Source organism: Secundilactobacillus mixtipabuli, assembly GCF_002217925.1.
GTDB lineage: Bacteria > Bacillota > Bacilli > Lactobacillales > Lactobacillaceae > Secundilactobacillus > Secundilactobacillus mixtipabuli.
Map to the genome: position 1 here is coordinate 115344 of NZ_BCMF01000002.1, position 182985 is coordinate 298328.

155 protein-coding genes, 13 tRNA genes, 2 rRNA genes, 3 pseudogenes, 2 riboswitches and 1 other annotated feature (1 of these 176 cut by a window edge) are annotated in these 182985 nt (G+C 41.9%); of the genes and pseudogenes, 62 read left to right on the forward strand and 111 right to left on the reverse strand.

Going from position 1 to position 182985, the window contains the following annotated elements:
* Both scrK and IWT5_RS01935 read right to left on the reverse strand, forming a co-directional pair.
* Positions 1 to 555, reverse strand: the 5' portion of a protein-coding gene (scrK, locus tag IWT5_RS01930) for a fructokinase ScrK (protein WP_089108271.1). Its footprint begins 318 nt before the window's first position; only the first 555 of its 873 coding nucleotides appear in the window; the start codon lies at positions 553 to 555; its stop codon lies beyond the left edge, outside the window.
* 179 nt (positions 556 to 734) lie between these two features.
* On the reverse strand, positions 735 to 3080 hold the full coding sequence (locus tag IWT5_RS01935; protein ID WP_089108272.1) for an NAD(P)H-dependent oxidoreductase: 2346 nt from the start codon (positions 3078 to 3080) through the stop codon (positions 735 to 737).
* Between the two features lie 170 nt (positions 3081 to 3250).
* On the opposite strand from IWT5_RS01935, the gene IWT5_RS01940 reads away from it, so the two are divergent.
* Positions 3251 to 4162 carry a LysR family transcriptional regulator gene (locus IWT5_RS01940; protein ID WP_089108273.1) on the forward strand — a complete coding sequence of 304 codons (912 nt, stop codon included), beginning with the start codon at positions 3251 to 3253 and terminating at the stop codon, positions 4160 to 4162.
* A 12-nt stretch (positions 4163 to 4174) separates the two neighbouring features.
* On the opposite strand, the gene IWT5_RS01945 is transcribed toward IWT5_RS01940, so the two are convergent.
* The 6 genes from IWT5_RS01945 to IWT5_RS01970 all read right to left on the reverse strand — a co-directional run bounded on the left by IWT5_RS01945 (position 4175) and on the right by IWT5_RS01970 (position 7743).
* A complete protein-coding gene (locus IWT5_RS01945) occupies positions 4175 to 4732 on the reverse strand; it encodes a matrixin family metalloprotease (RefSeq protein WP_143443071.1) in 558 nt (185 codons plus the stop codon).
* A 658-nt stretch (positions 4733 to 5390) separates the two neighbouring features.
* On the reverse strand, positions 5391 to 5741 hold the full coding sequence (crcB, locus tag IWT5_RS01950) for a fluoride efflux transporter CrcB (RefSeq protein ID WP_225360187.1): 351 nt from the start codon (positions 5739 to 5741) through the stop codon (positions 5391 to 5393).
* Positions 5738 to 6136, reverse strand: coding sequence for a fluoride efflux transporter FluC (locus IWT5_RS01955; RefSeq protein ID WP_089108274.1), 399 nt, complete (start codon positions 6134 to 6136; stop codon positions 5738 to 5740). The genes crcB and IWT5_RS01955 overlap by 4 nt, the downstream gene beginning before the upstream one ends.
* Positions 6137 to 6332: 196 nt before the next feature.
* The gene (locus IWT5_RS01960; RefSeq protein WP_089108275.1) at positions 6333 to 6773 is read right to left on the reverse strand and encodes a hypothetical protein; all 441 of its coding nucleotides are present in this window, start codon (positions 6771 to 6773) and stop codon (positions 6333 to 6335) included.
* A gap of 78 nt (positions 6774 to 6851) precedes the next feature.
* Entirely contained in the window at positions 6852 to 7472 is a 621-nt protein-coding gene (locus IWT5_RS01965) for a DUF1648 domain-containing protein (RefSeq protein WP_159459264.1), read from the reverse strand.
* Positions 7462 to 7743, reverse strand: a complete 282-nt coding sequence (locus IWT5_RS01970) for an autorepressor SdpR family transcription factor (protein ID WP_089108277.1) — start codon at positions 7741 to 7743, stop codon at positions 7462 to 7464. The genes IWT5_RS01965 and IWT5_RS01970 overlap by 11 nt, the downstream gene beginning before the upstream one ends.
* 583 nt (positions 7744 to 8326) lie before the next feature.
* On the opposite strand from IWT5_RS01970, the gene IWT5_RS01975 reads away from it, so the two are divergent.
* Positions 8327 to 10678, forward strand: a complete 2352-nt coding sequence (locus IWT5_RS01975) for a mucin-binding protein (protein ID WP_089108278.1) — start codon at positions 8327 to 8329, stop codon at positions 10676 to 10678.
* 340 nt (positions 10679 to 11018) lie between these two features.
* The gene (locus IWT5_RS01980; RefSeq protein WP_089108279.1) at positions 11019 to 14411 is read left to right on the forward strand and encodes a mucin-binding protein; all 3393 of its coding nucleotides are present in this window, start codon (positions 11019 to 11021) and stop codon (positions 14409 to 14411) included.
* 239 nt (positions 14412 to 14650) lie between these two features.
* Here the strand turns inward: IWT5_RS01980 and IWT5_RS01985 are convergent, their stop codons facing one another.
* The 4 genes from IWT5_RS01985 to rihB form a co-directional block, all read right to left on the reverse strand.
* A complete protein-coding gene (locus tag IWT5_RS01985; RefSeq protein ID WP_089108280.1) occupies positions 14651 to 15091 on the reverse strand; it encodes a MarR family transcriptional regulator in 441 nt (146 codons plus the stop codon).
* Between the two features lie 31 nt (positions 15092 to 15122).
* The gene (locus tag IWT5_RS01990) at positions 15123 to 16094 is read right to left on the reverse strand and encodes an amidohydrolase family protein (protein WP_159459265.1); all 972 of its coding nucleotides are present in this window, start codon (positions 16092 to 16094) and stop codon (positions 15123 to 15125) included.
* 255 nt (positions 16095 to 16349) lie between these two features.
* Entirely contained in the window at positions 16350 to 17576 is a 1227-nt protein-coding gene (locus IWT5_RS01995; RefSeq protein ID WP_089108282.1) for a NupC/NupG family nucleoside CNT transporter, read from the reverse strand.
* A 19-nt stretch (positions 17577 to 17595) separates the two neighbouring features.
* Complete coding sequence (gene rihB, locus IWT5_RS02000) at positions 17596 to 18528, reverse strand: ribosylpyrimidine nucleosidase (RefSeq protein ID WP_089108283.1); 933 nt, start codon at positions 18526 to 18528, stop codon at positions 17596 to 17598.
* A gap of 119 nt (positions 18529 to 18647) precedes the next feature.
* Between rihB and yeiL the strand changes: the two genes are divergently transcribed.
* From yeiL to IWT5_RS02015, 5 genes are all read left to right on the forward strand, one after another.
* On the forward strand, positions 18648 to 19328 hold the full coding sequence (yeiL, locus tag IWT5_RS02005; protein WP_089108284.1) for a transcriptional regulator YeiL: 681 nt from the start codon (positions 18648 to 18650) through the stop codon (positions 19326 to 19328).
* A 111-nt stretch (positions 19329 to 19439) separates the two neighbouring features.
* Complete coding sequence (locus IWT5_RS12445; protein WP_369688564.1) at positions 19440 to 19589, forward strand: putative holin-like toxin; 150 nt, start codon at positions 19440 to 19442, stop codon at positions 19587 to 19589.
* Positions 19590 to 19986: 397 nt separating this feature from the next.
* Positions 19987 to 20436 carry a MarR family winged helix-turn-helix transcriptional regulator gene (locus IWT5_RS02010; RefSeq protein ID WP_159459266.1) on the forward strand — a complete coding sequence of 150 codons (450 nt, stop codon included), beginning with the start codon at positions 19987 to 19989 and terminating at the stop codon, positions 20434 to 20436.
* Between the two features lie 147 nt (positions 20437 to 20583).
* A complete protein-coding gene (locus IWT5_RS12165; RefSeq protein ID WP_159459267.1) occupies positions 20584 to 20748 on the forward strand; it encodes a hypothetical protein in 165 nt (54 codons plus the stop codon).
* A gap of 30 nt (positions 20749 to 20778) precedes the next feature.
* A complete protein-coding gene (locus IWT5_RS02015; RefSeq protein ID WP_089108286.1) occupies positions 20779 to 21039 on the forward strand; it encodes a helix-turn-helix domain-containing protein in 261 nt (86 codons plus the stop codon).
* A 214-nt stretch (positions 21040 to 21253) separates the two neighbouring features.
* Here the strand turns inward: IWT5_RS02015 and IWT5_RS02020 are convergent, their stop codons facing one another.
* Complete coding sequence (locus tag IWT5_RS02020) at positions 21254 to 23935, reverse strand: BspA family leucine-rich repeat surface protein (RefSeq protein ID WP_089108287.1); 2682 nt, start codon at positions 23933 to 23935, stop codon at positions 21254 to 21256.
* A 285-nt stretch (positions 23936 to 24220) separates the two neighbouring features.
* Here IWT5_RS02020 and IWT5_RS02025 point away from each other — a divergent pair, with 285 nt between their 5' ends.
* The 6 genes from IWT5_RS02025 (at position 24221) to IWT5_RS02050 (ending at position 27843) form a co-directional block, all read left to right on the forward strand.
* Positions 24221 to 24634: a cupin domain-containing protein gene (locus IWT5_RS02025; protein WP_089108288.1), complete on the forward strand. Its 414-nt coding sequence runs from the start codon at positions 24221 to 24223 to the stop codon at positions 24632 to 24634.
* 3 nt (positions 24635 to 24637) lie between these two features.
* Positions 24638 to 24958 carry a carboxymuconolactone decarboxylase family protein gene (locus IWT5_RS02030; RefSeq protein WP_089108289.1) on the forward strand — a complete coding sequence of 107 codons (321 nt, stop codon included), beginning with the start codon at positions 24638 to 24640 and terminating at the stop codon, positions 24956 to 24958.
* Positions 24959 to 25141: 183 nt separating this feature from the next.
* Positions 25142 to 26023, forward strand: coding sequence for a LysR family transcriptional regulator (locus IWT5_RS02035; protein WP_089108290.1), 882 nt, complete (start codon positions 25142 to 25144; stop codon positions 26021 to 26023).
* A gap of 80 nt (positions 26024 to 26103) precedes the next feature.
* Positions 26104 to 26403 carry a LasU family protein gene (locus IWT5_RS02040; RefSeq protein ID WP_089108291.1) on the forward strand — a complete coding sequence of 100 codons (300 nt, stop codon included), beginning with the start codon at positions 26104 to 26106 and terminating at the stop codon, positions 26401 to 26403.
* Between the two features lie 32 nt (positions 26404 to 26435).
* Positions 26436 to 27122, forward strand: coding sequence for a class I SAM-dependent methyltransferase (locus IWT5_RS02045; RefSeq protein ID WP_089108292.1), 687 nt, complete (start codon positions 26436 to 26438; stop codon positions 27120 to 27122).
* Positions 27123 to 27219: 97 nt separating this feature from the next.
* The gene (locus IWT5_RS02050) at positions 27220 to 27843 is read left to right on the forward strand and encodes an HAD family hydrolase (protein WP_159459268.1); all 624 of its coding nucleotides are present in this window, start codon (positions 27220 to 27222) and stop codon (positions 27841 to 27843) included.
* Positions 27844 to 27936: 93 nt separating this feature from the next.
* Here IWT5_RS02050 and IWT5_RS02055 read toward each other — a convergent pair whose 3' ends face one another.
* A complete protein-coding gene (locus tag IWT5_RS02055; protein ID WP_089108294.1) occupies positions 27937 to 28914 on the reverse strand; it encodes a serine hydrolase in 978 nt (325 codons plus the stop codon).
* A complete protein-coding gene (locus IWT5_RS02060) occupies positions 28895 to 29617 on the reverse strand; it encodes a hypothetical protein (protein ID WP_089108295.1) in 723 nt (240 codons plus the stop codon). Before IWT5_RS02060 ends, IWT5_RS02055 begins: the two co-directional genes overlap by 20 nt.
* 272 nt (positions 29618 to 29889) lie before the next feature.
* Between IWT5_RS02060 and IWT5_RS02065 the strand changes: the two genes are divergently transcribed.
* The 3 genes from IWT5_RS02065 (at position 29890) to IWT5_RS02075 (ending at position 34243) form a co-directional block, all read left to right on the forward strand.
* Entirely contained in the window at positions 29890 to 30990 is a 1101-nt protein-coding gene (locus IWT5_RS02065) for an acyltransferase family protein (RefSeq protein ID WP_089108296.1), read from the forward strand.
* A gap of 270 nt (positions 30991 to 31260) precedes the next feature.
* Positions 31261 to 33699, forward strand: coding sequence for a lectin-like domain-containing protein (locus IWT5_RS02070; RefSeq protein ID WP_089108297.1), 2439 nt, complete (start codon positions 31261 to 31263; stop codon positions 33697 to 33699).
* 115 nt (positions 33700 to 33814) lie between these two features.
* Complete coding sequence (locus IWT5_RS02075) at positions 33815 to 34243, forward strand: hypothetical protein (protein WP_089108298.1); 429 nt, start codon at positions 33815 to 33817, stop codon at positions 34241 to 34243.
* 34 nt (positions 34244 to 34277) lie between these two features.
* On the opposite strand, the gene IWT5_RS02080 is transcribed toward IWT5_RS02075, so the two are convergent.
* Positions 34278 to 34793 carry a transcription repressor NadR gene (locus tag IWT5_RS02080; RefSeq protein ID WP_089108299.1) on the reverse strand — a complete coding sequence of 172 codons (516 nt, stop codon included), beginning with the start codon at positions 34791 to 34793 and terminating at the stop codon, positions 34278 to 34280.
* 184 nt (positions 34794 to 34977) lie between these two features.
* Here IWT5_RS02080 and IWT5_RS02085 point away from each other — a divergent pair, with 184 nt between their 5' ends.
* The gene (locus IWT5_RS02085; protein ID WP_089108300.1) at positions 34978 to 36390 is read left to right on the forward strand and encodes a nicotinate phosphoribosyltransferase; all 1413 of its coding nucleotides are present in this window, start codon (positions 34978 to 34980) and stop codon (positions 36388 to 36390) included.
* A gap of 96 nt (positions 36391 to 36486) precedes the next feature.
* Here the strand turns inward: IWT5_RS02085 and IWT5_RS02090 are convergent, their stop codons facing one another.
* Positions 36487 to 37866, reverse strand: coding sequence for an APC family permease (locus IWT5_RS02090; RefSeq protein ID WP_089108301.1), 1380 nt, complete (start codon positions 37864 to 37866; stop codon positions 36487 to 36489).
* A 280-nt stretch (positions 37867 to 38146) separates the two neighbouring features.
* On the opposite strand from IWT5_RS02090, the gene IWT5_RS02095 reads away from it, so the two are divergent.
* Entirely contained in the window at positions 38147 to 39109 is a 963-nt protein-coding gene (locus IWT5_RS02095) for a 3-hydroxyacyl-CoA dehydrogenase family protein (protein ID WP_089108302.1), read from the forward strand.
* Between the two features lie 141 nt (positions 39110 to 39250).
* On the opposite strand, the gene IWT5_RS02100 is transcribed toward IWT5_RS02095, so the two are convergent.
* Both IWT5_RS02100 and IWT5_RS02105 read right to left on the reverse strand, forming a co-directional pair.
* A complete protein-coding gene (locus IWT5_RS02100) occupies positions 39251 to 41584 on the reverse strand; it encodes a BspA family leucine-rich repeat surface protein (RefSeq protein ID WP_089108303.1) in 2334 nt (777 codons plus the stop codon).
* A gap of 246 nt (positions 41585 to 41830) precedes the next feature.
* The gene (locus tag IWT5_RS02105; protein ID WP_089108304.1) at positions 41831 to 44395 is read right to left on the reverse strand and encodes a KxYKxGKxW signal peptide domain-containing protein; all 2565 of its coding nucleotides are present in this window, start codon (positions 44393 to 44395) and stop codon (positions 41831 to 41833) included.
* A 329-nt stretch (positions 44396 to 44724) separates the two neighbouring features.
* On the opposite strand from IWT5_RS02105, the gene IWT5_RS02110 reads away from it, so the two are divergent.
* Positions 44725 to 44922 carry a hypothetical protein gene (locus IWT5_RS02110; RefSeq protein ID WP_089108305.1) on the forward strand — a complete coding sequence of 66 codons (198 nt, stop codon included), beginning with the start codon at positions 44725 to 44727 and terminating at the stop codon, positions 44920 to 44922.
* 165 nt (positions 44923 to 45087) lie between these two features.
* Here the strand turns inward: IWT5_RS02110 and IWT5_RS02115 are convergent, their stop codons facing one another.
* The 3 genes from IWT5_RS02115 to IWT5_RS02125 all read right to left on the reverse strand — a co-directional run bounded on the left by IWT5_RS02115 (position 45088) and on the right by IWT5_RS02125 (position 47919).
* Positions 45088 to 45705: a hypothetical protein gene (locus IWT5_RS02115; protein WP_089108306.1), complete on the reverse strand. Its 618-nt coding sequence runs from the start codon at positions 45703 to 45705 to the stop codon at positions 45088 to 45090.
* Between the two features lie 84 nt (positions 45706 to 45789).
* Positions 45790 to 46758, reverse strand: coding sequence for an alcohol dehydrogenase catalytic domain-containing protein (locus IWT5_RS02120; protein WP_089108307.1), 969 nt, complete (start codon positions 46756 to 46758; stop codon positions 45790 to 45792).
* 777 nt (positions 46759 to 47535) lie between these two features.
* Positions 47536 to 47919, reverse strand: coding sequence for an ASCH domain-containing protein (locus IWT5_RS02125; protein ID WP_089108308.1), 384 nt, complete (start codon positions 47917 to 47919; stop codon positions 47536 to 47538).
* Between the two features lie 168 nt (positions 47920 to 48087).
* Here IWT5_RS02125 and IWT5_RS02130 point away from each other — a divergent pair, with 168 nt between their 5' ends.
* From IWT5_RS02130 to IWT5_RS02155, 6 genes are all read left to right on the forward strand, one after another.
* Positions 48088 to 48447: a hypothetical protein gene (locus tag IWT5_RS02130; RefSeq protein ID WP_089108309.1), complete on the forward strand. Its 360-nt coding sequence runs from the start codon at positions 48088 to 48090 to the stop codon at positions 48445 to 48447.
* A gap of 706 nt (positions 48448 to 49153) precedes the next feature.
* Positions 49154 to 51238 (forward strand): hypothetical protein, encoded by a 2085-nt coding sequence (locus IWT5_RS02135; RefSeq protein WP_089108310.1) that lies wholly within the window; start codon positions 49154 to 49156, stop codon positions 51236 to 51238.
* A gap of 1321 nt (positions 51239 to 52559) precedes the next feature.
* Positions 52560 to 53126: a TetR/AcrR family transcriptional regulator gene (locus tag IWT5_RS02140; protein ID WP_089108311.1), complete on the forward strand. Its 567-nt coding sequence runs from the start codon at positions 52560 to 52562 to the stop codon at positions 53124 to 53126.
* Positions 53127 to 53222: 96 nt separating this feature from the next.
* Positions 53223 to 54173, forward strand: coding sequence for a zinc-binding dehydrogenase (locus IWT5_RS02145; protein ID WP_089108312.1), 951 nt, complete (start codon positions 53223 to 53225; stop codon positions 54171 to 54173).
* A gap of 49 nt (positions 54174 to 54222) precedes the next feature.
* Positions 54223 to 56058 carry an FAD-dependent oxidoreductase gene (locus IWT5_RS02150; protein ID WP_089108313.1) on the forward strand — a complete coding sequence of 612 codons (1836 nt, stop codon included), beginning with the start codon at positions 54223 to 54225 and terminating at the stop codon, positions 56056 to 56058.
* A 355-nt stretch (positions 56059 to 56413) separates the two neighbouring features.
* Positions 56414 to 58636, forward strand: a complete 2223-nt coding sequence (locus tag IWT5_RS02155; RefSeq protein WP_089108314.1) for an Aq_aa27 family P-loop NTPase — start codon at positions 56414 to 56416, stop codon at positions 58634 to 58636.
* A 533-nt stretch (positions 58637 to 59169) separates the two neighbouring features.
* On the opposite strand, the gene IWT5_RS02160 is transcribed toward IWT5_RS02155, so the two are convergent.
* A complete protein-coding gene (locus tag IWT5_RS02160) occupies positions 59170 to 59850 on the reverse strand; it encodes a nitroreductase (RefSeq protein ID WP_225360188.1) in 681 nt (226 codons plus the stop codon).
* Between the two features lie 193 nt (positions 59851 to 60043).
* Between IWT5_RS02160 and IWT5_RS02165 the strand changes: the two genes are divergently transcribed.
* Positions 60044 to 60649: a TetR/AcrR family transcriptional regulator gene (locus IWT5_RS02165; RefSeq protein WP_089108315.1), complete on the forward strand. Its 606-nt coding sequence runs from the start codon at positions 60044 to 60046 to the stop codon at positions 60647 to 60649.
* A gap of 72 nt (positions 60650 to 60721) precedes the next feature.
* On the opposite strand, the pseudogene IWT5_RS02170 reads toward IWT5_RS02165, so the two are convergent.
* Together IWT5_RS02170 and IWT5_RS02175 are read right to left on the reverse strand one after the other, a co-directional pair.
* A pseudogene (locus tag IWT5_RS02170) lies at positions 60722 to 61769 on the reverse strand (IS30 family transposase).
* Between the two features lie 409 nt (positions 61770 to 62178).
* Entirely contained in the window at positions 62179 to 63981 is a 1803-nt protein-coding gene (locus IWT5_RS02175) for an FAD-binding protein (RefSeq protein ID WP_089108316.1), read from the reverse strand.
* Between the two features lie 125 nt (positions 63982 to 64106).
* Between IWT5_RS02175 and IWT5_RS02180 the strand changes: the two genes are divergently transcribed.
* Entirely contained in the window at positions 64107 to 65045 is a 939-nt protein-coding gene (locus tag IWT5_RS02180) for a LysR family transcriptional regulator (RefSeq protein WP_089108317.1), read from the forward strand.
* A gap of 396 nt (positions 65046 to 65441) precedes the next feature.
* Here the strand turns inward: IWT5_RS02180 and IWT5_RS02185 are convergent, their stop codons facing one another.
* Positions 65442 to 67373, reverse strand: coding sequence for an oxidoreductase (locus IWT5_RS02185; protein ID WP_089108318.1), 1932 nt, complete (start codon positions 67371 to 67373; stop codon positions 65442 to 65444).
* A 105-nt stretch (positions 67374 to 67478) separates the two neighbouring features.
* Between IWT5_RS02185 and IWT5_RS02190 the strand changes: the two genes are divergently transcribed.
* A complete protein-coding gene (locus tag IWT5_RS02190; RefSeq protein ID WP_089108319.1) occupies positions 67479 to 68324 on the forward strand; it encodes a MerR family transcriptional regulator in 846 nt (281 codons plus the stop codon).
* Positions 68325 to 69095: 771 nt separating this feature from the next.
* Here the strand turns inward: IWT5_RS02190 and IWT5_RS02195 are convergent.
* From IWT5_RS02195 to IWT5_RS02265, 15 genes and pseudogenes are all read right to left on the reverse strand, one after another.
* Positions 69096 to 70718, reverse strand: coding sequence for an FAD-dependent oxidoreductase (locus IWT5_RS02195; protein ID WP_089108320.1), 1623 nt, complete (start codon positions 70716 to 70718; stop codon positions 69096 to 69098).
* Positions 70719 to 70922: 204 nt separating this feature from the next.
* Complete coding sequence (locus tag IWT5_RS02200) at positions 70923 to 71651, reverse strand: L-ribulose-5-phosphate 4-epimerase (protein WP_089108321.1); 729 nt, start codon at positions 71649 to 71651, stop codon at positions 70923 to 70925.
* Positions 71652 to 71852: 201 nt separating this feature from the next.
* Positions 71853 to 73048: pseudogene (locus IWT5_RS02205) on the reverse strand (cation:proton antiporter).
* A gap of 410 nt (positions 73049 to 73458) precedes the next feature.
* A complete protein-coding gene (locus IWT5_RS02210) occupies positions 73459 to 74394 on the reverse strand; it encodes an L-ribulose-5-phosphate 3-epimerase (protein ID WP_089108322.1) in 936 nt (311 codons plus the stop codon).
* Positions 74372 to 75925, reverse strand: coding sequence for an FGGY-family carbohydrate kinase (locus IWT5_RS02215; protein WP_089108323.1), 1554 nt, complete (start codon positions 75923 to 75925; stop codon positions 74372 to 74374). The genes IWT5_RS02210 and IWT5_RS02215 overlap by 23 nt, the downstream gene beginning before the upstream one ends.
* A gap of 13 nt (positions 75926 to 75938) precedes the next feature.
* Entirely contained in the window at positions 75939 to 76952 is a 1014-nt protein-coding gene (locus IWT5_RS02220) for a hypothetical protein (protein WP_089108324.1), read from the reverse strand.
* A gap of 111 nt (positions 76953 to 77063) precedes the next feature.
* Entirely contained in the window at positions 77064 to 78017 is a 954-nt protein-coding gene (locus IWT5_RS02225) for an isocitrate lyase/PEP mutase family protein (RefSeq protein ID WP_089108325.1), read from the reverse strand.
* Positions 78018 to 78033: 16 nt separating this feature from the next.
* On the reverse strand, positions 78034 to 79341 hold the full coding sequence (locus IWT5_RS02230; protein WP_089108326.1) for a GntP family permease: 1308 nt from the start codon (positions 79339 to 79341) through the stop codon (positions 78034 to 78036).
* A 26-nt stretch (positions 79342 to 79367) separates the two neighbouring features.
* Positions 79368 to 80321 carry an isocitrate lyase/PEP mutase family protein gene (locus tag IWT5_RS02235; protein ID WP_089108325.1) on the reverse strand — a complete coding sequence of 318 codons (954 nt, stop codon included), beginning with the start codon at positions 80319 to 80321 and terminating at the stop codon, positions 79368 to 79370.
* 25 nt (positions 80322 to 80346) lie between these two features.
* Positions 80347 to 81300, reverse strand: coding sequence for an NAD(P)-dependent oxidoreductase (locus IWT5_RS02240; protein WP_089108327.1), 954 nt, complete (start codon positions 81298 to 81300; stop codon positions 80347 to 80349).
* A gap of 304 nt (positions 81301 to 81604) precedes the next feature.
* Entirely contained in the window at positions 81605 to 82597 is a 993-nt protein-coding gene (locus IWT5_RS02245; protein WP_089108328.1) for a LacI family DNA-binding transcriptional regulator, read from the reverse strand.
* 847 nt (positions 82598 to 83444) lie between these two features.
* Positions 83445 to 84404: a carbamate kinase gene (gene arcC, locus IWT5_RS02250; protein ID WP_089108329.1), complete on the reverse strand. Its 960-nt coding sequence runs from the start codon at positions 84402 to 84404 to the stop codon at positions 83445 to 83447.
* Between the two features lie 275 nt (positions 84405 to 84679).
* A complete protein-coding gene (locus IWT5_RS02255) occupies positions 84680 to 85906 on the reverse strand; it encodes an amidohydrolase family protein (RefSeq protein WP_089108330.1) in 1227 nt (408 codons plus the stop codon).
* 109 nt (positions 85907 to 86015) lie between these two features.
* Complete coding sequence (locus IWT5_RS02260) at positions 86016 to 86867, reverse strand: oxamate carbamoyltransferase subunit AllH family protein (RefSeq protein ID WP_089108331.1); 852 nt, start codon at positions 86865 to 86867, stop codon at positions 86016 to 86018.
* Between the two features lie 14 nt (positions 86868 to 86881).
* Positions 86882 to 89908 carry a bifunctional FdrA/YlbE family protein gene (locus IWT5_RS02265; RefSeq protein WP_089108332.1) on the reverse strand — a complete coding sequence of 1009 codons (3027 nt, stop codon included), beginning with the start codon at positions 89906 to 89908 and terminating at the stop codon, positions 86882 to 86884.
* Positions 89909 to 90100: 192 nt separating this feature from the next.
* Here IWT5_RS02265 and IWT5_RS02270 point away from each other — a divergent pair, with 192 nt between their 5' ends.
* The 3 genes from IWT5_RS02270 (at position 90101) to IWT5_RS02280 (ending at position 93261) form a co-directional block, all read left to right on the forward strand.
* Entirely contained in the window at positions 90101 to 91714 is a 1614-nt protein-coding gene (locus tag IWT5_RS02270; protein WP_089108333.1) for a PucR family transcriptional regulator, read from the forward strand.
* Positions 91715 to 91729: 15 nt separating this feature from the next.
* Entirely contained in the window at positions 91730 to 92557 is an 828-nt protein-coding gene (locus IWT5_RS02275) for an alpha/beta hydrolase (RefSeq protein WP_089108334.1), read from the forward strand.
* A gap of 152 nt (positions 92558 to 92709) precedes the next feature.
* The gene (locus IWT5_RS02280; protein ID WP_089108335.1) at positions 92710 to 93261 is read left to right on the forward strand and encodes a DUF1097 domain-containing protein; all 552 of its coding nucleotides are present in this window, start codon (positions 92710 to 92712) and stop codon (positions 93259 to 93261) included.
* A gap of 286 nt (positions 93262 to 93547) precedes the next feature.
* Here the strand turns inward: IWT5_RS02280 and menC are convergent, their stop codons facing one another.
* The 3 genes from menC to IWT5_RS02295 are packed head-to-tail and all read right to left on the reverse strand — an operon-like array spanning position 93548 to position 97253.
* Positions 93548 to 94654, reverse strand: coding sequence for an o-succinylbenzoate synthase (gene menC / locus IWT5_RS02285; protein WP_089108336.1), 1107 nt, complete (start codon positions 94652 to 94654; stop codon positions 93548 to 93550).
* Positions 94655 to 94662: 8 nt separating this feature from the next.
* A complete protein-coding gene (locus IWT5_RS02290; RefSeq protein ID WP_089108337.1) occupies positions 94663 to 95904 on the reverse strand; it encodes an MFS transporter in 1242 nt (413 codons plus the stop codon).
* Positions 95905 to 95909: 5 nt separating this feature from the next.
* Complete coding sequence (locus tag IWT5_RS02295) at positions 95910 to 97253, reverse strand: M20/M25/M40 family metallo-hydrolase (RefSeq protein WP_225360189.1); 1344 nt, start codon at positions 97251 to 97253, stop codon at positions 95910 to 95912.
* Between the two features lie 135 nt (positions 97254 to 97388).
* On the opposite strand from IWT5_RS02295, the gene IWT5_RS02300 reads away from it, so the two are divergent.
* Positions 97389 to 98261, forward strand: a complete 873-nt coding sequence (locus tag IWT5_RS02300) for a LysR family transcriptional regulator (RefSeq protein WP_089108338.1) — start codon at positions 97389 to 97391, stop codon at positions 98259 to 98261.
* 1206 nt (positions 98262 to 99467) lie between these two features.
* Here the strand turns inward: IWT5_RS02300 and IWT5_RS02305 are convergent.
* Complete coding sequence (locus IWT5_RS02305) at positions 99468 to 99887, reverse strand: hypothetical protein (RefSeq protein WP_089108339.1); 420 nt, start codon at positions 99885 to 99887, stop codon at positions 99468 to 99470.
* Positions 99888 to 100422: 535 nt separating this feature from the next.
* Here IWT5_RS02305 and IWT5_RS02310 point away from each other — a divergent pair.
* From IWT5_RS02310 to relB, 8 genes are all read left to right on the forward strand, one after another.
* A complete protein-coding gene (locus tag IWT5_RS02310) occupies positions 100423 to 100725 on the forward strand; it encodes a helix-turn-helix domain-containing protein (protein WP_089108340.1) in 303 nt (100 codons plus the stop codon).
* On the forward strand, positions 100703 to 101116 hold the full coding sequence (locus IWT5_RS02315) for a hypothetical protein (protein WP_089108341.1): 414 nt from the start codon (positions 100703 to 100705) through the stop codon (positions 101114 to 101116). Before IWT5_RS02310 ends, IWT5_RS02315 begins: the two co-directional genes overlap by 23 nt.
* A gap of 2 nt (positions 101117 to 101118) precedes the next feature.
* Positions 101119 to 101391 carry a hypothetical protein gene (locus IWT5_RS02320; protein ID WP_089108342.1) on the forward strand — a complete coding sequence of 91 codons (273 nt, stop codon included), beginning with the start codon at positions 101119 to 101121 and terminating at the stop codon, positions 101389 to 101391.
* Entirely contained in the window at positions 101381 to 101569 is a 189-nt protein-coding gene (locus IWT5_RS02325; protein ID WP_089108343.1) for a hypothetical protein, read from the forward strand. Before IWT5_RS02320 ends, IWT5_RS02325 begins: the two co-directional genes overlap by 11 nt.
* On the forward strand, positions 101559 to 102068 hold the full coding sequence (locus tag IWT5_RS02330; RefSeq protein WP_089108344.1) for a hypothetical protein: 510 nt from the start codon (positions 101559 to 101561) through the stop codon (positions 102066 to 102068). Before IWT5_RS02325 ends, IWT5_RS02330 begins: the two co-directional genes overlap by 11 nt.
* Positions 102069 to 103328: 1260 nt before the next feature.
* Complete coding sequence (locus IWT5_RS02335; RefSeq protein WP_089108345.1) at positions 103329 to 103973, forward strand: hypothetical protein; 645 nt, start codon at positions 103329 to 103331, stop codon at positions 103971 to 103973.
* 377 nt (positions 103974 to 104350) lie between these two features.
* Positions 104351 to 105235: a CAP domain-containing protein gene (locus tag IWT5_RS02340; RefSeq protein ID WP_089108346.1), complete on the forward strand. Its 885-nt coding sequence runs from the start codon at positions 104351 to 104353 to the stop codon at positions 105233 to 105235.
* A gap of 142 nt (positions 105236 to 105377) precedes the next feature.
* Positions 105378 to 105608 (forward strand): type II toxin-antitoxin system RelB family antitoxin, encoded by a 231-nt coding sequence (gene relB, locus IWT5_RS02345; RefSeq protein WP_089108347.1) that lies wholly within the window; start codon positions 105378 to 105380, stop codon positions 105606 to 105608.
* Between the two features lie 197 nt (positions 105609 to 105805).
* Here the strand turns inward: relB and IWT5_RS12450 are convergent, their stop codons facing one another.
* The 3 genes from IWT5_RS12450 to IWT5_RS02355 form a co-directional block, all read right to left on the reverse strand.
* Complete coding sequence (locus tag IWT5_RS12450) at positions 105806 to 105952, reverse strand: putative holin-like toxin (RefSeq protein ID WP_369688565.1); 147 nt, start codon at positions 105950 to 105952, stop codon at positions 105806 to 105808.
* A 106-nt stretch (positions 105953 to 106058) separates the two neighbouring features.
* The gene (locus IWT5_RS12420; protein ID WP_263849809.1) at positions 106059 to 106187 is read right to left on the reverse strand and encodes a hypothetical protein; all 129 of its coding nucleotides are present in this window, start codon (positions 106185 to 106187) and stop codon (positions 106059 to 106061) included.
* Positions 106188 to 106220: 33 nt separating this feature from the next.
* On the reverse strand, positions 106221 to 107078 hold the full coding sequence (locus tag IWT5_RS02355; protein WP_143443073.1) for a hypothetical protein: 858 nt from the start codon (positions 107076 to 107078) through the stop codon (positions 106221 to 106223).
* 165 nt (positions 107079 to 107243) lie between these two features.
* On the opposite strand from IWT5_RS02355, the gene IWT5_RS02360 reads away from it, so the two are divergent.
* Positions 107244 to 107501, forward strand: a complete 258-nt coding sequence (locus IWT5_RS02360) for a hypothetical protein (RefSeq protein ID WP_089108350.1) — start codon at positions 107244 to 107246, stop codon at positions 107499 to 107501.
* A gap of 80 nt (positions 107502 to 107581) precedes the next feature.
* Here IWT5_RS02360 and IWT5_RS02365 read toward each other — a convergent pair whose 3' ends face one another.
* A complete protein-coding gene (locus IWT5_RS02365; protein WP_089108351.1) occupies positions 107582 to 108538 on the reverse strand; it encodes a hypothetical protein in 957 nt (318 codons plus the stop codon).
* Positions 108539 to 109404: 866 nt separating this feature from the next.
* Between IWT5_RS02365 and IWT5_RS02370 the strand changes: the two genes are divergently transcribed.
* Positions 109405 to 110067 (forward strand): hypothetical protein, encoded by a 663-nt coding sequence (locus IWT5_RS02370; RefSeq protein WP_089108352.1) that lies wholly within the window; start codon positions 109405 to 109407, stop codon positions 110065 to 110067.
* Between the two features lie 2411 nt (positions 110068 to 112478).
* Here IWT5_RS02370 and IWT5_RS02375 read toward each other — a convergent pair.
* Entirely contained in the window at positions 112479 to 112868 is a 390-nt protein-coding gene (locus tag IWT5_RS02375) for a hypothetical protein (protein ID WP_089108353.1), read from the reverse strand.
* A gap of 40 nt (positions 112869 to 112908) precedes the next feature.
* Positions 112909 to 113988 carry a hypothetical protein gene (locus IWT5_RS02380; RefSeq protein WP_089108354.1) on the reverse strand — a complete coding sequence of 360 codons (1080 nt, stop codon included), beginning with the start codon at positions 113986 to 113988 and terminating at the stop codon, positions 112909 to 112911.
* Between the two features lie 255 nt (positions 113989 to 114243).
* Between IWT5_RS02380 and IWT5_RS02385 the strand changes: the two genes are divergently transcribed.
* The 3 genes from IWT5_RS02385 to IWT5_RS02395 all read left to right on the forward strand — a co-directional run bounded on the left by IWT5_RS02385 (position 114244) and on the right by IWT5_RS02395 (position 117442).
* Positions 114244 to 114687 carry a hypothetical protein gene (locus IWT5_RS02385; protein WP_089108355.1) on the forward strand — a complete coding sequence of 148 codons (444 nt, stop codon included), beginning with the start codon at positions 114244 to 114246 and terminating at the stop codon, positions 114685 to 114687.
* A 1226-nt stretch (positions 114688 to 115913) separates the two neighbouring features.
* A complete protein-coding gene (locus tag IWT5_RS02390) occupies positions 115914 to 117059 on the forward strand; it encodes a tyrosine-type recombinase/integrase (protein WP_089108356.1) in 1146 nt (381 codons plus the stop codon).
* Between the two features lie 80 nt (positions 117060 to 117139).
* Positions 117140 to 117442 (forward strand): helix-turn-helix domain-containing protein, encoded by a 303-nt coding sequence (locus IWT5_RS02395; RefSeq protein WP_089108357.1) that lies wholly within the window; start codon positions 117140 to 117142, stop codon positions 117440 to 117442.
* 106 nt (positions 117443 to 117548) lie between these two features.
* On the opposite strand, the gene IWT5_RS02400 is transcribed toward IWT5_RS02395, so the two are convergent.
* Entirely contained in the window at positions 117549 to 118184 is a 636-nt protein-coding gene (locus IWT5_RS02400; protein ID WP_089108358.1) for a GntR family transcriptional regulator, read from the reverse strand.
* Positions 118185 to 118320: 136 nt separating this feature from the next.
* On the opposite strand from IWT5_RS02400, the gene IWT5_RS02405 reads away from it, so the two are divergent.
* Entirely contained in the window at positions 118321 to 119088 is a 768-nt protein-coding gene (locus IWT5_RS02405; protein WP_089108359.1) for a dimethylarginine dimethylaminohydrolase family protein, read from the forward strand.
* 81 nt (positions 119089 to 119169) lie between these two features.
* Positions 119170 to 120597 (forward strand): basic amino acid/polyamine antiporter, encoded by a 1428-nt coding sequence (locus IWT5_RS02410; RefSeq protein WP_369688566.1) that lies wholly within the window; start codon positions 119170 to 119172, stop codon positions 120595 to 120597.
* 383 nt (positions 120598 to 120980) lie between these two features.
* Here IWT5_RS02410 and IWT5_RS02415 read toward each other — a convergent pair.
* Both IWT5_RS02415 and IWT5_RS02420 read right to left on the reverse strand, forming a co-directional pair.
* Positions 120981 to 121051, reverse strand: a tRNA-Gly gene (locus tag IWT5_RS02415).
* A 93-nt stretch (positions 121052 to 121144) separates the two neighbouring features.
* Entirely contained in the window at positions 121145 to 121360 is a 216-nt protein-coding gene (locus IWT5_RS02420) for a DUF2187 domain-containing protein (RefSeq protein WP_089108361.1), read from the reverse strand.
* Positions 121361 to 121552: 192 nt separating this feature from the next.
* Between IWT5_RS02420 and IWT5_RS02425 the strand changes: the two genes are divergently transcribed.
* Complete coding sequence (locus tag IWT5_RS02425; protein ID WP_089108362.1) at positions 121553 to 121933, forward strand: DUF1516 family protein; 381 nt, start codon at positions 121553 to 121555, stop codon at positions 121931 to 121933.
* A 54-nt stretch (positions 121934 to 121987) separates the two neighbouring features.
* Here the strand turns inward: IWT5_RS02425 and IWT5_RS02430 are convergent, their stop codons facing one another.
* From IWT5_RS02430 to asnB, 4 genes are all read right to left on the reverse strand, one after another.
* A complete protein-coding gene (locus IWT5_RS02430) occupies positions 121988 to 122701 on the reverse strand; it encodes an aspartate/glutamate racemase family protein (RefSeq protein ID WP_089108363.1) in 714 nt (237 codons plus the stop codon).
* 6 nt (positions 122702 to 122707) lie between these two features.
* Positions 122708 to 123961 (reverse strand): carboxylate--amine ligase, encoded by a 1254-nt coding sequence (locus tag IWT5_RS02435; protein WP_089108364.1) that lies wholly within the window; start codon positions 123959 to 123961, stop codon positions 122708 to 122710.
* Between the two features lie 4 nt (positions 123962 to 123965).
* On the reverse strand, positions 123966 to 125501 hold the full coding sequence (locus tag IWT5_RS02440) for a UDP-N-acetylmuramoyl-L-alanyl-D-glutamate--2,6-diaminopimelate ligase (protein ID WP_089108365.1): 1536 nt from the start codon (positions 125499 to 125501) through the stop codon (positions 123966 to 123968).
* Between the two features lie 101 nt (positions 125502 to 125602).
* Positions 125603 to 127507, reverse strand: coding sequence for an asparagine synthase (glutamine-hydrolyzing) (gene asnB, locus IWT5_RS02445; protein ID WP_089108366.1), 1905 nt, complete (start codon positions 127505 to 127507; stop codon positions 125603 to 125605).
* 239 nt (positions 127508 to 127746) lie between these two features.
* On the opposite strand from asnB, the gene IWT5_RS02450 reads away from it, so the two are divergent.
* Positions 127747 to 127983 carry a hypothetical protein gene (locus tag IWT5_RS02450; RefSeq protein ID WP_089108367.1) on the forward strand — a complete coding sequence of 79 codons (237 nt, stop codon included), beginning with the start codon at positions 127747 to 127749 and terminating at the stop codon, positions 127981 to 127983.
* A 206-nt stretch (positions 127984 to 128189) separates the two neighbouring features.
* On the opposite strand, the gene IWT5_RS02455 is transcribed toward IWT5_RS02450, so the two are convergent.
* The 14 genes and pseudogenes from IWT5_RS02455 to IWT5_RS02520 form a co-directional block, all read right to left on the reverse strand.
* Positions 128190 to 128447, reverse strand: a complete 258-nt coding sequence (locus IWT5_RS02455; RefSeq protein WP_143443074.1) for a hypothetical protein — start codon at positions 128445 to 128447, stop codon at positions 128190 to 128192.
* Positions 128440 to 128835 carry a hypothetical protein gene (locus IWT5_RS02460; RefSeq protein ID WP_089108369.1) on the reverse strand — a complete coding sequence of 132 codons (396 nt, stop codon included), beginning with the start codon at positions 128833 to 128835 and terminating at the stop codon, positions 128440 to 128442. Before IWT5_RS02460 ends, IWT5_RS02455 begins: the two co-directional genes overlap by 8 nt.
* Entirely contained in the window at positions 128816 to 129031 is a 216-nt protein-coding gene (locus IWT5_RS02465) for a hypothetical protein (protein ID WP_089108370.1), read from the reverse strand. Before IWT5_RS02465 ends, IWT5_RS02460 begins: the two co-directional genes overlap by 20 nt.
* A 114-nt stretch (positions 129032 to 129145) precedes the next feature.
* Positions 129146 to 130054: a helix-turn-helix domain-containing protein gene (locus IWT5_RS02470; protein ID WP_089108371.1), complete on the reverse strand. Its 909-nt coding sequence runs from the start codon at positions 130052 to 130054 to the stop codon at positions 129146 to 129148.
* Positions 130055 to 130078: 24 nt separating this feature from the next.
* Positions 130079 to 130411, reverse strand: coding sequence for a metal-sulfur cluster assembly factor (locus IWT5_RS02475; RefSeq protein ID WP_089108372.1), 333 nt, complete (start codon positions 130409 to 130411; stop codon positions 130079 to 130081).
* Between the two features lie 235 nt (positions 130412 to 130646).
* Positions 130647 to 131624: a polyprenyl synthetase family protein gene (locus IWT5_RS02480; RefSeq protein WP_089108373.1), complete on the reverse strand. Its 978-nt coding sequence runs from the start codon at positions 131622 to 131624 to the stop codon at positions 130647 to 130649.
* Between the two features lie 166 nt (positions 131625 to 131790).
* Positions 131791 to 132144, reverse strand: a complete 354-nt coding sequence (locus IWT5_RS02485) for a hypothetical protein (protein WP_089108374.1) — start codon at positions 132142 to 132144, stop codon at positions 131791 to 131793.
* A gap of 85 nt (positions 132145 to 132229) precedes the next feature.
* Positions 132230 to 132788, reverse strand: a pseudogene (locus tag IWT5_RS02490) (ECF transporter S component).
* Between the two features lie 13 nt (positions 132789 to 132801).
* Positions 132802 to 134097 (reverse strand): acetylornithine deacetylase, encoded by a 1296-nt coding sequence (locus tag IWT5_RS02495; protein WP_305792638.1) that lies wholly within the window; start codon positions 134095 to 134097, stop codon positions 132802 to 132804.
* A gap of 67 nt (positions 134098 to 134164) precedes the next feature.
* Positions 134165 to 134263: riboswitch (TPP riboswitch) on the reverse strand.
* Between the two features lie 50 nt (positions 134264 to 134313).
* Positions 134314 to 135204, reverse strand: a complete 891-nt coding sequence (locus tag IWT5_RS02500; RefSeq protein WP_089108376.1) for a polysaccharide deacetylase family protein — start codon at positions 135202 to 135204, stop codon at positions 134314 to 134316.
* Complete coding sequence (locus tag IWT5_RS02505; RefSeq protein WP_089108377.1) at positions 135185 to 135490, reverse strand: hypothetical protein; 306 nt, start codon at positions 135488 to 135490, stop codon at positions 135185 to 135187. The genes IWT5_RS02500 and IWT5_RS02505 overlap by 20 nt, the downstream gene beginning before the upstream one ends.
* Positions 135491 to 135492: 2 nt before the next feature.
* Positions 135493 to 136707 (reverse strand): glycosyltransferase, encoded by a 1215-nt coding sequence (locus IWT5_RS02510; protein ID WP_089108378.1) that lies wholly within the window; start codon positions 136705 to 136707, stop codon positions 135493 to 135495.
* 315 nt (positions 136708 to 137022) lie between these two features.
* Positions 137023 to 137106: transfer RNA gene (locus tag IWT5_RS02515), tRNA-Leu, on the reverse strand.
* Positions 137107 to 137202: 96 nt separating this feature from the next.
* Complete coding sequence (locus IWT5_RS02520) at positions 137203 to 137862, reverse strand: DUF3862 domain-containing protein (RefSeq protein WP_089108379.1); 660 nt, start codon at positions 137860 to 137862, stop codon at positions 137203 to 137205.
* Positions 137863 to 138254: 392 nt separating this feature from the next.
* Here IWT5_RS02520 and IWT5_RS02525 point away from each other — a divergent pair, with 392 nt between their 5' ends.
* Positions 138255 to 139166 carry an AEC family transporter gene (locus IWT5_RS02525; RefSeq protein WP_089108380.1) on the forward strand — a complete coding sequence of 304 codons (912 nt, stop codon included), beginning with the start codon at positions 138255 to 138257 and terminating at the stop codon, positions 139164 to 139166.
* A gap of 67 nt (positions 139167 to 139233) precedes the next feature.
* On the opposite strand, the gene IWT5_RS02530 is transcribed toward IWT5_RS02525, so the two are convergent.
* On the reverse strand, positions 139234 to 139521 hold the full coding sequence (locus tag IWT5_RS02530) for a hypothetical protein (RefSeq protein ID WP_089108381.1): 288 nt from the start codon (positions 139519 to 139521) through the stop codon (positions 139234 to 139236).
* Positions 139522 to 139658: 137 nt separating this feature from the next.
* Here IWT5_RS02530 and IWT5_RS02535 point away from each other — a divergent pair, with 137 nt between their 5' ends.
* Both IWT5_RS02535 and IWT5_RS02540 read left to right on the forward strand, forming a co-directional pair.
* On the forward strand, positions 139659 to 140210 hold the full coding sequence (locus IWT5_RS02535) for a biotin transporter BioY (protein ID WP_089108382.1): 552 nt from the start codon (positions 139659 to 139661) through the stop codon (positions 140208 to 140210).
* A gap of 128 nt (positions 140211 to 140338) precedes the next feature.
* Positions 140339 to 140803: a MarR family winged helix-turn-helix transcriptional regulator gene (locus tag IWT5_RS02540; protein WP_089108383.1), complete on the forward strand. Its 465-nt coding sequence runs from the start codon at positions 140339 to 140341 to the stop codon at positions 140801 to 140803.
* 98 nt (positions 140804 to 140901) lie between these two features.
* Here the strand turns inward: IWT5_RS02540 and IWT5_RS02545 are convergent, their stop codons facing one another.
* From IWT5_RS02545 to IWT5_RS02555, 3 genes are read right to left on the reverse strand one after another with little or no spacing between them, the layout of a single operon-like run.
* Complete coding sequence (locus IWT5_RS02545) at positions 140902 to 141606, reverse strand: CPBP family intramembrane glutamic endopeptidase (RefSeq protein ID WP_089108384.1); 705 nt, start codon at positions 141604 to 141606, stop codon at positions 140902 to 140904.
* Between the two features lie 37 nt (positions 141607 to 141643).
* Positions 141644 to 141880 (reverse strand): hypothetical protein, encoded by a 237-nt coding sequence (locus tag IWT5_RS02550; protein WP_143443075.1) that lies wholly within the window; start codon positions 141878 to 141880, stop codon positions 141644 to 141646.
* A gap of 30 nt (positions 141881 to 141910) precedes the next feature.
* Entirely contained in the window at positions 141911 to 142507 is a 597-nt protein-coding gene (locus tag IWT5_RS02555; RefSeq protein WP_089108386.1) for a hypothetical protein, read from the reverse strand.
* Between the two features lie 185 nt (positions 142508 to 142692).
* On the opposite strand from IWT5_RS02555, the gene mscL reads away from it, so the two are divergent.
* The 4 genes from mscL to pgmB all read left to right on the forward strand — a co-directional run bounded on the left by mscL (position 142693) and on the right by pgmB (position 149180).
* Positions 142693 to 143061: a large-conductance mechanosensitive channel protein MscL gene (gene mscL / locus IWT5_RS02560; RefSeq protein ID WP_089108387.1), complete on the forward strand. Its 369-nt coding sequence runs from the start codon at positions 142693 to 142695 to the stop codon at positions 143059 to 143061.
* A gap of 201 nt (positions 143062 to 143262) precedes the next feature.
* Positions 143263 to 145560, forward strand: a complete 2298-nt coding sequence (locus IWT5_RS02565; protein WP_089108388.1) for a glycoside hydrolase family 65 protein — start codon at positions 143263 to 143265, stop codon at positions 145558 to 145560.
* Positions 145561 to 145769: 209 nt separating this feature from the next.
* A complete protein-coding gene (locus IWT5_RS02570; protein ID WP_089108389.1) occupies positions 145770 to 148487 on the forward strand; it encodes a glycoside hydrolase family 65 protein in 2718 nt (905 codons plus the stop codon).
* Between the two features lie 21 nt (positions 148488 to 148508).
* Complete coding sequence (pgmB, locus tag IWT5_RS02575) at positions 148509 to 149180, forward strand: beta-phosphoglucomutase (protein WP_089108390.1); 672 nt, start codon at positions 148509 to 148511, stop codon at positions 149178 to 149180.
* Between the two features lie 71 nt (positions 149181 to 149251).
* Here pgmB and IWT5_RS02580 read toward each other — a convergent pair whose 3' ends face one another.
* From IWT5_RS02580 to IWT5_RS02590, 3 genes are all read right to left on the reverse strand, one after another.
* Positions 149252 to 149902, reverse strand: coding sequence for a TetR/AcrR family transcriptional regulator (locus IWT5_RS02580; RefSeq protein ID WP_089108391.1), 651 nt, complete (start codon positions 149900 to 149902; stop codon positions 149252 to 149254).
* Positions 149903 to 149934: 32 nt separating this feature from the next.
* Positions 149935 to 154269, reverse strand: coding sequence for a 2-hydroxyacyl-CoA dehydratase (locus IWT5_RS02585; protein WP_089108392.1), 4335 nt, complete (start codon positions 154267 to 154269; stop codon positions 149935 to 149937).
* A gap of 266 nt (positions 154270 to 154535) precedes the next feature.
* Positions 154536 to 155306: a Cof-type HAD-IIB family hydrolase gene (locus IWT5_RS02590; protein ID WP_089108393.1), complete on the reverse strand. Its 771-nt coding sequence runs from the start codon at positions 155304 to 155306 to the stop codon at positions 154536 to 154538.
* Between the two features lie 210 nt (positions 155307 to 155516).
* Here IWT5_RS02590 and IWT5_RS02595 point away from each other — a divergent pair, with 210 nt between their 5' ends.
* On the forward strand, positions 155517 to 156176 hold the full coding sequence (locus IWT5_RS02595; protein WP_089108394.1) for a deoxynucleoside kinase: 660 nt from the start codon (positions 155517 to 155519) through the stop codon (positions 156174 to 156176).
* A gap of 59 nt (positions 156177 to 156235) precedes the next feature.
* On the opposite strand, the gene IWT5_RS02600 is transcribed toward IWT5_RS02595, so the two are convergent.
* Both IWT5_RS02600 and pepV read right to left on the reverse strand, forming a co-directional pair.
* Complete coding sequence (locus tag IWT5_RS02600) at positions 156236 to 156736, reverse strand: universal stress protein (protein ID WP_089108395.1); 501 nt, start codon at positions 156734 to 156736, stop codon at positions 156236 to 156238.
* A gap of 6 nt (positions 156737 to 156742) precedes the next feature.
* Entirely contained in the window at positions 156743 to 158158 is a 1416-nt protein-coding gene (pepV, locus tag IWT5_RS02605) for a dipeptidase PepV (protein ID WP_089108396.1), read from the reverse strand.
* A 204-nt stretch (positions 158159 to 158362) separates the two neighbouring features.
* On the opposite strand from pepV, the gene IWT5_RS02610 reads away from it, so the two are divergent.
* Positions 158363 to 159187, forward strand: coding sequence for an NAD(P)H-hydrate dehydratase (locus IWT5_RS02610; protein WP_089108397.1), 825 nt, complete (start codon positions 158363 to 158365; stop codon positions 159185 to 159187).
* Positions 159188 to 159315: 128 nt separating this feature from the next.
* Here IWT5_RS02610 and IWT5_RS02615 read toward each other — a convergent pair whose 3' ends face one another.
* From IWT5_RS02615 to leuS, 13 genes are all read right to left on the reverse strand, one after another.
* Positions 159316 to 160980: a putative polysaccharide biosynthesis protein gene (locus IWT5_RS02615; RefSeq protein ID WP_439959073.1), complete on the reverse strand. Its 1665-nt coding sequence runs from the start codon at positions 160978 to 160980 to the stop codon at positions 159316 to 159318.
* A 299-nt stretch (positions 160981 to 161279) separates the two neighbouring features.
* Positions 161280 to 162530 carry a phosphoribosylamine--glycine ligase gene (gene purD, locus IWT5_RS02620; RefSeq protein ID WP_089108398.1) on the reverse strand — a complete coding sequence of 417 codons (1251 nt, stop codon included), beginning with the start codon at positions 162528 to 162530 and terminating at the stop codon, positions 161280 to 161282.
* A 21-nt stretch (positions 162531 to 162551) separates the two neighbouring features.
* Complete coding sequence (gene purH, locus IWT5_RS02625; protein ID WP_089108399.1) at positions 162552 to 164081, reverse strand: bifunctional phosphoribosylaminoimidazolecarboxamide formyltransferase/IMP cyclohydrolase; 1530 nt, start codon at positions 164079 to 164081, stop codon at positions 162552 to 162554.
* A 1-nt stretch (position 164082) separates the two neighbouring features.
* Positions 164083 to 164673 carry a phosphoribosylglycinamide formyltransferase gene (gene purN, locus IWT5_RS02630; protein ID WP_225360190.1) on the reverse strand — a complete coding sequence of 197 codons (591 nt, stop codon included), beginning with the start codon at positions 164671 to 164673 and terminating at the stop codon, positions 164083 to 164085.
* Positions 164645 to 165700: a phosphoribosylformylglycinamidine cyclo-ligase gene (gene purM / locus IWT5_RS02635; protein WP_305792639.1), complete on the reverse strand. Its 1056-nt coding sequence runs from the start codon at positions 165698 to 165700 to the stop codon at positions 164645 to 164647. The genes purN and purM overlap by 29 nt, the downstream gene beginning before the upstream one ends.
* Positions 165684 to 167135, reverse strand: a complete 1452-nt coding sequence (purF, locus tag IWT5_RS02640) for an amidophosphoribosyltransferase (RefSeq protein ID WP_089108401.1) — start codon at positions 167133 to 167135, stop codon at positions 165684 to 165686. Before purF ends, purM begins: the two co-directional genes overlap by 17 nt.
* A complete protein-coding gene (gene purL / locus IWT5_RS02645; RefSeq protein ID WP_089108402.1) occupies positions 167120 to 169339 on the reverse strand; it encodes a phosphoribosylformylglycinamidine synthase subunit PurL in 2220 nt (739 codons plus the stop codon). Before purL ends, purF begins: the two co-directional genes overlap by 16 nt.
* A gap of 5 nt (positions 169340 to 169344) precedes the next feature.
* Complete coding sequence (purQ, locus tag IWT5_RS02650; protein ID WP_305792640.1) at positions 169345 to 170019, reverse strand: phosphoribosylformylglycinamidine synthase subunit PurQ; 675 nt, start codon at positions 170017 to 170019, stop codon at positions 169345 to 169347.
* Positions 170016 to 170273 carry a phosphoribosylformylglycinamidine synthase subunit PurS gene (gene purS / locus IWT5_RS02655; protein WP_089108403.1) on the reverse strand — a complete coding sequence of 86 codons (258 nt, stop codon included), beginning with the start codon at positions 170271 to 170273 and terminating at the stop codon, positions 170016 to 170018. The genes purQ and purS overlap by 4 nt, the downstream gene beginning before the upstream one ends.
* A 10-nt stretch (positions 170274 to 170283) precedes the next feature.
* Entirely contained in the window at positions 170284 to 170994 is a 711-nt protein-coding gene (purC, locus tag IWT5_RS02660; RefSeq protein ID WP_225360191.1) for a phosphoribosylaminoimidazolesuccinocarboxamide synthase, read from the reverse strand.
* 20 nt (positions 170995 to 171014) lie between these two features.
* Positions 171015 to 172136: a 5-(carboxyamino)imidazole ribonucleotide synthase gene (gene purK / locus IWT5_RS02665; RefSeq protein ID WP_089108404.1), complete on the reverse strand. Its 1122-nt coding sequence runs from the start codon at positions 172134 to 172136 to the stop codon at positions 171015 to 171017.
* The gene (purE, locus tag IWT5_RS02670) at positions 172120 to 172605 is read right to left on the reverse strand and encodes a 5-(carboxyamino)imidazole ribonucleotide mutase (RefSeq protein WP_089108405.1); all 486 of its coding nucleotides are present in this window, start codon (positions 172603 to 172605) and stop codon (positions 172120 to 172122) included. The genes purK and purE overlap by 17 nt, the downstream gene beginning before the upstream one ends.
* Positions 172606 to 172877: 272 nt before the next feature.
* A complete protein-coding gene (gene leuS / locus IWT5_RS02675; protein ID WP_089108406.1) occupies positions 172878 to 175301 on the reverse strand; it encodes a leucine--tRNA ligase in 2424 nt (807 codons plus the stop codon).
* 68 nt (positions 175302 to 175369) lie between these two features.
* Positions 175370 to 175573, reverse strand: a binding site (T-box leader).
* A 162-nt stretch (positions 175574 to 175735) separates the two neighbouring features.
* Between leuS and mnmM the strand changes: the two genes are divergently transcribed.
* A complete protein-coding gene (mnmM, locus tag IWT5_RS02680; protein ID WP_089108407.1) occupies positions 175736 to 176302 on the forward strand; it encodes a tRNA 5-(aminomethyl)-2-thiouridylate-methyltransferase MnmM in 567 nt (188 codons plus the stop codon).
* 33 nt (positions 176303 to 176335) lie between these two features.
* Here the strand turns inward: mnmM and IWT5_RS02685 are convergent, their stop codons facing one another.
* The 3 genes from IWT5_RS02685 to metK all read right to left on the reverse strand — a co-directional run bounded on the left by IWT5_RS02685 (position 176336) and on the right by metK (position 179499).
* A complete protein-coding gene (locus IWT5_RS02685) occupies positions 176336 to 176641 on the reverse strand; it encodes a DUF960 domain-containing protein (RefSeq protein WP_089108408.1) in 306 nt (101 codons plus the stop codon).
* A gap of 61 nt (positions 176642 to 176702) precedes the next feature.
* Positions 176703 to 178169, reverse strand: coding sequence for an MDR family MFS transporter (locus IWT5_RS02690; protein ID WP_089108409.1), 1467 nt, complete (start codon positions 178167 to 178169; stop codon positions 176703 to 176705).
* Positions 178170 to 178290: 121 nt separating this feature from the next.
* Positions 178291 to 179499 (reverse strand): methionine adenosyltransferase, encoded by a 1209-nt coding sequence (gene metK, locus IWT5_RS02695; RefSeq protein WP_089108410.1) that lies wholly within the window; start codon positions 179497 to 179499, stop codon positions 178291 to 178293.
* Positions 179497 to 179593: riboswitch (SMK box riboswitch) on the reverse strand. It overlaps the preceding gene by 3 nt.
* 132 nt (positions 179594 to 179725) lie before the next feature.
* On the opposite strand from metK, the gene IWT5_RS02700 reads away from it, so the two are divergent.
* Together IWT5_RS02700 and IWT5_RS02705 are read left to right on the forward strand one after the other, a co-directional pair.
* Entirely contained in the window at positions 179726 to 180445 is a 720-nt protein-coding gene (locus IWT5_RS02700; RefSeq protein WP_089108411.1) for a hypothetical protein, read from the forward strand.
* Between the two features lie 96 nt (positions 180446 to 180541).
* On the forward strand, positions 180542 to 180907 hold the full coding sequence (locus tag IWT5_RS02705; protein ID WP_089108412.1) for a hypothetical protein: 366 nt from the start codon (positions 180542 to 180544) through the stop codon (positions 180905 to 180907).
* 45 nt (positions 180908 to 180952) lie between these two features.
* On the opposite strand, the gene IWT5_RS02710 is transcribed toward IWT5_RS02705, so the two are convergent.
* From IWT5_RS02710 to IWT5_RS02775, 14 genes are all read right to left on the reverse strand, one after another.
* Positions 180953 to 181363, reverse strand: coding sequence for a hypothetical protein (locus IWT5_RS02710; protein WP_089108413.1), 411 nt, complete (start codon positions 181361 to 181363; stop codon positions 180953 to 180955).
* A 149-nt stretch (positions 181364 to 181512) separates the two neighbouring features.
* Positions 181513 to 181597, reverse strand: a tRNA-Leu gene (locus tag IWT5_RS02715).
* Positions 181598 to 181647: 50 nt separating this feature from the next.
* Positions 181648 to 181718: transfer RNA gene (locus IWT5_RS02720), tRNA-Cys, on the reverse strand.
* Between the two features lie 28 nt (positions 181719 to 181746).
* Positions 181747 to 181818 (reverse strand) — tRNA-Gln (locus tag IWT5_RS02725).
* Between the two features lie 9 nt (positions 181819 to 181827).
* Positions 181828 to 181902: transfer RNA gene (locus IWT5_RS02730), tRNA-His, on the reverse strand.
* Between the two features lie 13 nt (positions 181903 to 181915).
* Positions 181916 to 181986, reverse strand: a tRNA-Trp gene (locus IWT5_RS02735).
* 1 nt (position 181987) lies between these two features.
* Positions 181988 to 182073, reverse strand: a tRNA-Tyr gene (locus IWT5_RS02740).
* A gap of 5 nt (positions 182074 to 182078) precedes the next feature.
* Positions 182079 to 182151 (reverse strand) — tRNA-Phe (locus tag IWT5_RS02745).
* 40 nt (positions 182152 to 182191) lie between these two features.
* Positions 182192 to 182265 (reverse strand) — tRNA-Asp (locus tag IWT5_RS02750).
* Between the two features lie 8 nt (positions 182266 to 182273).
* Positions 182274 to 182346: transfer RNA gene (locus IWT5_RS02755), tRNA-Val, on the reverse strand.
* A 40-nt stretch (positions 182347 to 182386) separates the two neighbouring features.
* Positions 182387 to 182458, reverse strand: a tRNA-Glu gene (locus IWT5_RS02760).
* A gap of 16 nt (positions 182459 to 182474) precedes the next feature.
* Positions 182475 to 182566 (reverse strand) — tRNA-Ser (locus IWT5_RS02765).
* A gap of 78 nt (positions 182567 to 182644) precedes the next feature.
* Positions 182645 to 182761 (reverse strand): 5S ribosomal RNA (gene rrf, locus IWT5_RS02770).
* Between the two features lie 67 nt (positions 182762 to 182828).
* Positions 182829 to 182985 (reverse strand): 23S ribosomal RNA (locus tag IWT5_RS02775); the annotation flags it as partial.

Genomic DNA, 182985 nt, shown 5'->3' on the forward strand with positions numbered 1-182985 from the left:
AGCAACTAACCCCTCTAAACAATCCCCATGATACGGGCAGATGCCCTTAAAGTTTAAGTCATCGGGATGACGTTTTAACCGAACGTGGCCAACTTCTGGATGACCTAACGTCCCAATAAAGTTGCCGCCCAAAACGGTCCCCGCACCGACACCGGTGCCAATGGTGTAATACGTTAACGCCTCAATTGGTTGGCCAGCTAACTGCGCTAAAGTATATTCCCCAAACGCCGAACCATTGACATCAGTAGTCCAGTAAATGGGTAACTTAAAAGCAGCTTTTAATTGCCCAAGAAAATCAGTGTGCGACCAGCCCTTTTTGGGTGTATCCGTGATGTAACCGTACATCTCAGCTTGTTGCCGAATCTCAATCGGTCCAAATGAGGCTACCGAAATCGCCTTCAAATCTGGAAACTGTTTAAAAAAATCAATTGCTTTTTGAATCGTTTCTTCGGGTTGCGTTGTTGGATACTGAATGTGCGCCTTAGTGACGTATTTCTCGTCACCAACCGCGCAGACAAACTTTGTGCCGCCCGCTTCGATACTTCCCAATAACATGTCATTCACCAATCTTTATCTAATTTGAACAGTGCCTTAACACCTTCAGTAACTAATTTAGCATTTTATTTCTTAAATGAATAGACTCCTCAGGTAATTCAAGCTTTTATCATCGTGACTTTCGACGCGAAAAGCGCCATCTCAATCTAAATTGAAATAGCGCTCTTGAATTGACAATTCTATTTACATTTGCTTAAAGCATCCTTAACGGCATTTTTAATGGCTCGGCTAGATGATGATGCACCTGAAACAGCATCAACATCAGCGGTGTTTTGGGCCACGATTCGTTGAGGTAACTGTGTCAATGCGTCGGTGGCAACATCGCCAGTTTCATGCTGCCGCACAATTTCCACATTATCGATCCGGTTATTTGCCATGGTTACCCGGACAACCACTTGTCCGCCAATTCCTTCATTACTTTGACCCAAATATTGGTTGGCTTTTAATTCGATACTTGCAAGATCGTCCTGTTCAGCAATATCATTACGACCATATTTCGGCAAGGCTGACTGTAATTCAACCGCGTGCGTTGTTTTAGTCTTAGCTGCATTTTCACCAGCAATTTTACCAAAGATCAAACATTCAGCTAAATTACCACCCGCCTGATACATGTTGGCGTTAATCCCACCAAGTTCACCAGCACTATACAAGTGCGGGATAGGCGTGCCATCCGCAGCCAAAATTTCAGTCTTGGCATTGCGTTGAGGGCCACCCTGCGTGTTCAACACATCGTGGTTCACTGCCACCGCGTGGTAAGGTCCTTGTTCGTTAAAGACCCGTAACGAATCCTTCTGACGGCCAAATTGGAAATCTTCGCCAGCTGCCGCAAAATGATTAAATTGATGAACGGTCTGTTTCAAGATCTGTGGATCAGCGTCAATTTTAGCAGCAAGTTCTTCAATCGTTGCAGCCGAGATCACTTGTTCAAACCAGTCTGTATAAGGACTTTGATCGTCATTTTTAAGAGCTTGCCATTGCTGCGCATCAAAGACTAAGTGAGGATGCTCATTTGGCCGAACAACGTGCCATTGACCCTGTTCGTAAACGTGACCGTGGCGGTTTTGTTCGTCTTCCTTAGTGTAACGGCTACCGTCGTCACCCGCTAAGAAGATGGCACCCGTGAATAGTTTCGTATAAGTTGGGTTAATGTAGTAACCCCGTTCGCCTTCTGGCACGGAGAAGACCATCCCGTTGAGGATACCGAGTGATTCGTAGTTGCTCATATGCCATAACTTAGCACCAACTTCTTCACCCATTCGAACGCCATCACCTTGATTATACAAAGTCCCAAGCGGGGTCAAGTGTGTTGCACCCAAAAAGTTTTGAATCATGTCACGATTATTTTCGAATCCACCAACCGTTAAAACGACACCGTTGACAGCCCGAATATTCAGTAATTCACCGTTCCGTTCAATTTGAGCACCCAAAATCACTTTTGATTCTGGATCTTGAATCAAATGTTTAGCGGGCGAACTCAGCCAAATATCAATCTGGTCCTGACGATCGAGGACTTGCTGACGGAGAACTTTCCACAGCGAAGCATCAAAAATACCCTTATGAACAAGCGTGAAGTCAACCGTTTCATGACCATTAAATTCTGGATATTCAGGCAACGTATAGTTGATCAAGTGTAAATCATTTTTCGCAGAAACGGGTTTAACGTTTAAATAATTTTCGAGGTATGCGGGTAACTCAGTCATCCCATGGACGTATGTCGCCAACATCTCTTCGTCGTAGTCTTTGGGTGCGTAAAGAGATTTATAATAGGCTAACAGTTGATCGTAGTCTTCACCGCTATTCAAAAGCTGAGCCGCATAACGGGTGTTGCCCCCTTCATGTCCCAAGGGTGCTGCATCAACCAGTAAGACTTTTGCGTCATTATCAGCAGCGAACCGCGCTGCCGTTGCCCCTGCACCGCCAAAACCAATGACCAGGTTATCGTACACCGCGTCCCATTTGATTGCATCCACCAAGTCACCACCACGGTGAGTGACGGTCTTAACGTAATCGGTAAAAGCGGTCATACAAACCTTCAGCCATTCAACGCTCTTAGGATCCTTTAGACCGCCATCTTCATTAAAAGCATCCGGCGCGTTTGACAGCAGGAACTGATGGCCGGGCATAATAAAGGCATCCACTCCAGGTGCGTCTAACACTTGGCGAATGTTGATCTGGGCTAAATCGGTCCCCTGTTTCCCTAAAGAAACCCCCACGACCATCACCGGTTTTCCAGTGAACGGGTGCACGTTATAAGACAACCATTCAATGGCACTCTTCAAAGCGGCAGTCATCCCGTGATCATATTCTGGTGTCGAAATAATCACGCCATCAGCTTCTTGAATCACTTTAGCCAAGTCTGAGATCACTTGTGGGGTTTCCGTTTCTGATTCATTAAATAGCGGTAAATCTTTAATTTCTAAAACGTTAATTTCAATTTCTTCAGCGTAGTATCGTTTGATAAAGTTCAATAAAATTCGATTATAGGAAAATTCGGCATTGGTACCGACAATGGCAGCTAGTTTCATTTCATAACCTTCTTTGTTATTAATTTCACGTACCATTATCAGTTGAAATTTAATCCTTGTAAAATGCTTTTTAAAAGATAATAATATTACTATTTAGTTATCGATTAAGCGGATTTACCAGAACTTTATTCTTATATTGTACTTCTAATGACAGAAACGCAGGTGTGACAATGAATACCAACTTATTATTCTTTTTACAAACGATTCAAGAAACCGGCAGTATTTCCGAGACTGCACGCCGATTATACGTGACACAACCCTACGTCAGCCGGGTGATTAAAGAAGCCGAAAAGGAATATGACGTCGGGCTATTGGACCGGCGGCACCATCCCATTACCCTCACAATTGCTGGACGGCAACTTTTGGAATACCTTCGCTCCGCCCAGCAACTTCAAAAAAATATGTACCGTGAGATGGCAAGTCTGGCTAACCACCAAACCGACTACCTCACGATTTGTACCAATTCCTCTTTTGGCCACGATTGGTACGCAAAAATTTTACAGCACTATCTGACTAAACAACCCAACACTATCCTTAAAACGGTTGAACTTCCTTACCAAGAAGCCGAGAAGCAATTGCGTTCAGGCCTAGTCGATCTCGTCATCGACAAACCAATCAATGATAGCCGCTTTACCTATTTTCATATCACCGATTTTACCGTCCTCCTGATCATTCCGGCCACTTCGCCGATTTATGAGCCAGGAAGTGTTTGGCGAGATTATCAAAGCCTCGACTTAAAACAGCTGAATGGTCAACCTTTCATTAATGTGAATGAAGGCTCTTCCTTTCAGCAGATGGTCAACACGAAATTGCTCACTTTAAATATCTCAGTTAAGCAAGCCGTCCAAGTCACCAATTTACAAACCGCTACTTTTCTGGCCTATCAACAGTTCGGCATGTCATTTACACCCGACCTGGTTTTACGCACTTCTCACTTCACGCCGGCAGATAACGTCAACATCATCCGGATACCACGAGAAGTAATGTTCTTTGATTTCGGTTTAAACGTGCCGCAACGCTTGGTGAATAGTCCACTCACTCAAAGCTTAGTGGCCTCGATCAAAGAAACGATTGAACCTTAACCGATTACTTATTCACCAAAATGCCTCTTTAGTGGGCTCTACCGTTTCTGACTCAAATGGTGATTTGTAGAGCCGGTCACCAGCACCATCCGTGATCAGGGCATTGTTAGTTGTACTAGAGACCGTTACCGGTGGATTAATGAAGTATTGACTGGCTGGAATACTGTAAAGGTTGCGGACATTTTTCACGTCAACAGGCTGGATGGTCACGTAGCGGGTCGTTTTATACATCACACTTTGTTTACTTGGGTTGTGTGCGAGTCCCATCGCATGACCTAGTTCATGTTCCGCTACGTTCACGCGCTGACTGGTGGTATAGCCATTCTTTTTCAGTAATGTATCAACCAGGTGCAGCTTCACACTGATAATCCTCTTCGTGTCATCATGATCAACGTAGGCGACCCCAACTAAATTTTGTTTAATCAGCGTCGCTTCGTTGCTTTGAGCCGGGATAATGGTAATTTGAGCTGGGCCAGAAACAATCTTAAACCTGAAAACCTTCTTTGAATTCCAATTATTAATTGCCTTCTTCCAAACTTCCGAATAATACGTCCCTACTTTAATCTGCACAGTTGCCTGATTAGTTTCGAACCGCCACGGATTTACGACAGGGTGTAGCCCCGAAGGCCACTCCGTTCAAACTCAGTACCGATAAAATGAAAACGGCACTAGCTACGAGTACTTTTCTGAGCATGATCGTCACTTTCTCTCTTTGCTTGTCAAAAGCATTCAATGTATATAACTGAATATCTCTGGCAAACTTTATTTTACTTGATTCTGTCGGAATGTCCAAAATTTTGCTTGCAAAATTCAAGTGTTTTTGTTTGCAGGTAAAATTAAAAGTTGCTAAAATGCAGGCGTAATCAATTCAGTGGATTGATTACACGGAAACAGCTGTAGCCCGCTGCTTCTCTTATCATTCACTCGATCTGTGTTACTCCCCCCATGCAGTGACCTCTAACGTTAATACTGTTTCTAACACAGACCGTCTAGTTGACGTTTCCAAGCTACTGTCCCAGTTTGGAGCATTGACTGAATCCTGATCTTTCAGCATTCTCGCTGAGACGATATTTAAGCAGCCCGTCTCCCTATCCCTAAGACGAGCTGCTTTTTAATTTGACATAATGCATGTGCCACAATTCGCTAGATGCCACAAAAACATGCTTATCCCAAGATAGGATAGGCATATTTTATTGTTACAAGAGGTTGATTGTATATCTGTACGTGCTTAACTCATCATTCGGGTTACAAAAGCACCGATCAATACTGCCAGAACACCAAGGATTGCCGTACCCAGATAATACAGGCAGCCGCTCAACCAGCGATGCTCCCGGAAAAGTACCAGCGTATCTGTCATGTAGGTGGAAAAAGTTGTGAAGCCACCGCAAAAACCCGTTAACAAGATCAGTGACCAGGTTGCTGGCAACATGGCAGTTGCGAGCACGCCGGCAATAAATGCCCCCACCGTATTAATGATCAATGTCGCCACAGGAAAAGTTTGTGCCCATTTTTTACCGGCCATCGTGATCATATAGCGTATTACAGCACCTATACCCGCGCCAATTCCAATCAAAATCAACGTTTACGCCCCCAGCCTAGCGATGTGGCCACTAGATAGCCAGCTAAAGCCGCCAACAGTCCCAAGATGAGGTTCAAGGCGAAAATAGTCATTGCATAATCTGGCCTGCCTGGGACGTTTTGAACTAAATTTAAGACCAACGTTGAAAAAGTTGTGAATGCACCAATAAAGCCCGTTCCTAAACCCACGATCAACCAATTAGGAACATCAAAGAAAATCACTAACCCATATGTAATGAACGCCAGTAAAAAACTACCCGCTATGTTAACGGTGGTGGTCCCCAGCAGCGAAACTGAATCGTGGAGCAGCTGATCAACCATAAATCGAGCGAAACCACCCAGAAAGCCACCAATAAAGACGGCTAATAAATCAACTAAATTCATTTTAAACTTCATAGCAGCCTCCCTCTTTTGTTATTTCCATCATTGCGGTTGCTTAAAGCCAATGGTCAAGATTATATCAAAGTGTGCTCATCTGTACAAACACCATTCATCAACTAACGGTAATTGATAAATAAAATAGCCCCATAACACCGGTTGAAGGTGATATGGGGCTATTTTCAGGTCATTATATGATGTTTAAAAGAAAAATTTATTTATAGTACCAATAACTATACTTGTGACCAGCATACTTGTGCCCATTATTGATGGTTAAATAGGTCATGAGATGAATTTTATTGCCGATTTTATGGAATTTATAATAGAGCATTTCTTTTCCACCAGTATAAACTTTCTCGTGACCCTTTACATAGTAGTACTCGCTACCAGACTTATGATGATAGCTTTGATGATTAGTCCAAGTTGGATCGCCAAAACCGCCACTATCAGTAATAGAATCTTTACCAATGCTCAGTTGAAGTCTGTAATGGGTCCCAGCGGCTGCAATTGGCTTCGTTTTCCACGTCCCTCTTAACGCAGTCGGCGTCCCCTTATGCCAAGTTGTTGCATGGGCGGTCGTTTCCTGACTCACACTTAATCCCAGCACCGCAATGAAACCCGCCATTAAAAGTTTCCCATAGCTAATTAATTTCATACTGAATTCCCCCCAAAGAATTATTTACTGTTATTCTACCATAACTTTGTGATTAAATTCAGCTGGTTATTCGGCACCTCAGTTAGCAGCTTTGTGATAACTTATCATCATCAGGACCAGCAAACTAATAATGAAAAGGACCAAAACAATGACCGTCACGATTGGTGGGAAAAATAGACTTAACAGTGTCAAAACGCCAAATAATACGAGACAATACCCCGTTGACCGTAAGTCACTTTGCGTATTCGCCTTTCCAAGATGAAAACCGCCTTTGTTCACACTTTCAGGTGGAACCGTTGGTAAATAGTTGCCGATAAAGATCAAAAGACCAGCCACCATAATCACCGTCCACAAACGAATATCAATTGTCTCACCTAAACCGTACCGAATCGTAATCGTGTAAGCTACAATTGTAATCACTGGAAAAATCCAGGCAACAACCCGTTCCATTCGTGGCGCTGAGTGCCCTTTAGCGCTGGCATGATAGGTTGCGCCAACTGTCACTAAATGTATCAGTAACATCAAAATAGGCAGTCCGAAAACCACCATCGACCGTACCATCCATCCGTTAGGCTGATTATCAAATCCCCAGTGCGTGACCATTCGCACTGGTAACTGGTCATAAACACTCACACCATATAAGATTGGGGCTAAAATAACCAAACTTGTCACTAATAGTGAACGCCATTTATTTTTCATCATCGCCATTCCCCTTCCCTAAACTATAAATCCAAGTCAACACGTCTTCGAAAACACTAGCGTTCAAATCATAGTAAATATAATTTTTTTCTTTTCGTTCCGTAATTAACCCTGCCTGCTTAAGTAGCTTTAAATGGTAGGAAACCGTAGCCTGCTTCAAATCAAACCGGGCCGCAATCTCACCTGCGGCATACGATTTGACCTTTAGTAACTCCAGAATCTGCCGGCGAACGGGATCTGAAATTGCCTTTAACGTCTCACTCATCGCCATATGCATCAGTCCAATCTATTTCGATTAATTTCTAAATAGATATTATCATGTTGCAGTCGAAAAAGCCACAACTATTTCGAATTAATTCTAAATAGGTTCAAAATCTAGTCAAGTGTTTGCTTTAGCCATCACTAGTTAATCATCAAGATATAGCACAAAAAAGTAAGTGGCTGCGACCCTAGGTTCAGAGTCACAGCCACTTACTGCTTGATAAATTACTATCAAGATTAATATACCACTATTTCGAAAAGGTACCAGTAATTTAAGTTAAAACAATCATGTACACTGATTATAAATATTAGAATGATTCTTACTTAATCTTTAATGGCATCTAACTTATTCATCTATTATCACCTTCACTTTTTCTTTACTCATTTAGCTTAACTATACAAGTGTCAAGACTTGTAGCTTCTTTATTGAACAGTCAATCTTTATTTATTAGTTTTTACTTTATTAATCCATTAAAATGGGCATTTTAAGTCTTGTGAAAACAGATACTTGTGTTACTATGTTCTTGGAGGAATAATCTAACCAGTCAACTTCTAGTTTGGTTTCGTTCAAAAAAGGAGAGGATGATTTTACGATGTCAAGGAATAATTTGAATTCACCATTCACTGAAAAAAAGTATCATGTTCGTCTTTATAAGCAAGGTAAACACTGGGTAGCGATGGGCGTTACTCTGGCTACACTTGCCGGAATCTCGTTTACGGTTGGCGATACTGCTAGCGCAGCAGAGACTAATACTGGTGACACCACTCCTACGGTGAGTGAGAATACCTCGCCAGCAGACTCGAATACCGCGACACTGCGAACAACTAGCAGCACACCAGCACCTACTCCGGCAAAGCCGACTGACGCAGCCATTAGCAATAATCAAAGCGATACTCCTTCAGCCAATCCGGTAACCACACCGGATGCTCAAGTTCAAATCGTTACAACTACTGATACGACTGGGAAAGCATCTACTGACCCAAGTCATACTGGAGCTAACACGTTATCGACCACTGTGACAGGTAATCAGGTGCAAGATAATTTTTCGACTGGTGGCAGTAGAAGAGGCCCAGACGGATTCACACCGATTGGGACAGATAAGAATCACCCGGTTGAAGAACTGAAATCTCCTTCGATAGATGCATCCGGATTTGCAATTTTAGCTGACCCAACATATAAAAACATTCAAGATCCAAATGAAAAATACGTAGAAGATGGTGCGGTTGTGGCAAACGGGGCTGTTAACTTCAACACAAATTTCCACTTAAACGCTACGGTCAACGTTAAATGGGACCCATCAATGAATGACTGGCTCGGCGGTGACGGCATGGCCGTTTCCTTCCAGCCAGTTAACACAGAAACGGCTTTACTGAAGGGTGTTCAAGGCAGCGGAATGGGGTTAGTTGCTAACCAGCCTGGTACCATCAGCTACATTATTTCAACTAACGCCTTGGGCAATTCCCCACAAAACAAGGCCAAAAGTCCTAACTGGGTCATTTACCCATCTGGATCTGATACGACTCAAGCAACTGGAGATGTTTTTGACACCGGTATTAAAGTGCCTCAAGGTGGAACAACTGGCGAAATTAGTTACACCTTTGATGTCTCTTACACCGCTGATTCAAAAGAATTAACAACTAATATTTTCAAAGATTCACAACTGGTTCACACCTTCAACCAAACCATTACGAATGATCAAATCGGGCAAAACTACGTACTGGGTATCTCTGCTTCCACGGCCGATTCGATGGCACTTTATACCGCGAAAATTAACAGCTATACCTACGTTCCAGCTAACGCGCAATTAACAATCAAAAGCAACGCTGGTTTCGAACAAACCGGTATTGTCGGAACACCGGGACAAGTGATTGCCTTTTACAATGCTGGCACTCCAGCACCAACAACTGATCTTGATGGTAACCTAGTTTCTGTTGCTTATACCGTTCCTACTGTACCGGGCTCCAGCTTACTCGCACCCGTGTTTAAAACTTTGACTGCTGGCGGTGTCAACGTCGTTACATTAAATTACAAAGTTGATGATCAAAAGATCAACGTTCAGTTCGTTGATAACGATGGTAACAGCTTAGGCGAGGTTCAGTTAACTGGACCATCCGACGGCAATGTTGACTATCAACCTGTCTTTGACCTGCAGCAATCGTTACTAGCTAAAGGGTACACACTGGTTGGTCCGAATAAATTTAATTTAAAGGGTAATGGAAACGATCTTATTCACGCTACGAAGACCTTTGACCAGGATACCAGTACCACCCCAACCTATGTGGTGGTATTAAGCAAGGTCAATAACGTTAAAGTAACGGCAACCATCGTCCCTGTTGGCGCTGATGGTCAACCAATTCCTAACACCACTCCTATCACGGTTCACGATTTCCCTGGCACGGATGAACCAGTCCCTGTGATTCCTGGTTACACTACAACTACTCAGAAAGTCACGATTCCGGCAACCCCAGATGGTGTCATCCCGGTTCTTTATACGCGCGACAGCAGTACGGGGACTGGTGTTGATAATCCACCAACTGGCCCTAGTGAACAACCGACTACGCCTACTGGACCTACTGATACAACACCTGTTCCAACCGATACAACTACTGATACACCACAGCAAACCGTGACCACCCCTCAAACCACTACTGAATCCGACCAAGATTCTACGCCAGGTTCTGGTACAAGTTCGACAACAAGTCATGGCACCGCGATGACTGGATCACAATCTGCAACTAGCGGTTCAGCGACTACTACACAACCCAACACCGCTGCACCATCTCAATTCTCAAGCGGCACTCAATCAGGTACTATTCAGAGTAATCAGTTACCGCAAACTAATGAACAAGCAGAACAGGTAAAGTCTGCCTCTATATTGGGCATGATCATGCTGAGTTTGCTGAGCTTGTTTGGAATCAGTAAGAAACGTTCCGACGTTAAATAATTGATTTGTCTTTAATAATCATGGCTTAATTCCCACAAAAACTGGGAATTAAGCCATTTTTATTTTCTAAATATAAGACACTCCCATAAAACGTTTAAAACACAATCATTCTTATGACTGTGTTCTAACAAACACACATCAACCTCTCAAAAAATATACACACTTTATTTATAACGAAGCGGCTGAAAGTCCTAGTGTATAAGCCTATAAATAGGAACTTATTTTTCATAAGCATTTTCAATTACTTTAAATACGCTTTGTGATATTATGAATTTTGGAGGGTAATAATCAACATTTTTTTGTAACGAGGGATTAAGCAAAAAGGAGTGGGCTATTTACTATGTCTAAAAATAACGTAAGATCACCATTTATTGAAAATAAGCATCACGTAAAACTATATAAAAAAGGTAAAAACTGGGTAGCTATGGGCATTACCATGGCTACCCTTGCAGGCGTTTCATTTGCACTTAACACTAATGCGAGTGCGGCAGAAAACACGGCTAATGAGCCAGCCTCCACGATTAGTCAAGAAACTTCAACGACACAGGCGACTGATACAAATAATTCGGCAACTTCTAACACTGGCGATTCGTCGACAGTTACCCCTGTGGCCGAGAATAATGTAGACCAAGAAATACAGCCAACCATCGCAGCTCAGAAAGCAGCGGTTTCAACAACAGAGGCACCTTCACAAGCGGTAGGGCCAACCGTCACTACGCCTGACAAATCAGGTGCAGCTTCCACAGACCCAGCCAATACAGGCAGCGATAACGATACACCGACTGTCGTTTCAGGAGAAGACGTTGCCAAGAACTTTGTTGCTGGCGGCAGTAATGGGACTACGACTCCCCAAATCAGTGGCAATACAGTGGATTTAACCAATCCAAATGATCCAACTTACGTTCAAAACGGCGCAGTTGTCGCTAAAGACGCCATTGATTTTACGAGTAACTTTAATTTAAATGCTACGGTAAATGTTAAGTGGGACAGTACAATGGGTAGCTGGCTCGGCGGTGACGGTATGGCCGTTGCTTTTCAGCCAGTATCAACTGACAATGCCCTAACTAAGGGTTCCATGGGAAGCTCAATGGGCCTGGTAACCAATGCTGACGGAACCATCAGTTATATTGTTTCTACTGATGCAATTGGCTGGTCGCCTAAGAAAGTGGACGGTCAACCTTTTCCCCAAGCAAATAACTGGGTGATTTACCAATCAGGCGCAGACAGCAGTCAAGCAACCGGCGGTGTTTACGATACAGGTACTGCTGTACCTTCAGGATCAGATAGTGGCAGTTTAAATTATACTTTTGACGTCGCCTATAAAGCGGATACTAAGCAATTAGTAACGAACATTGTTGATAGTAATAATCAAATCGTTAAAACTTACACCCGGACTATTGACGATAACCAAATTGGGAAGAACTTTGTATTGGGCGTTACAGCAGCTACCATGTCTTCAAAAGCTGCTTACAGTGTGACCATCAATAAGTATAGCTATGTCCCAGCCGATGCCAAACTCAATATCACCAGTAATAAGCCTAACGTTGCCCAATCGGATATCAACGGTACGCCTGGTCAAGTGATTGCCTTTTATCAAGAAGGCACAACCAAACCTACCGAAGACAGTAACGGTAATGCTGTATCAGTGGCTTATTCCGTTCCTGCAGTAGACGGTTATACACTCTCACCGCAGTTCATAACTTTAACAGCTGGTGGTGAAAATACCGTTGCGCTTAACTATGCCGGCAATCAAGTATCTAACGCCACCGTCACCATTCCTACTAATAAAGGTCCGCAAACAGTGACCAACGTTTCCGGCAGAGTCGGCGACACCGTTCACATTTCAGTACCTACCATTCAGGGTTATACTGCTGATAAGACAGTGGTAGATGCTACGGTCAACGCCGACAACACGATCACTGTCAACGGTCCCAAAGCAAAAGCTGGTGATGCTGGATACGTCACCTACACTGGTGATACGCAGACCCTAACAGTTAAAATCGGAAATACTGGTAAAGTCTGGACCACCACCGGTGCCTCAGATACCCCTACTAATTACGATCAACAGGCGATTTTAGCACTGGTACCAGATGGTTATACAATTAACAAGAATACGCCTAAGGATGTATTCGACACTATTTTAAAACAGTCCAATGCACTAACAACATTTGATCACGACACAACTAAAGATCAAACTTTTACACTGCATTTACAACCCGCTGAAGGCTTCAATCACACCACGACTACGCGGACAATTCACTTCGTTGACAATACGGGTAAGACGCTATCTCCAGACGTGGTTCAAACTGTCACTTGGGTCCAGCCAACTACTGCAGTATCTGGCGATCCCATTGATTCGTACTCCCCGATGGGCTGGTACACTGGTTTCACTGCCCCATCTATTGCGGGTTATACTGCAGACACGCCAAATGTCTCAGAGCTTAAATTAGCGAAGTCTGATGCGCCAGTAAATGCAGACGATATTACCGTCACCTACACCGGTGATACTCAAACTATGGTGGTACACGTGGGCAAAAAGGATTGGATCACCACGGGGCCTTCAGATAGTGTGATTAACTATGATGCAGATGCAATCCTGAGTCTCATTCCTAAGGGCTACACCGTTAGCGGTTATGCCTCCGCAGAAGACTTTGCCAACGCGTTGAAACAAGGTGGTCTCGATGGCACGACCATTGTGGGTCAGGCACCAACTACTTTTGACAGGGACACCGCAAAAAAACAAGAATGGACGTTACCAATCTCACCTGCCGAAAGTTTCAGCCACACCACAACTACGCGGACAATTCACTTCGTTGATAGTCATGGCAAGACCATCGCACCAGACGTTGTCCAAACCGTAAACTGGCTTCGTGTTACCGATGCCACTACTGACCCAACCCAAGGGGCTTATTCACCAATGGATTGGTACACCAGTGTTAACGCACCAACAATTGACGGCTATACGCCTGATAAAGCCAGCGTAGCCGCTGATTATCCAATGATTACCGATAAACCAGCAAACGCCACCGATATAACGATTGTCTACACCGGCAACCAAATCAAGGCTGACGTTTCGATTCCAAGTAACCAAGGGTCTCAGATTGTTACCAACGTCAGTGGTCAAGTCGGTGAAACCGTCACTGTTCCCGTTCCACCAATCAACGGCTATACCGCTGATAAGTCAACGGTCAGTGCCACGGTCAACCCAGACGGCACGATAACAGTCAACGCACCAAAGGATAAGCCTGGGGATGCCGGTTACGTGACCTATACCGCTAACAACAACGGCGGCGGCACTGGTCAGCCTGGCGACGATAACGGCAATCCTGGTAACACGGATAACACGCCGCAAACTGGCAATGAAACCTCACCTACTGACGAAACAACGCAACCAGGTACGGTTCCAACTGACTCAAACAATGAAACTGAGCCAACCCAAAATGAAAGTGGGTCGAAACCAGCATCGCAAAATGGCGGGCAGTCAGTTAATCAAGGGACAGCAGTTGGCAACACGCACACTGCTGCAGCTGATTCATCAGTAGCTGCAAGTAACCAACAAACAGCCACTCAGTTGTCGCATTCACAGGCAACTGCCGGCCAATCCGCTACTGGTCAGTTACCGCAAACTAACGAACAATCAGATCAAGCTAAAACAGCTGGCGTACTTGGCTTGATGATGCTGAGTCTATTGAGTCTGTTCGGTCTTAAGAGAAAAGAAACCGACGACAAATAATCAGTAGGCTGGACATCAAGCCAGAATAGACATAGCGAATTTTGCTAGTGTCCACCCCTCCAGGATTAGGTTTTTGAAACGTAGTCACCAAAAGGTGGCTACGTTTTTTTGATTGAATAAACGCTAAAAAGCACGCAGTTCGGATTGAACTGCGTGCTTTTTTATGAAAAATAGTGCGAGGATTGTTCGCCAGCACCAAAATAGATTGGCTTGAAGAGTCAACAATTCATTGCACAACCCTATGCATCAAGCTGCGCAATTTGTTTCAGAATTGCAATAAAGTCAGCCTGACTGACCCGGCCATCAGCAGCGTTTAAGCATTGGCTCAGCGCTTCTTCTTGACTATTCAATGCTGCCTTAATCTTAGGATACAGCGCTTCACCAGCAGTCGTCAGTTTCAGTTCATAACGCCGGCCATCATTTGGCGATTGCTGCTTATCCACCAACCCCAGCTTGGCTAATTTAGTGATTTCACGGTTAACGTTACTTTGATGGCGACTATCTGAACGCACTAGCTGATCTTGGGTAATCCCGGGATTATCGTGCAACTTTAAAATGAAGAAAAATTGCGCGTTGTTCACGCCAAGCGGCTTTAAGTGTCTTTCCAACACTCGAATGGCAATATTAGAAGCTGTGTGCAGCTGCTTACTAATCGTATCGTTATTTTTATCCGTAATCATGCTATCACTTCCTCGGCAGTATAAAATTCAATTACAGGTTAAACAGCTTTTCGGCAGTGCCATGCGCAATTGCTTCCCGCTGTTCTTCGGTAACATCCGCCTGTTCAAGGAACTCACGCGTGGTTGAGCCCGCCTGAACGTACGGGAAGTCTTCTGACCACATGATGTGATCCGCGCCCATTTCGGTGAGCACTAACTGCATTTGCGGTGCCGTAAACATCCCTGATGGTGACAAATAAACCTGACGCCGATAGTAGTCCGAGAACTTCAAGGGTAAGTCAGTGATCATTGGACTAAAACCATCAATCCGTTCCACGAACATGGGAATAAATTCACCCCAGTGCCCTGTCGCTATCTTCACGTTGGGATACTTTTCCAGCAAGCCAGCCGTGATAATCCGCATAACCTGAATACCGGCTTCCATGTGCCAGCCCCACATGGCGCCGGCCATCATATTGGCGCCTAAAGCGGAGTATGCCTTGCTATCATACAACATCGCTTTTTGGTCGTTAGAAATGACTCCGGGATGCAAGTAAAGTGTGGTGCCCAGCTTATCAGCAGCAGCGAAAATCACTTCAAACTTGGGGTCATCAAGAAATTGGCCGTTGATACTGCCGCTGATAATGCCACCCTTCATACCCAGCTTAGTCACGGCGTATTCCAGCTCTTCAGCCGCCTTATCGGGAACGTTAGCTGGTAAGGTTGCTAAACCAGCGAACCGGTCGGGATATCGGCTGATGTTTTCAGCCAAGGTTTCGTTTTGGGCACGGGCACCAGCAACGGCGTACTGGTCAGGCAGCACTTGCGCTGAATTACCGGCATCGGAAATCACTTGCATATCGATGCCGTTCTCCTCCATGTAAGCAACCTTCTGACTGAAGTCGACTAGCTTAGGCCTTAACTTGTCTTGCCACGGATTATTGTTTTTAACTTCTGAGTATTTCTTGAACTGACTGATGTTTTCGTCAGTGTCATAATGTTCTTCAACTGTAATTAATTTCATTATACATCCTCCTGTTGAAAGTCTGTGTTTAGCACACATTGTATGCATACGCATAGTTTTGTTTGAAATTTTTCAGCCATGACAGTTTATCAAAGCCGATTTCATCTTTGAATCAAAAAGAGTATAGCACAAATATATGCACACGCATAGTTTTGATCAACAAAAAACCATCCAGTTAAACTGAATGGTTTTTCGACATAGCCCGGTTAGCTATTTGGCGATAATGATTGACGCATTGCAAGATACGATTTTTGATTACCACACAAACAAGCCAACAAAGCCAGCTGATAATAGTGAGACGAGAATTCCTGAAAGTAACATATAACCCACATTTTTAGCGACTAAATCGTTCTTTTCTTTGTCCACCAACCCTTTGAAGGCACCGATGATCATACCGGTAGTCCCAAAGTTAGCAAATGAAGTTAAGAAGACGGTCAGTACAGCCCGTAAATGAGGCGTGTAGCCATTGATCACGTTACCAGCTACCTTACCCATGACAACGAATTCGTTAGTGACTAACTTCAGACCCATGTCTTGGGATAAAATCCAAGCATCGTGAACTGGGAAACCTAATAACCAAGCAAATGGGAACATGATAATACCCACGATATGCTCTAAGGAAAGCGGTGCCCAGATCAAGGCTAAGATTTTGTCTGCCAAAGCAGCCAGTGCAACGAAGGCGATCACGTTCGCCGTGATGATTAAAATCAAACGGCCAGCACCAAGGATCGAATCACCTAGGTAAGAGAAGAACGGTTCTTTTTTACCCTCATCTTCTTCGGACCCAACGGTGGCAATGATATCCTCTTCTGGTGCCACTTTAACTGGATTCAGTAAGTTAGTCACAATAATTGCATTGATGACGTTGATTGGCACAGCAGTCAACACGAACTGGCCAGGAACCATTTGCGTATAAGCGCCAAGGATCGAAGCGGTCACACAACTCATGGACATCATGGCTAACGTGACGTTCCGAGTGGCACGCATTTGACGTAATTGGCGACCTGAGATAGCCAGTACTTCGGTGTTACCCAAGAACATCATTTCAATAGCGAAAAATGATTCGAATCTCGGTTGGCCAGTGACGTAGGATAACCCACGGCCGACCCACTTGATGATCCAAGGCAAAACGCCAAAGTAAGTTAAAATATCAAACACTGGAACGATCATCAAAACGGGGAGTAACGCACTGGTGACAAAGTTCATCGACTTAGCCGAACCGCCGAAAGCTGGGGTGACCCAGTTTGGCAGTGCAAAGACGATCCCTTGGTAGGAAACTTCGACCAGCCAGTTGAAGCCATCCGCCGCTGCTTTAACGGCATCTCGACCAGCCGCAAAACTGGTAAAGAACCAGGCCAAAGCTAAGTTAATCAATAGCATGATGGCAATTGAACGCCAGCGGATATCGCTTTTCTTCTTTGAAAATAGGAAACCGATTACTAAGAAGATAATCAGCCCTACTAGATTAATCAGGACATACATTTAAATGTACCCCTCTCGATTATTTGTAAGTTTTGATGCATTCAGCAACTAAGTCGAAGAACCCTTTACGGTCAATTCCCTTACCGACCTTAGCGTTTGGTGTTTGCTTCAAAACGTTTAATTCGTCACAAACTGTCCGGCCGTAACATGGTCCACGGTTGATATCAACGGTGACGTACATGTCTTGCATCTCAAACAATGATGGATCAATTAAGTAACCAATAGTGGTTGCATCGTGGATTGGACCGGCTTCAAGACCAAATTCTTCAAACTGGGTCTTCAAGGTAAAGCGCATTAAATCACCGAATAATTTACCGGCTTTGTTACCAATGGCTTCCATCCGTTCGATGACATCAGGGGTACAAATGGTTTGGTTCGTTAAGTCTAAGCCCATCATGACGATTGGACGACCTGACTTGAAGACCACGTGAGCAGCTTCTGGATCAGCAAAAATGTTAAATTCAGCTGAAGGGGTAAAGTTACCTGTACCATAGGCACCACCCATTAAGACGATTTCTTTGATCTTAGGGATGATCAGTGGTTCCATCCGCATAGCAGTTGCGATGTTGGTCAATGGACCAGTAGGAACCAAAGTAATATCGCCATCACTAGCTAATAAAGTATCGATGATGAATTGAACACCATTTTCCTTTTCAGCAGTCCGCTTGAGTTCTTCAAAAGTTGGACCATCTAAACCGGTCTTACCGTGGACATTACCGGCAACGACTTGTTCGCGGACAAGTGGTTGGGGCATCCCTGGGTAAAGTTTAACGTCCATATCTAATAATTGAGCGACGTTCAACCCGTTATGAACGGTTTTCTTCAAAGTTTGGTTACCAGCAACAATCGTGATACCTAATAAATCGATATCTGGATGTGCGTACGCCATCATCATGGTAATGGCGTCATCGTGACCTGGATCACAGTCGAGAATAATCTTTCTTGCAGTCATGGAAAATTCCTCCTAGAGTTTAAATGTAAGGGTCTTGATGTAAGCCCTTACTTACAGATTGAATTATAGCCTGTGAATTGATACACTAAGTATGAGAAATCTCACACTAGGAGAAAATAATGGAAAAAATTGATGACGATGACCTTAAACAGCAGCTTATGACCCAGTGTCATTTTGAGTCTTTATTCGGCCCTAAACTGGCGCAGCATGCGGAATTACTGCATTTCAAAACTCAGGAATACATCGTGGAAAATGGCATCCAACCTGAATATTTATTTTATTTAGTTAAGGGCAAAGCCAAACTTTACGATTCGTTAGCTAATGGTAAAGATACGCTCATCGACTTCTTTACGCCGCCCTGCTTTATTGGCGAAATGGAATTGCTGGACGCGCAAAGTGAACCCTTTAGTGTTCAGGTGATCGACGATTGTTACTGTCTAGCCTTGCCAGTCAGAAAATATCGATCTCAGCTGTTAAGCGATCCCACCTTTTTACAAAACGTCTGCATCTACCTGTCACATAAAAACGCCCGCAACATTAAAACGGCTTCGCGCAATCAGGGCTTCACCCTGTCGCAGCGGCTGGCAGCCTTCATTTTACTCACCGCCCACAACGGCTACTATAACGAAAAGCACACCCAGGTCGCCGAGTACCTGGGTGTGTCATACCGTCATTTGCTGTTCGTTATCGCTGATTTTGTGAAAGCTGGCTACCTGCAAAAGGATCAGCGGGGTTACCAGATTGCGGATCAAAAAGCGTTGCAGCGGTTAGCTTGGGAAGTTAATTCTTCGGATAATTAGGCAATATGTTAGTTTGATACAATATATCACAATTTATATAATCCGTCACAATTACTTTAGGCAAATAAAAAGCAGCATACCTTATGATATACTGTTAGAGCAAAGAGTTTCATGGGTGGTGGCGTCAATACGAAAGTAGATGATGCCCATGATTTACAAAATCTACGAAAGATTCAGACTGTGTCAGTTTTTGACACTCTATCGTTGATGATTGCTTTTGCAACATTAACGATACTGATTGACCGCGGAAAACGTAAATAAGAAGCCACCCCTGTTAACTTTAGCCGGTTGACGGGTGACTTCTTATAGTTGTCTGTTACTAGCTACCGCCTTTGAAGCGGTTTGCAAGGGGATTGGTGCTTGAGCGCCAGTCCTCTTTTCATATTCATATTATAGCACAAAGGTGCCGAATCAGTGAGAGTTTGCCTATCTCCAATGCGCAATGTCTTTCGCATTCATATTACATAGTGGTAGGTACTGTAGAAGGAACCACGTGGATTTTCGAGATGGCTGCTTCATTTTGCCAATCAAGGATTACACAAAGCCCTTAAACTGTATCACCTTTCCAGTTTGCCACGTAATCTCCCACTTACCTGTTATAATAATAGTGAAGCAAGTTGACCCCCTTATGCCATTCAAAACTTTGAAGGTGAACGTCATGACGCAAACAGATTCTGGTGGCGACTTCGCTCAGCAGATTGCTCTTCTGAATTTAGTGATCACCACCCAAATTACCCAAAACTTAGCCCCTTACGAAGTTAACGCATCAAATTACTTCTATGTTATGAAAGTCGGTAAAAACCCAGGGATTAGTAAAAGCGACTTCAACAACTTAGTCCATTTAAATCACAGTACGATTACTCGAGCCATCAACCAGCTCAGTAAAAAGGGGCTGATTGAGCAATCGATTGACCCCGACGATAAACGGTCTACAAAACTGTTTCTAACTGACAAAGGAATGCGACTCAATCGCGGTATCGAACAATATATGCAGCAACTCAACAGAAAATTAATGGATCGTCTTGCGCCAAATAGTGACGAAACGCTCGCAAAGCTCGTTAAACTGCGTCAATCAATTGAATCGGATCATCCAGAACAAGAAAACTGAGTAAATAATTAAAAATTCGGGAGAAAAGTAGCACAAACTAAGTGCATTTGCACTTAATTTGTGCTACTATTTTGGTGATTTTAAAGGACACTTTCGTAGATGCGAACCCATTCTTTACCATGAATAGACACAGAGGAAGAGATTGATATGACAAACAAACGGATTAGGAAAAAGAAATTAAAAAAATTGATTCGAGAGGGATCACCACAAACAGTCAAAGATGCCTTAGCAGGCTACGTAGATCGGGAAACGTTTGATTCTAAAACTGATTTTCTAACGTATTTAAACTCATTGGTTACCGAATCGAGATAAGTTGATTGCTCTATTAAGGAGGTTTTGAAAATGTTAAATCGGATTAATCTAGTTCGTTATTATCATGAAACTGCTTGCGCTGACAATTTACGTCAGACGATGCCCTATTACCAAATCAGTGCCGACAAATTCGCACAGCAATTAGGGATCAGTACCCTTCAAGCCTTAGAATTACTTTCTCATAAGCGCCATCTAACTACCGCAATGGCGCAAAAAATTGAAAATTTGTCTGGTTTACCAGCTGAATTATTATTGAAATTAGACGCAGACTATCAACGGAATCCTTCCTAGTTTGATAATTTGCTAAAATACACTCACGCTATTTTTTGAATGTTCCCACCGCCGAAGTATTGCTAACTTTGGCGGCTATTTTTTTGCGCAAAAAGGGATCCCATTCCACTTGGAAATGAGATCTCTAAAAATTGGAACGATACTAAATTTTAAATCATGTTTCTAATCCCCTTCTTTGGTTTATGGTAAGAAGCAAACGTTCATACAAATTAAACTAATCTTCCTTGCGTTTCTTCATTCCCAAGCCCAGCACACCTAGTAAACCGATTCCCATTAATGATAGAATTCCTTGACTGTCAGGCTCATCCGTTTGTGGCAAAGTTTGTTTTTGATTCTTCTGTACGGAAGTCACCACTATACCGGACTTGGCTGGTGCAACGGTACTACCTTTGCCTACTTGGCTTTGAGGCTCAACCTCACCAGGTTCTTCACTCTCTGAAGCTGCTTTATTTGGTTGTACACGCTGGCCTTGTTCCGGCGTTGATGGTGTCGTATCACCTTCAGGAACAACCGTCGTTTCAACCGGATTACCCGGGCTCGTTTCAGATGTCGGTGTCTCACTTGGAATTGGCGTCGGTGTGCTAGACGTGTTGATTGCGGCACCTGGTGTGCCGTTTGTTCCCTCCGGTTTGTAAGTTAGGGTTAGGGCCAGCGCACTACCCTGCAATGTGACCGGTGTCTTAACTTGACTGTCATCAACGAGTGCATAGCCTGGGATCTCTGGTGCAACAATTTCTAGATGAGTTCCCTGTTTACCAGTCTGTGTCGTCATTACTTGCAAAGGATTTCCATTTTCATCAACGTACTTGACGGTTAAGATTGCTGGCAGTTCATTTTCATCCGGCACCTGACCAGTATTAGGCTCGTAAGTTAGCGTCAGTGTCATCACATTTCCCTTCAGAATGACTGGTATATTGGCCAGACTGGTATCCACTAATTTGTAGCCCTTAATATCCGGTGCAGCAATCTCTAATTTAGTCCCTTGAGTTCCAATCCTGATATCTGCTTTTTGAAGCACGTTTCCCTCCTGGTCAACAAAGTTAGTGGTCAATGTTACCTGCTGTTTACTTTCATCTAAACTCGGCAGTGTTGGAGCAACGTACATTTTAAATACGGTACCTTCCTTGCCTTCGGTAGATGAAGCCGGAAGCTGCACCTGTCCAGACTTCAGTTCAGAAGCAGTCGCGAAGTGGTAGCCTTTGGGCAGGACAAGGGAATCAGGTTTGGTATTCAGGGTAGTGGTGCCATACGGGTAGGTGTAAACATAATCGTAAAATTTTCCACCAGGAATAATCTGACCGCTGTTCACATCGATAAAATGCAGGTAATTAGTCACTGCTTGAGACCAAACATATTCTTCAGTACCTCCAGTTCCATCACCAGGATACATCGTTGTTAGAGTGCTTGCCAAGTAGGCACTTCCCTCTGGATTATATTCATCACCACTCGCAACAGCTTGCCAACCTGTACTGGTAGGCTGCAGTCCGAGCGTATTAACCGTGATATTATTTTTCTTAAACGCATCCAAACTTCCATCTGGTAACTGAGTCCCCGTTTTTGGAACCTCATCTAAAAGACCATCCGTCAACTTAACGTTTGGTCCCAACTTTAAGTCCCAAAGGTAAGGCATCATGTTTAAGAAATGACTGGTATTCGTCGCCCGTTTCATGTTCCACTTACTAAGATCAAGCTTCTGGACCGTAGATTGATCAAACATCCCCCAAAAGTCGGTCACGTTATCGACATTCCAATTGCTGACATCCAGGACTAACGGATCCTCTGGATTGACGGGTGCGTCTCTTCCTGCCCGTTCAAACATCGAGTTCATATTTGTCACGTGACTGGTATCAAAGTTTGAGACGTCAATATGCCGGAGAGCGTTGGTATCCACAAACATATTTTGCATATTCGTGGCTTTCGAGGTGTCAAAATGGCTCACATCAATTTCAGTTAATGCGCTTGCACCTTCGAACATCCCGTAAAAAATAGTGCCATTGCTGGTATCAAAATGACTAAGATCAAGTGTCGTCAACTTCGTATCACCATTAAACATCATGCTAAAATCAGTCACTTTTGACGTATTAAATTTAGTTGGGTCAAAGATAATTGATTCCAAATTAGGATCATTCACAAACAGGTGACTCATATTAGTCATTTGACTCGTATCCAATCCCGTTAAATCAATCGTTTTCACATTCGGTAAGTCACCAAACAAATGAATGTTGTAATTATCGTTATTTGACTTGTCTGATGCAACCACCCCTGCTTCAGTTTGAATTGATTTAATGTCCGCAGAATGATCCTGCCACGTATTTTGATCACTCAAAGTCCCTGCGTGAATCTGGAGATTACCATCTTGGTCAATATCCCAGTTAGCAGTCCCATCTATCCCGGTGGCAATTTCTGCTGCAGGAGCTATAGCCGTAATCACTTGTGGTGTCCCTGTCTGCTGATATTTCTCAGTTGCCGCAGTCTTGGCGTCATTCATCTGTGTCGCCGAAGCGTCTGCCACTAATGCGGTTACCTGCGCCTTCGCAGTACTAGCGACACTGCTTTCAATCTCACCATCACGACCAGCGCTGTTTACCAAATCTGTTCCATCAGTATCATTCGCCGTATCTTCTGATTGACTAACAATTTGAGTTGGGTCGCTGCTGACGCTTGTTTTTAACGTCACTTCATCACTTGGAGCGGTAGTTACTGCGTCCACAACATTAACGGCACTGTCTCGGGTTGACGGTATTGTACTTGCATTTGCATGAGTTGTCACCACAGCTGTTCCAACAACCGTTGTCAGTCCCATCGTTAACCATAATTTGCCACTCTTATAGAGTTTCTTGCGGTTTTTAATCGATTGTTGGTCCCGACGCAATTTATTTCGCATTTTTCCAGTCATGATTTGTACTTCTCCCCTCAGAACTTTGCCTACTGTTTGCTTATCCAACGATAACTGAGTCTTACTTGCAATAAAGATACCATGACTATGCGCGACTTAAAAGAATTATCTTTAATTTTTTTAAGCCAATTTCTCTGTCGTAAATTTCAATGGTGTGTTATACCTAAAAGGCATATCCGATATAATTACTAAGTATTTTACCTATGGCAATCTATCCTGTACATTATAAATAACAATTCTAGCCAAGTGCAGTCATCTCGACTGCGGAGAAAGGATACTCATTAAATGACTAATCATGAAAACAGCGTCAAAAACGGGATTTTTGGAATGGGTGATAAAAACGATGCCTACGCCCAGTACTTCGTCGGACAAAGCTATCTGAACAGCCTGATCAATGATCCGGCTGTGAGCGTGGGTGTTGGCAACGTTACTTTTGAACCCGGCTGTCGCAACAATTGGCACATTCACCACGACGGCTTTCAACTGTTACTGGTCACTGGCGGCGAAGGTTGGTATCAGGAAGCTGGCAAACCAGCACGGAAATTGCATTCTGGTGATGTGGTTGTAACCCACGATGGCGTGAAACACTGGCATGGTGCCACTAAGGATAGCTGGTTTTCCCACATCGCCATTACTGCGGGAACACCAGAATGGCTGGAACCCGTTTCGGATGAACAATACAACGCATTGGAGGATTAATCCATGACAAAAAAACAAACCGCTGGGCGGGATAATCTTGGTGAATTTGCACCGCAATTTGCTGCCTTAAACGACGATGTCCTGTTCGGTGAAGTCTGGGCGAAGGAAGACGAGCTTTCCGCCCACGACCGCAGCATGATCACCTGCTCGGCACTCATGGCACAGGGACTTTTTCCGCAATTGGAAGCTCACATGAAAATTGCTAAACAAAATGGCGTCACCAAAACTGAAATGGTGGCGCTGATCACCCACCTCTCCTTTTACGCCGGTTGGCCGAAAGCATGGTCTGCATTTGGGTTAGCTAAGACTATCTACACTGATTAATTGGCGAAATTGCATATAACAAACACTTTAATTTAGGTGCTAATGAACCGGTCACGAGACTCGTTCATTAGCGCCTATTTAGCATCCGATTGGAAAAATGATTGTTAATCCTGAACAATACCGTTATAGTAAACTTGAGATTAAATAACCATCGCTACTAATCAGATTGGGGGGGCATGACAAATGGAATTACGACTACTTGAATATTTTCTCGCCATTGACGCAGCCGGTTCAATTTTACAAGCCGCTGAACGTTTGCACATCACGCAACCCACGCTGTCACGACAACTTAAAGGACTGGAAGATGAACTAGGTGCCCCCTTATTCACACGAACCAATCACGACTTAACACTGACTGAAGCCGGATTATTCTTGAAAACTCGTGCGCAAGAAATCCTGACGCTCACCGAACAAACCGAGCAGTCTTTCATTGATCAGGGCAAACAATTGTTTTCCGGTAACATCAACATTGGAGCCGTGGAAGCCGACAGCAGCCACATGCTGGCGCAACAGATTGCCACTTTCACCAAGCAGTATCCAGCCGTGACTTTTGACCTATTCACTGGCACAAGTGACATACTCTTTGACCGATTGGACAAGGGCCTGATCGACGTGGCGCTATTGCTGGAGCCCGTGAACGCGGATAAGTATGAACATCTGGTTCTAGCTCACGCGGAACGCTGGGGCCTAGTGGTAAGTATCAATTCACCGCTGGCTGCTAAATCCGTAATTGAGCCCACTGACCTGCCGAATATTCCACTGATGATTTCAAGTCGCCCGCCAGTTCAGCAGTTACTGAATAATTGGGCGCATTTAACCAGTGATAATCTGCAGATTGGGAGTCATTTCAACCTCATTTTCAACGTCTTGCCCTTGGTTCAATTGAGAATCGGCGCGGCGCTGACTATCGAAGGGACGATTGATCCGAAAAATCACGCCGGTGTGCGCTTCATCCCGCTTTCACCACAGGTGCAGACTCACACCGTACTTGCTTGGCGCAAACATCGCCTACAAACGCCGATTACAACGGCGTTTATTGAGTCGTTCAAACCACATGCACTGTAAAAATATTGTTACTTGTCGCATCATCTGTGGCTTAGAGGTTCAACGAACCAAAAGGATGATTGAACCCGGAGGCGAACGCCATGAAAAAGATCCTGATTGCATCACCAACATTTATCCTGCTCGCAATCGTCATGATTGGTCTCTTAACACCTAATCCTAAACCAGAACTATGCGATAATCTGCTGGTTTTTGCCACTGTGGGCTTGATTGGTTATTCCTTCGCGGCAACCTTTATCTATGCCATCGCGCTGTCATCTCAGGGCCATGCCAATCAAAAATTAGCAGATATGCCGTTTGGCCGCAAACTGCTATTTAGCTATCTGCTGGCCGTTTTGGTGATTACAGTGGCAATCGTCATTTTCCTGATGGCACATCATTAAACAATCAAATCTAATTAAAGGAAGCGAAATGATTGAAGAAAGGTTTAGATGCCCCCTTAGTTCCCGTCTTGCTGATTGGCTTTGGCCTAGTTACTCTGGTCGCTACGCTGTTCTCGCAGGAGTGGATCAACTTAATTTTCCCCCTCATCTTGTTAGGATCAGGTGGTTTATATCTGCATACTTCTTTGGTTGGTAAATATAAAATCATCACGAGCGTGGTTCGTCAAATGAACCTGCAGCCAAACGCGCAAGTTTTAGATCTTGGCACGGGTCACGGCGCGTTTCTGATTGAAATCGCTCAGAAATTAAAGGTGCCTGGAAAAGTAACGGGCATCGATATATGGCATCAAAGCGATCAATTAAACAACGCTTTGGCAAACACGCAAAAACTCATTGACGCGCAAAACTTAACTGACGTCAGCCAACTGACTACCGCCAACATGACTGACCTGCCTTTTGATGACGAAAGCTTTGATTTTGTGGTAGCCAGCGTGGCCATTCATAACGTCAAACCGGCATCCGCGCGTTCAAAGGCCATCAGTGAAGCTTACCGCGTTTTAAAACCTGGCGGTGAAATGATCATTATCGACATTGAACACGTCGCTCAGTATCGGCGGACCTTGAAGCAGCTCGGTGTGACTGAGCTCACGGTCTCTAATGCCGGAGTAAACGGGATGTACGGCGTCATGATGACCAAAATTTTACGTGCCCGAAAATGATGAAGACTGCTATTATACCTTGAATGCAGTCAAACAGCGTGCAATACTGAAACTAATATCAGTTCATTTAGAAAGTTGGGTGAAGATGATGTATCGCATGATTAGTTTTGATTTAGATGGCACTTTGGCGGACACTTTTCCAGTTATTCTGGATTCTTTTCACAGCACGGTTCAGCATTTTACCGGTGAAACGATTGACGATCAGCAAATTTTCGATACGTTTGGGACTAACGAACAAGGGATGCTTCACAGTTTGTTGCCAGACGTACCGTTAGATACCGCTTCAGATTACTTTTATGACGCCTATCAGCAGGCGCATGAGCAGTTACGGCAGCCATTTCCAGGCATCGTAGATCTGCTCAAAGCTTTGACCAGCCACGGCATTCAAATTTCACTGCTTACTGGCAAAGGCCAGCAGTCATGTGACATTTCACTGAAAATGCTGGGTTTAACCGGCTACTTTAATCCTATCTTGGTGGGTTCACCAGAACGGAATATTAAAACCGATAACCTTAAACGGCTTGTGGCAACACAAAAGATCGCGCCGGCAGAACTAGCTTATGTTGGTGATGCAACCAGTGATATCAAGGCTTCCCAAGCTGCTGGCATTCAGTGTTTTTCAGCCGCTTGGTCACCCAGTGTTCAACTGGATGCACTCAAAGCGGTGAACGCGGATATTTATGAATCGGTGGCGGATTTGCGGAAGAAACTGCTGGGTTAAACATTTAAAATTTTGAACTAAAAACCGGATTACCCAAGAGGTAATCCGGTTTTATTGATAGTGTAAAGGTATCAATACATAAATACTGAAAAACTATTTTTGATTAAAGTTAATTCCATACAACGCTTGGCCCAATTGTTGCATGGCGCTAATTTGCTTGTTTTCAGTCCCATTTTGAGACAGTACCACAGCAACAAAGGCCTGATTGCCCTTTTTGACGATAGCCGCATCATTTTGAACCCCATAATCGGGAAATTCACCGGTTTTGTTATAGACGGTAGCCTTTTGATTGATCAGCGCCGGAATCTTACTTTGATTAGCGTTATATCTTAAAAGCTGCAACATTTCTGAATCATAAGGTGCCCCCAAAACGCGATGCTGGTAGAGTTTAGTCAACAGGCTACCCACATCCTTGACCGAAGTTTGATTATCTTTGCCATTCTTCAAAGCTTGATAATCCAACATTTTTCGCTGTAACTGCGTATCACTGCAACCTAGCCGTTTGATTTCACCATTAATAACATTAAGACCACCCAATTGATCAATCAGAGCATTAGTAGCTGAATTATCACTATTGCGAATCATCAGCGTGAGTAACCGCTGAACGGTGAGCTGACTGACGTTTTGTTGAGCGAGCTCACCAGTACCACCCACTCTGTCAGACTTAGAAATCTGAACGGCTTGATTGAGTGATAAGCGCCCCGCTTTTATCTGACGAAAGGTTTCAACCATGACAAATAATTTAATCACACTAGCGGATCGCTGCGACTGACTATTCATGATGACAGGTTGTCTGGTTTTTAAATTGGAGACGTAGACTGACGTGTCTCCAGATGCTGAGGTCACACACTTTTTCTCAGCCATTCGAATTTCTCGTTGCGTAGAATCTACTTGTGAAGTGACCTGGGAGGAACTTCTTTTAGCCTTAGCTTGGCTAGAACTAGAAGCGGCCTTGCTTGATGAGACTTTCGACTGTGCATTGCTGGCATGCCGATTGGGTTTTGAACAGCCACTAACACCAATAGCACAACACAACATTAGGCCAACTAATTTACTGAACCCAAACTTCATTGACTAGATCTCCCTTGTAGGACTTACCATCTGTCAAGACAGCACCGCCATCATATGAAGTGTAACCATAGTAAGTTTCACTTTCACCATTACTCCAAGTAACATCGATCTTAACGTTGGCGTTGATTGACTTCGTATCATTGGTACCCGAGGTTACATCGTATGATAGGACGCCACTTTGATTAGTTGCCGATATCGTGGCTACCCCATGATAACTGCTGCCATCGTTATTTTCCTGAACTACCGTGCCATCGGAATCAATGACTAAGTCGCTTTGCGGACGGTTTGAATCATAGTTATAAAATGAATAGTCACCCACAAACTTCGAGTAATTTGAGAAACTGTCATTCGTCTGCATATTGCTTGAGCCGTTATTGGCAGCGGCCTGGTTCTGCTTCTTACCCTGCTTCAGCAAAAAGGCATCGTTGCTCTTTTGAATTTGAAAGTATTCCGCTTTGAGTGAGCTGAAACCTTTTTTACTTAAATCGGTAATCGGGATACCATTAAGAGCTTTGTTGGAGTCTTGATAGTGACCATCCTCATTTAAATTCCGAGCCGTTTTAATAACGCCTTCATCTTCTGAAATCTTACTTTGATTCTTGCTGGAACTGCTAGCGCTTTGACTGGCTTGGGAACTCCCACAGCCTGCCAGACCTAGCGTGATAACAGTAAATAAGCTTAGTAAAACTGGAATTTTTTTCATCTTAATACTCCTTAGAATATTGATATATAATAATTAGCTAACTATTATTGTAAGCTAATCGTTTGGCCAAAACAATTTGATTAGCCAAATAATTCCAGTTTTCTTATATTCTCATCGTCATGACTTACCTCATAAACCAATCAAATTTGTCAGACAAGGCGCTACTTTCTATATACAAACATTGGTGCTAACATTTAAACATAAGTTTCCTTAAGGGTTTAAATAATCCACACCGATTATTTTCACAATTCCAAACGAAGGTGGCATCAGCCATGAATGAAACCGAACCCGCTGCCGATATTGGCGACTACCTCAAACTTGGTGCCTGTACGGCCGTGATGTCGCAGCCGATTATGAGCTACGCGCTAGCCACCAGCCCAAGCATGGTCGCCCAAACGTGGATCGGCATTCTCTATAACCTAGTTAAATACACAGCACCGGCCTTTATCTTCGGCATTTTGTATACGACAACTCGAATGACGATTGATAATCGGGACCTCACTTACGGCCGTTACATGAGAAATACGTGGCATGCGCTTTTTATCCCCACGATTTGGTGGACGCTGATTTATTTGCTGGTTATGCCGCAGCTACAGCAGGTCAGCCATTACCATACCCTCGGCTCATTTCTATGGCAATTTATCAACGGTAACGCTGCTCCTCACCTGTGGTATAACACCATGATGCTGCAGTTCATTATCCTAATGCCGCTGTTCTGGGCAATCGGACGCTGGTGCGGCCATCATCGTAACCGTGGCATAATAACTGCTTGCTTGACCGTGTTAATTGCTGGTGTGTGGCTGTGGTTCTACGACTCGCAAGTCTTTCACGGGCCGCACACCACCGATTGGTATCTATTTGACCGGCTGTTTATCAGTTTCTTCCTCTATGGCATTCTGGGTGTACTGGCATGGCAGTACCACGAACAGTTCGACCGGTTGATTATGAAATGGTGGCCGGTGGTTGCTGTTATTTTTGCTGGTGCGTTTTGGAGGACCAACCACGAGCTGTTCAGCTATGGTTTCCCAGTCAAGCTGACCAACGCCCCCTATTACAAGCCGTCCATGACGGTATACGATCTTGCGGTGATCGGTTTATTCGCGGCGCTCTGCTTGTTTCAAGTACGTGCCAAACAGCCATTCGCCAAGTTCGTGCACCACTTTGCCGGATTTGCCTACAAAGCCTACCTATCAAACGTTTTCTGGTCTGAATCTCTGTGGCTGCTGTTTGGCAAAACACTGACAACGGCTCAACCTTTGATGGGTATTTTAGTTGTTTACGTGCTGACCTGGTGCTTGTCCTTTGGATCGGCGTTTGGGATTCATGCGGTCTGGGTGAAAATTAAAAACAATATGCCAACCCTCCAAGCGTAATTATGGATAAACAAATTTCATAAAATAACATCATTATTTATCTAGAAGTGACCAATCATTTTGAATTGGTCACTTCTTTTTAGCTTGACATACCTGTAAATACAAGTTAATGACTACATCATTTAGAACTTATTTATTTTCCAAACTTTTAGTAAGTAAATTTTATAAATTTATTTTAGGAAATGAATTGAATTATTTTTACACTTTAGATATACTGAAAACGCTACACTTCTTCGGGGGGAAAATTCAAATTTTGGGAGGAAACAAGCGTTGAAAGATAGACTAAGAAACAACCAAGGTTCTAAATGTCACTACAAAATGTACAAAGCAGGGCGTAAATGGATGTTCTGTGGGATTATGTTGGCAAGCTTAACCGGAGCTTACTTGATGGGTGGGAACTCGGCTGAAGCAGATTCAGTAACTCAAAGCGCCTCAACGTCAACGGAAACGAAACCAGCCGCACCTTCAGAACCAACAGCTCCAAATTCTGCTGTCGCACCCGATACACAGAAAGCTGTTACTGCACCAACATCCGCTACTCAAACGGGCAACCAAGTTACCATCGACCCATCAAACTTTCAGCAATCTTTTGAAGTCCATGGGAACGCTCATTTTGAAAGTACACAACCGGGAACTGTGACCCTCACCGATTTTACAGGAGGTCAGCAAGGCAGCATCACCCTCAATAACAAGATCAACCTTAACCAGTCATTCGATATTAAGGGCCAAATCAACCTTGGTGCCGTCGACCAGCATACTGAAGGAACCAGTGGGAACAATGGTAACGGTGGCGATGGTTTAGCCTTCGGTTTCCATGACGCCAACAGTGACACCGTTGGTGATGGCGGTGCTGGTCTGGGTCTTGGCAAAATCCCTGATGCCATTGGCTGGAAAGCTGATACTACATATAACTGGACGCTTACCAATGATGCCCTGCCCGATCCAGGAGACTTTAGTAACGGCCCTCAAACACCTAACCGTAACGATTACGGTGGTGGTCAAGCCTTTGGTGCCTTTATCCAAAGCTCCAAGAATACCGAAATTCCTGGAGACACGCCAGGAGTGGTTTCCACCACTGGTGTCACTTCTGGATTAGATAGTGCGCTAGCCATTAACGCACCGGGGCCAAGCGCCACTGATAAATCTAAGTCTACCGACCCTAAAGAATGGCAAGGTGAATTTAAAGATATCGAAATCAATTACAATCCTAACTTCGGCGGTAAAGTCGTTGATGATAAGATTATCGATAGTAAAAAGATCTTGACTGTGACCTACGATAACAAAAAATGGCAAAAAGATATCACCGATTGGGCAGCCGATAAAACTGACACGGCTTTCTTTGTTTCCGCAGGGACGGCAGCTAATCTGAATCTGCAGCAATTCCGGCTTCAATCGTTTACTTATGAACCTGCCGCAACTGTTGATGTTAAATATGTTTACTTTACTCCCGATGCAGTAGGTCCAGCCAAAGTTAAGGAAATCGACAACTATGTAGGCGAGGTTAATTATCCTTCTGGCGCTTTTGTCGGTAATAAATATTTAACGAGTTGGCAATCTATTCCAGGTTATCGATACCTGCGTATGTATCCAGGATCTCTTCCAGCAAATGGAACTCTGAGTGAACCAGGTAATAATGGGACCGTTACTTATCTCTACGTACCGGATGGTAATGGTGGTCAGCACGCCTCAGTTCAACTATGGGATACTACCGATAACAAACCACTAGGTTACCCTACCTCTCTTGAAGGTGCTAATAACAGTAAAGCCTATTATTCCGATCAACCTACCATTAACGCTTATATTAACGCTGGTTATGACTACAATCCACAAGATGACAGTATTGAAAATGGCATTACATTTGACGCTGATAACAGTACCAATCCGACATACAGAGTTAACTTATCTCATGGGATAACTCATTCCAGTGACACGACTTTACGAACCATCAACTACCTCATCAAAGGGACAACCACATCCGTCCATCCTTCAGATGTTCAACCGCTTGCTTGGGATATTATCACTGATAAAGTAACCGGAGCGACTATTTCGGTACCTAAGGGCGGTTACGAAGCACTAACTGCACCCCTTGTTTCAGGCTATGTAGCTGAAACATCAAGTGTTGATGGTCAGTACCCAGGAGTAGTCATTGGTAAATATAATGACAACCCTAATATCACAATTTATTACACACCCAATTCAGAAAAAACGGGTATTCCTGGTAATGATGGTAGTCTCTTGGTTACACCACCAACTACTCCCGAAACGGTAACACCTCAAAATGTTGGCGGTACCGTGGTGACTCCGCCAACTACGACTCCTGCTGGTGATAATGGAACAACACCAAGTGAGCCAGAAGGCGATACGGCAAATAACCACGATAAAACACCTAACCAACCCAGTGAGACACCATCGCAAGATAACGGTGAAAACGTCACGACTGACACAGAAAAAGGGAAAGCACACGATGCCGGACAAATGAGCCAAGTAACATTAGCTCAATCAAGTGCCAACGCACAGTCAGCAGTTGGCACTGTTCAGCAAACTAGCAAGAACACCGGTAACAATACTTTGTTAAATACCGCCTCTGCTGAATTACCACAAACCAATGAACAACGCTCAAACACTTGGACGATATTGGGTCTATCCTTAATGAGCATTTTGAGTCTATTTGGTATCACAAAGCAAAAAAAGCATGAAGGTAACAACTAACATTAATTTCAAGAAGGGCGCTGGCTAATGTCAGCGTCCTTTTTAGTAGACCACCCATTCATTTACTTATAAGTGAATTAGAGTAAAATAAAAAATATCAGGGGAGGAACATATCATGAAAAAATCCATTTTAGTTTCTGCTGTTTTAAGCCTAAGCTTTATTGGCACTCTGAGTCTCACTAGCACAACCGCAAACGCCGCCAACTACCACAATGGTGTGCCTAAGGTCTTTAAGAATACCAAGTGGCGCGCTAAATCCATGAAAGCTTATGGCGAAACGACTCACGCCAGAATTCACTTCTATACCAAATCATTAGATGCTCATCCGGCATTTGAAATGGATCCTCAGCGAACCTACAAAATTAAGTACAAATATTTAGGCAAAGGCACTTATTACCTTGTCGGCCGCGTTTATAATAACGCGCCCGCTGGTGGAATCAGTTGGAAATATAAGGTAAAGCGTTACAACTCCCATAAGATTTACTGGTGGGATTTAACTGCTGGCAATCACAAGTACACCAACTTTACATTTACACGTTACTAATCAAAAAAGCACTCAGTAGAGTGCTTTTTTGTTCTTATTCATGATCTTCATAGAGGTACCCTGCCTCACGCAATGAAGCTTGGATTGCACGCAACTGCGCCGGTGTATCGTACGCAATGGTATGCATATGCACGCCATCTGTCAGTTCTGACAATAAATGCGCATTTTGCCGTTTCATTTTTGCTATAAACAGATTCACGTCGCCAATATCTCTGACCTGTAAATTTGCCTTCAACTGGCCGTATAGCGGATGGTCAACGACTACATCCTCAATCACACCGCCGGCTTCGACAATTCGGCGCATCTCATCGGCACTGTCATTAGGGAAATGCCTGCAAACCAACACAACTTCATGAACCGCTTTGTGCTGGTACTCGTAACCCCGAATCGTGGCGACAATGGCTTCTCCCCCTGCTCTGAGTAAAGAAACATCCCCCACGATAGTTTGTCGGCTTACCCCAAATCGTCGTGCCAGCTGACTGGCGCTAATCGGTGACTGACTCGTTGATAATACCGACTGAATTTGTGATCGCCGTTCCGTACTTGTCATGACACTAACCACTTTCCCAATAGTTTAATTTATTTACCATTCTATCCTACCAGAAAAGCGGCTTAAAAAGAACAATTCCTGAAAATTCGATTAACCCTTTTCACAAAGTTATGCTAAGATATAGTCAATATTTCATGGGGTGTCAAGACACCAATTTTAACATGAAAGGATTGGACGATCTGTAATGCGTAATCTTTCTCTACTCACTGATCTTTACGAATTTTCAATGGCAAATGGTTTTCAAAAGGACATGCCCGATACCCGAGCAACCTTTGACATCTTCTTTCGGAAAGTGCCAGATCAAGGTAGTTTTGTCATCGCTGCCGGACTGCAGCAAATCATCGATGCGCTGCCATTTTCCTTTACCTCAGCTGACATCGATTACTTTCGTGGCCTCCACCTTTGGGATGAAGACTTTCTTAATTTCTTAGCTCATTTCAAATTTGACTGTCACTTACGCGCTATCCCAGAAGGGACACCGGTTTTTCCACGGGAATCGTTACTGACTGTCGAAGGGCCAATCGCTCAAGCGCAATTATTAGAAACGTTGCTGTTAACCATCCTTAACCACCAGTCGCTCATCGCCACCAAAGCGCGCCGGATCACCTTTGCTGCCGGCAATCGGCCAATAATGGAATTTGGTGCTCGCCGCGCGCAAGGCGCTGACAGTGCCATCTACGGTGCTCGGGCTGCGGTGATTGGCGGCGCTGCCAGCACGTCAAACGTGTTAGCTGGCAAGCTATTTGCCATTCCCGTTGCCGGTACCATGGCGCACAGCTGGATTGAAGCTTACCCGGATGAACTTACCGCTTTTCGTCAATGGGCCAAGTACTATCCCGACAACAGCGCCTTGCTAGTTGATACCTACGACGTGCTAACTTCCGGGATTCCAAACGCGATTACCGTTTTCAAGGAATTGCGTGCTAGCGGTCATGAACCCGTTGGAATCCGGATTGATTCCGGCGACATCACCTCCCTTTCACGTCAGGCCAGACAGATGTTAGATGAAGCCGGGTTCCCGAAAGCCAAAATTACGATTTCAAACGCCTTGGACGAAAACATCATCGAATCATTGCTCCACCAAGGAGCGCCCATTGATAACTTTGGGGTCGGTGAAAAATTAATTACCAGTGCTTCATCACCGGTACTCAGCGGTGTTTACAAGTTAGCTGCCATCGAGCAAAACGGCCAGCTTATTCCTAAGATTAAAATCAGCGACAGCCGTGAAAAAGTCACCATTCCCGGTAAAAAACAAGTTTATCGGCTTTACCATCAAGGGTCGCACGAAGCTTTTGCTGACGTGATTGCCTTAGCCGATGAACCCATTGCCGAGCAACATGAGCTCAACGTCTTTGACAGTAATCCGCTTAGCGTCAGCAAGATCCAAAAACTAACCCAGTTTGATGCTAAACCACTGTTGAAACCGGTAGACTTAAAACAAAAAGCCGTTAGTCCACTCACCATCCAGGACTTTAGTAAACAATGCCTAGCAGAGTTACCTAACGAAACCAAACGGCTAACCAACCCAGACACGTACCACGTCTATATGACAACCAAATTAGCTAATCTACAAAATGAACTGATTGATGAAAATTAAAGTTATTGATTGGAAAGATTGCTGAAACCCAATTTAGCAATCTTTTTATTTATACACATCAAAAAAACGCCCCATTCAGGACGTTTGAATAAAGCATCACTCTGCATCCGCGTGATAGTACTTCCGAAAACCCCAGTACACCATTGCACCAATGGCTGGCACAACTAAACCAAGAATTGAAGTGACCGGATCGTCGATAAAGTTATTGCCCAGAATAATTAAGAAGGCAATGGTGGCAATAATGACTGTCCAAGGGTAGGCCCAGACTTTGTAGGGCCGTGGTGCGTCTGGTTGACGACGGCGCATCACCGGTACCGCTAGGACGGACAGTAAATTGAAAATTGCTCCAGAAAAGACTACTAAGGAGGTTAATTCATCCAATTCACGCGTTAGTACAAGGGCAATTGAAATCAGCATTTGAATAAACAAACTAAAGTCAGGTGTGCGATACTTTGAGTTAACGTGCGCAAAGGACTTCCAAAGTAGATGGTCTTTTGCAGCCGCGTAGTAGTATCGTGCAAAGGCTAGAATCATCCCGTTTAAAGAGCTGATCATCGCAAGAACCATCGCAACCGCTACGAGAATCGTCCCAAACTGGCCCAGGAAACTTTGGGCAACAGCTGTTCCTAAATAGAGCTGATTGTGTTGAATCGAGCGACTAATTTGACCAAATGGTAAGGCACGGTAGATTGCTAAGTTGAACAGAACGTATACCACTGTCGTAAACCCAACGGATAAAATCAAAGCTCGTGGGAGGTTACGTTGCGGATTTTTCATTTCTCCTGCCACAGCGTTCAGGTTGGTCCAACCTTCATATGCCCATAAAGAAGCAATTACGGCAAAAGCAACCATTTGAATGAAACCCACTGGACTAGTACTTCCGGTACCGGTATGCGGTACCAATGACAGGTTGGGTGTGTAATGCCCCCAGAATAGGCCTAATACAATAATCAAGATCAGTGGCAGTACCTTTAACACATTGAATAAGTTTTGAACCCATTCACCAGTATCCACCCCAAGGTAATTGATCAGTGTAAAAATAATAATTAAGACAATTGCTGAAGTTTTGACCATGAAACTATTCATGGGAATAAGTGATTTAAGCGCTAACGGCAAGGCAATGGCAATGGCTGCAATTGAACCTGGTCCACCAATAATCATACTTTGGAAGTTAAACATGTAACCAACCACTGGTGAATAGGCATCCGATAGATAAACGTAGATCCCACCAGTAGCTGGGTTCATCGCCCCTAATTCAGCAAAACATAAACTTCCAAGCAACGTGACCAAACCACCGATCAACCAAGCCAGCAAAGCTAGCCCCATTGACATCCCAGCGCGTTGCAGCACGTAGGAGCCAATGTAGAAAATCCCTGAGCCAATCATGATACCAATTAAAATATTGCTACCACCAAACACGCCGATGACCTTTTTGAGTTCCGGCGATTCTTCAGGCTGTTTATTTGGCTGTTCCATGACAGACACTCCCTTCTACCGCCTATCTTAGCAGATGGTGAAGGTGACGTCACTAGGATAAGGTAAGCGTTTACAAAACAGTGTTAATCATCTATCGTTTCATTGAAAACATCTAAGTCAGCCAAAGGGTGTCCAACTTACGTCGCCTGTTTAATTTCACAAGTTGAACTAAATTTGATTAAATGCTGATTGTAGAAACCGAGCTCTTGATGAGATTTCTTGTGATATAGTGAAGTTATAAGCAAGCCATCTTATTTTATATTATGAAAGGAACCTACCTATGAAAATTTCAGCAATCAAAAACATTGCCAATATCGGTGCCGGCACGATGGGCCATGCCACTGCCCTGCAATTTGCAATGCACGGTTATTCGGTTAATGTCTTAGACACCAGCGATGACGCCCTTAAACAAGGATTAGAGAAAATCAAAAATGATTTAAAAACGTTTAGTGAGGCGGATATTTTATCCGAATCTGCAACTGAAATTCTCAAGCGCCTCCACTTCACTACCGACTACAAAGAAGCATTGAACTCTGCGGATTTCGTGATTGAATCCGTTGTAGAAGATATGACCGTCAAGAAATCCGTGTGGCAAGAAGTTGAACAATACGTTCCTGATGACACAATTATGGCGACGAACACTTCTGGTCTGAGTCCTTCGGAAATTCAATCCGTTTTAAATCAACCAGAACGGTTTGTGGTTGCCCACTTCTGGAACCCAGCACAACTCATGCCACTGGTAGAAGTCGTTCCCGGTAAGCAAACCAGCCAGCAAACCGTTGACACCACTGTGGAATTAATGAACCGCATTGGTAAACATGCTGTCCCGCTGAAAAAAGAATCATTGGGATTCGTGGGCAATCGGATTCAATTGGCGGTTTTGCGTGAAGCTTTCAATATCATCAACGAAGGGATTGCTTCACCGCAGTCCGTGGATGATATTGTTAAATACAGTCTGGGCCGCCGTTGGAGTTTAGTAGGCCCAGTTGCCAGCGCAGATCTCGGTGGTCTCGATGTTTTCAAGAATATTAGCTCATACCTTTACGCTGATTTATCCGCTGAAACAGGTACTGATCCTACCTTAAGTAAATTAGTTGCTAAAAATAAGCTCGGTCTTAAAACCGGTGAAGGCTTCTTTAACTGGAACGGGGATGAAGGTCAGAAAATGGTGCAACAGCGGGATAAAGAATTGCTCCAGCTGTTGAAAGCTGATTTGGCTAAACAGAAGAAGTCAAAAAAGTAACCCTGTAACAACGCATATATGACTTAATTAGCGGTACCGTATGGCATTCTATCTTATGCCACACGGTACTTTTTTGACAAAAAATACCCCCAAAGTTAACTGTGACTTTGGGGATATAATCGTTATCCTTTAAATTATAACTTATGCATCATGACGTTTTTTACTGCTGAAGGCTGAAGCAAGAGAACCAAACATGGCCAACAAGCTCAACCCAATCCACGTCATCAAAGACTGAGACGATTCATTTGTCTGTGGCAATTGCTGAGCATTTTGCGTGTGAACCACTTTTTGGGAAGTATTAGACTGTAGTTTACCATTCGTCACAACAGCTGAAGCTTGAGCTGTTGAATTATCTGTATCAGACTCAACACTCGTTTGCTCTTCTGATTGCTCTGGTGGCGTTGACTCATGCTGATCCGTTGTTGGTTCATTCGGCACCATACCATGTTCAATTTCGGTCGATGACGTTGGTGGCGTTGGCACACTGGTGTCAGTTTCCGGCGGATTGGCCGGTGGTGTCGGCACACTGGTCTGATTCATTGTGGTGTACAACGGTGTCGGAACAGCTGTTTTGACGATCGGTGGCATGGATACTGGCGTTGGAACAGCCGTCTTAGTTTTGACTGCGATTGGATCGGCAGATTCCGCCACCTCAATGACATAAATGTTATGTGATTGATCAGTCTTTCCAAAGACTGACGTTACTGGTTGTATTTGCTCGGCTTTTAATTCTGCAGTCGTTGCATAGTAAAAGTTAGTTGGGAAAGTAACAGTAATACCATTGATTGTAATTGTAGTACTGGTGTTAGTGATTGTGATAGGATCGCCACTCTTACCCTGAGTAGTCATACTTTCACTTGGTGAAATTGGCTGACCGGTCATGGCATTAACAACCGTATAGGTGTTCGTGACGTTCTGCTCTGGTACTTTTTGTGCCCAAACATAGGTCTGCTTGGTTGCTTCCCCACTATTAACTTTAGCCAAAGAATAGTTTGCCATCACAGTGCTGGCACTCTCTTCAGCCCCAGCAGGTGCATAATCACTGCCATCACCAACGATTTGCCAGTTGTTATTGTAATTGACAGCCGTTGAACTGCCAGGCAGTGGTTTATTATTTCCAGGTGCATCGGCCAATAAAGCATTCGTCAAAACCACATTAGGCCCAACAGTCAATTTCCATAAACCAGGTGTAATATTAAACATTTCACCAGCAAAAGGCAGTTGTCCATGCTGACCAGGTTCAGTAATAACGTTTTTCATATTAAAATTAGAGATATCAAGAGTTGGAAGAACTAAATCACGGCTAAACATATTCGAAAAATCAGTTACATGGCTAGTGTCAAAGCTGCTGACGTCAACTGATGTTAGCTTTTCATCACCACGAAACATGTAGGCCATAGTCGTAACCTTGCTCGTATTGTAGTGACTGAGATCAAGAGAATTCACCCCGGCATTTTCAAACATGCCATACATTTCGGTTACATTAGACGTATCAAAATTCTCAGCCGCTTTAAGATCAGTTAATTTACCACAATTTGCAAACATCCATTTCATGGAAGTGACGTTACTCGTGTCAAATTTATCGCCAAAAGTAATCGAAGTTAGGTTTGCATCATCCTCAAACATGGATTTCATACTGGTGGCGGCGCTAGTGTCTAACCCGGTTAGATCAATCGTTTGAACATTTGGCATTTCACTAAATAAAGATATTGCCCCGTTACCACTTACTTTCACCGTTGCATTTGGTGCAATTTTAACTGACGTAATTGCTGAAGATGTTGGCGTAGGATGGTTGATATCAGTGCTCCAAAGCGTTCCACTGCCATCAATATTGCCACTTGAAATTGTCAGCACGCCATCATTAATTGTCCAAGCTGCTGTGCCGTTGACACCCGAAATTGGTGCCTCGCTAGGATCAGTTTGGGTAATCACCTGTGCTTGACCAGTTTTTTCGTATTGCACTTCGGCCTTTGTTTTAGCGGCTGCAACAACATCATCTTTGGCGTTGCCCAAATTCGTCACTTGCGCTGGCTGCGAAGTATCAATTGTTTGCTGACCCATAGTTGAAGGCTCAACCGAAGTCTTTTGACTAGTAGACTGATCCACCTTTGTTGGTTGCGTTATCTGTGTCGTCTGATTCTCACCGTTTTTTTGAGCGTTAGTCTGATTTGTAGCTTGCTTGGTGCTAAGTGTACTTGCACTAGCAGTTTTTGCTGCATCTGTCTTTTGGGTGCTACTTTGGTCATCGTTTGTCTTAGCTTGTATAACCGTTTCAGTAGTCCCACTTTGAGTCGAATTAAGTGCTGTATTAGCTTGCGCCGTTAACCCCATCCCCAACATTGAAATACCAAACACTGCGGTGGTTAAACTAGCAACAAGCCACAGTTTTCCAGCCTTATAGAGCTTTTTATGAACCGAAATCCCCCATTCATCGTGCATTAGTTTCGTGACTGCTTTGTCGACTTTCATTTTCATGATTAATAACCCCCTTAATCATCTATGATCCATCAACAGTTCCAACTTAGCTATATTCTAACGCATTTCAGGGGTGTACACTAACTAAAAATGCAAAAAGTTGCCGTTTTTTTGCCCGTGAACAGACTCTTACTTTATCGAAACAACAAAAGGACATCCGTTAACTTCAGATGTCCTTCCATCAGCTATTGCAATAAGAATGTGATTAACCCACCAGGTGTTAAAGGCAAACTATTCTAAATTAATCTAACCGCGCTTTTTCCGCAAACCAACTAACCCCAATAAACTCACCATACCAGCTAAAAGTATTCCCATCACAGATTTGGTTTGACCAGCATTTTCATCCGTTTGTGGTAGCTGTTGCGCATCTGTCTCAATCGTTTGGTCACCATTTATTTTGACATCCTGCACATCGCCGTTAACCTTACCATTTGAGCTAACAACCGTAGTCTTAGGTGCCTCAACACCCTCCCCATTACTTTGTCGTTCCGTTTCGGGTTCTGGCTCGCCATTCGGTTCAACGACCGTTGGCTGTTCAGTATCCGGCTGCGTCACTGGCGGTTGATCCGTCGTTGGCTGAGTCACTTCAGGGCTAATCGGGGTAGCCGTCCCACTATCAATTGTCGGCGTACCAGGCTGCTTTTCAGGTGCGGCGTAAACATAGGTCACGTCAATCAGCTGATTCAAAATATCGGGGTCTGTAATGGCAACATTCCCGTTGATGTGAATCCCTGTCTTAGCTAATTTTGCTAGGAAACCCTGGTAAACATCAGGACTGGTTGAATTTTCATCAAATCCCTGACTTGCTAACCCATCCAAGATTGCCTGTGCCAAATCAGCGTCCGCATTATTCGCCAACAATGCGCCCAACGTTTCGTAGGCCGCTGGCAAGACGAGTTCATTTTCAGTTCCTTCATTTAAAATCAAATGGGTCACGGTAAAATCGCTATTGAATTTTAAGGTTAGGGTAGTTGGTACACCGTTCTTGCCATTGCTAGACGTCAAAACAATTTTCTCAAGGGTCGTCGTTGGCAACGTAACGTCACTATTCTGATCAGTCGTCACCGTCTGCGTTGGTTCGATCTTAGTCTGATTGGCATCGTCGTATACGTAATTAGCCGTGATTTTGGCCGGCACAATTTTATAAACGACATTTAACAGCGTAGTTGGTGCATCTCCAACTGCTTGACCATTTTCGTCAACATCGGTACCAGACGCAATCGTTTTAATCGGTACCGAGTTATTAGGGTTCAATTGCGATCCATCAACCGTACCGTCAGCTGAAGCAACTTCATAACCAACATAGCGGTAGTTGACCCCTTCGTAATTAAATGACAAATCCAGTGGCAACGTGGCGTCCTCATTGAACGCCCCCTCACCAGTTACTGGAACATCGTTAATCGTAAGTGGTGTTATTTCACCAGTTTCAGTATTTTGAACATAGAATGCAATACCAATATTCGCCTGAGTATCAGTTTCTTCACTAGAAGTGCCGTTATCTGGGGCTTCAGCATCATTGCCAAAATCGTTCATCGCTTGTTCATACAGTTCCTTCAATGTATCCAGCATCGCTTGATTCGAATCTGTCACTGGTGTCGTTGCAGTAGCGTCTTTATCGTAGACAAACGTGACTCGAGTGATCGCCGGTGATAAGTCGGTGTTCGTTTCATCAACAGTGCCATCCATCCGAATCCCAATGCTGCGCAGATTATCTTGAATGGACACATTACTAATCGTTTGAATGCCATTTTGACCTAACAGCGCCGACAAGAGATGCTGACCAGCAACGTTATCAGCCGTTTTGGACAATTTAATAGTGGCTTGATCATTATCACCAAGTGTGACTGTCAGGGTTTCCTTATTCGTAATGGTTGGACTAACCGGATCGTCAACTAACAAAATAATTTTGGTTGGCTTGCCGGTATTTCCAGTAGCATCGCTACCATCTGTATAAAGATGATCCGTAATGAGGATCGGCAGTTTTTTATAGACGGCTGTGAAGACGTAATCCTGGTTATTCGGCACACTAATATGAGCATACAGATCTTGACCGTTGAGCTTAAAGCCATTCGTTTCATTGGTGACACTCACAAATTCATAACGGCCTGCAGCATCGTCACTAATGACCGGCAAGGTGTCAGCAGGTTCACCACTAGCCTCAGCCTCAGCAATTCTGGCTTTGAGATCAGCAACCTGTTCATCCGTCACAACTAACGTATTTGCGACTCGGGTCGTAAATATCTGATCGACGGGAACCTTGGCCGTTTCGCTAAAGATCAAATCACCATCAGGCGTTTTCATGTTGATCGTGACTGAGCCCATATCTGAAGCTTCGTCCGCCGCCATCCGAGTAATCATCTGCGCTTTTCCAGTCGTTTCATAAGCCTGCTCTGCCTGTGCCTTGGTTGCATCCGCCACGTGGTCACCTGCAGTCCCTAAGTTATAAGTCTGCACATCTTCAGCCGTAGCTTGAGAAGGCGTTGGATCAGCAGTCGCCGCCTGCGAGCTTGTATTCGCTTTCATTTCATTGCTTGAGTTAACCTCCGCTGTTTCATTCACAGTCGAACTAGTCAGCGGCACTTCCTGCTGGTTCAATCTATCCCCTGCGGTCGTCGGTTGACTTGTCTGGTCGTTCACTGCATCCGTTTCACCAGTAGTAGCTTCAGCCTGAGCCGAACCCATACCTAACAACACCCCAGCTAATGCCAAACTGGCAATACTGGCCGTGAACCACTGTTTCCCATTTTTATACGCACGATAATGCACTTTGTTCCCCATCTTTGCAGTTTGTTGCCGAATCCGTTCAGTCATCTTTGATCCCCCCAAATACTAGTGGTGGTACTTTCCGTCTGATTATCCTAATGAACAACGGCTGTCTATCTACTCTTATCGATAGACGGGCCGTTAAGATATGGCATTAACCATTTCTCCATGCTTGTATAATAGCATATCCGAATTTATATGACTATAAAAAATTATTGATCTATTTGGGAATCCTGCATATCATATACGCGGAATCTATTTATCAAGCTCCCTCGTGTACCAAATGGGTAGCCGGTGCTGTTCAGGGAGAATAAGTAGTGTACTCTGGTGTAAAATAAACTAGTCCTTCATTATTCACGGAAAGGGAGTTTGATAGCATGATTAATTTAATTTTCAAAAATAACCAATACCTCGACCGTAACAACCAATTCACCGCCGATATTGAACAAGCCCGCATTATTAAAAGTCGTAAGATTGCTAATCAAGTTGCGGCTAAATATGATGCCGAAGTCACCAGTTATTCCTGGATGCCGGACCGCGAAAATCCGTGGTTAGACGACATGGAAGATGAGTAAATGAATAAACAGCTAGTAAAGCCCACCCTCAACAAAGTTAATTCATGGGTGGGCTTATTTGCTTGCTTTTTGCTATAAAACGTTACGGAAACAGCGTGAATGAGTGGTATTTTTGATAGTTCAGCCATGTGAAAGTAGTGGCTGATTGGTGCATTATCACCAATTCTATTCCCCTGACTCCCATTTATACGTTTTTGCTAATAGAACGGGAACCGAATACACTTTATCATATATTTTTTTATTATCCGGCCGGAAATGAACAGAAGAATAACTAAACCGTTTTTGACCATCTAAGATACCTGACACAGTTAAATAGTCTCCCGGATTCACGTTTAAGTCAGCATGTAGTTTAACACTACTTGGCGCATCGACCTTTAGTAAAACGACATTTTGCGGCTGTCTGCCGATTCCACCCTGCAGCCAAATATAGGTCCATTTATTAGTGTTATCCATTGAGTCAGCCTGCATCACCGTACCCTGCCAGCTCCAGGCTGTCCCATTATATTTTCTAGGATTATTAACGATTGCTCGAGGTGAAATCTCTTTACCTGGTTTGGTCTCTCCCGCAAATTCAATCTCGTCTTCATCTGCTTGCTTAAAAAGTTTCATCGGCGTGTTTGCACTTGAATACACTCTTAGTTTTCCCTGAGACTTTTTGATGCCGGATGAACTGGTAGCGTTGGGACCTGGCTTAGCAACACTTACACTTGACCTAGCGCACCCACTTAAAGCCAAGAACGTTGTGATAACACCTAATTGTAAAATACCACCATATTTTTGCATATACGAATTCCCCCCTTTTTAACCATCGATAAATCAAGTAGGATTTATGACATATTCTTCCTTGAAAGCATCACAGTAACATGCCTATGGCAAACTAATCAGCAAACGCGTCTTTACCTGCGGATCCATCACCATTTGATGTGCTGAGGCTGCTTCACTTAAAGACAGCCGTTTAAATGCCGGTGCTTGTAGCACATCCGCGTGTGCCAGTAACCATTCATCCGCCTGCGTCAAACTTTCTAAGCTTGCATGACTGATGACAAATCCACGCAACCGTTGTTCAGCCATGTAGAATTGAGGCAAATTAAAAGTAGCTGCAGGCTTTGGAGAGGCTGCAATCAGGATGATCTGACCACCTACTGCCAGCTGATCTAAATTAAGTTGAAGTGGGACTTGTCCTGAGGTATCGACGATGGCATCAACCGGTTGGGAAAGCTGTTGCTCCCACCCTTCAGCATAGTCAATAACTTCAGCGCCCAAAGCAGTTAAGGCTGAAAAATCGCGTGGGTTAGCCGTTGCCATCACACGAAGTCCAGCAATCTTTGCGCACTGAATCAGCAAGCGGCCGACATGCCCTGCACCGCCTTCAATCAATAGCGTCTGTTCCGGTTTAAGTTTCAAAAGTTGCGTGACAATAATGGCTGCGGTCGCACCAGGATGAACTAGTGCTAGCCAACCACTGGGGTCGCTTATTGGCATTGGAAAAAGCCGTGTTTCCGGAATAGCGGCAAACTGGCCCGTAATGCCTTGGCGACCACCATAACCCATACTGTTCGTCCACACGCGATCACCAACGTGAAAAGCATGAACTTGCGTGCCCGTCTTTACGACGGTGCCCCAAGCATCTCGCCCAATAATTTGCTGCGAGTTGCTTGGTGTCTGAAAAGCACCGGAGCGGACGTAGGCATCAACCCGATCAACCGCTGCCTCTTGAATCTTCACGAGAACATCAGTCGGACCGATTGCCGGCACAGGTAACTGCCCCACTTGAATTTGATTGATATCGCCCGTGTGTGTGAAATAAGCGGCTTTCATCATCTGATCCTCGTTCATCAATCATTCATCCTCTCCTAAATACTTCCCATTTTTTCTTCTATGTCAGTTCTACTCACAAAATTCCGATAGCTAGTGTGACTCGTTGATACTATTGTACTCACTAGAATGAGGAAACGTAAGCATAATTTTTTCCGGAGAACAGACACCACAGCGGGTAAAAAATCCGGAAAACTCAGAACCCGTTTTGATTCAGTCACTGCTAGTTCCGAAACTTTTCATACCTTAATGAGAACAGTAAAATAGGGCCACTTTGTTGAAATACTTTCAGTACTTCAGCAAGGTGGCCCTATTCTCACAAATTACCACGATTTAGACCTTTAAAACTGACCGACAACTGTGGCAATGCAAATATAGAGCAATATAATTACAGCAACAACCGCTATAATTGCAGCGAGACAACTATTAAAGCAATCAGCGCAGCCCTCAGCATCTTCGCCCAATTTGATCATCATTTACCCCTCTCGGAAGCTTATTATGACGCGTTTTCAGATGGATTTACGGATAATTTTCTTGAAAGTCCTGTTCATATCTACAGACTTAATATTATAGCGCTATAAATACCTACTAACAACACTATTTACAGCTTGTAAATTGAGTAGACTAATGTCGCTAATAATAGAAAAATTAAATCTAATTATCTCCTGCTTGTATTTGTAACTTATACAAAAGCCGACCCTCTCAGATCAGCTCTGTGCCGCATTGTTCTCTTAAGGGGCTAATGGGAATCGGGTAGGTTTAGAGCATCCTATAGTGACAAGTCATTCATCGACGTTTCTAATACATCAGTGGTACCAAATATTGATTAGCAAACGCCTCTGCATCAGCATGACTAGGATGATTTTCATCATCAACTTCGGGATGATATTTGATCAGACTGTCATCCACATTGAAAAGCCGCTGTCGGCCCTTAACAGGGAATGGTTCAATAGCACGTACATGATCAAGCAGCCAAGCATACTGACGATCACCCAACTTTTTAACGTCTTTGACCCGTACCACCACAATGGCATGACCGGGTATAGTTTCCGGTATCTTCTGCGCGGTGGCACAGATTAACAAATCACCACGGTACTTCGTCGACCAGCTGCGATACTCGACGGTTTTGTCACCGGCCAGCACGTCCCAAGCATAGTCGGCTCTCAGCGATAAAGCTTTCATAATTTCACTTCATTTCATCAAAGATTTACAGCGTCATCATGGCATAAAATCTATGGTATATCAACGTTTTCGAATGTTTAATTATTTGGAAAAATGGTTGCATTCATATCAGAAAAATTGATACATTTAATATGAATGAATATTTAAGATAAAGGAATGATGTCAAAGATGACTCAAATCAAGGGTAACCCCATTTTAGAAAAAGAAGCTGAAAAGAATCAGGTCATGAATGCCGAACGTGAACAGGCATTGACTCAAGAACTTGAAAAAGTTCATTCAGAGTTAGCCTATACTAAAGCAGAAGAGTTCAACAGAGACTTGAAAGCCTGCCACGTTGACTTATACGCCAGAACTTATACCAAAGATGGTAAGGCAGATCCTAAATTACAGGCATACGTGGACCGCTTTTTCGGCAAAGTTACTCAGGATCTAGATCACGATGAAATGCTGTTACTCAGAGACTGTATTGTCAGTGCTTTTGAGGCTGGCGGTAAGGGCTTGAAACAAACTTGGACTAGGGCTGAATAAAACTTGTTCGTGTGCCACATTTGCCACATAAAAAAGTGGCTTTGGAAAAATAACCAAAGCCGCTTTTTTAATGTCTATTAATTCATTAATGTTACCTCTTGATAAGTACTGATGTTACTAAAAAGCCGACCCTCTCAGGTCAGCTCTGCACCGCATTGTTCTCTTATGCGGGTACCCAACAATTCAATCACAGGGAGATTGAATTTTATCACTTATTACCTGCTATTCCTTATCTACTACATATGCTACGAATTTTCGAGTTTGCGCTTCAAATATCATATGTAATCAGAATCTAAAATTGAAATGTTTAAAGCTTATAAAAGCATTTATAATTTTATAAAATTTATCGCAAAAAGATTCTATATAATCAGCAAATTCTCGACATTTTGCAAATACCTGCTTTAACGTTAAGCTGTTATTTGCATTCATGGACTCAATAGATTATGTAACAATAAAGTGTATTCTTGCCTTTAATGTCAATTTTCCTCTCTGAATTCCTATCATCTTATACTTATAGTTCTATCAACTACTGTGATTTGTACAATTAATGTAAGATGTGAGGACAAAAATTAGACATAGTAAAACCCCTATTGTATTACATATTATCAAAAATGTGATATTATTACATTGTATAACAAATATTGAATTGAATGATTAGTGGGGATTCAATTTTGTTGTCAACAAAGTTCATGGAGGAGTGAATGATATGATTAAGCAAAGCTCAAATGTCAGAACTAATAGTCAATTTGGCAAGTATAAGTCTAGTAAACTGTGGCTCACAATGGGGGTAACTTCAGTTGCTTTAGGTGTCACTACATTTGCTGCTAATCCAATTGGTTTAAACGCAAAAGCTGATACAGCAGATAATACCAGTCAAACAACCGCATCAAGCACTGCGTTAGCTGGAAATAGTACTACATTAAGGACAAGCAATTCTGCACCAACTGCTGCTGATACAGGCTCCGAAAAAGATACTCCAGCTGCTAATACACCCAGAAAGCAATCAGCTGAATTAGCAAAGGCTACACCTGCTAAGCCGGCCACTGGTACCAGTGCAACAGCTTCCGAAGATTCCAGCGCACCTGCAACAACTACGATGGTTCCTGAGAATGTCAAACCAGCAGCTAAGGAAGCGGAGCAACCATCAGAAACTAAAGTTACCAATTTAGGTGATGCAACTTCAGATGAAATTGCGAACGCTAAAGCAAAAGCAGCAACAGATTTTGATCAAACTGGTGTAGCACAGACTGTTACGGCTGTTAGCCCAGCTTCCGTGGTTAAAAATACTTATACAGTTCTATTTAGGTCTTCCTATAGTACTATTGCAGGCCAGTCGACTCTCGACTTGACTGAAGATGAATTTAATAATGGCACTTATGCTAAGCCGGAGTTAGCCGGATATTACACGATTAACACTAAATCCGAAAAGGGTCTTCAAGGAGCACAAGTCGAAATTGGTGGTAACCTATATCCTGGTACGTATATCGAAGCTAACGTTGTTCCCTTAAGCAGTCTGATGACCGTTAACATCCAGTATAGTATTGGAGAGCCAGCATCGGTACGAATGACGGTCGGTGACTTTGTAAATTATAAATATACTTCTGGTGATGTTGTTGATCAAAATCTTCACCTCTCTCTCTTGGGAGATCATTTTCCAGGTTTTGATGTAACTAAGGTTACTACTAGCATTCAGCCTACTCTTGGTATTTGGGGCTCATTAATGGGAAAAATGCAAGTTGACGTGCAATCCAAGTACAGCGACGCAGAATCGTTCCGTTCAGCATACTTTATTGGTAATAATTTAGTCTCCAAAGGTATGGGAACAACTGATTATTTCACCATACAAACCCCACTAGTACAAATTCCAAATATTTTGGACACCCTTTCTATAATTAACGGAATTGTTCCTGATGCAACCCTAAACTTAGATAACAGTAAAATAACGTTTACAAAAGATGGTGTCTCTAAAGATCTTACTTTTAACGATTATTTCAAGCAGGTCCTTGGCGTTGACTTGTCTGCTTCAGATGCTGAATTAAAGGCCGTTGAGCAAAAGACAGAAACTCGGGTAGCTAATGCTGATTCTTTGTCTAAGATTTATATTTCAAAGATAACCGCTAATGGTGCTCTTGAACAAGCTTATGAGAAAGCTATCAAAACACATAACCCGTTAGACGTATATGATTTCTTAGCCCGTGCTAGTGTCGCATTTTCGACAGACACCATGCAGGTTGGTGGTAAAACATCTGACTGGTACACTCAGTACGCAATGGAGCAAAGTAAAACAGCAGTCGGCGAACCGGTCAGCGTTAATCCAAGTGATTACTATGATAATAGTAAAAATAATGGTAGCAACCCTCCTACTGATCATCCAACTAATCCTAACAAGGATAATGGTGGTGGCAATCCAACTACAGATCAACCAACGCCTCCTACCACGAATAATGAGGTACCATCAAACACAAATGCGGTACCAAGTAATAACTCATCAAATGGTAACGCAGTGACTAATACTGAAAAGACAAGTAACAATAGTACGCAGAATAGGCCTTCTAATCGAGAAAGTGAAAATGGTACAGTTGAGAAAAATACTGTGAAAAACGGCAATGCAAGTACATTACCAGCATCTAACCAAGTAGAACAAGAAGCTAACCATGCTGTCAATGCTCAAAAGCTTCCACAGACACATGAAGCTTCAGACCGTATGGCAATGACTGTTGGCAGTATTTTACTAACACTCGCCGCTGGGTTACTTGGTCTAGGCTTCAAACGTCGTAAACAGACTAAGTAGTATATTAATATGCTTAATGTCACGCATGATCAGATAAACAGTTGTATTAAATGATTCAATCAATTAATGTACCCCCAAAGTTTTTACAACTTTGGGGGTATTTTGTTGGAAACAAACTATTCATGGCGTTTTCTACGTCTCAAACCAAACAATGCAAAACTTACAGTAAAAGAGCCAACCCTCTCGGATTAACTCAAAATCAATACTTATAAATTTAAGCGGGTAACGGGAATCGGATCCGCGACTCAAGCTTGGGAAGCTTGAATTTTAACAAGAATTGTCTATTATTCCTTATATACCAAGGATTTCTGAAATTGTATATTGAAATTTGTATGTAATTTTGTATGTAATAAAAATCTAAAAGTGAAAGGTTTATGGCTTCCAAAAATATTTATAATTTGCGATTCTATAAAATCTTTCACAAAAATGTTGCTACATACTCAGTAGATTATCAATCATTCTACAGATGCAGAAAATATTAATTAGCATAATTCAATATTATCACGTTGATCTACTCTTCATATTCATTTGGCATTGAGCTTAGATTAGCTTATCCATCTTAAAAAAATCCAAAAATTGTTATGCACTATGTGAAAGAATACTGCTTGCTGAGTTATACGAGCAATCAAGGCAGAATACTCTCTTGGCAAGGATTTTCTGAATCATGCCGATAAAACTTTTTAAGAGGTACTTGGGGTGTATCAAATGACGAAAAAATGTATCAAATCAGTTTAAATTAATTACTAACTGACAAAATTTGCGAAATCAGTAAGAATAACGTTATCTAAACCAATATTAGTAACTCTAACTATACACAACTAGTTACAAAATATTTACAATACTCACTAGATAATTCCTTAGTCTTGATGTTGCAGATTTCATCAACTGGCACAAATTTTCTAGGTTTCGAAGCAATAATACCATCGTAATAGTCTGTATCTCAATTCTTTTATTTTTCAGGGCAAACCACTTGATTTGGACGTAGGCCAGATATTAGTATTGTCAAACCTCCTGCCAAAGTATCCTAGTTTAGTCTACAATAATTAAGAGAAAAAGCATACACCAATATTTAGTTTTGAACACCATAGAAACCCTCTGAAGTCAGTAAATACACTATTTGAATTCATCCACTACCCAAAGGTATCATGATAATTTCGCTTCTGTTATCGTACAGGACGGAAGCAATCATATTATTTTTGTCCCACGAAAGCCCAATTTCTCAAGAAAAATTGAAATACCTAAAAGCTGCAACTCATTTGACAACTCAGGGAATAATTCTATACTCAACTCAACGATTATTCATTTAAAGGGGAAACATGTCATGGATACCAAAAATCAAATTTTAAAAGCAGCATATAAACTTTTCCAGGAAAAATCATACGATGAAACTAGTGTGACTGATATCTGTGATGCCTGCCATCTCACCAAACCGGCGTTTTATTATCATTTTGCCGCTAAATCCGATTTATTACTGTCGTTTTATAAATCAACTGTCGAAAAACTCGTATTAACCATCGACGTTTCGGATACGAACTACTGGCGTCAACTAGTCATGTGTTTTGTGCATTTAGCTCAGGCCGAAAACAAACTAGGCGCTGATATCATCAGCAAAGTTTTTATCGCCAACTTAGCGCAAAACCAGCATACATTTGATTTTAATGACTCATTCAAAAACACCTGTGTAACGTTAATCACAAAGGCACAGGAATCTAAACAAATTAAAGCCACTCAGGATCCAACTGAATTGTTCTACACAGCTTCATATATTTTTACTGGCTACGACGTGATGTGGGCGATTGAACGTGAAGAGAGTACCCGTATTAATGGCTTAATATCGTCGTTTAGCAATCTGTTTAATGTATCTGAAGAAGCTGAATTCACACTGTAAGGGTCAATCCATATTGGGTTGACCTTTATTTATTTGCGTGTTATTCTTTACCCGAGTCAAGATAGTGAAATTTCAAACAAGAAAGGTCGAATAATCATGAAGGGTTGGCAATTTACTGAGACAAATGCACCGTTAAAACTAGTGGAACAACCGGATCCTACCCCTAAACCAAACGAAGTAGTGTTAGATTTGAAGGCTTCTGGTCTTTGTCACACTGATGTTGGAATTCTACATGATCCAAGTTGGGGACCTATGGTTGCTGCCCCAGTCATCATTGGTCATGAAACAGCGGGTCTAATAACCCAAGTTGGAACCGAAGTCACAAATTTCAAGGTTGGTGACCGAGTTGCCGTTTCACCACAAAATCCCGATACTGGGCAAACTATCGGAGCGTTTCGTGATGGTGGCTATGCTGATAAATTAGTCGTACCTGCTATGCAACTTGTCCCTCTACCTGATAATGTTTCATTTCTTCAAGGTGCTGCGGCTACCGATGCTGGTATGTCTGCTTATCATCCCCTTTTTGTAGTCGGTAAAGCCAAGAAAGGCATGAAAGTTGGAATCATTGGTATTGGTGGCCTAGGTCAGTTTGCAACCAACATGGCAGTAATTGAAGGTTGTGAAGTCTATGTAGCTGATACCAAGTCCTCCTCACGTGATTGGGCAATGAAAGTTGGTGCTACTGCTGCTTATGAAAATATTTTGGATTTAAAACAACACCATTTGGATTTAATTATAGATTTTGCTGGCTTTGATACAACAACTAATGAAGCTATCGAAGCAGTTAATGTTGGTGGTACTGTCGTTGTAGTGGGAATGGGTATTTTACATTCAACAATTAATACTGGTACCCTTATTTTCAATAACATCAAGCTAATTGGGAATTCAGGTGGTACCCCAGACGATATTGCGGAAGTGTTAAAATACTTTGCTACAGGGAAAATGCAACCAATGCTTGAAACGATTGACTACGATCAGATTCCAGAAGGCCTGAATCGTGTTCAAAGTGGTGATATTGCCGGCCGACTTGTTGCTACACGCGAATAAAAATGTTCAATACATTTTGTAAGCGGTTACGGTCAAGGAGGCTGACATCATGTCTAAATTAAAAAATGGTACGTATCAAGGTAGTGGTACTGGTAATCGAGGTAAGATCACCGTATCCGTGACCGTTAAAGATGATAGAATCACAAATGTTAATATTGATAATCAAAACGAAACTGACGGAATCAGCACTGCAGCACTACAAAAAGCCCCAGAGTTAATCACAAATTACCAGTCTTATAATATTGATGCCGTAACAGGTGCAACAGTAAGTTTTCAAGCAGTTCAAAAAGCAGTTCAAAATGCATTGACCAAAGCTGGTGACGACAGTACCTTTGATAAGCCGATTGATCTAAGAAATACTGTCGAAGAAACAGATGATACTGACTATCGATATCTTGATTCAGCGACTCTAAAATTTGAAGATTCAACAGATGTTTTAATCGTAGGTGCTGGTGCCTCAGGGCTCTCCGCTGCGATTGCTGCCCGGCAAGCAGGCGCTAATGCACTCGTGTTAGAATATGCATCCAGTTACATGCTATCTGACATGACCTTATCGGGTGGTTACTATAACGCTGGTGGCGGTACTAGTTTGCAACGTAAGCAAGGCATTGAAGATTCCAAAGAGAACTGGGATAACTATCTTAAGGCAGTTGGTCAAGGATTTGAAGATGATATGATGCGTGAAACCATCGTTGAACACGGTGCCGAAGATTATGAATGGCTAGTTAAAGACGTTGGCGTAAACTTTCTAGAAGTTCAAATGATTGGTAATGAAATGGCTATGAAAGATTATGCTACTCCTGCTGCGCGATCTCACTTAACAGCTGAAAAGAGTGGTGTTGGCTTATCTCGTCCATTATTCAAAAAGGCCAGCAAACTCGGAACTAAGTTTATTTTCAACGTTACTGCTCAAAGCTTAATCACTAATAAAACTGGGCGTGTAATTGGTGTTCACACCAATAAAGGCAACTATCGTGGTAAGAATATTATTGTAGCAACCGCGGGCTTTTCACGAAATAAAAATCTACTCAAGAGTTTTGCACCAGATTTCGCAGTTGGTGAGTCCTATGGTTCTATCCGACAAAATGGTGACGGCATTATCATGGGTACCGAAATTGGTGCTAAATTATCAGATATGTGGATGCCAATTGCTAGTTCAATTGGAACACAATCGGGTGATAACGTTTGTATTGGACCAATTTGTGCAGCTTGGAAATATCCATATATTTGGCTTGGTAAGGATGGTAAACGTCACTTCAGAGAAGACATGTACTTCGAGGAAGGGTCCAAGCACATTGCTGCTTTACCGGGCGGTTATGTTTGGTTAGTATTCGATCAACGCATGGCCGATGAAAATCCAGGTGCTTTCTCAGCACCAGCTGCCTCCCCTCGTCTAAAACGAGAGGTTGAAGATGGTTACTTTAAGAAGGCCGATACTATCGAAGATTTAGCTAAGCAAACTGACCTTGATCCAGAAGTATTAAATGCTACAATCAACAAATGGAACACTGATTCAGAAAATGGTCAAGATTCTGAATTTGGACGTGAAAATGTACTTGGGACACTCAAGGCTCCCTACTATGCGGCCAAAATGGCACCATCTACACCTGATACCGCTGGCGGGTTAACTATCAACAGCCACACTCAGGTCTTAGACAACCGTGACAAGATTATTCCCGGCTTTTACGCGGCCGGAAGTACCACTGGTGGTTGGCGTGGTATGACATATCCTGGCTGTGGCATGGGCATCACCAACGCAATTGTGTTTGGTCGTTTAGCTGGTGAAGAAGCTGCCAAAAGTATTCTCGACGCCAACAGTGGTGCTTCCCAGCATGAAACCACCACTGATGCAAGTACCGGCGCTTCACACCATGTTAATGCATAATAAACTTCTATAATCTAAAACAAAGATTCAATTACCCATTCCATTATGGATGATTGAATCTTTTAAATTTATAACTAATTGTGCGGGCCAGAAATTGCAGTTTGTATTTTAGCAATTTCATCATCTTTATTGTACGTATAAAGTGAAACATTCCGGAGCAGATACTCACGTACTTTCATTACTATTAGGCTTGCAAAATCGAACAAGAGTGTTACACCACATTGTTTGATGTCCTGCTGAGTTGTATATAAAAAAGGTAGCCAATGTTCTCATAATCTCAAACCGAGTGGAATACTCTTCGGTATTATGAGTGTGATTCAACAATAATTCTAAATATTTAGAAAGGAAGATCAGTATGCCACAAGGCATTAATACTCTATATGTAATAAAAGAATATACGCCGCAATCAATGACCATTCCCGAAATTTTTGACACAGATAAATATTCACAAATGTTAGGTGTCACATTTTCTGCATCTGGTGATTTTATCAACAAATATTTAAATCCACTTGAAAAATTAACTCTAATCGTTGGTATTCCAGAAGAAAAAGTCCAGCGTAATACTAGTCAGGCTATGGCTCATCATAATATGCAAAAGAAGATGCAGCAAATCTTAAATCATGAGGGCACTAACTTATATCAGTCCTTAAACATCGAGATTAAGAAGCAGGTTAATACTCAGCATTTTAAAGTATTGGCGCCCCTGTTTTATACAATCCATTCAAAATTTTATTTATTATCAAATTTAGATCAAACTGAAACACGCTTAATCCTTGGATCAGCTAATCTATCGGCCCAAGCTTTTAAAAGCAGCAGTTCCCAATTTGAAAATATTTTGATTTTAGATAATAATCCGCTGTTTGACATCTATAAAGACTATTTCAATAATCAATTACTACCGGTTGTTGATGATTTTATTCCCAAAGAAGCAATTAAAATTGTCACAAAAAACATACGGACTCTACCAAAGGACGCTAATGTTGAACAAGCATACCTATTATCACCTCAAGACATCAATAAAATTCAAGAAGAATCCTTTATCGATACTGCTGAAGCTGTCAATCAAAAATTAAATGTTGGCATAGTACCAATGGAAACCATTTCTGAGATGAAAAATGCACCTGAGGAAATTCATGATGTAAAAGCTAGAACTAGAACAATCAACTACCAGCTTGAGACTGGTGCTACATTAATTAAAGAAATGGTAGTACCCAAAAGTAAAACGCCTAAGATTCAAACGCCAAGTAAATTGAGAACTGCCTTTAAAAACAAAATAAAAATCAAGAAAACTAAAAATGTAAATGCTAATATTCTCGAATTAAACGAAATGTATTCCAAACCAGCACTACGTAATATTGACGATCATATCACTGGCTTTTCAATAAAACGTGATGAACATTCTAACGACCTCATGCCATATGGGAAATTGGCTACTAAAGAAGAAATTGAAGCTAGTTTAAAAAACATTAACCATATGCTACGTAATTACAAAAACTTCGCCATTGATTATGATAACGATTATGGTGCAAGAGTTTATGAAGCAATTCTATATGCCTTTACTGCTGCTTTCATTTGGGAAATTCGTCAACACAGTAGTTTAAATACCCAAGAAGGCAACGACATTCCTCAATTTCTGTTTATCGGTGGAACGGGCGGCTCAGGAAAGTCTAGTTTACTGGCCTACATTTCAAAATTGCTTGGTATATATGGGAATGTACAATATCTCGATTATTCGGCCATTTTACCGTATGGCACTCATAATATAAAAAGCCAAACCATTGAACAATTACGCCGCTGGTTTAGAACTGAAAATGCTGCACCAATGTTGATTGACGAAGTCCCTAGTGAATTCTTCGAAAAAGATAAATATGGCAATGATTTAGTTGTTCAAGAAACTAATAATGCTGCAGACCTTGACCATGCTTACCCTGCTATGATAGCAACTACCAATGCGGATGCTTATACTTTCAAAGAACAAGCTCGTCGTCGAAGCTACTATCTTAAAAATGACCGTGTTTTTGACGATGCAAAACGAGAGCAATCAACTAAAGAATATGCAAATGTGTTAAATAATACTACGGACTTGTTATATCAGGATTTCTTGGTACGGATGAGTGAACTGATTGAAACTAATAAAGCCGTTTATAATCAATATGCGGATCAAGGTAAAATTGATTTTATGTATAATACCCGTCAAATCTTCAAGCAATATTATGACATCGTGGATTTACCAATCCCTACTTATTTCCCACAATCACGGTATGATGACAGTCAAGAAAGCAATCAGGAACGTTGGCGTAAGCTCTATGAAACGATGCCAGAAGAATTTAACTATCATAAAGATACCAATTCATTATTCTTCCGTATTACCAAAGTTGATGAAAACGACTCTAGCCGATTCAATGCTAACGGTAAAGCGTCATTTGTCTACAAAAATGCCCTATCACCCAAAGTTATTAGAGGAAGTAAAGAAGGCATTACTGTCGAGTTAAAAGCAAGCGAATTTTTTCATTGGATTGGAATTAATAATCCATATATTCACAAAGGCCTTTTCAGTCTATTTTATAAACAGAAATAAGTGACACTCTGTCTCTTGATTTATCAAACATAACTAACTATATTGTGTGAATCCTTAGCTGAGCGATGGACTCCCACCTACATTGCCGTTCCTTGTTCTGCAATAGCATATCATTCGATAAACACTGGAGCCAAAGATACAAAAATACCTCCAAAATTGTTTTCAATTTTGGAGGTATCATTATATCATTACTATTCTTATAATTTCTGGTTACTTATGCTGAGTATCCAGCAACAAATTCTGTTTGAATCGTAACAAGTGCATTAGTTGCTTCAACTGTATCGCTAACTGCCACCAATTGAGATTTTGGCAAGCGTTCACTCAATGTTTTATACAGTTGGTCGTCTGAATGATAGCCCGCTGCAAGTACAATTCCATCTGCGGGAATTGTACGGGCTTCACCATTACGCTATCAGTACTGAGTGATTGAACTGTTGATGCCATCACGGTCACATGTCCGCGCTCAGTGTCTGCCAAACATGCGGCAGTTTCAGTTTCCATTTTGCCATTACCAATAACGACTAATTCACCTTTTATTTAACAATTTGAAGAATATCATCAGTCTTGGCACGAGGATGTTTTTCAAATTCATTAATACGATTAAGATCTTCATTTTCTTGTGCATAGCCTAAACCAATCCCCATGAAAATCGCTTCATCTTCAGGAATGTCAATTACCTGACGAATTTCTTGTGGATAGCGAATGAATTCATAGGCTGGGATACAGTCAACACCTTGTTCACGTGCAGCTAAGGTAATGCCATAACCAAATGCACCCGCATCGTAAGCAGAGAACATTGTTGCATTTTTAGGAATAGTGATATAAACAATTGCTGGGGCATGGAAATCCCATGCACTCTCTTTATTGAAACCTAATTTGTCAGTTGACCCGTCTTCTGGGAAAGGACTGACATCGCCTGCTTGCCAAAAGTCACGCATATTCGTCCATTCAGCTGCAGACCAGTCTTTATCTGTGAATTGTGGTGGTACGACCTCAGTCCAAGATTTTTTGTTGCCCATGACGTTGGTATGATGCGATTCATGCATTTTCTTTGCAGCCTCACCAGTAAGTACGTAGGCTTTCCAAGGTTGGCTGTTACACCAAGAAGGTGCCCACTGTGCTTCAGCAATAATATCTTTAATTAATTTTGTGTCAATTTCTTGATTCTTGAATGATCGTGCAGAATGTCGTGCACGTAAAAGACTTTCGCTCATGATGATTTCTCCTTTATAATAAAATAAAAAGAATAACATGTTATCGTTTTCATAACTTTATAATAGCACTATACAAGTACGTGTCAATATAAAAAATAACATGTTACGGTTTTTAATAATTGAATTTCTTGAAATGGATTGCTATCATCACGTTATAATGGTAATTATTGAAAATTAAGAGGGAAACTAGAAAATGACATCAATTAAAACGACTTTGAAAAGAAAACAAGCACAACAAGAGATTTTACAGGCAGCTTTACCATATATTGAATCTGGAAAATATAATCAACTCTCCATTCGTGAATTCTGTCATGAAATTGGCGTAACGACAGGTATGTTTTATAGATACTATAAAACTAAATCTGATTTACTGGCTTTTTATGCGATTGACACTTCCAAGCTATTATTTGATTCATTGAAAGATAATTTTCCAACTATGTCTCTTCGTGAAAAGTTGGTTTCTTTCTGTATGGCAAGCATTAAACCACTCCAAACAATGGGTCCAGAAAGTCTCTTTGTATTTCTAAATGTTAAAAACCCGGAATGTAATTGTGATGTTAGTCGTCAGCTTTTTTACGATCAGATTAGATATGTTTTTGACTCAACCTATGATGGCCACCAGTATGCCGAAGAAGACTTGCTCGATATTAGCAATCAGCTAGTTATCCTTGAAAAGGGAATTGTTTATGAATGGTACAGCCGTCAAGATGACCCTACATTTGAGTTAATGCCTGTAGCTGAGCATTGCTTTGATAAAGCTTTAGACGCGTATTCATTTTTGAATGATGAAAAATCATAGAGTTTAAAATACCCGAATTTTCAAATCAAGTGCAACGTTAATGACCTATTCTCATAATTGGTCTAGTAGCGACTATAAATCAGGTATCAGCGAACTAGGTGTGCGATAGCCTAGTATTCTTCTGGGACGATTGTTTAAAGCATCCTGAACAGCCTGAATCATAGTGATGTCATAATCATGCAGCGAGTGCCCCTTGGGGATGAATTCACGAATAAGTCCATTGTGGTTTTCATTGGTACCCCGTTCCCATGGCGAATAAGGATGAGCGAAGTAAATTTGGGCTCCTTCGACCTGGGCGAGTTCTGCGAACTCACTACCATTATCAAAAGTAATGGACTTAAAGTGTTCATTACCGTAATCAGCCAGAATCGTCTGAAGGCTGTTACGACAAGTTGCGGCATGATAATTCGGAATCTTATAGATAATCTGAAAACGGGTAGTTCGTTCCGTCAAAGTCATCAAAGCTGGCTGATCTTCGGTACGCTTGCTTTTAACCGGATCACCTTCCCAGTGACCAATCTCAGACCTAGTTGTAACAACCGCCGTTCGTTCAGTAATCGAGGTTCCTAAAACGTGTTGATTCATGCGTACATGAAGCTTACCACTTCCCCTAACACGTCGGCGTAATTTCATCGGCAGATTACTATTGCGTAAGGGCAAGATTCCAGAATCAATATCACGGTATACCGTGGGGATCGATGGACAATCTCGCTCTGGATAAGCCTGCCGATAGTAGTGAACGAACGTATCTACTGTGTACACGTGGTCGCCGATGAAGCTCAATCTGTAGCTGGACATAAAAGTCTGGACAAGTCTGCCATTTGTGTTGCGGGCGACATCGCTGACGGTGTCGCTCATAAACCGCTTGCCCAGTATCCACTAAATAGACAGTGACCCGTTTATGATTGGCCTTAATTTGAGTAGTAGTGCCTCGCTTAATCTCGCGGCTAATAGTGACCTTATTACGGCCTAAACGTCGCGCAATTGTCGAAATTGATGGGAGTGATTTCGTAGTGCCGTCACTGCGACGTTGCGGTGTCCGCCAGGATTCAATCTTGCCTCTTTCAGTGGACGACAGTTGTGTATAGTGATGAGACATGATAGTCTGAGATTGGGTCATGATGGTTTTCTCTTTCTTACTTGCATCGTTGCATATAAGAATAGGTCATCATGACCTTTTTGGTCTAGTTATTTATCATTGCACTTAGAATTTAAGTTCGGTTGAAAATTAGTTTGAAACGAAGACGCACATAAACATGAATTTCTATACGCTTCTTGTTTTAAAGATCGCCTTGAGTACATAAAGATGAGCGTCAGAAACGGCGCTCATCTTTGACTCTCTTAAATAATTCATTTTCTGATACAATCTTAACAAAAACTAGAAGAGCTTTCATATGTCAGGCTATCACTAAAATGAAGTGCGATGTATAGTAGTAATAAATTATCCGAATGACTGGCATTACTATCAACTAGTTCAATGCATTTCACGCATGCTGGATGTGAAGCCCGTTATCTCCTTTCTGATTGTATTATTGACTGACACTGTTGTTGGCAGCTTTCGCTTTATCAATGGCGTCTCGAACAGCAGACTTTAATGCCCGACTAGTGGCTGATGCACCACTAGTGGCATCGACATCGATATCATTATTAGCAACCATTTGTTCAGGCATCGTCTTTAACGCAACTTGACCCACATCTTCACTTTCATGTTCTTGTAAAATCTCAATATTCTTTATCGTGTCATCATCGTAAGTAACACGCACAACTAACTTCCCACCGATGCCACTATTTGACTCACCGAGATATTGATTATCAGCAAGTTCAACACTTCCTATCTGCTCGCCACTGATGAGGTCGTTAATTTTTTGATACTTATCGTTTGCCACTTGTATTGACAGGGCATCCGTCTTAGAAACGCTTTCACCAGCAATTTTGCCAAATATTAAGCATTCCGCTAAATTACCAGCTCCTTGATAAAGATTAGCTGTGATGCCACCCAATTCACCAGCGCCAAATAAATGTGGAATAGGCTTTCCATCTTGTCCGATAATCTGGGCTTTACCATTTCGCTGTGGGCCACCTTGAGTATTCAATATGGTATTGACCATTCGAACAGCATAGTATGGGCCTTCATCAAATTTACGCATGGTCTTTATATTGCGACCAAATTGATAATCAGTTCCAATTTCATTGAACTTGTTGTAAGTATCAATTGTTTGCTCTAATTTGTCCGCAGGAATTGATATTTTTTTGGCAAGTTCTGAAAGATTATCTGCCTTAACAATTAATTGATTCAAATTAACATATTCAAATGGGTGTTTTTGAAATTCATTGCATTGTGTTTGATCAAAAATCATGTATGGTTTAACACTTAGTGGTGCGTGTTTCCATGTACCATGACTGTATATATGACCGTGACGGGCATGCTCTGCCTCATTAAAGTAACGGGTACCATCATCACCAACAACAACGACACCACCATCATTTTCTCCAGCTTCCCAATAAACTTCGCGACTTCGTTTGGCTCCGGGAACATCAAAATACAGTCCATGCATTAAACTATAAGATTCATAGTTCGACATGTGCCACATTTTGGCACCCGCTTTTTGAGCCATCGCAATCCCATCACCACGGTTATATAACGATCCCATTGGGGACAGCTTAGGTTCACCAAGATAGCTTTGAATCATTTCTTGATTATTTTCAAATCCACCCATTGCAAGGACAACTCCATGTTTGGCAGCCACACTAACCGTTTGGTTATGCCGCTCAATTTGCACGCCAACAATGACATTATTGCTATTTTGAATGAGTTTCCGCGCGCGTGACTCTAGCCAAACATCGACTTGGTCCGCCCGATCAATAATTTGTTGACGTAAGTTTTTCCATAGTGCAGCGTCAAAAGCCCCTTTGTGGACTGTAAGTGCATCGTTTGCTTCGCTACCGTCAAATTTGGGGTATTCAATTGCTTGTTTAGCAAGGTCTGGTCTCCCTAGATCATGTGTACTAACTGGTGAAACACCCAGATACTTTTTAAAATAAGTTTTATTGTCAACTAAACCTTGTACGTAGACTTTTTTAACATCTTCGGGTAAGGACATAGGATAAGTAATCTCGTTATAATATTGCATCATCTTGTCATAATCATCGGTTGCATTGACACCCTGTCCAGCATAGCGAGTATTACCGCCTTCATGTCCAAAGGGAGCTGCATCCACTAGTAAAACTTTCTTACCCTTATCGGCTGCAAACCTCGCTGCAGTGGCGCCAGCACCACCAAAGCCAAGTACTACAACATCGTAAACTGCTTGCCATTCTATTGAAGTCGTCATCCATCTTACCTCCAGTCTTAGTTATTATCATTCTTATCACCTTCATTATGTTACAATAATCACAAGGTGTGAAATTAGTATTTTGGTAACTATCATAACAACTTACTTATTAGATCGGAGCTATCATGTCTAAAAATCAGATCCTTTCCCAAATTTTAACTGAATGTCAACATTGTAGGACGATTACGCAAGTCGCTTCGAATCTGTATGTCAGCCAACCCTACGTCAGCCAGATCTTGCAGGCTGCCGAAAAACAGTATCACGTTGCTTTAGTTAACAGAGACGTCCTACCGATTCAGGTGACGTTAGCAGGAATAAAACTACTCAAACATTTAACTCAATTGATAGAGGATCAACATGATCTAGAAAATGAAATGGCACTTTTTTCAACTAAACATCAAGGTAAAGTTCTGATTACCTTCAATCAGCCAATGGCTACCTTAATGGCTCCAGAGTTATTCAAACCACTTGAAGCAGGCTTCCCAGACGTGTTATTTGAGTTCGATGAACAAACTACCTACCTAGCAAAGCAAAGTCTATTAGAGGGAAAAGCCAATTTATTTGTGGGAGCGGCTCTTAATGATCAAAATATTACAACACTACCCATAACTCACGATGAGCGACCGTTAATAATAATTCCTAAAAGCACCCCACTTTATTCACAACTTCGGCCTGAAGACGATTTTAATGAAAATCTAAATTTATTTGAGAATGCTGATTTTATTGGGTTATTAGGTCAATCCTATTATCAAGACCTGATAGAACTAATTTTTTCAGATAACCATATTGATATTAATATTAGGTTGCGGGTGCCCAACCTTATCTCTGCTACACTAACTGCCTTGCATAGTTCAGCAAGTACTGCAACTTTACCGTTTATCTTGCCACGTCTACAAATTCCTCGTGATCAATATAGGCTTCTTAGTATTCCAGAAACACACATAAACGCTCAGTTATCTATTTCTTACAAAAAGGATGCGAGTCAGCTCACTCAAACGATTGCTAAAACGCTTCAGGATTTGATTGCAAAATTCTACACGAAGAAGAATAAAACTTTAAAATAAGCAGTAATATTTAAATTATTTTAGAAATTGATCTAACCTCATCAACTTATTTTTCGAAAAATAGAAAAAAACACCATGTAGACTCTGCTCGACAATGTCTGTTGATGGTAATAGATTATACGTGTTTCTGGTAAATGCTTTTCTTCGCCCAAAATTAATCAATTTATAAAATTTTTTCTATCTTTATCAGTCCACTAAAGAAGTGTCTGAAAAATTTTATATAACTTTGTATATATCGCTTTAAATTCAATCTAATTCATTCAAATCTTAAAACTAATAGAAAAAGGCAATCAATCACCACTCGAATTTGAGCGGCAACTGGTTGCCTAGAAAAATACCCCCAAAGTTTTTTCCAATTTCGGAGGTATTATCATTATTCTTTTTATTTCTTATAACTTAAGCTGAGTATCCAGCAGCAAATCCTGTTTGAGTCGCAACAAGTGCGTTCGTTGCTTCAACTGTGTCGCCAACTGCTACCAATTGAGATTCTGGTAAGCGTTCACTCAACGTTTTATACAACTGATTGTCTGAGTGATAGCCGGTTGCCAGTACAATTCCATCTGCAGAAATTGTACGAGTTTCATCATTAATCCTCACCGTTACACCTTTAATACTGAGTGATTGAACTGTCGCATCCGTCATGACCGTCACCTCATGATCACGGAAAAAGCGTTTAGTATCCACTGTCCGCATCAACCCAGCATTGATGTCACGTGTCATTTCAATCACAGTCACATGTCCACGCTCGGCATCTGCCAAATATGCAGCAGTTTCGGTTCCAACTTCACCACCACCAATGACGACTAATTCACCTTCTAGTGGATCCTTACCAACCAATACATCTCTTGCAAAATGTACTGGGACATTCTCGATACCTGGAATATGCGGAAAATTAGGATCACTCCCGGTGGCCATAATTACCTTGTCCGCATTAAACGCCATTACGTCTTCAACTGATGCTTGATGTTGTAATTCAACATGAACTTGTCGAATCGCTAATTGTTTACGTAAAAATACTAGTAGATTTACATATTCACCCTTTGCCGGTGGATAAGTTGCGGGAATAAACTCACCACCGAGTTCATTCGTTTTCTCCCAAAGTGTTACATCATGCCCACGACGCGCAGCTGTAATAGCTGCCTCCATTCCAGCAGGACCACCACCAATAACTAGGACCTTTTTGGGCTTTGGCTTAGTAGCAAACGGGTATTTGGTTTCATTACCAATCATTGGATTAACTAAACAACTGATATGGCTCCCTTTTAAAAGGCCACCCTCACAGCCTTGCAAACAACGAATACAATAGTCAATCTGATTCAGATTACCTGCTTTGGTCTTATTGGGTAACTCAGGGTCAGCTAGAGACGCCCGAGCCATGCCAATGAAATCGCATACATTTTGATCCAAAAGACTCTCCGCTAAGACAGGATCATTAATTCCGTTAGCAACTATCAAAGGGATATTAACAGTTTTACGAACTTCTTTTGCATCAGCTTCATTATTACCACGAGGCGTAAATGCTGATGAAATGACTGCATCCGCGTACGAAGTATATTCGCCGTTAGATAAATTCAGAGCATCAAACCCAGTCTTTTCGAGATCTTTTACAATAGCTAAGGTTTCTGGAAGCTTGCGACCGTCGACAGTTCCTTCGGTTAACGATATTCTGGCTGTTATTGGAAAATCAGGACCAACCGTTTTACGCATTGCTTGATAAATTTCATGGACAATTCGTAAACGGTTACTTAAACAGCCACCATAATCATCCGTTCGCCGATTTTGTCGCAAACTTAAAAAGCCAGCCAGTAAATAGCCATGTGCTAAATGAAGTTCGATTCCATCATATCCCGCTGCTTTCATTAAACCAGCCGTTTTTCCAAATTGATTAACAATCGTTTTAATCTCTGGAATCGTCAACTCATGCGGAATTTCCCGATTAAAGGAATCCGGAATCTTACTTGCTGCTACAGGTTGTATACCTCCATTGACTGAAGAGTTTGTTTGTCGTCCAGGATGAAAGATTTGGGCAAATAGCTTAGTACCATATTGATGGATTTTGTCAGTAAATTCCTTATTTCTAGCTACCTGCTTTTCATCATACAGACGGATACAATTCTTATAACCAATACCATTTGGGTTGACCCCAAAATCTTCGGTGATAATTAAACCAAACCCACCCTTCGCCTTTGCCTCATGATAAGCAATAAATTGATCAGTAATATTTCCATCCGACGTACAGAAATTAGTCACCATAGCAGGCACTACAAACCTGTTTTTGATTTCACAACCATTAATCTGAAACGGGGTAAATAATTTGTCAAATTCCATGAGATAGCCTCCTTAAGCTTGCTCATCATTGCTCTTTCTCAATAATAGTTATAAACTATCAAGTAGCTTTAGAGTCAACCTCATTATTAACAGGAGGAATCAAATATGTTAAATCATTATAAAATTGGAGAAATTGCTAATTATTATCACGTTTCTGCCCAAACTATCCGTGATTATGAAGCCAAAGGATTAATTCAAAGTCAGCGCAATCCTGATACTAGTTATCGTTATTTTGGTTATCAGCAAACTAATCAAATGTCTGATATTATGCAGTTACGAGAATATCAATTCTCATTAAAACAAATTTCGCAGCTCGTCACACAATCTGATATACAAGATACAATTTGCCTGTACGACAAACAAGCTGTTAAAATTCAAAAAACAATCGAACATTTACAAGCTAATTTACTGAAATTAGATCAAGCATCCACTACTCTGAAACATGTAAAACAAAATTTTAATTATGTTCAGTTCACTGTTAGCCCTGCACTTTACTTTGATGAGTTAAAAAACTATGGGCAAGATGATATGTTTGAACCTAATCATAAATACCAATCTCAAAGATTAAATCAGCTAGAGGGTTTAGCCGCTTTCCCAGTTGGCTTCATTTTCCAAATTGATATTAGCAATTACCTACTAACACCTACTTGGGGTCTCCTTGCCAACAAAAAACTGCCTCAGTTTGATAATAGCAGCAGATTATTACCGCCAAAATTATGCATGCACGCTTTTCTAGTTGCTGGTCGTGAGGGAACCTTGAAATCAGCATATGATCAATTGATTGATAAACTAACCAAAAAGCTGAACCTAGTTATAATAGATCAGCCTTTTGGTCGAATTATTTTGCGTTGCCATGAAAACGGTGAATGGAAACGATACTTTGAACTATGGTGCCCTGTGAGTGAGGATTGCTATAATGAATACGAGAAAAATACTTCAATAGTCGTATAATTAAAAACCAGGAATTTTTGCTCGCTCTATAGTTTGGGTCGTGTTGTTGATTAAAACTTTCTATAAAGGCCTTCAGCCACCGTATAACACTCTTGTATCCTGGATAGTGAGGTCACGTGATTGGATGACATTTTAATTTCCAAATAAGCATCTGGCTTACCTGTATCAACATCGTTATGGTACAAATACATGACGGGTCACTATCATCAAACATACGATTCCATGAACTTACTCGTCGTTCACGCAGATCATCCATCATTTGAATAAAAGATATTTGGTAGTAGCATCTTTTGCCCGTTGCTCATATTCTGACGCTATCCAAGGACAAATCAAGCAGATTGGCTGGCTTCCTTCTACTATTTCAAATACGCCGTATATGATGAAAACGGACGCCAGATAAATCCTGTCATGCGTAAGCTGAATCATTCTAGCAAGAAAATAATGCTGATTTACCTAGGATTGGAGGAGCAAACCATGGATGAGAAACTGAATAGGGTTAATTGGTGTTATGTCAGTAAATATGATATTTAGTTTTGATGAGTAATCATCAGCATTATTTTTATGCATAAAAAGCATATCGTCCTATATTACTAATCAAATTAACCCAAAAACATTGAGCAACTAATAGTTTACGATTTGAACTCATGGTTCGCATAGAATTTACCTATAAAACCCGAAAAAAAGACCAGTTCGTAAATGAATTGATCTTCTCGAAATACTTCATCAACACCTGTTAACAAAAATACTAATCCTTTGATAAAAAAATAGAATTTAACTTTCAGACGGCCCCGTAGTTGCATCAGTACCTGGTTTCAATGATTGAGTAACCTTAGTCTTTTCGTTTTCCTTCTCTGCTGGACTTGTTTTAACACTCTTGGCAGTATCAAGTTCTTCTGTAGCTGCTTGCCCAGCTAACCGACCGAAAGTCTGTGCGTGACTTGCTGCCAACCCAGGAACGCGATCAGGATAACTACCAAAGAAAAATCCACCTGAATCATTTCCGGCAGCATATAAATGTCTAATTGGTTCATAATTACTATTTAAAACCTGCATCTTTTTATTAACTCGTAACCCATCATTGGTGCACAAAATTCGTCCACCCAGAATACAGCCATAGAATGGTTTTTTATCAACAGGTGTCAGTCGATAAGGTTCCTTCCCAAAATCCTTATCAAAATTATCTACGACCAAATGATTGTTTCGTTTCACAGTTATTTTGAGATTTTCAACTGGTAGATGTAATTTCTTAGCTAGCTCTTCAATCGAATCTGCTTTAACCACGAGTCCCTTCTTTACATATTGTTCGGTGTCTTCCATCAATTTTTCAGAACTTGCCATATATCCTGGAAATCCAACTCGAGCACATCCTAGCATATGAAATTGTTTAGCGTATTCTCCGTAGTTATCATCCCAAATCATGGCATAAAGATAGCCCGGCTGTTTGCTTGCAGCATTTACAATAAACTGATAAGGGACTGATTCATTGGAAAAACGCTGACCTCGCAGATTGACTTTTAACAAAGGGTGGCTTCCTAACCAAAGCCAATCTTTATATGTGGCCGTTTGCACATACATATCCTCGGTTTTGGTTCCAACCGGCACTAAACCTCGATCAAAGATACAATGAGCTGGTTCCTCGTCTTTAATAGCACCAACATCTAAAGCAGAAACAATTCCCGCTCCATCATTACGCGGTGAGTCATTGTAAACATTCTTTTTAAGAGCAACTGGATTCCATTTTTTAAGCAGCTCAGTATTTGCAGAATAACCACCAGTAGCAAGAATGACCCCTTTCGAAACCTTAATTTGCCAATATTCATTCGAAGTCAAATCATGTACGATAACACCTTGGACACCATCACTTCCCTTGATCAATTGAACCAGTGGTGTTTTGAATTTAAGGGTAACTCCCATCTCTTTAACTTTTTCTTGGATCCACTCACCATAAAAAGTAAAGGTTTTATCATCTACTGTTGGATCATTTTCAGTTGGAAAAGCTTCGTAAGCACTACTAGTCAACATCGCATCAGGCTCTGAACGCAAATGGGCCCCATGAGGTTTCAAAATATTGTCTTCGACCCAGTTAACCGCCTCGGCGCTATGATTAGCCCAATGATAAATCAAGTCTTCATCTACGTTATGTTGAGCAAAAGCCGCTAGATACTCTACTAAATCATACTTGTTGATCGTGATCCCAGCACGTTTCTGAGCATTTGTTCCAACTCCGGCAAGGCCAACTCGCATCAAATTAATTGAATCTTCTTTTTCAATTACCGTTACTTTCGCACCCTTTTCAGCAGCAGCAGTGGCAGCCATTAATCCTGCGTTGCCAGCACCCACAATCAAAACTTCCGTATCCAAAATCTTCGTAACATTAAAATTATAACCACTCATGATACAAGCCTCCAATCAGTCAAACAATTTGCTTATTTACCTATAGTTGATATTTCTAAAATATTCCTTTTATCATCTTAATAATTACTTATAAAAAGATTATTAAATTGAATTAATAAGTTATCTAAGCGACGGCATTAATATCAACTAGAATTTTCCAAATGAATATGACATTCTTCCTACCATAAATTTAACAAATTTAATTTATGAACGAGCGGCATGATCCTTTGAATGCGCGTTGTTTTGACCATAGTAGGCGTTAGCACCATGTTTACGGTAATAATGCTTGTCCAGCAGGTACTGAGGTAATTCAGAACTTTGATGGGTTAATGCCATGGTGTGGAAGTCCTCTTCAGCAACAACTTCCAATACCTTGGAATTATAAACCGCCTTAGCAGGTGTTGGACCCCAAGCAAATGGTCCATGCTGGCTAACAAGAGCAGCTGGGACGGCTTCGTAGTCAAGACCACGTTCGTCAAAAGTTTTGACAATGGTCTTACCCGTATTGCCTTCGTAATCCTCTTCGATTTCTTCCTTGGTGAGGGCATCAGCTGCCGGAACATCACCAAAGAATGTATCGGCGTGAGTGGTGTTCATTGCGGGAATATCCATCTTAGCCGCAGCGAATGAAACTGCCCAAGGTGAATGCGTATGAACGATCCCGCCAATCTTTGGGAAGTGATTGTACAGGTACGTATGGGTTGGTGTATCGCTGGATGGGTTCATGTCGCCTTCAACAACTTCACCCTTTAAGTTCACAACAACTAAATCGGAAGGCTTGAGCTTATCGTAATCAACACCTGATGGTTTAATAACGAATAGACCCTTTTCCCGATCGATCCCTGAGACGTTGCCCCAAGTAAAAGTAACTAACCCAAGTTTAGGAAGCTGCATGTTAGCTTCATAAACCTCTTGCTTAAGATCTTCTAGCATTTTAATATCTTCACTCCTTAATTAATATCAGCATTGACCTGTAAGTTTGTAAAAATGCTTATCACGTATGCGCAGAAACATCATGTTTAGAAAACATAATTATATAAAATCTGAATAGTACCTCAAAAAAGCAAATTTTATCTCGTTAGATTTTACTCATTTTTATTAATTCCTAATACAAAATCACTTAAGTATATTTGCTCATAAACTAGACACATTTGTAACTCCCACTGAAACCTGTTTCTTAATGGTATACTTCAACATAAATGGTGCAATAATCGTCGTCAAAATAATGACAATTATGACCCCTGAATAATATTCGGAGGATAAGAGATGTGCAGAAAATCCCGTTTGGGCAACAATTAATGCCATTTCCCCTCGAGACACCATACCTGAACCAATAATACTGGAGGAAGTCATGCTCATCCCTAATACTTTAGCGCCAAATCCACATCCAATCCACTTCGAAATCAATGCTAATACTAGCAATGGAAGAATAAACTTTAAATTATTTAACAGATTACTGAATGTCATATTTAAACCTATACTAACAAAAAAACTGGAATGAAAACTGCATAACCAATAGGTTCGATTTCTGTATCAATTTGTTGTTTGTACGGAGTTTGCCCAATCGCTATCCCCGCAAAAAACGATCCCAGCACGGCACTTAAACCAAACAATGAAGCAAGATATGCCATTCCCAGACTAATTACGACTGCCATTAAAACCACTGGAGAAGTTGATTGAATTTTAGTAGATATTTTCATTAATACTGGTACTAATAATTTGAATGCTAAATAAATAAATATAAAATACACGAATTGTAGACCGAATCCTACCCAAATATTACCGCCACTCAATGTATTACTTGACTGTGTTTGTCCGACGTCACTGAAGACACTAACAAGTACACTTAGAATAACAATCGCCATAATATCATCTATTACAGCAGCACCTAGGATTGTTGTGCCTTCTTTTGAATTAAGTTTTCCTAATTCTTTTAATACTTCCACCGAAATACTAACTGAGGTAGCCGCAAATGTGACACCTAAAAAAACAGCTTCCTCGTTATTAAAATTAAAGATTCGGCCTAAAAAGTAGATCAAAACTACTGGTGCTATTACGCCAAAGGTAGCAACCGAGGTCGATTGCAATAAGTAATGTTTCAATAACTCTAAATTACTTTCCAGTCCAGCAATAAACATTAAAACGATAACTCCAATTTCGGCAAATATACTTATAAAACTATCATTTGTAACTATCCCAAAAAGTGCGGGACCTAACAGTACCCCAACCAGAAGTTCTCCAATTACTGCTGGAACATTAACTCGTTTGCAAAAATGACTAGCTACAGCTGTACATAGTAATATCAGCACAAGATCCCTTAAATAATCCATAATATTTACCCCGTTTCAAATTTGCGATTACCTCTTTTTGATAGTGTGATTCCCGCTGTTCCAAAAACATTACATATGCGATAAATTTTGTAGCGCTTTTTATACTCTGTAGTACCTTTGGGAGAAACTATCTGGGTGCAGTGATCCCATCTACATTAACCGACAAGGTTTGCAAATCTTCCAAATGGAAACAGTGTGGCCTTCAAGGCAACATATAGCAATCCGTCTCTTGCTCATATTTTCATTAATTTTGATGGAGTCGCATCATAAATACATTACTATAGTCAGTTATTGTAATTAAACGTCTTCAATCAAGACAACCCAAAACAAAGTGGATGTCTTGATGCTCATAAGTCCATGAATGAGACACCATTATAAAATTCAATTTGTCTCCGAAACATTATACTAAATTAATCAAGTTGGGTTCTCGCAATTGCATATTTACTTGACGAAAAACGCTCCATAGACTTCTTAAAAGGTGGCAATTTCTCCTGTTCAATACCAATCAATGCAAATAATCTATCAAAATACTTTTTTGCGTTTTTAATTTCCTCTATCGGATTACTTGAATTTTCCGACCACATTTCAATCGTGTACGCACCTTGATACCCCAATCGTTTTAACACTTTTAAACACCCTTCAAAGTCAACTGTGCCCGTACCAAATGGTACGTCACGAAATTTTCCTTTTGATGTTGAAGTAACTGGTAAAGTGTCTTTTAAATGGACAGATACAATACTATCGATGTTTTTCTCAAGGTCTCTGCCAACGTTTATGCCTAACCAGGCTGTCAAATTACCTATATCAGGATAAGCCTGCAACCAAGGGCTATGAATTTGCTTCTTTAGTTCAGAAATTTTACTCAAGGAATTAAGAAATGGATCATCCATAGTCTCGATGTCCAACATTACTTCCTTTGCGGCAGCTAACTTCACAGCCTCATTTAATCCATCAATAAAATGCTCTCTAGTGCAAACCGTTTTCTTGTCATAATATACGTCATAGCCAGCTAATTGAATATTTCGGATACCCAGATCACTTGCTAGATCAATCGCTTTACGAACCATATCTAATGATTTCAACCGAACTTTTGGATCGCTCGATCCCATTGGGAAGCGACGATGCCCACTAAGCATCAACGTATGAATTCGTGTACCTGAACTACTGACGGCCTGTTTAATTTCATTACGCTGAGCCTGATTCCAATCTAACCGTGAAAGTCGCTCATCACTCTCATCAATAGAAAGTTCAATGAAATTAAATCCTAATTTTTGACATAGATTTAGCTTTTCTAACCAGGATAATTCTTTAGGAAGTGCCTTCTCATAAATTCCCAGTGAATTCATATTGACCCAATCCTTTCTGTGTTTGGTTAAGAGAATTCCATAAAGGCGCACATGATCTAATAGCAAGACGATATACCTGATATTTCTGGTCATAAGAACTAGCTTCGTGAGCCGAGGGTTCAAATCGTTTAATTACTGAAACCATTTTTTGAATTGCAATGCTTAAAGTAGCATAGTAGCCAGTTGCTACTGCGCCCACAATTGCTCCGCCAAGGCCGCCTAACTCGTTTGCATCAACTAGTTCTATAGGAGTCTTTAAAATATCAGCAAATATTTGCACCCAGGAAACAGAATTAGTCGCACCACCAGATAATCTAATTACTTGGGGTCTGTGACCCAAAATTGAAATTAGTTGTTCAATATGCTGACGATGTGCAAAAACAATACCCTCGTAAACAGAACGGATGAGTTCTGATTTTGTAGTAGTACTGCGGATCCCCAAGAATGCCCCTTCAGCTGTCGAATTAACGTTACTACCATACAAGAATGGTAAAAAAATTGTTTTTGCATAGTTGGCATTAGTTTCCGATAAAAATTTCTCAAGCATTTCATACAACGAAATACCAGCATTTTTAGCATTATTTCGTTCCTCGCTCATCAGAAGTTTTAATATCATTTCTAAATTACCTGCCGAAGTCGGACTAGATGACTCTATTAGATATTGACCAGTTGGAAACAAAGAATTCATTGTGTTGCTTTCAATCAATGATGGTTTGTCACTAGGATATACATTGATATTCCAAGTGCCAGCGATAGTACTAAACGTATTAGTGTTTAAAACCCCCGTAGCGAGAGTGCAAGCGTGAATATCAAATAGGCCTCCAGTTACTGGTGTTCCAGAGTTTAAGCCTGTTTTCTGGGCCACTGCTTCAGTTATTTCCCCGACAATATCCGTTGATTTTACTAGTTTAGGCATTTTTTCTAGACATTCTGGAATTCCAAAAAAGTTAAAAAGTTCCTTGTCATATTGTTTTGAACTAAGATTTAAAAAGTTATTCCCTGATGCGTCACCGTATTCCTGCGCCAAACAATTGGTAAGTTTAAATCGTATAAAATCTTTAGCAGACAAGACTGTCCCTATATTTTGATATACGGCTGGTTCGTTAACTTTCATCCAATTTAATAAAACTGGTGCTTGACTCGGCATTATATGTTGCAAACTGATATCATAAATTTCGTTAATACGAGATTCGAATTGTTCAGCGATCTGCGTAGCTCTATTATCCGTTGACAAAATACCATGACAGAAAATTCTATTATGCTCATCTAAGACGTACAAACCTTTCCCGTGCCCAACAGGGGTCACTGCTTTAATATCAGAAGCTATGATTCCTGCTTTTTGAATAGTCTCTTGAATAGCATCGGCGATTTTATCCCATAACAGTTCCAAATCAATTTCGTGATATCCAGAAATATTTTCAATTTTCGGCGTTGAAAACGATGTACAGGCCACTTGGCTCCCTTGACTATCGAAAATAATGCTTTTAGTGTTAGTACCTCCGTTGTCAACGGTTAAATAATAGTCAGTCATTCCAAGCACTCCTTTATCCATTACTTACTAAATAAACAGCAATCTCACTTGATTCACGATTTGCAGAAAGAATAAATGATTCGTGATTCTTGAAATATGTTAATACATTACTTGATCCAACATTTTTATCAATCAACGTATATTTTAATTGACTATTATTCAGAGTTAACCAAAGTAAGTCACGATTTCCCGCTCGATAACCAAAGATAAAACCTGGTTCACCTTCAAGTTGGCCACCCCAAATTGCGTGTCCAAAAGGAGTTAATGGTTCAGTATGAATAACTGGTTCAAAACATGCGTTCAAAACACTCAAGTATGGACCATGAAAGCCTTCTATGGTCAGAAATTCTGATTTCCCATCATTATCAACATCACACATTGCAATGTCACTAGTTTCTGTATCTGATACTTTTTCCAATACCCAGTCACTTCCAGAACTCGGGTAATTTAACTTGAAAATGCCTTCCTCAGCAGTAATAAAGCTGAAGTTTTGTTTTGGCACTCTATAATAACCATGATTTTTAAATAATTTGACATCTAATGCCCTTAATTCTTGAATTTGATTTAAAGTATCATTAAATTCACCAATCCAAATTTTGCCTGGATCAGACCAGTCATCGACGCTCTTTTTGGAATTGGCTATACTACATCCCACAAACCAATAAGTGTGTGGTCCTTTAGGAACAATATCGAATCGATGCACATAAGGGAAAAAGCCAACTACTTTCTTATCCCAGCCAATTCCATTGAAATGTTCCCTGACGATGATACATTGACTCGCATTAAATCCAGGGTAAAAGCGTTGGGTGGCTAAAAAATCTAACGTATTAGGAATTTGTACCATTGTCATGGTGCCCCCAATATTTTCCCAAACAGTAGTTTTTTCATAATGATTATCTAAGTTATATGCATAGCAAGCAGCATCTTCTTCCGACGCTACAATTAAATAATCATGATCAGCATTTTGTAAATGTAATACTGCATAACAGTGAATTAACTTGTCAGAAAATACTTTTTTAAATTTCAATCAAAACACCCTCTACTCAAAGAGCTCATTATTTTTCATTAAAAACCACACCACTGATGAATGCACTCCACTCAGCAGTGTGGTTTATTAAATTAATTTATTCAATTTGCATTAAAATCTTTCTTCAATGTCTACGTGCTTAAAACCTTCTGGATAATCGTCAACATGATGTCCGACGATTGTATATTCCTTATTTTGTCCAGTAAATGAGTTCTCTAGTTCAAGATATTGTTGAGGTTCAAATAATGGTGACGCACTGAAGTCTGGTTTGCCAGTCCCGGAAGCATGCGTAAAGGTATAAGCGACGCTTTGATTCTTAAAGTTCTGTATCCCATGTTCCAGCATGCCTTCCATTGCAGCCTTCATCGTGTAATGGGTTGAACACATGACGAAACCTAGTTCGGTCAATTGATCCATAGTCACAGCCGGTACACCATTGTCTCCTCGAACATCAGCAAAAATCTTCCAACCAGTTACTACTTTAGCCATTTCAACAGCTTGTTCATACTTAGTAATTTTAACGAACATTGCCAAATCAGCACCAAGGTCCATTGCTGCTTTAAGACGCTCATTTCCTTCTTTCAATTCCGCCGGAATGTCTGGATCTGCATTAGTTCTCGCAATTAATAAACAGTTAGTTCCTTTAAGGCCTGCCAGGGCTGCACGTACTTTTGCCAGGTATTTATCCCGAGGTAAAATATTTGTTGATTCTTCCATATCACCGGCATCTTCAAGTTGAACTGCAGCAGCGCCCGCTGCTGCTAAACGCTTTGCCGAACGATAAACGGCTAATGGACCACCAAAACCATCTTCAATGTCGCAGATTAAAGGCATTGAACTGGTAGTGGCTACCCGACTAACAACCCATTCCAGATCGGTTAAGTTAGTAAAACCATAATCCGGCATTCCATTCATACTAATAGATACCTCTCCTCCACTCAATAAACTAACTGGAAAGCCGCACATTTCAACTGCCCGATTCGATGCACAGTCGTATACACAAGGCACTAAGAAACATTTGTCTTGTTCTGAAATAATCTGCTTTAATGTTTTTTTACTTGTCATAGTAAATATCTCCTTTTTAAACTGAGTAAAGTAACGGCGCAATAAGAGTTGACAATAATGCAACGAATAATGTAATTACAACAGTGACCATGAATAAATGTTTATAACCATCTTTATAAGAAACATTAGCAATCGTTAGAACTGCCACAATACCACCACTATGAGGTAACGAATCTAAACTAGTTGAGGCAATGACACCAATCCGATGTAATACAGCCGCATTAACACCCATTTGCATGAAAGGTTTCGCTAAAGCTGCCAATGTAGTTGACAACCCCCCCATTGCTGATGCACACAATCCACATAAAATGGCTGTTGCAATTGTAAAAATTAATAAAGGGTTTGCTCCTGATTTACCTGATTCAATCACTACTTTGATAGTTTGCTTAAACCCTGGTGTGGCTTGAATAACACTACCTATACCAACTATAGCTGAAGAAAGAATGGCAATTTTGGCAGCCTCATTTGCGGCATCAGATGCTGCTTCTCGAATACCATGCAAATTCTTCCAAAAGAAAATTACGCATAATAAGATTCCCACAAAAAGGGCGATAGCAATATCCGCTTTGAAAACATTCAAAGTAACTGCAATACTGATAAGCGGTACTAACGATAACCAAGGATTAGGTAAATTACCATTTTTAATTAACTCATCCGACTGAGCTAACACTTTTTCAGTATCCTCATCCGCCTCAAATCCGATTCCTAATTTCTTTGCTTTACGGACTTGATAGCTGAAATAAATAATCGTTAAAGTAAACGCTATAGCTGCTGCAATAATACCTAAAGCAGGAGCAGCCATTGGTGTTGTTCCTAAATATTGCGAAGGAATAATGTTGACGATTGCTGGATTACCTGGAAGCATATTAACCCAGGTAAAAATCCCAGCACCAATAACCGCAGGAATCAAATAACGCGGTAGATTCGCTTTTCTAAATATTGCCAGCGTAATTGGGTAAAGTGCAAAGCAAGCAACCATGGCCTGAACACCACCGTATGTGAGTAACGCTCCGGCAATAATTACGGCCGGAATAGCCCGCTTAATTCCTAGGGCACCAATAATCAAATTGGAAATTGATCTCGCAGCCCCAGTAATATCAATAATCTTTGACAAAACTGCCCCTAATAAAAGCATGAGCCAGGTTCCCTTTAAAAAATTAGTGAAGCCTAACAAATATGCATTAGTCAGTGTTTTCATAATTGGTAATCCACTACAGGCAATGATAAAAACAACGCTGACCAGCGCTGCAATAGCAACATTCCATTTCTTTAGTGTTAGAGTTAGTAGAATTACTAGCCCAAGAACAACAAATACAATGTTCATTTGTCCTTCCCCCTGATCTCAATAATTTAGAAACGTTCTTCAATATCTACGTGCTTAAAACCTTCTGGATAATCATCAACATGATGTCCGACGATTGTATATTCCTTATTTTGTCCAGTAAATGAGTTCTCTAGTTCAAGATATTGTTGAGGTTCAAATAATGGTGACGCACTGAAGTCTGGTTTGCCAGTCCCGGAAGCATGCGTAAAGGTATAAGCGACGCTTTGATTCTTAAAGTTCTGTATCCCATGTTCCAGCATGCCTTCCATTGCAGCCTTCATCGTGTAATGGGTTGAACACATGACGAAACCTAGTTCGGTCAATTGATCCATAGTCACAGCCGGTACACCATTGTCTCCTCGAACATCAGCAAAAATCTTCCAACCAGTTACTACTTTAGCCATTTCAACAGCTTGTTCATACTTAGTAATTTTAACGAACATTGCCAAATCAGCACCAAGGTCCATTGCTGCTTTAAGACGCTCATTTCCTTCTTTCAATTCCGCCGGAATGTCTGGATCTGCATTAGTTCTCGCAATTAATAAACAGTTAGTTCCTTTAAGGCCTGCCAAGGCTGCACGTACTTTTGCCAGATATTTATCCCGAGGTAAAATATTTGTTGATTCTTCCATATCACCGGCATCTTCAAGTTGAACTGCAGCAGCGCCCGCTGCTGCTAAACGCTTTGCCGAACGATAAACGGCTAATGGACCACCAAAGCCATCTTCAATGTCGCAGATTAAAGGCATTGAACTGGTAGTGGCTACCCGACTAACAACCCATTCCAGATCGGTTAAGTTAGTAAAACCATAATCTGGCATTCCATTCATACTAATAGATACCTCTCCGCCACTCAATAAACTAACTGGAAAGCCGCACATTTCAACTGCCCGATTCGATGCACAATCGTATACACAAGGGACTAAGAAACATTTGTCTTGTTCTGAAATAATCTGCTTCAATGTTTTTTTACTAGTCATAATGAAATCTCCAATCTAGATATTGTTATGGATTTACAACATTAATAGGTTCCCCATCAAAAAAAGAAATAATATTATTGGCAGCTTCTTGAGCAATTTCATGTCTTGCAGCGACAGTCCCAGTCCCTGCATGTGGAGCAAACAATGCATTATCAAGTTTTCTAAGAGTTTCAGAAACTTCGGGTTCAAACTCAAATACATCCAAACCGGCTCCTGCTATTTCATTATTCGTCAAGGCAGTTATTAGGTTAGCTTCATGGATAATTGGGCCACGAGCTGCGTTGATAATGAAGGAAGTACTCTTCATTTTTTTAAACGCTTTAAGATTAAAGATGCCTTTCGTGGAATCCAATAATGGCGCATGAATACTAATTACGTCCGATTGATTCAATAACTCGTCAAACTCTACAAACTTAGCATTTATTGAAGCTTCAGCTTCATTGGATAATCGATAAGCATCGTTATAAATAATGTTCATTCCAAATGCATTAGCTAACTTTGCAACTGTTTTACCAATCCGACCCATTCCAAAGATACCTAATACTCTACCGTTCAAAGTAATTCCTTGAAATTCTGATTTGCTGACATCAAGCCAATCTCCGGAACGCACGACTTTATCATATAAATGGAGACGCTTTGCCGTACCAAGTATCAACGCCATTGTCATTTCAGCTGTTGGAATTCTAACTCCTTCTGGTGAATTTGAAACTACTATACCTTTCTCTCTGGCATAATTAATATCAACGTGATCATAGCCCACACCATTTAAAGAAATAATTTTAAGGTGCGTTCCAGCATCCAGTAACTCCCTATCTGCTTTTTGTCCCATAAGTAACAGTGCATCAAATTGAAATAAATTTTTCAAAATGTATGACCGATTAAATTCTGTTTTGGAATAAGTCACTTCGAATTTCCGCTTTAACTCAGTAAGCCCGCTTTCTGAAACAATACCCGTAACTAATACCTTAGGTTTTGACATTTAAAGTGATCCTCCTTCATCCTTTCGATTCCCAATCGGTAAATATGGTTAACCGGTTAACCATATATCAAACTATTATAGTAAATGATTGAAGTTTAGAAAGCGTTTTCAATCATTTGCAAGTTCATAATAATACCTATATTTGCTTAAATCAAGGCTTTTTTTAATGAAAATTCAAAAATAATTTCTCCCAAAAAAATAAGCATTTGTGGAAATGGTTTGTCATTTGATGGTTAATCGGTTAACCATAAAACTGCACAGCTTAAAAAAGTATCCGACTTTTATACTGCCGGATACTAATACACTAAAGTGAATCTCTATATATCAATTCAGTTGGTATCTCAATTGTTCTTGCCAATTCTTGATAACTTTTAGATTTAATCTTGTTTAATAAATGATTTGTAGCTGATTTACCAATACCATAGGAATCTTGACGGATACACGTAATGCCTGGTTTTAAAATTTTCATCCAGTCTAAGTCTTCGTAAGAACCAATTCCATAATCTTGAGGATATCTGAAATTCATTGAATTCATAAGTTCCATAAACCGTAACAAGGTAGGTCCATTAACTGTAAAAAATCCAACTTTCCCCTGTTTAGTTTGAATAATATTCTGCAATTTCTTTTTTAATTGATCACTTTCGCCATTTAAAATTATTAAATTGTCATCATTTACTAAACTAAGCGCTTTTTTAAAACCAATATAGCGCTGTTCACGTGTCGAAATACCAGTTAAAGGCAATGAAACAAAAAATATCTGATTATATTTTTGCTTTTTCATATAATTTATAAATCTAAACGTCGAAGCTTCATTATCGGAAACAACTGTATCAATGGCAACTTCTTTAGACTGTCGATCAACCATCACTGTATCTGAGTTATCCAATGTCTTAACTAACGGATTATCTGCAGATACGGAGTCTAAAATAATGCCAGATACATTCTGCTGACGCAATTCATTAATATTTTTCATTTCCATTCGAATATCATTATCTGAATTCGTAAAAATTACCGCGTATCCATTTTCTCGACAAGCATCATTCACTCCTTTCATCACAGTTGAAATAAAAGGATTCGTAATATCTGCGATTACAACCCCTATTATGCGAAATTCATTTGTTGCTAATCCCTTTGCAACTGCACTGGGTCGATAATTTGTTAATTCAATCGCATTTTCAATTGATTTTTTTGTTGTTTCAGACATTTTGCCATAATTTCCGTTTAAATAATGAGAAATCGTAGCTGTCGAAACGCCCACTAACACCGCTATGTCTTTAATCGTCACTTTCTTTGACATTAACATCACCTGTCTATTGCTTAATAGAAACTTTCATTACGTCTGATTGTAACTATTTCTAAGCATAAATCATGAACGTGAGTTAAGCAATTCAAGTCACAACTTATTAAAGTATATGTTAGTTTTTTTATTCTTAACATATGCTCTATTTTTCAAAATTTACGGTATTATATCAATAACACTGCTTAAATTCATCGAATAATCTTCAGATTACATAATAAAATGATGTCTGGGGAAAGCACACAAAAATTCTCTAAATCCTTAAAAAATAGGTAAACACCACTTTAATATACTAAACTATAACATTTTTTGGTAATGCTGCTATATTGCATTTTAAAACCGTTTAAAATTGAACAATGTCTTTATAGGTTATTTATTACAAGGACAAGCCCTAATCGAAATGTCGAAATAACGCAGAATCTAGAACGTTCATTTGATGTCCAATATCATCCCCGCCACTACTAGCGCTAAGAAGTAATAACAACTCAACTGATCGCACCGTAAAAGAATCGTATTTTAGAAACTTTTTAAGTACCACTTACTATCAGTATAACGGAAATTATCCAAGACATCGTTCAGCTTAAAATTAATGTGCACTGTCCGAAAGATTAGTCGTTTAAATAGAGAAATCGGCTTTTGACTCATTAAAATTGAATTTATTGGAAATTCACTGTCCAGGACATTATGAATTTTGATAAATTTTTAAATATTATAATTAGCATTGTCTGGAGTAATCTGATTACTTATAATTCACCCGCTTTTATACAGGTTGTTATCCTTCAACTAATGTCTAATTTTATTAAATTTGAAACCTTTATAAGCTCGATTCCAACCCATCCATGACTCTTTAGAGTACTTTCCCAGTTGATACATTTGAAATGATTGTCCCATCTATTTGCTCATCTGAATTTTGACTCAAATTATCTAAACTAGTAATGATTGCTCGCGCATGCGGACGTTTCTCAACAAAACTCTTAGCCGCCATAACTTTAGGCAACATTGATCCAGCTCCTAATTCGCCATTTGAAATCAAGACTTCCGCATCCTCAATACCCAAATTGTCTAATTCAATTTGATTTGATTTTCTATAATTAAGAAAAACGTGATCAACAGAAGTAAGAATTAACAACTCGTCTGCTTGTAATTGCTCAGCCAATTTAGCAGAAGTTAAATCTTTATCGATCACTCCTTCTACACCAACTAATTGACCATTTCGATATGTGACGGGTATCCCACCGCCACCACCAGCAATGACTATAACCTGGTTATTTACCAATTTTTTAATTGTATCAATTTCTCGTATTCGTATAGGTTGCGGGCTTGGAACGACCCTGCGCCAACCACGTCCGGAGTCATCTTTGTACTGAAAGTTTGGATTTCCTTGACGCAATTGCGCAACTTCTGACTCTGAATAGAATGGTCCAATTGGTTTGGTAGGATCATTAAAAGCCTGATCATCAGACGAAACCTCAGTCTGGGTAATAACTGTGGCGATACTCGGTTTGATATCTGTTAGTTCATTTGCCAATGAATTTGCAAGCCAATACCCGATGCTTCCTTGAGTCATTGCCCCAAGTGTATCTAACGGGAGCGCTGGATTACTAGAGCTATCAGCTGCTAATTGTTGCAATAAAAGATTACCCACCTGGGGGCCATTACCATGGGTAATCACTAGTCGATTTCCTTTACGTACCAGTCTCGCCAAACTTTTTGCTGTACGGTTGATTGCTACCTTTTGGGCTTCATAACTGGCATCCTTTGCCAAAATTGCATTGCCACCTAATGCGACAACAATTGTCTTCTCCATGTCAAACATCTCTCAATCTCACTGAAATATTTAATGTCAGTAACCTTTTTATCCAATCATTATAGGAAATATAAATATCAAATTTATTACTTTGTGGTATAAACTTAGTTGATCTTATTTATCCCTTTCAGATGGATTCTTAATGCATTTATCTATCAAAAAATCCGCCTTGAGTTTTCCTAATAATTCTACTCAGACGGACCTTTTATTCTCAAGAATGATAGATACGATCAGTTCCTATAATCTATACATATTTTAAATTGCTTATTTAAAATTTACTTCCGATAGACAGTCACATTCTTTTCAGTTTTAACTGTGATACGACCATCCTTGATAACATATAGGCGTTCGGGAATGTCAATTACAGCATCCGCTTTCCGTTTTGTTCCCAACAACACTAAGTTAGCAGTATTTCCAACTTTAATCCCATAATGATCTAAATGTAAAATTTTAGCTGGATCAGTGGTGAGCATCTCTAACACAGATGGCAAATCATTTAAGCCACCTAAATGAGCAGCTGGAACAGCTAAAAATCCTACTTGCATGATGTCCCCATTACCAAATGGAGTGAATGGATTACGGATGTTATTTGTAGATAACGCAACGTTCACGTGACCTTTACGTAATGCGCGAATAGGTGTAACACAACGTCTTACGTTATAACTATCCGTTCTACCACCTAAATGCAAATCAGTTTCCGGTAGAGAAATAACATTAATTTGTGCTTTGTGCAGCAATTCAATTATCGAGTTAAGTTTTTCAGGTGGTAAAGCCGCTAAAGCAGTTTCATGTCCGACAGTAACTCGCCCTTCATAACCAGTTTCAATTGTTTTTTTAGCAATATAATCAACTGTAATTTGGTCTGCATCATCAAAGAAATCCTGATGGAAATCAATATCCTTATCGTATTTCTGTGCGAGTTGGAAAATGAAATCAATATGTTGTTTAGGATCAGGATCCACGTATGGAATACCACCAACAACATCTGCACCTAGCTGCATGGCTTCATCCATCATGTCTGTCATTCCCGGAAGCTTAAAAACGCCATCTTGTGGAAAGGCAACAACCTGAATGTCCACCATATCACGGTATTCTTCCTTCAAACGTAAAATGGTCTTGAAACCATCTAAACCAGTATCGGGAGAAAATTCAGCATGTGTTCTCATGTTGGTTACACCATGTTCAATTTCCATTTCTAGGGCTCGCTTGGCACGTTCGTAAATATCTTCTTTGGTAAAGGTTGGTTTAGCTTCTGCCGTAACCCGAATAGCTTCTTTGAGTGTACCTGACTGGTTATGAACCCGGTTAGAAATTAATGCTTTATCTAGGTGGATATGAGATTCAACTAGCCCTGGAATCAATACATTGCCATCACCTTGAATGATTTGATCAGCTTTTTCATCAATCTTATCAGCGATTTGACTTATTTTACCATTCTCAATAGCAACATCTTTTAACGTATCCTCATCGTTCAACCGTACTTGTTTCAATAGAATGTCCATTATAAATATCTCCTTCATATTTTTTAGACCGGTTTAACTATGTTAGCGCTTACAAATTCATTATTACACAAACCACATTAGAATCTATGTTGTCGTTGGATAAGCTCTCTCAGCCATTTTTATCTCTTGAAGATAACCCACGTAAATTGGCTACTCCCGCAGTGATGCCTAGCAATAAGTCTGTGCCAGATGTGTGCCCGAATTTTTGAATTGCCAGCACATAGTCTTCAATTTGTGACGTATTTCCACTTGATAGACAATCCAATAAATTTTTAACCCTTTCGGAAGTAAAACCTGCAACTGTTGCCTTCAAGTATGCTGCTGATACATCTGTCGTTGCCCTGTTTTGCATAATATCAATCAATTCTGGCTCCCACAGTTTTCGAGACTCTATATTAAAAGCCTGTAAAACAGTTAAAAAACCGACCAAAATATCATCCCCACTCGGAGTTAATCCCCTTCCCCGGCCAAATAAATAAGTGATAGTCGATTGTATTTGACCGCTGGAATGGCTGGACAGCATGGTTTCAATAATATTTTGGGGTGAGGTGACCCCATTTAACCCCCAATGAGTTTCAAAAGGCAATTGATCTAAAATTATAGACAAAGCTTCCAATACCATCGGTTTAGGTGTAATCACCGGAATCCTCAAGTTAACTTCAGAGAGCGGTTTTAAATCAATACTCACGATTTCTTTTTTTGTATAAATATATAATTTGTCGTGCACAAGTCTAACCAAATCACCTACATCGACAAGGTCAACTAGGTTCACCATTACATCATCTGGTAATGTAATTCCTAAACACGATAATGAATCACCCGCATTCCCGACGTGCAATAAAATTCTAGGTAATTTAATATTAAAACTATGTCGAAAAACGGTTTTAACATTCCCTTTGTCATTATTAGACAAATAGAGAGGGAGCATATTGCTCTTCTCTCCATTAATCGGTTGTTTCATAGCGAAACCACCCCTTATTTTGCCAACTCGTGCATCAGATCATCAGCGTCTTTTTCAGACAATAATTGTTGATCTCGTGCAAAAGCAACTAACGCTTTCTGGAAACAAGCCAACGGCGCACGCACTGTACCGGCTCCGACTTGGCCAACTCCTGCAACTTTGCTTGCAATACCAGTGTTAATAATTGGCGTAACACCCGTTTCCACCACTTTTACAATATCAATACCGGTTGCGGTACCTTGGAAATCCCACGTTGGAATTGTGAAATTAGGATTCCGATCAATCGTTATCGTTGACATTTGATCACTAATTTTTTGTGCGTCTTTGAATCCACCAAAGCCCACAAATCTAGTAACCCCTGGAGCAGCTACCATTGCCATACCACCAAAGCCAACAGTTTCAGCAATTGCACTGTCGCCAATATCTGGATTAGCATCCGCTTGACTAAAGCCTGTAAAGAAGAGGCCCTTTGGTGTATTCACTGGAGCAGTAAACCATTGATCACCTAAACCACTGATACGAATACCAAAGTCCCTACCATTTCTAGTCATTGTTGTGGTTACAGTTCCATGTTGATACATTCTTGCTGCATCTACCATCGATTTTCCTGTCGCCATCATAATACTCAAGAAGAATTGATCAGTGTCCGCAAGGAACTGAACGACGTCTTCTTTATCTTTTTCAGGAATTTCCAAAGACATAATTGTTGGTGTTACTTCTTTGAGGAATACTAAACTCGCAGCAATATTACGTTGGTGAAATTCATCACCCATTGTAATTGCCTTAGCCATCATGACGTTAACATTTAAACCACCAAGACGCTTTAATGCTTTACTCAATGTTGGTGCTAATACCTCTGCCATCCAGTGAAGACGATCAATGACTTCTTGAGAATAAGCTCCAAATCGAAGTACTTTCCCGATACCTTCATTCATCGTACAATATGCAAAATTATCTTTTAATTGATTTTTAACAACCAATACTGCCATATGAGCCGACGTGATACCGCCCATTGGCCCTACCGCTTGTACTTCATGATTGCACATGAACTTTACTTCACCATTTTCGAGCATTTTACGTGCATCAACTTCATTATTTGCCCAACCTTCGAACAAAATAGCACCAACACATGCACCTTGCATTGGTTCAGTCATGTCAGCATACTCAATTGGTGGTCCAGCATGAAGTAAGGTGTGACCCTTCAGTTGAGAAATGACACTTCCAGCAGGTACAACATCTACCAAGAATGGTTTTGCATTCTTAAAGCCATCAACAACTTTTTGATTATCAGCCTCACGTTGCTGCAATGCCTTAACTTTTCGTAGCACTTTAATGAGCTTCAAATTTCCGCCAGCTACCGGCTTCCAATTGTACTGCACACCTGAACCCCCAAAGACCAAAACCGGCTGTAAGAATTCAGCAACTCCAACATTTACTACTCGTGGCTTGGTATAAAGAAGATCCAATAAAGACTCACTCGGTGTTGGTAACTCGATTGTCTTCCCACTATAAACTTCCTTTTGTTTGGCTGGTTCATTGATATCCTTTCCAACCAAATTTAAAGCATAACGAACTGCCTCAGCATTATTGTCACAAACGATGGCTCCTGCTTTTTTTAAAGTAGCTTTTGCGGCATCGTAGTCCTGTGGATCCTCTTGGGTACCACACACAGTAGTCACAAACTTTAATTGCGGATGACTGCGGGTTGCCTCTTCAATGGCATCAGCCAAGCTTTGAGCCATATTATCGTCCGTGCCATATCCTAATACATCATCCAATAAAATAACGCCAGTATCATCAAGATTGGCATATTCATTAATCTTCTGTACACGAATTCGAGGGTCAATCATTGGGTGTGGTCGACCTTGCGTATAAATATCGTCTCCCAAATCCAGTACTTCATAACCATCGGCCTTTAATACATAGCCGTCTTCAGAAATAATACCGCCCAAATTTAAAGCTTCAGATATCAGCATACCTGCTTCATAAGCTAATGTTCCGCCTGAGTAAAGGCCAATAATCTTTTTCCCTGTTAAGTTTTGGTCAGTTGAAGTAATAGGATCTGAATCATAATACGAAGGTTTAATATCTTGTCCATTGGCCAAATCCATCGCAATCTCTGCTGTTTCTGCTAAAGTATGGGCAAAGTAGATATTTCCTTCATGATGATCAGGCTTTTCACCCAAGAAAATAGCCACCACTGGTTTATCAATACTATGCAATAATTGGACAACTTCATCACGGACTTCTTTTGCAGGCGGCTTAGAAATAATGCCGATCACTTCTGTTGGATCATGTTGTGCTAACCCAGCGATAGCATCTTTCATGGTGATTGCACCAACTGGATCTGATAAATCACGTCCACCAGTTCCAATTGCATGTGTGACACCACCACCAAGCCGTTCAATCATGCTGGTAACTTCTTGAATTCCAGTTCCCGAGGCCCCCACAAGCCCGATATTTCCTGAGCGGACTACGTTTGTAAACGCCAGCGGAACGTTACTAATAATGCCAGTTCCACAATCTGGCCCCATGACTAATAAGCCTTTTTCGTGCGCTTTTTTCTTCAAACGTGCCTCATCTTCCAAGGAAACGTTATCACTGAAAACAAATGCATTTAAATTATGATCTAAAGCGTTTTCGATTTCATCTGCTGCGTACAAACCGGGAACCGAAATTAATGCAAGATTTGCATCTGGTGCCTTGCTCATTGCTTCATCCCAATTAACAACATCCGTTGTTTCTTCATTCGTATCATCATGTTTAACGGATAAATCAGAAAGAAACTTATCAATTTGCTTGAGTACATCGTCAACTACGTCCGCAGAATCTGCATCCAAAACTATCATCATATCGTTTGGCTTGGCGAATTTTGCTTTTTCAGTTAGTAACCCTGCTTCATTGAAAATATCTTTATTAGCATCAGTTCCCATCATGACTTGAACTTTGTTAACTTGTGGCATTCCACTAATATTTTGAGTTAACAACATTAAATTTATGGAATCCTGATAGCTGTTTTCTCTAATTACTGTATATAGCAATGCTTCGACCTCCTCTTCTGTAATTACAACTTATATATTAGAAAAGTTATCTATAAATTACATCTACTCATCTAGATAACCGTGTAAGCGCTTTTCTATCTCTTACAGATAAACAAACGTGGGCAAATTCGATTGATTTTTATCTTCTTGAGAGTATGATTAATGGAGATATTTAGGGAAGGAGTCTCTACAATGACCGTTAAACTATCCGATATCCAGTCAATTAATGCCTTAAAAGATGCAAAGTTAATTGCAGGAAAAAACGGACGCAATAAATTAGTAGACAACATCATGGTGTTAGAAGCCCCGGACGTTAATAAGTGGATTAAAAAAAATGAGGTTCTAATTTCTTCACTTTATGGATTTAATCATCTGTCTAAAGAAGCCATCCAAGAATTCATGCAGTCTCTCAGTGACAACGCATGTAGCGGTTTAATTATCAAAATATCTCGATTCGTAGACGAAATACCGCAAACAATTATCGATGGGTGTAACAAGTTCAGTATCCCGCTACTTCAAATTCCAAAAGACACAAGCTATAACAGTATTTTGCTTGAAGTCATGCAGCTACTATTTAATGAAAGCAATCGGTTATTAGATCGATATAAAAAAATCAATCAACAATTTATTCAGTTAGCAATTCATGACAGTTCATTGTCTAAGATAACTAATTTACTCAGTCAACTGGTTCAAAATCCAACTTGTGTATTCCAACTTGAGAATGAACAGATCGCAAAGATTACTCCTGCGAATAGTAAGTTAGAATGGCTAACAGGCACTGATTGTTCCAACCGCCAACCAATCTCTAAACACGATTATACAAACTATCAGTATTATCAAGTTAACATTAACAGGACTGATAAACCACTGATAATGGTTAAGATTCCGCAGAGCCAGCAAAACCTTTATCTCGCTATTGTTCAACAAAATTCAGAATTACAAGATATTGATTTCATGGCAATTGAAAATGCAGTTAATTTCATTCAAATGGAAATTTTAAAACAAGAAGCTATTAATCAGGGGTTGCGCACATATGCTAACGATATGATCGACGATTTATTAAACGGTAAAATTGCGCCGGAAGTCTTCAAAAACACACTGGCAAATTTTGAACTAGATTCGGATGAAGAATATCGGATTGCAGTCGTCCAGTCATTATCAAATGATTCAATTGAAGAAAATTATTTCCGTGATAATCCGAATAACGCTGATCGTGTTGTGGGTTTATTTAAACGATATTGGCCAAAAGCAGTTTATCGAATTCGACAAAATCGAATCATTTTAATCATTTCCGAAGCTTCTTTTTCTAATGCAGAATGTCGTACTAATCTGCAAAAGATTACCGACCAACTCAAAGAAACTAATTCCCATCATGAATATCAAATTGGTTTAAGTGAGCAATGTGAGCCCTCGGATTTTAAACACTATGCTTCGCAAGCTCTCAAAACTCTACAAATTGCTAATCAATTACATTTATCAGGTCCTGTCTTTAGTTATAACGATCTTGGCTTTTACCGCTTTTTACTTCAAGTTAAAGATCCTAAAGAACTAACGAGTTTTGTCCCAGAGAGCTTATTAGAACTGCATCAAAACGATTCAGAATTATTTCTTACTTTAAAAGCCTATTTAGAGAATAATCAGAATATGAAAGTCAGTGCTAATACACTATTTATACACCCAAAAACAATGAGCTACAGGTTAAATAAGGTGCATAAGATGGTTAATATAGACTTTTCTGATGTTAACCAAATTTTTGAATTAAACGTTGGGCTACGCATCTTAAGTATTCTGGATGCAAATCAGTAACGAGGAGTCTTACTAATGCAAACTATTGATTATGTATTTGGCGATACGCAATTTAAAGCATCTTTTTGGTATCCTTCAACAGAAAATATGAATCCAGCTATCATCTATATTCATGGTGGCGGCCTTATGTATGGAAATAGGAACGACTTGCCACAAGCTTACCTCAATATGTTCCTAAAGGCTGGTTATCCACTACTTGCTCTCGATTACTACCTGGCACCAGAGAAATCTTTGTCAGACATTGTCAGCTCATTACAAGCAGGTATTCGATATTTTACAACTCATTTCACAGATATCGGACTCTCTTCTCCGAATTTTATTTTATTTGGCAGATCTGCAGGTGCCTATTTAAGTTGCCAGTTATTGTTAGGAACAAGTATACCAATGCCTAAAGCCTTCATCGACTTTTATGGATTTGCCAACATATCTGCTCCAACATTTAAACGGCCCAACACTCTATACAATAGTTATCCTTTAATTAGTAGCGACCAATTTGAAAGTATGCTCTCAAAAACACCAATTATTAATAGCTCTATTGAAAGTCGGTTCCTGCTGTATGTTTATGCCCGCCAATCACAAAAATGGGCTCAATTAGTTTTACAGCAAGACTCAGAGGAACAATTTAAATCCAATCAAGTAGATTTATTTCCGCCAACCTATATATGCCATTCGACCTCTGATCCGGATGTGCCATTTAGTAACGCAATTTCTTTAAAAGCTAAAATTCCAAACGCGACTTTAACTACGGTTCCTGACAAAATGCATGATTTCGATCGATCGGTCACTTCTAGCACACTTGAAGAATATCAAAAAGTAATCGGTTGGTTACACACCATTGGATAATGTAATTACCCACTGAGGATAAAAGCCATGTGGTTTTTTATCTCTTTGCATAGATGTAACCGCTTACACATTTATGTATGCTTAATGTATCAAATATATTGCTCAATATTTCATTTTTGCAATAAATTCATTATATTAAGGAGTGGCTATCAATGAAACGATATACGTCAAGCGGCAAGGAAATTCTGTACACAGCACTTGGTATCGGAATTTTTACTTTATTTTATGGCTTAATTTCTGGTTCACTTCAGTTTTGGATGGCTCCAGTCGCCTTTATTACCTCTGCTTATTATGCCGGCATGGATCCCGCATTAAAAAATCCATGGAATGTATCCTTCAGTTTCATCATGGGAATTCTCTGGGGTTTGATTGCTTTCAACCTTTTCCAAATTCCTAATATGAATATGCTCTGGTGGACATCAAGCGTCTTTGGCGGAATGGCTCTTATTGCAGTAATACTTCAAGGAACAATTTTAAAAATTGCTTTTATTCCTGCGTGGCTCTTGGCATGGGGGACTTTCATGGAAATTTCCTTGAATATTAAAATAAGTAATTGGTATGTTTTTGTCATTCAACTCTTCGTCTGCATGATGTTTGGTGTTTTCTTTCTTGACTACGGTTCTGACTGGCTTAAAGCAGTTCTTTATCATTGGTTCCCAAAGGACACTCCAAATGATAATGAATTAAAACATTCTGATAAATAAAACGACAATTGATGTATGTATTTAAAAAGGTTACTACGTCGACAACAAAAAACACTTAGAGACTTTAATAGTCCTCTAAGTGTTTTTATTATTGGTTAAATACCAAGGTATTTTCGCTCAATAATATTATCCACACTCCAGCAGTATAAATATATTTTTAATGGTACTTTACATTACCCTTTATGCGGATCAATCTTTTTTCGTTAATCTTCTTAACCTTTTGAACAAGATTTGTATTAGCACTAAATATTGTTTGGTTGTCTAGATAAATTGTTTCAACGTTTCTCTATTTTATCATTGCAGTTTCAAGCGTAAACTCTTGTAAGTTATCCATATTAAGCTTGCAGCCCATTCCTGGCACGTCCATTACATCGATAAATGTACCATCGAGGACAATGTCTGGATCGATGATGTCACGTTCAAAATATCGTTGCGAAGGTGCAATATCATTAGGAAGCGTATAACCTGGTAAGGTAGCAATTGCAACGTTTTCAGCGCGGGCAACACCAGAGTCAATCATCCCACCACACCAGCATTCAACACCATTTTCACTTGCAAGTTGTTGAATTTGTTTTGCTACAGTCAAGCCACCAACACGTGCAACTTTAATGTTAATAATCCTCCCGCTGCCAAGCCGTATCATTTTGCGAGTATCATCAAGTGAAGTAACGCTTTCATCTAAACAGACGGGAGTTTTAATTGTTCGTTGCAAATCAGCGTGATCGATTAGGTCTCCTGGTTCAAGGGGTTGTTCGATCATAATAAGGTTCAGGTCGTCTAGCTTCTTCAACATGTCAAAGTCAGTACGCCGATATGCAGAATTGGCGTCACCCATTAACATCGCCTCAGGAAATGCTGCTCGCACTGCAGCCAAATAATCATAGTCCTTACCAGGCTTAATCTTACACTTAATTCGCCGATATCCCTGCTCTAGATACCCATTCACCACTTTAACTAATGTTTCGGGATCTTTTTGAATACCTATACTGACACCAGTTTCTACTCGAGACTTAGTTCCACCTAGGGCTCGTGCCAAAGGTTGATCAGCCTGCTTCGCATAAATATCCCAAAGTGCACAATTCACAGCGGATTTACTCATATTATTGCGTCGGATGCCAGCAAAAATCTTGTACATCTCATCAGGATGAGAAATTTCTTGACCCATCAACTTTGGAAGCATTTGTGTACGTAAAAGTTCCCAGGCACCATTACGAAATTCTTCATTATAAAAGGGAATTTCAAAAGCTGATACTTCTCCGTAACCCACTGTACCATCCGCATCGTGAAGTTCAAGTAATACTGTTTTCTTAGCATCCATTCGGGTAAAACTAGTCTCAAATGGTGCACGTAACGGAATATCTACTTTTCGTAAAACAGCTTTAATAATTTTCATACCTATATCTAAACCTCCATTTTACTTGCTAACATTGATGACTGTTGTTCTTTAATCTTTTTACTGTTAATGGACAGCGAACTGATAAATGCTATTGCTGCCGCAAAGACAATGAATAAAAAGGCTGCCGAATATGAACCTTTAAACATCGTTACCAGATACCCAATTACAATGGGGGCGATGAAACCAGCTAATTGTCCCCCAAAATTGACGATACCAACTGCAGAACCATATTCCCTTTCATTCACTAACTGCGCAAAAAGAGCAAATGTCCCTGCAAAAGCAATTGACTTGAAAAAGTAAGTCATGATTTCAAACCCAATAACGGCCATCACACTAGTGGATAAGTACATGCCAAACATAAAACCAGTTGCACACAAGCTTGTCAGTGCTAACATCATCTTTTCATGACCTTTAAAAAATTTCGTGAGAATAAATCCGGATGTAATCGAACCGACTCCGGCAGCAATAGACGGCATTGGAACCATCCATGCAATACCAGCAAGACTAATATGCCGAGCCTGTAATAAATAAGTTGGCATCCAGGAATCTAGGCCTTTGGTAACTACGGATAGTCCAAAAACAACTAGAAAGAACTGCCAAAGCATTCTATTAGTTAAAACATCTTTCCAGGGTACTTTAATAATTTTTGAATCAACTGCCTCACGCTGCACTTGCTTCTTTGGTCTAAGTACTAGCGCATAGACAATTACGAAAATGACTCCAATAATTCCCATTGTATGGAAAGCAGCACGCCAACCAAGCGTTGCTATAAAGGGCGCAACGATCATGGGTGCAATTGCCGCACCAACATAATTGGAAGAAATGGTACTAGAGGTTGCTGCAGAGCGTTGTTCATACGGAAATTCTTCAGTAATCTGTTTTAAACTAGCTGATGGATAAGCCCCTTCGCCGATTCCGAAAAGGATTCTAATAATAATCAGTGCTCCTAAGGACCAAGCAAATCCAGTTAACACCGTAAATAACGACCACATCGATATTGCAACGATAATGGTGCGATAGGTACCGAATTTATCAGTTAACCAACCACCAGGGATTTGCATCAAAGCATAACTGAAAAAGAAGGCACTAGCTACAACACCAAGTGTGGCAGTAGATAAGTGTAAATCTTTACCTATGTATGAAAGAGCAATACTAATAGCTGAACGGTCAATGAAACAGATAATATAAGCTATGTAGATCATGATAAAAGTTCGCCGCGCACGGGCTGTTGTTTTTGTTTTTTGCATAAAGATCAACTCCTATTTTCAAATTCAGTGGCTATTGCCTCAATGAGGGCAATGCCTTGAGTAAAGGCCACCTGTGTGATGTTCTCATTGCTGCTATGATTGTTTTGATCAAAATTGGCAAGAGGCAAGGTAAACGCCTTTGCCTGTAAAATATCAGTCCATACGTAATTTGGGACTGTTCCTGGCATGCATGGTTCGATAAGCAACGGGACTCCCACTTGCTTTGCTGCATTTCTAAATAAGGCGATTTCATCGCTAGTGGCATGAGTGTTAGCTGGTGGAATACTGCTTGTAATCTTATAACTTAATTTGCCTTCATCAATTACTGAAGCTAATTCCGCTACTAATCGTGATGCAATCTCTTTTGGATTTTGTTGCCCCACTAGTCGCATATTGAGACTTGCAGTCAACGTATTAGGAATAATGGTTTTCATCCCAGGACCGTTATACCCTGCTTGAATGCCAGATACGTTAAATGTTGGTTCAAACATCAAGCGACGATAATAGTCACGCTTATCTTTTGCTAACACTTCAGCACCAAACACCTGAGCACTCTTAGCCTCGTTAAATGGGAGTTGATCAATCGCTTCCCAGTCAGCTAATGTTGGTTCCGTAACCCCATCATAGAAACCTGGGATAAGTACACGGCCAGTTTTAGAATCATAAAGTCGATTCAAAATCTGCTGAAAAACAAGCACAGGATTTGAAATAACATTGCCTGCATTACCAGAATGATTTGGATGATCAGCAGTTGATACACGGAGTTTGATCCCTAATAAGCCACGATTAGCTAACCGTAAAACATGCTCACCATTTACACTCATTGACCCATCAACTACTAATACTTTTCGCACATGTCGTAGTTGCTGTAGCTGTAACTGCTGTACTGTAGAAGCAAGGTGGGAACTGCCTTGCTCCTCCTCACCTTCTATCAAAAGCTGAATCGTCTGACGTCGCCGTGGATGGGTAAGTAAGAATCGATTTAAGCCGTTAATAACTGCTAACAATTGCCCCTTGTTATCACCTGCCCCACGACCGTAAAATCGACCATTGCGCGTGGTCAATTTGAAGGGATCACTATTCCATTCTTCTTTTAATCCTGGATCCATTACATCATAGTGTCCGTAATACAGTATTGAATCAGTACTAGCACCAGGAATTGTTGCAAGCAGAGCAGGAGCGCCTCCTGTTTCCACATATTCTACTGTTGCACCACAATAATTCTCCAAAAGTTCAGCAATATATTTACAAGCAGCATCACGTTTTCCGTGATTAGTACTTGTACTTTCAAAGCTAATCGCTGTGGCTAAAGTAGCCGCGGCATTCTTAATTCTACGTATGTATGGCAAATTTTACCTCCTGATTAAAATTAAATTAAAACATTAAGTTTTAATGGCATTATTATATTGCATTTAGTGTCTATTAAGAAATATAATAATTGCAGTAGTCAATAGCAAAAATGTTATAAGTGAAGAGGTGCTTTAATGCGACTAACACAACTGGAATACTTTATTGATATCGCTACAACGCAGAATATGTCGCGCTCAGCAAGAAACCTACACGTTGCTCAACCTTCACTAAGCCGTACCATCCATGCTCTAGAAGACGAATTAGCAACACCACTTTTTACGCGAAATGGGCGAGCGCTGGAACTCAATTCAGCCGGAAAAAAATCCCTTGAAGTTGCCACCGCTACGCTAGGTACTCTAAATACAGGCATCGAAGACTTGAATCACTACATAGATCAAACTGACAATCAAGTAACCATTCGCATTGAAAGTTCCACTACCATGATTCCCGGTATTCTGGAATACTTACATAGAACTGTCCCCGATGTCTCAATTCATCTTATTCAGCACGGCCTGGAAAACAATCTTCTCGTTCATTATGATTTTGAATTCAGCACCCACCCTGTCAAGGACAACGAAAATCAATTAATGCTATCCGAAGAGATTTATTTTGGCGTGGCTGAGAATTCACCGCTGTCACGCGCAGCTGTTGATAATAAGATTACAGTTTCGGAATTGGCACAAAATCAGTTAATCTGTACTGAGCCCAACCCTTTACGTGAGCTTGTACTTCGAACTCTGCAACATCATGGTGCAACTATTCGACCATCCTTTTCCACTGGCGACCGAGCTACAATTATTGGAATGGTTCGTTCTGGAGTAGGTTTATGCTTCATTCCTCAATGCTCATGGCCCGGAGTAGATTTAACTGGCGTTCGTCTCCTCTCCTTTGCCCCAGAGCCCATAACTCGTAACATTTATCTCAGCATGCCTACTTCGTCCGTTCGTTCATCAAAACATTTAACAGTAGCCAAAGCTATTTGTGACTACATGACCACCCTAAAATAGCATTAATCGTTAGAGTGCTATTGAATTGGTTCAGTGATTTGTTTTTTCTTAAATCCAATTCACCTAGCCATTTTTTAATTAAGGATTTCTTAAAATATGCGTATCCATTTCAAATCAATTAGCATTGAAATTGGCATACTTATTTTATAAGTCTGGCGAATTTACAATCTAAGGACAACGCTAATTGAATAAAAAAACCATAACGGATACTAATGTCCAACTATAAAGGACGAAGGAGTACATCGTTATGGGTTATTATTTCACTATATCTGAGCAATAAAATATTCATGAATTAATCGCCAAAGATTATTATATTTGCTCAATTACACTAACTACTAACATCATTCAAGCATATCCGTGAAGAATATCGTCAATTAACGTTACCCGAACGTAACGACCAAGTGTATTTATAAGAACAGTTCACTCAGTGTCATAGTTTCCAGAGCACGCTATTACCGATGCTTGTTGAAAAATAAATATATGAAATTATGGCAAAGATAAATCGATTTTTTCGGATGATGATTAACCCCAACTGCCTGTCTTAGAAGGAAATATACTCCGTCGATGAAGGATTGAAAACCATTAATAAGGGTAATTGGGAGGATAAATAATGGCACGAAAAAAGCACCCACAAGGGGTGCTTCTTCCGGTAGAACATAGGACGGTAATCCTGTGTTGGAATCAGTATAACATTTTGAACTTGTGCTGACAATGATCCGGTTAACCACATCCACTTTTGAATAAGAGACTTATTTCACAACATTTTTCGAAATGTTTTTAAGTTAGCTTTTTGAACCGCTTCTTGAAACCATCTTCTAATAATGGTGTTTTATGACCTAATACAGCATCAGATCATATAAAACAAGATGAAGACGACTTCTGAGATGACTCGAAATGGGTTGACTTTCGTGATAGTATCACCGACGAAAACCCCGAGTAGGATAATACTACGAAACCCGTCAGTAAAGAAAAGCTTCGTCGCAGTGATCAGCTGGTGAGAGTGTGGTAAATGATCTTTGCACGGGAAAACGATGGATACATTAACTCAGACGAAATGATTGCTGAAAGCGATGATGATCAGTCTGATCTGTGGAAAACTGTTGATGAGTAAGCCCAAAAGTATGGTTTGATTGATATCCCTGAAGTTGACAGGATCACGGATGTTGAATCGGAAAGCTTCGAGTCCAACTCAGACAAAAAATAGTCCTATTTTTTTAGCCACTCATATTTTGCTAAAAACTTCATCAATCTCCGGTCTTCTTCTTGATCTTTGGCAACTAGCTCGTCCATATACTCTTGAAGCTGGTCAACAACCTCTTTAACACCGTTAACCCACTCCACAATCGTGGCGGATCCTTCCGCCGATGTGACGGTACCTAGATTCCACTCAATGCTAAATTTTAGGTCACTCGTGAGGCAAATTTGTGCGTTAGATTCCAAAGTATCGCTGTCAATATAGCCAGAATCAGCGTTTAAGAATTGGTAGTAGCGTTTTTCACCTACTTTAAAACTGGTGGATGATAATATGGCATCTTTAAGCGTGACGGATTGATCCGCAGACGTGATCGGTTTAAAGCAATAAAATTCAGTGTCGTTGTTCATTTGAATTGATTTAGGTAAAGTCATAGTATCTAGTTCCTTTCGCCATATAATATAAAAAGCCATCACAGTTGAAGTTTACGATGGCTGTTAATTTGTAATCTTTGTGTGGTAAGTTGATAGTTTTACCACAAATCAACTATATAATACAAATTATAATAACTGTCAAAATTTGCAATAAAAAACCGCCCACTGGCAAAGTGAGCGGTTATTTTATCTACATTACCTTTATTATTTGTTATCTATTTTATCTTACTCTACATCTTGATTGGTCACTTTGATGGTTACTACGAGCTAATTCACTTTTATTTTGAAAATCTGTCTAAAGAGTTTGTCAAGAAGTTGGATTAATACTGACGACATACAAAAAAACGCCCATAAAATGGACGGTTCAAAAAATCATGACAACGACCGTTTGGCGTCGGTTCGATGCCTGATTGGAATCAGCCAGCCTTACCTTAAAGTAAAGCGGGCAAACAAATTAGTAAAAGCCATTTGGCAGTTTAATCTTACCATGTTTCTTATAGTCTTGCTATAATAACCTCGAAAGAAGGTTTCGCTAATGCCGAAAAATGTTAAATTTGATGATGACTTAAAAGAGCGCCTGAAAGACCCCGAGTTCAAAAAAGCATTCGATCGCATCAGCGCCCGCCTAGAAGCCGGTGTTGCCATCTTTGATGCTCGCAAAAAAGCTGGTTTAACACGTTCTGAACTGGCCCACAAGGTGCACATGCCCGTAGAAGCCATCAGACGCATTGAGGATGGCGGTAGCACCAGTGATCGCATTCGGACTAAAATTAAAAAGACTTTAAATATCAAATCCACCGAAAGGACTGATCCTGATGACGTTAAACCGTCAAAATAAAATTCCCCCGTATCACACCACTTCTGCTGCTGATACCATCAAAGAGACCTTGGTGGCCCGTCATCTTAGTGCTGAGTGGCTATCTAATCAAATAGGTATTGGCACTGATGATATGACCAATGTGCTGAAACGTGAAGACTTCCTAGACAAAAAACAGCTTAAACAAGTCGAGGCTCTGATTGGTGTGCCAGCTAGGCTGCTGTGGAATCTGGACTCAAACTATCTTGACCACAGCAAAGAATCAGGCATAATCAAAGCTATACACGATATTCAGCGCGGTAACTATCGAACCGACACACATTACTTGCCACCGGCAGATGAAGTGTCGGCTCAAGATCACGAAGAACATCGTGGTCATGGTTATATTGATTGGGACGGTCGTGAGGTGTAATTATGGCAAATAAGCGTCAACGAAAAAAGAATTACAACAAATGGGCTGAGAAAATGATCCAGCAAATTTGGGACAGACGACCTAAAGGATTAACCAAACGGGAACTTAACCAGTGGATGGATGATCAGATCGAAAATGAAGGCATTCTTAACTGGTCTACCCAACAGGCTGTTAATGAAGCAATCCGTGATGCCGATTCCGGTAAGTTGCAAGAATTTGAGACGGTTGATGAATTCATGACTCAACTAGAAAGTGATGAAGAAAATGCCAAATAAACGTCAACGTAAAAAGCGGTATAAGAAGAACCTGGTTGAACTAGCTCAATTGGCAGAGGCCATGCACCCCAAGACGTTAAAAAACCAAGCAGAAATCAACGCGTGGCTCTTTGGTGACGACGAAGACGATGATGACGACATGGTTGAACAAAAAAGGGGCAACGAGAATGGCAAATAAGCGCCAGCGCAAAAAGCGATATAAAAAGAATGTGCTGAAAATTAAGCAACTAGCAAAGAGTGTTCGGCTTATGGCCCCTGAAATACAGGAAAGCCATGGTGTCAGCCCTGAGTTCAAGCAATTGCTAGAAGAAACTTATCAAGAAGACAAAGGTACTATGGACTTGATAAAGCAAGGTGAAAACGATTTCTGGGATGATTCGAAATGGGTTGGCTTCCGTCACAGTATCACCAATGAGGATTGTGAGTGGGACACCATGAAACCCGTTGGTAAAGAAATCATCCATGATAGTGCTACCGACGAAGACCTTGAGTGGGAGGATACCACGAAGACTGTTAGCAAAGAAAAACTTCGTAGCAGCGATCAACTAATGAGAGTATGGGAAGTGATCGTCGCTAGAGAGGATGATCCACTTGTTGAGTTAGACGAACTGATTACTGAAATTAGTGTTGAAGATGATGACAATCAATCCAAATTCTGGAAAACCGTTGATGATTAAGCCGAAAAGTATGGCTCAATCAATACCCCTGAAGTTTATTGGGGAAATGATGTGGAGTTAGATGATATTGACTGAGTTTCTGATTTTGGTTCTGATTTTGGTACTGAGAGAATCGACACTAAAGTTATCTCTACTGATAACAAATCATTGGCGCGTACCCAAGAAGTTGAAAGTAAATAACTTGATTTTTCTAGGCAACTAATTATCACTTGAATTCAGGTGGTGCTTAGTCGCCTAATTTTATTTATATCTAAATTTCATTGCAATCCTGTTACCGATTGCATCTGTTGGAAGTAGATTTAATATTTCAATCTCGGACCTGCATGTATGATTAAAAATATTTGGAAAAAATAAATGATTAGTTAAACGATTCACGGTTACTAGTCGAAATTTCAGGCCACAATCCACTCAAATTTTCGTTCAATTATTTGCTAACTGCAGATGAACTTGATGACTCTATACAAACTTTACCTAAATATACCAATCACATTATCTTCTGAAATATGTAATTTGAAATAGGTAGTAATGATATTTTTATCTTAATACATAAGCACTGTACCAAGCGACCTTACAGTGTTTACAATATTATTTATTTTCTATATCTGTAAATAATTCATATACATTTTATATATCAATCTTATACGATTCCATAGATACTTTGTATATCAACCTTATACGATTCCATAGATACTTTGTATATCAATCATATACGATTCCATAGATACTTTGTATATCAATCATATACGATTCCATAGATACTTTGTATATCAATCATATACGATTCCATATATGCTTTGTATATTGATCTTATACGATTCCATATATGCTGATAATTTACATAAATTAGGTCATTCTGCATATCTTATATATATCTTATTTACTTATTTATCCTCTATATATTATTTGTTATGGACAATATATTATCCGTCTGTGATCTTTAGAAATCCTCAAATTACTTTACAATAGTCCATCAATAATACAACATGCCGCCTATTAATTGTTATATTAGAGAGTGGTTTCACCTCCAAAAATCTAAACAAATAAAAACTAATTTAAATCCTGATGTTGGCTATAACTTGTTACTTTCCGAATTATTTAACTAAGCTTGATAAATGAACACCTTGAAACATGTTAATCACCCTTTTTAACAGTATGTCATGTTATCTGTGTACCCGTTCATGTTGAACGCGTTTAGCAACCTTGATTTTTTATACAATGAAAGTTTAGATTATACTTAAAAATAAAAAAGGAAGCCTTATAATGTCAAAGCAGAACCCTACTGAAAATAATAGTCAGAATCTTATCAAAAGCACTAAAACTATGTCATCAAACGTCCAAAATCTTTCCGCAGGAGATCCAGATCCAAAAATAATTGATATACTTTCGAAACTGATTAAGCTAAAAAGAGCAGAAACTAAGGAGATTCAAGAACTGAAGAAGTTATTTCAAAATGTTTCTAAGAGCGACCTCCTTGAATCAAGTAAGCAACAAGATTTAAACCCAGAGCTAAAAAAATGGTTTAATAGTATAGAACCATTTATTGAATACGATGAACCACTACATCATAAATTGTTGTATATCATGTACTCCAATTGGTACAAGAATAAAGAAATTGGCGCCTTACCTCATGAATTAAGTGAAGATCAATTTAAAGTAGAAATCATGAAAATCTTCGAAAGTCACGCTGGCTGGAAAGTAGATAAAACTATCCACACTCATAGTTATAAAACTAAAAAATCGGGTATTAGATATCGACGAAGAATTACGAATCCAAAAAATGTAGGGCTTGATTGGCACAGATATTTTGAATGTTTTGATCGCCCAGACTTTTTCAATAAAAATAATCCCAGTTTCGATATTTTTACTAAAGATATACGAGGCTGGTTTGAAATTCATCATATTTGATAATTTTTATATTATTTCCTAGGCTTAAGTCACTATGGAAAGAATTTTAAACACTTCATGAAACACTGAAGTGCTTTTTTAATGAAAAAGTTTGCCAAAATAAAATTAGGTAATAATAGTTTTAAAAAGCTTACAGCTAGGAACAAATAGTGGAGTTATGAAAACAAAATTTTGAGCGATAAACCGCATATTCGAAATCCACAATTAAATTCATTATGTCAATACACTATTTCTAATGTGCTCTCCAGTAATTAATTGAGATTAGTTATCCAGTCTATTAAATTATTACTAATTGTAACGAAGTAGTGCAACCATATGGTGCTATAATACGAAACGTATACTATTCAGTACATAATTATTGCGGGAGGTAATCTATTATGAGAAAATCATTGATCAAAACCTTGGCCGTAACGACCTTGAGTGCAGCTGCCTTTGTGGGCGCTGCAGCGTTTAATACACCAAATGCTTCGGCTAAAACGACTATCCGTTCATACCAAAACATTAAGAATGCAACTTATACCGTTACCAACAAGCACGCCACGGTTTATAAAACCGGCTCCTTAGCTAAGAAGACCGGTACAATGCAAAACTACGGTTCTAAAGTCACCGGTTATTACGCCGTTCACGTGACCCGCAACGGTAAAGCATCGATCTACTACAAGTTCCGTGTAGGTAAGAAGACCGGCTGGGTATGGCATGGCTACTTAAAGAAAGCTACTGCTGTTAAGCCAGCTTCTAACACACAGCCTGCTGCTGGTTCAACGACTACTACTGATAACAGTTCATCAAACTCATCGAAATCTGATAAGTATGACTTCAGTGTATCCGGCTACCGGGCAGATTTCTTAAAAGCTGTTAACGCCGAACGTGCAAAACGTGGCATTGCTCCATTGAAAGAAGACGCTGATTTGGATCAAATGGCCCAAATCCGTGCCGGCCAAACAACCACTACCCACTCTCACTATGACAGTGACGGCTCTGTTGCCGTTGACAAATTGTCTAAATCCATGGGTATTCCTTGGGGTGCTGAAGTAATTGCTACAGATACACTTGGCAAAGATTTTGGTACAACTAATAATGAAGATGTCACTAAAGCAGATATCGAAGGATACATTTACGAAGACGCTGGTTCAAACTGGGGTCACCGTGATGCATTGTTAAACCCAAGTTTCACTAAGATCGGTATGGGCTTTGCCCAAGAAGGCGGTCCTGATGCTGGTTGGAGTAACTGGGCCTCTGATACTGTTGCCGATTTGGATTAATTCGTACATCACACAATTATTTAACTAATATTAAAGAGCTGGGCTTATTCAGGGCCAGCTCTTTTTTTATTCTAAAAAGTTAAGTCTTCACCTAAAGTCTATCAAATGCTATCATGTCCTTGATAAGAAAGGACTGATTGCAATGGCTGATACAACAGTTATTTCATTGCGCTTCAAAAACGACCAATACGATAAAATAAAAGCACAAGCTAATTTTAACGGTGTTTCAATAACAACTTATATGCGTCAAGCCGTTTTAGAACATGTTGAAAATGAAACTGATTATCAAAACGCTGCTGTTAATTTAAAAGCCAGCCATGGTAAAACTGTCAGCCGTGCTGAAGTTATGGCCCGTCTGGGAATGAAACCATGATCGCTTATTACTGGAGTTTTGAATAAAATTCGGTCTGTTTTCTCCTTGCAATTTTACCTGATGTGTTATAATTTAAGTATAGAAAAACGACCGGTGCTCTAACACCGATCGTTTACAGCCGCTTTAAAGGCGGTGGCAATTGACATTTAACTATAAAAAGTCACCTATCAACCGCGCAAAGTCAATAGGGTGGCTTTTTATTTACGATCTTTGCGATCAATTGTAATCATTAACATCGCAAACGCGATCATCAATGATAAGGTGTCATAAACAGACACAACAAACAACTTTCTAGATTTTCGTAAATCATAGGCATCACTCACTTTCGCAATTGACGCCACCACCCATAAAACTTCTGTAACCCTATTATACCATAGGTTACAGCGATTTTAAGCAAGTTTTAAACCGCGACAAAAGAGGTCATCCTTCATTGGACGACCTCTCTTTTTCTTACTTATTTTTACGCTTTCGTTGGTTTTTTACTGCCACGGCCATTGCTAAAACGATCAAAATGATCAGGATCACACCAGACAATTTTAACCAGGCAGCGTATTTGATCAACGCTATCTTCAAACTCATCTTAAATCAGGTCTTTTCCAATCACCCTAACGCCTAACCTAATACCGCATCGAATTGATGAACTGAGATCACTTTGTTGGTCTTGGGGTCAGCGTTTTGCACATCAACCACCCGACGGTTACGACCATCCACATCATCGACTAATGGGATCCGTTGATCACGCTTACCGTCTTTCAATTGAGCTTGTACCATCAACCGGTCAAACAACGCCCGGCCATCAACCACGTGGAAGTTATGATCTAAGCGTTCAACGACCACGTTAGGTTGAGTCAGATATGAGAAGATCTTCAAGAACTTAGGCAAGTCCGCCGACCCGCTGTAAACCACTGGGCGCCCAATTATGGCAGCTTTAACAATCGTCCGGCGGTAGAACGGGATAAACGTTTGAAACAGCACGGTATTATCCAAATCATCCTTTGGCAACGTGGCTTGCGGCAACTGCTTTTTAAGCAGCCGCTTGAAGTCTGCTACGGCAGCCACGGAAGTCTTATCCGAGATCACGTATTGCTTAACGATATGCCGTTCATCCAATTGGCCATTGCTTAACGCTTCCAGATAATCTTCATCCGTGGTTGGCCGGATCAAAGCATCCGCATACGAATCTTCCTGCGGGTTCATGGCTAAATGCTCATTGGCACCGTGCAACTGATAACGGATAAAACCCGCAGGCTTATGCTCCTGCGGCTTAGCCTTATCGTCAATGATATGCAATCCCTTGGTATTTTTCAGGTACTTTTGATAATCAGCGACTGTCAGCAGTTGGTATTCGCTGTGGGTCACTAACCGGGCTTCCTTGGTCTTGGTATCGTACATCCCAATGTGGATCAGCGTTTCTGGTAAATAGATCCGGCTTAGGCGTTCAAAGTTCCCGCTTTGGACTAAGCTATTCAAATCGACCACAATCTCCCATGGTGTTTTAACCGACCTCTTTAATTCCGAAATTCTACTAGGTAACGTTGAATATCGGTATGGTGAGGCCGATGATACCAGCTGGATCACCATACCCTGATCTGGTATTGCGGGCTCAAAGAAAAACTGGCCACCGCTGTCGAATCTATGATGCACGGCTATGTACCCATCAAAGGCGATAAAATCAGCACAAAAAACTTCACGACGTTAGTCAGTGTTGGTTCACCGGACAGTTACGTCTTTCTATATGATTACAACAAGCTTGCCGATGATGAGACTGCTGAAACCGTTCAAGTTAGTCAGACCGTAGATCATATTAGAAATTTTAGCCATCTCTGGCAAAACCGCGGCTACACCGTTTACTTGGAAAAAAAGACGGCTGACTTTTTCGTTGACCATCGATGAACATAAAAGCACCGTAACCCTCATGAGTTACGGTGCTTATTTAGACTGTTCAATTGTTTATCTGTTTATTTCAAAACTATTTAATCATCGCTGCTAACCAGTGAAGCACTGGTCTTCTTAATGCTTGGGGTCTTTGCTGTATCGAACTGGGCGCTAGCCTTGGCATTCTTAGTCCGTGTGATCAAGAACCAATCATAACTAGACGTATCGCCATTTTCCGTTACATAATAACCAACATATTTTTCGTTCAGCAACGAGACAGATTCGCTGATCAAACCGTTTTCGTCAAACGTATAACTCATCGCATTTTCAGATTTATATTGATAGAGCTTTGATACATTAGTATTAGTGATCGCACTCGTATCATCAGGTGTTTTAAAGGCCGGGTTATCTTCCTGCCAATTGATGTTTTCAGCCGTTACTTTTTTATCATTATCATCCGTATTGACATACGCTGATAACTTGTGGGCTTTCGGCGCAGCATACGTAAACTTAGTAGCGTTAAACAACGCCATATTGTGCTTGACCTGATCGATCTTAGCCTGGGCAGCTTTGAGGTTAGCTGGTGAACCGTCATCATCCGTATTTTTGATCGGTTCCTGTTTATAATCACTGACGGATGACTGCTGATTCTTTAAACTGCTTTGAGCTGCTGCTAAAGCTTCTTTCAGGTAGGTTTTTTGATCTTTGACCATCTTATTAAACGCCGACTTTTGTTTCGTTTTAGCTAATTTGATGACCTGCGCATCCGATTTACCTTTAATATCCTTAAAGGTCAGCTGTGCCTTGCTATAAGCCGTTTCCTTACCATTTTGCACGACCAGGACACTAAACGTATCATCTTTATGAACCGTATCGCGGCTAAGCGACCCCTGCAGCCAAACCTGTGGCTGTTTATTTTGCGCCGTCTTCATAAAGGCGACTTTGCTGGTCTTAGCAGCATTTTCAGCGTTCGCCCCGCAGCCGGCTAAGCCAATCGCCGCTAACCCTAACATGACCATCAATGCTAACCGATGTTTCCGAACCCTTTTTTCCATAATGATTTTCCTCCCCTTGATATCCGGCGATCAACTAACCGATCCCCTAAATCTTAATAAAACTAATACATAAACGTTTCTATACTACCACTATATTGGCATAACTAATCAAAAGAATTGATTATTCTAATAGTGCTTTATATTCGATCAATAACGCGGCCGGCTTGGTTAACATCATTGGGCTTTAGATTAGTCACAGTTGCAACTATTTGTAGCCCAGATAATATAATTCATGATATTGGACTGGAAACCGATATATGTAATTGATACAGTTCAGTGCAGTTGTTGAATCAGTCTTTAGCAGACATTAATTACCGTTAGTTACCCAGCATTCATTTCACTACTGAACTCAATGTTCAACTCACCCTGAACTCACTAGCAAATGATCACTAAAATAACTAGTATGATTATTTCTTAGGCCTTATCTGTCCAAGGATCCGCTGAATTTTGACCATTTTTGCTTACTAATTGGTCGCTAATCGTTAAGTAACTGTGTTAGATCATTCCTTCGAAACAAAAATAACAGTCTATCGAAATGAGTATTAAGTCCACTTCTGATCAAACTATGTAGCCCAGCATTGAACTCACCATAGAAAACACTACTGTTCTCACTACCGAACTCAATACCGAATCCACCCCTAAATTACGTAGTGGGTTCACTACGCAATTTAAATGCCATCAGCATGGCATAGCAACTACTGATATTTAACCAGTACCAAAATAGTGAAACGTCCTTCTCAAAAATTACTTTCCTAAAAAAACAAATCGTTCATAAATAGACACTTCTTTTTTCTCATCAAAATCTGACCCATAGTCCAACCCAAAAGCCCATCCAACGGCTTGAAATGCAGAGAGGAACTTTAATCATGTTAGATAAAATCACCACGGCCCAAAAGCCGCTTTTGACCTTAAATTTAGCCCTGGCTGATCATCAGAGCGCGGCCCTGACCGGCATTGTCATTACCGGTGAAACCGACAAATTAGCCGCTGATTATCAGCAGAAATTCGGCTTGAACGAATACCGTTTGACCCACGAAACGGGTAACGGTAATGCCCTAAAGACGTTAACGAAAACCACGGACCCAGCCCAAGTTTATGGCACTTTTTACACCGCCTACCAGCTGGAAACTGGCTTGTTTGACCGGCAAAATTCAATTCAGATCGTTAACTGGGATTACCCCGAAACAACGCTTTTACCCGCCGAACTACCGATTTATTTAGCCACCCAGCGGGTCTTAAACACCGATGAAACCTTAGCTCAAAAGCAGGCCGATATGCTGAAGCTTATCCGCCAAAACTACAACTTTTTTCGCGTCTTTGAAGCCACTGATTCGCTCAAACCCAACGACTTTTACGGCGGCATCGATACCCCGCAGGCGCTTCCGGAACTGAACAAATTAAACTATATTATCGTCACTTTCAAGGGCCTTTCGGACAATTTAGCCGAGTCTAAATTCGGCATGACCGATGCGCTCGACCAATTGCTTTTGCATCTTCACGCCGGGGCTTTAACAACTGATCCTGACTAACTTTAGACACGCCTAATTGACATTAGGGTGTCTTTTTTTTCGATATTTTTCAGTCAAAACCAGCTTCGATGGTGCCACTTTATCGCGCTGAAATCGGCCCAGTCAGCGCTTCTCTCGGCACCAAAACTAGTAAGGTACTGGCCACCAAGATGAATGAAAACTAGCTAAATTTTTATCCCTAAAATACTGAAAATTGATCTAGTTTAGCCAAAAAAAGCCGCCCGTTGAAACTCATTACGCAATCGTTTGACGGGCGGGCCAGCGACCGGCTCATCCTTATTTTTCACTCGGATTCCCGTCCCCGCTGGAACAAAAAATCAAAGCGATGGTGCCATAAATTACGGCTGAAATCAGGCCGGTCAGCCCGCAAGCTGGCACCTGAAACAGGACATTAACTCTCTATTTTGACGACAGAACTATTAACCAAAATGGTGCGCGCAGCAACGCTGAAATCGACCCTAGCAGCGACACATTGGCGCACCATATCAGCCACTCTGAAACTCACTAGCCGATCGTTTCTCGTGGCAAAAACGGTCACTTAAACCATCTTATCCAGACGGTTTGTGCCCGCAGTTTTTAAGTCAAACCCGCTGCTCTTAAGCTCACTAGCCGCTCGCTTATCGCCGCAAAAACTGACACTTAAACTGTCCTATACGGACCGTTTTCGCCTGCAGTTTTTAAAGCAAAACCAACCCAAACAACTCAGTAATTAATCTAGAAATGGTGCGCACAGGAACGCTGAAATCGGCCCTAGCAGCGAATAATCGGCGCACCATAACTAGCCACTCTAAAGTTCATTAAACAATCACTTCTCGTGGCAAAAGCTGACACTTAAACCATCTTATTCGGATGGTTTTCGCCCGCAGTTTTTAAATCAAAACCAACTCAAATAACTCAGTAATTAATCTAGAAATGGTGCGCACAGGAACGCTGAAATCGGCCCTAGCAGCGAATAATCGGCGCACCATATCTGTCCCGCTGAAGCTCTCTACGCGATCACTTCTCGGGACAAAAACTGACACTTAAACTGTCCTATACGGACCGTTTTCACCCGCAGTTTTTAAAACAAAACCAACTCAAATAACTCAGTAATTAACCTAGAAATGGTGCGCGCAGGAACGCTGGAATCGGCCCTGCAGCGAAAAATCGGCGCACCATATCTGTCCCTCTAAAGCTCTCTACACGATCGCTTCTCGGGACAAAAACTGACACTTAAACCATCTTATTCGGATGGTTTTCGCCTGCAGTTTTTAAATCAAACCCGCTGTTCTCAAGCTCATTATCCATTCACTTATTCCAGCAAAAATGAGTTCCTAAAACGTCCCTAGCCGGTCGTTTTATCACACCATTTTTAAACCTAAACCAGCCACTCTAAAGCTCTCTATGCGATCGCTTCTCGCGGTAAAAACTGACACTTAAGCCATCTTATTCGGATGGTTTTCGCCCGCAGTTTTTAAATCAAACCCCTGAGTAAACGACCAAAAAATGGTGCGCGCAGAAACGCTGAAATGGATCCTAGCAGCGACACATTGGCGCACCATATCAGCCACTCTAAAGCTCATTATTCATTCACTTTTCATGGAAAAAACGGGCTTCCAAAACATCCCTAGCCGGTCGTTTTAGCGCACCGTTTTTAAACCTAAACCAGCCACTCCAAAGCTCGCTACGCGCTCACTTTTCGCGGTAAAATTCGGCTTAAAATCATTCCTATCCGGAACCATTTTCGCACGAATTTTCAACCCCAAACCAACGCTCTCACTGCTCCTTATGCCGTCGCAGTTTTAGCGTGCTGCGCAGCCGGTTTCAACGCCTTATGCAGTTGTTGAACGGGCTTGCTGGAACGTTCCCCGTGTCTTAAAAAATGAACAAGGCGATTTTGGTAAGGCGACATGGGGAACAGGATAATAGAACGTAAGACCGCTGCGCGGTCCTCAGCATAGCTGAGACGTTCATAACATCATCCTGCTCGGTACCCTAACCCCATGCGTTGCAAGGGTTTAGCCGAGATTGCCCCCAGCCGTTCCTGCTAGGTCGCCCTAGGCGACCTAGTGGTCAAACACCATTCGCCGTTAGGCGACTGGCTGATTCCCAGCCTGACGGCCAGTAATGGACTCTAGGCGACCTAACGTCGCCTAACGTAACTGACAAGATGTCGCCTGAAGCGACCTACTTTTTATGGGGGCAAATTATGCTATCCGCCTCACCGGTTCCCCAGCAAACTGCTCGCTACTCGATCGCATTTTTCTGCCCGGTAGGCGTCACTGGCAGCGGCCTTCGGCGGCTGCCAAACAAATCAAAACCGACCACCAGAAACACAAATAGAGTAGATTTGCGGCTACTCTATTTTTTCACAAAAAAAGGCTCCGCCTTTTCAGCGCAGTCTTCTAAAAATCAATTCACTTACTATTTAATTATGCGGTCATATCATCAACATCTGCAACTGACTTTTCAGCAGCAGGTTCTTCATCCGCCGGGACCACTTTCTGTTCCGCTTCACTTTGAGCTAAGTACGCGCCAAACGACTGCCGCATGGTGTCGGAACTCTGCAAAGCCTGTTCGAACTTTGCTTCACCGACCTGCTTGAGCCAGGCCTTTTTATTCGCCTTGAGTGTCCGGGAGATCTGATTTAACTCACTGACGATTGCCCGCACCTGAGCATCTAACTGCGGTGCTTCAAACTTAGCTTTCGCCACGTTGAACTTGACCGGCACTTCATAGGAAAAGTCCTGCCAGTCGATCCGTTCACCGACTTCCTGCAACGCTTTGGCCAACTCATTGACCGATCTAATTTTCTGTGCCATTTCAGCACCTCATTTCTCATTAATTATGACTGACTATCAACTATTCAAATACCCCGTAACGAGACGATGCTGTAGCATAACCGTCCATGGATTTCTCCAGGATCTTGGTCTGCTGCAGATCGGCTTTAGCCGACTGAACGGCATCAGTATACTGTTCCGTATTAGACTGGCAGGTCTCAATATTCGACAAAATATTTTGCCGGTTATTCTCCAACGTCGTATTGGCATTGGCACTGTCGGAATCGCTGTCATCCTGCGTGTCATCTGCCGGCCGGCCTAACGCTTTATTGATCTGTTCCAGCTGGCTGTAATACTGATGCTCCGCCTTCAGGTTTTGACTCTGCGCATAGTTCAAACGGATCAAATGTTTCTTAGCTTTGGCAATGCGTTCCTTACCGGCGATCACACTGTAAAGCTGTGACATGGACATCGTCCGCGAGATCGATTTATCAGTTTTGACGTTGTTACCTTTCGGGTTGATCCGGAAAGCCGTAGCATCAAAATTGACCTTCTGACTGCGGCCATCAAAATCAACTTTGCCAGTGCCGTTAGAGTTATCTACGTCACCAGAATTATCATTAAAATCAACGGTCGAGATCGGCATATCGTCACGGATCAAAATCTGTAACGGTGCTTTCGGCAAATCGCCGTAAACCATGATCGCTGCGTACCCCGTACTCCCAAAGACCACGAAACTAGTTTTGATCGTTGGGATCTTATATTTACTGATTGATTCCTTAAAGAAAACCTTGTACTTGGAAGCCGAGGTCGCAAACGAACTGTTCGAATCAAACTTAATTGGAATAACGGTTAAGTCACCATGGCGAAACTGCGGTTCCAGTCTAGCCGTGTTCCCCGTTTTGGAAAAAGTCAGGGTCTTATTCACGGCACTGACCGTCATCGCCCGTACCTGCTGAACATGATGGGCGTGAGTAAAACCGGAAGCCGTAAAAACCGCGATACAGCTGAACGCAAACACCAGTGCCAAGGACCGTAAATTCGTCCGGTTATGTACCAGCGTTAACTTAAACCGCCGCCAGCGTTCGGAAAAGGATCCGGCCTTTTTCTTTGGCCCATTCTGTTCTTTTTGACGTTTATCACGAATCGTTTTACGTGCCAAAAAGTTCACCTCTATTCAATTATTTATGTGAACAATCGTAACGAAAAAACCGTCCCAAACACAACCTTGTCAAACCAGTCAACAACCAAAAACGCGCAACCCCAAATCATCATCCCACCTAAACCCATTCACCTAATAAAATCCTCTAACTAATGACGCAAGCACCCCTCGTCCCGAAGTCCTCAAGGTGCTAGTTTCATCTCGAAAAACCACTACACTCACGTAGTCCAAAAAAGAAAGAAAGAGGTGACTGATATGCAAACTATTTTAAATCGGAAGATGACCCGTCAGCTAAATCGCAAGCTGCACCATGACGGCTTCAAAACCGGCTTCTTTGCCAGTCTACGACATCGTTTAAACTGGCAGGCAGAACTACAGAATGATCGTGCAGACGCTCAAAATCTGCCGCTGATCAAGCGTTACTTACATGCTGCCAGTATCGGCTGGTGGACCCAGAAGATCGTCATTGCGTTAGTTATTTTACTGACCATGCAACTTTGCATCAGCCTGCCCCAAATGGCTCAGGCCCATGCCGACTATCAGGTCTACGAGTACCAGGTTACTTACGCGAAAGCCCATCATGATACGCAGCTGCTTAATACGACTTTGAAACGCGGCCCCCAAGTCGCCTGGTATTTAAAGTACGGCCATCTGACCAAAGCTGAGTACCTGCAAAAGATCGGTGCTGTTAACCAATAAAAAAAGTTTTTAAGAACATTATTTGTATGAAATAGCATAATTGTTCGTTACACCATGTATTGTAAAAGGCTACTATGACTGATATGACAGTCTTAATAGCCTTTTTCTTCTTCAAAAATGTTGAATTTTAGATAAAAAGTGCTATAAACCGCGTGAACACCAGTATGGACGAAAACACGGCATAAGTTGCGAAAAGTTGCCATGTTTGCACTTTTTTATATAATTATACGGTTATCAAGGGGTAACGTGAATGATGTCTGTATAAAAGTATGCGAAAGCTTTGAATTTTATGCCGTGTTTTTTGAATGAAATATTGCATATCAAACAAAAACTGAATAAATGTCCGGAAACTCGTTTGAACTTTTTTCACCAATGGTGAACTCACATGGCAAATGCGTACGCAACTCAACCTGTTGTGAAAATTTCACATCAGGGGGTATTTCGACCAAATTTGGCAACTTTTCGCATTATTTTTGACCAAACACGGCATAATTTACTTCACAAGCAAAATTGAGATTTAAAGCAAATAACCAGTTAGAAAACCTATTATGATAGTCTTTATGACTAATAGTATTAAGACTATAGATCTTGGTACTTTGTGAAGTCCACAAACACGGCAACTTTTCGCAAATTATGGACGTAGTGAAGCAAGTTCCACTATCGTTGGTATAGCAGTCTTTATTGACTTCACAAAGTCTACTTTATTGGTTTTATTTTTGCATTCTCAAAAGTTCTTAAATAGTACAGCACGATTTTAAGTGATTTTACCTATTTTCTCATGCTCACATTATCACTTGTCATTTTCTATATATATACTATTTAAGAACTTCAAAATCTGGACAATGAATATTCATTGCGCACAATCTTTTTGAAACCCGAAAAGGCAAATAACGAACATGTTTTGATCTGTGGGCAGTCAGGTTTTAAGCTATTCTAAACTAATACCCGTTATTATATCCCTTGGAATTCTCAGCTAAAGTAAAGTAAACCCCTCAAAAACCCAAAGCGGGCCGTGCCCGCTAGTCCAATCAAGGAGTAACTAAACAAAATACCAAAAGCCAAAGTAAAACACTGGTTGAAATGCAACTTTGTAATAAGTATTAGTTCAGTTATTTCTAACTTCCTTTACCCTTGTTTATCAAGCTTGTTATGTCATTGAGGAATCTGCTACCCTCGTACTTGTTGATTAAAGCTAGAGCTACTTTTTAATAGAAAGGAGGACAAGCATGGCAAGGACCACTTCATATAAGCAACAAAATGGTTCAACTCGCTGGAAGATCACTGGTTATCTTGGTACCAACCCCTATACCAAGAAACAAATTTATTTTCGAAAATCCGGTTTTAAAACTGAGACAAGTGCTTTCCGAGCATACGAGCAAGCAGTTAATGATCTGCAAAAAAACGGCTTTCAAAATAAAAAATTAACCACTTTCCGACAGATATATGAAATGTGGTTACAAACGTATAAGAATACCGTCAAAGAGTCCTCCTACGTCAAATTAAAGCAGAAGTTCAATAAACACATTTTACCGGCCTTTGGCGATAAGAATATTAATAGTATAGAAGTGTATGAAGTCCAGCAGTTTGCAAATCATATGCGTGACATCAATACGCAATATAAGGAATACATCTCGAACGTTTCGCGAATCTTTAAGTTTGCGATCAGCCAAAACTTCGCTACCCGTAATCCGGTGAACAGCATCACGATTCCAAGGCGAAAGAATCAATCTGTAATCTCCTCAAAGATTAATTACTTTGATGCTAAACAGTTGAAATCTTTCTTAGCTGAAGCTCAGAAAAATGAACGATTTGAAATCTATGCCTTCTTTTACCTAATGGCTCACACCGGGTGTCGAACGGGTGAAGTTCTCGGTTTACGATATGGCGATATTGATGAACATCAAGCTTTGAAGATCTCTCGAACATTAACGAGAGGTGAACATCGGCGTTTATACCTTGAAGCTCCTAAAACTTCCAATTCAAGGCGTGAAATCCCTCTAGACGATGAGACCATTTCTATATTGAACCAATGGCACTCGTTACAGATAAAATTGCTAAAAATAAATGGCGAGACTGATGCTGGTGGAAAGCAACTCATTTTTACCAACGAAAAAGGACAATTCATTAACTTATTCACACCTCGACTGTGGATGCAGCGAATCTGTAAACACGCTAAGCTACCAATTTTGTCTCCCCATGCACTTCGTCACACGTTTGCTACCCTATTACTCAGTCAGAATGCCAATTACAAAATGATTTCTGCTTTATTAGGCCATTCCAGTGTAGCCTTTACACTGGATACCTATGCTGGTATCTATCAGAAAGACAAGCTCGAAACAATTAACAAGCTCAACAACCTTATCGATAAGTAGCCCCCTGGTTTATAAACCTAGCTTTGAAGCGACTACCTTTGCTAAAATCGGCTCACATTCAAAATGAAGAGGTGAACATCATGGACAAATTGAAAACGTTGAGACACGACAACACTGAAGAATTAGCCGATAAGCTAGGTGAAGAACTACTCGCTTACTTGAACAGCTCTCTGAAAACGCAGGCCCATCAGCTGGCGGTTAAAATAGCCCGCAGTCAACGCTACATGAATAAAGCTGAAGCTTGTAAGTACTGTGGCATCACCAATAATACTTTCGATAAATGGTTAGCATTAGGACTGCAGCGAATTCATATCGACGGCATCATTCGGTTTGATAAACAAGATCTTGATTCCTTTATGAAAGAACACAAACGAATCATTTAGTTGACCAAGTAGTCTCCCCCATGGACTACATAGTTAACTATTTAAGGTACCAGGCTATAATGCCTGATACCTTTTTTTATCCCACAAAACAGCACGAAGAAACAAATCACCAAATATCATACTGTGCGTTTTGTGAATTCCAATGAACGTTTTCTAGAAATTGACGTAGCTCTTCCTTACTATGACTCTTAAATAAGTCAATTATCTTTTGATGTTCATTATTTGTTATTTTCAGGACACTTTGAATTGAAGACGGATCCAGCCGAATATAGGATTTTCCGATAAATATTTTTTTGCGATTTTGGAGTTCCGTTCTGAGTAAATTGTTTTGGCATTTTTGCATATAGACGTTATGAAATTTTTCTTGAAGTTCATTGTACTTTATATACAATTTATTATCGATTGCTGAATACATACTATCAACTAGGAATTTCATCACAGCATAATCTTCTGAAGTTAACTCATCACATGTGAGTTCTGCGACCTTTCCATCTAGCAACCCAATAAGGCTATATAGTTCTTCTACATCTTTACGTGTATAGGATCTTAAAACGAATCCCTTACGGGGCACGCGTTGCAGAATGTCCTCTGATGAAAGCTGCAATAAAGCCTCTCTGATTGGTGTTCGACTCATTCCTAAGTTATCTGATAGAAATTGTTCAGTAATATGATCACTTCGCTTTAGGTTCCCGCGTGTTAACTGTTCAGAAATGAAATTGTACACTTTATCTTTTGGTGACATATTATCCCTCCGATGCTCTTTAGTATTAGTATACTGCAGTACATGTGAAAAATGTTCAAAAAGCCTTGAATTTGATTTATGTATATTGTATACTCAAGCTGTTGATGAGGTCAATAAATGGAAGGAAGGAAAAATCATGTTTAAAAATGTAATTGTTCGAGTTCCGTCCGCAACTATTTCAGAAGGAATTACAAGTGCTCATGAGGGTAAACCCATCTATACTAAAGCACTTATGCAGCACGAAAATTATGTAAGCGCTTTAACTAAAACTGGCGTCAACGTCACCGTCCTTGAGCCACATGATGAATTTCCAGATTCTTGTTTCGTAGAAGACGTAGCGCTTTGTACTAGTAAATGCGCTATTATTACTCGTCCTGGTGCATTAAGTCGCCGGAAAGAAGCTGCACTGCCTGATATGTTAGAGGCCCTAAAAGGCTTCTATGAGCACATAGAATACATTAAGGATCCAGGTACTGTTGAAGCTGGGGACATCATGATGGTTGGTGATCATTTTTACATTGGCCTATCTGCTCGTACTAACCAAGCCGGTGCCGACCAAATGATTAGTATTCTTGAAAAATATGGATTATCTGGGCAAGTTGTTCCACTTAAAAAAGTTCTCCATTTAAAGACTGGTCTTGCCTATCTGGAAAATAATAATTTATTGGTAGCTGGAGAATTTAAGGATGACCCAGAATTTGCAAAATTTAATAAGATTGAAATTGATGAAGATGAAGCCTATGGTGCTAACTGTATTTGGGTAAATGGTTATGTTTTAGTTCCTGCAGGCTATCCAAAAGTTCAAAAGAAAATTGAAGATCTCGGTTATAAAGTTCTCGTAGTTGATACTTCTGAATTCCGTAAAATTGATGGCGGTTTAAGTTGCTTATCATTACGTTTCTAGAAATTAAATTAAAAGATGAGGAACGTTGATAGATAATTTGTTTGTCTACACAGTTCCTCATTTTTGTTTAAAAAAAAGAGGGTGAAATCTTTGGAAAGCTCAGAAAATAAGATTGGCTTATTCCCGCTTGTCGGTATTATTATTGGTGCAATTGTTGGTGCTGGTATCTTCAACTTGATGAAAGAAATGGCTAGTACTGCTTCAGTAGGTGTTACCATCATCGGTTGGATCATTGCTGGTACAGGAATGGGATCATTAGCACTTTGCATGGAAAGTCTAAATTCCAAACGTCCTGATTTAAATGCTGGAATATTCAGTTATGCACAGGAAGGCTTCGGCGATTACATCGGGTTTAATTCAATTTGGGGATACTGGGTTTCTGTTATCATCGGTAATGTTGCCTTTGGGACACTCCTTTTTAGTGCACTAGGCTACTTCTTTCCTGTTTTTGGTAACGGTCAAAATATTGCTTCAATTATTGGCGCTTCAATTATGCTATGGGTTTTACATTTCATGATAATCAGAGGTCTAGACAAGGCTGCCCTATTAAACGCAGTCGTAATGGTAGCTAAACTGGTACCAATTTCCATTTTTATTATTTGTATCATCGCTGGCTTTAATAAACAAATCTTTTTCCATGATTTCTGGGGAACTTTAGCATCTAACGGTCAAGCTAGTGGCAGTATCATGACACAATTAAAAGGTACTGTGCTGGCCACCGTATGGGTATTTATTGGCGTTGAAGGAGCCGTCGTATTTTCTGGACGTGCTAAAAAACGGAGTGATGTTGGAAAAGCCACCATTCTTGGATTTGGAGCCGTTGCATTAATTTATGCAGCAGTAACCGTTCTTTCATTCGGTGTAATGACACAGGATCAACTTCGCCACTTGCCGAACCCTGCTATGGCTTACGTCCTTGAACACGTGATTGGGAAACCAGGTGCCATCCTTGTCAATTTAGGCGTCATTATCGCTATTTTTGGCGCCTGGATTGCGAATACTCTACTCGCTGAAGAAGTCGCCTACCAAGCAAGCTTAAAGCAACTATTCCCAAAGGTTTTTAAGAAAGAAAACAAACATGATATGCCAGTAAATTCAACATTTATAACCAATTTAATTGTCCAAGTACTATTACTAAGCTTTTTAGTAACTGACCAAGCATACTCATTATTATCCAAATTATCGTCTGCAACCATTTTGTTACCCTACACATGTGTTGCTCTATACCAGTTAAAGGTAGATTTTCAAACTAAGGAAAGTCCACTATCAAAAAATGTTATTGTCGGCGTAATTGCCACTTTATATATGTTCTGGCTGATATACGCTTCAGGTATCATGTACATTGTACTAACAATTTTGTCGCTCGTTCCAGGTACCATTATGTACGCCTATGTGAGAAAGAAATATAAGCATAAAGTATTTAATAAATATGAAATTGTAATCTTCGTCATATTTTTAATTATGTTTGCTTATGGTGTTTGGCAACTACCAACCATCATCAAAATGTGAGCTTTTTAGTGATAGATGAATGGCAAAATACATTTAGAGTTTATCAGGCGAGATTTATTCAAACTGGGCATCACCGCAAAATAAGTATTGAATAACTGGTTATTCAATACTAAATAAATCAGTTATTAGATAACTGATTTTTTTAATATAACATATTTCACGATCGATCATTATCAATTAATTTCTTAGCAAAATCATCTAAATCAACGAATTTATAAAATTTTTTTGGCTCTTCTACTAGTCAACAGAGAATGCTCCGAAAAAAGTTGCATGTAATTTTGTATGTATCGCCTTAAATTCAATCTAATTCATTCAAATATCAAAACTTATAGCAAAAGAGCCAACCCTCTCGGATTGGCTCTACATCAACGTTTATAATCTTAAGCGGGTAACGGGAATCGGACCCGCGACTCAAGCTTGGGAAGCTTGAATTTTACCACTAAACTATACCCGCATAACAGTAACTATACTATCATATTATGCTTATTCTGTCAGCACGAAAATGCATAAAAATAGGCTTTTCTGAAATAGTTAGCTGTTATTTTCATTATTTAGCTTCAGCTTTTGCTGGTTCAGCATCGTCTTTTCGGACGATTGCACGGTTGTTAAGTTCACCAACCAAAATTCGGTCTTCATCATGATAACTTAAAATGTGAATTAATACCGAGTTTTCATAAACCTTCTCGATTTCCCCTTCAAAGTCATGTTCAAAAGAGCCAAACTTTTTACCCTTTACATAGTCGCCAACTTGATGTTCTGCCATTGGGTTATTCCCTCCACTTCGCATGATGAAAAAGATAATAACAAATTTCCCCTGGAAATACAAGCCCCACTTTCATAATTCACGCCTTTTCCGTAAACTTAACGTTGAATTAAGAATTTAAATTGAAAATGAGTTTCAGACACCTTCGTGGTAGACTTAAGATAACAGTAATTCGCGGGATCTACTAGAAATATGCAACATATTTTAATCGAGGATGTGACGTGTATGTGGTTAACCATTTACTTCATCAGTTTAATCTTACTTATTCCAATCACCGCTATTGGCTTGAATCGAACTTCTGAAAAAAGGATTTCTCAATGGTTAATTATTGACCGTTTCGTTTATCTACTCATGGCATGTGCAACCGTTGTCTTGATGATCCGAACGTTTAGCCACGCGCCCCTATTGGTCTCTTGCAAGGGCTTATTAGCAGTCAGTGTCGTCGTATTGATTGAAGTTGCCTTTGGTCGCAAACAGGAGCACAACCTTTCCATTGCTTGGACAATCATCATCAGTCTGGCAATTTTACTCACGGCAACGGTTGGCATCGTCACAACTCTAAACTCAATTTAAAATAACAAAAAGATTAGCCTGTTTCCCTTATGGAAAGCAGCCTAATCTTTTAATTTACGCTCTTTTTTGTGTCTTCAATGCCAGCTCTAACGAACGGTCAACTAGAATCGATTGACTGTCGATCACTGGCTTATCCGTCACCGGTTCACGATCTTGTGCTAAGGACAACTCAGTGCAGCCAAGCACTAAAGCATCGCAATGAGTTTCATCAAACATCTGCTGAACCAAGCCGTGATACAGCTGGCGGTCAACTTGATTATTATCCTTAATGCAGTCATAAATCAGCTTATTGGTCTGTTCCTGAACGGACTGGCTGGGTGCCAGGAATTCATATCCTGCAGCCATAATCTCATGATCATAGATATGGTCAAAAATCGTTCCTTCAGTAGCGATTAAGCCAATCCGATGCGCTTGCGGATACTTCTTACCAATCTCCTTTACAGCCTCACGAGGCATGTGGAGAATGGGAATCTCGGTTGCTGCCTGCATCTCATCGTAGAAGTAATGAGCTGTGTTACATGGTAAGGCAAAGAAATCCGGTTTTAACTGACTCTGAGCCTTAATATCATTTACCAGTGGAACCAACGGATTGGGCTTACTGTGATCCTTAATGTAACTCGTGCGGTCGGGCACGGTTGCATGATTGACCAGAATATAGTTCAAGTAGTCCTGATCCTTGTTCGCTGGTGTACGTTCATTTAACTGATGAATATAAGTTTCGGTGGCTTCAGTACCCATACCGCCAATTATCGTAAAGAAGTGTTCCATAACAAATCACCCTTTGTTTTCAGCAAAATAACGGTCAAAGTTCTTTGAATAATTATGATTCATCCATTTGATCAAAGCCCAGCGCTTTAAGTTCATATCGTGTGAATAGTGATAAGTGGTGCCGTAACGGCCAGCATTGATCAAGTCCAGTGCTCGATCCTTATCAGCGTTTTCACGCGCATATTTCTTGAAGACTTTAGCTGGCACACCTAACCAAAGTGCATGCTTACTTTCGTCTTTATTCCCATAAACAGTTGGTTGATCGACCAAGTCCTGTTTAACATAATCCTTCACTACCCAATCAGCTAAATTATAGCCATTCAGCGTGACGAAGAAACTGCTACGGCCCTGGCGAAGGTTAATTTCAAATAACTTAAACGTATCGTCACGGACGTCATACTTCATATCAAAGTTGGCGTAACCGGTAAAGTCGATCTTTTCCAAGAAGTCTTGAATCTGTTTGTAGATGGCTTCATTGTACTCTGGCAAAATAGCGACGTAGTTACCAATGGCTGAAGGTGCTGGATCTTCTAACAATGGATGGCCCAAGCACATCATTTTGACGTGGTGATGCTGGTCAACGTACGCGTTTAATACCCGCATGTTGCTGTCGTCTCCAGGAATGAAATCTTGGAGAATGAAGTCGGATTTATAACCATTGGCATAAGCAGCGTCCAATACTTTATCAAACTCTTCACGGGATTGAATCCGAAAGGCCTTTTTACGGCCTTCAAAGTGCACGTCTAACCACTCAACACTGTTCGTTGGCTTCAGAGCAACTGGGTAGTCAAATGGCTGTTCCACAACAGTTTGACTATCATGTTCTGCCTTTGAAATCGTCCGGGTCTTAGGATATGGCAAATGATATTTATCGCACACACCATAAAAGCGTTCCTTGTTATTTAACGTCTTCAGCAAATCATAATCAATATACGGACAAACGAATACGTCAGACAACTCATCCTTATGCTTGGCAATTAGCTCAGCATAACCATCGCCGCAACCAATCAAAATAACGGGTTCCTGATGATCGCGATACCGTTCCTTGATTTTCCGCATCGAATCGATCCAAACAGGATCTTCAGAAAAGCCGGGAATCAGTTCCAAATCAACGATTTTAGTAAATCGAGTTGGCGCTAATTGAATGGAAGCAAAAGCCTTCACTGGTTGGTGGTAAAGTTCGTAAAATGAACGAGCCATGCCGTAAACGTTAAAGTCACTTCCCAATAAAATTGGGGTAAATTCTGGTGTTTGTTGCATCTTCTTAGAGTTCCTCCACAGCATTTTTTGCAATTGTGATATCGGTTGGATATGGCGTGTTGACACCATTCACTTTCTGGAAGGCATCTTCACCCTTCCCAGCAAGTACCACGATATCGTTTTTTGTACTCATCTTAATGGCCGTTTCAATTGCTGTTTTGCGGTCCATGATGTACTGTACTTTGACCCGCTGGTGGTCGATGTGCTGATCAATTTCTTCAGCGATTTTCTTTGGATCTTCATAAGCTGGATCATCCGTGGTTAAAATTGCCACGTCGGCTTCCTCGCTAAGTGCTTTACCAAAGCCTTCACGACGAGAAACACCTTTATTGCCAGTACTACCGATCACAACGATCACTCGGCCAGCCCCAGTTTGCACCCGCAAAAAACTTAGCAGCGCTTTTAGGCTGCCATAGTTATGAGCGTAATCAATGTAAATGGTGCCATGGTTTTCACTCGTCACCATTTCCATTCGACCCGGTACATGCACGTCGGTCAACGCAGCTTTTGCAGCTTCATAACTAGCACCAGAAAGCGCGCCAGCAATAATTGAACTCGTGGCGTTGCTTTCGTTAAAGTCGCCGGGAACGTGTAATTCATAGCTGCCATCAATGGCTAATTGCTTCGCTTTTTCAGAAACAGCAGTCACTTGGAACACACTTTGATGCAACGTTTCATTGGTGTTCTTGAAAGACACATCCAGTTTCAATGGCATTTCTAGAGTAGCGCCTTCCCGCGCGTAAAGGTAAATGTTTTCGGGCTGGGTCGTCGTCTTTGCCGCGTAGTAAATATCCGCCAAATGCTTCGTTTCCGCGTTAATAATGCAGATGTCTGAATTAACTAATAATTGTTCCTTGCAGTGCAAATAGTCCGCAAAGGTTGGGTGTTCGTTTTCACCAATGTGATCCGGCGAAATGTTCAGAAAAATACCAACGTTATACTTCAAACCATATACACGGTTCTTCTTATAGGCTTGAGAAGACACTTCCATGACCAAATGCGTCATCCCATTATCAACCGCCTGTCTCATATCATGAAAGAGATCCAGTGATTCAGGTGTCGTCAAATCCGACTTAAACCGGTCCTTTGGCGCGTTACCCACGATTCGATCAATGGTAGAAAACAGGGCCACTCGATCATGCGTATGCTTTTTCTCGATACCGTAAGTAAAGTATGCCGAGGTGGTCTTTCCTTTGGTCCCAGTAAAGGCAATTACAAAGAGGTCGTTTTGAGGATAACCATAAAAGGCAGCGCCCAGCAATGACATGGCTTTTTGAATGTTGGTCACAATAATGCTGGTCAGGCCTTCGCCTTCATCATAGGTTTCCTCAGATACATAAGCGGTAGCACCGGCCTTTTTGGCTGCCGTCAAATAAGCCGGTTTAAAATTGCCCTTGCAGAAAAACAACGTATCCGTTTTAACGGTTTTTGAATTATAGTCAACGTGCTGAAATTTCTGATGCGTATCAGCAGGTGTGACTACTTTTAATAAATGATGTTCGTCTAATAAAGTCACCACTTGGGTTATATCAAGTGACATGGCTTTTCATCTCCAATTAATTGAGGCTTAAATTCTATTATTTCACCATTTTATTCAAAAAGAAACCGACATTTCAGCCGGTTTCATATTGAAGTAACAGTTTAGTTGGCAACCGGAATCTTATCGATATCCGTCCGACGTACCTTACTGATGGTATCTGCGGAAGTCTCTTCTGGGAAGTAAACTTCATACCAGAGAATAAAGGTATAAATGGTAAAGATCTTTTGCATTGATGACTTACCGTTGATGTGTTCTTGAAGAATCTCAAGTAAAGCATCCGTGTTAAAGAATTTCTTAGCAACGTCAGAGGTAAAGGCCTCTTCGATCCGCTTGCGGTATTTATCTTCCTTGATCCAGCTGGCAATTGGAGATGGGAAGCCCATCTTTTCCTTCTTGGCCACGCGTTCTGGCAATTCAGCCAATGCGGCAGTCCGAAGGGAAACCTTGGTTTCAGTTCCGCGAATCCGCGTCTTGATCGGCATGGTAGCTGCAAATTTAGCAACTTCCTTATCAACTAACGGTGTCCGAACCTCAAGTGAGTTACACATACTCATCCGATCAGCTTTATGCAAAATATCGTATGGCAGCCACGTGTTGATATCAAAATACTGCATCTGAGTCATTTCATCTTTGCCCTTAACATCGTCAAAGATATGCTTGGTGTATTCACCGGCATCACGATTCAAATCAGGGTTCTTTAAGATCCGTTCGCGATCATGGTAATCAAAGACGTAGTTGACCCGGTAGTAACGTTCGCTAAGTGGCTGTGCACCACGAACTAAGAACCGACGGCCGTGGAATCTCGGCAGGTTAACAACCGCTTTGGCTAAACCTTTACGGATAAAGCCAGGAACCGCTTTTTGATAGCGTTCGAATGGCTTGGCTTCCAAGTAAGTGTTGTAGCCACCAAAGAATTCATCGGCACCTTCACCAGACAGCGCCACCTTCACGTGCTGACGAGTCCCCTTGGACAGGTAGTACAGCTGCATTGCTGAAGGGTTAGATAACGGTTCATCCATGTAGTACATGATGGTCGGTAAAATATCAAAGTAATCGTCGCCAGTCATCGTTAACGGTGTGTTAGCCTGATGAATTTCTTTGGCGAATTCAGTCGACCAGCTCAATTCACTGTACTTAGAGTTGTGGAATCCTAATGAGAAGGATTGAATTGGCTTCAGCTTAGCCGCTTCGTTAAGCACGTAGCTGGAATCGATCCCACTTGACAAGAAGCTACCGACTTCAACGTCGGCGATCATATGAGCGTCAACGGAATCGTCAACGATTTTACGGATCTTCTTAGCGTCCTCTTCAATCGTTTGGTTCTCATCAATATTGTCATAACTGAACTTGTAGTATTCGTGTGTTTCAGTGTGGCCATCTGCGCGGTGAATAAAGTAATGGCCGGGCATCAACTTGTAGACGTTCTTAAACATGGTGTCTTTTGAAGGAATGAATTCAAAGCTCAAGTGAATAGCTAACAAATCTTCGTTAAATTCTTTTTTAAAGTTTGGGTGTTCCAAGAAAGCTTTGATTTCTGAAGCCCACAGGAAAGTTTTGCCATCGTCATAGTAATACAGTGGCTTGATACCGAAGTGATCACGGGCACCAAAAACTTCACCGGTCTTAGAATCGTAAATTGCAAAGGCAAACATTCCCCGTAAGTGCTGAAGCAAGTCTGGACCCCAAGCATCATAGCCGTGGATCAAAACTTCTGAATCAACGTCAGTACGGAATTCGTAACCTAAACCTTGAAGCTCTTTACGAATATCTTGATAGTTATAAATTTCACCATTAAAAGTCAAAACTTTGGTTTGATCCTGGTTATACATGGGTTGCTTACCATGCGCAAGGTCAATAATCGATAAGCGACGAAAGCCCATTGAGACCTTGTCATCATTAAAGTAAGCTTCATCATCAGGTCCACGATGACGAATACGGTTGGCCATCTTCACGATCGTATCGCTAGGCACATCTGTTTGGTTAACGTAACCAACAAATCCACACATGTTGTAATCCCCTTTTTAGCATTTATTTACCGTTTCACGCGACGCATTATTTGCGCCGATATCACGACTTGAACAAACAGCGAAAAATATTACAAGACGTGATTTAAAACAATGTTCATTTTATCAAAAAAACCGCTGTAATACTAGGAAACATCGTGGCTTATAAGGTTTTCTTTAAACTCGCCTCATGAAAGCGTTTGCGGTATAATATAGATTGAACCATGAAGGGAGTGATTTTAATGGACAATCTCATATTTTTCAACCCCGGTGATTCAATTGCCAACTTCCATGACTACGATGAAGCCGTAAGAAGCGCCCAAATCTATCGCGAAAATCATCAGCAGGATGGTCACGTCTTAGTGGTTAAAGGCATGGAAAGTCAAAAGCAATTTGATATTTTTCTGTCAGATAACGAAATTTCCCATGACAATGAACTGGGAAATTCAAAACCGTATAAGGTGTCGAAAAAGTTCTAGGTGCTGAAGCGAGCGTTTAAAGAGCGTAGTGTAACTATGAAATGACAGAAGTCCCTGCTTTTGGGGACTTTTGTTATTTTATGGTTACATGCAGCTCTTTGCTCGCTGAAGCCCGATAAGTGCTTAATATCATTACAAAAGACAGCAGTCCCTGCTTCTAGGAACTGCTGTCTTTTACGGCTGCGATAACTCTTTTACTCATACAGCTACTTCTTCTCCCCATACGGCAAGGTCATGCTTTTCCCATCTGAGCGGATACTCAAAAAACGCTCTCGATCATAGCGCACAAACGTCACCGGTGGTTCAACACTCAACTGCGCATACTCGCTTGTTAGTGACACCAGTTTCTCGCTGCTAGCAGATAGCTGATAACCAATGCTGCCGAAAAACAATTTAATTTCTGCCTTTCGCTGTGGAATCTGCAGCTCAGAAACATCACCGATCAGCAATTGCATCTCACTCATTCCTCTTTTCTGATGGGTTATTTTCAATGTAATCAATTGCCTGCAATAAATGATCTTTAAAACCAATTAAGTCATAGTACACCATGGACCTTGATGGAATGGAGACAATCTGGCTTGATAAATCCAGTAATACTTGCAAGTAATGACGATGTAGCCGTTGTGCCGCCATTGGCTCGCGTCTGGAAAGTTGCTGATTAGCCTGATAACTCTCTCGAATAGCGCTCCGTAACTGGCGGTTTTCTTGAATCACCGCTTGAAAATCACGTTGCTGACGAACACTTTCTTCCGTATAAGTAATCTGCCAATACCATTGGCGAAGCTGACCTAAGATAACGTTCTTGGCTTTCTGATAATTACTAAAATCAATTTTATTTTTGTCGATTGGCAAGTGCTTGCTTTCCCTTTTCTGTAAGTCCGTTAATATACGGATCAGCGTCGATATAACCCGCATCAATCAATGGTTGCGGATTGCCGCCGATCACGTTATCGCAGTAATCAACAAAGTGCCGTGGACTAGTTCCCGGTTCAACCTTACCTGAGGCAATTGCTTCTAAAATATTATAATCCGTATCAGTTAGTGTCATTTACGACCCCTCCAAAACTAATTTAACCCGAGAATAGCCTAGTTGCGGTAGATTCGCAAGTAATTCGACACAAAACGCATGTTACAGCCAAACAGCTGCAACATGCGTTTTATTTTAAGGCGTCAAATCCGCCATTGATTGTCCCTTTTCATAGCGTGTATTCAGCGCTGCTGCCTTCACTTCAATGACTTGATTATCATTGATCCGAGCGAACGCCAATACTTCATTAATTAACCGGTCGATCACTGCCTTGTCTTGTTTCTCCTCTACCGCGTTTTTGGCAGCTAGAAACTTCAGTCGTGGCAAAAAGTAAGTCACATGGTGCTGAGAACACATTTCAACGCCCTCATCAACCAGCTTTTCACTGGCTTTCAATTGGCCAATCGAGTTGTAGTAACTGGCCGTGAAGAAGACCATCGTCAGCAACCGCAAATAGTTGTCACCAACTCGGTTAAAGTAAAGCTGTTCATCTTTCAGCACTTTTCGGATAAAAGCCTGAACTTTTTTGAAGTAAAAATTGGCCCGATCCGTTTGCTGCAACCGATTGTACATCACACCAGAACCAACGTAGACCAATTGGGTGAAAATGGTTTCGTGCGATTCATCCAAATCATTTAAAATCTGTGAAAAATCATACAGCACTTCTTCAGGCGGCTGATTGATCAATGCACCCATCAAACCCCTTAAATAATAGAACTGCATTTTCAGCAAAATTGAATCCAGCTGCGATTCATCAATTGCAGAAAGGCCCTTTAATACGGTCTGATAATTTTCCATCACAAGTTCCCGCTCAAGTGAGTCCAAACTCACCTTGAGTTGGTTGGCACTGACTTTATTCGATTCGTTTAAATCATCAATAGTGAGACCAATCCGGGCACACAGCTGCGACAAAATTTTCAGCGATGGCACGTGACCGCCACTTTCAAATTTGCTTAACGTTGACTGTGTACAAATGCCCTCACACATTTTGACTTGCGAAATATGCAGCGATTTACGTCGCTTAACAAATTTTGCGATATCCATTAAAATCAACCCTATTCTTATTGACTACCCGTGAATTCCCAGTGCTACCTTAGCAAACCGACTCATCCGGTCAATACTCCACGCTGGATCCCAAACCAAGTTAATGTCACAGGTTTCCACACCATCCACAGAGGTCACTGCTTCAGTAATCGAGTCTGCCAACAGATTCCCCAGTGGACAACCCATTGTCGTCAACGTCATGGTTATGACACAGTTACCCTTATCATCAACTTTAATATCATAAATCAAGCCCAGATTGACCATGTCGATTCCAAGTTCCGGGTCAATCACGTCTTCTAACGCTGCCATCACTTTATTTTCGATTGGGGAAAATTCCTTACTAACTTCTTCAGACATTTAAGTACCCTCCTCATGATCACATCGGCCACATGGCGTTTTTGGTCATCATTAAATCTCATTGCCCCTGCGATCAATCACTATTCTAACTTAAATCATACCATAATTAGGGTTAAATAATGGCCATTCCTCCTGAAAATTAGAGATATCCCTGATTGTTTTAACCTGACAATAATTTAAAAACCAGTCAAAGCAGTGGAAGTTAAATCCCACAGTTTGACTGGTCACTGTTTGATTATTCATCTCGCTTTAACAACAGCGTCGTTAGGGCCTTTAAATCAGCCTTTGCCGACACCGCTGGCAATTGATCAATTAAACCTAACGCTTGCTGCGTAAGCTCACTAGCCCTTTGCCGTGCTTTTTCAACGCCCCGATAAGTTGACACTAAACGTTGCACGGCTAAGAGGTCATCAGCCGTCATTTTTTCCTTTTTAGCAAGATACGGCTTAAACGCACTCTTCGCGCCCTTCATCGCTAGAATCAACGGCAATGAATACACCCCCGATTTAAGGTCTTCTAAAACCGGTTTCTGGGTTTTCTGTGACTGACCGTCATAATCCAGAATATCATCGAGGATCTGGTAAGCCTTACCAATCGTCATGCCAATCTCACCAGCTAGTTCTACCACTTGCGGCGCGCTATGACTGAGTACAGCACCCTGTCTGCAACTAAGCCAAAATAGCCTTGCCGTTTTACCGCTGATCTCACGAAAATAATCCTCTTCGGTGACGTTGCGCCGATAGTTTAACTTCATTTGTTCCAACTCACCGATTAAAATATCGCGCATACTGTCTACGTTTAACTGAAGTTCAGCCATGTTGTTAGTCGTCTTTAAAACCTCTTTAAAGTAAACCGTAAACAAGTAGTCACCAGCATAAATAGCATTGCGTGAACCATAAAGTGTCTGAATCGTGGTGACACCCCGCCGCAACGGTGATTGATCGATCACATCATCATGAATCAGTGTTGCTACGTGAAGTAATTCCAAAGCAGCCGCACCGGCTCGTAAGACATCCTCGTCGTCTTGATCCCCAAACTCACTAAACAGGTAAAAGAATCCCGGTCTTAAGAGTTTCCCTCCAGATTGCAAAAGCGCTAAAATTTGGTGATGAATTGGCTGATTTGGCAACGTAACAGCTGCCACCAAATAGGGCTGGAGCTTCTTCAACTGTGCTTCAACCTGTGGAAACTGATGCCAAAGCTTGTGAACCATTCATTGCCACTCCCCTACTTAAAATTACCCGTTCCAGACGGGCATTTATCTGCTTGATACCGCTTCAACCATGTTACCACATCACAAGAGACTATTGAAAGACTAGCTTATCTAATATTCCAAAAGTGCCATCAACCTAATCGGCTAATGGCACTCTTAACTGAACCTATTCAGCTGAAACAGACTTAATTTGATCCAAAACAGCCAGTAATTGTTTTTCTGCTTGTTCATACTCAGCCATTTGTCCGCCGAATTGCTGGTTAAAGCCTTCAAGCCCACCTGCCACAAAAGCATATTCATACTGGTAAACCTGTTGGTAAGCTGCCGTAAGTTTCGCCAGTAACTCCGTTTGCTGCGGTTGAGCGAGCTGCAACGCAAATTGGATCAGCCGTAAATCCGTGTACCCCAATTCAAATTGAATTGCCCAAGCACGCATAAACTCATGTTGGGCTTGGATATGCAAAAAATGATGTTCTGTGTTCCAAGCTAACCGGGTAATTGAGTCTTCAATTTTTAGCATTTTAAACCTCCAAAATAGTTGGCACCATCTTAACGACGCCTACAAAATACTTAATTTGGCGGCTAAACGCAACTAACTGCACTCACTATTTTTCGGGTCCGAGGTGACGTAAGGCATGTGCTCGGTTCAATAAACCGAAGATACCGTGTACCAAAACCGCACCAAAGAAGGTTACAGAAATCAGTCGAACAACGAATAAGGCGATAATCATCCAAATCGAGTAGTGGATATAACCTAATTTAAACACTTCATACGCAAAAGCAACCACCGTTGTCGTCAATGCGGAAGTTAAGAGACTTGCCCAAACTCCAATTCTTGTAGCGCCAAACGGCAAAACCCAGTTCGCTGCCAATCCCCTGAACGATTCCGGACAGCAAAGCAGCAATGCCAAAAGTACCGCCAAAAATAACTTCAGCTGCTGCGCCAAGGACTTCGCCGACAATCGCTGCCCCCGGGATTCGTGTCAGATAAACAGCGAGCGGTCCCGCCATTATCCAGAGGCCAAATAAAATTTCATTGGCAAATGGCCCAACTAAAAGGGATAAGGCGTTATAAAGATAGTCAGTACCCACGAAAATCGCGCCAAATATCAAAGCAATCATGGTAATGAGAATAATATCTTGAAGGTGAAATTGTTTTTTCATTGTTAAATTCCTTTCATGATTTAGCCTGTGAACACCAAGTCAACACAAAATCAGCGATAATTTTAGTGTAATCAAGCAGCTGAGAGAGCTGTACAGTTTCGTTATCGCTATGAGCCTGCTCCATTTGACCAGGGCCATACGTGACTGCCGGTATCTGATAATAGTCAAACCAGCCGCCATCACTGACTGACGTTGACATGTTAATGAGTGGTGCTTCACCGACTTGCTGCTGGTGGCTCTGCTTTAATAGCTGCACCGCTGGGAGTGTCTTGTCGATGGCTAAAGGCGGAAAAACTTCCCCCTTATCCACTAGCATTGAATCGCCATCCCAACTAAACGTTGGCAGCATATCCTTTAACCACGGATCCGCTTTAGCAGCCGCAATAACCGCGTCTTCAATTTCTTGCGTGACGCCTTCAATCGTTTCGTTTGGATAAAAATGCACGGTGATCCACAATCGGCATTCGTTCGCGACAAAAGCTGGGTGGATGCCACCCTCAATGTAAGCTGGATTAATGGTGTTCGTTCCTGCCGGAAAACCTGGGTACTGTTTGGTGACCGCCCAGTAGTGTTCCAGTTTCTGGAGTGCTTCAATAATGACTGGCATTTTTTCAACCATACTGGCCGCCTTCAGGCCACCGCCAGCACGCACCATGTTCACCCGGTTACCATCATGATACGTATGTGGACTTTTAAGGGTAATCCAGCCAGTTACCACGCCGCCTTGGCCTTGAAAGGCTAAATTGGAGGTGTCACCAACCACTGCAAAATCAGCGGTCTCACCCTGTTCCAGTAATGTCTTGGTACCCGCTTCACCAGCTTCCTCACCAACGACTGACTGGAATAACAAATCGCCTGGCAAATGAATATCAGCCTGTTTTAGAAGTTGAAACAGATATAAGAAACACGCGATTGCGCCCTTCATATCACTCACACCGCGACCGATTAATTGGTCACCATGCTGGACTAACTGAAACGGGTTGGTCTGCCAATTATCTAAATCAGTCAAGGCCGCCACGTCCACGTGTCCGTTCAGCAATAAGCTATTGTGTGTGCTGGGTGCAGAACCCGCTAATTTCCCTGAAACCAGCATATCCTGTTCATAAAATGGCTGCGACTTTGCCTCAAATCCAGCCTGTTCTAAAAGCTGCTTCACATAATCCTGAATGCCAGCCGTATTTCTGGCTGGGGGTGAAACTGTTTGAAACGCAACCAAGTGCTGTAGAATAGCCAGCAAATTGGCCTGTTCCTTATCAATCGACTGTTGCAATAATTGCCTGACATCCGCCATCTTCTCAAATCCCTTCATGGTCAACTCAGCCACGAACCTGAATAAATTAAAAAGCCCTCGAAGCTAAACTTCGAGAGCTTTTATGCACACGTTCAATCAGCTTTCCTACGTGAGTGCTAACTCTCAGGTTCAAAGGGTCTGGCAACCACCATCTCAGCTCATCAGAGCACCCCTAGCTTGTATGCTTATCATGTCATAATTGATTGATTAATGCAAGTAATTATTCAGCAAAACTTATTTTTCTAGCCAGCTTGCAATACTTGGCCAGCTGTTCTTCGTAATAATCATTCGCGGTGCCGATCTCAGACTGTTTTCATCCGTCACGATCCCGTTATTTAACGTATAAATCACTTGCAGTTTAGGCTGATGAACCAAGAAGTTCTGAACCAGTGGCGTACCGCTCCCGTATGGATAAGTAAAAATGGGGGTTTCATGGCCCGTCTTTTGCTTCATCACTTGTTGACTGGTTGTGTAATCAGTCGTGAATTGCGGATAGTTTTTTCTGATGTTAAATGCTGGTGTCCCTTTGACGAGGTAGTGCATGTTATTCGTATGCACACCGAGTTCCATCTGATGATTCTCAGAACGGTAAAGTTTCATGATTTGTGGCCAGGTGGCTAACTGTTCGCCGCCAATGTATTGACCTGTAGAGCCAGTAATGATCGATGCTGTAAACGGATAATCATATTTTTTCATGACGGGGGCGGCGTTTTCTGCCATCGTCCGGTCAATATCATCAAACGTCAACACAACATATTTGCCATGAACCGGCTGATTATGCTTTAACATGCTGATCATTTGCGACGTTGAAATCACTTTAATATGGTGCTGATGGAGAAATTGCATTTGCTGTTTAAATGCCAAAACATTCACGTTGTACACGTGTAACTGATTGTTAGGCGTTAAGGCTTCAACGCTTTTAACCATCGGATCATGGTCATTCAGTATCCGGTGGTAGCAAAAAACCATGATGCCATTTTTAATGTTCGCGTCATTGCTAGCTAAAGCATAGTTTTCCTTAGTTCCCAATTCAAACTTAGTACTCTTGCGAACGTTGACCGCAATCAAGCCAATAAACGCTACAACTAGGATGCCAAGCACCCACTTACGCATTGTTTTTGTCATGAACTGCCGCCTTTCGTTTGAGATTTCGCAGATGAATGAGGCTGTAGATAGTCACTGCACCGCCAATACCGACAATTAAGTACCCAAGCATTTTGTAGATGTGAAATGACAAGTTAAACAACGAATAGTTAACCACCAAAGCATCCGAATACAGGCCAAAAATAAAGCTCAGATTAATGACCAGTACATAAATTGCAATGACCCATAAAATAATTAGTAAACACATCCGTCGCAGCCGTGACCAAATCGACGTCTTTTTACGAATAACCAGTTTATCCTTATTCATCGTTAGATCCCCCGATCTGGACTAGCCCAAGTGCCTTTTCGTCTTGGATCAAGGAAAAAGGAACCAAGCGCCGTGATACAGCTGATCAAGTTCACGACCCAATAGAAGACAAAGTACATCGGCAAGAGAAGCAGATCCTGCCAATCAATGTAACCTTGCCGTTGCGAACTCGTAAAGCCAATCACGAATTGAACAATACTCAGTAACGTCAGCACAAATAAAATGCCACCATCTAGAATCAAGGCGTGGGAGAAAATCATGGTCAACAAATACAAAACGATCATGAAGAAACAGCTCAAAGCCCACAAGTTACTGATAACCATATCAATGAGTAACCACTGTTCCGCCAATTTACCGGTAAAGATCAATTGCCGATTGCGAATCAGAACTTCCAAGCCACCGCGGGCCCAACGACGTCTTTGACGGATCAAAGCTTTCATGTGCTCTGGCACCAAAATCCAAGAGACCGCTTGTGGACAATAGGCCACTTGCCAATGATGGGTATATAGCTTCCACGTCATGTCAATGTCTTCAGTCAATGCCTCTACTGTCCAACGATTAACTTCTTGAACAGCCTTTTTTCGGTAGACCACGATCACACCGGAAACGGTCGTAATATGGCCGGTAATAAATGATTGTCCCCGTTTAATAATGTCAATAATTCCGATGTACTCCAGTAATTGTAACCGGCCTAGTAGCGTTGTCCGGTTCCGAACCACCGGGCGGCCCGCAACTGCGCCAACGGTTGGATCAGTATAAAACTCACGCATCATTTGCTTCAGTGCATCTTGATCAACGTAAGCATCAGAATCCAGGCACAGGAGATATTCACCTTCAGCACTATCTAAGCCAACGTTCAAAGCATTCGCTTTACCACCATTCTTAATGATTGGCACAATTTTGATTGGAAATTGTGCCTGGTACTTTTCCTTCAGCTGATGCATCACGGCTAAGGTTTGATCCGCGCTGCCATCATCAATCAAAACCAGCTCGATATTGTGATAAGTCAGATTAGCGACCGACTCAACCACTTCGTGTAATGTTTCTTCCTCATTGTGGGCTGGGACCAAGACGGAGACCAGTTGTTCACCCTCACCTTTGGCAGGCTTTTTCAGAGGAATCTGACGCTGTTTAACACTAAAAAAGATTGCACCCATGATCCAAATTAATGAAACAATCATTGGATACAAGACTACAAATCCACTAAGTATATTCATCTAATAACTCCCTTACCGGTTATTCAGAAATCTTCACTTCATTAACTTAATCTATCTATAAGGCTCTTTACGTCATTTTAGACAACTTTCACATTGTACTGATGCAAAACATCTCAGTCAAGACTTGTAAAATTAGCCAAACGTGTACTCACCTCGCCAAATTGATGACTGCTCAGCATGTAAGCGGACACATTTTACTTAATCTAACAGTTTAAGAATGTCTTAACTTAAATATCAGCAACACGATGGCATGAACCTTGTTTTTTCCAAAAAAAAACCGCTAAACCTGAGTTTAACGGTTCCTCTGTATGATTATGCCCCGAGCAGGATTCGAACCTGTACTTGGTTGCCCAAACAGCGACCTGAACGCTGCGCGTCTGCCAGTTCCGCCACCGGGGCATCACAACAGGAATAATCATACACTATTTTAAGCCCTTTTGTAAAGTTATTTTATACGAGCAGTTTATATTTTTTGTAAATGATTCATCACTCAGTTCATGGATGACTTGGTTTTCCTTTTGAGGTAAAAGGTGTTTTTCCAAGCAACCTCTGTTGGCTAAAGTTAAACGTATATGTTTTCTGATTATTTTCATCCAAATAGACTAACGTTTGAGAACCATAATGCCGGTTACTGCCCATCACCATTTCCTCTATCGGCGTGCCAAGCTGTTTTCTCACAGTATCGAGATGATCACCCTTTTTGATTTGTTGATACTGGCGAGTGCTGATTTTCGAGGATGTACCGGTATGAAAAGCATTTTTCGACACCGTCTTACCCCGAATGAAATCAATACTAATTGCATTATATAGTCGCTTATTGCGCCGATGCAAAAATACCCACGTATAAACTTGTGAATTTTTGTTAGTCCCCGTCTGATTTGCTTTCGAGATTTTATCGGGTTTACCCATAATCGCACATACTTCGGCTTTTGAACTGCCACCAACCCCAGAGGTAATGTCGCCCGTTTTTATCCGTTTGAATTTAGCTTGCATCTTACTGTTGACTACGGTGGCTTGGTTTGCTGCGCGAGAATGCCGCAATTGACTGCTCTCGGACTCAGTAGTGGAGTGAGATGTTTTGGAAGCACCGGCTCCGCATGCGGATAAAAAGACAGCAATCATCAGAATGTTTGCAACCATTAATCGTTTTTTCAAGATCGTTATTCTCCCAGGGAATAGAAAATCATCAAGACATAAGTATTATCTTAATCCATTCTCCCATAGTGAAATGTGAGGTGCAAGTGGGTTAAGCAGACGATTACCTAGCACATAACGAGCTATCCAAGAATTCACAGTCTGACGTAAAAAAATTCTCAAAATGTTGTGTAATCAACGTTTACCAAGCATCTATGAGCTTGTGATATTTTCAATTTTTTTGATTATTTTACCGATTTTCTTTCGTTGCTACCTAACCCTGTCATATCAAAGGAAGTTGAAGCCGTTTGTTTAATTAATATTAAATTAGAGTTCTAAGAATTTAATCATCATCTTGTAATTAAATTTGCTTGTTTTATAATTTAATTTTAATAATTCAAGGAGATGGTTCCATGTTACAAACACTTTTATTTGCTTTACTGCCCATCGTGATCACCATTGCTTTAGGCTACTTTGCGGCCGCCCATCACTACTTTGGCGACCAAGATAGCAGGTTGTTTGTTCGCTTAGTGATGAACTTTATGCTTCCCCTGAGCGTCTTTTCCGGAATTTGGAGCACACCGCGAAAAATCATTATCAAAGATATTCCGCTAGCCGGCTGGCTCTTCGTTAGTATCGTTGGCTGTTACCTGATTTTCATTATCTTTTACTGGCACATATTACATACCAATCTACATATTGCTTCACTCAGAGCCATGTCGGTTGCAGATCCTTCCGTTCCGTTTATTGGATCAGCCATTCTACCCTTACTGTTCGGAAATTCACTTAGTGCGATTACGATTGGAATCTGTACTTTGATCATCAACATTATTTTACTGCCAATGGTTTTTGGTGCACTCAGCCAAGGTGAATCACTCGGTTCACGAGTGATCAGCACTTTACGAAAGCCGCTTGTTGCTGCCGCATTGCTGGGATTTGCATTAGCCCTTCTTGGTTGGCAAATGCCTGAAGAATTAGCTGGTTCGTTTGAATTACTAGGCAAAGGCGCTGGCGGCTTAGCCATCTTCGCAACTGGGATCATCCTGTTTACACGTAAGATTCTGGTCAACCGAACGATTGTGACAACCGTCATTTCAAAGAATATCCTATTCCCAATCATCATCTGGGGGATCATGCTGTTGATCCATACGCCCTCAGAATTACAACGGATCGTCGTCCTAACACTTGCCATCCCAACTGCCACCATGCCAACTAGCTTAGCAATCCAATTTAAAGTCAACGAAGCTGAACTCGCTTCCACTCAATTTTGGAGTACCGTTTGTTCATTTGTCACGCTGGCAATTTTCTTAGTCGCGCTGAGTTAAATAATGATGATGCTACCCCCAAAGCTAGAAAACACTTTGGGGGTAGCTGACATTAGATTCAATTCGTTTACTTGCTTTTTTTCGGTAACGCAATCACCGTGCCATAGCCGTGGACCACCAAGAACTTTGGTGCGACACTCATCCGCACAACTTCTGTATTGAACGACACATCGACAATACCGTCGCCCTGTTTGGCTTTTGCTTGTTCGAACAGCTTTTGTTTTGCCTGATCAAAAAGACCATCAAATTTAGAAAATTCGTCCGGCTCCTCTGAACTGAGCATGGTGGAAACTGTTACCGCAATGACACCCTTAATAATATGGGCTTGATTAAATCCGCCAGTTGACATAAACATTCTACCGCCCCCTCAAACGTTAATTATACCTAATCCGCTCACCACCCGCATTAATTCGAACCAAAATAAGTCAAATTACTTGACCGTGTCCAGTTTATGGTATATTTTCTAACATAACTTTTAGTTGGAGGCCAATCATGAATTCAAATCGATCTTTACTCAGCTGGATACTTGCCAGTCAATTTGCTGCTATTTTAGTTGTCTGTTCCAAACTGACGATCCCGCTTGGCCCAATCCCCCTTACCGGCCAAACCTTAGCAGTTGGCATTATTGCGTCGCTACTGTCTATTCGAACCGGACAAAAAGCCATTTTTCTTTACCTATCATTGGGTTTGATTGGGCTACCCGTTTTCGCTGGCAGTTCAACCAGTTTAGCTGCCTTGTTTGGCCCAACCGCGGGATACCTATGGGGATTCTTCCTCTACGTCACCCTCACAGCCTGGTGGTTACGTCACCGTTCGAAGACAACCCTGATGCTATTCGTCGCCAATCTACTTGGTGCCATCCCCCAGTTAATCATGGGTAGCCTCTGGCTTATTGTTAGCAATCATTTAAGCTTATCCAGTGCTTTTTTAGTTGGTTTTTACCCGTTCCTAGTTCCAGCACTGATTAAGCTCATCATGGTTGTTGCAGTCGTTCAATTGATTCAGCAGCGTGTGTCGCTACCGCTCGGACATGAACCGAATTAATAGCATAAAAATGATAATAATCACTTCAAATTTATAGACAAATTAGGTGCAACACGCTAAAATGACTACAGCAGAGCAATTTAGTTGCACACGATTAATCCAATAGTAATCGGAAAGAAGGTTCTTTCATGTCAAATACAACACCACGCCGATTAGATGACCAACTTTGTTTCGCCTTCTACAGCGCCAGCAAAAAGTTTAATCATTTTTATCAGGATGCTTTAAAGCCCTTTCACCTTACCTACCCGCAATACATTACACTTTTAGCACTTTGGGAGACTTCGCCGATGACCGTTCGAGAATTAGGCAGTCACTTGAATTTAGATAGCGGCACGTTAACGCCGCTTCTCAAACGGCTGGAAAAACAGGGCTGGATTTCACGAAAACGCAGCGATCAAGACGAACGGCAAGTTAATGTAGCAGTGACACCCTACGCCTTAGAAAAACGCGATGAAGTGTACGCCCGAGTCAATAACTGCATTGATTTAATGTCATTTGATGGCGTTGATTACCAAACTTTATTAGCTCAAATCCACCAAGTCATGGGTGAACTTGATACCATCAGCACTCAGGATTTAATTCAAGAAGCCTAGTTAAACAGACAATTAAAAACCGGATAATAACAAACTAGCGGTCAGTTTCCTTAATATGGAAACTGACCGCTAGTTTGTTGTTTGACTAAAATCATTTATTACATCATGGCTGCCATGGCAACCATAGCAATCAAGTTATTGAGCATGTGGAGCGCAATTGACGCCCCTAAATTATTCGTTCGCCGGTACGTATAAGCCAAAAAGAATCCCAACGTCATGTAAATCAAGTAACTAACGATGGTGGTACTAGCATGTGCCAATGAGAAGAAAACAGCGCTCACACATATTGGCAGCCAAAACCGCTCTGGCTTAAAGAACGCGTTCATCAAATATCCCCGAAACAATAGTTCTTCGACAAAGGGTGACAGAAGAACCCCGGAAAACATCAGTAGATAAAAGATCCAATGATCACTGGCAAGCAAGCTTTTAATCGCCGCGTTATTAGCCGTCTGACTTTGATGAAAAACACTGCGGTTAATTACGTTGAGAATCATCTCAATGGCAATTGCAGCCACAAAGGTCGTCAAAATTAACTGCATTTCTTTAACTGTGGGCCAGTGCCAATAGGACTGCGTCGTTACCTGCTTCATACTATGAATCAAAGCAATCATGATGACAATAAATCCCGCAAGATAACACAAGGCTAAAACACTACGGAGCACGAACTGCGCTTGACCCGCTTTTCGAACCCACAGTAAAATGACGGGCACTGCTTCAATCGCGACAAAGTATGTCACAAAAAGTAAAACTCTTGTGAAGATTGAGGGTTTAGTCCCATCATTTGGAAGTTTAAGTTGTTGCATGCAGCCACCCCTGTTTTATGTCAGGTTAGCCAGCAAATCAATCCTGCTGGTCTTCCCCCTTATTTTGTTCCGCTTCTTTTGAATCCTGGTTCCGCGCAGCGTTTGGTCGATGGATCAATCCGAGATATAACACGGTTACCAGAACCATCGAAATAAGCCAGGCTGCTGTCCAAGCAACAATGGTCGGCAGACTGGTCGGCACCCAATTACGGGTAAAGTAAACGGTCGTTCCAATAATCAATGCTGGAACCAGTACAATTAAAAAATAAGCCAAGCCCTTCACGTGATGACCTCGTTTTCTAAATTAATGATAATCAGTTGCCATGTAACGTTCTAAAACAGCCGTTACGCCATACGTCTTAAAACTGCCCACTTCAACGTCATTAATATCCGCATACGCGATTTTAACCTGCCAGCGAGCTTTCAAATCCGATGAATCAACATCGTTTAAATGCAGTTTTTCATGTTTCAATGCAGCAATAAAGCCAGTATACGTCTTCTCAGTCCGACCTGGATGAACACCCAAACTAACGACTTGATCGGTCTTAAAGGCCCACTTCAATGTCGCTTTTAAAATGGAGTGCTGACTCAGATCAAGTTCACTTAATAGTTTTTCGACGTGCCAAATATCAACGTAATGTTTTTCACGGGCAAGTGCAATCACAGCCACCAGCGATTTCAAATAATCCGACTTGGTGACTACCTTTGTAATCGTATTGATTCGGATCACGATTGCGCCATCCGTGGCACCATTTTGATTCACACGCTTCAACAATAAAAACTTATTATCTACCGCAACGACATTTCCCGTCAAAAAGTGATGTTCATCACCATAACGAAAAATAGCCACTAATCGGCCCTTTTTCTGGGCAGCTGACAACTGTTCTCGAATCGTTTCCATAACGAGATCCTCCGTGTAAGAGATCAATTGCGTCCTCATTCACCAGTTTCTAATTTATTCTGTGGTTTAAAGGTAGCAAGTTTACAACAATAGTTCAAGCATATTGTTACCAAACTGCATATTAATTGCCTATTTTGTTCAAAATTAGATATGATTGAACTAATCAAACAATATGAGGTGAGTTTATGTTAAAAGAATTCAAAGCGTTTATCGCTCGTGGCAACGTGGTCGATCTAGCTGTTGGTGTCATTATTGGGGCGGCGTTTACATCAATCGTGACGTCGCTCACGAAAAACTTGATTAATCCACTCATTGGGTTATTTATCGGCAAAATTAATCTCTCTGGGTTAGTATTCAGCGTTGGTAACGCCCATTTTCGCTACGGCCTGTTTATTGATTCAGTGATTAATTTCTTGATTATTGCCTTTGTCGTCTTTTTGATGGTTAAAGCCATCAACCAGTTTCTGCCCAAAACCGATAAAAAAGACGCTGCGCCTTCAGTTTCCGAGGTCTATTTGAAACAGATTCGCGATCTGCTCAAAGAAAAAGAGTAAAACTGAAGCTCAAATTAATGTGTCACAAGGCCTATTCCGATTCGTTTTTCGGAGTAGGCTTTTTTGCTTTCAAATTGGAGTTCATCCGCGTCATGATTCAAATTGGCATCATCATTTAATAATTTCTAATGATGGGTTAACACTGAAAATTTTTGCCTTATAATAGGCGTAAATTATCGATTTGATTGGGGGACAAATTAAATGGACGCAAACGATGCTTTTCAGCTTCACTTACAGAAATTACCGCCACAAGACGAAAAAACGTTTGAAACGATTTATACCTTAGGCAATGGTCACTTTGGTGTCCGCGCCTCTAATCCGCTTCAAGGCAACAATAGCCACTTTAACGGTCAGCCAGGGATGTTTGTGAACGGCTTCTACGATTTAACAGAACTCTCTTACGGTGAAAATTACGCCGGCTACGCGCAAAACTCGCAGACAATCTGTCAGCTACCTGATCCGCGCTTCATTATCTTTGAACTCGATGGTATCCGGTCAGATGAAACACCCTATGACGTTAAGTTAGTCGACAAGAATCTGGACATGCGCAGCGGTGTTTTGATGGAGATCTTTGACATTAAAAGCCCCACTAACAAACAGTTTCGCTTAACCTTGCAATCCTTTGCTTCCCACGCTGACAAACACCTTTTTGTCATTAAATACAGCGTCTCGGCCCTCAACTTTACCGGGGCGCTAACCGTCATCAAACAGCACCCCTACATTAACCAGCAGATTCAAACCCATAGTGAAGATATGCGTGCTTCTCAGCCCTCAACTGTGTTAGACCGTACCTTCATTCAAAGTAAGCTGCCAATCATGCAGATCAGCACACGAAAAAGTCAATTGGCGCTCATTGTGGCGCAACAGACCTTAAATGACAATCAAATGCAGGTCACCATGATCGATGACCTGCCTAGTCACAGTAAAACTTTCGATTTAACTCAGGGAATGGCGCAGAGTTTCAGTTTTGTGTACGCAATCAGCTTCCCGCATCCGTTGTTGAAAACCACTCTGTCACAGTCGGCCTTCGCTGCCTCAGCGGAAAAACGGCTTGCCAATAAGTCCTTTAAACAGCTGCTAGATGAATCCACTGCTAAAATCGATCAGTTTTGGGAGAATAGCGACGTTGAATTGACTGGTGACGATAACCTCGCAAAGGGGATTCGCTTTAACCTCTTTCATCTGTATCAAGCCGCTGGTAATGACGGTTTAACTAGCATTGCCGCTAAAGGACTTACCGGGCCGGGCTATGAAGGCCACTATTTCTGGGACGCTGAAATGTTTATGCTGCCGTTTTTCACCTATACCGAACCAGCAATGGCGCGACAGCTATTGCTTTATCGCTACCACACGCTACCACAGGCCCAGCATCGTGCTCGTGAAATGGGCGTTGAAAATGGCGTCATGTTCCCATGGCGAACCATTAATGGTGAAGAATCCAGCAGTTACTATCCCGCTGGTACTGCCCAAGTCCACATCAATGCCGATATTGCCTATGCGGTTGACACTTACGTCCGTGTGACGGGCGATGACGATTTTCTGTTTGACTACGGCTACGAAATCATCGTGAGAACCGCCCGCTTTTGGCTATCCTACGGCCACTGGGCAACGGACGATGCTCACAAAGATCAATTTGTGATTGACGACGTCACCGGCCCGGACGAATACACAGCCATGGTCAGCAACAATTATTTCACAAACCGAATGGCACAAAATAATTTGAGCATTGCGGTCAAATACTCCAATCAGCTCAAACACAGCCATCCGGAAAAGTTAGTGGCACTCAACGTTACTGACGAAGAAATCGCCGAACTTAATCGGGCAGCTGACGGCATGTATTTGCCTTATGATCACGAACGGAAAATCAAAATGCAAGACGATCTGTCCACCAGCAAACCCGTTTGGCCAATCAAAGACACACCCCGAAATCAATTTCCACTTCTGCTGCACTATCACCCCATGACGATTTATCATTATCAGGTCAATAAGCAAGCGGATACCGTGATGACCGATTTCCTGTTCCCTAAGGATCAAGATTCGGCACAATTAAAGCGGGACTTTGACTACTACGAAGCCATCACGGTCCATGATTCCTCCCTTTCGCGCGCCATCTTTGGGATTTTGGCTCACCGGCTTCACCATGCCGATGATGCCTACCATTATTTTATGCAAACCGTTTTGATGGATCTCTCTAATTCGCAGGGAAACACTGGCGATGGCGTTCACGCCGCCAACATGGGCAGTACCTGGCTAAGCTTGATCTACGGTTTTGCTGGTCTGGGTCTGGAAAAGGAGAGTTTCAACTTATCGCCCGAATTGCCTGAAGCTTGGAGTAGTCTGCGCTTTCGTTTCTGGTTTCATGGCCGGCAAATTGAAATCACAATCACCCAGCTGGCTGTGACGGTAAAATTACTAACGGGTACTCCCCTGCAGTTTTACTTGAAACATAAAGCCTTTAAGCTAACAAAAGACCGTCTGGTCAATCAGGCTTTAAATTAAGCTTCCCCTGCAACTCTTGTCATTACTCACTTAATCGTCCTTTTTGCATTAATTCACCATTGGCTGGTGATAATCAAAACCGTTACAATTCCTTTAAAGATAAGGATTTTATTATTTCGCCAAGCCGTGTTGTTTGCGATATTTATAATAAAACTTTATCATTAACTTATGAGGCATTTAAGAATTACTCATGGAAAAGAGGACTGATTATGAGAACAATTGCACTACGAGTCAGACAGGACTCAATGGAGCTGCTGTATTCTGAAAATGATAATCAAGAACCTTTCAGAAAGTTCATTATCACTTATGATTCGAGACAGACAATTGGCGATAACCTGGAAAAGATCAAGGTCGCGCTTGCTGGTCTAAAAATTGATGCCGCGATTCTTTTAAACTCTTTAGAGTATGAGTTTTCCGATACGATCATCGGCATCAATCATAATCGAATTGATATTGGCTTAGCCATTACTAACATGTTAAATATCCCCGTTGTTTCACAAAGCGACGTGGAAAAGAATGGCCTGGCTAAGGCGATTAGGCACAAAGAGCACTATAACGAATGGCACCTTGACTACTTTGGTGAATACGAGAAGAAACGGAACTATGGTCAAGAAGCCATGCTGACAATTGGCAACGGTTACTTTGGCCTGCGTGGCGCCTACGTAGAAGCGCACGCCGATGAAGATAATTATCCCGGCACTTACGTTGCTGGCGTTTATAATCAACTGACAACTAAAATCAACGATCACGACGTCACTAACGAAGACTTAGTCAACCTCCCTAACGCACAGTTCATGACTTTTGGGGTCGATGGCCAGCCGCCTTTCAAGATCAACCCCAAAGACATTCAAGATATTTACCGTAGTCTAGATCTTAAACACGGTGTTTTGCGGACTGCGATGCACGTCCAGCTATCAACGGGGCATGACTTATCGATCGTCACCACTAAAGTGGCTAACATGAAGAATTGGCACGACTATGCCATTCAATATTCAATTACACCCCTTAATTTCAGCGGTACGTTGCAGATTTATTCTGAAATCGACGGAACCGTTATTAACGGTAATGTTGACCGTTACCAAGATTTCGATCAGCACCATTTACAGATCACTGGCATGAGTTCTCGTGAAAATGAGATCTACATGACGGGTGAAACCAAAAACTCCCACATTCAATTCGTTGTTGGGAGTAATTTGCGTGTCCGCAACCAAAAGAAGCAGCCACCGATTGAAGCCAACAACCAGGAGAACCGTCTGCAACAGATTCTTTCAACGGACGTCAGTGTCGGCAACACGTACGACTTCGAGAAAAACGTGACGATTTACACAGGGTTAGAAACCCCTGTCGATTCCCTGATGACAGCAGCTAATCAAGATATTGCCAAAGCTTCCTATGATCAAACTGCTAAGCAAAGTGAAGACTACTGGAAGCAGGCTTGGCATAATTTTGACATTAAAATTGACACGGATATTACCAGTCAAAAATTAACCCGGGTCAACCTTTTCCACAGTATGGTTGCCGCTGCTGCCGTGGGTTCAGGTAAATTAGACGCTTCAGTTGGCGCCCGTGGCCTGCACGGTGAGGCTTACCGTGGTCACGTTTTCTGGGACGAGATGTTTATCCTGCCGTTTTACACGTTGCATTATCCAGAATTAACCAAGCAATTATTAATGTATCGTTACCGGCGGTTGGACGCCGCGCGTGCTTACGCTAAGCAAGAAAATTATGACGGTGCGATGTATCCATGGCAATCCGGCCAAACTGGTGATGAACAGTCGCAATTCTTACACTTAAACCCCATTACCCATCAATGGGATCCTGATAACAGCCGATTGCAACGTCACGTTTCACTAGCGATTGCTTATAATGTGATCAACTACACACAAGTTTCTGGCGATCACGAGTTCATGGACAAATACGGTCTTGAAATGCTGCTCTCCATCGCCAAGTTCTGGATCAGTGCCACTACTTATGACGCCAAAGAACAGCGTTACAGTATTGCCCACGTAATGGGACCAGATGAATTCCATGAGAACTATCCAAACGCTGACGAGCCAGGGTTGACGAACAATACCTACACGAATATTATGGTAGCATGGCTGTTTAATTATCTGGTAGAACTACAGCCGCAAGTCCCGAAGAAGACGTTCAAGAGTGTTCAAGAGAAGAGTGAGTTTGACGACTCCCTCTTTGAGAAGATGACGGATATTTCTCATAAACTCAAGCTTGATATTAATAAGAACGGCATTATGGCACAATTCGAAGGCTACTTCGATCTGCCAACCCTTGATTTCGATGCTTATCGTCGCAAGTACGGTGATATTTCACGAATGGACCGTATTTTAAAGGCCGAAGATAAAACGCCTGATGCTTACCAAGTCGCAAAACAGGCTGATACGTTGATGGCTTACTACGTTTTGAATATCAAGGAAGTCGACCATATTTTAAATCAGCTGGGTTATCATATGCCAAAGGAATATCTCACCAAAAACATTCAGTACTATTTAAACCGGACGACTCATGGATCAACGCTTTCACGTATCGTTTACTCCGTTTTAACCGAGATGGACGACAACATGGATCAATCGTGGTCGCTGTTTAGTCAGGCATTATTCTCTGATTACTACGATATTCAAGGTGGGACAACTGCTGAAGGCATTCACCTTGGTGTCATGGGTGCCACACTGATGATTGAAACCCGTAACTATGGCGGTGTGGATAGTTTGGGCAGAGAGATTAATTTACACCCTAACTTACCAGCCGAATGGCACTCAATTTCATTTAAACAGTTCATCCGTGGTCACTGGTATGATTTCTTGATTACTCAATCTCAAATTCACGTGACTGCAGATGCAGATTCTACCGTTCAATTTAAAGGCAAACCAGTGGCACTCAAGGCAAACCAAGAACAAGTCATTGATTATTAATTAACTGAAGGAGTGGTTTCTGTGGCAAGTTTTAAACAAATTAAGGGTTTCGTATTCGATTTAGACGGTGTGATTACTGATACCTCGCTGTATCATACCAAGGCATGGCGCCAATTAGCCGATAAATTAGGCGTCGCATGGTCAAAAGATTTGGAAGAGGGACTTAAGGGCATTTCCCGGATGGACTCTCTAGAATTGATTTTAAAGACTGGCGGCAAGGAAAACGACTATTCACATGATGAAAAAGTTGCCCTAGCCACTGAAAAGAACACCAACTACGTCAACGAAATCAAAAAGATGACGCCTGACAACATTTTGCCAGGTATCAAAGACTTCTTGGACGATTTGCGTAACAAGGGCTACTTAATTTCATTAGCTTCCGCTTCAAAAAATGGGCCAACCGTTTTGAAGCAGCTGGAGCTGGTTGATTACTTCCCTAAAGTTGTTGATCCCGCTACTCTGTCAAAGGGTAAGCCAGATCCTGAAATCTATCTTAAGGGTGCTGAACTACTGGGCTTAGCCCCAGAAGCCTGCATCGGTGTTGAAGATGCGGCTTCTGGCATCCAGGCGATTAATGCCGCTGGTGAAACTTCCGTTGGTGTCGGTGATGCCAAAACCCTTTCAGCAGCAGACGTTCGGTTTGACGATACAACCCAGATGACGCTGGCTAATATTGAAAAAGCAATGGCTTAATTAGCCGATTTTATAATAAAACAGCTCCGAGTAATTGTAAGATTACTCGGAGCTGTTTTATTATCAACTTGTTAATTTCTTGGTCGTAAACCATCCAGTAGAAACTCGCAAACCTCGTCCGTTGTTTTATCCACATCTAAAGGTTGATCACTCATAATAATATTGGGGATCAAGTACCCCACTATCACGCCGCTGACCATTCGAACGATCCGCATGGAATCCCAGTCAACCAACTGACCCTTTTGCTTGTAGTCGTGAAACAGACTATCCACGCCCCCTTGCAGTAAATGAGCTAATCGATCCGTTAATTTAGTCATGATGGAAGGGTCCTTCACCATTTGCTGAATAAAGATTTTCATCTCTTGACGGTTGTCCATGGCGTAGGCCATCCGATCACGAACCGCATATTTGAGAAACGAGTCGAAGTCATCGAACGGATTTTGGTGTAACGCCGTTAAAAATTCATCGGCTACTCGGGGAAAAATATCGTGAATAAACGGGTTTAAAACGGCTTGGAGCAAGCCTTCTTTAGTCTTGAAATGCTTAAAAACCGTGCCTTCAGAAACGCCAGCTAAACGCGCAATATCCAACGTACTCGTATTTTCATATCCCTGCTTGGCAAACAACGTTAAACTCGCTTTCAAAACACTCCGCTGCTTCTTCGATAAGTTGGCTGTCTCAATATTATTGGCAAACAGCGTTTCAACATCAGTATGTTTCATAACATTCTCTCCAATTTTAAGCTGTCCTCGTTTTAGCGACCATTAACCGGATTGCCCATTTTAACGGCTCGAGTTTGAGTGAGATGCTGGCTTTCAGCTAACTGAGAAGTTTGAGCCGTTAAATTCTTATTGGCAGTTGCTAGCATTAGCCGAATTCGATTCAATTGATTAACGACAGAAGTTCCCGGGTCATAGTCAATTGGTGCAATGTTGGCACCCTTAAATTGACGTCGCAGTTCCTTGATCATACCCTTACCGACAATGTGGTTTGGCAGGCAGCCGAATGGTTGCATACAGATGATGTTCGGTACACCGCTCTTCAGCAGTTCAATCATTTCACCGGTTAAGAACCAGCCCTCACCAGTTTGATTGCCCAGTGACAGGATTTTGCTAGCATCGTCAGCCACTTCTTTGATGGCTTCGCTTGGTTCAAACCGTTTCGACGCACTCAGCGCCTTTTGCATTGGCTGTTCACACCATTTGATGACTTGCATGGCAAATTCAGCAAACCACTTAGCTTTCGCAGAAGCGCCCAAATGGTTGTACTTGTAAATTTGATTGTAGAGGGAGTAGTTCATGAAACCAACGATGTCTGGCACAACGGCTTCTGCACCCTCTTTTTCTAGCAGGCGCACGATGTCGTTGTTGGCGATTGGCGAGTACTTCACCAGAATTTCACCCACTAAGCCGACTTTGGGTTTGCGAACCTCATTTAGTTTAACGGTATCAAAATCGCGGACGATTTCGCTAACGTTACGCTTGAATTCTTTGAAGCTACCCTTCTCAATGGAAGGCTGAACCAGTTTCAGCCAATCCTCGTGCATCCGATCAATTTGGCCAGGGGTTATTTCGTACGGCCGGGTTCGGTAAACCACCGTTTCGAACAGGTCACCATATAGAAAGGCAATGGCAACCCGCCGCAACAACGGTAAGCTCATTTTGAAGCCGGGAGTTTCCTCCACGCCCTGATTACCCAGTGATAAGGAAACCACTGGTACTTGACCAAAGCCGGCATCCTTCAAAGCTTTACGAATCAGCGGGATATAGTTAGTCGCCCGGCAGCCACCGCCAGTTTGCGTCATCATCACGGCGGTGTGGTTCACATCATACTTGCCGCTCTGGAACGCTTCCACCATTTGACCGATGGAAATAATGGCTGGGTAGCAGGCATCGTTGTTCACGAACTTCTGCCCCACGTCCACTGACTTGCGGTCATTCATGGGTAAATTGACCACGTTGTAGCCAGAAGCGCGTAAGGCTACGTCAACTAGGCCGTGTTGGTGGATTGGTGACATCATTGGCAGCAATAACGTATAACCCTTTTGATGCATCTCTGGGGTAAAATCAACCGGAACTGGATCATCATGTAGTTTCATTGGCATGATCTTGCGGTTTTGACGTTCTTTCACGGCCGCTTTCAGTGACCGTAACCGAATTCGAACGGCACCCATGTTAGTGCCTTCGTCAATCTTCAATGAGGTATAAAGCCGATTATACTGACTCATAATTTCCTCAACTTGGTCGGTATCAATTGCGTCGATCCCGCAGCCAAAAGAGTTTAACTGCACAAATTCCAGTTGCGGCGTCTTGGCAGCTACTCTAGCGGCAGCGTACAGTCGTGAGTGGTAGACCCATTGGTTGACGACCCGCAGGCCTTTGACATCGCCCAAGTGAGCGATTGAATCCTCAGTCAGCACGTGGAATCCCTCAGCCGTCATAATTTGTGAAATACCGTGGTTGACCTGTGGATCCAAGTGATACGGCCGGCCGGCAAGCACAATACCGTGTTCACCGGTGGTCATGAGCATCCGCATGGTATCTTCACCACGATTACGAATTTGCTGCTTGAAGTCCGCCAGTGCTTGATAGCCGGCTTCCAAAGCAGTTTTAATTTCTGAACGGCTAATTTGAAATTCGCTTAAGGCATCGTACAGATTATCAGCGGTGCCCTTTTTATCGGCTAAATTCAGGTAGGGCGAAATCAAATCCACCTTGCCTGAAGTGATTTCATCTACGTTATTGCGGATCACGTTAGGGTAGGACTGTACGATTGGGCAGTTAAAATGATTATCGGCCTGCTTATTTTCAGCCACTTCATAAACTACTGCTGGGTAGAAGATCGTCTTATAACCGCGGTCGATGAGCGCCTGAATGTGACCGTGAACTTGTTTAGCTGGGTAGCACACCGTATCTGACGGAATGGTCTCCATACCCTTTTCGTATTGTTCAGAATTTCCCTTTGGGGATAACTGCGCCCGAATACCCAGATGATGGAAGAACGTCTGCCACAACGGATAGTTTTCGTACATATTCAGTACCCGCGGGATCCCAATAGTGCCGCGATAGGCCAACTTTTTGCGCAGTGGCCGGTAGCTGAAAAGCAACTTGTACTTTTCGGCAACTAAATTGATCTTACCGTTATCCTTTGGCACCCGCTGCTTCATTCCACGGGCTTCCCCACGTTCACAACGATTACCAGTCACGAACCGGCGACCGTCGTTGAAGACGGTGATGGTCAACGCACAGTTATTTTCGCAGGCGCCGCAATGCATATATTCTTTATTGAAGCTCAGATTGTCCATCTGATCAAGTGACAGCAAGGTAGTTTCGTCACCAGCCTGATAGCCTTCTTTGGCAATTAGTGCCGCACCATAAGCGCCCATCAGTCCAGCAATATTTGGTCGAACAACCTGAGTACCGGCAATCTTTTCAAACGCCCGCAGAACGGCTTCATTGTAAAAGGTCCCGCCTTGGCAGACAATGTGGTGGCCCATATCTTCTACGCGACGCATCTTAATCACTTTAAACAGTGCGTTTTTGATAATTGAAACCGATAGGCCGGCTGCGATGTCACCAATCGTGGCGCCCTCTTTTTGAACTTGTTTAACTTTCGAGTTCATGAAGACGGTGCAACGCGACCCTAAATCGGAAGGATGCTTTGCCAGCAGTGCTGCTTGTGCAAAGTCCTCAATTTGATAGTTTAATGACGTCGCGAAAGTTTCTAGGAACGATCCGCAACCAGACGAACAGGCTTCGTTTAATCTGATTGTGGACAGCGCGTCATTTTTAATGGTCATGGCTTTCATATCCTGACCACCGATATCCAAAATAAAATCAACTTCTGGGTCGAAGTAGTGCGCCGCTTTATAGTGGGCAACGGTTTCCACTTCGCCAATGTCGACCATCAGCGCGTTTTTGATCAAATGTTCACCGTAACCGGTAACGGCAGCTTTCCCAATGGTGACACCAGTTGGCATCTTACCGTACATGTCCCGTAAAATGGTCTTCGTTTTCTCCAACGGATCACCGTCATTATTGTCGTAGTAAGTGTAGAGAATCTTATTATCATCGCTCATTAAGGCCACTTTTGTGGTGGTCGAACCGGCGTCGATACCAAGGTAGGCAACACCCTGATAACTGGTAAGATCGCGAGTTTCCACTTTCGCCATCGCGTGACGTTTACGGAATTCCTGCAGCTCATTATCATCTTTGAATAGCGGTTCCAGAGAATGACTTGGGTGCATCCCCGAATCGTCACCGTTCAGAAGCTGATCCAATAGTTTCTCTAAAGTGGTAGCCGGCTGATCATCAGCGTACAGCGCCGCCCCCTTAGCCACGAACAGCTGCGGGTCTTCTGGAAAGACAACTTGTTCTGGGGTCAATTTTAATGTTTCAATAAATCGATAACGTAATTGATCCATGAAGTATAGCGGACCGCCCAAGAAAGCTACGTTACCTCGAATCTTGTGGCCAGCTGCCAAGCCGGAAATCGTCTGGTTGACCACGGCTTGGAAAATGGAAGCCGCGATATCCGCCTTTTTGGCACCATCGTTGATCAGCGGCTGAACGTCGGTCTTGGCGAACACTCCGCAGCGACTAGCGATAGGATAAATCGTTTCGGCATCCTTAGCCATCACGTTTAACCCGTTAGCATCCGTTTTAAGTAAGGTTGCCATTTGGTCGATAAAGGCGCCGGTCCCACCGGCACAGCTACCGTTCATCCGTTGCTCCAGTGAATCACCAAAGAAGGTGATCTTAGCGTCTTCACCACCCAGTTCAATCGCCACGTCCGTTTGTGGAATCAGCGTTTCAACGGTTTTGGTGCAGGCAATGACTTCTTGAATGAATTTTAGCTGCAACAAGTTGGCCAGCCCAATCCCACCAGAACCCGTAATGGTGCAGGCAATTTGAACGTCGGCCCCCAGTTCATTGATTGCTTCTCGCAATATTTTTTCACTGGCTGCCTTTACATCTGAATAGTGTCGCTCATAACGTGCAAAGATGGTGTGACTGTTTTGATCCATGACCACCAGCTTGACCGTTGTTGAGCCAACGTCGATACCGCCGAAATAAGTTGTCTTTGTCATTTCTCTCACCTCTGTATGACTTGCTCAGACTTCGCGAAGGCCATGCCGTTCGCTTATTAAACATCTATTTACCATACTGTACATCTAAAAAGTAAAGTGACTACTCACTCAGAATACATCCGGAATGGTAACGGTTTCAATAGCATAAATGATTATTAACTTTATACATCAACCATCAGGAATTTTATGTCTCATATGACTGGAATATTATTCCAACTAAAAAGCTTGAAAACATCACTTTAGGATGTTTTCAAGCTAAGAACCTGTTATTTGATTAAATGATAGTGCCGCAAACCATTCACAATCCCATCATCCATATTGGACGTGGTGACATAGGCTGCTTTTTCCTTCGCTAATTTATGGCCATTAGCCATCGCAATCGGGGTATCAACCATATCGAACATCTGTAGATCGTTGAGCTGGTCACCAAAAGCATACGTTGGCACATTCTCCAAATGAGCCGCTTCAAGCAAGATTTGAATCCCAGTTCTCTTCGAGACACCCGCATTCATGGTATCTAGCGCCCGTGGGTTGTTACGCACTAACGATAGCACCCCTTTAAAGCGTTCCTGATATTGTTCTTCCTTGTCTTCATTAAAAACGTTCATAAAATTAATGTCTTCGTGATGGTAAAAGTCAGGGTCAACTTTGGCATCTAATCGCAGCAATTTGAAGTTTTCCTTTGTGGCATCATTTTCCCGGTTTAACCAAAAACCGCGATTATTAAAGTAGCCTACTGGATCTCCCTGCTGATTGGCATATTCAGTAAATTCATCGAGTACCTTTTCTGGAATGACCTCTTGGTGAAGTTTCTTACCTTGATATTGAACGTAACTCCCGTTTGCACTGACAATGGTATCTAGGCCCGTTTCATCCAACACGTACTGGACTTCAAAAATGTTACGGCCGGTTGAAATGACCGAAAGAATATTATTCTTTGACATTTGTTTAATAGCTTCAATGCTACTTGGCAGAACGTTTTTTTGGTCATCAAACAGCGTTCCATCTAAATCAAAAAAGACGATTGCATCATACATTCTCAATCCACGCTCCTTTATCCCTTTAACTTGATTATACTACTAGATATTTTATAACCGGCTTTTGACGTCTTACTAACTGTTGTGTTTGAAAACTGCAACATAGCGCGGTTAGAACACCGAATCCTAAAAAAGTTGAAAAGAACATGTAGTATCCGTTAAAACTATGGTACACTATATGTTGCATATTTTATTTAAAGAGGGGCTATTATGGTGATTATTACAGCCGGAATGATTGGTGTTGGAAAAACAACTTTAACTGGAATGCTTGCGGAACACTTAGGAACCAAGGCATTCTTCGAACCAGTGGGCGAAAACCCAGTGCTTCCTTTGTATTACTCAAATCCTAAACAGTATGGCTTTTTACTGCAGATTTACTTCTTGAACAAACGCTTTTCGATGATTAAGCAGGCCTTAGCAGATGACAACAACATCTTGGACCGTTCAATCTATGAAGATGCCCTGTTCACTAAGGAAAACAATGCAGAAGGTAACATTAGTGATACTGAATTATCAGTTTATCTCAAGTTATTGGACAACATGATGAATGAACTGAACACGTTACCAAAGAAAGCGCCAGATTTGCTGGTGTATGCGAATAGCGATTTTGAAACCATTCTCCATCGGATTAAAAAACGCGGTCGTGATTATGAACAAATTGATAGCCATCCTGAATTGGAATCTTACTACTACAAGATGTGGTCAGCTTACCAAAAATGGTTCGAAGATTTTGACGTTAGTCCTAAGATCAAGGTTGATCTTCAACGTTATAACCTTGAAGATCCTAAGAACGTAGAAATCGTGTTGGGTCAAGTTGATGATGCCCTTCGTGAAATCAGAAATACGGACTCAATTTCTAGTGCCATGTAATTTTATTTTCAACAAACAAAAAACTTCTGTGCTAATGATGCACAGAAGTTTTTTTAATTCTATAAAACCTTAAGCTGCTGATTGTCTAAATTGGTTCGGACAATTAAGACATCAGCTTCGGCATTGGCCACAACGTAGCTCGCATTTGAGCCCATCATCATCCGCTCAACAACGTTGGCACCAGTAGCACCAATCACAATTAGGTCAATTCCTAATTCCTTCGGTAAATTTTTAGCAAGTTCCAACTTAGGATTGCCAAACGTCACATTGACCGCCACTTGTTTGACACCAGCTTGAAGGGCTTGGTCACGATACCCTGCTGCCAGCTGATCCATTTTCAGTTTAAACTCATCTAGTATGTCTGGGTCAACAGCACCAAAGCCAAACTGTGACTTTCCGATATTGGTCAGTTTATTGACGTTGAGGACACTGACAATATAGAGGGTCGCTTGATTACGTTTAGCGATTGCGGTCGCTTTTTGAACCGCCCGTTTTGCCTGCTTGGAACCATCTACACCAACCATCACGTTTTGATAATTACTGAGCTGTGCCAATGCCATCACTCCCTAGTCTGGTAATTCGTTTGCCAGCGCTTCAATTGAACGGCCGTAAATCGCCATTGCCATCATTAAATCTGAAACTGGTTGAAATTCGTCAACTTGGTGCATCGTGTCCGGTGTGTGGTCCATGAATAAGGCGCCAAACGCCACGCCACGCTTCATTAGGCGACCATATGTGCCACCGCCGACGACTTCAGGTTTAGCTGCTTCGTTGCCCGTCATTTCACGGTAAGCACCCATCAAAGTCGTGACGATTGGGTCTTTAGGATCAACGTAGTGCGGTACCATTTCACGGCCCTTACTCAAGTCGAAATGATTTTGATTAGCCACTTCAGTCAGCTTTGCTTGCAGATCATCAGCAGTCATACCCTTGGGGTAACGGAAGTTAAGGACAATCTTTCCTGGCTTACCAGCATCAAAGTCCATCACACCAATGTTCATGGTTAAATCACCCATAATTTTATCCGTGAAGGCCAAGCCTAACTTATGAACCCGCGAATCATCATGCAGATCACCACCGACAAGTTCAACAAACGCCCGGGCGTCACCACCGAAATCTAAAGTTTTCAGAAATGAAGCGAGATATGTCCCGGCGTTGATCCCGTTCTTTGGTTCCATCCCGTGGGCTGCTTTACCAATCACGTGGAAGTGAACACCATCCGTGTCAATATGAACATCACCAGTTACCGGTGCCACATCCAAAAAAGCGGTAAAATCACTGACTAAGGCTTCATTATTGTCGGTTTCAACAACCGCTTCAGCATCCCGTGGCACCATGTTTTCACGTAACCCAGCACTAAAGTGATTCAACTTATATTGACCACCGTTAGAACCCTGAGTCGTTAAAGTGAAAGTGGCATTGCCTTTTTCACCGTTGATCAATGGAAATTCAGCGTCTGGTGAAAAGCCCATGGTTGGTTCTGGCTGCGTCTTAAAGTAGTGGGTCATACCGGTCCAGCCACTTTCTTCATCGGTACCCAGAATAAAGCGCACTTTTTTGTGAAGCTTAATCCCTTGTTCCTTCAAAATCTTCAAACCATAGTAACATGCCAATGCGGGGCCCTTATCATCAGAAGTCCCACGACCGTACAAATTACCGTCTTTTTCAGTCAGCGTAAAGGGTTCTGTTGACCAACCTTCACCAGCTGGCATGACATCAACGTGAGCCAGAATGGCAATGGTCTCGTCACCTTCACCATATTCTATGAAACCGGCTAAATTATCTAAATTGGTGGTCTTAAAGCCATCTCGTTCAGCCATCTTCAAAAACGCCTGTAACGCTTCTGCTGGGCCTGGTCCAAGTGGTGCATCTTCAGTTTTCTTTGAGTCGTCACGCACACTTTCAATGGCGATCAGTTTAGTTAAGTCATCTACATAAGCTGCTTGGTGTTTCTGAGCAGCTGCTTTCCAATCAATTGACATTTAAGTTCCTCCCAATAGTGGTTTCTCAAGTACTATTCTAGCATACAACAGGCCCTGGTGGGGAGCAGACTGCTGCTCTATCAGGCAAAATTAACGGGGCTGTGACACACAGTTAAGACTGAAATTGGTTTCTAAAATAAGTCGCAGCGTTAGACCATCATGCTATACTCAAAGTAAGTATTTAATTATAGGAAGGCGATAATTGTGGAAACGTTAACCGACAATATTCTAGCTAAAACCATTCGGATTCGGCCCAAGGAAAGTCACAAGGGCACTTATGGCCGAGTCTGCCTAGTTGGCGGCAATGATCATTTTGGGGGTGCCATTTTAATGGCAACGGAAGCTAGTGTTTATAGCGGTGCCGGCCTAAATACCACGCTCACCGACCCCAGCAACTTCGTCAGCCTGCACTCGCGGCTACCTGAAGCAATGGTGGCTGATTTTACTAACCGAGATGAACTGACTGATTTGGTTTCAGCTGCCAATACAGTGGTCGTGGGTCCCGGGCTGGGAACTGACGAGACCAGTTTAAAGGTTTTGCAAGCCGTCTTTAATACCATTGCACCAGGACAAACACTTATCGTTGACGGTTCAGCCATTACGCTGATTTCAAAACATGAGTTGAAGCTGCCCCAAGCAAAACTGGTATTCACCCCGCATCAAATGGAGTGGCAGCGGTTGTCCGGCATCCAAATTGCGGATCAAACTGATGAAGCTAACGAAACCGTGCGAAAACAATTAGGCGGTATCGTTGTTGTAAAATCGCATCAAACTAGGATCTATACCCCCACTGGCAGCTTCTTGAATACTGCTGGTACCCCTGCTCAGGCAACTGGTGGCATGGGTGATACACTGGCTGGTATGATTGGTGGGTTTACGGCCCAATTTGCCAATCAGACCAACGCTGTTCTGGCAGCGGTTTACGCACACAGCGCTATTGCTGATGAATTAGCACGGCACCAGTACGTGGTTTTGCCGACCCAAATCATTCATGAACTACCACGGTATATGCACGAACACCAGCACTAAAAGCATTCGTGACATAACGCTGCATTGATAATGCCTTAATAAAATACAGCTTAAAACGCCATTCCACTTTTGGAATGGCGTTTTTAAGTGTTATCTTCTAAATCAGCCGTGTGGTATCAGTCTGGTCTTTATTTAATATGCAACATGGTTCTTAAACGGTTAGTCCGATCACCGATAACCGTATCAGCTAATCGCGTACGCAACACGAGGTAAACGTACAAATAGCCAGCAATTCCCACCGCAAAAATCAGTACGAACAGACTGCCCCAGTGTGAATCAACGACCATAAACATGCCAAAGATCCGGCTCATAAGGTTAACAAGCAAGTTGGCGACCACACACATCAGCAGTGAAAACGCTAAAATACCATTCGTTTTCTTGGCGATGCTTGGGAAATCAATGCTAAAGGACTGATTGAGCCAACGGATAATCAAGTAGTTGGCAACTAAGAAACCAAACGTCGTTGCCACCAGCGGGCCGAAAACACCCAAGTAATGAATGCAGGGCCACTGCAACACTAATTTGACGATCGTCCCTACTGCAAAATAACGAACAGCACGTTTGTTCTGAGAAACCCCCTGCATAATGGCGGAAGTCACACTGAACAAGCCCAGCATAATGGCAACAAAAGCTGAAAAAGCTAATACTGCAGTGGCTAATTCCTTATGTGACGTCCCGTAAAAGAGGATGTTCAATGGGTGGGCAACAGCTGCCATTCCTAAAGCACTCGGAATCATCACAAACTCGAACAGTAGAACTGCATTGGTCAGCTGGTGGCTGATATCCACCCGATCGTTACGCGTATAAGCTTCCGACAGCAAGGGTACCACTGTAATCGCCAGTGCTGAAGACAGTGACACAATAATCATGATCAACTTATTCGCATTAACGCTAAACATTGCGAACAGGTTGTTTAACATCACCATTGATGTGATACCGGTACTTCGCATGAAATTAAAGAAAGTATACTGATCGATCAATTGGAAAATGGTAATCCCAGCACCAAGCACAATAAACGGTAAAGCTTGCTGCAAAATTTCCTGGTAGAGCTGCTTGGCGGGCACCACGATTTCGTTATTACTATTAAGCACTAACTGATTAAACGTCGACCGATTCTTCAAATAATACCAAGCTAGCGTTAAGGTACCGGCAATTGCGCCGACAGCCGCAGCAAAGGTCGATTGTGAAACGGCTGTAATCCAGTTACCGTGAAGGACCCGCATAATGATAAATGCCGAACCCAGCATATAAGCGACCCGCGCTAGTTGCTCAACAAACTGTGAAATTGCTGACGGGGCCATTTGTTGATAACCTTGGAAAAAGCCTCGAGACAGACTCATGACAGGAATAATCAAAACCGCCCAAGCTAACGAGTGTAACACGGGAACGACCCGCGGATCACCGCCATCAAATAAGGGTGCACCAAAAAATAGCAGGCCGGCACAAATGAGACCGGTAATCGCCGCTAAAACAAAGCCGTGTTTATACAGTCGGAAACCAACACCATATTCGTTCATGGCGTTATAGTGGGCAACTTGCTTGGCAATTGCGGAAGGAATCCCAGCAATTGCAGCAATCAAGAAAAAGCTATAAATGTTATAGCCCTTTCCATAAAGTGCGTTACCTTGGAAAAAGTAACTGCCAAACCAAATACCCCAAGGAATAATGTAGATGGCACCCAGTATCCGTGAAAAAATACTGCCGGCAGTCATCCAAGCAGACCCTTTCACCATTTGGTCCTTTGAATCAGGCACTGTGTTGCCGCCTTCATTGTGATTTGACATCTCAGTCATTTAAAAACCTGCTTTCGTTCGTCCATTTTTGCAAATTACATATTATTTTAATATTTTTTAGCAAATTGAGCAATGCTTTATGTACAACTCATCCAAACTCTTACCATAAGCTTTAATGATAACAGTTTTGTTGGCATTTGAAAGCCTTTTTTATGTGATTTAAATCATTTTAAAAGTTTAATCCAACTAAAAACACTATGCATTTTCAGCCCATCAAGGCACAAAAATCATAGTGTTTTTAAAGTATGCTTCTCTTCAATTTCTGTCTTCATACCGCTCTTAGGTGCTTGACGCTAAATTCAATCATTAATGGCGTGAAACCCGATATCGTGACGAAACGTATACGATTCCTGATCAACTTGCGCATCCAAAACGGCATTCACCTTTGCCCTTGCCGTTTTCAGGGTTTCAGCACTAGCAGTGACCATCAGGACTCGACCACCATGACTGACGATTCCCTCAGCTGTTTGGCCAACACCGGCATAACTGACACTCACTTGAGGATCATTAATCTCTGGTAGTGGCTGGCCATTGACCACGGATCGAGGGTAGTCGCGTGATGCAACGACCGTTCCAAGATAGAACTGACCCTTTTGCCATTGAGCTGTCGGCTGATGACCCTGTTTTAACTGCAAAATCAAGTCACCTAAATCACTTTGCAATTGCGGCAAAACGACCTGCGTTTCAGGATCACCCATCCTGACATTGAATTCAATCACCTTAATGCCTGAATCAGTCTTGATAAGGCCGGCATACAAAAAACCACTAAACGGCATGCCAGCATCGGTCATGTTTTCAAGGATGGGCCTAATAATTTGGTCCACGGCCGTCTGCTTCAACTCATCGGTAATATGCGGAACGGGACTATAAGCCCCCATACCACCGGTGTTAGGGCCCTTGTCACCATCCCCTAACCGTTTGTGATCTTGAGCGATTGGCATGGTTATAAAAGTTGTGCCATTGACCATTGCAAACAGTGAAAATTCCTCTCCTTGCAAATAGTCTTCGACCAGTAGTTTTTTTGATCCGTTTGCAATAAGTGTTTCAACAGCCTCAATCGCTTCCTGGGAAGAATTAGCAATGATGACACCCTTACCCGCAGCTAAACCATCAGCTTTGATTACCAATGGCGGTTCCTGACAATGAACATATGAGAGCGCCACGGTCATATCTGTGAATTCACGGTACTGAGCCGTTGGCACACCGCTTTTTGCCATCATCTGCTTAGCAAACGTTTTAGATGATTCCAACTGAGCCGCCAGTTTATTAGGACCAAAGATGGGTAGATCTTTTGCGTCAAAATAATCGACTATCCCTGCTGATAACGGCTGCTCAGGGCCAACCACAGTGCACTGGACATCGTGTTGACGGGCAAAATCGGCCAAATCAGAAAAGGCCATTTCATCAATATCGACAGTTTCCACGTTCTGCAAATTGTTCATCATGACGTTACCTGGCGCGACATAAACCCGCCGGTCAGGCGCCTTAGCAAGTGTCTGCGCCAGAACATATTCACGACCGCCACCGCCTACCACTAACCAGTTTTTCATGGTACTGTCCTCCCATCTGAATTAATGCTTGAAGTGGCGTACGCCGGTAAAGACCAATGCAATACCATACTCGTCAGCCTTATCAATGGAAGCCTGATCCTTGATGCTGCCACCTGGTTCAACAATCGCCTTGATACCATGTTTAGCGGCATATTCCACACAATCATCCATTGGGAAGAAAGCGTCTGAAGCCACGATTGCTTCATCATAGTTCGACTTAGTTTCAGCTTTATCAACCGCAATCTTCAGGGAATCGATCCGGTTCATTTGACCCGCACCAACACCCAGGGTTTGATTGGCCGTTGTGACCACAATGGCGTTACTCTTCACGTGTTTCACGACGGTTTGCCCAAATTCGAGTGCCTTGAGCTGAGCTTCTGTTGGTTGCGCCTTTGAAACCACCTTAAAATCGTTAACCGTTTCGTGCACGGCATCTGCATCTTGATACAAAGCGCCTCCAAGAACCGTTACCATGTCCTTGTGCTTTGGATTCATTTTACTGAAATCAAGTGTCATGAGCCGTAAATTCTTCTTCTTGGCTAGGACTGCATAAGCATCTTCGTCAAAGGCCGGTGCAATAATAATTTCCAAGAATAAGGCGTGCATCTTTTCCGCGGTAGCTAAATCAACTTTACGATTTAAGGCAATAATGCCACCAAAAATTGAAATGGGATCTGATTCATAAGCCAAGTCCCAAGCAGCTAATAGACTTTCACTTACCCCAATGCCACAGGGATTCATGTGTTTAAGGGCAACTACCGCTGGCTTGTCAAAGTCGGCAATGATCCGTAATGCGGCATCCGCATCACGCAGGTTATTATACGATAACGCCTTGCCGTGAAGCTGGGTGGCATTAGCCAAAGAATAGGCATCTGGAATCGGATCTTTATAGTAAGCAGCAGCCTGATGACTGTTTTCACCGTAACGCATATCTTCAACCTTTTCATACGTTAAGGTTAATTTTTCAGGGAAAGCTTCTTCGGTCATATACTGAGCAATTAAAGCATCGTAAGCAGCAGTTTGCCGAAAGACTTTAGCAGCTAAATGACGCCGATAAGCCTGATCCACTTGATCATAATCGTATCGTTTTAAGAATTCTGAATAATCAGCTTCGTCAGTGATAACGACAACATCTTGAAAGTTCTTAGCTGCGGCTCGCAGCATCGAAGGACCGCCAATATCAATTTGTTCAATTGCTTCAGGATCCGTGACGCCTTCTTTTTGAATCGTTTCTTTAAAGGGATATAAATTAACACAAATGAGGTCAATGGGTTCAATCCCATTCTCTTTTAATTTAGCCATATGCTGAGGATTATCCCGCTTGGCTAAGATACCGGCATGAATTCTAGGATGAAGCGTTTTAACTCGACCATCCAACATTTCGGGAAAGCCCGTCACGTCCTCAACGGGGGTTGCTTTAACGCCCCCATCAACCAACGTTTTTAAGGTCCCGCCTGTGGAAATAATCTCATAGCCTCGTTTAGTAAGTTCCAACCCAAATGCTACAATACCGGATTTATCAGACACACTCAATAATGCTAACTTAGCCAAATTAAAGCACTCCTTTTTCAATTAATTGACGCACTGTTTTAGGGTATAACTGATGTTCAACTTGGTGAATCTTGGATTCTAAACTATCTAAGGTATCTTTGTCGCTGCGATAAACCGCCTCTTGAGCAATGATTTCACCCGTATCGACACCATTGTCAACGTAATGAATCGTGACACCAGTAACTTTAACACCAGCTTTATAAGCATCCTTAATCCCGTGACGCCCTGGAAAGGATGGTAGCAAAGCTGGATGAATGTTAATAATGTGTCGCGGAAACGCATTGAGTAGCGTTGGCCCCACGATTCTCATATAGCCGGCCAGCACTAAGCCGGTAACGTGGTATGGTGCTAAATTTTGAAGTAGTTTTTGTTCACGTTCAGCCTTAGTGATCCCCTTCTGAGGTAGAGATAAAATCACCGGAATTTGATGCCGTTTTGCCCGCTGAATAACGGGGACATCTTCCTGGTCACAAACTAAAACGCAAATCTGGGCCGGCAAATCAGCAGCCATCAACGCTTCGAAATTTGTGCCATTTCCAGAAGCAAAAATGGCGAGCCGAGCATCATTCTTGATATTGGACTGGCTGTTCACGTCGTTTCACCACCTTACCAATCATTTGGTATGCTGTTTGTTGTTGCTCAAGAGTCGCCCTTACTTCATTTATTTGACCTGGAGAAACCACTAAAACCATTCCGATTCCCAAATTAAAAACCTGCCGCATTTCAGCCGTTGAAATTTGACCAGCGTCCTGCAACAAATTAAAGATGGTCGGCACCTGCCAGCTGGTTGGGTCGATAACCGCTGTTAGCTCTGACGGAATCATTCGGCCCAGATTATCTGCAAGACCACCACCGGTAATATGCGCAAGTGCATGGAGATTTCCGGCTTGAATCAGCGGATAAACTTGGTGGTAATACAGTGTTGTCGGTGTCAGTAACTCATCAATCAGCGGTTGTTTTAGACCGGGATAAACCTTGTTTAAATCCAAATCAGCGTCTTGAATGATTTTTCGAACCAGCGAATAACCATTGGAATGAACGCCACTTGATGCTAACCCAAGAAGTAAATCACCTTCTTGAACTTTCATAGCGCCCAATAACCGGGAATTGTCCGCAATACCGACAGCAAAACCACTTAAATCATAATCTTTAGAGCGGTAAATACCCGGCATTTCAGCCATTTCACCGCCAATCAATGATAATCCTGCTTGGCGGCAGCCCGTTGCGATACCTTTCACGATGGTCATCACTTTATCAGGCTCTAATTCGCCTAATCCAAGATAATCGAGGAAGAACAGGGGCTTAGCACCTTGCGCTAAGACGTCATTAGCACACATTGCAACCAAATCAATCCCAATCGTGTCGTGCTTTTCAGCTTCAATCGCTAAAAGCAACTTGGTGCCAACGCCATCTGTCCCTGAGATCAAAACGGGTTGCTCAAGATTTACCAGCTCTGAGGTCAATTCATACTCAGCACCAAAGCCGCCTAAACCACCCAAAACATTGCCGTCATGTGTCTGACTAACGATCGCCTTAATATCGCGAACGGCCTCTTCGCCAGCGTGAATATTCACTCCTGCTTGTTCGTACTGACTGGTCAACTTAATTCGCTCCTTCATATAAACCTAAACGGGCAACTTCAGTATCGAACCCAGCCTGATAATCATAAAGCGGGGTTGGGTATTTACCATCAAAATAAGCTGTACATAAGCCGTGATTAGCTGCTTGATTTAAGGGCCCAATAGCATCAACTAAGCCATTAACACTCAGATAGGACAGAGAGTCCGCACCAATCATAGAGCAAATTTCAGGTACCGAATGATTGGCACCAATTAATTCTTTAGTAGTTTGAATGTCAATCCCGTAGTAACAAGGAAATTTGAGAACTGGTGATGCAATTCGGACATGGACTGATTTAGCACCGGCCCGTTTCAGCAGGCCAACGATATAACCGCTAGTGGTCCCACGGACAATTGAATCATCCACTAACACGATATCTTTACCAGCCACCACGGACTTAACGACTGATAATTTAAGACTGACGCCGCGCACACGTTTCGCCTGAGTCGGCTCAATAAATGTTCGCGCAACGTACTGGTTTTTAATCATGCCTATATCGTAGTGAATCCCACTTGCTTGTGCATAACCAATTGCGGCCGATAGAGATGAATTGGGTACGCCTATGACAACGTCCGCCTTAACTGGTGCTTCCTTGGCAATTGCCGCCCCCATCCGTTTACGAGCTTCATGAACGCTCACACCACGAATCACGGAATCCGGACGAGCAAAATAAATATATTCCATTGAACAAATTGCCAAATGGGTATCAGTTGTAAAGTGATCAATCGTCATCCCTTCATCCGTCACAATGATTACTTCGCCAGGTTCAACGTCTCGAACAAAGGTCGCACCAACTTGATTCAACGCACACGTCTCACTGCAAATGACGATAGCGCCATTAGCCATTTTACCGACCACTAAGGGCCGAAAACCGTTAGGATCTAACGCTGCTACCATCATTTTGCTGGTCATTAATAAGTAGGCGAAACCACCACGAAGCTGATTTAAGGAGGCCTTTAATTGATCAATAAAGCTTGCTTTAGCACTCGTTTGAATCAGCTCACCTAACAATTCGCTGTCAGAAGTCGCTTGGAAGTGCACGCCTTTTTGCTTTAAATCATGACGTAGCCGAGTGGCATTAGTTAGATTCCCATTATGCGCTAGTGCAAACTGATTCTCGCTTTGATGATCAAAATACATGGGTTGAATGTTTTCAATACCATGATTACCTGCCGTTGCATAGCGAACGTGACCGATAGCTGCATTGCCAGGTAATGAAAGCATTTTTTGAGGATCGGCAAAGACTTCTGCCAGCAGACCTAAACCGCGCTGCCGATGAAATTGCGCACCTTCGTTACTCACGATTCCGGCGCCTTCCTGGCCACGGTGCTGGAGGCTGTGCAACCCATCATAAGTTAATTGAGCAGCACCATCGATCCCCCAGACTCCAAACAGACCGCATTCCTCATTAAGTCCCTTTATTTCATTAGGCATCCAAGTGCACCTCCGAAAGTGGCTTTAAGTTTAGACCGAGTTGCTTTTAATTCACCATCAGCAGTCTTAATGAGCAACTGATCCTGATGGGTGGTTTGCCCAATTAAAACTGCCTTATCACCGGCAAGCGCTTCAAATTCAGCTTGTTTATCTGGACTAACGCTCACAATAAACCGTGACTGTGTTTCACTAAATAACTGACTGTTGGTTAAACGCGTTTGGCCTTCAAAACCTAAATCATGTTCAAATAATGCCTCGGCAATTGCAACACCTACACCGCCTTCACTCAAATCATGAGCATTTTGAAGCAGGCCCTGCCGGATTGCTTGCTGGACCAGCTGTTGATTAGCTGTTTCAGCTGCTAAATCAAAGTTGATTTGACCAGTCGGCGTCAACTGCCCCTGTAATTTCTGAATTTCCGAACCCGCGAAATCATTACCCGTTTCACCGATAAGATAGACCGCATCTCCTGATGCTTTAAAGGACTGGGTCGTTAAATAAGCGATATCTTCAATGAGTCCAACCATCCCAATCATTGGGGTTGGATAAATCGAATGACCGTCCGTTTCGTTATACATAGACACGTTACCCGAAATTACTGGCGTATCAAATTGTTCACACGCCAATGCAATGCCTTGAACAGATTGGTCCAGTTCCCAGTAGCTTTCAGGATCGTTAGGACTGCCAAAGTTCAAGCAGTCGGTAATGCCGATTGGAATACCACCGCTGGCAACAATGTTACGAGCGGCTTCGCTAACGGCAATTTGACCGCCAGCGTATGGATCAAGGTAAATGAAACGGGCATTGCAATCAGTAGTCATTGCCAGTGCTTTCTTGGTATGCCGTACGCGAACGACCGCAGCATCGCTCCCCGGTGTAACAGCAGTATTGGCTTGAACCTGTGAATCATACTGTTTGAAGACGACTTGCTTGGACGCAATCGTTGGTTGTGCAAGCAACTTATTCAGCGTCTCAGCTGGGTTCATCACAACCGGCGTTTCAGCGGGCTGAACGTTTTCTAATCTGGCTGGCTTAGTACTTGGCTGTTCTCGTTCCACAACGTCATCTACCAAACTCGTGACCGGCACATCCGTTACACATTTTCCGTGCTGGTAAAGCCGATATTGCCGATCGTCTGTCACATGGCCAACCACAACCGCGTCAAGGTCATAGCGGGCAAAAATATCTAAAACAGTTTGCTCTTCACCCTTCTTCACACAGAGCAGCATCCGTTCCTGGGATTCTGAAAGCATAATTTCGTATGCACTCATATTCGGTTCTCGTTGGGGGACCAAATCAAGGTTCATGGTGACGCCGCTTTTGGCTTTAGAAGCCATTTCAGCTGACGACGAAACTAATCCGGCAGCCCCCATGTCTTGGATACCCATTAGAATATCGGCATGATCATGAATAATTTCAAGGCAGGCATCCGTCAGCAGTTTTTCCATGAACGGATCACCAACTTGCACTGCCGATCGGTCGGCTTCCTTGTCTTCACTAAATTCATTCGAAGCAAAGGTGGCACCGTGAATACCATCACGGCCAGTTTTAGCACCGACATAAATAATGCTGTTACCAGTACCCGTTGCCCGGCCGCGCTTTAAGTCAGCCTGATCCATTAAGCCCACACACATGACATTGACCAGTGGATTACCATCGTAAACTGAATCAAAACCAATTTCACCGCCAACGGTTGGAATTCCAATACAGTTACCATAGGCTGCAATCCCAGCGACAATTTCTGTCAATAAGTAGCGGTTTTTAGGATTATCAAGTTCACCAAAACGCAGACTATCCAGTGAGGCAATTGGTTTGGCACCCATCGAAAAGATGTCGCGAATAATGCCGCCAACACCGGTTGCTGCGCCTTCAAAGGGTTCAACGAAACTGGGATGGTTATGACTTTCAGCTTTGAACACGACCGCTTGACCATCACCAATATCCAAAACACCCGCGCCTTCGCCGGGGCCTTGAATGACGCGAGAACCATCATTCCAAAACTTGCGTAAAATCGGTTTGGAGTCTTTATACGAACAATGCTCGCTCCACATAACGGCGAACAAACCGGTTTCAGTGTAATTCGGTAAACGGCCGATCAATTTTTGCGAAATATAGTCGTATTCACGTTCCGATAATCCCCAGGCCTCATACGGCTTTTGATCTCGAATTTCTGCTGGTGTGAGTTCAGTTTTTAATTCCTGCATGACATTTACACCGTCCTTAAGTGAGCTTGTAGCAGTGATTTAAATACTAATAAGCCGTCCGTGCCGCCTTGAATGGTCTCAACTGCCCGTTCCGGATGAGGCATCATCCCTAAAACGTTGCCTGCTTCATTCGTGATGCCAGCAATGTCTGACACACTGCCATTAGGATTATTCTGATAAGTAAACGCAATTTGATGGTTTTCACGAAGACGCATTAAAGTGGCTTCATCACAATAATAGTTACCTTCTCCGTGAGCAATTGGCAAGGTGATTTGCTGTTGGTCTTGAAAGGCGGAAGTAAACATCGTTTGATTGTTTTCTACTTTTAATGGTTCTGGTTCGCAGATAAACTGCATTTGTCGATTATGCTGTAAGGTACCAGGTAAGAGGCCGGCTTCCGTTAAAATCTGGAATCCGTTACAGATGCCCAAAACGGGTCTTCCTGCCTGAGCAAAAGTCTTAACTGCAGGCATCACCGGCGCAAATTTAGCAATTGCGCCACTGCGTAAATAGTCGCCGTACGAAAAGCCACCTGGAATCAAAACAACATCAAAGCCTGATAAATCAGTCGTGGTATGTGGCACAATCGTTGCAGCTTCATGTAAATCATCTTTAATCGCGTAATAAAGGTCTTCATCACAGTTAGAACCAGGAAAACTCACCACTGCGAACTTCATCATTGATTAGCCAGCTCCTTTACTTCGTATCGATAAGTCTCCATATTAGGGTTTGCTAGTAGTTGATCACAAATGGCTTCAATCTGACTTTCTGCTTCTTCAGCGGTGGAAACATCAAGTGTAATTTCAAAATATTTACCCTGGCGAACCGCTGTCACCTGATCAAAAGCCAGCCGGTGCATGGCGTTTTTGATAGCAACTGCTTGGGGATCTAAAATTGAAGGTTTGTAGGTGACGTGAACTTGGGCTAAGAACATGTTTGACCTCCTATTGGACTGTTGTTTCGAGACGGGAAAGAATGGTTCGATAACCATCCATAACATTACCACTGTGTTTTCTAAAGACGTCCTTGTCTAACGATTCATGTGTTTTGGCATCGACCAACCGGCAGGAATCTGGTGAAATCTCATCACCCAAAATGAGGTTGCCATCGGCGTCAAAACCAAATTCAACTTTGAAATCAACGAGGGTAATGCCAGAAGCTGCAAATAATTTAATCAGGGCTTGGTTGATCTTAAAGACTTGATCACGCATGGTACTTAGCTGTTCTTGCGTGGCAATTTTTAGTGCATGAATCTGTGAATCGTTAATGAAAGGATCATCCAGCCGGTCACTCTTGTAATAAAACTCTTGCACCGGCTGTTCAAATGGTAGAAGGTATTCGGTATCGAACTTGCGTTGGAAACTACCAGACGCGTAATTTCTAACCACCACTTCCAACGGGATCATCTTCATTTTTTTAACCAGTTGGTCACTGGCTGACAGCTGTTTGATAAAGTGAGTTGCAATGCCAAGTTGATTTAAATAGCTAAAAATTAAGCTATCAATCTGGTTATTTACCTCGCCTTTATCGTCGATATGCTCTTTGCGTTTCCCATTTAAGGCTGTTGCCTGATTCATATAGTGTACTTTAATCACATTAGGATCATCCGTTGTAAATAGCTGCTTTGCTTTACCTTCATTAATTAATGTTGCCAATCTTTTCAGGTCCTTTCTGGTTATCTAAACTGACTAACAGACAATAGCAACGCTTCAATAGATGGGCCGGTAACGGTGATATGGCCCATTTTACGACGCTCTCGAACTTCAGCTTTGCCGTAATCATGCAAATGCCATTCCGGATGTGCTGGCCAATCTGCTCGCGCGGCTAACAGATTATCACCTAGCAAATTAACCATCACGGCAGGTTCAAACTGTCGAATCGGTGGAATTGCTAGTCCACAGATACTGCGGATGTGAGCGTCAAACTGAGAAATGTTGCAGGCTTCAATGGAATAGTGCCCGGAATTATGCGGCCGCGGCGCCAATTCGTTGATCATCAACTCCCCTGATGGCAGCTCAAACAGTTCAATTCCCAGTACCCCTCTCAAATGCAGTGCCTCAGCGGTATTAATCGCGATTTGCTGGGCTTTATGTTTCACCGCATCAGTCGTTTGTGCAGGAATAATACTGGTGTGTAAGATGTGGTGCTGATGGCGATTCTCACTAACCGGAAAAGTGATGACCTGATCCTTACCATCACGGGTAACCATGACCGATAGTTCCCGGACAAAGTTTTGCTTTAATTCGTAGATCCACTCAGTCTGATCAATTTCGCTTTCAATCACGTTCCAATCGGTCTGATCGTTAATATCAAATTGGCCGTGACCATCATAGCCACCTTCAACCGTCTTTAGTAAGCCAGGCTGCCCAATTTTTTGGATTGCCGTTTCTAAGCCAGCCATGGACTGAACTGACGCAAATGGTGTTACTGGCAGACCATGTTGGCGGCAAAACGTTTTTTCTCTTAGACGGTGACTGGTAATTGTTAGAAGCTCAATTCCCTGCGGAATGCTGGTCAGATTTTCGACTTGCTTCAATGCATTTTGATCGACATTTTCAAATTCATAGGTTAAGACGTCACTTTTTTCTGCCAACCTTTTCAAGGCCGTTAAATCATCATACGCAGCAACGATTTGAAAATCGGCGACTTGACCGGCAGGCGCCTGATCAGTTGGATCGAGCACACCAACCTTATACCCCATAGCTTTAGCAGACAGCGCCATCATTTGACCAAGTTGACCGCCGCCAATAATACCAATTGTGGCTGGCGGTAAAACGGGACTACTGTAATTGTTCATTACTTGCCATAGCCTCCTTAGTTTGACGCGCTCGAAACGCTTGCAGTTGCTCATTCACATCGGCGTCCTGCAACGCAATAATCTCAGCTGCTAGCAAGGCTGCATTCTTCGCACCGGCACTGCCAATTGCAACGGTTGCAACTGGTACACCGGCAGGCATTTGGACGATTGAAAGTAGCGAATCCATGCCATTCAAGGCTTTAGATTGGATTGGAATTCCAATCACCGGTAACGTGGTATTAGCCGCAAGCATACCGGGCAAATGAGCTGCTCCGCCCGCCGCAGCAATAATCACCTGATAATGTTCGCTTTTAGCGGTTTCCCCAAAGTGTTGTAAGGTCTGTGGCATCCGGTGAGCGGATATCACATGACTGTCGTAACTGACGTGTAATTCACTAAGCAGATCGGCCGTATTCTTAACTTGTGGCCAATCGGAAATTGATCCCATTACAAGAGCAACTTGCATCATCAAAATCTCCTTTGCCTTTTATACCCATAGAGTAACAACAGAAGTTATAACTGTCAACACAAAAATCGAACTATTCAATTACTTGTATGTTTAATGTTCGTGTTTAAATCGATTTAACTCGTTATCCCCTCCTTATCTTAAGTAAATTTTTGGTGGCAACCACTTTGGTATCCTTTTAAACACAAAAAGAACCTGAAAACCGGCCAATAGAATGATCGGTTTTCAGGTTCTTTCGTTTACCACGCCTAACTAACAGACGCGCTTACTTTTAATTATTTACTAACAACAATATTAACGATTTTCTTTGGCACGACAATCACTTTTCTCACATCGTGACCATCCGTGAAGGCTTTGATTTCATCGTCCGCTAATGCAGCAGCTTTAACCGTCTCTTGATCTGCATCAGTTGCAACCTTGATGTGACCACGGACTTTACCGTTCACCTGTACGGCCATTTCGATTTGATCGACCACCAGTTTTGATTCATCGTAGGTTGGCCATTTGGCATAGGCAATCGTCTTGTCGTGGCCCATGATTGACCAAAGTTCCTCAGTAATGTGAGGGGCAATTGGTGCCAGCATCTTGACCAAGCCTTCCATGTAAACTAATGGCAGACTATCTGCTTTATAGGCTTCGTTAACGAAGACCATCATTTGAGAAATCGCCACGTTAAACCGCAGTTCTTTCATGTCTTCAGTCACGGTCTTAACCGTTTGGTTATAGATCAAGTCAAGTTTGCCATCATTAATGGTGGTAACACGGTCACGTAGATGGTTGTTATCGTCGATCATCAGCCGCCATACACGATCCAGCCAACGATAAGAACCGGCGATACCTTCAGTACTCCAAGGCTTAGAGCCTTCCAAAGGTCCCATAAACATTTCGTAAACCCGTAGCGTATCGGCACCGTATTTATCGACGATCTCATCTGGGTTAACCACGTTGCCCTTAGACTTAGACATCTTTTCGTGGTTAGTCCCAAGAATCATGCCTTGGTTAACCAGTTTCTGGAACGGTTCCTTAGTTGGAACGACTCCAAGATCGTACAAGAATTTGTGCCAGAACCGGGCATACAGCAAATGCAGCACGGCATGTTCCGCACCACCAATGTACAGGTCAACGGGCAGCCAGTACTTCAGCTTTTCTGGATCGGCAATCATCTTGTCGTTCTTTGGATCGATGTAGCGCAGGAAGTACCATGAACTACCAGCCCATTGCGGCATGGTATTGGTTTCACGTTTCCCTTTGCGGCCGTTCTTATCCACCACGTTGACCCAATCGTCTACGTTAGCTAATGGACTTTCACCAGTACCGGAAGGTTCCAGCTGCTTGGTAGCAGGCAGGCGCAATGGTAACTCGTCTTCAGGGACTAACGTGGTTTCGCCATCTTCCCAGTGGATCACTGGAATTGGTTCGCCCCAGTAACGTTGGCGAGAGAAGATCCAGTCACGCAGACGGTAGTTGACCTTCTTCTTGCCGGCATTGTGCTCTTCCAACCAGTCAGTAGCCGCTTTGATCGCCGTCTTCTTGTCCATACCATTCAGGAAACCTGAGTTAATATGCTGGCCGTCACCAGTATAAGCAGCTTCTTCGATGTTGCCGCCTTCGATCACTGGCTTAATTGGCAGGTTGAATTTGTGGGCAAATTCGTAGTCACGATCATCATGAGCAGGAACGGCCATGATTGCACCAGTCCCGTAAGAGGCCAAGACGTAGTCACCGATCCAGATTGGCAGCTTTTCACCGTTGATTGGGTTGATGCCATAAGCACCAGTGAACACACCGGTCTTATTCTTGTTTAAATCGGTTCGTTCCAAATCAGAACGAGATTCAATTTCTTCCTTGTAAGCAGCAACTTCTTTAACATGCTCAGGTGTCGTAATCTGATCAACGATGTCGTGTTCTGGTGCTAAGACCATGTAGGAAGCACCAAACAAAGTATCAGGACGGGTCGTATAAACTTCAATCTGCTTGTCCTCGTGCCCAGCAACTTTAAAGAACACGCTGGCGCCTTCAGAACGGCCGATCCAGTTACGTTGCTGCTCCTTAATACTTTCAGGCCAATCAAGGTCATCCAAATCCTTAAGCAAACGGTCAGCATACTTCGTGATCCGCAAGACCCATTGCGTCATTGGTACCCGGTATACTGGGTAGCCGCCACGTTCAGTCTTACCATCAACAACTTCTTCGTTGGCAACCACGGTACCGCCCATGAAGTCAGGAGCCCAGTTCACCATGATCTTATCTTCGTAAGCGAGGCCCTTTTTGTATAATTGTTCAAAGATCCACTGGGTCCACTTGTAATAAGCCGGATCAGTGGTGTTGACTTCGCGGTCCCAGTCATATGAAAAGCCTAATGACTTAATTTGACGCTTGAAGGTCTTAATGTTTTGAGCCGTAAAGTCCTTAGGATTATGACCGGTCTTTAAAGCATATTGTTCTGCGGGCAAACCAAAGGCGTCCCAGCCCATTGGATGCAAAACATTGTAACCCTGCATCCGCTTCATCCGAGAAACAATATCCGTAGCTGTATAGCCCTCAGGATGACCAACGTGAAGTCCCTGACCAGATGGATATGGAAACATGTCTAGGGCATAAAACTTCGGCTTTGATTCCTCATCAGAAGTTTTAAATGTTTTGTGCTCTTTCCAATAATGCTGCCATTTTCGTTCAATAATACTGTGATTGTAAGCCAAACCAATACGCTCCCTTTCTCATATGTACCAGCTGAATACTAAAAAAGCCTACAAGAAAACAACGTTTCTTGTAGGACGGAATTTCCGCGGTACCACCTAACATTCCCATTAATATGGGCACTCAATATTTCGTAACGCGAAAATCACGTCTCAACTTACTTCAGTTCAGTTGAAAAACTCAGAGACGAGTTCAGTGTACCATCGACGAATTCGCAACAACCATCCGCTTTCTGAACGACGGCGTCCACCTACTAGTCCTCATCAGTCTTTAATTTTTGTTCAGTGATTTTATAGTACCAAATTTAAGGTAGAGAAGCAAGTACCCCTGGAGAAGTGCCGTCCTGCTTTAACGGGCAAAATACTCATCACTTTCCCCCCATCCCAGATTAACCAGTATAATAAAACTAACGTCACGTTTGAAAGGAACTTTTCATATGAATCTCGAACCAGCCGTTAAGTACAGTCATACTTTATTGCAACCCATTATTGGTCATGGTAACACCGTGATTGATGCCACCGTCGGCAACGGTAATGATACCCTTTTTTTGGCTAACTTGGTGGGTCCAACTGGGCATGTGTTGGGCTTTGACATTCAGCAGCAAGCGCTAGATAACACTGCCACGCAGTTAACACTCACAGGACTGACCCGCCAAGTGCAATTAATTCATGACGGCCACGAACACCTCGAACAATATTTAGAACCGCAGCAACCGATCAGTGCTGCCCTCTTTAATTTAGGTTATCTACCCGGGAGCAATAAAACGATTATTACTCATGCTGACACCACCCTTAAAGCCTTGAACACCTGTTTAAAACATTTGCGACGTGGTGGCATTGTCGCTTTAGTCGTTTACTATGGTCATCCTGGTGGTGAACAAGAGAAAGAAGCGGTTTTAGCGTACGCTAAGGGAATGGATCAGCATCAATACCAAGTTTTACACTACGGCTTTATCAATCAAATTCACCAGCCACCATTTCTATTAGCCATCCAAAAACGTTAAATTCTGGAACCTACCGAGTTGTGTCACACACTCTTACATCTCTTCTTTAGGCAGCATGACGATTTGACTTGTACCATCATCATAAACCCACAGTGAACCCGGAAAACTTTCAGCATAAGGAAACGGTGTATCAAAACTTGCGACAACACTTTCCTGCTGGATAAAATCAAAGGTTAAATGATTATTATGGTTGGTAAGGTTGAAACTAATAATTTCATTCAGTTGAAACATGCCTTGTAAATTATTATCGATGATGTACCAAATTTGATCAATAATTTCGCCAGGTAAGGAATTGACGATGCCAAAACTAGCGTATCTAGGACGATTGTTTTCAAACACGTAGATCGTCTCACTTTCTGTTTATATCTGGTAATAATTATACTTCATTTACTTAAAAATATCAGGCTTGAGGCTTATGCGGACGATCAAGCTGATTAATGACATAACTCAACACGACTAGTCCTAAAGCCACAATGAAAATCCAGTGTAACCCGCTATAAAGAATCTGACGTAACGGTATAAGTAAATGACTGCCTAAGGTCTTGGCTGTTTGGGGATTGATCAGCCGGTTCATCATTTCAAGATTAGTCCCCTTGTGTGCGGCGACCCCCTTTGCCATTTGAACGTTCATAATAATCCCAAAAACTGAAATCATCAACGTTTGTCCCAACGTTCGGGCAAGTGTATTCAATGATGTTGCCACACCCACATCTTCTTTAGGAACTTGATTTTGAACCGTTACCGTTGAAGTGGTGATCGTGGTTCCAAACCCCGTCCCGCAGATTGCCGCAATCACAAAGAACACCCAAAACGGTGTATCCTGCGGAGCTAGTGCCATTGCTACCCCACCGACTAAAATAAAAGTCAGGCTGAAATTGATGATCTGCTTCGGCGTCCAGTTCAATAACAGCTTACCTGCAATAAATGAGCCAACGATCCACATGAGTGAACTGGGCGTAATTGCAAATCCCGCTAATGATGCTGGTAAGCCTAAGAGTCCCTGAGTCCAGGTTGGCAGATAAACTTCAAATCCCATGAGAAAGCCACTAATTAACGCAGCAACGAGATTTTGCGTCACAAACGTCCGGATCTTAAATAATTGCAGTGGAATAATGGGATTATCCACCCGTCTTTCCTGACGAATGAAACCACAGAAACTCAGAACCGAAATGACTAAACTAATCACTAAACTCAGCCAGTTGATTTGTGTATCGCCTAAGACCTGAAAGCCGAACATCAGCGCTAAGAGTGCAACCGAAAGCCAGACACTACCTAGAATATCCAACGATTGAGTTGTCTTGCGGGGCTTTTCCTTTAAAAAGATCCAGATGCCAGCCATGGCTAGTAGACCCACTGGAATATTGATAAAGAAAATCCAGTGCCACGACATTTGGTCAACAATGAAGCCACCCAAAAGTGGTGCCACAATTGAGGCTATCCCCCAAGCAGAACCATTGAATCCCATCACTTTAGCCCGTTTCTCAAAGGGATAAATATCAGCAATAATCGTAAATGAAATCGGCATAATGGAGCCTGCACCAATTCCCTGCACTGCCCGCCAAACAATCAGTTCCGTCATACTATTAGACATACCGGATAACGTCGAACCGATAATAAAGGTTGCCAGACCGAATAGGAATAACCGTTTTCGGCCAAACATATCTGATAGTTTGCCATAAATCGGTGTTGCCATGGCGTTGGTCAGTAAAAAGATGGAGAAGACCCAGTTCATTAATGCAACACCGCTTAAATCACCGACAATGGTCGGCATGGCAGTTGAGACAATCGTCCCCTCGATTGCGCTCATAAAGGTTGCAATGAAGATTGCGCCCGTCACTAACGGGACATTGGTTTTGCTTGAACTCATAAAAAATTTCCTCACTTAGCGCTGGCCCGCACCCCCAACGCAGTCTGAGGGTCAAATACCCCCGCCACAAAAATAACGACCAGCCCGAAAGTTAGTCGTTATTGGTTAAATTCGTTTGAATTTATTTGCTTACTGATTGACTCTGTTTAAGCACGCTTTTCAATTCATCGACTTTATCAGTATGTTCCCAAGGTAAATCAATATCGGTTCGACCGAAATGACCATATGCAGCAGTTTGCTCATAAATTGGCCGTTTCAAATCTAACATTTGAATAATACCAGCTGGGCGTAAGTCGAAGATTTGACGAATAGCTTTGGTCAAAGCAATCTCAGAAACTTTGCCAGTCCCAAAGGTACTAACAGAAACGGAAACCGGTTGGGCAACACCAATCGCATAAGCCAATTGAACTTCTACTTGGTGAGCTAAGCCAGCTGCCACAACGTTTTTGGCAATATAGCGAGCAGCGTAACTAGCCGAACGGTCAACTTTGGTGGCGTCCTTACCGGAAAAGGCACCCCCACCATGATGAGCATAACCGCCATACGTATCAACGATAATCTTCCGTCCGGTCAAACCAGCATCCCCTTGGGGACCACCAATCACGAATCGGCCAGTTGGGTTGATCAAGTACCGGGTGTTGTCATCCAATAAGTTAGCTGGAATAACTGGCTTAATGACTTTCTCAATCACATCTTTACGGATTTGATCAAGCGTTGCCGACTCAGCATGCTGAGTACTCAAAACAACGGTATCAACCCGTAAAGGCTTCCCATTATCATCATATTCAACCGTCACTTCAGACTTTGCATCTGGGCCGAGGTAATCCAAGATATTTTCCTTACGGACCTTAGCAATTCGCTGCATCAAATGATGTGCCAGTGAAATGGCTAGGGGCATGAGTTCAGGTGTTTCGTCAATGGCATACCCAAACATCAGTCCTTGATCACCGGCACCAATCTGATCGAGCGGATCAGTATCGCCGTCACGCCGTTCTAGCGCGTCATTAACACCCTGTGCAATGTCTGGTGATTGTTCATCAATCGCAACCAATACCGCACAATTATCACCGTCAAAACCATATTTACCATCGGTATAGCCGATTTTTTTGATGGTCTCACGAACAATGTGCTGAATGTCAACGTAAGCCGTTGTTGAGATTTCACCAAATACCAGAACCAAACCGGTAGTCACTGATGTCTCACAAGCAACACGTGCATCTGGATCTTGCGCTAACATTGCGTCTAAAATAGCATCACTAATTTGATCAGCGATTTTATCTGGGTGCCCTTCAGATACGGATTCTGAAGTAAATAAATGTCTTTCTTGCATTGTAAAAATTCCCCCAATATCATTTTTCGGTTACAAGGCATCTTCACTAAGTCAAGCTAGTGAATCCTATCGGGAATGAAGACTCATAACTTTTATATTCTACCACAATAACGCAATTTTTTCAGCACTCAAAGAATCCATGTAACCCGTCTGAAATTCTGGGTAGTTGACCCAAATTTTGAAAATGGTAAGCTATTCTATATCACCAAAAAAGGAATTACTGAATATGTTAGAAAATATTGAAGCATTTATCGTTCATCATCGACGTTTATTGCAGGGCTTGTTTTTTGGGGTCATCGAAATGTGCGGTTTATTGCTTTATGCAAACGCCAACTCATTCCAATCTTACACAAGGCCGCAACAGTTTCCTTTATTATTGTTAGCATTGACGACGATTTTGATCTTCACCTGCGTGTACGTTATCCGAACAACTTCAGCGCGTAGTAAAACAGCCCCTATCACATTGTTATTGACCATTGCCTTCATTATCTTCACTGTGCCTAAATTACCAAACTTGGTCAATGTCATTAATGGTCTGGCTGTTGTTGTTTTATTGCTGATTCGCTATTTTCCAAAATGGTTTGATAATGAGCTAGGTGTCGTTCTAATGGCAGTTATACTTGCAAGCTTAGCTGCTGGCAACTTTCTGTTATCCCACGACTACCTCTCAACCAGTTATCTAACCACCATCTGCTTACCGCTACTGTTATTCAATTATTTTTTTCTGCCTCAAAATATTTTCCGTTTTGCTGTGCTACCTGGCGGAATTGCAATTTTAATCCTGATCTGGCTGATCTTTTTACACCTCAACGCCATGATCATCATCGTTTCAGCAGTTGTCTTACTGAGCTGGTTCTTAATCCAAGCTATGTGGCAGCCTTCACCTTCCCGTGGCCTGCTGATTGCGGCAGTACTGCAGTCGATCATTTTTATCATTAGTCGATAGTTAAAACTTTCTAAAGCTTATCCGCCAAAAGTTATGATGATAACCACTTTGTCATATGATGATAGTGCAATAACCATTTAGCTTGGGGGCTTTTGATTGACTCAAATAAAAATCGTAGGTGATATTTGGACCGGAAAATATCAACCGGCTCTTACTGGTAATCGGATAGTAGATACCGCCCTACTGACTCAATTCTGTGTCAGATTAGCCACCTGGCTGACCGCACAGAATATCAACCTATCAGTGAAAATCGATCATGAATTCGGTTTGCCCAAGTCAGCGGACAGTCAGACTCTCTATTTGATTGATGCCAATATTGTTGATGCCCTCGCTGATAACGTTCTAAACAAGATTAACTATTTACCTATTAAACATCAAAACCTTTTACATGGTGATCCGAGTAGCAGCTATCAATTAATTTTAGACCGATTACGATTAGACTTTAGCTTGCAACAAACATAAAGAGTTGGTACAAAACGTGTCCAGTTTTGTACCAACTCTTTTTGGCTATACGAACAGGCCGGGAAAGATCACACTATTAACGTAAGGTTTGGCTATTCGACGTATTTCAGGCTCGATATGGCTAATAAAATAATCTTTATCGACTTTACGATTACCCATCCAACCGACAAAGTATTTTGGCCGATACCGACGATTTGAGATTGCAAAAGCTTGATAGGCTTTCAGCTGTGTCCCACGATAAATCACTTCTACTGCTGCAACACCTTCACAAATGAGGAGTTCCTCAGCTTGTTTAAGTTGATCATTTCGAACGTCAATTTGATGATTATTGGTATCATCGCTTAAATGTAAGATGATATCTATCTGACAATTCTTCTTTAAAAACGTCCGACTGTTATGCAATAGATTAAGATATGAGTTAATCAGGTCTTTCAGTGTGATTTCACCGAAGAGCATTGCGGTTACCTCCTAATGGTGTCTAAAGTTCTATTGTTTTTACATGATGCACAATTAGATTGCACGCAGAGTATAACATGTTTTATTGGTATAGACAATTAAAAAGTACTAAAAAAAGAACCAAGCAACTTTTGCTTGGTTCAATAGGATACCGGAGGTGGGGTTCGAACCCACACGTCCTCAACGGACACTGGATTTTGAGTCCAGCGCGTCTGCCAGTTCCGCCACTCCGGCATATTAATATTGAAATTACTAAGTCAATAGCCATCCCATTAACTCAGGGAAGGCGGTAATCGGATTCGAACCGACGATAGAGGTTTTGCAGACCTTTGCCTTACCACTTGGCTATACCGCCATAATCATGATGCAATGGGCTCCCCAAACTGGGTTAGCTGGATTCGAACCAGCGCATGACGAAGTCAAAGTCCGTTGCCTTACCACTTGGCTATAACCCAATCATCAAGGGCGGTATGTGGGACTCGAACCCACGCGTGCCGGAACCACAATCCGGTGTGTTAACCAAACTTCACCAATACCGCCATTATACTAAAACAGGGATAGCAGGAATCGAACCCGCACTAGCGGTTTTGGAGACCGATGTACTACCGTTATACTATATCCCTATGGTGGATGGGAGTGGATTCGAACCACCGAACCCGAAGGAGCGGATTTACAGTCCGCCGCGTTTAGCCAGACTTCGCTACCCATCCATATATGGCGCGGGACGGAATCGAACCGCCGACACACGGAGCTTCAATCCGTTGCTCTACCAACTGAGCTACCGAGCCATGTCATTCTATTTAAATATTGTTAATCATAAATTAACAACGGTCCGTACGAGACTCGAACTCGTGATCTCCTGCGTGACAGGCAGGCGTCCTAACCAGCTAGACCAACGGACCATCTTTTATGGAGGATACAGGGCTCGAACCTGTGACCCTCTGCTTGTAAGGCAGACGCTCTCCCAACTGAGCTAATCCTCCAAGATGTTCTTGAAACTATTATAAATCAATAATCGATTTATGACCCGTACGGGATTCGAACCCATGTTACCGCCGTGAAAGGGCGGTGTCTTAACCACTTGACCAACGGGTCATACAAAAGTTGTTGACGGAGAGTGAGGGATTCGAACCCTCGAAACAAGCTTTTACTCGTTTACACCATTTCCAGTGGTGCTCCTTCGGCCAACTCGGACAACTCTCCAATTAGTCCCCGACAAACTGTCGAGGACAAACTTTTAATTCAAGAGTTATCCCAACAACAAAGTTTGCCGGATACGTCGCGTGGCAACGTCCTACCCTCGCAGGGGGCGATCCCCCAACTACTCTTGGCGTGCTGAAGCTTAACTTCTGTGTTCGACATGGGAACAGGTGTATCCTTCAGGCTATCGCCACCACACTATTGAGAACTGATGCTCTCAAAACTAGACAATATCATTTTCTCTTACCGATGAACACCACTACTCGTGGTTAAGTCCTCGACCGATTAGTACTAGTCCGCTCCATGCATCGCTGCACTTCCACTTCTAGCCTATCTACCTGATCATCTCTCAGGGGTCTTACTTCCATATAGGAATGGGAAATCTCATCTTGAGGCGAGTTTCACACTTAGATGCTTTCAGC

Bases quoted from the DNA above. Each gene is read 5' to 3' on its own strand.
- IWT5_RS02535 (WP_089108382.1), top strand. From the start codon at position 139,659: ATGAATTCAAATCGATCTTTACTCAGCTGGATACTTGCCAGTCAATTT.
- IWT5_RS02120 (WP_089108307.1), bottom strand. From the start codon at position 46,758: ATGAACGAGGATCAGATGATGAAAGCCGCTTATTTCACACACACGGGC.
- IWT5_RS02590 (WP_089108393.1), bottom strand. From the start codon at position 155,306: ATGTATGATGCAATCGTCTTTTTTGATTTAGATGGAACGCTGTTTGAT.
- IWT5_RS02275 (WP_089108334.1), top strand. From the start codon at position 91,730: ATGCAAACTATTGATTATGTATTTGGCGATACGCAATTTAAAGCATCT.
- IWT5_RS02030 (WP_089108289.1), top strand. From the start codon at position 24,638: ATGACAAAAAAACAAACCGCTGGGCGGGATAATCTTGGTGAATTTGCA.
- IWT5_RS02505 (WP_089108377.1), bottom strand. From the start codon at position 135,490: ATGAATAAGGATAAACTGGTTATTCGTAAAAAGACGTCGATTTGGTCA.
- IWT5_RS02245 (WP_089108328.1), bottom strand. From the start codon at position 82,597: ATGTCAAAGAAAGTGACGATTAAAGACATAGCGGTGTTAGTGGGCGTT.
- IWT5_RS02150 (WP_089108313.1), top strand. From the start codon at position 54,223: ATGTCTAAATTAAAAAATGGTACGTATCAAGGTAGTGGTACTGGTAAT.
- IWT5_RS01935 (WP_089108272.1), bottom strand. From the start codon at position 3,080: ATGAAACTAGCTGCCATTGTCGGTACCAATGCCGAATTTTCCTATAAT.
- IWT5_RS02480 (WP_089108373.1), bottom strand. From the start codon at position 131,624: ATGGTTCACAAGCTTTGGCATCAGTTTCCACAGGTTGAAGCACAGTTG.
- IWT5_RS02375 (WP_089108353.1), bottom strand. From the start codon at position 112,868: ATGGCACAGAAAATTAGATCGGTCAATGAGTTGGCCAAAGCGTTGCAG.
- IWT5_RS02260 (WP_089108331.1), bottom strand. From the start codon at position 86,867: ATGAAACAACCGATTAATGGAGAGAAGAGCAATATGCTCCCTCTCTAT.
- purL (WP_089108402.1), bottom strand. From the start codon at position 169,339: ATGCAGGAATTAAAAACTGAACTCACACCAGCAGAAATTCGAGATCAA.
- IWT5_RS02145 (WP_089108312.1), top strand. From the start codon at position 53,223: ATGAAGGGTTGGCAATTTACTGAGACAAATGCACCGTTAAAACTAGTG.
- IWT5_RS02270 (WP_089108333.1), top strand. From the start codon at position 90,101: ATGACCGTTAAACTATCCGATATCCAGTCAATTAATGCCTTAAAAGAT.
- IWT5_RS02215 (WP_089108323.1), bottom strand. From the start codon at position 75,925: ATGACTGACTATTATTTAACCGTTGACAACGGAGGTACTAACACTAAA.
- IWT5_RS02435 (WP_089108364.1), bottom strand. From the start codon at position 123,961: ATGCAACAAACACCAGAATTTACCCCAATTTTATTGGGAAGTGACTTT.
- IWT5_RS02450 (WP_089108367.1), top strand. From the start codon at position 127,747: ATGGACAATCTCATATTTTTCAACCCCGGTGATTCAATTGCCAACTTC.
- IWT5_RS02510 (WP_089108378.1), bottom strand. From the start codon at position 136,707: ATGAATATACTTAGTGGATTTGTAGTCTTGTATCCAATGATTGTTTCA.
- IWT5_RS02175 (WP_089108316.1), bottom strand. From the start codon at position 63,981: ATGACGACTTCAATAGAATGGCAAGCAGTTTACGATGTTGTAGTACTT.
- purE (WP_089108405.1), bottom strand. From the start codon at position 172,605: ATGATGCAAGTTGCTCTTGTAATGGGATCAATTTCCGATTGGCCACAA.
- IWT5_RS02400 (WP_089108358.1), bottom strand. From the start codon at position 118,184: ATGTCACCAAAAGATAAAGTGTACAATTTCATTTCTGAACAGTTAACA.
- purD (WP_089108398.1), bottom strand. From the start codon at position 162,530: ATGAAAAACTGGTTAGTGGTAGGCGGTGGCGGTCGTGAATATGTTCTG.
- rihB (WP_089108283.1), bottom strand. From the start codon at position 18,528: ATGACTGCAAGAAAGATTATTCTCGACTGTGATCCAGGTCACGATGAC.
- IWT5_RS02455 (WP_143443074.1), bottom strand. From the start codon at position 128,447: ATGAGTGAGATGCAATTGCTGATCGGTGATGTTTCTGAGCTGCAGATT.
- IWT5_RS02425 (WP_089108362.1), top strand. From the start codon at position 121,553: ATGCAACATATTTTAATCGAGGATGTGACGTGTATGTGGTTAACCATT.
- IWT5_RS02395 (WP_089108357.1), top strand. From the start codon at position 117,140: ATGGACAAATTGAAAACGTTGAGACACGACAACACTGAAGAATTAGCC.
- IWT5_RS02440 (WP_089108365.1), bottom strand. From the start codon at position 125,501: ATGTCACTTGATATAACCCAAGTGGTGACTTTATTAGACGAACATCAT.
- IWT5_RS01990 (WP_159459265.1), bottom strand. From the start codon at position 16,094: ATGAAATTAATTACAGTTGAAGAACATTATGACACTGACGAAAACATC.
- IWT5_RS02540 (WP_089108383.1), top strand. From the start codon at position 140,339: ATGTCAAATACAACACCACGCCGATTAGATGACCAACTTTGTTTCGCC.
- IWT5_RS02200 (WP_089108321.1), bottom strand. From the start codon at position 71,651: ATGCTAGAAGATCTTAAGCAAGAGGTTTATGAAGCTAACATGCAGCTT.
- IWT5_RS12445 (WP_369688564.1), top strand. From the start codon at position 19,440: ATGGGTGGTGGCGTCAATACGAAAGTAGATGATGCCCATGATTTACAA.
- purM (WP_305792639.1), bottom strand. From the start codon at position 165,700: ATGAAGGAGCGAATTAAGTTGACCAGTCAGTACGAACAAGCAGGAGTG.
- IWT5_RS02385 (WP_089108355.1), top strand. From the start codon at position 114,244: ATGCAAACTATTTTAAATCGGAAGATGACCCGTCAGCTAAATCGCAAG.
- IWT5_RS02040 (WP_089108291.1), top strand. From the start codon at position 26,104: ATGAAAAAGATCCTGATTGCATCACCAACATTTATCCTGCTCGCAATC.
- IWT5_RS02190 (WP_089108319.1), top strand. From the start codon at position 67,479: ATGTTAAATCATTATAAAATTGGAGAAATTGCTAATTATTATCACGTT.
- IWT5_RS02025 (WP_089108288.1), top strand. From the start codon at position 24,221: ATGACTAATCATGAAAACAGCGTCAAAAACGGGATTTTTGGAATGGGT.
- IWT5_RS02525 (WP_089108380.1), top strand. From the start codon at position 138,255: ATGTTACAAACACTTTTATTTGCTTTACTGCCCATCGTGATCACCATT.
- IWT5_RS02160 (WP_225360188.1), bottom strand. From the start codon at position 59,850: ATGAGCGAAAGTCTTTTACGTGCACGACATTCTGCACGATCATTCAAG.
- IWT5_RS02300 (WP_089108338.1), top strand. From the start codon at position 97,389: ATGCGACTAACACAACTGGAATACTTTATTGATATCGCTACAACGCAG.
- IWT5_RS01955 (WP_089108274.1), bottom strand. From the start codon at position 6,136: ATGAAGTTTAAAATGAATTTAGTTGATTTATTAGCCGTCTTTATTGGT.
- IWT5_RS02010 (WP_159459266.1), top strand. From the start codon at position 19,987: ATGACGCAAACAGATTCTGGTGGCGACTTCGCTCAGCAGATTGCTCTT.
- IWT5_RS02690 (WP_089108409.1), bottom strand. From the start codon at position 178,169: ATGAGTTCAAGCAAAACCAATGTCCCGTTAGTGACGGGCGCAATCTTC.
- IWT5_RS02225 (WP_089108325.1), bottom strand. From the start codon at position 78,017: ATGACAAGTAAAAAAACATTAAAGCAGATTATTTCAGAACAAGACAAA.
- IWT5_RS02105 (WP_089108304.1), bottom strand. From the start codon at position 44,395: ATGACTGAACGGATTCGGCAACAAACTGCAAAGATGGGGAACAAAGTG.
- menC (WP_089108336.1), bottom strand. From the start codon at position 94,654: ATGAAAATTATTAAAGCTGTTTTACGAAAAGTAGATATTCCGTTACGT.
- IWT5_RS02320 (WP_089108342.1), top strand. From the start codon at position 101,119: ATGGCAAATAAGCGTCAACGAAAAAAGAATTACAACAAATGGGCTGAG.
- IWT5_RS02405 (WP_089108359.1), top strand. From the start codon at position 118,321: ATGTTTAAAAATGTAATTGTTCGAGTTCCGTCCGCAACTATTTCAGAA.
- IWT5_RS01980 (WP_089108279.1), top strand. From the start codon at position 11,019: ATGTCTAAAAATAACGTAAGATCACCATTTATTGAAAATAAGCATCAC.
- IWT5_RS02335 (WP_089108345.1), top strand. From the start codon at position 103,329: ATGTCAAAGCAGAACCCTACTGAAAATAATAGTCAGAATCTTATCAAA.
- arcC (WP_089108329.1), bottom strand. From the start codon at position 84,404: ATGGAGAAGACAATTGTTGTCGCATTAGGTGGCAATGCAATTTTGGCA.
- IWT5_RS02115 (WP_089108306.1), bottom strand. From the start codon at position 45,705: ATGCAAAAATATGGTGGTATTTTACAATTAGGTGTTATCACAACGTTC.
- IWT5_RS02240 (WP_089108327.1), bottom strand. From the start codon at position 81,300: ATGTCAAAACCTAAGGTATTAGTTACGGGTATTGTTTCAGAAAGCGGG.
- IWT5_RS02365 (WP_089108351.1), bottom strand. From the start codon at position 108,538: ATGGAAAAAAGGGTTCGGAAACATCGGTTAGCATTGATGGTCATGTTA.
- relB (WP_089108347.1), top strand. From the start codon at position 105,378: ATGGCTGATACAACAGTTATTTCATTGCGCTTCAAAAACGACCAATAC.
- IWT5_RS02340 (WP_089108346.1), top strand. From the start codon at position 104,351: ATGAGAAAATCATTGATCAAAACCTTGGCCGTAACGACCTTGAGTGCA.
- IWT5_RS02065 (WP_089108296.1), top strand. From the start codon at position 29,890: ATGAATGAAACCGAACCCGCTGCCGATATTGGCGACTACCTCAAACTT.
- IWT5_RS02595 (WP_089108394.1), top strand. From the start codon at position 155,517: ATGGTGATTATTACAGCCGGAATGATTGGTGTTGGAAAAACAACTTTA.
- IWT5_RS02485 (WP_089108374.1), bottom strand. From the start codon at position 132,144: ATGCTAAAAATTGAAGACTCAATTACCCGGTTAGCTTGGAACACAGAA.
- IWT5_RS02470 (WP_089108371.1), bottom strand. From the start codon at position 130,054: ATGGATATCGCAAAATTTGTTAAGCGACGTAAATCGCTGCATATTTCG.
- IWT5_RS12165 (WP_159459267.1), top strand. From the start codon at position 20,584: ATGACAAACAAACGGATTAGGAAAAAGAAATTAAAAAAATTGATTCGA.
- IWT5_RS02360 (WP_089108350.1), top strand. From the start codon at position 107,244: ATGATGCACGGCTATGTACCCATCAAAGGCGATAAAATCAGCACAAAA.
- IWT5_RS02015 (WP_089108286.1), top strand. From the start codon at position 20,779: ATGTTAAATCGGATTAATCTAGTTCGTTATTATCATGAAACTGCTTGC.
- IWT5_RS02090 (WP_089108301.1), bottom strand. From the start codon at position 37,866: ATGGAACAGCCAAATAAACAGCCTGAAGAATCGCCGGAACTCAAAAAG.
- IWT5_RS02195 (WP_089108320.1), bottom strand. From the start codon at position 70,718: ATGAGTGGTTATAATTTTAATGTTACGAAGATTTTGGATACGGAAGTT.
- IWT5_RS02710 (WP_089108413.1), bottom strand. From the start codon at position 181,363: ATGCTCTTCGGTGAAATCACACTGAAAGACCTGATTAACTCATATCTT.
- IWT5_RS02420 (WP_089108361.1), bottom strand. From the start codon at position 121,360: ATGGCAGAACATCAAGTTGGCGACTATGTAAAGGGTAAAAAGTTTGGC.
- IWT5_RS02230 (WP_089108326.1), bottom strand. From the start codon at position 79,341: ATGAACATTGTATTTGTTGTTCTTGGGCTAGTAATTCTACTAACTCTA.
- IWT5_RS02325 (WP_089108343.1), top strand. From the start codon at position 101,381: ATGCCAAATAAACGTCAACGTAAAAAGCGGTATAAGAAGAACCTGGTT.
- IWT5_RS02235 (WP_089108325.1), bottom strand. From the start codon at position 80,321: ATGACTAGTAAAAAAACATTGAAGCAGATTATTTCAGAACAAGACAAA.
- IWT5_RS02100 (WP_089108303.1), bottom strand. From the start codon at position 41,584: ATGAAAATGAAAGTCGACAAAGCAGTCACGAAACTAATGCACGATGAA.
- IWT5_RS02125 (WP_089108308.1), bottom strand. From the start codon at position 47,919: ATGAAAGCTTTATCGCTGAGAGCCGACTATGCTTGGGACGTGCTGGCC.
- purK (WP_089108404.1), bottom strand. From the start codon at position 172,136: ATGAACAATTACAGTAGTCCCGTTTTACCGCCAGCCACAATTGGTATT.
- IWT5_RS02430 (WP_089108363.1), bottom strand. From the start codon at position 122,701: ATGGAACACTTCTTTACGATAATTGGCGGTATGGGTACTGAAGCCACC.
- IWT5_RS02280 (WP_089108335.1), top strand. From the start codon at position 92,710: ATGAAACGATATACGTCAAGCGGCAAGGAAATTCTGTACACAGCACTT.
- IWT5_RS02135 (WP_089108310.1), top strand. From the start codon at position 49,154: ATGATTAAGCAAAGCTCAAATGTCAGAACTAATAGTCAATTTGGCAAG.
- IWT5_RS02530 (WP_089108381.1), bottom strand. From the start codon at position 139,521: ATGTTTATGTCAACTGGCGGATTTAATCAAGCCCATATTATTAAGGGT.
- purS (WP_089108403.1), bottom strand. From the start codon at position 170,273: ATGTTCTTAGCCCAAGTTCACGTCACCTACAAACCTTCAATTTTAGAT.
- IWT5_RS02585 (WP_089108392.1), bottom strand. From the start codon at position 154,269: ATGACAAAGACAACTTATTTCGGCGGTATCGACGTTGGCTCAACAACG.
- IWT5_RS02085 (WP_089108300.1), top strand. From the start codon at position 34,978: ATGCGTAATCTTTCTCTACTCACTGATCTTTACGAATTTTCAATGGCA.
- IWT5_RS02075 (WP_089108298.1), top strand. From the start codon at position 33,815: ATGAAAAAATCCATTTTAGTTTCTGCTGTTTTAAGCCTAAGCTTTATT.
- IWT5_RS02165 (WP_089108315.1), top strand. From the start codon at position 60,044: ATGACATCAATTAAAACGACTTTGAAAAGAAAACAAGCACAACAAGAG.
- IWT5_RS02210 (WP_089108322.1), bottom strand. From the start codon at position 74,394: ATGAATTCACTGGGAATTTATGAGAAGGCACTTCCTAAAGAATTATCC.
- purF (WP_089108401.1), bottom strand. From the start codon at position 167,135: ATGCCTAATGAAATAAAGGGACTTAATGAGGAATGCGGTCTGTTTGGA.
- IWT5_RS02390 (WP_089108356.1), top strand. From the start codon at position 115,914: ATGGCAAGGACCACTTCATATAAGCAACAAAATGGTTCAACTCGCTGG.
- IWT5_RS02155 (WP_089108314.1), top strand. From the start codon at position 56,414: ATGCCACAAGGCATTAATACTCTATATGTAATAAAAGAATATACGCCG.
- IWT5_RS02305 (WP_089108339.1), bottom strand. From the start codon at position 99,887: ATGACTTTACCTAAATCAATTCAAATGAACAACGACACTGAATTTTAT.
- IWT5_RS02140 (WP_089108311.1), top strand. From the start codon at position 52,560: ATGGATACCAAAAATCAAATTTTAAAAGCAGCATATAAACTTTTCCAG.
- mscL (WP_089108387.1), top strand. From the start codon at position 142,693: ATGTTAAAAGAATTCAAAGCGTTTATCGCTCGTGGCAACGTGGTCGAT.
- IWT5_RS02465 (WP_089108370.1), bottom strand. From the start codon at position 129,031: ATGACACTAACTGATACGGATTATAATATTTTAGAAGCAATTGCCTCA.
- IWT5_RS02095 (WP_089108302.1), top strand. From the start codon at position 38,147: ATGAAAATTTCAGCAATCAAAAACATTGCCAATATCGGTGCCGGCACG.
- asnB (WP_089108366.1), bottom strand. From the start codon at position 127,507: ATGTGTGGATTTGTTGGTTACGTTAACCAAACAGATGTGCCTAGCGAT.
- IWT5_RS02500 (WP_089108376.1), bottom strand. From the start codon at position 135,204: ATGACAAAAACAATGCGTAAGTGGGTGCTTGGCATCCTAGTTGTAGCG.
- IWT5_RS02495 (WP_305792638.1), bottom strand. From the start codon at position 134,097: ATGAAGGGATTTGAGAAGATGGCGGATGTCAGGCAATTATTGCAACAG.
- IWT5_RS02035 (WP_089108290.1), top strand. From the start codon at position 25,142: ATGGAATTACGACTACTTGAATATTTTCTCGCCATTGACGCAGCCGGT.
- IWT5_RS02180 (WP_089108317.1), top strand. From the start codon at position 64,107: ATGTCTAAAAATCAGATCCTTTCCCAAATTTTAACTGAATGTCAACAT.
- IWT5_RS02110 (WP_089108305.1), top strand. From the start codon at position 44,725: ATGATTAATTTAATTTTCAAAAATAACCAATACCTCGACCGTAACAAC.
- IWT5_RS02185 (WP_089108318.1), bottom strand. From the start codon at position 67,373: ATGGAATTTGACAAATTATTTACCCCGTTTCAGATTAATGGTTGTGAA.
- IWT5_RS02020 (WP_089108287.1), bottom strand. From the start codon at position 23,935: ATGACTGGAAAAATGCGAAATAAATTGCGTCGGGACCAACAATCGATT.
- metK (WP_089108410.1), bottom strand. From the start codon at position 179,499: ATGCAAGAAAGACATTTATTTACTTCAGAATCCGTATCTGAAGGGCAC.
- IWT5_RS01970 (WP_089108277.1), bottom strand. From the start codon at position 7,743: ATGGCGATGAGTGAGACGTTAAAGGCAATTTCAGATCCCGTTCGCCGG.
- pepV (WP_089108396.1), bottom strand. From the start codon at position 158,158: ATGTCAATTGATTGGAAAGCAGCTGCTCAGAAACACCAAGCAGCTTAT.
- IWT5_RS02565 (WP_089108388.1), top strand. From the start codon at position 143,263: ATGGACGCAAACGATGCTTTTCAGCTTCACTTACAGAAATTACCGCCA.
- yeiL (WP_089108284.1), top strand. From the start codon at position 18,648: ATGGAAAAAATTGATGACGATGACCTTAAACAGCAGCTTATGACCCAG.
- IWT5_RS02370 (WP_089108352.1), top strand. From the start codon at position 109,405: ATGTTAGATAAAATCACCACGGCCCAAAAGCCGCTTTTGACCTTAAAT.
- IWT5_RS01985 (WP_089108280.1), bottom strand. From the start codon at position 15,091: ATGATTACGGATAAAAATAACGATACGATTAGTAAGCAGCTGCACACA.
- IWT5_RS02475 (WP_089108372.1), bottom strand. From the start codon at position 130,411: ATGTCTGAAGAAGTTAGTAAGGAATTTTCCCCAATCGAAAATAAAGTG.
- IWT5_RS02700 (WP_089108411.1), top strand. From the start codon at position 179,726: ATGTTAGAAAATATTGAAGCATTTATCGTTCATCATCGACGTTTATTG.
- IWT5_RS02315 (WP_089108341.1), top strand. From the start codon at position 100,703: ATGACGTTAAACCGTCAAAATAAAATTCCCCCGTATCACACCACTTCT.
- IWT5_RS02330 (WP_089108344.1), top strand. From the start codon at position 101,559: ATGGCAAATAAGCGCCAGCGCAAAAAGCGATATAAAAAGAATGTGCTG.
- IWT5_RS02545 (WP_089108384.1), bottom strand. From the start codon at position 141,606: ATGCAACAACTTAAACTTCCAAATGATGGGACTAAACCCTCAATCTTC.
- IWT5_RS02255 (WP_089108330.1), bottom strand. From the start codon at position 85,906: ATGGACATTCTATTGAAACAAGTACGGTTGAACGATGAGGATACGTTA.
- IWT5_RS02050 (WP_159459268.1), top strand. From the start codon at position 27,220: ATGATTAGTTTTGATTTAGATGGCACTTTGGCGGACACTTTTCCAGTT.
- IWT5_RS02570 (WP_089108389.1), top strand. From the start codon at position 145,770: ATGAGAACAATTGCACTACGAGTCAGACAGGACTCAATGGAGCTGCTG.
- IWT5_RS12420 (WP_263849809.1), bottom strand. From the start codon at position 106,187: ATGAGTTTGAAGATAGCGTTGATCAAATACGCTGCCTGGTTAAAATTG.
- mnmM (WP_089108407.1), top strand. From the start codon at position 175,736: ATGAATCTCGAACCAGCCGTTAAGTACAGTCATACTTTATTGCAACCC.
- IWT5_RS02310 (WP_089108340.1), top strand. From the start codon at position 100,423: ATGCCGAAAAATGTTAAATTTGATGATGACTTAAAAGAGCGCCTGAAA.
- IWT5_RS01960 (WP_089108275.1), bottom strand. From the start codon at position 6,773: ATGAAATTAATTAGCTATGGGAAACTTTTAATGGCGGGTTTCATTGCG.
- IWT5_RS02130 (WP_089108309.1), top strand. From the start codon at position 48,088: ATGACTCAAATCAAGGGTAACCCCATTTTAGAAAAAGAAGCTGAAAAG.
- IWT5_RS02080 (WP_089108299.1), bottom strand. From the start codon at position 34,793: ATGACAAGTACGGAACGGCGATCACAAATTCAGTCGGTATTATCAACG.
- IWT5_RS02600 (WP_089108395.1), bottom strand. From the start codon at position 156,736: ATGGCATTGGCACAGCTCAGTAATTATCAAAACGTGATGGTTGGTGTA.
- IWT5_RS02290 (WP_089108337.1), bottom strand. From the start codon at position 95,904: ATGCAAAAAACAAAAACAACAGCCCGTGCGCGGCGAACTTTTATCATG.
- purQ (WP_305792640.1), bottom strand. From the start codon at position 170,019: ATGATGAAGTTCGCAGTGGTGAGTTTTCCTGGTTCTAACTGTGATGAA.
- IWT5_RS02580 (WP_089108391.1), bottom strand. From the start codon at position 149,902: ATGAAACATACTGATGTTGAAACGCTGTTTGCCAATAATATTGAGACA.
- IWT5_RS01940 (WP_089108273.1), top strand. From the start codon at position 3,251: ATGAATACCAACTTATTATTCTTTTTACAAACGATTCAAGAAACCGGC.
- IWT5_RS02055 (WP_089108294.1), bottom strand. From the start codon at position 28,914: ATGAAGTTTGGGTTCAGTAAATTAGTTGGCCTAATGTTGTGTTGTGCT.
- IWT5_RS01965 (WP_159459264.1), bottom strand. From the start codon at position 7,472: ATGAAAAATAAATGGCGTTCACTATTAGTGACAAGTTTGGTTATTTTA.
- IWT5_RS02555 (WP_089108386.1), bottom strand. From the start codon at position 142,507: ATGGAAACGATTCGAGAACAGTTGTCAGCTGCCCAGAAAAAGGGCCGA.
- IWT5_RS02060 (WP_089108295.1), bottom strand. From the start codon at position 29,617: ATGAAAAAAATTCCAGTTTTACTAAGCTTATTTACTGTTATCACGCTA.
- IWT5_RS01995 (WP_089108282.1), bottom strand. From the start codon at position 17,576: ATGTATGTCCTGATTAATCTAGTAGGGCTGATTATCTTCTTAGTAATC.
- IWT5_RS02615 (WP_439959073.1), bottom strand. From the start codon at position 160,980: ATGACTGAGATGTCAAATCACAATGAAGGCGGCAACACAGTGCCTGAT.
- IWT5_RS01975 (WP_089108278.1), top strand. From the start codon at position 8,327: ATGTCAAGGAATAATTTGAATTCACCATTCACTGAAAAAAAGTATCAT.